At 60.7% G+C, this 228,341-nt stretch carries 219 protein-coding genes, 1 tRNA gene and 16 pseudogenes (1 of these 236 only partly in view); 140 read left to right on the forward strand and 96 right to left on the reverse strand.

The annotated features are described in order from the left end of the window. Positions 1-103 precede the first annotated feature (103 nt). Positions 104-553 carry a cupin domain-containing protein gene (locus tag BLR13_RS26385; protein ID WP_074817858.1) on the reverse strand — a complete coding sequence of 150 codons (450 nt, stop codon included), beginning with the start codon at positions 551-553 and terminating at the stop codon, positions 104-106. 293 nt (positions 554-846) lie between these two features. Here BLR13_RS26385 and BLR13_RS26390 point away from each other — a divergent pair, with 293 nt between their 5' ends. From BLR13_RS26390 to BLR13_RS26465, 16 genes and pseudogenes are all read left to right on the forward strand, one after another. Further along, a complete protein-coding gene (locus BLR13_RS26390) occupies positions 847-1,875 on the forward strand; it encodes an ABC transporter substrate-binding protein (protein ID WP_074831092.1) in 1,029 nt (342 codons plus the stop codon). A gap of 35 nt (positions 1,876-1,910) precedes the next feature. Beyond that, positions 1,911-2,618 (forward strand): hypothetical protein, encoded by a 708-nt coding sequence (locus tag BLR13_RS26395; protein ID WP_074817856.1) that lies wholly within the window; start codon positions 1,911-1,913, stop codon positions 2,616-2,618. A 139-nt stretch (positions 2,619-2,757) separates the two neighbouring features. Further along, positions 2,758-4,068: an ABC transporter substrate-binding protein gene (locus tag BLR13_RS26400; RefSeq protein ID WP_074817855.1), complete on the forward strand. Its 1,311-nt coding sequence runs from the start codon at positions 2,758-2,760 to the stop codon at positions 4,066-4,068. Positions 4,069-4,132: 64 nt separating this feature from the next. Further along, complete coding sequence (locus BLR13_RS26405) at positions 4,133-4,900, forward strand: ABC transporter ATP-binding protein (protein WP_074817853.1); 768 nt, start codon at positions 4,133-4,135, stop codon at positions 4,898-4,900. A 2-nt stretch (positions 4,901-4,902) separates the two neighbouring features. Continuing rightward, positions 4,903-5,607 carry an ABC transporter ATP-binding protein gene (locus tag BLR13_RS26410; protein WP_079585879.1) on the forward strand — a complete coding sequence of 235 codons (705 nt, stop codon included), beginning with the start codon at positions 4,903-4,905 and terminating at the stop codon, positions 5,605-5,607. 99 nt (positions 5,608-5,706) lie between these two features. Then, a complete protein-coding gene (locus tag BLR13_RS26415) occupies positions 5,707-6,588 on the forward strand; it encodes a branched-chain amino acid ABC transporter permease (RefSeq protein ID WP_074817849.1) in 882 nt (293 codons plus the stop codon). Continuing rightward, positions 6,585-7,626 (forward strand): annotated as a pseudogene (locus BLR13_RS26420) (branched-chain amino acid ABC transporter permease). The gene BLR13_RS26415 and the pseudogene BLR13_RS26420 overlap by 4 nt, the downstream one beginning before the upstream one ends. Continuing rightward, positions 7,559-8,503 carry a polyphosphate kinase 2 family protein gene (locus tag BLR13_RS26425; RefSeq protein WP_074817846.1) on the forward strand — a complete coding sequence of 315 codons (945 nt, stop codon included), beginning with the start codon at positions 7,559-7,561 and terminating at the stop codon, positions 8,501-8,503. Before BLR13_RS26420 ends, BLR13_RS26425 begins: the two are co-directional and overlap by 68 nt. Before the next feature lie 256 nt (positions 8,504-8,759). Further along, positions 8,760-9,941: an OpgC domain-containing protein gene (locus BLR13_RS26430; protein WP_074831090.1), complete on the forward strand. Its 1,182-nt coding sequence runs from the start codon at positions 8,760-8,762 to the stop codon at positions 9,939-9,941. Between the two features lie 402 nt (positions 9,942-10,343). Further along, complete coding sequence (locus BLR13_RS26435) at positions 10,344-11,903, forward strand: 2-isopropylmalate synthase (protein ID WP_074817844.1); 1,560 nt, start codon at positions 10,344-10,346, stop codon at positions 11,901-11,903. Between the two features lie 165 nt (positions 11,904-12,068). Then, on the forward strand, positions 12,069-13,094 hold the full coding sequence (locus BLR13_RS26440; protein WP_074817842.1) for an acyltransferase family protein: 1,026 nt from the start codon (positions 12,069-12,071) through the stop codon (positions 13,092-13,094). A 104-nt stretch (positions 13,095-13,198) separates the two neighbouring features. Continuing rightward, positions 13,199-14,407 (forward strand): NADH:flavin oxidoreductase/NADH oxidase, encoded by a 1,209-nt coding sequence (locus BLR13_RS26445; RefSeq protein ID WP_244524941.1) that lies wholly within the window; start codon positions 13,199-13,201, stop codon positions 14,405-14,407. Between the two features lie 84 nt (positions 14,408-14,491). Continuing rightward, on the forward strand, positions 14,492-14,914 hold the full coding sequence (locus tag BLR13_RS26450) for a hypothetical protein (RefSeq protein WP_074817840.1): 423 nt from the start codon (positions 14,492-14,494) through the stop codon (positions 14,912-14,914). A 123-nt stretch (positions 14,915-15,037) separates the two neighbouring features. After that, positions 15,038-16,102: an AraC family transcriptional regulator gene (locus BLR13_RS26455; RefSeq protein ID WP_143039666.1), complete on the forward strand. Its 1,065-nt coding sequence runs from the start codon at positions 15,038-15,040 to the stop codon at positions 16,100-16,102. 119 nt (positions 16,103-16,221) lie between these two features. Next, positions 16,222-17,145, forward strand: a complete 924-nt coding sequence (locus tag BLR13_RS26460) for a sterol desaturase family protein (RefSeq protein WP_074817836.1) — start codon at positions 16,222-16,224, stop codon at positions 17,143-17,145. Between the two features lie 62 nt (positions 17,146-17,207). Continuing rightward, a complete protein-coding gene (locus BLR13_RS26465) occupies positions 17,208-18,377 on the forward strand; it encodes a 2-methylaconitate cis-trans isomerase PrpF family protein (RefSeq protein WP_074817834.1) in 1,170 nt (389 codons plus the stop codon). A gap of 8 nt (positions 18,378-18,385) precedes the next feature. Here the strand turns inward: BLR13_RS26465 and BLR13_RS26470 are convergent, their stop codons facing one another. Beyond that, positions 18,386-19,312 (reverse strand): LysR family transcriptional regulator, encoded by a 927-nt coding sequence (locus BLR13_RS26470; RefSeq protein ID WP_074817832.1) that lies wholly within the window; start codon positions 19,310-19,312, stop codon positions 18,386-18,388. Positions 19,313-19,420: 108 nt separating this feature from the next. Between BLR13_RS26470 and BLR13_RS26475 the strand changes: the two genes are divergently transcribed. The 4 genes from BLR13_RS26475 to BLR13_RS26490 are packed head-to-tail and all read left to right on the forward strand — an operon-like array spanning position 19,421 to position 24,499. After that, positions 19,421-21,040: an FAD-dependent monooxygenase gene (locus BLR13_RS26475; protein ID WP_074817830.1), complete on the forward strand. Its 1,620-nt coding sequence runs from the start codon at positions 19,421-19,423 to the stop codon at positions 21,038-21,040. Between the two features lie 12 nt (positions 21,041-21,052). After that, the gene (locus tag BLR13_RS26480) at positions 21,053-21,829 is read left to right on the forward strand and encodes an alpha/beta fold hydrolase (protein WP_074817828.1); all 777 of its coding nucleotides are present in this window, start codon (positions 21,053-21,055) and stop codon (positions 21,827-21,829) included. A gap of 33 nt (positions 21,830-21,862) precedes the next feature. Then, a complete protein-coding gene (locus BLR13_RS26485) occupies positions 21,863-23,275 on the forward strand; it encodes an MFS transporter (protein ID WP_074817826.1) in 1,413 nt (470 codons plus the stop codon). Positions 23,276-23,296: 21 nt separating this feature from the next. Next, positions 23,297-24,499, forward strand: coding sequence for a M24 family metallopeptidase (locus BLR13_RS26490; protein ID WP_074817823.1), 1,203 nt, complete (start codon positions 23,297-23,299; stop codon positions 24,497-24,499). An 89-nt stretch (positions 24,500-24,588) separates the two neighbouring features. Here BLR13_RS26490 and BLR13_RS26495 read toward each other — a convergent pair whose 3' ends face one another. Continuing rightward, positions 24,589-26,292 carry a glycosyltransferase family 39 protein gene (locus BLR13_RS26495; RefSeq protein WP_074817820.1) on the reverse strand — a complete coding sequence of 568 codons (1,704 nt, stop codon included), beginning with the start codon at positions 26,290-26,292 and terminating at the stop codon, positions 24,589-24,591. Between the two features lie 449 nt (positions 26,293-26,741). Then, positions 26,742-26,933 carry a hypothetical protein gene (locus BLR13_RS26505; protein ID WP_074817816.1) on the reverse strand — a complete coding sequence of 64 codons (192 nt, stop codon included), beginning with the start codon at positions 26,931-26,933 and terminating at the stop codon, positions 26,742-26,744. A 484-nt stretch (positions 26,934-27,417) separates the two neighbouring features. Here BLR13_RS26505 and BLR13_RS26510 point away from each other — a divergent pair, with 484 nt between their 5' ends. Further along, a complete protein-coding gene (locus BLR13_RS26510; RefSeq protein WP_074817814.1) occupies positions 27,418-27,666 on the forward strand; it encodes a hypothetical protein in 249 nt (82 codons plus the stop codon). Positions 27,667-27,745: 79 nt separating this feature from the next. On the opposite strand, the gene BLR13_RS26515 is transcribed toward BLR13_RS26510, so the two are convergent. After that, complete coding sequence (locus BLR13_RS26515) at positions 27,746-27,958, reverse strand: hypothetical protein (protein ID WP_074817812.1); 213 nt, start codon at positions 27,956-27,958, stop codon at positions 27,746-27,748. Between the two features lie 312 nt (positions 27,959-28,270). Between BLR13_RS26515 and BLR13_RS26520 the strand changes: the two genes are divergently transcribed. Together BLR13_RS26520 and BLR13_RS26525 are read left to right on the forward strand one after the other, a co-directional pair. Next, a complete protein-coding gene (locus tag BLR13_RS26520; RefSeq protein ID WP_433994231.1) occupies positions 28,271-29,509 on the forward strand; it encodes an MFS transporter in 1,239 nt (412 codons plus the stop codon). Between the two features lie 111 nt (positions 29,510-29,620). Then, entirely contained in the window at positions 29,621-29,983 is a 363-nt protein-coding gene (locus BLR13_RS26525) for a hypothetical protein (RefSeq protein WP_074817808.1), read from the forward strand. A 58-nt stretch (positions 29,984-30,041) separates the two neighbouring features. Here BLR13_RS26525 and BLR13_RS26530 read toward each other — a convergent pair whose 3' ends face one another. From BLR13_RS26530 to BLR13_RS26540, 3 genes are all read right to left on the reverse strand, one after another. Further along, positions 30,042-30,896, reverse strand: a complete 855-nt coding sequence (locus tag BLR13_RS26530; protein WP_074817806.1) for a sugar phosphate isomerase/epimerase family protein — start codon at positions 30,894-30,896, stop codon at positions 30,042-30,044. A 27-nt stretch (positions 30,897-30,923) separates the two neighbouring features. Next, a complete protein-coding gene (locus BLR13_RS26535; RefSeq protein WP_074817804.1) occupies positions 30,924-32,276 on the reverse strand; it encodes an MFS transporter in 1,353 nt (450 codons plus the stop codon). A gap of 120 nt (positions 32,277-32,396) precedes the next feature. Continuing rightward, entirely contained in the window at positions 32,397-33,266 is an 870-nt protein-coding gene (locus BLR13_RS26540; protein ID WP_074817801.1) for a phytanoyl-CoA dioxygenase family protein, read from the reverse strand. A gap of 98 nt (positions 33,267-33,364) precedes the next feature. Between BLR13_RS26540 and BLR13_RS26545 the strand changes: the two genes are divergently transcribed. From BLR13_RS26545 to BLR13_RS26600, 12 genes are all read left to right on the forward strand, one after another. Then, positions 33,365-34,375 (forward strand): LacI family DNA-binding transcriptional regulator, encoded by a 1,011-nt coding sequence (locus BLR13_RS26545; RefSeq protein WP_079585858.1) that lies wholly within the window; start codon positions 33,365-33,367, stop codon positions 34,373-34,375. Positions 34,376-35,438: 1,063 nt separating this feature from the next. Then, entirely contained in the window at positions 35,439-36,440 is a 1,002-nt protein-coding gene (locus BLR13_RS26550; RefSeq protein ID WP_074817799.1) for a TRAP transporter substrate-binding protein, read from the forward strand. Between the two features lie 188 nt (positions 36,441-36,628). After that, entirely contained in the window at positions 36,629-37,198 is a 570-nt protein-coding gene (locus BLR13_RS26555) for a TRAP transporter small permease (protein ID WP_074817797.1), read from the forward strand. Continuing rightward, positions 37,198-38,481 carry a TRAP transporter large permease gene (locus BLR13_RS26560; RefSeq protein ID WP_074817795.1) on the forward strand — a complete coding sequence of 428 codons (1,284 nt, stop codon included), beginning with the start codon at positions 37,198-37,200 and terminating at the stop codon, positions 38,479-38,481. Before BLR13_RS26555 ends, BLR13_RS26560 begins: the two co-directional genes overlap by 1 nt. 160 nt (positions 38,482-38,641) lie before the next feature. Next, a complete protein-coding gene (locus BLR13_RS26565; RefSeq protein ID WP_074817793.1) occupies positions 38,642-39,262 on the forward strand; it encodes a Spy/CpxP family protein refolding chaperone in 621 nt (206 codons plus the stop codon). 175 nt (positions 39,263-39,437) lie between these two features. Beyond that, positions 39,438-39,513, forward strand: a tRNA-Lys gene (locus BLR13_RS26570). A 239-nt stretch (positions 39,514-39,752) separates the two neighbouring features. Next, positions 39,753-41,012, forward strand: a complete 1,260-nt coding sequence (locus BLR13_RS26575; RefSeq protein ID WP_074817791.1) for an aromatic ring-hydroxylating oxygenase subunit alpha — start codon at positions 39,753-39,755, stop codon at positions 41,010-41,012. Then, positions 41,012-41,506: an aromatic-ring-hydroxylating dioxygenase subunit beta gene (locus BLR13_RS26580; protein WP_074817789.1), complete on the forward strand. Its 495-nt coding sequence runs from the start codon at positions 41,012-41,014 to the stop codon at positions 41,504-41,506. The genes BLR13_RS26575 and BLR13_RS26580 overlap by 1 nt, the downstream gene beginning before the upstream one ends. A gap of 73 nt (positions 41,507-41,579) precedes the next feature. Continuing rightward, entirely contained in the window at positions 41,580-42,374 is a 795-nt protein-coding gene (locus BLR13_RS26585) for an enoyl-CoA hydratase/isomerase family protein (RefSeq protein WP_074817787.1), read from the forward strand. Between the two features lie 2 nt (positions 42,375-42,376). Beyond that, positions 42,377-43,135, forward strand: a complete 759-nt coding sequence (locus BLR13_RS26590; protein ID WP_074817786.1) for an SDR family NAD(P)-dependent oxidoreductase — start codon at positions 42,377-42,379, stop codon at positions 43,133-43,135. 1 nt (position 43,136) lies between these two features. Beyond that, complete coding sequence (locus BLR13_RS26595) at positions 43,137-44,075, forward strand: alpha/beta hydrolase (protein ID WP_074817785.1); 939 nt, start codon at positions 43,137-43,139, stop codon at positions 44,073-44,075. Then, a complete protein-coding gene (locus BLR13_RS26600) occupies positions 44,072-45,265 on the forward strand; it encodes an acyl-CoA dehydrogenase family protein (RefSeq protein ID WP_083387582.1) in 1,194 nt (397 codons plus the stop codon). Before BLR13_RS26595 ends, BLR13_RS26600 begins: the two co-directional genes overlap by 4 nt. 192 nt (positions 45,266-45,457) lie before the next feature. Here BLR13_RS26600 and BLR13_RS26605 read toward each other — a convergent pair whose 3' ends face one another. Genes BLR13_RS26605 through BLR13_RS26635 form a run of 7 tightly spaced genes read right to left on the reverse strand, consistent with a single transcriptional unit; the run spans position 45,458 to position 53,459 of the window. After that, complete coding sequence (locus BLR13_RS26605; protein ID WP_074817783.1) at positions 45,458-46,618, reverse strand: ABC transporter substrate-binding protein; 1,161 nt, start codon at positions 46,616-46,618, stop codon at positions 45,458-45,460. A gap of 31 nt (positions 46,619-46,649) precedes the next feature. Next, entirely contained in the window at positions 46,650-47,696 is a 1,047-nt protein-coding gene (locus BLR13_RS26610) for a branched-chain amino acid ABC transporter permease (protein ID WP_074817781.1), read from the reverse strand. A gap of 1 nt (position 47,697) precedes the next feature. Next, positions 47,698-48,570 (reverse strand): branched-chain amino acid ABC transporter permease, encoded by an 873-nt coding sequence (locus BLR13_RS26615; RefSeq protein ID WP_074817779.1) that lies wholly within the window; start codon positions 48,568-48,570, stop codon positions 47,698-47,700. Next, a complete protein-coding gene (locus tag BLR13_RS26620; RefSeq protein ID WP_083387581.1) occupies positions 48,570-50,504 on the reverse strand; it encodes an AMP-dependent synthetase/ligase in 1,935 nt (644 codons plus the stop codon). The genes BLR13_RS26615 and BLR13_RS26620 overlap by 1 nt, the downstream gene beginning before the upstream one ends. Next, positions 50,504-51,295, reverse strand: coding sequence for an ABC transporter ATP-binding protein (locus BLR13_RS26625; RefSeq protein ID WP_074831081.1), 792 nt, complete (start codon positions 51,293-51,295; stop codon positions 50,504-50,506). Before BLR13_RS26625 ends, BLR13_RS26620 begins: the two co-directional genes overlap by 1 nt. Further along, a complete protein-coding gene (locus tag BLR13_RS26630; RefSeq protein ID WP_244524942.1) occupies positions 51,292-52,146 on the reverse strand; it encodes an ABC transporter ATP-binding protein in 855 nt (284 codons plus the stop codon). The genes BLR13_RS26625 and BLR13_RS26630 overlap by 4 nt, the downstream gene beginning before the upstream one ends. Beyond that, complete coding sequence (locus BLR13_RS26635; RefSeq protein WP_074817775.1) at positions 52,146-53,459, reverse strand: phytoene desaturase family protein; 1,314 nt, start codon at positions 53,457-53,459, stop codon at positions 52,146-52,148. Before BLR13_RS26635 ends, BLR13_RS26630 begins: the two co-directional genes overlap by 1 nt. Positions 53,460-53,697: 238 nt before the next feature. Between BLR13_RS26635 and BLR13_RS26640 the strand changes: the two genes are divergently transcribed. Then, complete coding sequence (locus BLR13_RS26640; protein ID WP_074817773.1) at positions 53,698-54,333, forward strand: TetR/AcrR family transcriptional regulator; 636 nt, start codon at positions 53,698-53,700, stop codon at positions 54,331-54,333. A gap of 287 nt (positions 54,334-54,620) precedes the next feature. Beyond that, on the forward strand, positions 54,621-54,962 hold the full coding sequence (locus tag BLR13_RS26645; RefSeq protein WP_091976760.1) for a hypothetical protein: 342 nt from the start codon (positions 54,621-54,623) through the stop codon (positions 54,960-54,962). Between the two features lie 26 nt (positions 54,963-54,988). Here the strand turns inward: BLR13_RS26645 and BLR13_RS26650 are convergent, their stop codons facing one another. The 4 genes from BLR13_RS26650 to BLR13_RS26665 all read right to left on the reverse strand — a co-directional run bounded on the left by BLR13_RS26650 (position 54,989) and on the right by BLR13_RS26665 (position 57,355). Then, on the reverse strand, positions 54,989-55,204 hold the full coding sequence (locus tag BLR13_RS26650) for a hypothetical protein (RefSeq protein WP_244524943.1): 216 nt from the start codon (positions 55,202-55,204) through the stop codon (positions 54,989-54,991). Between the two features lie 131 nt (positions 55,205-55,335). Next, the gene (locus BLR13_RS26655) at positions 55,336-55,950 is read right to left on the reverse strand and encodes a hypothetical protein (protein ID WP_083387580.1); all 615 of its coding nucleotides are present in this window, start codon (positions 55,948-55,950) and stop codon (positions 55,336-55,338) included. A gap of 5 nt (positions 55,951-55,955) precedes the next feature. Further along, positions 55,956-56,588: a hypothetical protein gene (locus BLR13_RS26660; protein WP_074817766.1), complete on the reverse strand. Its 633-nt coding sequence runs from the start codon at positions 56,586-56,588 to the stop codon at positions 55,956-55,958. Continuing rightward, positions 56,585-57,355, reverse strand: coding sequence for a MotA/TolQ/ExbB proton channel family protein (locus BLR13_RS26665; protein WP_074817763.1), 771 nt, complete (start codon positions 57,353-57,355; stop codon positions 56,585-56,587). Before BLR13_RS26665 ends, BLR13_RS26660 begins: the two co-directional genes overlap by 4 nt. A 284-nt stretch (positions 57,356-57,639) precedes the next feature. Here BLR13_RS26665 and pqqA point away from each other — a divergent pair, with 284 nt between their 5' ends. From pqqA to BLR13_RS26680, 3 genes are all read left to right on the forward strand, one after another. Further along, the gene (pqqA, locus tag BLR13_RS26670) at positions 57,640-57,720 is read left to right on the forward strand and encodes a pyrroloquinoline quinone precursor peptide PqqA (protein WP_074817761.1); all 81 of its coding nucleotides are present in this window, start codon (positions 57,640-57,642) and stop codon (positions 57,718-57,720) included. Positions 57,721-58,072: 352 nt separating this feature from the next. Then, the gene (locus BLR13_RS26675) at positions 58,073-58,942 is read left to right on the forward strand and encodes a hypothetical protein (RefSeq protein ID WP_074817759.1); all 870 of its coding nucleotides are present in this window, start codon (positions 58,073-58,075) and stop codon (positions 58,940-58,942) included. Between the two features lie 133 nt (positions 58,943-59,075). Continuing rightward, the gene (locus tag BLR13_RS26680; RefSeq protein ID WP_074817757.1) at positions 59,076-59,312 is read left to right on the forward strand and encodes a hypothetical protein; all 237 of its coding nucleotides are present in this window, start codon (positions 59,076-59,078) and stop codon (positions 59,310-59,312) included. A 38-nt stretch (positions 59,313-59,350) separates the two neighbouring features. Here BLR13_RS26680 and BLR13_RS26685 read toward each other — a convergent pair whose 3' ends face one another. Further along, on the reverse strand, positions 59,351-59,698 hold the full coding sequence (locus BLR13_RS26685) for a hypothetical protein (protein ID WP_433994286.1): 348 nt from the start codon (positions 59,696-59,698) through the stop codon (positions 59,351-59,353). 116 nt (positions 59,699-59,814) lie between these two features. Between BLR13_RS26685 and BLR13_RS26690 the strand changes: the two genes are divergently transcribed. Continuing rightward, positions 59,815-60,171 carry a hypothetical protein gene (locus BLR13_RS26690; RefSeq protein WP_074831080.1) on the forward strand — a complete coding sequence of 119 codons (357 nt, stop codon included), beginning with the start codon at positions 59,815-59,817 and terminating at the stop codon, positions 60,169-60,171. Between the two features lie 44 nt (positions 60,172-60,215). Here the strand turns inward: BLR13_RS26690 and BLR13_RS26695 are convergent, their stop codons facing one another. After that, positions 60,216-61,040: a quinoprotein dehydrogenase-associated SoxYZ-like carrier gene (locus BLR13_RS26695; RefSeq protein WP_074831078.1), complete on the reverse strand. Its 825-nt coding sequence runs from the start codon at positions 61,038-61,040 to the stop codon at positions 60,216-60,218. 56 nt (positions 61,041-61,096) lie between these two features. Then, positions 61,097-62,023, reverse strand: coding sequence for a quinoprotein relay system zinc metallohydrolase 2 (locus BLR13_RS26700; protein ID WP_074817755.1), 927 nt, complete (start codon positions 62,021-62,023; stop codon positions 61,097-61,099). Positions 62,024-62,255: 232 nt separating this feature from the next. Here BLR13_RS26700 and BLR13_RS26705 point away from each other — a divergent pair, with 232 nt between their 5' ends. Together BLR13_RS26705 and BLR13_RS26710 are read left to right on the forward strand one after the other, a co-directional pair. Continuing rightward, a complete protein-coding gene (locus BLR13_RS26705; protein ID WP_074831077.1) occupies positions 62,256-63,140 on the forward strand; it encodes a substrate-binding domain-containing protein in 885 nt (294 codons plus the stop codon). Beyond that, positions 63,140-63,706, forward strand: coding sequence for a PQQ-dependent catabolism-associated CXXCW motif protein (locus BLR13_RS26710; RefSeq protein WP_074817754.1), 567 nt, complete (start codon positions 63,140-63,142; stop codon positions 63,704-63,706). The genes BLR13_RS26705 and BLR13_RS26710 overlap by 1 nt, the downstream gene beginning before the upstream one ends. 19 nt (positions 63,707-63,725) lie before the next feature. Here the strand turns inward: BLR13_RS26710 and BLR13_RS26715 are convergent, their stop codons facing one another. The 7 genes from BLR13_RS26715 to BLR13_RS26745 all read right to left on the reverse strand — a co-directional run bounded on the left by BLR13_RS26715 (position 63,726) and on the right by BLR13_RS26745 (position 69,942). After that, complete coding sequence (locus tag BLR13_RS26715) at positions 63,726-64,352, reverse strand: hypothetical protein (protein WP_074817752.1); 627 nt, start codon at positions 64,350-64,352, stop codon at positions 63,726-63,728. After that, the gene (locus BLR13_RS26720; protein ID WP_074817750.1) at positions 64,349-65,197 is read right to left on the reverse strand and encodes an ABC transporter permease; all 849 of its coding nucleotides are present in this window, start codon (positions 65,195-65,197) and stop codon (positions 64,349-64,351) included. Before BLR13_RS26720 ends, BLR13_RS26715 begins: the two co-directional genes overlap by 4 nt. Then, positions 65,194-66,015, reverse strand: a complete 822-nt coding sequence (locus BLR13_RS26725) for an ABC transporter ATP-binding protein (protein WP_079585842.1) — start codon at positions 66,013-66,015, stop codon at positions 65,194-65,196. Before BLR13_RS26725 ends, BLR13_RS26720 begins: the two co-directional genes overlap by 4 nt. Further along, on the reverse strand, positions 66,012-67,031 hold the full coding sequence (locus tag BLR13_RS26730) for a YVTN family beta-propeller repeat protein (RefSeq protein WP_091976764.1): 1,020 nt from the start codon (positions 67,029-67,031) through the stop codon (positions 66,012-66,014). The genes BLR13_RS26725 and BLR13_RS26730 overlap by 4 nt, the downstream gene beginning before the upstream one ends. After that, positions 67,016-68,197 carry an ABC transporter substrate-binding protein gene (locus tag BLR13_RS26735; protein ID WP_074817748.1) on the reverse strand — a complete coding sequence of 394 codons (1,182 nt, stop codon included), beginning with the start codon at positions 68,195-68,197 and terminating at the stop codon, positions 67,016-67,018. Before BLR13_RS26735 ends, BLR13_RS26730 begins: the two co-directional genes overlap by 16 nt. A 200-nt stretch (positions 68,198-68,397) precedes the next feature. Continuing rightward, on the reverse strand, positions 68,398-69,243 hold the full coding sequence (gene fghA, locus BLR13_RS26740; protein ID WP_074817746.1) for an S-formylglutathione hydrolase: 846 nt from the start codon (positions 69,241-69,243) through the stop codon (positions 68,398-68,400). Positions 69,244-69,321: 78 nt separating this feature from the next. Then, positions 69,322-69,942: a response regulator transcription factor gene (locus BLR13_RS26745; protein WP_074817745.1), complete on the reverse strand. Its 621-nt coding sequence runs from the start codon at positions 69,940-69,942 to the stop codon at positions 69,322-69,324. Positions 69,943-70,152: 210 nt separating this feature from the next. Between BLR13_RS26745 and BLR13_RS26750 the strand changes: the two genes are divergently transcribed. Next, positions 70,153-71,523, forward strand: coding sequence for a histidine kinase (locus BLR13_RS26750; RefSeq protein WP_074817742.1), 1,371 nt, complete (start codon positions 70,153-70,155; stop codon positions 71,521-71,523). A 182-nt stretch (positions 71,524-71,705) separates the two neighbouring features. After that, positions 71,706-74,159: a TonB-dependent receptor gene (locus BLR13_RS26755; protein ID WP_074817740.1), complete on the forward strand. Its 2,454-nt coding sequence runs from the start codon at positions 71,706-71,708 to the stop codon at positions 74,157-74,159. 27 nt (positions 74,160-74,186) lie between these two features. Here the strand turns inward: BLR13_RS26755 and BLR13_RS26760 are convergent, their stop codons facing one another. Continuing rightward, positions 74,187-75,155 (reverse strand): helix-turn-helix domain-containing protein, encoded by a 969-nt coding sequence (locus BLR13_RS26760; protein ID WP_074817737.1) that lies wholly within the window; start codon positions 75,153-75,155, stop codon positions 74,187-74,189. Between the two features lie 448 nt (positions 75,156-75,603). Here BLR13_RS26760 and xoxF5 point away from each other — a divergent pair, with 448 nt between their 5' ends. The 4 genes from xoxF5 (at position 75,604) to gfa (ending at position 79,776) form a co-directional block, all read left to right on the forward strand. Continuing rightward, the gene (xoxF5, locus tag BLR13_RS26765) at positions 75,604-77,409 is read left to right on the forward strand and encodes a lanthanide-dependent methanol dehydrogenase XoxF5 (protein WP_074817734.1); all 1,806 of its coding nucleotides are present in this window, start codon (positions 75,604-75,606) and stop codon (positions 77,407-77,409) included. 109 nt (positions 77,410-77,518) lie between these two features. Further along, on the forward strand, positions 77,519-78,004 hold the full coding sequence (locus BLR13_RS26770) for a c-type cytochrome, methanol metabolism-related (RefSeq protein WP_244525275.1): 486 nt from the start codon (positions 77,519-77,521) through the stop codon (positions 78,002-78,004). A 66-nt stretch (positions 78,005-78,070) separates the two neighbouring features. Further along, the gene (locus BLR13_RS26775) at positions 78,071-79,180 is read left to right on the forward strand and encodes an S-(hydroxymethyl)glutathione dehydrogenase/class III alcohol dehydrogenase (RefSeq protein WP_074817733.1); all 1,110 of its coding nucleotides are present in this window, start codon (positions 78,071-78,073) and stop codon (positions 79,178-79,180) included. Between the two features lie 32 nt (positions 79,181-79,212). Further along, complete coding sequence (gene gfa / locus BLR13_RS26780; protein ID WP_074817731.1) at positions 79,213-79,776, forward strand: S-(hydroxymethyl)glutathione synthase; 564 nt, start codon at positions 79,213-79,215, stop codon at positions 79,774-79,776. 103 nt (positions 79,777-79,879) lie between these two features. On the opposite strand, the gene BLR13_RS26785 is transcribed toward gfa, so the two are convergent. Further along, positions 79,880-80,434, reverse strand: a complete 555-nt coding sequence (locus BLR13_RS26785) for a winged helix-turn-helix transcriptional regulator (RefSeq protein ID WP_074817728.1) — start codon at positions 80,432-80,434, stop codon at positions 79,880-79,882. A 79-nt stretch (positions 80,435-80,513) separates the two neighbouring features. Between BLR13_RS26785 and BLR13_RS26790 the strand changes: the two genes are divergently transcribed. The 7 genes from BLR13_RS26790 to BLR13_RS26820 all read left to right on the forward strand — a co-directional run bounded on the left by BLR13_RS26790 (position 80,514) and on the right by BLR13_RS26820 (position 86,614). Beyond that, positions 80,514-80,969 (forward strand): tautomerase family protein, encoded by a 456-nt coding sequence (locus tag BLR13_RS26790; protein WP_074831070.1) that lies wholly within the window; start codon positions 80,514-80,516, stop codon positions 80,967-80,969. A gap of 101 nt (positions 80,970-81,070) precedes the next feature. Continuing rightward, positions 81,071-81,889, forward strand: a complete 819-nt coding sequence (locus tag BLR13_RS26795; RefSeq protein ID WP_074831069.1) for a dienelactone hydrolase family protein — start codon at positions 81,071-81,073, stop codon at positions 81,887-81,889. Between the two features lie 92 nt (positions 81,890-81,981). Beyond that, on the forward strand, positions 81,982-82,326 hold the full coding sequence (locus BLR13_RS26800; RefSeq protein WP_143039665.1) for a hypothetical protein: 345 nt from the start codon (positions 81,982-81,984) through the stop codon (positions 82,324-82,326). A 111-nt stretch (positions 82,327-82,437) separates the two neighbouring features. Next, positions 82,438-83,592, forward strand: coding sequence for an epoxide hydrolase family protein (locus tag BLR13_RS26805; protein WP_074831067.1), 1,155 nt, complete (start codon positions 82,438-82,440; stop codon positions 83,590-83,592). A gap of 445 nt (positions 83,593-84,037) precedes the next feature. Further along, positions 84,038-84,988 (forward strand): ABC transporter substrate-binding protein, encoded by a 951-nt coding sequence (locus BLR13_RS26810; protein WP_074831065.1) that lies wholly within the window; start codon positions 84,038-84,040, stop codon positions 84,986-84,988. An 11-nt stretch (positions 84,989-84,999) separates the two neighbouring features. Further along, positions 85,000-85,842 (forward strand): ABC transporter permease, encoded by an 843-nt coding sequence (locus tag BLR13_RS26815; RefSeq protein WP_074831064.1) that lies wholly within the window; start codon positions 85,000-85,002, stop codon positions 85,840-85,842. Beyond that, positions 85,835-86,614: an ABC transporter ATP-binding protein gene (locus tag BLR13_RS26820; RefSeq protein ID WP_074817724.1), complete on the forward strand. Its 780-nt coding sequence runs from the start codon at positions 85,835-85,837 to the stop codon at positions 86,612-86,614. Before BLR13_RS26815 ends, BLR13_RS26820 begins: the two co-directional genes overlap by 8 nt. Before the next feature lie 64 nt (positions 86,615-86,678). Here the strand turns inward: BLR13_RS26820 and BLR13_RS26825 are convergent, their stop codons facing one another. Then, a complete protein-coding gene (locus BLR13_RS26825; RefSeq protein WP_074817722.1) occupies positions 86,679-86,984 on the reverse strand; it encodes a hypothetical protein in 306 nt (101 codons plus the stop codon). Between the two features lie 454 nt (positions 86,985-87,438). Here BLR13_RS26825 and BLR13_RS26830 point away from each other — a divergent pair, with 454 nt between their 5' ends. From BLR13_RS26830 to BLR13_RS26840, 3 genes are read left to right on the forward strand one after another with little or no spacing between them, the layout of a single operon-like run. Beyond that, the gene (locus BLR13_RS26830; RefSeq protein WP_171944936.1) at positions 87,439-88,116 is read left to right on the forward strand and encodes a gluconate 2-dehydrogenase subunit 3 family protein; all 678 of its coding nucleotides are present in this window, start codon (positions 87,439-87,441) and stop codon (positions 88,114-88,116) included. Next, positions 88,116-89,879, forward strand: a complete 1,764-nt coding sequence (locus BLR13_RS26835; RefSeq protein WP_074817720.1) for a GMC family oxidoreductase — start codon at positions 88,116-88,118, stop codon at positions 89,877-89,879. Before BLR13_RS26830 ends, BLR13_RS26835 begins: the two co-directional genes overlap by 1 nt. Before the next feature lie 8 nt (positions 89,880-89,887). Continuing rightward, positions 89,888-91,108 (forward strand): cytochrome c, encoded by a 1,221-nt coding sequence (locus tag BLR13_RS26840; RefSeq protein WP_079585829.1) that lies wholly within the window; start codon positions 89,888-89,890, stop codon positions 91,106-91,108. 18 nt (positions 91,109-91,126) lie between these two features. On the opposite strand, the gene BLR13_RS26845 is transcribed toward BLR13_RS26840, so the two are convergent. Beyond that, positions 91,127-92,065 carry a GAF domain-containing protein gene (locus BLR13_RS26845; protein WP_074817714.1) on the reverse strand — a complete coding sequence of 313 codons (939 nt, stop codon included), beginning with the start codon at positions 92,063-92,065 and terminating at the stop codon, positions 91,127-91,129. A 133-nt stretch (positions 92,066-92,198) separates the two neighbouring features. Further along, a complete protein-coding gene (locus BLR13_RS26850; protein ID WP_074817712.1) occupies positions 92,199-92,993 on the reverse strand; it encodes a class II aldolase/adducin family protein in 795 nt (264 codons plus the stop codon). Between the two features lie 199 nt (positions 92,994-93,192). Here BLR13_RS26850 and BLR13_RS26855 point away from each other — a divergent pair, with 199 nt between their 5' ends. Beyond that, the gene (locus BLR13_RS26855) at positions 93,193-94,680 is read left to right on the forward strand and encodes a M81 family metallopeptidase (protein WP_074817710.1); all 1,488 of its coding nucleotides are present in this window, start codon (positions 93,193-93,195) and stop codon (positions 94,678-94,680) included. A gap of 6 nt (positions 94,681-94,686) precedes the next feature. On the opposite strand, the gene BLR13_RS26860 is transcribed toward BLR13_RS26855, so the two are convergent. After that, positions 94,687-95,550, reverse strand: a complete 864-nt coding sequence (locus BLR13_RS26860; RefSeq protein WP_074831061.1) for an NmrA family NAD(P)-binding protein — start codon at positions 95,548-95,550, stop codon at positions 94,687-94,689. Positions 95,551-95,657: 107 nt separating this feature from the next. Here BLR13_RS26860 and BLR13_RS26865 point away from each other — a divergent pair, with 107 nt between their 5' ends. The 6 genes and pseudogenes from BLR13_RS26865 to BLR13_RS26890 form a co-directional block, all read left to right on the forward strand. After that, positions 95,658-96,557, forward strand: coding sequence for a LysR family transcriptional regulator (locus tag BLR13_RS26865; RefSeq protein ID WP_074817708.1), 900 nt, complete (start codon positions 95,658-95,660; stop codon positions 96,555-96,557). 5 nt (positions 96,558-96,562) lie between these two features. Continuing rightward, entirely contained in the window at positions 96,563-97,573 is a 1,011-nt protein-coding gene (locus BLR13_RS26870; RefSeq protein ID WP_074831059.1) for a glutathione S-transferase N-terminal domain-containing protein, read from the forward strand. Between the two features lie 277 nt (positions 97,574-97,850). After that, positions 97,851-98,780 (forward strand): class I mannose-6-phosphate isomerase, encoded by a 930-nt coding sequence (locus BLR13_RS26875; protein ID WP_074817706.1) that lies wholly within the window; start codon positions 97,851-97,853, stop codon positions 98,778-98,780. Continuing rightward, positions 98,777-101,059, forward strand: a complete 2,283-nt coding sequence (locus BLR13_RS26880) for a glycosyltransferase family 4 protein (protein ID WP_074817704.1) — start codon at positions 98,777-98,779, stop codon at positions 101,057-101,059. The genes BLR13_RS26875 and BLR13_RS26880 overlap by 4 nt, the downstream gene beginning before the upstream one ends. Positions 101,060-101,090: 31 nt before the next feature. Next, the gene (locus BLR13_RS26885; protein WP_074817702.1) at positions 101,091-102,386 is read left to right on the forward strand and encodes a glycoside hydrolase family 130 protein; all 1,296 of its coding nucleotides are present in this window, start codon (positions 101,091-101,093) and stop codon (positions 102,384-102,386) included. A 599-nt stretch (positions 102,387-102,985) separates the two neighbouring features. Further along, a pseudogene (locus BLR13_RS26890) lies at positions 102,986-103,705 on the forward strand (IS30 family transposase); the annotation flags it as partial. A 295-nt stretch (positions 103,706-104,000) separates the two neighbouring features. Here BLR13_RS26890 and groL read toward each other — a convergent pair. Together groL and BLR13_RS26900 are read right to left on the reverse strand one after the other, a co-directional pair. Then, a complete protein-coding gene (groL, locus tag BLR13_RS26895) occupies positions 104,001-105,647 on the reverse strand; it encodes a chaperonin GroEL (protein WP_074817700.1) in 1,647 nt (548 codons plus the stop codon). A 138-nt stretch (positions 105,648-105,785) separates the two neighbouring features. Continuing rightward, a complete protein-coding gene (locus BLR13_RS26900) occupies positions 105,786-106,103 on the reverse strand; it encodes a co-chaperone GroES (RefSeq protein WP_074817698.1) in 318 nt (105 codons plus the stop codon). A 275-nt stretch (positions 106,104-106,378) separates the two neighbouring features. Here BLR13_RS26900 and BLR13_RS26905 point away from each other — a divergent pair, with 275 nt between their 5' ends. Both BLR13_RS26905 and BLR13_RS26910 read left to right on the forward strand, forming a co-directional pair. Further along, positions 106,379-106,663: an usg protein gene (locus BLR13_RS26905; protein WP_074831058.1), complete on the forward strand. Its 285-nt coding sequence runs from the start codon at positions 106,379-106,381 to the stop codon at positions 106,661-106,663. A gap of 930 nt (positions 106,664-107,593) precedes the next feature. Next, positions 107,594-107,755, forward strand: coding sequence for a hypothetical protein (locus tag BLR13_RS26910; protein ID WP_154070775.1), 162 nt, complete (start codon positions 107,594-107,596; stop codon positions 107,753-107,755). 358 nt (positions 107,756-108,113) lie between these two features. Here BLR13_RS26910 and BLR13_RS26915 read toward each other — a convergent pair whose 3' ends face one another. The 4 genes from BLR13_RS26915 to rpoH (BLR13_RS26930) form a co-directional block, all read right to left on the reverse strand. Further along, complete coding sequence (locus BLR13_RS26915; protein ID WP_074817694.1) at positions 108,114-108,365, reverse strand: DUF1488 family protein; 252 nt, start codon at positions 108,363-108,365, stop codon at positions 108,114-108,116. Between the two features lie 80 nt (positions 108,366-108,445). Beyond that, the gene (locus tag BLR13_RS26920; RefSeq protein WP_074817692.1) at positions 108,446-108,682 is read right to left on the reverse strand and encodes a hypothetical protein; all 237 of its coding nucleotides are present in this window, start codon (positions 108,680-108,682) and stop codon (positions 108,446-108,448) included. A 212-nt stretch (positions 108,683-108,894) separates the two neighbouring features. Further along, entirely contained in the window at positions 108,895-109,131 is a 237-nt protein-coding gene (locus tag BLR13_RS26925; protein ID WP_074817690.1) for a zinc-finger domain-containing protein, read from the reverse strand. Between the two features lie 180 nt (positions 109,132-109,311). After that, positions 109,312-110,211, reverse strand: coding sequence for an RNA polymerase sigma factor RpoH (rpoH, locus tag BLR13_RS26930; protein ID WP_074817688.1), 900 nt, complete (start codon positions 110,209-110,211; stop codon positions 109,312-109,314). 98 nt (positions 110,212-110,309) lie between these two features. On the opposite strand from rpoH (BLR13_RS26930), the gene BLR13_RS26935 reads away from it, so the two are divergent. The 3 genes and pseudogenes from BLR13_RS26935 (at position 110,310) to BLR13_RS26945 (ending at position 112,028) form a co-directional block, all read left to right on the forward strand. Continuing rightward, positions 110,310-110,912, forward strand: a complete 603-nt coding sequence (locus tag BLR13_RS26935; RefSeq protein WP_079585820.1) for a MarR family winged helix-turn-helix transcriptional regulator — start codon at positions 110,310-110,312, stop codon at positions 110,910-110,912. 38 nt (positions 110,913-110,950) lie between these two features. Further along, complete coding sequence (fdxA, locus tag BLR13_RS26940) at positions 110,951-111,286, forward strand: ferredoxin FdxA (RefSeq protein WP_074817685.1); 336 nt, start codon at positions 110,951-110,953, stop codon at positions 111,284-111,286. Between the two features lie 90 nt (positions 111,287-111,376). Next, positions 111,377-112,028 (forward strand): annotated as a pseudogene (locus tag BLR13_RS26945) (TenA family protein). Between the two features lie 418 nt (positions 112,029-112,446). Here BLR13_RS26945 and BLR13_RS26950 read toward each other — a convergent pair. From BLR13_RS26950 to BLR13_RS26960, 3 genes and pseudogenes are all read right to left on the reverse strand, one after another. Next, positions 112,447-112,815: a VOC family protein gene (locus BLR13_RS26950; RefSeq protein WP_074817682.1), complete on the reverse strand. Its 369-nt coding sequence runs from the start codon at positions 112,813-112,815 to the stop codon at positions 112,447-112,449. 96 nt (positions 112,816-112,911) lie between these two features. Next, positions 112,912-113,379, reverse strand: coding sequence for a sterol desaturase family protein (locus BLR13_RS26955; RefSeq protein ID WP_074817680.1), 468 nt, complete (start codon positions 113,377-113,379; stop codon positions 112,912-112,914). Positions 113,380-113,590: 211 nt separating this feature from the next. Further along, positions 113,591-114,296, reverse strand: a pseudogene (locus BLR13_RS26960) (TCP-1/cpn60 chaperonin family protein); the annotation flags it as partial. Between the two features lie 289 nt (positions 114,297-114,585). Between BLR13_RS26960 and BLR13_RS26965 the strand changes: the two are divergent. The 4 genes from BLR13_RS26965 to BLR13_RS26975 all read left to right on the forward strand — a co-directional run bounded on the left by BLR13_RS26965 (position 114,586) and on the right by BLR13_RS26975 (position 116,394). Next, positions 114,586-115,209 (forward strand): NYN domain-containing protein, encoded by a 624-nt coding sequence (locus BLR13_RS26965; protein WP_074817678.1) that lies wholly within the window; start codon positions 114,586-114,588, stop codon positions 115,207-115,209. Between the two features lie 243 nt (positions 115,210-115,452). Continuing rightward, positions 115,453-115,605 (forward strand): hypothetical protein, encoded by a 153-nt coding sequence (locus BLR13_RS40395; protein ID WP_157793720.1) that lies wholly within the window; start codon positions 115,453-115,455, stop codon positions 115,603-115,605. Positions 115,606-115,846: 241 nt separating this feature from the next. Beyond that, positions 115,847-116,125 (forward strand): hypothetical protein, encoded by a 279-nt coding sequence (locus BLR13_RS26970; protein WP_143039664.1) that lies wholly within the window; start codon positions 115,847-115,849, stop codon positions 116,123-116,125. Beyond that, positions 116,110-116,394 (forward strand): hypothetical protein, encoded by a 285-nt coding sequence (locus tag BLR13_RS26975; RefSeq protein ID WP_074817674.1) that lies wholly within the window; start codon positions 116,110-116,112, stop codon positions 116,392-116,394. Before BLR13_RS26970 ends, BLR13_RS26975 begins: the two co-directional genes overlap by 16 nt. A gap of 99 nt (positions 116,395-116,493) precedes the next feature. On the opposite strand, the gene BLR13_RS40400 is transcribed toward BLR13_RS26975, so the two are convergent. Continuing rightward, positions 116,494-116,760, reverse strand: a complete 267-nt coding sequence (locus tag BLR13_RS40400) for a hypothetical protein (protein WP_143039663.1) — start codon at positions 116,758-116,760, stop codon at positions 116,494-116,496. Positions 116,761-117,830: 1,070 nt separating this feature from the next. Here BLR13_RS40400 and BLR13_RS41860 point away from each other — a divergent pair. The 4 genes and pseudogenes from BLR13_RS41860 (at position 117,831) to BLR13_RS26995 (ending at position 122,818) form a co-directional block, all read left to right on the forward strand. Beyond that, a complete protein-coding gene (locus BLR13_RS41860) occupies positions 117,831-118,847 on the forward strand; it encodes an integrase core domain-containing protein (protein ID WP_074817671.1) in 1,017 nt (338 codons plus the stop codon). A gap of 321 nt (positions 118,848-119,168) precedes the next feature. After that, positions 119,169-120,419 (forward strand): MFS transporter, encoded by a 1,251-nt coding sequence (locus BLR13_RS26985; RefSeq protein WP_074817669.1) that lies wholly within the window; start codon positions 119,169-119,171, stop codon positions 120,417-120,419. Positions 120,420-120,799: 380 nt separating this feature from the next. Then, positions 120,800-121,640: pseudogene (locus BLR13_RS26990) on the forward strand (IS3 family transposase); the annotation flags it as partial. 182 nt (positions 121,641-121,822) lie between these two features. Continuing rightward, positions 121,823-122,818, forward strand: a complete 996-nt coding sequence (locus BLR13_RS26995; RefSeq protein ID WP_083387577.1) for a BA14K family protein — start codon at positions 121,823-121,825, stop codon at positions 122,816-122,818. Positions 122,819-124,177: 1,359 nt separating this feature from the next. Here the strand turns inward: BLR13_RS26995 and ftsZ are convergent. The 4 genes and pseudogenes from ftsZ to BLR13_RS27020 form a co-directional block, all read right to left on the reverse strand. Further along, positions 124,178-125,131: pseudogene (gene ftsZ / locus BLR13_RS27005) on the reverse strand (cell division protein FtsZ); the annotation flags it as partial. A gap of 51 nt (positions 125,132-125,182) precedes the next feature. After that, positions 125,183-125,686 (reverse strand): hypothetical protein, encoded by a 504-nt coding sequence (locus BLR13_RS27010; protein ID WP_074817656.1) that lies wholly within the window; start codon positions 125,684-125,686, stop codon positions 125,183-125,185. Between the two features lie 517 nt (positions 125,687-126,203). After that, the gene (locus BLR13_RS27015) at positions 126,204-128,006 is read right to left on the reverse strand and encodes an NAD(P)/FAD-dependent oxidoreductase (protein ID WP_074817654.1); all 1,803 of its coding nucleotides are present in this window, start codon (positions 128,004-128,006) and stop codon (positions 126,204-126,206) included. Positions 128,007-128,435: 429 nt separating this feature from the next. After that, complete coding sequence (locus tag BLR13_RS27020; RefSeq protein ID WP_074817652.1) at positions 128,436-129,614, reverse strand: LysM peptidoglycan-binding domain-containing protein; 1,179 nt, start codon at positions 129,612-129,614, stop codon at positions 128,436-128,438. A gap of 723 nt (positions 129,615-130,337) precedes the next feature. On the opposite strand from BLR13_RS27020, the gene BLR13_RS27025 reads away from it, so the two are divergent. Next, a complete protein-coding gene (locus BLR13_RS27025) occupies positions 130,338-130,871 on the forward strand; it encodes a PRC-barrel domain-containing protein (protein ID WP_074817650.1) in 534 nt (177 codons plus the stop codon). Positions 130,872-130,989: 118 nt separating this feature from the next. On the opposite strand, the gene BLR13_RS27030 is transcribed toward BLR13_RS27025, so the two are convergent. Then, positions 130,990-131,325, reverse strand: a complete 336-nt coding sequence (locus BLR13_RS27030; protein WP_074817647.1) for a septal ring lytic transglycosylase RlpA family protein — start codon at positions 131,323-131,325, stop codon at positions 130,990-130,992. A gap of 326 nt (positions 131,326-131,651) precedes the next feature. Here BLR13_RS27030 and BLR13_RS27035 point away from each other — a divergent pair, with 326 nt between their 5' ends. The 5 genes from BLR13_RS27035 to BLR13_RS27055 all read left to right on the forward strand — a co-directional run bounded on the left by BLR13_RS27035 (position 131,652) and on the right by BLR13_RS27055 (position 138,213). Next, entirely contained in the window at positions 131,652-133,658 is a 2,007-nt protein-coding gene (locus BLR13_RS27035; RefSeq protein ID WP_244524945.1) for a PHA/PHB synthase family protein, read from the forward strand. 111 nt (positions 133,659-133,769) lie between these two features. After that, positions 133,770-134,249: a MaoC family dehydratase gene (locus BLR13_RS27040; RefSeq protein WP_074817645.1), complete on the forward strand. Its 480-nt coding sequence runs from the start codon at positions 133,770-133,772 to the stop codon at positions 134,247-134,249. Positions 134,250-134,345: 96 nt separating this feature from the next. Continuing rightward, on the forward strand, positions 134,346-136,004 hold the full coding sequence (locus tag BLR13_RS27045; protein ID WP_074817644.1) for an acyl-CoA synthetase: 1,659 nt from the start codon (positions 134,346-134,348) through the stop codon (positions 136,002-136,004). Beyond that, positions 136,001-137,785 carry an acyl-CoA dehydrogenase gene (locus tag BLR13_RS27050; RefSeq protein WP_074817642.1) on the forward strand — a complete coding sequence of 595 codons (1,785 nt, stop codon included), beginning with the start codon at positions 136,001-136,003 and terminating at the stop codon, positions 137,783-137,785. The genes BLR13_RS27045 and BLR13_RS27050 overlap by 4 nt, the downstream gene beginning before the upstream one ends. A gap of 179 nt (positions 137,786-137,964) precedes the next feature. Next, complete coding sequence (locus BLR13_RS27055) at positions 137,965-138,213, forward strand: PTS sugar transporter subunit IIA (protein WP_079585816.1); 249 nt, start codon at positions 137,965-137,967, stop codon at positions 138,211-138,213. A gap of 488 nt (positions 138,214-138,701) precedes the next feature. Here BLR13_RS27055 and BLR13_RS27060 read toward each other — a convergent pair whose 3' ends face one another. Together BLR13_RS27060 and BLR13_RS27065 are read right to left on the reverse strand one after the other, a co-directional pair. Further along, positions 138,702-139,919: an IS91 family transposase gene (locus BLR13_RS27060; RefSeq protein WP_074814607.1), complete on the reverse strand. Its 1,218-nt coding sequence runs from the start codon at positions 139,917-139,919 to the stop codon at positions 138,702-138,704. Positions 139,920-139,929: 10 nt separating this feature from the next. Continuing rightward, positions 139,930-140,808, reverse strand: a complete 879-nt coding sequence (locus tag BLR13_RS27065; protein WP_074816409.1) for a tyrosine-type recombinase/integrase — start codon at positions 140,806-140,808, stop codon at positions 139,930-139,932. A 662-nt stretch (positions 140,809-141,470) separates the two neighbouring features. Between BLR13_RS27065 and BLR13_RS40405 the strand changes: the two genes are divergently transcribed. Beyond that, a complete protein-coding gene (locus BLR13_RS40405; protein ID WP_143039662.1) occupies positions 141,471-142,088 on the forward strand; it encodes a hypothetical protein in 618 nt (205 codons plus the stop codon). Between the two features lie 214 nt (positions 142,089-142,302). Here the strand turns inward: BLR13_RS40405 and BLR13_RS27070 are convergent, their stop codons facing one another. From BLR13_RS27070 to BLR13_RS27105, 6 genes and pseudogenes are all read right to left on the reverse strand, one after another. Next, positions 142,303-143,022 (reverse strand): LysM peptidoglycan-binding domain-containing protein, encoded by a 720-nt coding sequence (locus BLR13_RS27070; protein WP_074817638.1) that lies wholly within the window; start codon positions 143,020-143,022, stop codon positions 142,303-142,305. Between the two features lie 473 nt (positions 143,023-143,495). Beyond that, on the reverse strand, positions 143,496-144,779 hold the full coding sequence (locus BLR13_RS27075; RefSeq protein WP_074817636.1) for a cystathionine gamma-synthase family protein: 1,284 nt from the start codon (positions 144,777-144,779) through the stop codon (positions 143,496-143,498). Between the two features lie 293 nt (positions 144,780-145,072). Beyond that, positions 145,073-145,696, reverse strand: a complete 624-nt coding sequence (locus BLR13_RS27080; protein ID WP_074817634.1) for a tyrosine-type recombinase/integrase — start codon at positions 145,694-145,696, stop codon at positions 145,073-145,075. Positions 145,697-147,434: 1,738 nt separating this feature from the next. Further along, positions 147,435-147,725, reverse strand: coding sequence for a hypothetical protein (locus BLR13_RS27095; RefSeq protein WP_074817630.1), 291 nt, complete (start codon positions 147,723-147,725; stop codon positions 147,435-147,437). 660 nt (positions 147,726-148,385) lie between these two features. Then, positions 148,386-150,119 (reverse strand): MFS transporter, encoded by a 1,734-nt coding sequence (locus tag BLR13_RS27100; protein WP_244524946.1) that lies wholly within the window; start codon positions 150,117-150,119, stop codon positions 148,386-148,388. A 99-nt stretch (positions 150,120-150,218) separates the two neighbouring features. Then, a pseudogene (locus tag BLR13_RS27105) lies at positions 150,219-150,641 on the reverse strand (LLM class flavin-dependent oxidoreductase); the annotation flags it as partial. Here BLR13_RS27105 and BLR13_RS42625 point away from each other — a divergent pair. The 22 genes and pseudogenes from BLR13_RS42625 to BLR13_RS27210 all read left to right on the forward strand — a co-directional run bounded on the left by BLR13_RS42625 (position 150,552) and on the right by BLR13_RS27210 (position 173,663). Beyond that, positions 150,552-150,773, forward strand: a complete 222-nt coding sequence (locus BLR13_RS42625) for a hypothetical protein (RefSeq protein ID WP_157793721.1) — start codon at positions 150,552-150,554, stop codon at positions 150,771-150,773. The pseudogene BLR13_RS27105 and the gene BLR13_RS42625 sit on opposite strands and share 90 nt — an antisense overlap. Before the next feature lie 113 nt (positions 150,774-150,886). Then, positions 150,887-151,087, forward strand: a complete 201-nt coding sequence (locus BLR13_RS27110) for a hypothetical protein (RefSeq protein ID WP_074817628.1) — start codon at positions 150,887-150,889, stop codon at positions 151,085-151,087. A gap of 588 nt (positions 151,088-151,675) precedes the next feature. Next, positions 151,676-152,080, forward strand: a complete 405-nt coding sequence (locus BLR13_RS42630) for a GlcG/HbpS family heme-binding protein (protein WP_074817626.1) — start codon at positions 151,676-151,678, stop codon at positions 152,078-152,080. Positions 152,081-153,121: 1,041 nt separating this feature from the next. Beyond that, a pseudogene (locus tag BLR13_RS42635) lies at positions 153,122-153,532 on the forward strand (PQQ-binding-like beta-propeller repeat protein); the annotation flags it as partial. A 671-nt stretch (positions 153,533-154,203) separates the two neighbouring features. Beyond that, a pseudogene (locus BLR13_RS42640) lies at positions 154,204-154,308 on the forward strand (hypothetical protein); the annotation flags it as partial. An 18-nt stretch (positions 154,309-154,326) separates the two neighbouring features. Further along, positions 154,327-154,500: a hypothetical protein gene (locus tag BLR13_RS42435; RefSeq protein WP_171944901.1), complete on the forward strand. Its 174-nt coding sequence runs from the start codon at positions 154,327-154,329 to the stop codon at positions 154,498-154,500. A gap of 364 nt (positions 154,501-154,864) precedes the next feature. Then, positions 154,865-155,347 carry a gluconate 2-dehydrogenase subunit 3 family protein gene (locus BLR13_RS27125; protein WP_157793723.1) on the forward strand — a complete coding sequence of 161 codons (483 nt, stop codon included), beginning with the start codon at positions 154,865-154,867 and terminating at the stop codon, positions 155,345-155,347. A gap of 473 nt (positions 155,348-155,820) precedes the next feature. Beyond that, positions 155,821-156,600 (forward strand): 4,5-DOPA dioxygenase extradiol, encoded by a 780-nt coding sequence (ygiD, locus tag BLR13_RS27130; RefSeq protein WP_074817620.1) that lies wholly within the window; start codon positions 155,821-155,823, stop codon positions 156,598-156,600. An 85-nt stretch (positions 156,601-156,685) separates the two neighbouring features. Continuing rightward, on the forward strand, positions 156,686-157,252 hold the full coding sequence (locus BLR13_RS27135) for an NADPH-dependent FMN reductase (protein ID WP_074817619.1): 567 nt from the start codon (positions 156,686-156,688) through the stop codon (positions 157,250-157,252). 32 nt (positions 157,253-157,284) lie between these two features. After that, positions 157,285-158,439: an OpgC domain-containing protein gene (locus BLR13_RS27140; RefSeq protein ID WP_074817618.1), complete on the forward strand. Its 1,155-nt coding sequence runs from the start codon at positions 157,285-157,287 to the stop codon at positions 158,437-158,439. A 253-nt stretch (positions 158,440-158,692) separates the two neighbouring features. Next, entirely contained in the window at positions 158,693-160,291 is a 1,599-nt protein-coding gene (locus BLR13_RS27145; protein ID WP_074817617.1) for a hypothetical protein, read from the forward strand. Continuing rightward, positions 160,281-160,478: a hypothetical protein gene (locus BLR13_RS27150; RefSeq protein ID WP_143039660.1), complete on the forward strand. Its 198-nt coding sequence runs from the start codon at positions 160,281-160,283 to the stop codon at positions 160,476-160,478. Before BLR13_RS27145 ends, BLR13_RS27150 begins: the two co-directional genes overlap by 11 nt. An 11-nt stretch (positions 160,479-160,489) precedes the next feature. After that, on the forward strand, positions 160,490-161,758 hold the full coding sequence (locus BLR13_RS27155; RefSeq protein WP_074831053.1) for a M20 family metallopeptidase: 1,269 nt from the start codon (positions 160,490-160,492) through the stop codon (positions 161,756-161,758). 17 nt (positions 161,759-161,775) lie between these two features. Continuing rightward, a complete protein-coding gene (locus tag BLR13_RS27160) occupies positions 161,776-162,441 on the forward strand; it encodes a trimeric intracellular cation channel family protein (RefSeq protein WP_074817614.1) in 666 nt (221 codons plus the stop codon). 146 nt (positions 162,442-162,587) lie between these two features. Next, complete coding sequence (locus tag BLR13_RS27165; protein ID WP_283808268.1) at positions 162,588-163,742, forward strand: metal-dependent hydrolase family protein; 1,155 nt, start codon at positions 162,588-162,590, stop codon at positions 163,740-163,742. Positions 163,743-163,839: 97 nt separating this feature from the next. After that, complete coding sequence (locus BLR13_RS27170; protein ID WP_074831052.1) at positions 163,840-165,300, forward strand: MFS transporter; 1,461 nt, start codon at positions 163,840-163,842, stop codon at positions 165,298-165,300. An 832-nt stretch (positions 165,301-166,132) separates the two neighbouring features. After that, positions 166,133-166,951, forward strand: coding sequence for a gluconate 2-dehydrogenase subunit 3 family protein (locus BLR13_RS27180; RefSeq protein ID WP_244524947.1), 819 nt, complete (start codon positions 166,133-166,135; stop codon positions 166,949-166,951). Positions 166,952-166,992: 41 nt separating this feature from the next. Further along, a complete protein-coding gene (locus BLR13_RS27185; protein ID WP_074817608.1) occupies positions 166,993-168,759 on the forward strand; it encodes a GMC family oxidoreductase in 1,767 nt (588 codons plus the stop codon). Between the two features lie 24 nt (positions 168,760-168,783). After that, entirely contained in the window at positions 168,784-170,022 is a 1,239-nt protein-coding gene (locus BLR13_RS27190; protein ID WP_074817605.1) for a c-type cytochrome, read from the forward strand. A gap of 307 nt (positions 170,023-170,329) precedes the next feature. Beyond that, complete coding sequence (locus BLR13_RS27195; RefSeq protein ID WP_074817603.1) at positions 170,330-170,788, forward strand: OsmC family protein; 459 nt, start codon at positions 170,330-170,332, stop codon at positions 170,786-170,788. A 457-nt stretch (positions 170,789-171,245) separates the two neighbouring features. Continuing rightward, a complete protein-coding gene (ltrA, locus tag BLR13_RS27205; RefSeq protein ID WP_171944935.1) occupies positions 171,246-172,778 on the forward strand; it encodes a group II intron reverse transcriptase/maturase in 1,533 nt (510 codons plus the stop codon). Positions 172,779-172,994: 216 nt separating this feature from the next. Then, positions 172,995-173,663, forward strand: a complete 669-nt coding sequence (locus BLR13_RS27210; RefSeq protein ID WP_074817601.1) for a transglutaminase-like cysteine peptidase — start codon at positions 172,995-172,997, stop codon at positions 173,661-173,663. A 646-nt stretch (positions 173,664-174,309) separates the two neighbouring features. Here the strand turns inward: BLR13_RS27210 and BLR13_RS40420 are convergent. The 5 genes from BLR13_RS40420 to BLR13_RS27230 all read right to left on the reverse strand — a co-directional run bounded on the left by BLR13_RS40420 (position 174,310) and on the right by BLR13_RS27230 (position 178,373). Then, complete coding sequence (locus tag BLR13_RS40420; protein WP_143039659.1) at positions 174,310-174,552, reverse strand: hypothetical protein; 243 nt, start codon at positions 174,550-174,552, stop codon at positions 174,310-174,312. 108 nt (positions 174,553-174,660) lie between these two features. Then, complete coding sequence (locus tag BLR13_RS40425; RefSeq protein WP_143039658.1) at positions 174,661-174,900, reverse strand: hypothetical protein; 240 nt, start codon at positions 174,898-174,900, stop codon at positions 174,661-174,663. Continuing rightward, positions 174,901-175,098: a hypothetical protein gene (locus tag BLR13_RS27220; RefSeq protein ID WP_074817598.1), complete on the reverse strand. Its 198-nt coding sequence runs from the start codon at positions 175,096-175,098 to the stop codon at positions 174,901-174,903. A gap of 645 nt (positions 175,099-175,743) precedes the next feature. After that, positions 175,744-176,808: an IS110 family transposase gene (locus BLR13_RS27225; protein WP_074831047.1), complete on the reverse strand. Its 1,065-nt coding sequence runs from the start codon at positions 176,806-176,808 to the stop codon at positions 175,744-175,746. Positions 176,809-177,254: 446 nt separating this feature from the next. Then, positions 177,255-178,373, reverse strand: coding sequence for an IS110 family transposase (locus BLR13_RS27230; protein WP_074831046.1), 1,119 nt, complete (start codon positions 178,371-178,373; stop codon positions 177,255-177,257). A 199-nt stretch (positions 178,374-178,572) separates the two neighbouring features. Between BLR13_RS27230 and BLR13_RS27235 the strand changes: the two genes are divergently transcribed. Further along, entirely contained in the window at positions 178,573-179,421 is an 849-nt protein-coding gene (locus BLR13_RS27235; protein ID WP_074817596.1) for a PepSY domain-containing protein, read from the forward strand. 342 nt (positions 179,422-179,763) lie between these two features. Continuing rightward, positions 179,764-180,009 (forward strand): hypothetical protein, encoded by a 246-nt coding sequence (locus BLR13_RS27240; RefSeq protein WP_091976775.1) that lies wholly within the window; start codon positions 179,764-179,766, stop codon positions 180,007-180,009. A gap of 368 nt (positions 180,010-180,377) precedes the next feature. On the opposite strand, the pseudogene BLR13_RS27245 reads toward BLR13_RS27240, so the two are convergent. Then, positions 180,378-181,432, reverse strand: a pseudogene (locus BLR13_RS27245) (IS110 family transposase). A gap of 601 nt (positions 181,433-182,033) precedes the next feature. On the opposite strand from BLR13_RS27245, the gene ltrA (BLR13_RS27250) reads away from it, so the two are divergent. The 5 genes from ltrA (BLR13_RS27250) (at position 182,034) to BLR13_RS27270 (ending at position 187,914) form a co-directional block, all read left to right on the forward strand. Then, positions 182,034-183,365 carry a group II intron reverse transcriptase/maturase gene (gene ltrA, locus BLR13_RS27250; protein ID WP_143039567.1) on the forward strand — a complete coding sequence of 444 codons (1,332 nt, stop codon included), beginning with the start codon at positions 182,034-182,036 and terminating at the stop codon, positions 183,363-183,365. 482 nt (positions 183,366-183,847) lie between these two features. Further along, a complete protein-coding gene (locus tag BLR13_RS27255) occupies positions 183,848-184,153 on the forward strand; it encodes a LysR family transcriptional regulator (protein ID WP_074817592.1) in 306 nt (101 codons plus the stop codon). A 249-nt stretch (positions 184,154-184,402) separates the two neighbouring features. Continuing rightward, complete coding sequence (locus tag BLR13_RS27260) at positions 184,403-185,626, forward strand: vanadium-dependent haloperoxidase (RefSeq protein WP_074817590.1); 1,224 nt, start codon at positions 184,403-184,405, stop codon at positions 185,624-185,626. Positions 185,627-185,630: 4 nt separating this feature from the next. Then, positions 185,631-186,656 carry a hypothetical protein gene (locus BLR13_RS27265; protein ID WP_074817588.1) on the forward strand — a complete coding sequence of 342 codons (1,026 nt, stop codon included), beginning with the start codon at positions 185,631-185,633 and terminating at the stop codon, positions 186,654-186,656. A gap of 319 nt (positions 186,657-186,975) precedes the next feature. Beyond that, positions 186,976-187,914, forward strand: a complete 939-nt coding sequence (locus BLR13_RS27270; protein ID WP_074817586.1) for a metallophosphoesterase — start codon at positions 186,976-186,978, stop codon at positions 187,912-187,914. A 9-nt stretch (positions 187,915-187,923) separates the two neighbouring features. Here BLR13_RS27270 and BLR13_RS27275 read toward each other — a convergent pair whose 3' ends face one another. After that, positions 187,924-188,412 (reverse strand): CDP-archaeol synthase, encoded by a 489-nt coding sequence (locus tag BLR13_RS27275; RefSeq protein ID WP_074817585.1) that lies wholly within the window; start codon positions 188,410-188,412, stop codon positions 187,924-187,926. A gap of 68 nt (positions 188,413-188,480) precedes the next feature. Further along, a complete protein-coding gene (locus BLR13_RS40430; protein ID WP_154070772.1) occupies positions 188,481-188,633 on the reverse strand; it encodes a hypothetical protein in 153 nt (50 codons plus the stop codon). Positions 188,634-188,752: 119 nt separating this feature from the next. On the opposite strand from BLR13_RS40430, the gene BLR13_RS27280 reads away from it, so the two are divergent. After that, entirely contained in the window at positions 188,753-189,691 is a 939-nt protein-coding gene (locus tag BLR13_RS27280) for a metallophosphoesterase (protein WP_074817583.1), read from the forward strand. A gap of 536 nt (positions 189,692-190,227) precedes the next feature. On the opposite strand, the pseudogene BLR13_RS27290 reads toward BLR13_RS27280, so the two are convergent. From BLR13_RS27290 to BLR13_RS27305, 4 genes and pseudogenes are all read right to left on the reverse strand, one after another. After that, positions 190,228-190,599, reverse strand: a pseudogene (locus BLR13_RS27290) (Hsp20/alpha crystallin family protein); the annotation flags it as partial. 97 nt (positions 190,600-190,696) lie between these two features. Continuing rightward, on the reverse strand, positions 190,697-191,158 hold the full coding sequence (gene hspB, locus BLR13_RS27295) for a small heat shock protein HspB (protein WP_074817579.1): 462 nt from the start codon (positions 191,156-191,158) through the stop codon (positions 190,697-190,699). Between the two features lie 1,106 nt (positions 191,159-192,264). Further along, entirely contained in the window at positions 192,265-193,191 is a 927-nt protein-coding gene (gene rpoH, locus BLR13_RS27300) for an RNA polymerase sigma factor RpoH (protein WP_074831044.1), read from the reverse strand. 150 nt (positions 193,192-193,341) lie between these two features. Then, positions 193,342-193,788, reverse strand: a complete 447-nt coding sequence (locus BLR13_RS27305) for an Hsp20 family protein (RefSeq protein ID WP_074817575.1) — start codon at positions 193,786-193,788, stop codon at positions 193,342-193,344. A gap of 372 nt (positions 193,789-194,160) precedes the next feature. On the opposite strand from BLR13_RS27305, the gene BLR13_RS27310 reads away from it, so the two are divergent. The 4 genes from BLR13_RS27310 (at position 194,161) to BLR13_RS27325 (ending at position 195,734) form a co-directional block, all read left to right on the forward strand. Continuing rightward, on the forward strand, positions 194,161-194,490 hold the full coding sequence (locus BLR13_RS27310; protein ID WP_074817574.1) for a hypothetical protein: 330 nt from the start codon (positions 194,161-194,163) through the stop codon (positions 194,488-194,490). A 419-nt stretch (positions 194,491-194,909) separates the two neighbouring features. Further along, complete coding sequence (locus tag BLR13_RS27315; protein ID WP_079585803.1) at positions 194,910-195,101, forward strand: hypothetical protein; 192 nt, start codon at positions 194,910-194,912, stop codon at positions 195,099-195,101. A 127-nt stretch (positions 195,102-195,228) separates the two neighbouring features. After that, complete coding sequence (locus BLR13_RS27320) at positions 195,229-195,423, forward strand: hypothetical protein (RefSeq protein WP_074817571.1); 195 nt, start codon at positions 195,229-195,231, stop codon at positions 195,421-195,423. A gap of 110 nt (positions 195,424-195,533) precedes the next feature. Beyond that, a complete protein-coding gene (locus tag BLR13_RS27325; protein WP_074817569.1) occupies positions 195,534-195,734 on the forward strand; it encodes a CsbD family protein in 201 nt (66 codons plus the stop codon). 390 nt (positions 195,735-196,124) lie between these two features. Here BLR13_RS27325 and BLR13_RS27330 read toward each other — a convergent pair. From BLR13_RS27330 to BLR13_RS27340, 3 genes and pseudogenes are all read right to left on the reverse strand, one after another. Continuing rightward, positions 196,125-197,303 (reverse strand): annotated as a pseudogene (locus BLR13_RS27330) (IS3 family transposase). A gap of 405 nt (positions 197,304-197,708) precedes the next feature. Beyond that, positions 197,709-198,080, reverse strand: coding sequence for a hypothetical protein (locus tag BLR13_RS27335; protein WP_074831043.1), 372 nt, complete (start codon positions 198,078-198,080; stop codon positions 197,709-197,711). Between the two features lie 69 nt (positions 198,081-198,149). Then, positions 198,150-198,371, reverse strand: coding sequence for a hypothetical protein (locus tag BLR13_RS27340; RefSeq protein ID WP_074817563.1), 222 nt, complete (start codon positions 198,369-198,371; stop codon positions 198,150-198,152). 454 nt (positions 198,372-198,825) lie between these two features. Between BLR13_RS27340 and BLR13_RS27345 the strand changes: the two genes are divergently transcribed. The 6 genes from BLR13_RS27345 (at position 198,826) to BLR13_RS27375 (ending at position 203,297) form a co-directional block, all read left to right on the forward strand. Further along, on the forward strand, positions 198,826-199,119 hold the full coding sequence (locus tag BLR13_RS27345; protein ID WP_074817561.1) for a hypothetical protein: 294 nt from the start codon (positions 198,826-198,828) through the stop codon (positions 199,117-199,119). Positions 199,120-199,121: 2 nt separating this feature from the next. Further along, on the forward strand, positions 199,122-199,391 hold the full coding sequence (locus BLR13_RS27350; protein ID WP_074817558.1) for a hypothetical protein: 270 nt from the start codon (positions 199,122-199,124) through the stop codon (positions 199,389-199,391). A gap of 1,090 nt (positions 199,392-200,481) precedes the next feature. Further along, positions 200,482-200,844, forward strand: a complete 363-nt coding sequence (locus BLR13_RS27360) for a hypothetical protein (protein ID WP_074817556.1) — start codon at positions 200,482-200,484, stop codon at positions 200,842-200,844. A 154-nt stretch (positions 200,845-200,998) separates the two neighbouring features. Next, entirely contained in the window at positions 200,999-201,439 is a 441-nt protein-coding gene (locus BLR13_RS27365) for a hypothetical protein (RefSeq protein ID WP_244525279.1), read from the forward strand. Positions 201,440-201,554: 115 nt separating this feature from the next. Further along, positions 201,555-202,238 carry an extensin-like domain-containing protein gene (locus BLR13_RS27370; RefSeq protein ID WP_083387575.1) on the forward strand — a complete coding sequence of 228 codons (684 nt, stop codon included), beginning with the start codon at positions 201,555-201,557 and terminating at the stop codon, positions 202,236-202,238. Positions 202,239-202,301: 63 nt separating this feature from the next. Beyond that, positions 202,302-203,297 carry a L,D-transpeptidase family protein gene (locus tag BLR13_RS27375; RefSeq protein ID WP_074831041.1) on the forward strand — a complete coding sequence of 332 codons (996 nt, stop codon included), beginning with the start codon at positions 202,302-202,304 and terminating at the stop codon, positions 203,295-203,297. Between the two features lie 383 nt (positions 203,298-203,680). Here the strand turns inward: BLR13_RS27375 and BLR13_RS42440 are convergent, their stop codons facing one another. Continuing rightward, positions 203,681-204,028, reverse strand: a complete 348-nt coding sequence (locus tag BLR13_RS42440; protein ID WP_349517516.1) for a glycosyltransferase — start codon at positions 204,026-204,028, stop codon at positions 203,681-203,683. A 1,458-nt stretch (positions 204,029-205,486) separates the two neighbouring features. Here BLR13_RS42440 and BLR13_RS27385 point away from each other — a divergent pair. Beyond that, the gene (locus BLR13_RS27385) at positions 205,487-206,662 is read left to right on the forward strand and encodes an IS110 family transposase (RefSeq protein ID WP_074817538.1); all 1,176 of its coding nucleotides are present in this window, start codon (positions 205,487-205,489) and stop codon (positions 206,660-206,662) included. Between the two features lie 415 nt (positions 206,663-207,077). On the opposite strand, the gene BLR13_RS27390 is transcribed toward BLR13_RS27385, so the two are convergent. Together BLR13_RS27390 and BLR13_RS27395 are read right to left on the reverse strand one after the other, a co-directional pair. Next, entirely contained in the window at positions 207,078-207,320 is a 243-nt protein-coding gene (locus BLR13_RS27390) for a hypothetical protein (RefSeq protein WP_074817535.1), read from the reverse strand. A 165-nt stretch (positions 207,321-207,485) separates the two neighbouring features. Then, complete coding sequence (locus BLR13_RS27395) at positions 207,486-207,752, reverse strand: hypothetical protein (RefSeq protein WP_074817533.1); 267 nt, start codon at positions 207,750-207,752, stop codon at positions 207,486-207,488. 798 nt (positions 207,753-208,550) lie between these two features. On the opposite strand from BLR13_RS27395, the gene BLR13_RS27405 reads away from it, so the two are divergent. Continuing rightward, the gene (locus tag BLR13_RS27405) at positions 208,551-208,949 is read left to right on the forward strand and encodes a hypothetical protein (RefSeq protein WP_074817526.1); all 399 of its coding nucleotides are present in this window, start codon (positions 208,551-208,553) and stop codon (positions 208,947-208,949) included. Positions 208,950-209,071: 122 nt separating this feature from the next. On the opposite strand, the gene BLR13_RS27410 is transcribed toward BLR13_RS27405, so the two are convergent. The 10 genes and pseudogenes from BLR13_RS27410 to BLR13_RS27440 all read right to left on the reverse strand — a co-directional run bounded on the left by BLR13_RS27410 (position 209,072) and on the right by BLR13_RS27440 (position 214,352). Beyond that, positions 209,072-209,329, reverse strand: a complete 258-nt coding sequence (locus BLR13_RS27410) for a hypothetical protein (RefSeq protein WP_074817524.1) — start codon at positions 209,327-209,329, stop codon at positions 209,072-209,074. 453 nt (positions 209,330-209,782) lie between these two features. Continuing rightward, positions 209,783-210,106 (reverse strand): hypothetical protein, encoded by a 324-nt coding sequence (locus BLR13_RS27415; RefSeq protein WP_143039657.1) that lies wholly within the window; start codon positions 210,104-210,106, stop codon positions 209,783-209,785. A gap of 122 nt (positions 210,107-210,228) precedes the next feature. Next, positions 210,229-210,450, reverse strand: a complete 222-nt coding sequence (locus tag BLR13_RS27420) for a hypothetical protein (RefSeq protein ID WP_074817515.1) — start codon at positions 210,448-210,450, stop codon at positions 210,229-210,231. Continuing rightward, entirely contained in the window at positions 210,451-210,660 is a 210-nt protein-coding gene (locus BLR13_RS40435) for a hypothetical protein (protein WP_143039656.1), read from the reverse strand. It abuts the gene before it with no gap. 443 nt (positions 210,661-211,103) lie between these two features. Continuing rightward, positions 211,104-211,310, reverse strand: a complete 207-nt coding sequence (locus BLR13_RS27425) for a hypothetical protein (protein ID WP_074817512.1) — start codon at positions 211,308-211,310, stop codon at positions 211,104-211,106. 468 nt (positions 211,311-211,778) lie between these two features. Further along, positions 211,779-211,949, reverse strand: a complete 171-nt coding sequence (locus tag BLR13_RS40440; protein ID WP_157793724.1) for a hypothetical protein — start codon at positions 211,947-211,949, stop codon at positions 211,779-211,781. Between the two features lie 44 nt (positions 211,950-211,993). Further along, positions 211,994-212,260 (reverse strand): hypothetical protein, encoded by a 267-nt coding sequence (locus BLR13_RS27430; protein WP_074817509.1) that lies wholly within the window; start codon positions 212,258-212,260, stop codon positions 211,994-211,996. Positions 212,261-212,639: 379 nt separating this feature from the next. Further along, positions 212,640-212,966 carry a Myb-like DNA-binding domain-containing protein gene (locus BLR13_RS42645; protein ID WP_074817506.1) on the reverse strand — a complete coding sequence of 109 codons (327 nt, stop codon included), beginning with the start codon at positions 212,964-212,966 and terminating at the stop codon, positions 212,640-212,642. A gap of 113 nt (positions 212,967-213,079) precedes the next feature. Next, positions 213,080-213,999, reverse strand: a pseudogene (gene ligD / locus BLR13_RS27435) (non-homologous end-joining DNA ligase). Further along, positions 213,999-214,352, reverse strand: a complete 354-nt coding sequence (locus BLR13_RS27440; RefSeq protein WP_074817503.1) for a hypothetical protein — start codon at positions 214,350-214,352, stop codon at positions 213,999-214,001. Before BLR13_RS27440 ends, ligD begins: the two are co-directional and overlap by 1 nt. 119 nt (positions 214,353-214,471) lie before the next feature. Between BLR13_RS27440 and BLR13_RS27445 the strand changes: the two genes are divergently transcribed. Continuing rightward, a complete protein-coding gene (locus BLR13_RS27445; RefSeq protein WP_074817500.1) occupies positions 214,472-214,666 on the forward strand; it encodes a hypothetical protein in 195 nt (64 codons plus the stop codon). Between the two features lie 779 nt (positions 214,667-215,445). On the opposite strand, the gene BLR13_RS27450 is transcribed toward BLR13_RS27445, so the two are convergent. The 4 genes and pseudogenes from BLR13_RS27450 to BLR13_RS27465 all read right to left on the reverse strand — a co-directional run. Continuing rightward, on the reverse strand, positions 215,446-216,108 hold the full coding sequence (locus BLR13_RS27450) for an SOS response-associated peptidase (protein ID WP_074817494.1): 663 nt from the start codon (positions 216,106-216,108) through the stop codon (positions 215,446-215,448). A gap of 26 nt (positions 216,109-216,134) precedes the next feature. Continuing rightward, positions 216,135-216,530 (reverse strand): annotated as a pseudogene (locus BLR13_RS27455) (transposase); the annotation flags it as partial. Positions 216,531-216,579: 49 nt separating this feature from the next. Continuing rightward, positions 216,580-216,924 carry a hypothetical protein gene (locus BLR13_RS27460; protein WP_349532521.1) on the reverse strand — a complete coding sequence of 115 codons (345 nt, stop codon included), beginning with the start codon at positions 216,922-216,924 and terminating at the stop codon, positions 216,580-216,582. Beyond that, a pseudogene (locus BLR13_RS27465) lies at positions 216,873-217,010 on the reverse strand (transposase domain-containing protein); the annotation flags it as partial. The gene BLR13_RS27460 and the pseudogene BLR13_RS27465, both read right to left, overlap by 52 nt. A 496-nt stretch (positions 217,011-217,506) precedes the next feature. Between BLR13_RS27465 and BLR13_RS27470 the strand changes: the two are divergent. Next, a complete protein-coding gene (locus BLR13_RS27470; protein ID WP_157793725.1) occupies positions 217,507-218,505 on the forward strand; it encodes an ABC transporter substrate-binding protein in 999 nt (332 codons plus the stop codon). Positions 218,506-218,873: 368 nt separating this feature from the next. Here BLR13_RS27470 and BLR13_RS27475 read toward each other — a convergent pair whose 3' ends face one another. The 4 genes from BLR13_RS27475 to BLR13_RS41140 all read right to left on the reverse strand — a co-directional run bounded on the left by BLR13_RS27475 (position 218,874) and on the right by BLR13_RS41140 (position 220,507). Next, positions 218,874-219,053 (reverse strand): hypothetical protein, encoded by a 180-nt coding sequence (locus BLR13_RS27475; RefSeq protein WP_074817487.1) that lies wholly within the window; start codon positions 219,051-219,053, stop codon positions 218,874-218,876. Positions 219,054-219,179: 126 nt separating this feature from the next. Then, on the reverse strand, positions 219,180-219,356 hold the full coding sequence (locus tag BLR13_RS27480) for a hypothetical protein (RefSeq protein ID WP_154070767.1): 177 nt from the start codon (positions 219,354-219,356) through the stop codon (positions 219,180-219,182). Positions 219,357-219,553: 197 nt separating this feature from the next. Continuing rightward, entirely contained in the window at positions 219,554-220,204 is a 651-nt protein-coding gene (locus BLR13_RS42650; protein WP_433994232.1) for a response regulator, read from the reverse strand. A gap of 54 nt (positions 220,205-220,258) precedes the next feature. Beyond that, complete coding sequence (locus BLR13_RS41140; RefSeq protein ID WP_171944934.1) at positions 220,259-220,507, reverse strand: hypothetical protein; 249 nt, start codon at positions 220,505-220,507, stop codon at positions 220,259-220,261. A 37-nt stretch (positions 220,508-220,544) separates the two neighbouring features. Between BLR13_RS41140 and BLR13_RS27490 the strand changes: the two genes are divergently transcribed. Next, positions 220,545-221,099, forward strand: a complete 555-nt coding sequence (locus BLR13_RS27490; RefSeq protein WP_171944933.1) for a Crp/Fnr family transcriptional regulator — start codon at positions 220,545-220,547, stop codon at positions 221,097-221,099. Between the two features lie 222 nt (positions 221,100-221,321). After that, the gene (locus tag BLR13_RS27495; RefSeq protein WP_074817480.1) at positions 221,322-221,939 is read left to right on the forward strand and encodes a hypothetical protein; all 618 of its coding nucleotides are present in this window, start codon (positions 221,322-221,324) and stop codon (positions 221,937-221,939) included. A gap of 51 nt (positions 221,940-221,990) precedes the next feature. On the opposite strand, the gene BLR13_RS27500 is transcribed toward BLR13_RS27495, so the two are convergent. Beyond that, the gene (locus BLR13_RS27500) at positions 221,991-222,197 is read right to left on the reverse strand and encodes a hypothetical protein (RefSeq protein WP_074817476.1); all 207 of its coding nucleotides are present in this window, start codon (positions 222,195-222,197) and stop codon (positions 221,991-221,993) included. 159 nt (positions 222,198-222,356) lie between these two features. On the opposite strand from BLR13_RS27500, the gene BLR13_RS27505 reads away from it, so the two are divergent. The 8 genes from BLR13_RS27505 (at position 222,357) to BLR13_RS27535 (ending at position 227,782) form a co-directional block, all read left to right on the forward strand. After that, positions 222,357-223,238, forward strand: coding sequence for a YihY/virulence factor BrkB family protein (locus tag BLR13_RS27505; RefSeq protein ID WP_074817473.1), 882 nt, complete (start codon positions 222,357-222,359; stop codon positions 223,236-223,238). Positions 223,239-223,431: 193 nt separating this feature from the next. Beyond that, complete coding sequence (locus tag BLR13_RS27510; RefSeq protein WP_074817470.1) at positions 223,432-223,644, forward strand: hypothetical protein; 213 nt, start codon at positions 223,432-223,434, stop codon at positions 223,642-223,644. A gap of 293 nt (positions 223,645-223,937) precedes the next feature. Further along, positions 223,938-225,104, forward strand: a complete 1,167-nt coding sequence (locus BLR13_RS27515) for a hypothetical protein (RefSeq protein ID WP_074817467.1) — start codon at positions 223,938-223,940, stop codon at positions 225,102-225,104. A 1-nt stretch (position 225,105) separates the two neighbouring features. After that, a complete protein-coding gene (locus tag BLR13_RS27520; protein WP_079585769.1) occupies positions 225,106-225,735 on the forward strand; it encodes a hypothetical protein in 630 nt (209 codons plus the stop codon). After that, complete coding sequence (locus BLR13_RS42285; RefSeq protein WP_283808255.1) at positions 225,719-225,967, forward strand: phage holin family protein; 249 nt, start codon at positions 225,719-225,721, stop codon at positions 225,965-225,967. The genes BLR13_RS27520 and BLR13_RS42285 overlap by 17 nt, the downstream gene beginning before the upstream one ends. Before the next feature lie 41 nt (positions 225,968-226,008). Further along, positions 226,009-226,110, forward strand: coding sequence for a hypothetical protein (locus BLR13_RS42290; protein WP_283808269.1), 102 nt, complete (start codon positions 226,009-226,011; stop codon positions 226,108-226,110). Continuing rightward, complete coding sequence (locus BLR13_RS27530; RefSeq protein WP_083387574.1) at positions 226,107-226,799, forward strand: hypothetical protein; 693 nt, start codon at positions 226,107-226,109, stop codon at positions 226,797-226,799. Before BLR13_RS42290 ends, BLR13_RS27530 begins: the two co-directional genes overlap by 4 nt. Before the next feature lie 116 nt (positions 226,800-226,915). Further along, on the forward strand, positions 226,916-227,782 hold the full coding sequence (locus tag BLR13_RS27535) for a hypothetical protein (RefSeq protein ID WP_074831038.1): 867 nt from the start codon (positions 226,916-226,918) through the stop codon (positions 227,780-227,782). A 38-nt stretch (positions 227,783-227,820) separates the two neighbouring features. Here BLR13_RS27535 and BLR13_RS41390 read toward each other — a convergent pair. After that, a pseudogene (locus BLR13_RS41390) lies at positions 227,821-228,341 on the reverse strand (DUF763 domain-containing protein) (its annotated part continues 68 nt past the right edge of the window); the annotation flags it as partial.

Below are 228,341 nucleotides of genomic sequence, written 5' to 3' on the forward strand. Positions count from 1 at the left end.
GTCATTGCGAGGAGCGCAGCGACGAAGCAATCCATTCTTTCTTTGTGCCGTAAGATGGATTGCTTCGCTTGCGCTCGCAATGACGGAAGAGAGAACCGCGCCGTCAGTTCAGCAGCTTCGTATCATCCGGCGCCTGCGGCGGGGTCTTGATGGCGATCGCCTTGATGGTACGGCCGTCGGGCTTGGTGCCGCCATGCGGCGTGCCCTTCGGGATGATGACGAGATCGCCCTGCTTCACCTGCACTTCCTTGTCGCCAAGCCAGATCGTGCCCTTGCCTTCGAGGATGTATTGAATCTCGTTGGCGTTGGCATGCAGATGCTTGGGCGGGCTGCCGTCCTGGATCGAGATGGTCGCGCCGTCGACCGAGACGAACGTCTTGTTGCGCATGCCGCCGGCGTTGGCCGGCGACAGCGCGTCGCCTTCGAGATCGCCGGTATGGATGACCTGGGCCGCGATGACGTCGGCGGCGTAAGCCGGTCGCAGCAGATGTGTGACGCCGCAACCGGCGGCAAAGGCTGCGGCGATCGACAGCGAGATGGCAATGCGATTCATTGGGGTTCCTCCCTGAAACGTTTTTTGTGTGGTGATGCTAGTTCGCCGATCCGGAATTGGCTAGCGCATCACAACCCAGGCGCGTTCGGCATAGCCGAAAAGATTAGACGCGGGCGGTGGAATAAAGCGTGGTGGCCAGCATCCATCGGTGTCATTCCGGGATGGTCCGGAGGACCAGACCCGGAATCTCGAGATTCCGGGTTCGATGCTGCGCATCGCCCCGGAATGACGGCGGAACGCTTCTCAAGGTGGGTGCGCTGCACTATGTTGCCGGCAACCGAATGGAGGAAACCATGAAGAAAATGTTTGGCCGGCTGGCCGGAACGCTGCTGGCGCTGGCGCTGACGTCGGGTTTTGCCGCAGCGCAGAGCAAGATCACGGTCGCGGTCGGGGGCGGCGCCTGCCTGTGCTACCTGCCGACGGTGCTGGCCAAGCAACTCGGCGAATTCGACAAGGCCGGCCTCAATGTCGAACTGGTCGACCTCAAGGGCGGCTCGGACGCGCTGAAAGCCGTGCTCGGCGGCAGCGCCGACGTGGTTTCCGGCTATTTCGACCATTGCGTCAATCTGGCCGCCAAGAAGCAGGAACTCGTGTCCTTCGTGGTCTATGACCGCTATCCCGGGTTGGTGCTGGTGGTGTCGCCGTCGCACACGGCGGAAATCAAATCGATCAAGGACCTCGCCGGCAAGAAGGTCGGCGTCAGCGCGCCGGGTTCCTCGACCGATTTCTTCCTGAAATTCCTGCTGAAGAAAAACGGCCTCGACCCGACCAGCGCGGCGGTCATCGGCGTCGGTCTCGGCGCCACCGCGGTGGCGGCGATGGAGCAGGGCCAGATCGATGCGGCCGTGATGCTCGATCCGTCGGTTACCGTGCTGCAGGGCAGTCACAAGGATCTCACCATTCTTGCCGATACCCGCACGCAGAAGGATACGCTGGCGCTGTTCGGCGGCGAATATCCGGGCGGTGCGCTGTATTCGACGGCGGCCTGGGTCGGCTCGCACGAAAAGGACGTGCAGGCCTTGACCACGGCCATCGTCAACACGCTGACCTGGATTCATTCGCATTCGCCGGAAGAGATCATGGCGAAAATGCCGGAGGAAATGGTCGGCAAGAACAAGGAGCTCTATCTCGCCGCATTGAAGAACACGATCCCGATGTTCTCGGAGACCGGCAAGATGGATCCCAAGGGCGCCGACGCGGTGCTCGCGGTGTTCAGCGAGGGCTCGCCTGAAGTCGCCAAGGCCAATATCGACGTCAGCAAGACCTGGACCAACAAGTTTGTCGATCAGGTCAAGAAGACCACCGGCATGAACGCCAAGTGATGTACGAGCGATCGTGAAGTGAGGCGGTGAGTGGCATGAGCACGCTGGTCATTCACCACGTCACCACGCTCGATCTGGCCGTGGAAGCATGGCCGTGGCCGTTCGCGCTGGAGCGCCGCGCCGAGATCGACGCGCACTTTGCGGCGCTGCTGCGCGATAATCCCGCGCTGTGGAATGGCCGCGTCCTGCTCGGACGCAATCCGGTGTTTTCGGGCGAGCGGCTCAGCGCCAGCTATTTCGAAACCGATTTTGCGAGCTTCCTGGCCTGGCGCGACTGGGGCTTTCCCGACAAAAGCGTGTTCAACGGCTTCGGTATGGGCGCGCTGCTCAGCAGCGATGGCGCGTTCGTGCTCGGCGAAATGGGCCAGCACACCGCCAATGCCGGCCGGATCTATTTCGCGTCCGGGACTCCCGATCTCGACGACATCAGGGACGGCACGCTCGATATGTCAGGCAGCGTCGAACGCGAGATCGAGGAGGAGACCGGTCTCGCGCCGGCCGATTATCGCCGTGACGCGCACTGGCACTGCATCTTCACCGGAGCGGCGCTGGCGATGATCCGGATTCTACGGGTCGATATGCCGGGCGAAGCGTTGCGTGCCCGGATTGTGGGCAATCTTGCTTTGCAGCAATCGCCGGAATTATCCGGCATTCATCTCGTGCATAGCGCTGATGATCTCACCGACACGATGCCACGCTTTGTGACCGCATTCATCGAATCACAACTGTCGCCCCAACCCTGACGTGCAGGCGGCGCGCCGCGTCAGGTATCCCCGCGTCGCGGTGGCGCTGCAATGCGCTTGACATTGGTCCACGCTATCAATGTGATGGGCGCCGTTAAAACAAAAAAGAAGCAGTGCACAATCGTCCAGGGAGGATTTCATGCCGGTGCGCAATTTCGCACGCCTGCTCGTAGGGGTGTCGGCCGCTGTCGCGGTGCTGGGGATGGCGGTATCCGCCGAGGCTCAGGAAAAGAAAATCAAGATCGGCGTCATCTTCGACCTCACCGGCCCGCTCGCCGGCGGCGGTTCGGAACTGCAATATACCGGCGTCAAGATCATGCTCGACCATTACGCCAAGACCGGCGTCGAGGGTTACAAGATCGAGACGGTTTACGCCGACGCCCAGAGCAAGCCCGATATCGCTATCAACGAGGCGGTGCGCCTGCTGGAGCAGGAAAAGGTCGACATGCTGATGGGCTTCTTCTCGTCGGCGCAGTGCGTGCCGGTGTCGGCCCGCGTCGACCAGATGAAGAAATTCATGTGGATCACCACCTGCATTTCCTCCGGCGTGTTCGATAACAAGGGCTACAAATACGTCTTCCGTCCGCAGGCGGCCGGTGACCAGTACGGCATGATGACGACGGACTTCATCGCGCAGTATTCGAAATCGAAATTCGGCAAGGAGCCAAAGGATCTGCGCGTTGCCATCATTCACGAGGACGGCGCCTATGGCGTCGACGTCTCCAAGGGCAACGAGGCCGGCGTCAAGAAGGCCGGCTTCAACCTGGTGCTGAAGGAGGGTTATTCGGCGACCGCGCCCGATCTCTCGGCGCTGGTCACCAAGCTGAAGCGCGCCAAGCCTGACGTGATTTTCCACACCGGCTACAACCCCGACATCACGCTGCTGTTCCGGCAGGCGCGCGAACAGGGATTGAAGTTCGGTGCCATCGTCGGCCACGGCGCGGGCTATGGCGTGTACGAAAAGCTGAAGGAAGGTCTCGGCACCGACGCCAACTACCTCTTCAACACCGACCCGATCTCGATCTGGCTCGCCAACCAGAAGACCATGGATCCGAAGCTGCCGGCCGTGATCAAGATGGTCGGCGAGGAGTTCGACAAGCTGAAGCCAGGCGTCGCGATCCGTTCCGCGCATGTCGGTATCGGCGCTTCGAACGCCTTTGTCTTCCTCGACGACGTGCTGCCGCGCGCGATCAAGAAGTATGGCGGCGTCGATCCGGAAGCCTTGCGCAAGGCCGCGCTCGATACCGATATTCCTGAAGGCGGCACCATGCTCGGCTTTGGCGTCAAGTTCTTTGGCGAGGGTACCCAGATGGCCGGCCAGAACGAACGCTCGTTCCCGGTGGTGTTGCAGTACATTGACGACAAATCCTATGTCGTGTGGCCGAAGAGCCAGATGCAGCGCGAGACCGTGCTGCCTTTGCCGAAGGGGACCACGTTCAGCGACCAGTAGGTCAAGGCACGTCTTACAAGTTACAAGACAAGGCTGAGGCAAGCGGGTTAGCGGAGGTTCTGGGGTGCTAACGGTAGACGGATTGGTGAAGCGCTTCGGCGGCTTCACCGCTGTTAACAGCGTGTCGTTTCGGGTCGAGCAGGGCGAGATTCTCGGCCTGATCGGCCCCAACGGCTCCGGCAAGAGCACGATCTTCAACATGCTGTCGGGCACACTGATCCCGACGGCAGGTTCGATCATGTTCAACGGCGTCGAACTCGCAGGCCAGGCGCCGCACCGCATCATCAACGGTGGCGTCGGCCGCACCTTCCAGATTCCGCGGCCGTTTCACCGGCTCACGATATTCGAGAACGTGGCGCTGGCCGGCTACTACGGCCAGGGCCGGCACAGCCGGGCCAGGGCCGAGGAAGCGGCGGAGAAAGCGCTTGGCATGGTCGGCCTGCCGACCGATCGCCATGCCAGCGTCGACGGGCTCGGCGCGGCCGGCCTGAAAAAGCTCGAACTGGCGAAGGCGCTGGCGACCGGCCCGAAACTTCTGCTCGCCGACGAAAGCCTCGGCGGGCTGGATGAGACCGAGATGGATCAGGCCGCCGACATGCTGCGCAAGATCCGCGACGAACTCGGCATCACCATCATCTGGGTCGAGCACATCATGGGCGTTTTGATGCGGGTGGTCGATCGCGTGATGGTGCTCGATCACGGCGAGAAGATTTCGGAGGGGTTGCCGAGCGAAGTGGCCGGCGATCCCAGGGTGATCGAGGTCTATCTCGGCACCGATGCCGACGAGAGCCAGCTCGCGGCCGGCGAAGCGCGCCGCCGGGCAGGGGTCTGATCATGCTCGACCTTAAATCAATCGATGCAGGCTACGGCAGCTTTCAGGCGCTGTTCGACGTGTCGCTCGAGGTCAAGGCGGGCGAAGCGGTCGGCGTGATCGGCCCCAACGGCGCCGGCAAGACCACGTTGATGCGGGTGATCTCCGGTCTGATCCGGCCTACCAAAGGCGCGATTGCGATGGAGGGTACCGATGTGCTGGCGACGCCGGCGCATCGCATCGTCGACCTCGGCATCGCCCATGTGCCGGAAAACCGCCGGCTGTTTCCGCGGCTCTCGGTCGACGACAATCTGAAAATGGGCGCCTACATGCCCGGCGCGCGCGCGCGATATGCCGAGCGGCTGGAATTCGTATTCGACCTGTTTCCGCGCATGAAGGAACGGCGCGGCCAGCTGGCCGGCACCATGTCGGGCGGCGAGCAGCAGATGTGCGCGATCGGCCGCGCGCTGATGTCGGATCCGAAATTGCTGCTGCTCGACGAGCCGTCGGCGGGGCTCGCGCCCGTCGTGGTGCAGCAGGTGTTCGAACTGGTCAAACGTATCAGGGCCGGCGGGCTGACGGTGCTGATCGTCGAGCAGAACGTGCAGCAGGTGCTGAAAGTGGTCGATCGCGCCTATCTGCTCGAGGCAGGCTCCATTCGCGCATCGGGCACGTCGGCCGAGATGCTGTCGACCGACAGCATCAAGCAGGCATATCTCGGGGTCTAGGGCGCATGATCAGGAAAAGTGGGTACCGGTTTTCCCTCGCGACAAACGCCAAAGGCGTTTGCGCGGAGATCATGCCCAAATACAGAGGCGATTGATCTGATGCAGGCGTTTCTGGACATCTTTGACATCTACCTGCTGGAGGCCGTGGTCAACGGCATCCTGCTCGGCGGGGTGCTGGCGGTATTGGCGCTCGGGCTCAATCTGATCTTCGGCGTCATCGACGTGACCTGGATCTGCTACGCCGAACTCGTCATGATCGGCATGTACGGGATGTATTATCTCGTGCAGGTGTTCCACTTTCCCTACTGGGCGGCGGCGCCGCTGACCATCATGCTGGTGGCGGCGCTGGGCGCAGCGCTGCACTACATCGTCATCGCACCGCTCTTGACCGCGCCGCCGATCAACCAGTTGCTCGCCACCGGTGGCGTGCTGTTCATCCTGCAGAGCTTTGCCACCGTCGCCTTCGGCATCGACTTCCGCAATCTCGGCATCCGCCTGCCGGTGCTGGCGTTCGGCGAGATGCATTTCAGCTACGCGCGATTGTTGTCGTTTGGTGCCGCTCTGGTTGGCATGATCGCGGTCTACCTGTTCATGAAGCGCACCTATACCGGCACGGCCATTCGCGCCATCGCGCAGGACCGCCAGATCATGTCGCTGATGGGGGTCGATACCAAGCGTATCTACCTCATCACCTCGGCGATCGGCGGCGGGCTCGCGGGCTTGGCCGCCTGCCTGCTGGTGCTGCAATACGACGTGCATCCCTTTGTCGGGCTGTCGTTCGGGCCGATCACCTTCCTGATCTGCGTGCTCGGGGGGCTCGGCAATTTCATCGGCGGCTTCATCGCGGCGTTCGTGTTTGCCGAGATCATCTCGCTGGGCGGGCTGTTTTCGGACCTCGAATGGGGCTACGTACTCGCCTTCGCCTTCTTCATCGTCATGATGTTCATCCGGCCCGCGGGCCTGTTTGCGAGGCGCTCGTGACTCTTCGCAACGCGGCCTGGATTGCCGGACTGGCGGCGCTGATCGCGCTGCCCTTTGTCTACCGCGATCCCTATCACCTGCACATCCTGGTGCTGATCCTGATCTGGTCGTTCGCCTACACGTCGTGGTCGATCATGGGCCGCTTCGGCCTGGTGTCGCTTGGCCATGGCGGCTTCATGGGCGTCGGCGCCTATGTGACGGCGCTGCTGTGGAACCATCTCGGCGTGTCGCCGTGGATCGGCATTCCCGTCGGCATGGCGGCAGCGGGCGTGCTCGCGCTGATCGTCGCCTATCCCTGCTTCCGCTTTCGCATCACCGGGCATTATTTCGTGCTGGTGACGTTGGCGCTGTCGGGCATCGTGCTGCAGGTCATCACCGCGACGCGCGACTACACCGGCGGTTCGCTCGGGCTGACGCCGAACCGCACCAAGGGCAGCCAGTTGCTGGCGCTGCAGTTCGACGACAAGGTGACGTGGTACCTGATCGCGCTGTTCGTCTGGGTGGTCGGACTGCTGATCTGGAACTGGGTCGACCGCAGCATGAGCCGCTACGCCATGGAGGCGATCTCGGAGGATGAGGACGCGGCGGCTGCGGCCGGCGTCAACGTCACCGCCGAAAAGCTCAAGATCACGCTGATCTCGGCGCTGATGACGGCACTCGCCGGCGCGCTTTATTGCCAGTACCAGATGTTCATCACCCCCGACACCGTCAGCGGCATTTCGGTGTCGCTGCAGATGGTGTTCGCCGTCATCGTCGGCGGGCTCTATGTTTCGTTCGGGCCGACCATCGGCGCCGTCATCACCATCATGCTCGCGGAAATCCTGCGCATCGGCTTTGGAACCAAGGCGGTCGGCTGGGACAACCTCGTCTATGGCGTATTGCTGGTGACCTTCATCATATTCCTTCCCAAGGGTATTCTTGGTAGCGTCCTCGACCGATGGAAGACGCAACCTGAAAAGCCCAAGACTTCATGAACAAGAAATCCTCGAAATCGCTCGCCGACGAATTGAAGCCCTATGTCGCGCCGTTCAGCTTTGACGGCTTGGGCGAGTTCCACCTGAAATCGCACAAGACGCGCGAGAAGGGCGGCCTCGACAAGGACGAAGGCGAAGCGATCATCGAGGCCAATCGCAAGCGGCTGAACGATTTTCAGGAAAAGCTCTACGCCCAGGACCGCTGGTCGATGCTGCTGATCTTTCAGGGCATGGACGCAGCCGGCAAGGACTCCGCGATCAAGAGCATCTTCGACGGCGTCAATCCGCAGGGCTGCGAGGTCACGTCGTTCAAGCAGCCCTCGGCGCACGAACTCGACCACGATTTTCTCTGGCGCAGCATGATCGCGCTGCCCGAGCGCGGCCGGATCGGGATCTTCAACCGCTCCTATTACGAGGAATGCCTGGTAGTGCGGGTGCGCCCGGAAGTCCTGGCGAAGGAAAAGCTGCCGCCCCGGCTGGTGACCAAAAACATCTGGCGCGAGCGGTTCGAGGATATCTCGGCGATGGAGCGCTTTCTGGCGCGCAACGGCACCGTGATCCTGAAGTTCTTCCTCAACGTTTCCCGGGAAGAGCAGCGCGCGCGCTTTCTCGCCCGGCTGGAAGAGCCCGCCAAGAACTGGAAGTTCTCGAAAGCCGATATAGCCGAACGCGCGCTGTGGCCGAAGTACCAGGCTGCCTATCAGGAAGTGATCCGGCACACCTCGACCAAGCTGGCGCCGTGGCATGTGGTGCCGGCCGACCACAAATGGTTTGCCCGCGTCGTGATCGGCTCGACCATTGTCGCGGCGCTCGACAGGCTCGATCTGCAATTCCCCAGGGTAGACAAGGCCGAGCGCAGCGAATTCAAGCAGGTGCGCGAGGCGTTGCTGGCCGAGGGCAAAGGTGAGGCGAGCAAGGCGCCGGCGAAGCAGGCGAAGTAAGCCGCTTCTCTGCCGCCCAACCCCTTGGCTGTCATTCCCCGCGAAGGCGGGGAATCCAGTACGCCGCGGCCTCTCGATCCCGACGTCGGTCTCTGGAATACTGGGTCACCCGCTTTCGCGGGTGATGACAACCTTTTCCGGCCGCACACCTTCGGCGACGGCGTATATTCGCCAACAAGCCGCGAGATTCGTGTTGCGCAAGTTGAAGGTTTGCCACCGGCCTTTTGAATGAACGGGATGGCTCGCCATGGACCAGATCATTTCCGCCGACCAGAAAGACCTATCCGTCCTGCGGCCGCCCGAACGCGACCTGCGGCTCGATCTGTTTCGCGGCGTCGGGCAGTGGATGGTCTTTCTCGATCACATCCCGCACGACCTCGTCAGCTGGCTGACGCTTCGCAACTACGGCTTCAGCGACGCGGCCGAGTTCTTCGTGTTCATTTCCGGCTATCTCGCCGGCTTCATCTACGGGCCTGCGGTGCGCGGCGGCTATTTTCTCGCCGCAACCAAGCGGCTGATGAAGCGGGTATGGCAATTATACATCGCCCATATTTTCCTGTTCCTGCTCTTTACGGCGCAGGTCGCGCGCACCGCCAAGCGCTTCGACAATCCGATGTACGAGAATGAATTCAACGTCTTCAACTTTCTGCAGCACCCCGACGTGATGATCGGGCAGGCGCTGTCGCTGAAGTACAAGCCGGTCAATTTCGACGTGCTGCCGCTCTATATGGCGCTGCTGTTCGCGTCGCCGCTGATCCTGTGGTGCCTGATACGGCGTCCGGCGCTCGCTCTGCTCGGCTCGGTCGTGCTGTATATCGCGGCGCGCTGGTTCGACTGGAACCTGCCGTCCTATCCAGCGGGGTCGAGCTGGTATTTCAATCCGTTCGCCTGGCAGATGCTGTTCGTGTTTGCCGCCTGGTGCGGTCTCGGCGGCAGCGCGCAACTGCAATTTCTGATCGGCTCCCGCGCCGCGCTGGCGGTGGCCGTGGCCTGGCTCGCGTTTGCGTTCCTGATCGTGATGACCTGGCACAGTGCGTTTCTTGAATCGCTGATCCCGAAGTGGATGATCAAGGTGATCTATCCGATCGACAAATCCGATCTCGACATGCTGCGCTTTACGCATTTTCTGGCGCTGGCGCTGGTGGTCGTCCGGTTCGTTCCGAAGCACTGGCCGCCGCTGACGTCGAAATGGCTGGTGCCGCTGATGGCCTGCGGGCGGCATTCGCTGCCCATCTTCTGTCTCGGCATATTCCTGTCGTTTTCGGCGCACTGGGTCCTGACCCAGTATTCCAAAGGCTTTGCCGAGCAGCTTTTCGTCAGCGCGGTCGGCGTAACGGTCATGGTGGCGGCGGCCTTTCTGTTGGACTGGTACAAGAAAGTGCCGGTGCTGTTCGAGGCGCCCAAAACCGAACCTACGACCGAGCCCGCGCAGGCGTGATGGGGTACCGCGGGTTCGGTACCCGGATGCGGGGAGGGCTATTAGGTCACCCCTGCTGACCATCTTTTGGCATTGCGGACGGTCATATTTCTCGTCTAGAACGGCCGGGAAGCGAGGTCCCGGCAACGAACCGTCAACGGTTTTGGCCGAGGATTCCGACTTCTCAAGGGTCTGGCAATGCTGATTCGCAGCGAAATGTCTGGAGTTCGGGGTGGAGCGGCCAAGGCTGCCCCCGCGATTCCGGCTGCGTCCTTGCCCACCCTCCTTCTTGGCGGGCTTCTGCTTCTTATCGGCCCCTGAGGGCCGTCTGGGCGGTTGCGCCTGGGCACTCAGGGGTTGCGCGAGATCACCAGACCCTTCAGCGCTCAAAAAACAGCGCACGACCCATAAGGAATTCTTCCAATGACTACCGCACCGAAGTCCGAGAAGGACCGCGTCATCGTATTCGACACCACCCTGCGTGACGGCGAGCAATGCCCCGGCGCCACCATGACGTTCGAGGAAAAGATCGAGATCGCCGAGATGCTCGACGACATGGGCGTCGACGTCATCGAGGCCGGCTTCCCGATCACCTCGGAAGGCGACTTCCAGGCGGTCAGCGAGATCGCCCGCCGCTCCAAGAATTCGGTCATCGCCGGCCTGTCGCGGGCCAACCCGAAGGACATCGACCGCTGCGCCGAAGCGGTAAAATTCGCCAGGCGCGGCCGTGTCCACACCGTGATCGCGACCTCGCCGCTGCACATGCGCGTCAAGCTCAACATGACGCCGGAGCAGGTGCTGGATCTGTCGGTCGCCAACGTTACCCGCGCCCGCAACCAGATCGACGACGTCGAATGGTCGGCCGAAGACGCCACCCGCAGCGAGATGGACTTCCTCTGCCGCATCGTCGAGGCCGTGATCAAGGCCGGCGCCACCACGGTCAATATTCCCGACACTGTCGGCTACACCACGCCGGAGGAATACACCCGCTTCATGCGCACGCTGATCGAGCGGGTGCCGAACTCCGACAAGGCGGTGTTCTCGGTGCATTGCCATAACGACCTCGGCATGGCGGTGGCGAATTCGCTGGCCGGCATCGCCGGCGGCGCACGCCAGATCGAATGCACCGTCAACGGCATCGGCGAGCGCGCCGGCAACGCCGCGCTGGAAGAAGTCGTGATGGCGATGAATGTCCGCAACGACGTGTTTCCGTGGTGGAACCGGATCGACACCACCATGCTGACGCGGGCATCGAAGCTGGTATCGGCCGCGACCTCGTTCCCGGTGCAGTACAACAAGGCGATCGTCGGCCGTAACGCCTTCGCGCATGAGAGCGGCATCCATCAGGACGGCGTGCTGAAGGACGCCTCGACTTACGAGATCATGCGTCCCGAGATGATCGGCCTGAAGAAGTCGTCGCTGGTGCTCGGCAAGCATTCCGGCCGCCATGCCTTCGTGCACAAGCTGGAAGAGATGGGCTACAAGCTCGGCGCCAACCAGCTGGAAGACGCCTTTGTGCGAATGAAGGCGCTGGCCGACCGCAAGAAGGACATCTACGACGAGGACATCGAGGCGCTGGTCGACCAGGAGATCGCGGCAGCCCACGATCGCATCAAGCTGACCTCGCTGACCGTGATCGCGGGCACCCATGGCCCGCAGCGCGCCACCATGAAGCTCGACATCGACGGCAAGATCAAAATCGAGGAAGCCGAAGGCAACGGTCCGGTCGATGCGGTCTTCAACTGCATCAAGGCGCTGGTGCCGCACGAGGCCAAGCTGGAACTCTATCAGGTCCACGCCGTCACCGAAGGCACCGATGCCCAGGCCGAAGTGTCGGTGCGGCTCGCCCATGAAGGCCGCTCGATGACGTCGAAGGCCTCCGATCCGGATACGCTGGTGGCCTCGGCGAAAGCCTATCTCGGCGCGCTCAACAAGATCGTCATGAAGCACCAGCGCGACGAACCGGCGCAGGTGGCCAGTTAATAACCGCGGTCATTCCGGGGCGCATCGAAGATGCGAACCCGGAATCTCGATGTTATCGAAAAATAAACGCGGCGCCCAAAGCGCCGCGTTTTTGCGTTGGGCTCAATTGCCGCCCGCCACGCGATTATGTTTGAGCCGCTGTTCGCCGCGCGTTAATGAGATTGGATGCTCGTCCATATCCAGATTCTCCGGTTTATCGCGGCAGTCTCGGTCATCGCCTTTCATGCCCTGGGCGCCGCCCCTGACGGCTTCAAGGTGGCCGAGAGCCCGATCTCCTTTGTGCTGTCCTATGGGGGGCGCGGCGTCGATCTGTTCTTCGTCATTTCAGGCTTCATCATTTTTTATGCGACCCATGGCAGAGGCCTGACGCCGGCGGAATTCCTGCGCCGCCGCGTCGAGCGGATCGTGCCGCTGTATTTCTTCGTGATCTTCGCCGTCACGGTGCTGGCGGTGACGTTGCCGGCCACGTTCGGCGCGACGGATTGGTACACGCCCCGCCATATCCTCAAGTCGCTGGCGTTCGTCGCCTTCACCGACGGCGAGATGCCGGTCGTCTATGTCGGCTGGTCGCTCGAATACGAGATGTATTTCTATCTCGCGGTCGCGCTGCTGATGGCGGCAACGCGCGATGCCTGGCGCAACGTCGTGGTGATTTTTTCCGCGCTCGCCATCGCCGGGCGCATCCCGGGCATTGACGCTGCGCTCGGAAATTACGCCTTCTTCGTCGATCCGATGATCCTCGAATTCGTGCTCGGCGTCATCGTGGGCCACGTGTTCGTGAATGGCCGGGCCGGTTGGCCGATGCTGGTCGCTGCGGCCTGTGCGACCGTGGCGGTGCTGGTGACGGACCCCACCCACCGCGTCATCGTATCCGGCGTTCCGTCAGCCTTGCTGGTGGTGGCGGCAGCCTTTGTCAGCCGCAAGCGCACTGATGCGTCGTGGCCGGAGCGTGCGTTGGCGCGGCTGGGGGATGCGTCCTATTCGATTTATCTGGCTCAGGTGGAGACGGTGTCGCTGGCAGGAGCGACCGTGGCCGGCCTGATCCCGTCGATTCCTCCGCTGCTGCTCTTGGTCGTCACCAGCGTCATCGTCGTCGCATTCGGCCTGCTGCTCAATATCGCCGTGGAGCGGCCGTTGCTCAGGTTCAGCCGGCGCCTTGGCGCTCTGCGCCCGGTGCAGGCCTCCGGCTGAAACGGCGCATTGACGCGATTGCGCCTGGCATTTTTAATTGGCGGCATCGGCTTGCCGATCGGGCGGCACAGCGAATAACAACAATCCGCAAGGGGGATGTGCGAATGATGGACGGTTCGACCAACGGCGGCCAGATGCCATCGCCGATGCTGTTCCAGCCGCTGGCGGTCCGTGGCCTCACGCTGAAAAATCGCCTCGTGGTGCCGCCGATGGTCCATTATCGCTGCGACCCCGGCCATACCTGCGGCACCTTCCACCTCGTGCATCTCGGCCGCTACGCGCTGGGCGGTTTTGGCCTCGTCTTTGTCGAAGCGACCGGTGTCGAGGAGATCGGGCTGATCAACGAGCACGACCTCGGCATCTGGAACGAGGCGCAGGTCGAGAGTTTCAAGCCGCTGATCGCCTTCATGAAGCGTCAGGGGACCGCGATCGGCATCCAGCTTGCCCATGGCGGCCGCAAGTCATCCTCGCAAACCGCCATGCAGGGCATGGGACCGCTCACGGAAGAAAATCTGAAGGCCGGCGACAAGATTTGGCAGCCGGTGGGGCCCACCGCCGAGCCGGTCGCCAAGGGCTGGCTGACGCCGCGGCAACTGACGACGGAAGAGTGCAAGGCGATGGTCGGCACCTGGGCCAAAGCCGCGCGGAATGCGGTAGCTGCCGGCTTCGACACCATCGAGATCCACACCGCGCACGGCTATCTGCTGGCCTCGTTCCTGTCGCCGGTGTCCAACACCCGCAACGACGAATACGGTGGCGATCGCGCGGGGCGCATGGGCCTGCCGCTGGAGATCGCCGAAGCGGTGCGCCGCGAAATGCCGGCCTCCATGCCGCTGTTCGTCCGTGTCTCGTCCGTCGACGGCACGCAGAAAGGCTGGAACATGGATGACACCGTGGTCTTTGCGCGCGAACTGAAAGCGCGCGGCGTCGACGTGATCGATTGCTCGTCCGGCGGCATCGCCGGTGCAGCTACCGCAGCCCAGGTGCCGCGCAGCCTCGGCTTCCAGGTTCCGTTTGCGGAGCGCGTCCGCAAGGAAGCCGACATCACGACCATGGCGGTGGGCATCATTCTCGAAGCGCAGCAGGCCGAGGCGATCCTGCAGAACAAGCAAGCCGATCTCGTCGCGATCGGCCGCCAGTCGCAGTTCAATCCCAACATCGCCCACCATTGGGCCCACGATCTCGGCATCAACGCGCGCTTCGAGGACTGGTCGCCCGAATTTGGCTGGTGGCTCGAAAAGCGCATCAGGACGCTGGAAGGCTTTGCCACGCCGACCGGCGTGGTGACCCACCGCGGACGCATTAACCAATAGTTAAGGTTATATTTGCTGGTCCGGGAGGCCGGGCCTAGCCTTGGCCGGGATATCGCTTCGCAACCCGGGAAACAGGTGCGTGCCATGGCATATGGAAGGTACGGAGCGCTTGCAGCGTCGCTTGCCGTCATCGCGCTGATGTTTGCCGGTGACGAGACATTCGCGAGGTCAGGCGGCGTGCACGGTGGAGGTTTTGTCTCGGCGCGCGCGATCCCTCATTCGCCATTTGGCCGGCTGCATCACCGGAGAAATGTCGGGGCGTACTGGCCGGCGGGCTACTACGACGGGCCATCAAATGGCGAAGCCATTGCCGACGTTCCGCCGCCGCTCTCGAGCGACATCCATTACACCTACACCAATGACGTTCCCTGGGATTGGGCGCATCGGTATCCGCCGGATGTCGTGCCGTCCGCCCGGGCCTATGTGACGCAGTGCCCCGCGGAGACCGTGACGGTCCCCGGCGCCGGCGGCAAGGACCACACCGTCAATATCGTGCGGTGCTACTAGCGGAATTAGCAGGACGGATCGCATCTCCGCTGCGGTTTGTTGACACCTGCGACAGAGTGAGATTCTCTGCCCCGACACGGACAACCAACCGGCCATCATTTCAATGTCGACCCTTGAGCCGCATTGCGAGGAGGGACGGTTGCCATTCTCCTCCTCATCGTGTTTCTCGTCGCCCGCGACCTGCGAACCAGCCGGTTAAGCCGCTACTCCGCGCTGCTCTTCCTCGGCACCGCCGCGTTCGTGATCGATTCGGCGCCCGGCTTCTGGACGCTCGACATGCGTCTGAAAATTCCGATCCATGTTCTTTGCATCGCAACGCCGGCGGTGTTCTGGATCATGGCGGCGGCGCTGTTCGATGATGACTTCAAGGCACGCTGGTATCACGCACTCGCCTGGCTCTGGCTCGCCGGCCTCGCCTGGCGGGAAATGTATGGCTGGCCGTCTGCCGTCGTGGCCGTTCAGGAGGCTTCGTCGCTGCTGTTCGTCGCGTTCGGCGTCTGGCATGCGCTGGCCGGCCGGGCTGGGGATCTGGTGGAATGGCGGCGTCAGCTCCGCGTCGAGTTCGCGGTGATCACGGCGCTCTATATCGCCTCCATTATCGTATCGCAGCGGATCTGGCCCGGCACGCTGGGCAAACCTCCCTACAGTCTCTTCAACGCGATCGGCCTGATGGCGTTCATCTTTGTGTACGCCTGGCTACGACTGTCCCTGTTGATCAGCCAACAGTTCGCGCCGGCGTCGCCACAGGACGGCTCGGCGCCGCTCATCGGCGCAGGACCGCGGCAGGCGCCATCAGCCACCGGGCAGGACGCCGTCGTGCTCGAGGCGCTTCGCAAGCTGATGGTGGAGGGCAAGGCCTACCGCGACGACGGTCTGAGCATCACCTTGCTGTCACAAACGCTCGGCGTTCAGGAATACCGGTTGCGCCGCCTGATCAACGGACAACTCGGTCACCGGAATTTCAGCGCCTTCGTCAACGGCTACCGGCTGACGGAGGCGGAAACAGCATTGGCCGACCCCGGCCAGGCCGAAGTGCCGATCCTGACCATTGCGCTCGACGCCGGCTTCGGCTCGATCGGGCCGTTCAATCGCGCGTTCAAGGCCCATACCGGGCTGACGCCGACCGAATATCGGCGCACCCGTGTCGATGCCCCGTTGCCGATTCCGGAATCGGCCAGCCGGTCGTAGGATTCGGCCAGAAGCGGCTGGAAACCGGCGAGCCGACAAACCTTTCCGATGTCACGTTGATCCCCAAGGCAGCGCGAGTCCCTGAAGGGCTGGCGCCTTTGCTGGACAGGAGATCGGCCGTGAAGCAACTCGTCCAAATCCTTCAATTCGCTCTTCCCGCCGTGATCGCGATCGCGACGCTCGAAGCGCTGTTCCTCGCCGTCGTGATGCGGCGGGATTACAACTGGCGGGCCTATTTCGCCTCGCTCGCCGATGCGCTGGGCCGGGAATACATCGTGTACGTTTTCCTGTCGGCGAGCCTTGCGACGCCGCTGATCCGTCTGGCCTGGGAGCACCGCCTGTTCACCGTGCCGCTCGATACCGCGACGGCGGTAGTGGTGCTCGTGATCGGCCAGGACTTTTGTTATTACTGGCTCCACCGCGCCAGTCACCGTATCAGGTGGTTCTGGGCGAGCCACGCGGTGCATCATTCATCCAACGAACTCAATCTCGGCGCGTCCTATCGTTTCGGCTGGACCGGGCGGCTGACCGGCGCCGGGGTCTTCTTTGTGCCGATGATCTGGCTCGGTTTCGCACCGGGTCCGGTCTTCATCGCCGCCGGTTTTGGCCTGCTCTATCAGTTCTGGATCCATACCGAATGGATTCCGAAACTCGGCTGGCTCGAATATGTGCTGAACACGCCCTCGCATCATCGCGTGCATCACGCCGCCAATCCGGAATATCTCGACCGCAACTACGGCGGTATCTTCATCGTGTTCGACCGCCTGTTCGGAACCTTCGTCAGCGAGCGCGACGACGTACCCTGCCGCTACGGCCTGGTAACGCCGTTGCTCTCGAACAACCCGCTGGTGATTGGATTTCACGAATGGGCGGCGATGGCCCGCGATCTCTGGCAGGCCCGCAGCTGGCGCGCGCGGCTAATGCATGTCGTCGGTCCGCCCGGCTGGCGCGCGGAGGCGAAGGAACAGGCGGCCGACGCGCACGTGAGCCCGGCAATGCGGGAAGGCGCCACGGTGGCTCTTCCCGACGCGCGCGGTGTATAGCCAAATTGTTGACAGTTGACGACCCGGTTGCGATACAAATCGGCAACCGGGAGATCAGTTCAATGGTCCGTCAGATCAGATGCGTGCTGATGCGCGGAGGCACCAGCAAGGCCGTTTTCCTGAGGGAGAGCGATCTTCCGGTCGACGAAGTCGAACGTAACAGCACCATCCTTTCCATCTTCGGGTCGCCGGATCGCCGGCAGATCGACGGATTGGGCGGCGCCGATCCCCTGACCAGCAAGCTCGCGATCATCGGCCCGGTCCGGACGACGGAACCGCGCGCGGCCGGCACGCATCTCACCTACACCTTCGGCCAGGTCGAGATTGCGCATCCCGAAATCGACTGGTTGAGCTTGTGCGGCAATATCAGTGCGGCGGTGGGCGCCTTCGCGGTTTACGAGGGGTATGTGACGCCGAGCGAGCCCATGACGCAGGTGCGGGTGTTCAACACCAATCTGTCGCGGGTGCTGACGATCGAGGTGCCGGTGCTGGACGGGCGCCCGATTGAACAAGGCGACTATTCGGTCCCCGGTGTGCCCGGAACGGGCGCGAAGATACTCATCGATTTTTCCGACACCGCCGGCGCCGCCACCGGCGCGTTGCTTCCCACCGGACGGCCGGTCGATCGTCTTAATGTTCCCGACGACGGCGAGATCGACGTCTCGCTGGTCGATATCGGCAACGCGCACGTGTTCGTACGCGCTGGCGATCTGGGCTTGCGCGGCACCGAAGGCGCCGCGCAGCTTGATGCCGACCACGAGCTGCGTGCACGCCTCGAGCGTATCCGGGGTGCCGCAGCCGAGCGCATGGGCATGATCGCAAACGCGGCGCAGTCGCGCGAAGAGTCGCCCGCCACCCCCATTCTCGGCATCGTCAGTCCGCCGGCGTCCTATCGCGACGAGAACGGTGGCACCGTTGTGAACGAGAACGAGGTCGATCTGGTTTCCCGCCTGATGTTCATGCAGCAGACCCACAAGACCTATGCCGGGACCAGCACCGTGTGTACCGGCGTCGCCAGCCGGCTGGCGGGAACCCTCGTGCACGAGGTGACACGGCTGCAAATGCGCGGGGCGGACACGGTGCGCATCGGACATCCCGCAGGCGTGATCGAGACCGAAACCCGGGTCGAGAAGAACGGGGCCGGTGAATACGTCGTGCGACGCGCGACACTGGGGCGTACCGCGCGCCGCATCATGGAGGGCTATGTCTTCGTACCTGATACGTCGCACTGAGCACTGGACTAGCGCGTCTCACGCATCGACAAATCGGTGACCGTTCTGCGTTGTGACACCGTCAGGATCTTGCCTTCGCGAACGAGATCCTTGCAGGCCTCCTTCAAGACCACGACCGCTTCCCGCGTTGCCCGGCTCACAGGACGCCCGCGCGGCAACGCTAACACGCGGTCGGCGCCCATCCAGGGCAGCAGGGCTGCCGACAGCGCACCTGCGGCTACCTCCTCATGAATGCCGGAAAACGGCAGCAGCCCGTATCCAAGTCCGGACGCCACGATCCGCTTCAACGGGATGCTGCTGTCGACGCGCAATGAAAACGGCACCGTCGGCGGAAACGGGTTGCGGCTGAGTGGCAGGATGGCAGAGGGCAGGTTGTCGAACTCCTTTCGGGTCAACTTGCCGCGCTTGAGCAGGGGATCGCGGGGCGGACCGATCAGAAACACCTGCTCGACCACCAGAACCTCGTAGTCGAGATGATCGTTGGGCTGCGGCGCGGTAACGATCGCGAGGTCGAGTTCGCCACGCAGCAGACGGTCGCTCATCCCTTCGGTCAGACCCTCGCTCAATTCGAGTCGCACCCGCGGAAACCGTTTCACGAATAATTGGGCGAACGGCGCATAGAGGATTTCGGCAAGGCTCGATGGCGCACCGAGCCGGACCGTGCCGCTGGGCTCGCGATTTTCCGTCCTGACCTCGGCCTTGATATCGTCGATGGTGCCCAGCAGCCAGCGGCCACGCGCCAGCAGCACCTTGCCTGACTCCGTGACCGACACGCCGCGCGCGCCGCGTTCAAACAGCTTGCCGCCGAGTTCATGCTCCAGTTCCTTGACGTGACGGCTGAGCGCCGACTGCGCGACGTTGAGCGTGCTCGCTGCGGCTGCGAAGCCGCCGCGTTCGGCGACCGCAATGAAGTAGCGAAGCTGTCGCAGGTCCATGTTCTGGCCTCCATCTCAAACCGAGATAGCAACCATATTAAACATATTCTTGTGAGATACAAAAATTAGATCACTCTCTGGCCAACAACAAAACAGGGAGAGACGCGCATGGGGATCGCTGCGGACGCAACGCGCCAGACGTCAGTGTTCATTGCCGGCGGCGGTCCGGTCGGCCTCGCCATGTCGCTGCTGCTCGACCGTTTCGGCATCGACTGCGTCGTGGTCGAGAAGAGCCCGACCACAACCGATCATCCGAAGTCGCGCGGCTGCTGGGTTCGCACCATGGAGATCTTCCGGCAGTGGGGGATCGAGACCGCGATCCGCGACCGCGGCCTGCAGGAAAATTCTGACATGTTCGTGTTCCTCGATAGCATCGCGGGACATGAGTACGGCCGCACCCGCCCCGAGCCGAATGCCGGGCACACCCCGGCCTGGAAGAGCCTCGTCGCCCAGGATGCGGTCGAGGAGGAGATCCTCCGCGTCGTCGAGCGATCGAAGCACGCCACCGTGCTGTTCAGCACCGAGTGTGTGTCGTTCGAGGAAACCAACAGCGGCGTCCGAGTCAAAACGCGATGTGAAAAGACCGGTGAAATCACCGAGTGGAGCGCGACCTACCTGATTGCCGCCGATGGCGCCGGCAGCCGGACCCGCCGCAGCGCCGGCATCGAAATGGTCGGACCATCCACGCTGGCGGTCATGTCGAACGAATATTGGCGGGCCGATCTGTCCAGTCTGCCGATCGCGCGCGAGGCCGCGGGCTTCATGGTCATCCCCGATCGGCCCGGCCTGCCGCGCGCGGGAATCCTCAACACCAATGGCCGGGATCGCTGGTTGACGGTGACGCAGATCGGATTGACCAAGGACGACCGCGAGCGGCCTTGGACGGATCAGGAGTTCATCGAAATCACGCGCGGGCACGTCGGAATTCCGGACCTCGATGTGACGCTGCTCAACCGCTCGATCTGGCGCGTCAGCATGCAGGTCGCGGAGACGTTTCGGAAGGGCAGGGTGTTCCTGGTTGGCGACTGCGCCCACCGCTTTCCGCCGACCGGCGGCTTCGGCCTGAATTCCGGGGTGCAGGATGCGCACAATCTCGCCTGGAAGCTGGCCTTCGTTCTCAAGGGCTGGGCCGATGAGCGCCTGCTCGACAGCTATTCGAGCGAACGGCGTCCGGTCGCGCAGTCCAACGCCAATTTCAGCTTCGGCAACCGGCTGCGGATCGGCCTCACCGACGACGCGGTGCGATCGCGCAATCCGGACCGGATCAAGTTCTGGATCAACGATATGGACAACCACCTGCACAGCATCGGCCAGAATCTCGGCCACAACTATGAAGAAGGCGCGGTCATTCCCGACGGTACCGTCGCGAAGGCGCTGAACTCCCGCTACTACACCCCGTCGGATCGCCCCGGCGCGCGCTTCCCGCACATGTGGCTCGATTCGTCGCGCAAGCATTCGACGCTGGACTGGTTCGACAAGGAATTTTCCGTCGTCACCGGTCCGCTCGGCAACGAGTGGCTGGAAGCGGGGCGGCAGGTTTCGGAGAAAACCGGCGTGTCGCTCTCGCTGAAGCAGTTGCCGGCGGCCGATCCCGCGGAAGGGTTTCAACTCGGCATGCGCGGTGCGGTGCTGGTGCGCCCTGACGGCCATGTGGCGTGGCGGATGCCGTGGCTGCCGTCGGATCCGGCCAAGGAACTCGCCGGCGCGCTGTCGACGCTGCTGCACTAGCGGGGAGCTCCGATGCAATTCTTCGAAGCCAATGGTGTTACGACCGCCTATCACACCTCCGGCCACGGCGCGCCGCTCGTGCTGTTGCACGGCGGCGAGGCCGATCACGCGATGTTCGACGGCCTTGCGCGCGCGCTGAATGGGGCCTTCACGGTCATCGCCTATGATCAGCGCGACTCCGGCGCGACGCGGAATCCGCCTGCATCCTATTCGCTGGCTGATCTCGCTGACGATGCCGCCGCTTTGATTCGCGGCCTCGGCCATGACCGGGCCCATGTGATGGGGACGTCGCTCGGCGGCCAGATCGCGCAGGCGCTGGCAGCGCGGCATCCCGATAGCATCGACCGGCTGATCCTGAGCAGCACCTGGAAGATCAACAAGAGCCTGCTGGAGGTGAATCCGGACGCGTTCCGCACCCTGGCTTCCTACCGCGCCGACACTGCCGGCAACGCGCCGAAGATCGCCGAGTTCTTCTTTCCGCCGGAGTGTCTGCGTGCGCGGCCGGAACTGATCGATATCTTCCGCGGCAACAGCCGCGACGACGGCCAAAAGGCGCGGCGCGGCGCGATCCTGGCGCAACCGGTCGCGGCTGATCTCGCAACATTCGAGCGTCCGACGCTTCTGCTGGCCGGCAGCGAAGATCGCCTGATTCCGAACGTCGAGACATTTGCGATCGCGCGCGATCTCAAGCGCGCCGAGACGCGCGTGATCGAGCAGGTCGGTCATGTGTCGTCGATCCAGGCGCCGGAACGTGTGGCGGAGGCGGAGATCGCATTTCTGAATTCGTAAAAATACGAACTGACAACACAAAAGGGGGAAACCATGGCTGACCAGGCGAGCGCAGTGGCTTTCGACGAAGCGCCGGTAACGACGCGCTATTGGCTATCGATCATCCTTTTCGCCGTAACCGGCGTGGTCGATTTCTTCGATTTCTTCGTGGTCGGCTTTCTGGTGTCGGTGCTGGCGCCGAAATGGCATCTGACCTTCGGGCAGACCTCGATCATGCTGATGAGCGCCGGCATCGGGGCCATGCTGGGCGCACTGGCCTCGGGCTTCCTCGCCGATCGCTTCGGGCGGAAGCCGTTAGCGGTTATTGGTGTGCTGATCTGCGGGTTCAGTTCCGGCGCGATCGCGCTGATACCGGAAGACGGCTGGATCTTCTTCGCAGGCCTGCGCTTCTTCGTCGGCTTTGGCCTCGCGGCGGGTGCGGCGGCTGCGGTACCGGCGATCGTCGAATTCGCGCCGACGCGTCACCGGACGCTGATCACGAGTCTCGTGGTCGTTCCCGTCGCCTTTGGCGTGCTGTCGGCCTCGATTACGGCGAGCTATCTGCTGCCGCTGGTCGGCTGGCGCGGCCTTGCCGCGGTCGGCTTCCTGCCCATCATCCTTGCGGTTCTGACCGCCGTCATCATGCCGGAGTCGCCGCGCTGGCTGATCAGCAAGGGCCGCGTCAGGGAGGCGCAGACCAGTATCCGCAAGCTTTACCGGGTCGGCGATCAATCCTTTGCGTTGCCGACGCTTCCGGCGGCGAGCCCCGCGCGGTTCGCCGATCTGTTTGCCGAACAGCGGCGGTTCTGGCTGACGGTGCTGATCTGGTTCGGCGCCAGCACGGCCAACTACGGCGTCTTCCTGTGGGGACCGACGATCGTAGCACTGTTGCTCGGTGTCGCACCCCAGGATGCGGCGAAGATGTTCATCTATGTCAGCCTTGCCGGCGTACTCGGCCGCACCGGCTTTGCCTTTCTGGCGCATCGGGTCGGCCGCAAGCCGTGTGGTCAGTTGATGGGATATGGCACCGCCATTTCGCTGGCGCTCGCGGCCTACTTCCACAATGATTTTGTCGGCTCGGTGCCGCTGTTCCTGGTTTTCCTGGTCGTCGGCGCGCTGTTCTTCGACGGCGGGTTCTCCAATCTCGGCCCGTATCCGGCGGAGATTTTCCCGGTTCAGCTCAGCGGGCGCGCCGTCGGATTGGCCCAATTCGCCAATGGCGTTGGAAAGATCGTCGGTCCGCTGTGCCTGGCGCTGATCGCAGGCGCGGACAATCTGGTGCATCCGCAGGCGACCGCATCGGCGGTGATGCCGGCGTTTGTCTTTCTTGCGGGCGCAGGCCTTCTGGTCGGTCTCGCCTTTACGTTCCTCGGTGTTGAGCCACACGGGCGCCCGGTCGCGCTGTTCGGCGGCAACCGGGCTGCGAATGCGACACCGGAACAGATGACGGCAAAAACCGCGGCGTGACCTGAGATGAGAGGCGATGACATGAACATGATGCCTGGCACCACCGTAATGAAGGCGCCGTTCGACACGGATAAGCTCGACCGGCTGATGGATGAGGCGGGTCTCGATGTCCTGATCGCGACCTCGCGTCACAACGTGCAATATCTGCTCGGCGGGTATCGCTTCTTCTTCTTCGACGTGATGGAAGCGATCGGCACCAGCCGCTATTTGCCGGCGTTCATCTATCAAAAAGGCCATCCCGAAAATGCCGCCTATATCGGCAACCGCATGGAAGGATTCGAGCGCGAACTCGGCAGTATCTGGACCCCGGTCGTCAAGACGGCGTCATGGGGAACGATCGACGCGATCGGGCTTGCCGTCGAGCATGTGCGAAAGCTCGGCGGCAACGCCAGGAGAGTGGGTATCGAGGCCGGCTTCATGCCGTCGGACGCCAAGGACGTACTGGCCAGCCTCAACAGTTTCGAGCTGCGCGAAGCCCATTTCGTGCTCGAACGCCTGCGTGCCGTGAAATCGCCGGGCGAAATCGAACTGATCCGGCAAGCGTCCGAGCGCGTCGTGGATGCGATGGCTGCGACCTTCAGGGCTTGTGCACCCGGCATGACCAAACATGACATTGTGGAGCACCTGAAGCGCGAAGAGCACGAACGCGATCTGGTGTTCGAATATTGCCTGATCGCCGCGGGCACCAGCCACAATCGCGCGCCGTCCAGCCAGCGGCTGGAGCAGGGTGATGTGATCTCGCTCGACTCCGGCGGCAACTACAAGGGATACATCGGCGATCTCAGCCGAATGGGCGTGCTCGGCGAGCCGGACAATGAGCTCTGCGAATTGCTGGAGCAAGTCGAAACCATCCAGCAGGCCGCCCGGCGCGTCATCAAGCCGGGCGCGCTCGGTGGCGACATCATTGCGGCGGGAGAAACCGCCGCGAAGTCTTCCACCCATCGCAAGGCGCTCGACTTCACCGCGCACGGCATCGGCCTTGTGAGCCACGAAGCACCGCGCCTCACCGCGACCGGGCCGGTGCCTTATGCGCCCTACGATGCCGACCGCGCGCTGGAAAGCGGAATGGTGATTTCGGTCGAAACCGCGCTGCTGCATCCCGCGCGCGGCTACATCAAGCTCGAGGATACGTTGATCGTGTGTGAGAAAGGTTGGGAAGCACCGGGCGACGGCTGCCGAAAATGGAATTCATCCCATTCGACGCCGGCAACATCGGATCTGTAACGTCATTTGAGCGAGACGGGTTTCTTTGCCGAATGACCGTTTTTGGCGCCAGGCGCGGTCGATTCCGTTCGGCGTCAAAACCAGACAGGTTACTTGTCCGGGCTTGGGGATTGCATCCGCTTTTGCGCGCTGAGATCTTCGTTGCTCTGGCCAGTTGGCGGCGTGACCGTATCTTCAGCGGCAGGGGGCACGATCAAGGCGATCACGCGCCGGCTCGCTCCGGGCATTCCCAACAGCGTCGACTGAACGACGAACTGCGAGGTGACGAATTGAGCCGCCCGGGCGGAGGTTTTCTGCATCCATTCGATGCAGTGCGCGTCTCCCTCAAAGCACAAGCCCGCCCAGCCCCGCTTGAGGGTGGTCTGACGTGGCAAGCCCCAGCTGTATTGGTAGGCAAACGGCCTTGCGTAACGCGGATGATCGGGACTGTAGAAGGCCGTCGCAAACGCCAGCGCATCATCGCCGCTCACCGCCGGCAGCGGCATGTCGGTGTGTTGATGCCATTGCCTGGTCAGCTCCAGGGCGGCCGACCGGTAAAAATTGCGACCTTCTTCGTACGCGTGGTTGTTCCGGTAGACCGCATGTATCGGAGCGGCGACGACGACGGCGATCAACGCGATGCCGGCCGTCATGACCGCGACATTGACCGTGTAAAACCGTTCGATCGGGTAGCTCGTCCCGCAAACAATCAGAACACCCAGCAGGAACAGGCCCTGATGCGCCCAAAGCGAGGGCATGTCGGTACCAAGAACGACGGCCGTGACCATCGGGAAAACAATGGTTCCAACGGCGATCAGGGATAGCAACCGGAGGCCGTCGTTCATATTCCTGAAGTCCTGTGGAAATCGTTTCAGGCGATATCCGGCAATCATTACCCAGGTTGCCGCTGGTATGGCCAAGGTGGCAGCGATGCCCAGAAAGAAGAAAAGCGCTTCATCGAGTGCCGGCCCGAAGCGGAAGCCCGCATGAGCGAGCGCATAGCCGAACGGTGCTGCGCCTGTCGTCGCCAGCCAGTGCAAATGCGGCCCGAGTACGATGAGTCCCGCCGCCACAGAGACCAGCGGCGCGCTCGAACCGAAATAGGCCCGGCGTTGCGGATGGCAGATCGCAGCGAATACGAAGCTTCCGATCAGGAAGATCGAGTAATATTTTCCGAGCATTGCGATCGCGGCCGTTGCGCCTGCCGCGGCCGCCCAAACGAAATGGCGGCTCTCGAAAGATCGCAGGAAGCAATATGTCGCAAGCGGCCAGATCGCCAGCAGCACCGCGTTGGCGTTGAAGCGCTGGGCATGAAACTGGTAGGTCGGCAACAGCATCAGAAGCAGCAACACGATGATCCGCTTGTCGCCCTTCACAAAGCGGCGGGTGATCAAGTCGACGCACCACAATGCGACGGCCGAGTTGACCATCGACATCAATTGCAGGGACCAGTCGGTCAGCGGGAATACGGATGTCCATACGCGGGTCACCCAGCCCATCAGCGGAGGATGCTTCGGATTGCCCCACTCAAAGGTTCGTCCCAGCGTCCAGGTCTCCAGCACATCCGGGTGAAGATCTCCGCTCAGATAGGCAATGCAAAGAAACGTCAGCCATAGGCCGGCAAACACGGCCAGCAGCAGCGGCACCGCCCAGCCTCGCTCAACCCCGTCGAGCCATTTCAGAAGGGGACGACGCCAGCGGGCGGGTGCCTCGTCGGACCGTGCCGCCATGGCCGAAAATGCAAAATCGAACGGCACCTCAATAAGCTCGCTTTTAACCCACAAATCATCGGACGGATTTGATTGGCCGGCCATCACCCTGAAACATCAAGGAATTCAGGTATGACGAAGACCAGCCGGTTGTACACCGATTAGCCGATCAGACCGCGTATCTTTTCTGGAACATGTTTAAGCTGGCCGGGCGTTGTCCGGAAGTTCCGGTTCCGGAAGTACGAGGCCTGTGCCGGCAAGGGAAGAATTACGGAGCCGATCAACTGACGCAGCCTTAACGCAATGGTTTTGAAGTCTCCATCACGCTGCGGGTCGCATGGCTTCGACTGCGTTCCAGCCGGGTAACGAAGCGCTCGCCGGTCCAAAGCTCGATGGCGCTACTGCTGGAGAGGGGTACAGCTCTGCCGATGGCTTCGTCGTCGTCAGCGCAACTGAGAGACTCCTAGCCATCGAAGTCGCCGTCGAATCCAACGGCGTAGGCCCGGTAGTGTGCGATGTGCTGGCGTCCCTCCGACGGGCGCGATGACCGTCGGCTAGTCACGGGCTGCGCGCGAAGGACGAGGACCGGTCCAGGCCGGAAGCGCGTCCCATTCGGCCCATCGCATGCGGCGCTCTTCGTCGCCGACCTTGATAAAAACAAATGGCGCATCATCCTGCCCGGTCTTCGATCCAACGAAGGTGGCGGGAAGTCCGTTCGAATTTCTGATGGTTGCTGTATTTGCCATCTCGTCTCCCGTCCGCCATGCGCGGATGTCGTTGCCGCAGGTTAATCGATACGGACTACCGCTGAAGTACCACCGCAGCGGCGATCAGCAATCCAAGGAAGATCGGCAGCAGCACCGGCGGCACCAGCCACTCACGAATGTCGAATTTTGCGATATTGGGCATCGAACCGCCTGCTTGGTTGAGGCGGGAGCGCAACGCTCTCAGTCACCGATAACAGCCGGGGGCGGGCGGTGATACCGAGCATATAGCAACTCCACCGCCCAATAGCGAGGCGGGAGCGTCGGCCAAATCGGCTTTATTGGCTGTATCTTCAGGCCGGGGTTCTCTATGGTCGGGGTTCCCTGACGTCCGTCGCCGCCAGAATCAAATTAGCCCGGTTGAGAGTAACTCGATGCATGTGCGCGCCGAACGCGACAAGAGGCAGAGCCGGGTTGAGGCAGGCCCGGGTCCGAATAGATCCGATCGACCCGGCGGGCGGCTGCGATGACCAGTCTGTCGTTGCTGCTGTTCCAGAACGGGTTACCCGACCTTCCCGTGCTGCTGGTCGAACCTCATCGAAACCGCAGCGGAGTCTGGCGCATCAAGTTCAGCTATGACGCTGACGAGCCGCTCTCGATGGACACCGGGCAGGCGTCGTCATTGGCGGCCGATCTCCATCAGATGGGCGAAGACCAGTTCGCGGTTGAGATCGACGACGCGGTCAGAAGCGCGACGCGTTACAGCTCGATGTGACGGGGGCGTTGCCTGGCCATCAGTATGGGCGACGACGATCGGGCTGGCTGAAAGCCCGCCAACCCGACCGTTCGCACCGTCAGTTGGCTGTGTCCGGCATGCAAGGCGGTACGGAATAAGGCGCCGAGGCGAACGCGCCGACGTTCGGCGCGCGCACACAATTGGCGGCGGTATTGGTCGCCATCGCAGGCTGGGTGTGCCGCGACGCGGCATTGCCGCGGGCGGCCGAGGCCTCGGTGGTGTAGGTGGCTGCCGCAACCAGGGCTGCGGCGACGAAGGTCAATTTGGTCATGGTTCTCTCCGCGCAGTGATCGAAGCCAAACAAGCTCGGCTCCTGAGACCAAGTGCGGTGAACGCCCGCAATTATTTCATCACGCGCGATCACTGAAACGCGAGCGCTTCGTCGATCGGGATCTGGCCGTGCCGCGCGCCAAGGCGCCATCCGCAGCAATGGTCTTCCGGCATGCCGCGCTTTGGGTTGACACCAGTATCGCCTGCGTTACTTTGGCCTTAACCGGGAAGCTTTCCCAAAAAGAACGAAGAAAAGGGCAGGGCACGCCGTGAAACGCGTCATAGCGTCTTGACAGGACCCGCGCGGACTTCCGTGCTCGCGCCATTCCATATCCGCAACTACCGCTTTCAATGGCCTTCCGATCTGCTCACCTCCTGGGCGTTTGAGATCGAGACGCTTGTGCTCGGCTGGTACATCATGGTCGAGACCGGCTCGGTGCTGCTGCTGACCGTGCTCGCATCGTTGCAATATGTCGGGACGCTGATCGCGCCGATATTCGGAATGATCGGGGACCGGATGGGGCATCGGGACCTTCTGGCCGTGATGCGCCTTGCCTATACGGCGCTCTCCGCGATCACCATGACGCTCGCACTGACCGGATATCTGTCTCCGCTCAATGTCATGATCATCGTTGCAATCATGGGCCTGATCCGGCCCTCGGACCTCGGCGTGCGCGGTGCGCTGCTGGCCGACATCATGCCGGCAGGACAACTGGTCGGGGCGATCAGCGTTGCGCGCACGACGCAGGACAGCGCGCGCATTGCCGGTGCTTTGACCGGTGCCGGACTGTTTGCGGCTCTCGGCATTGGGTTTTCCTATGTCGTCATCGTCTGTCTCTATATCGCGGCCACCATCCTGATGTTGTGCCTGACCCGGCCGCCTCAATCGGTTGGTTCGATCGATCATCTGTCGAGTGGCCTGCTCGGGTCCTCGCTGCTGCGGGACCTGAAAGAGGGCATCGTTTATTCCTGGAGCGGTCCCGGCATGCGTGCAGCGCTCTGCGTCGCGTTCCTCGCCAATCTGACCGCGTTCCCGCTGACCAACGGACTGCTTCCTTACGTCGCCCGTGAAATCTTCCACACCGACCAGACCGGTCTCGGCTATCTGTCGGCGAGTTTTGCGGTGGGCTCGCTGATCGGTTCGATCACGGTCAGTCTGGCGGGCGGCTTGCGCATCGCCAGGCTTTTGATCGGCGCCACGCTTGCCTGGTACGCGATGCTGCTGGTGTTCGTGGAGCTCAGAACCATGCCGGTCGCGATGGCCTGTCTGGTACTCGCCGGCATCGCCCAGAGCATGTCGATGATTGCGGCCGCTGTGATCCTGATGCGTACCGCGAGCGCGCATCTTCGCGGCCGGGTGATGGGGGTGCGGATGATGGTGATCTACGGCCTGCCGATCGGCCTGCTCGCGGCCGGCAGCCTGATCGACCTGATCGGCTATTCGGCGACCGGCACCCTCTATGCGGTCTCGGGGTTCATCGCGATGACGGCGATCGCGCTGCATTGGCGCGCCGATCTCTGGCCGGAGCACGCGCCGGCGAATGCGCGGTGAAGGCGTGATAGATTCTGGCGCCCAGCGGTCGAGGCGAACGCGAAGCGTTGCGCTGGACTGTGCACTTATATTTGAATCGCGTCCCGATACTCGGCCGTCTATACAGGGCTCATGTCGCGCCTCGTGTTTCTATTGATTGCTATCGTCCTCTCGCTGCTGCCGGCTCTCGCGCCCGCTGCGCCGGCCCATAAACGACCAGCCTCACGCTGGCACGGTTACGGCTTCCTGCCGGGCTATCAGCAGCCCCTGAATAACACCCTTCCGCTTTATGCCCAGAAAGCTGGCGTAGCGCGCTACGCGCGCCAGAACCGGCGACCCTGGTATATCGATCGGACCCCGGAATATTACGGCTACGATGGCGACTGGCACTATTTCGGCCGACCCGGCTTTTACGGCGGCCGCTACAATGGCGGCAGCTTCGGCCCGTGCTGGACACAGACGCCGATCGGGCCGGTCTGGAACTGCGGCCGATAAAGCCATGGCTTGGTTCCGGCATCCGGCCGGCCCGCTGCAGGCATCGTTCGGATTTGTGTCATCGCGGACGCGCATCCTCTTCCGCGATTCGCTGCCATAGCGCCCTGATCATGTCCTTCATTCGCAGTGCATCTTGCCAGCGATCCGACAATTCCGCGCCGTCCGGTCCGGTGATCGCATAGGGCGGCGCGCCGAGTTCGCACAGGAAGGTCAGCACGGCATCGGAGCCCGCGCGTTTGCGCCAGGAGCGGATGGCATATTCCCACCAGCTCATGAACAGATCGACCCAACCCTGATGCTGCGGAAAGCCGAGCGAGATTTGCACCTGCTCGCGGCTGGCGATCCGCCCGTGGATTCCCCAGGAGTTGTCGAGAATGCGGTGGATCATCGCATGATTGATCTCGTCGACGGGCCAGGCGAACTCGCGACCGACCAGATAGTGCGAGACGTCAGCGGTGAGCCGCAGGTCGGGAAAGCAATCCAGCAGTTGCAGCGTGAAAAACAGATCGGTGGTCATGCGGTCGCGGTGGGTTTCCACATGCACGGCGACGCCGGCCTGCTCGCCGAGGCGGCGCCAGCCCTCCAGCAGCGGAATGCAGGCTTCAATCCGCTGCGGCCGCACGTTGGGTTGCAAGTTGACGTGGTCGGCGCCAAGCCTCGCCACCAGCTCCAGCACCGGTTTCAGGTCGTCGACGTTGGTCGGGTAGCACTGCGCCTGCCAAATCATGCCGTGGTCGCGCAGGAAGGAAGTGACCTCCGCGGCGAAATCAGGATCGATGAACCGGACGCCGGCGCCGTCGAAGCCGGCGTCGCGGATCATCGCAAGCTGGGTCTGCAGCGGCCACTCCGCCGCATCCGTCCGCCGCCGCTCCATCGCCCAGAGCGACTGCAGGATGCGCAACTGCTGCGCCATGACTGCGACCTGTTTCCCGGACCCGATCTAGGCCCGCGCCGGCATCGCCGCCGCCCGCATGGCGACGCCATCCGTGGTGTTGTCGACCGTGATGCTCTCCTCATAGGTCTCGGGACCGCACCAGATCGCGAACGCCGTGCACGCCGCGAGGAAGGCCGCGTAGCAGGCGACCGGCCACCAGCTTCCCGACCACGCCACCAGCGCCGCGGCCAGGAACGGCGCCGGACCGCCGGCGAGCAGCGAGCCGAGTTCGCGCGCAAACGCGAAGCCGGCAAAACGCCGCTGCGGAGGAAACAGCTCGGCGAAGTAGGCGGCCTGCGGGCCGAACATCGCCGCTGTCACCACGGCGCGCGCGCCGATGAAGGCGACCGCGATCCAGATCCACTCCTTGGTGCCGACCAGGAGGAAGAACGGGAACGCCCATACGATGCCGGCGAGTGCGCCGAACATGTAGACCGGCCGTCGTCCGATGCGGTCGGAGAGCGCGGCAAACCCCATGATGGTGAACAGCTCGATGACGAAGGCGAGCATCAGCGCGCTCAGCGCCTCGGACTTCGGCACCCCAAGGGTTGTAATGACATAACTGAGGCCGAACACCGGGAACAGATAGCCGAGACCGTTTTCGGCCAGCCGCGCCCCCAGCACCACGAAGAAGTTTCGCGGATGCCGCTTCAGCGCTTCCATCGCCGGGTTGCGCTCGATCTTGCCGCGCGCGAGCACGGCTTCGGTGAACACCGGCGTCTCCGTAATCTTCAGGCGAACGTAGATGCCGACCATGATCAGCAGGAAGCTGGCCAGGAACGGAATACGCCATCCCCACGACATCAGGTCTTCGCGCGGCAAGAGGGTCACCAGCGCGAAGGCGCCGGCGGCGAGCAGATTGCCGACGGAGACGCCAAGCGGTGCAAAGCTGCCCCAGAAGCCACGATGCTTCGGTGGCGCGTTCTCGACCAGGAAGATGACCGCGCCGCCATATTCGGCGCCGGCTCCCAATCCCTGGACGACGCGCATGGCGACCAGCAGCGCCGGCGCCCAATAGCCGATCTGGGCATAGGTCGGCAGCAAGCCGATCAGCGTGGTGCCGACGCCGATCATCAACAGCGTCGCCACCAAAACGGGTTTACGCCCGAAGCGGTCGCCCATGATACCGAACAGGACGCCGCCGAGCGGCCGCACCACGAAGCCGACGCCAAAGGTCAGGAACGCCAGCAGGGTGCCGACCACGGGATCGCTCTTGGGAAAGAACAGCTCGCCGAACACCAATGCCGCGGCGGTGCCGTACAGGAAGAAATCGTACCATTCGAGCGCGGACCCGATACTGGCCGCCAGGATCACGCGCAAACGCGAGCGATTGTCAGTCTTGGCTGTAATCTCCGTCATCGTTTCCCCCGTTTTGATTTTTTGTCATTTTGTTGGATCGTCGCGAGTCTTGTCGGATAAGTCGTGTCGGATACGTCGTCTCGTCGGCGCCCGTGCATGGCACGGGCGCATTCGCAAGCTTCAGGCGGCGCGGGTGAAGTAGGATTTCTTCGCCGCGGACTGGGTTTCGTAAATCGATCCCTGCCGCTTGGCCGGCGGCAGCGGCAGCCGCACCGGAACGTTGGTCATCCGCGGTGCAATGACGGGATCGCCGGACAGCAGGCGGCCGTTGAACTCGTCAAAATCCTTCACGCCCATCAGCGGCCAGGCGTCGCTGGCGGCGACTTCGTAGAGCAGGAGATTGCGCGGGCGATCCGAGGTGTTCATGGCCGATCCGTGCAAGGCGCGGACATGGTGGAACGACATGCTGCCGGCTTTGCCCATGCACGGCACCGCGCGTTCGATTTCGTCCTTGATGGTGTCGGGGTCGATCAGGCCGGCGAAGCAGCCGTCGTCGCCGTGATGGTTCCAGACCTCGCGGTTGTGCGTGCCCGGCGTCACCAGCATCGGCCCGTTGGCGAGATCGCAATCGTCGAGCAACACGCCGATCGCGAGCACGTCGTCATTGGTGTGCGGATAGAACGCCCAGTCCTGATGCCATTCGACCGGCGAGCCATACTGCGCCGACTTCATGTTGAGTTTTGATCCGTGCAGCCGCAGGCCCGGGCCGAGCAGCTTTTTCAGGATCTCGAGCACGGGTTCGCTGCGCACGATCTCGTCGAACAGCTGGTGCACCTTGTGCGGCGTCTTGATGCGGCGGACGCGCGGGCTTTCCGCGGTGTGGCCCGGCTCCAGGTCATAGACGTCGGTGTGTTCGAGGGTTTTGGCCGATCCGGCGACCAACTCCGCGATCACCGAGCGAATCTGGGAGAGCGTGTCGGCCCCCAGGACCTCAGGCACCACGATCACGCCATCGCGTTGATAAGTCTGCACATCCTTCTCTGAGATCATCTGGGCTTATGCTCCATGTTTACGTTGTCATTTGAGATGTTAACGTTGTCATTTGCCATATTCAAGTCGAATCGTGCATTCCTGACCTGCACTCGCTAATGTCCGCCCAGATGAACATCACAAGCCCCGAAGAGCCCCATTCCGCGCCGACCCTGTCGGCTGTGGCCAAACTGGCCGGCGTATCGTCGATTACCGTGAGCCGCGTGGTGCGCTTGCCGGATCTGGTGGCGCCGGAAACCAGGGGCCGGGTCGAAGCCGCGATGCGTGAACTCGGCTATGTGCCGAACCAGCTCGCGGTCGGACTGGCGAGGGCGCGCACCCGTTCGATCGGCGTGCTGGTGCCAACGATCGCCAACTCGATCTTCGCCGATACGGTGCAGGGCCTGTCCGACGAATTGGAGCCACTCGGCTATGCCGTGATCCTGGCGCAGTCGCGCTACGACGCTGCGCGCGAAGATCACATGCTCTCGGCGTTGCTGTCGCGGCGCCCCGAGGCGATCATCATGGTCGGCTCGCCGGCCACCGAAGACGGAGCGCGGTTGCTGCGGCGCGCGGGAATTCCGGTCGCGGAGACGTGGGATCTTCCGGCGGCGCCGATCGACGCTGTCGCCGGCTTCAACAATTACGAAGCCGGCGTTGCGGTGGCGCGCCATCTGGTCGCGCAAGGCCGCAGCAGCCTGGCGTTCATCGGCGGCGACGATCCGCGTGCTACCCGTCGCTGGAATGGGTTCAACGACACCGCACAAGCGCTTGGCGCCAAGGCGCCGCGCCGGCTGGTGCTGGACCGCAACGCCTCCGGCAGTGTCGTCGCGCTCGCGGAGTTACCCGGTATCGACGCGGTGTTTGCAGCGAACGATGCGCATGCGATCGGCTTCATGTCCGGTCTGCGAACGGCCGGCTTGTTGCGCAATGGCCCGGCCGCGGAGCAGCCGGTTGCGATCATCGGCCTCGGTGATCTCGAAATGGGCCGTTTGATCGCGCCAAGTCTCTCCACCATCCGCGTCAATGGCGATGCGATCGGACGCACCGCTGCAAAATTGATCCTGGCGCGGGAAGGGCCGCGTCATATCGATCTCGGATTTGAACTCGTCCTTCGGGATAGTGGCTAGGTGTTTCCGTTATTGCGAGGCAACGCGGCGACGCAATCCATGTTTCAGCATGCCGCGCCATGGATGCTTCCGCCTTCGCTCGTTGAGCTACGATGGCCGAGTCGCGTCGCCCGCAATGACGAAAGGTGCGACAAATTGGCGCGACGGGCAAATCACCAAAAGTATGTCCAGCGCTTCCGCTAAAAATATTTCCGTTGCAGCGTCGGGCAAATCAGACGTCTAACTCCGCCCGTCTCGCGGCAACCAAGAGGGGCGATCGCGATCGTCACGACCGTGCGGTGAGATGCGGTGGACGCAGGGGCGCGACTGACGAGCGCGGCTTTTGCGTACGGCGAAATCGTTTGGGTTCGACGCCCCGGTGCTGGCGTCAAGTTGGCGGAAGCGAAAGCTGACGTTGATGATGGTGGCAATAAAGCCGGTCACCAGGACGAAATCGTATAAGCCGTAAAGCCATTGCGTGGGGGAGGCCGGTGTGTTCACCGCTGAACCTGTATGCTCGTGGGCGCACTTTCCTTGTGCATCATGCCTGCGAGACCGCGGGTGCAGCGCGCACCCGGTCTTCCCCGCGCCCTCTGATTTCGAGGGCAAGGTTTTTTGCAAAACTTCGGGCGATCAGCGCCGCGAGAACGCGGGCGCATGTCAGTCGTCATTGCGAGCGCCAGCGAAGCAATCCGTCGCGCCGCGCAAAGAAAGAATGGATTGCTTCGCTTCGCTCGCGATGACGTGGGGAAGGCGGGCCACGGCAGTTCACTCCCCCGGGGATGCAAGGTAAGCATCCACCGTTCTGCTACTGCGAACCCTGCATGAGCCAACCTCTACTGGACGCCGCCGCGAAACCCGGCGCACAGCGTCCGGCGCGCAGGGCGAAAGCGGTTTGCCGATCGAACAGACCGGCCGCGTATAGACAGAATGTCGCATTTTGCAGTGCAACAAAACCGAATGAAGGGCCCCTGCTAAAGGGGCAATGGCAATCCGGCTCGCTTCTCTGTATTGGTGCGGCTGGCATACAAGGTTCGGGACCGGGACCATTCTCGTGTCCTGCAAAAATAGCGCGGGAGGAAACATGCGTGGATTGATTTTGGCTGCGGCATCGGTCGCGGCATTGGCTCTGGCCGGTCCGGCCGCGGCCCAGGCGCCGATTGTCATCAAGTTCAGCCATGTGGTGGCTTCCGACACGCCGAAGGGCAAGGCGGCCGACAAGTTCAAGGAACTGGCCGAAAAATACACCAGCGGCAAGGTCAAGGTCGAAGTCTACCCGAACTCGACGCTCTACAAGGACAAGGAAGAGCTGGAAGCGCTGCAGCTCGGCGCGGTGCAGATGCTGGCGCCGTCGAACTCGAAATTCGGCCCGATCGGGGTCAAGGAATTCGAGGTGTTCGATCTGCCCTATATCCTTCCCGACCTGACCACGCTGCGCAAAGTCACCGACGGTCCGCTCGGCGCCAGGTTGCTCAAGCTGCTCGATTCCAAGGGCATGACCGGCCTCGCTTACTGGGACAACGGCTTCAAGCAGATGAGCGCCAACAGGAAGCTCGTCACCCCCGCCGACTACAAGGGCGTCAAGTTCCGCATCCAGTCGTCGAAGGTGCTCGAGGCCCAGTTCCGCGCGCTCGGTTCGATCCCGCAGGTGATGGCGTTCGGCGAAGTCTATCAGGCGCTGCAGACCGGCGTGGTCGATGGCCAGGAGAACACCTGGTCCAACATCTACACCCAGAAAATGCATGAGGTGCAGAAGTTCGCCACCGTCACCAACCACGGCTACATCGGTTACGTCGTGGTCGTGAACAAGAAGTTCTGGGACGGCCTGCCGGCCGACATCCGCAGCGAGCTCGACAAGGCCATGAAGGAAGCGACCGCTTTCGGCAACGGCCAGTCGGCAAAGGAAAACGAGGACGCGCTCGAGCTGATCAAGAAGAGCGGCAAGACCGAGATCGTCACGCTGACGCCGGAACAGGACGCCGCGATGCGCAAGGCGATGGAGCCGGTCTACAAGGATGTCGCGACCCGCGTCGGCCAGCCGCTGATCGACGAGTTCATGAAAGAGACCGGCCAGGCGGGCCACTAGAACGGGAGAGTTACGCTCCCTCTCCCGCTTGCGGGGGAGGGCTGGGGTGGGGGTGTCGCCGCGAGTCACACTGTCAGTGTGGAGAGATTTCCCCCACCGGCGCGTTGCGTCGACTTCCCCCGCAAGCGGGAGAGGCGAAGTTGCTTCGCGGCCGCACCTGAATTCTATCGAATGCACTTGGGGGTTAGATGCTTCGTATCCTTGATCGGCTCGAGGAAATCCTGATCAGCACGCTGATGGGCGCCGCGACCTTGCTGATCTTCGTTGCCGTCGTGCACCGGTTTGGCACCGGCATTCCGTTTCTCTATCCGTATCTGATCCAGATTCACATCGCCTGGACCCAGGAGCTGTGCATCTACATGTTCATCTGGATGGCCAAGTTCGGCGCCGCCTACGGCGTGCGAACCGGCATCCATGTCGGTGTCGATGTGCTGATCAACCGGCTCAACGATCGCTGGCGCAAGGTCACCATCCTGTTCGGCCTGATGGGCGGCGCGCTGTTCACGGCGATCGTCGGCACCATGGGCGCCAAATTCGTCATCGAATTGATGTCGACCGACCAGACCTCGCCCGACCTGGAGATACCGAGCTGGATCGTCTACGCCTGCATTCCGCTCGGCTCGTATCTGATGTGCTTCCGCTTTCTCCAGGTGGTGTGGACCTACTGGCGGACCGACGAACTGCCGCATCATGACGCCACCCATGTCGATGGCGTCGAAACCAGCAAGACCGCGCCGATCGCGCTCGGAGAAGCGTGATGAGCGCCGCCATTATTTTCGGACTGCTGTTCGCGCTGATGCTGACCGGCATGCCGATCTCGATTTCGCTCGGCCTCACCGTGCTGACATTCCTGTTCACGATGACACAGGTGCCGATCGAAAGCGTCGGCCTGAAACTGTTTTCGGGCCTCGACAATTTCGGCATCATGGCGATCCCGTTCTTCATCCTGGCCGGCACCTTCCTGACCCGTGGCGGCGTGGCGCGGCGGATGATCGCGTTCACGACTTCGCTGGTCGGACATTTCCCGGGCGGTCTCGGTCTCGCCGGCGTCGCGGCCTGTGCGATGTTCGCCGCGATCTCCGGATCGAGCGTGGCCACGGTGGTGGCGATCGGCTCGATCATGATGCCGGCAATGGTCGAGCATGGCTATCCGCGCCGGTTCGGCGTCGGCGTGATCGCGACCTCAGGCGCGCTCGGCATCCTGGTCCCACCCTCGATCATTCTCGTGCTGTACGGGGTCTCCACCAATACCTCGATCGGCGCGCTGTTCATGGCCGGCATCGTGCCCGGCATCATTCTCGCGCTGATGCTCGCCGCGGTGACCTTCGTTGTCGCGCTGCGCAACGGCTATCCGAAGATGCCGAAGGCCAGCCTCGGCCAGCAATGGACCGCGTTCCGTGAAAGCCTCTGGGGCCTGCTGCTGATCGGTATCGTGCTCGGCGGCATCTATGGCGGCATCTTCACGCCGACGGAAGCGGCTGCAGTTGCCGCGGTCTATGCCTTCTTCATCACGGTGTTCGTCTACAAGGAACTGAAGCTCACGGAAGTGCCGAGGGTGCTGCTGCAGGCCGCGAGCATGAGCTCGATGCTGCTCTACATCATTACCAACGCGGTGCTGTTCTCATTCCTGATGACGTCGGAGCAGATCCCGCAGGAGATGGCGGCGTGGATCATCGACAAGAATTTCTCGATCTGGATGTTCCTGCTGGTCGTCAACATCATCCTGCTGCTGGCCGGCAACGTGATGGATCCGTCGTCGATCCTCCTGATCATGGCGCCGATCCTGTTTCCGCTGGCGACCAAGCTCGGCATCCATCCGGTTCATTTGGGCGTGCTGATGATCGTCAACACCGAGGTCGGATTGTGTCATCCGCCGGTCGGCCTAAACCTCTACATCGCCAGCAGTATCGCCAAGATGGGGATCAGCGAGATCACGATCGCGGTGCTGCCGTGGCTGTGCGCGATGCTGGTCTTCCTCGGGCTGATCACCTATGTGCCCGAAATATCGCTGTGGTTGCCGCGGCTGCTCGGAATGATCTAGATTTTGCCGCAGTTGGCCATCCCTTGCGAAGGATCGGCATTGCGGTGGATCAAAACGGCGTCACATTACATCTTGGTAAGAGCGAGCTCTCTTTCCAAGAGTTAAGTTGAACCCCGGCCGATGTGGGCCCATCTTCAGGCAACCTTTACAGGAGGTTCGCATGAGAAAGTTCACCATCGCCGCGGTTGCCGTACTCGCGATCGCCGGTTCGACTGCCGTCTACGCCCAGCACCGTCATTGGTCCTACGGACACATGCGGATGAATCCGGAGGACAGGGCGGCGTTCGCCGATGCGCGGATCGCAGCCGTTCATGCCGGGCTGAAGCTTTCGGCCGATCAGGAAAAGCTGTGGCCGCCGGTGGAAGCCGCGGTGAAGGAATTTGCAAAACTGCGGATCGATCGCGCCAATGCGCGGATGAATTCGGAGAAGGACGACTCCAGCCAGCAGAAGCCGGACGACCCGGTCGCGCGCTTGCGCGAACGCGCCGACAACATGGCAACCTCGGCTGTGGCCATGAAGAAAATCGCCGATGCCGCCGACCCGCTCTACAAGACGCTGGATGACGGCCAGAAGCGCCGCCTTGCCGTGCTGACCCACATGGAACACCGGTTCGGCGGCGGCGAAGGCTGGCGCCATCACGACGGCATGGGGCCGGGCGGCATGGGCCCGGACCGCGGCTTTGACCGTGACCGCGACGATGGCGGCCGGGGTCGCGGACTTGATCGGAATCGCTACGACCGCGACGGCGGCCCGGATCGGGGCGGCCCCGAGCGGCTCTAGGCAGCAGCTTTCGGCGTGTCGACCCCGGTAACGGCGGAAGCCGCTGAAATTCAGCGGCTTTTTGCCGTTCCGGGGGCTCGCCAAAGGCCGGGAAAACTCATCCCGGCTTGCTGGACATCGCGGAGTCGCTTTGCTAAACGACGCCCTCTTGCAGGGCTTCTCCGGACCAAGATCCGGGCGCATAGCTCAGTTGGTAGAGCAGATGACTCTTAATCATCGGGTCCCAGGTTCGAGCCCTGGTGCGCCCACCAAGCCTTTCAAGAACTTAGCGGTCTGAAAAACGCGCGAACCAGCCGCGGTTTGCTTCAGTATCGCCGCTTCTCTCCATCAGCTTCATCCACATCAGCCAGTCCACCGGCTTCGTCCGCGCGAAAAGACCCTTGAAGCCTGAAAACGCCGGTGCTATTATTAGAACGGTCAGTCGGATTATTTTTAGACAAACCTCAGGTCTCCGCGAAGAGAGCCCGGGCCAGCCATGGGAGATGCAGCGATGAACGTCGTGCCGCGCGCGTCACAGTGGGGCGAATTGATCCGGCCGGACCGGGTGCACGGCTCGCTCTACAGCGACCCCGCGATCTTCGAAGCCGAACTGCAGAACATCTGGTACCGGACCTGGGTCTATGTCGGGCACGAGAGCGAGGTGCCCAACGCCAACGACTACGTCGTCAAGTCGATCGGCCCGCAATCGGTGATCATGACCCGGGACGAGCAGGGCAAGGTCAACCTCCTGCTCAATCGCTGCTCGCATCGCGGCAACCAGGTCTGTTCCTACGACAAGGGCAACGCGCGTTCCTTCACATGCCCGTTTCACTCCTGGACCTTCGCCAACGACGGCAGGCTGGTCGGCTACGCGTTTCCCGACGGCTATGAAGGCCAGGACAAGTCGAAGCTTTCGCTCGGCCGCGTGACGCGGGTTCAGTCCTATCGCGGTTTCGTGTTCGGCTCGTTCGCCGCCGAAGGCCCGACGCTGGAAGAGCATCTCGGCGGCGCGGCCGAGACCATCGACCGGCTGGTTCGGTTCTCGCCGGAGGGCGAAGTCGAGGTAACGGCCGGCTTCCTCAAGCATCGCGTCAAGGCCAACTGGAAATTCATCCTGGAGAACGAATGCGACGGCTATCATCCGGCCTTCGTGCATTCCTCGATCTTCGGCGTGGCCGACAGCGCGATCGGCAAGCTCTATGGCGGCGCGTCGACCGCGGTGACGCGCGACTACGGCAACGGCCATACCGAGATCGACCTGCGGCCCGAATTCCGCAAGCGCGACGCGCCGATGAGCTGGTTCGGCACCACCGAAGCGCGGTTGCCAGATTATACCGCGCGGATGAAGGCCGCCTATGGCGACCAGACCGCGCGCGAGATCATGATCGACGGCTCGCCGCATGTGATGATCTTTCCGAACCTGTTCATTGCCGAAATTCAGATGTTTGTGATCCAGCCGCTCGCGGTTGATGACAGCGTGCAGCATGTCACGGCGCTGCAGTTCAAGGGCGCGCCCGACATGAACCGGCGGCTGCGCCAGCAGACCATGGGTTCGGTCGGCCCGGCCGGCCTGCTGCTCGCGGACGATTCGGAAATGTACGAGCGCTGCCATCGCGGTGTGCTGGCGCGCAATCCGGAATGGATATTCCTCGGCCGCGGCGAACGGCGCGAGCGTCAGGACGACCTCGGATTCAAGGTCGGCCATGTCACCGACGAAGTCCCGTCGCGCGGCATCTGGAGCCATTATCGCCGGCTGATGGAGGCGGTGTGATGCTGTCGCGCGAAAGCAGCGCTACCCTAATGAGCGCCGTGACGGCCTTCATCTACAAGGAAGCACGGTTCCAGGACGAGCACCAATACGAGGCCTGGGAGGCGCTTTGGACCGATGACGGCATCTATTGGGTGCCGGCCAATGGCGACGATATCGATCCCGAACAGCAGATGTCGATCATCTACGACAACCGCTCGCGGATTACGCTTCGCATCAAGCAGTTGCTGACCGGCAAGCGCCACACCCAGACGCCGCAATCGCGGCTGCGGCGCCTGGTATCCAACATCGAATTGATGGACCAACAGCCGGGCGGCGATATTTCGGTCGCGAGCAACTGCCTTGTGTTCGAATCCAGCCTGCGCGACGACACCGTCTGGGCCGCGCGCAACGAATACCGGCTGCGCTATGTCGATGGTGAACTGCGGATGGCGTACAAGAAGGTGATCCTGGTCAACAACGAGAAAGCGCTGTTTACGCTCTCGTTCCTCATCTAGAGCGTTTTCAAGTGAAGTGGGTACCGGTTCACGTAAAGAAAACGCGTCAAAACAAAGTGGGCGGAAACAAGCCATGATCGACAAGGGACCTGTGCTGCTCGATATCGCCGACGGCATCGCGCGGCTGCGCCTCAACCGCCCGGATGCGGCCAACGGCATGAGCGCCGAACTCTTGAGCGCGCTATGCGACGCCATCATGGTCTGCCACGGCCAACCGGACCTGCGCGTGCTGCTGCTGAGCGGCGAAGGCACGAACTTCTGCGCCGGCGGCGATGTCAGGGCGTTTGCATCGAAGGGCGAAAAACTGCCCGACTATATCCGGCAGGCCACCGCCTACCTGCAGAACGCGGTGACCGGGCTGTTGCGGCTCGAGGCCCCCGTCGTCACCTCGGTTCAGGGGTTTGCCGCCGGTGGCGGCGGTTTTGGTCTGGTCTGCGCCTCCGATATCGTCATCGCCGGCGAGTCCGCCAAATTTCTGGCGGGCGCGACGCGGGTCGCGATGGCGCCCGACGCCGGTGTGTCTGTCACACTGTCGCGGCTGGTCGGCTTGCGCCGCGCGATGTCGATCCTGTTGACCAATCCGGTGATCTCGGCGCCCGAGGCGCTGGCGATGGGTATCGTCACCAAGGTGGTTCCAGATGCCGACCTTGCGGAAGCATCACTCGCGATGGCGCGGGAACTGGCGGATGGCGCGCCGAAGGCCTTGGCCGCGACCAAGCGGCTGGTCTGGGCCGGGACGGCGCTCAGCATCGAGCAGTGCCTGTCGGAAGAGGCGCGCACCGTATCCGAACTGTCCGGGATGGCCGACGCGCGCGAAGGTCTGGCCGCCGTCATCGAGCGCCGCAAACCGAAGTTTACGGGACGCTGACGATGCCAGCCGCTGGCACCCGGCCTTTCGGGCGGCTCGATGGCCGTAGCGCCTTCGTTTCCGGTGGCGCGAAAGGCATTGGTGCGGCGATCGCGCGAAGTTTTACCGAGGCCGGCGCCCGCGTCGTGATCGCGGATCTCGATATCGAAACCGCGACCGTTCTTGCAGCGCAGATCGGTGCGACCGCGGTACGTCTCGATGTCAGCGACGCCGGCATGGTGCAGGCGATCATGTCGCAGCACGGGCCGTTCGATATCGTCGTCAACAATGCCGGCGTTGACCAGCATGCGTTCTTCACCGAGACCACGCCGGAAGATTGGGCGAGGTTGCTCGCGGTCAACCTGGTCTCGGTCTTTGCCTGTACCCACGCCGTGTTGCCGTCGATGCAGGCCGCCGGCTTCGGACGCATCATCAACATCACTTCGGAGGCGGCGCGGCTGGGCTCCAAGGGCGGCGCGGTCTATTCGGCGGCCAAGGGCGGCGTGATCGCCTTCACCAAGAGCATCGCGCGCGAAAACGCACGCTTCGGGATCACAGCCAATTCGATCGCGCCGGGACCGATCCGGACGCCGATGCTGGAAGCGGCCGTCGCCAAGGGCGGCGACAAGATCCTGCACGCGATGACCGATGCCACCCTGTTGCAGCGGCTCGGCGAGCCCGAGGAAATCGCCGCCGCCGTGCGCTTCCTGGCGTCCGATCAGGCGGCCTATATCACCGGCGAAACCATCGGCGTATCCGGCGGCATGGGATTGGGCGGTTGAGATGGCACGTGCGGCTGAAGATATCGCGCCAGCTCCGATCGATCGAGCGATCGCGCGAATTCGCGCAGTCTACCGCAGCTGGAACCGCGACACGACGATAGCCAGGATGCGCAGCGACTGGGATGCGGCCTTCGGCGGCACAACCGCTCCCGTGACATGCGAAGGCGTCTCGGCCGGTGGCGTCGACGGCGAATGGATATCGCCGGCCAATGCGCCAAAGGACAAGGCCGTTCTCTATTTCCACGGCGGCGGCTTTCGCGTCGGCTCGGTCGCCTCGCACCGCGACCTGATCGCGCAGATCGCGGTTGCGAGCGGCTGCCGCGTGCTCGCCATCAATTATCGGCTGGCGCCGGAGCATCGTTTTCCAGCCGCACTTGACGATGCGCAGGCTGCCTATGACTGGATGCTCGGCCAGGGGTTCGAGCCCGGCAACATCGCCTTTGCCGGGGATTCCGCCGGCGGCAATCTTGCGCTCGCTGCGATGGTAAGCCTCCGCGAGCGTTGGCTACCGCTGCCTGCGGCGGGTGTGCTGATGTCGCCATGGACCGATCTGGCGGCGACCGGCGCGAGCTACGTGAGCCGAGCCGAAGCGGACCCGATCCATCAGCGCCCGATGATCCTGGCGCTGGCCCAGGCCTATCTGGGCGGGCAGGGCGATCCCTGCGATCCCCTGGTATCGCCGCTCTACGCTGATCTCACCGACTTGCCGCCATTATTGATCCAGGCCGGCGACCGCGAAACCGTATTGGACGATTCCGTCATGTTTGCCGACAAGGCGCGCGTCGCCGGTGTCGAGGTTGATCTGCAGGTCTGGGATGGCATGATCCACGTCTTCCAGATGTTCGGTGCGGAGCTTCCTGAGGCGCACCGGGCTATTGCAGAGATCGCCATGTTTCTCGACCGACACCTCCATATCAAGGCCGAAAGGGCATCATCATGAACGTCAGGGCCGCCGATCCCCGCACTCATTCCGATAGTGAATTCCATTTTTCGGAGCAGCCGCAGTTATCCGAGGAGCTGCGGATGCTGCGCGAGCAGGTGCGCCGGTTTGTCGAGAAGGAAGTGGTACCCTATGGCGAGCAGTGGGAGCGCGACGGCAAGATCCCGCGCGAGATCTACCGCCGCATGGGCGCGCTTGGATTCCTCGGCATGCGTCACGCGGCCGAATATGGCGGCACCGATATGGGGCCGCTGGCGTCGATGGTGTGGGCGGAGGAACTCGGACGTTCGACCTTCGGCGGTTTCACCTCGTCGGTGCTGGTTCACACCGACATGTCGGCCGTTCACATCACCTTGCGCGGGACGCCGGAGCAAAAGCAGAAATATCTTCCCGCGATCATCCGAGGCGAGACCATCTGCTCGATCGCCGTCACCGAGCCCGATGCCGGCTCCGACGTTGCCGGGCTGAAGACGCGGGCCCGTCGCGACGGTGATGACTGGGTGATCAACGGCGCGAAGATGTTCATCACCAACGCTGTCTATGGCGACATCCTGATCGTCGCCGCGCGCACCGATCCCGCCGCCAAGGGCAGCCGCGGCATTTCGCTGTTCATCGTCGAGCGGACGACGCCGGGCATCTCCGTGACCAAGCTCGACAAGCACGGCTGGCTTTGCTCCGACACCGCCGAGATCGCGTTCCAGGATGTCCGCATTCCCGCCGCAAACCTGCTGGGCGAGGAGAACCGCGGTTTCTATGGCATCATGGAGACCTTCGAGAACGAGCGGATCTGCATCGGCGGCATCTGCGCCGGCGAATCCGCCAAGGCGATCGAACTGACCACCAACTACGTGAAGAGCCGCCAGGCGTTCGGGGGCCCGCTATGGAACCAGCAGGCGGTGCGGCTCAAGCTCGCCTCGCTCGCCACCAAGGCCGCGGCTGCCCGGGCGCTCGCCTATCATGCCGCCGAACTCGTCGAGGCCGGCAAGCCGTGCCCGCGCGAAGTCTCGATGGTGAAGGCGCTGTCGCCGGAAGTGCTGCACGAGGTCGTGCACGGCTGCCTGCAACTGCATGGCGGCACCGGCTTCATGCGGGGAACGCCGATCGAGCGGATGGTGCGCGATGCGCGGGTCCTGACCATCGGCGGCGGCGCCACCGAGGTCATGCTGGAAGAGGTCGCCAAGCGAATGTGAGGGATGCCGTTCCTTCACCCCTCCCGCTTGCGGGGGGAGGTCGGATCGCATCGGAAGATGCGATCCGGGTGGGGGAACTCTCTCCACACGAACGGTCTGACTCGCGGCGGCACCCCCACCCCAACCCTCCCCCGCAAGCGGGAGAGGGAGCCCACTGCCGTCGTGGCGGTGTGAGCGGGTCCGACCCGACCCTCAGTTCACCGGCTTAAAACTCAGCGTCGAGAACTCGGACTGCATGATCTGCAGCTTCTGGTTCGAGAACCGGACGCCGGGGCCGAAGCTGATCGGCGCCATGACACCGGTTTCGACGTTCTTGGTCTTTTCCAGCTCCGCGATGGTGCAGGCCCAGCTCGGCTCCTTGCCGCAGCGTCCGATCGCTTCAATCAAGACCTTGGCGGCGGCATAACCGGTCATGCTGTAGCGGTTGATGCCTTTCATTTCGGCTTCCGGAAGCAGGCCCTTGGCCTTCTCCAGAAACGCCTTGCCGGCGCGACCAGCGAACGGCTCGACGTAATCGACGGCGTAGATGCCGTCGCCGGCAGGTCCCATCAGCTTCAGCACCGGCTCGACCCGTCCGGGCCAGAAGATGCCGACGACGGGCTTGATGTTGAGCTTCTCCAGCTCCTTCATCATCGCGATGTTCTCGCCGATAATGCCGCCGGCCAGAAATACCTCGGCGCCGGAATCCTTCAGCTGCAGCATGTCGGACGAGAAGTCCTGCTGGCCCTTTTTGTAGTTGCCGCTGTAGACCACGTTGAGCTTCTTGGCCTTGACCACGGTGTCGAAGCCGTCGCGCACGGTGATGCCGTAATCGTCGTCCTGCGTGATCAGGCCCCATTTCTTGCCGGGGTTCTTGTCGGCGAGATAGTTGACGAGGTGGATGATGCCTTCCTCGTAGGATTGCCCGACCACGAACACGTTCTTGCGCGGCGGTTCCCAGAGGAATTTGACCGGCGCCACGTCGATGACGGTGGGGATCCCGGCCTTTTCCAGCACCGGCATCACGGCGATGGATTGACCCGAGCCGGAGATGCCGAGCATGGCAAACACCTTGTCGACGTCGATCACCTTCTTGGCGCCCTGGATGGTGCGGGCGGTGACGTAGCCGTCGTCTTCGAGCACATATTTGATCTTGCGGCCGTTGATGCCGCCGGCGGCGTTGGCTTCCGCGATCGCGATCTTGTGGCCGATCGATGCGGCCACGCCGAGCAGCGCCGGTGGGCCGGTCAAGGGTTCGACGTCGCCGATCAGGATTTCGGTGTCGGTGATCCCGGGATCGGCGGCCAGCGCGGGGCCGGTCGTGAGATACGCGCCCGCGAGCAACAGCGACGCGGTCGCCAGATATTTGATCATTGTTTCCTCCTCCTGATGGATTGCTTTTTTGTCAGTACCGAAGCGGCCAGTTCACCCACATTCGCCTGAGATCGTGCCAGGCACCGACCAGCCCGCGCGGCTGGAAGCGCAGGAACAGGATGATGACGAGGCCGTAGAGCATGCTCTTGAGTTCCTGCGCGCCGGTGGTGAACACAGCGTCCATCTGCGCGCTGAACAGGCTGAACACCAGCCGCGTCGCTTCCGGCAGCAGTACGATCAGGATGGTGCCGAGCACGGCGCCGAGCGCCGAGCCGAGCCCGCCGACGATCAGGATCGCCAGCGCCTCGATCGAGAGCAGGAACGGAAAGCCTTCGACGCTGACGAACGACAGATAGATGCCGTACAGCGCGCCCGCGAGGCCGGTGATGAAGGCGGAGGTGACAAAGGCGAACAGCTTGTAGGCGTGCAGGTTGATGCCCATCACGCGGGCGGCGGTGTCGTTGTCGCGGATCGCGACGAACGCTCGCCCGACGCGGCTGCGGCGGATGTTGAGGGTGGCGAACAGCGTGAGCACGGCAAAGCCGAGGCAGAGATAGGTAAAGGCGGCATCGCCGTCGAAGCTGAGGCCAAACATTTCCGGCCGCTGCACCGAAATGCCGCGGGCGCCGTTGGTCAGCCACCGCGCTTCCAGGATCACGGTGTTGATGATGAAGGAAAATGCCAGCGTGGTGATGGCGAGATAAAGTCCCTTCAGTCGCAGCGACGGCGCGCCGACGATGAGGCTGGCGAGCGCCGGCACGATACCGGCGCCGAGGAAGCCGATCAGCGGATGCATGTGGTATTTCGAAACCAGCACCGCATAGGCGTAGGCGCCCGTGACGAGGAAACCGACATGGCCGAGCGAGATCAGCCCGGTATAGCCGGTCAGGATGTTCAGTCCCAGCGCGCCGACCCCGGTGATCAGGATGATCATCAGGAACGACAGCGCATAGGAGTTCAGCACAAACGGTGCTGCGATCAGCGCCGCGACCAGCGCGGCCGACCACAGCCATACCGGCGGCGAATCCACCAGCGTGACGAGTTCGCCGTAGGTCTGCTTGAAATCTCCGGTACGCATCTCAGACCCTCTCGATGTCGCGTTCGCCGAAGATGCCGAACGGACGTATCATCAGCACCACGATGATCATGGCAAAGCCCGCGACTTCCTTCATGCCGGAGCCGACATAGCCGCCGGCGAGATTCTCGGTGATCCCGATCAGGAGCCCGCCGAGGCCGGATCCGAGCACGGCGTCGAGGCCACCCAGGATCGTGGCCGGAAACGCCTTGAGCCCGAGCTGGAACATTGCCGGCGAGAGATCATAGGACAGCGCAAAGAACACGCCGCCGATACCGGCGATGACGGAGGAGGCGGCCCAGGCCATCGCATGCACCCTTGTTGCGCTGATGCCCATCAAGAGCGCGGTGCGGTCGTCGGCGGCAACGGCGCGCATCGCGACGCCGATCTTGCTGTAACGGAAGAATGCCCAGATCGCGGCGAGAAGTATGAGAAGCGTGACGATGACGGCGATTTGCCCGGTGCGGACGCCGACCCCGCCGATCCGCACGATGGTGCGGCCGACGCCGATGTCGAGGCCGTGCGGGTAGGCATCCCAGATGAAGTTGATCGACGATCGCAAGATCACCGCCAGACCAATGGTCACCATGACGGTGGCAAAGACCGGCTCGCCCAGCATCGGCCGCATCACCAGCCGCTCGATCACGAGGCCGAGCACGACGGCCGCGAGGATGGCGCCGAGCGCCACCACGACCACGTTGCCGCTGACCGTGGTCGAAATGGTCCAGGCGATATAGGCCGTGATCATGGTCATTTCGCCCTGTGCGAAATTGACGAGGCCCGTGGACTTGTAGATCACCGCAAAGCCCATCGCGATCAGGCCATAGATGGCGCCGACCGCAAGGCCGGAGACCAGAAGCTGGATCAGATACTGCATCAGCCCTCCGCCTGGTAGATGATGGCGAGTTCGCGCGCGAACTTCTTCTCGATCAAGGCGCGGCGGACCTTTTGCGTGGCGGTCAGCTCGCCGTCGTCGTGGTCGAGTTCCTTTTCCAGGATGGCGAAGCGGCGGATGTTCTCGACACGCGCGAAGCGCTTGTTGGTCTCGTTGACGACGCGCTCGACCAGCTCGTGCACCTCGGCAAGCTGCGACAGCGACTTGTAGTTGGTGTAGGGCAGGGCCTTGTCGCGGGCCCAGCGCCCGACATTGTCGAAGTCGACCTGGATGATCGCGCCGAGATATTTCTTGGCCTCGCCGACCACGATTGCTTCCTTGATGAATTCGGAGTCCTTGAGCGCGTTCTCGATCTCGGAGGGGGCGATGTTCTTGCCGCCCGCGGTGATGATGATCGCCTTCTTGCGGTCGACCACCGTGATCTCGCCGTTATCCAGGACCTCGACGATGTCGCCGGTGCGCAGCCAGCCGCCCGGTTCCACCGTGGCGGTCGAAGCCTTTTCGTCGAGGAAATAGCCTTTGAAGACGCCTGGATTGCGCAGCAGGATCTCGCCGTCGCTGTCGAGCTTCCATTCGGTGAGCGGCAGCGGCAAGCCGCAGCCGCCGAGCCGGTGATGGCTCCCGGTCTGGATGAAGGCGACCCCGCCGCTTTCGGTCAGTCCGTAGCCCTGCGAAACCGGGCGGCCGACGATGTCGAAGAAGCGCAGCGTCTCCGGCGAGATCGAGGCGCCGGCGCAGAGGCGGTGACGGCTGCGGGCAAAGCCGAGATGGCGCTGAATGTTGCGGAACAACGCGAGATACAGCAGCGCATAGCCGAGGCCGTCGAGCGACGTCGCGGTCCCGGCCTGCCGCCGGTCCGACAGCTTGCGGCCCCAGGCGAGGCAGGCTTTGACGAAGCGCTGGCGCAGCGCGCCGCTTTCGCCGAGCCGGAACAGGAAACCCTGCTGCAGTTTCTCGTAGATGCGGGGAACGCCGACGAAAAACGTAGGCGCAATCTCGCGGATGTTGAGCGCGACGGTGTCGATCGATTCCGCAAAGCTGACGGTGCCGCCGAGCACCAGATGCGTGACCTCGCCATAGCAGCGTTCAGCGACATGGCACAGCGGCAGGTAGCTCACGGCCTCGAACGGCTTGTCGGCGATCCCGACGGCTTCGGCGTAGATATAGGCGGCATAGACCAGGTTCCGATGCGTCAGCATCGCGCCCTTTGGCGGACCCGTCGTGCCTGACGTGTAGACCAGGATGGAGACGTCGTCGGGCGACGCCTGCGAAATCAGACGGTCGAGGGTTGCGTTGGCCTCAGGGTTTTCGAGGGCATAGGCCGTGCCGAGCTGGCACAGCTTCTCGAACGACATCAACTGCTGTTGCCGGTACTGCCGCAGGCCCTTGGTGTCGACGCACACAATGGCCTCGAGCGCCGGCAGGCCGTCATTGTTGGCGAGCGCGTCCAGCACCTTGTCGGTCTGTTCCTGATCGCCGGTGATGACGACGCGAGCGCCGGAGTGGCGGACGATGTATTGCAGTTCGACCCAGGGATTGGTCGGATAGATGCCGACCGCGACCGCGCCGATCATCTGGACGCCGAGATCGGCATAAAACCATTCCGGCGTGTTCTCGCCGGCGATGGCGACGCGGTCACCCGGCTTGAGGCCGAGCGAAAGCAGGCCGAGAGCGACCGCGCGTGCGGTCTGGTAGTAATGGTCCCAGGAATAGGGATTCCAGATGCCGTATTCCTTTTCGCGCAACGCCAGTCTGTCGCCGTGCATCAGAGCGCGCTGACGCAGCAGTTGCGGAATGGTGATGGCGGCGTTCTTCAGCGCGATCTGCAAAGAACTCATGTCGGCGCTGGACGGCGTCCGCGCCGAGCTCGATTGCATCGGCGGATGTTCGGTGCGTGGGCTTTCGAGGACCGACATCACGCGCCCACCTTTGCCGCTTCGGCGCGGTGGCCGCCGAGATAGGCTTCCGCCACGGCCGGATCGCGCCTAACCTCGGCGGGCGTGCCTTCGGCGATCTTGCGGCCGAAATTCAGCACATGCACGCGGTCGGAGATATCCATCACGATCCGCATTTCGTGTTCGATCATCAGGACGGTGATGCCGAGCTCCTCGCGGATATCCAGCACAAAGCGGGCGATGTCCTCGGTCTCCTCCTGGTTCATGCCTGAGACCATTTCATCGAGCAGCAGCAGTTTCGGCTCGCAGGCCAGCGCCCGCGCCAGCTCGACTCGCTTTTGCTGGCCGTAGGACAGGGTGCCGACGATGGCGTCGCGGATATGCTCGATCTCGAGGAATTCGATGATTTCCTCGACCCGCTGCCTGGCTTCGATTTCCTCGCGTCGGGTGCGGCCGAAGAAGATCACGGCATCGAGCACGTTGGAGCGCAGATGGGTATGCCGGCCGGTCAGGATGTTCTCGACCACGGTGCCGTGCTTGAACAGCGCGAGGTTCTGGAAGGTCCGGCCGATGCCTTTGGCAGCGAAGCGCGAGGGCGAGACGGCGGCCATGTCGGTGCCGTCAAACACGATACGGCCGCCGCTCGGCCGCAGCACGCCGGAAATCATGTTGAACAAAGTGGTCTTGCCGGCGCCGTTTGGCCCGATCACGCTGCAAATTTCGCCTGTAGTCACCGCAAGACTGACATCGGCCACCGCCTGCAGGCCGCCGAACCGCTTGCTGAGATTTTCGATCCTGAGCAGGGAGGTCACGACAGCCACCGTTTGCGCCGCTTGTAGTGCTTGACGTCGCGCAGGCTCTTGCGCCCGGCGTTGGAGACGCCGAGGTAGAATTCCTGTACGTCCTCATTGGCGGCGAGTTTCTTTGCCGAGCCGTCGAGGACGACGCGGCCAGTCTCCAGGATGTAGCCGTAGTCGGCGATATCGAGCGCGCGCTGGGCGTTCTGCTCGACCAGCAACACCGTCATCTTCATCTCGTCGCGCAGCTTGGCGATCACTTCATAGATGCGATCGATGATCAACGGCGCGAGGCCGAGCGACGGTTCGTCGAGCGCGAGCAACACCGGATCGGTCATCAAGGCGCGGCCGATCGCCAGCATCTGCTGCTCGCCGCCGGACATGTAGCCCGCGATCTGGTCGCGGCGTTCGAACAGGCGTGGGAACAGCGAAAACACCTTTTCGCGGCGGTCGCGCGCCTCGGCGGCGGTCCTGGTGTAGCCGCCCATCTGCAGGTTTTCGTCGATCGTCAGCGCCGGAAACACCCGGCGGCCCTCCGGCACCTGGACGATGCCGCGCCGCACCAGCTCGTCGGGCGCGAGGTGATGCACGTCCTCGCCGCGGAAGCGGATCGTGCCGTTCTCGATCACGCCTTCCTCGGTGTAGAGAATGCCCGACATCGCCTTCAACAGCGTCGACTTGCCGGCACCGTTGGAGCCGAGCAAAGCGACGATGCCGCCTTCGGGAACCGCAATGCTGACGTCGCGGATCGCCTCGATGGCGTTGTCATAGACGATGCGGATATTGCGGAATTCGAGCAGGCATGACGGATCGGGCGCTCCCTTTGCGCCGCCGATCGTTGCCTGCGTCGGGATGGCTGCCGGCATCACGCGTGGCTCGACCGCGGCAGGGGCTGCCGCTGCGCCAGGATCGCGTCGGTGACGAGCTTTGCGGTTTCCGCGCAGGCCTGGGTGCCGCCATTGCCATATTGCTTCACGGCGTCGCCGACGCACCATAGCCCGTCGATGCCGGTCTCGCGCGGCAGGTCGTATCCGGCGCAACTGCGCTGGGCCGGCCAGTCGTCGCGCATGACGCGGATCGACAGGATTTTAGCCTGGGCAAAGTTCGGGAATTGCTCGCGCAGATCCATCAGCGCCAGTTCGACCTCGGCATCTGAATCGAAATCGCCGAGCGCCGGGACCGGCACGGCATAGGCGACATAGAGATGCCAGCCCGGCGGCGCGAGCTCAGGGCAGGTGGCCGAAAGGTTCGCCATGTTGCAGAGCCGCCGCGTCTTGCCGAAGGTGACGATGCCGGGATGGGAGATCAGCGGCTCGCGGCTGGCGATATTGATGACGATGTTCGCGGCCGGACGCAGACCGGTCCGCACTTGCGCCACATAAGCCGGCGGGAAAGCGGCTGCGCCGCCGAGTGCCACGGTGGCCTTGGGGCCGGCATTGCTGATGACGAGCGCGGTCTCGATCCGTATCCTCTGGCCATCGCGCAGGACGGTCACGCCATCGACGCGGCCGTCGGTGGAGTGGATCTCGACTGCCGGCGTCGACAGCCAGATATCGCCGTTGCGCTTGATGGCGGTTGCCAGCGCGTTCCAGACGCCGATCGTGCCTTGCGGGCAAAAGCCGAAGCGCTTGAAGGCGCCCTTGCTGGTAAAATAGGTCAGGAAGGCGCGCGCCGGCAGTTCGTCGGCGTTGCAGGCGAAGATCGCCGCGCACAGGTTGCGGAAGATCGCGTGCACCGACGCATTGCTGGTGTAGGTCTTGAGCCAGTCCTCGGTCGATTGCCGCCCATCGGGGAGGTTGCCGGAGCGGGCGTCGGCAAATTTCTCCAGGATGCGCGAGGCCTGTTTGGTCAGTTGGCCGAGCAGCAGCGACCAGCCGCCGCGGCCGACATCGATCAGCTTGCCGTCGATGAAGAAGGAGCTGGCCGGCTCCGGCGTGCGGATATCGAGGGGCGCGCCGACGGTATTGAAGGTCTCCTCGAACACCCCGCCCAGTTCGATCGCGATGGCGCCGATATTGACGGTGAAACCGTCGATCTGCTCGGTCGAGGCACGGCCGCCGATCCGGTCCTTGTCATCGACGACGAGGGTATGGAGCCCGGCATGGGCCAGCCGCGCGGCGGCGCAGAGCCCGCCGGCGCCGGCCCCGATTACGACAGCATCTGCCCGAACGACCGTCATTCCACCTCCCAAAGCGTGCTGCCCGGTTGATCCGGGCTGTCCTTGATTTAGATCATTGTATTATAATCCGACTGGCCGTTCAAATAATTTTTTGCGATAAGGGGTCGCAGGGCGGATTTGGACCCGGCGCGCCCGCGTTTTTCGAAACGAAGCTGCCCGGCCTGAATAAAGGCTGCTGAATCAGCTAAGCATGCCCTTCGGATACGAGCTAAAGCTGAAATGAAGCGGACGACAGGCCATGGCGCGAACACGCTCTGAGAATTACGACGGCATCCACCTGGGTATCCTGACCAATGCCGCCAGGCTGTTTTCGGCCCAGGGCTATATGCGCGCCTCGATCGCCGACCTTGCGGACGCCTGCAAGCTGTCGCGCGGCGCGCTCTATCACTACTTCGACTCCAAGGAAGCCATTCTGTTTGCAATCCTGGATGCACATATCAGGGAAATGATCGAGCACGTCGAAACCGCCGTGGCCGCCGGTGGCCCGACGCTGACGCAGTTTCAGAACGTCATTCGCGCGATTGTCGAGGTCAATGCCAAATCGCCGCATGAACAGCGTGTGCTGATTCACGACCTGTCGTTCCTCAACGCGGACGAGCAGCAGACCATCAAGGATCTGGAACGGCAGCTGGTCGATATCGTCACCGATCTTATGCTGCGGCTCGACGCCGAGGGCCGGATCGTCAAGCGCACCAAGAAGATCTACACGATGATCCTGTTCGGTATCATCAACTTCACCTACACTTGGTACGATCCCAAGGGCGCGATCGGTCCGCAGGAATTCGCCGATATGGCGGTCGAATTGTTTCTGAACGGATTTGCGCCGGGTGGTGCCGCAAAATCCGTGGCGGCGAACCGGCGCGAGAAGGTTTAGCCGCTATCACGGGCGGGTAGGGCCCGGCTCCGACGCGCCAAGGTCCGAGCCGCTGCCGCAAACAGCAGCGCTCTCGCCAAAGTAGACGCCGCCCGATGCGTTCGCCGGATGCGGTCGAAACCGTATTTCTACGGTAAGCCATTCTCCAACCTCGATTTTTCAAGCCTGCGACATCCGCGGCACGAAGCTTGCTTTGTTGAACCTGCCGGAACAACTTTGGGAGCAACGGGATGAGATGGATCGTCCTTTGCCTGGGTATTTTCGGTTACCTGGGCGCAGGTGCGAGTATGAGTGCGCGCGATTTGGGACAGTGGGATGCCGTCGATCCCGCGGTCAAGCAATGGTATCAGGCCCTGATGCAGCCCGACGTTCCCAACGCGTCATGCTGCGGCGAAGCCGATGCGTATTGGGCCGATGAAGTTCATGTCAGGGACGGCAAGACCTACGCGATCGTGACGGACGATCGGCCGGACGAGCCGCGTGGCCGGCCCCATGTCGAGATCGGAACGGAAATTGAGATCCCCAACAACAAACTCAAGTGGGATAGATCGAATCCGACCGGGCACGGCATCGTATTCCTGAGCCGCGCCCGGTACGTGTTCTGCTACGTTCAGCCCGGCGGCGTCTGACGTCGCGTCGCGGCCGTCGTTGTCGATCATCCCGTCGGAATATGCGCGCAGCTGCTTGGCCGCGGGCGGGTGCCGCGCTTGTCGATCGGGACATTGCAATTGTCGATCCGTTGCTCGTCCATCCATTTCCTGCCGAGCCGCTCCTTGCCGGTCAGCGATGGCGACGTGCTGATCGGCGCGCCCCGGTCCGGACGCGTGTCTTGCGCAGATATTGCCGACGTCAAACCGACGACGAGTAACATCCCAAGTAATCCTCCGTACCAAGTTCGCATGACGGCCTCGCAAACCAGCGTTTAGGACACGGTTTCAACAGTGGTGTTCGACTAAACGACATCAGAATTTGCGCGGCCACCCGAAACCTGAAATTTGCCCGTCAGGGCGGCGCGTCCTTGGGCGGAAGCACCGGCGGAGGCAGCGCTGAAAATTCGATGTTGCCGGATTCACCCGTCAGGAACGACAGATCGAGCAGGCCGCCGCCGGTCGGGTCGCCGCCGGGCGCCGCGGCGGGGCGAAGCTTGGTGACGTCGGATGGACCTTCAGGCGCGGCCTGTCCGGTGCCGGTGCCGTAATCGGCCGCGCGGCCGCCTTGCGGATGGCCCTTCAGGATCTCATCGCGCGCGGCTTCCACCTTGGCGGCAAGCGCCGGCGAATAGGGCAACCGGTAGGCGCGGGGCTGACCGCTCGGAATATTGGCGGCGTCGAGCTCCTCGACCCAGACATGCACGGCGCCGGGATCGCGATCGAGCGGATTCGGATCGACCACCCGCGCCCAAAGCAGTTGAAACTGCGGCGGCAAGGGTGCGGCCGCCGACCATCCAGGCAGGCCTTCGACGCGGAAGAACGCCACGCCATAAAAAATGCTGGTGACGACAACGGCGGCAACCTTGAGCGGCCACGGCGCGCGAACGCGCAAGACGATCACGAGCAGCAACGCCGCCAGCACGACATAGGCGACCGACAGACCGACGATTTGCGACTGCAGTCCCATCCTCATCAGCCTGCGTTGCGGCGTGGATTACGCAGCGTCTGCAGCAGCGATTTTTCGCGGCTGTTAACGTCGGTAACCGTGCCGCTGCCGTCGATCGCGAAGCGAACGGCGGTGCGCTCGGTCCCGGCGCTCTGCAGCATGATGGTGTCGTAATAGACGACCTGAACGGTTGGATTGAGTTTCTCGACCTTCACCGAGACTGGCACGGGTTCACGGCCCATCGCGATGAAGTGGTAGACGTTGACGGTGTATTCGCCGGCGACGATGCCGCGGATGCTCACCGTTTCCTGGCGGATCGGCGACAGCACCTTGCGACCGTTGACCACGATGAAATCGTTGGCGCCGCCGCGGTCGTCGCGGTCGAGCAGCATGAAACCGGCCTCGCGCCGGCGGTACCAGACCATGTTGCCGATCGGATCCTGCACGAACATGTCGAAATCGTCCGGATGCTGGTCGGGCCAGCTCATCGTCACCAGGAATTCGGCCTTGCTGTCGATCTTGCCGTCTTTGGCCTCGGGCGCGATCGCCAGCAGCGCGATGAAAAACAGGAAGGCCAGCACCTGAAGCGCCTTGAACAGCATGACCGCGAACGGGTCGAACGGCTCCTCCTGCGGCATCAGTTCGAATTCGTCGATCATTCCGCTGCCTCTGGCCGATCTTCTAGCACCGAGACGACGCGGACTTCGGTCAGGCCGACGGCATAGGCGAACAGCTTCGCGGTTGCATCATCGAGCATGTAGTACTGGATCCTGACCAGGATCGAGCCGACGAGGCCCGCGAGCGTGGCGTACATGGCGACCGCCATGCCGTCGCTCATCAGGTTCATCGATGACCTGATGGTGCTGCGATCGCCGGGATCGAGGCCTGCGATCGGCGCCAGCATCATGATGAATCCGATGATGGTGCCGAGCAGGCCGAGCTTCATCAGCGTATCGCTGGCGAAGGCGCCGAACTGGTTGGAGCCGCGCAGCCGTCCCGCAAGTCCGCGCAGCAGCAGGGTCTGATCAATGCGCCGTGGTCCCTGCAGCCGGGCCTTGACCGCCAGATCATGGATATGTTCGGCGACGAGACAGCGCGGGAGTTTGCCGGCGCCTTCGACGATAACGGCGTCGCCGTCGAGATGAAGCGGGCCTGATCCCGCTTCGATCAAGGCTCCGCCGCGCCGTGCCGCATCGCCCTCGCGCGAGATCGCGATCGTGCGCCACAGGCAGTGCAACGACGCCGCCACATAGAGCAAGCCGATGATCGAAGAGATATAGGTGCGATCGCTCGCGACCATCTGCCGGATCAATCCGAAGCGCCACAGCAGAATGAACGCAAAAATGCAGAGCCCGGTAAACACCAACCATCGCAGCAGCGGACCACGGTCACCGAAGGAATCAATATCCGCGTTCGTCGTTGGCATTCGTGCACCTCGACATCGGATTGTGGCCTGAGCGTTCCACATACCGTTGAGGCAGGCAAACCGAATCCGTTGCAACGTCCATTCAAAATGTTGTTGAGTGCGAGCACTTCCGCGCGCCCCGCGTACCTTTGTCCCGCGCGATTTTGTCCAAGAGAGAACTAACTTTGTCCAAGAGAGAAATTTCGGATGCTTGGCCGTCACTCGGCGTACTTGCGCGGCATCTGGGGTAGCCCTACGTTCGGCACCGGTGCGGACCTCGCGCCAAACTACTTGGGAGACTCTCTATGACTTGGAAAACTCCGAAGGTTGTCGAAGTGCCGGTGGGCATGGAAATCAACATGTACGCCTGCGCAGCGCGCAAGTAGACAGCATCAAGACGATCTGCCCGGCTCCGACAGCACATTCGCGGTTTCGAGCCGGGCAGGCGTGCGCTGCCCTCACGCCGCTTCCCCCACGCAATGGCGTTGAGGCCGTCGGACTTGCATCGAAGGCTTGCTTCGAAGAAGCACTGTTCCACCGCCGTCTGCAACGATCCCAGAACCCGCCACGGAATGTCTCTCGCCGGATCGCCTCCGATTCGACGGATGCGATGGCCCACGACCTTTCCCGGATTGTGCTAGGGTGCCGTCCGGTCAGCGCTGCTGTCGCTTCCGTCGGCTCCAAGGCTCTGGTTTGAAAAGACTCTGGTTTGACTGGTTTGAAATGGCTCTGGTTTGAATGTCTAGTTGCGCAAGAACAGTCCGGGCGATCGTCGTGTGTTTTGCGGCGCTGGTTCCGGCTGCCGTTCAGGCCGAAGAGGGCATCGATACCGAGCATATCTTCGGCTTCATGATCGGCACGGATGTCGGCAGTGTCGGGGAGCGGGAGTTTCAAACCGAGACGACCGGACGGTTCGGCAAAAGCAGCGGAACGTACCGGGCGGGCGCACAGCAAGTCGAACTGGAGTTCGTGCCGGTCAAAAATTTCCGTATCGAGCTGGGAAGCACGTTTTCGGCGCACGATATCAACGGCGTTCCAGGGTTTGACGATCGCCGCCAATTGGGATGGCAGGGGGTCTCGGTGGATTTCCGCTACCGGTTTCTCGACCGGCAAACAGCTCCGTTCGGCCTGACGGTCGCGGTCGAACCGCATGCCGATCGCATCGATGAATCCACGGCCGCGGCGGTCCGCAAATATGGCACGGACCTCACATTGGCTTTCGATCGGGAGATTGTTCCCAACGTCGCGGTCGCGGCGCTCAACCTGATCTATCAGCCGGAATGGACACGCTTCGTCGGGACGGGAGCCGCGGAACAGGAGTCCACGATCGGCGCCGCATTCGCCGTGATGGCGCAGTTGCGCCCGGGGTTTCTGCTCGGTGGCGAGGCGCGGTACTTACGAAAATACGAGGGAATAGGCCTGGAAGAATTTTCCGGCCAGGCGCTGTTCGTCGGCCCGACGGCGTATTTCCAGTTGTCGGAACGTTCCCGGCTGACCGCAAGCTGGAGTGTTCAGGCATGGGGGCGTCCGGCCGGGTCGGGAGCCGCCCTCGACCTCGTCAATTTCGAGCGGCACCAGGCCCGGCTGGTGTTTGGCGTCAACTTCTAAGGCCTTGTCGGCTCTGCTGGATTCAGCACCGGGCTTGATCCCCGCATTTTCACGGTGGTGTGAAACCTCGCTTCCTCGGCTACGTATTTGGGCGTGCTAAGTTTTTGACGAATCAATCGGAGGGATATCAGGCATGAATCCGATCGACCTGATTGTGACGGTATGTGCGGTACTGTCGCCAACCACCTGCGAGGACACCCATCTGGTGTTTTCCTACAGTGGCTCACTGACGCAATGCGTCATGGCCGCGCCGCCCTACATCGCGCAATGGGTCGGTGACCACCCGAAATGGACCGCAGTCAAATGGCGCTGCGAATATCCGCACACCAATGACAAAGCGGATGCCGGCAAGCCAACTCGCGCAAGCTGAAGCGGGATCGCTTTAGCAGGTTCATTTTGTTGTACGGGCTATTTGTTGCAGTCCTTCAGATCCTTGTCCGCAATCGAGAACACCGCGTCGGCCCTGATTTCAATATCGCGCACCACGCATTGCCGTGAGTCCCGGTAACTCACCTTAGCGTCGTAGCGGCCGGGCTCAACGCCGGTGATGCGCAGACGTTCGTCGTGGTCGACTTCCTTGTCTTTGTCGTTCAGGGTCTGGTTGGGTCCCCAATCGGTCTTTCCGGCGGGCGATAGCTGAAAACCTGAAATGGTCGCCGTGGTCAGGTTCCACAACCGGATGCCTTTTCCCTTGCTTTGCGCGGCGAGCTGGCTCGGCAAAGAGACCGTCAAGGCAATCAACGAGACGGCGACGATGGTCCGCACGCGCAACATGGTAGCCTCCCCGGGAATTTGAACCGCTTTCGCGATCGTCTTCTTTTCAGAGCGACGATCATAGCATAGCTTCGAGCTTTGGCAGTCGGAGAATGGCCATGACGTTTGCCGGATCGATCGGACGTAGTGTCGGCGCACTGGCTGTGCTGATGTCGGCGGTCGTCATGACGCGCGCCGACGACAACGATTATCCCACGTCGGCCCGCTCCGAATATGTGTTCGGCTGCCTGAAGGCGAATGGCGAAACGCGACAGGCGATCGAGCAATGTTCCTGTTCGATCGATGTCGTCGCATCGCTCGTGCCCTATGACCGCTACGTCACCGCGGAGACCGTGCTGAGCATGTCGCAGGTCAGGGGTAATCTTGGCGGCCAGTTCCGTACCTCCGAGCAGGCGGCAAGCGCGCTCAATGATCTCAGGCGCGCCCAGGCCGAAGCCGAGGTCAGGTGTTTCTGAGGCGCGGCATCACTGCAATCCATCCAGCGCCGCGTCGTCCGACGTCAAATGCCTGACGCGTCGACATTCCATTCGTGCTGGAATACGTGGCCTTCGGTATCCTTGGCCTCGGCGCGAAAGCGCTTGGCGCCATTCGAGACATAGGTGAAGCGGATGTTGGGATCTTCCGAGATTGAAATCCCGCCTTCCACCCTCAGTACCGGGCTGCCGTCCTGCCAGAGACGCAGTTCGTTAACGAAAAACGCGGGGATATAAAGCTGCGTGACCTGGTCCATCTGCAGGCCGGAATTGTTGGGATGGCCGATCATGATCTGGGCCTCGCGGGCGCCGCTGGTCGGACCTTCGCCGGATTTTGCGAATTGCCGGTAGCGCATCTGGCCCAGCCGGTTGTTGGCTTCTTCAGCATTCTTGGCGGCAGGCGCCGAGCAGCCGCCGGAAGCCTTGACGTAGGTCTTCGTCACATAGAGCTTGCCGTCACTGAGCTCGGCCACCGCATGAACGTCGCTGTAATTGTTGACGCGCACGCGTGTCGATATTTCCGACACCCTTGCGTCCGGACCGAGCTCAAACTTCGCTGCCATCGGTGCGGGGTTCTGGTCGATGACCAGCGTAATGCTCACGATGCGACGGTCGTCGCCGGGCGACAGCTTCGTTTTCAAGGTGACGGGAACGATCGCGGCATCCTCGGCGCGGTACGGCATTTCGATCGCAATCACGTCGTTGCCATCGTTCATCGGGCGATTGTTGAAGATATCCTGGACCAGGCCGGGCCACGGATCATAGGTTTCCGACGTTGCCGCGGGCGTCTGCTGCGCGCCGAACACAAGCAGGCCAGCGATGCAGAGCAGGCGGAAATGAGTTCCGGACATGGTCGTACCCTTCGCGAAGCTGGAAGCAACGACACCAATATACCGCATCGCGCTGGCTATTCCCATTCAATTTCGGAGAATGCTGCGGTTGCGTTGCGGGCATTGTAGTCGTCGAACAATTCCCATCGCGATCGCTCGGAAGCGGCAGCGATACTGGCGGCAGCCGTGATCGGCTTGCCGCCGGCGACCAGCGCGCGAACGTCCGACGCCAGCGTCTGGAGATAACGGCGCTCGTCGGCAAGCGCGTCCGGCCATGCGCTTACAGCTCCGTGACCGGGAATCACGCGCTGCGCGGGCTGGGTGGCAAGTTGGTCGATGACGGCAAGATAGCCACGAATGCTGCCGTCCATCACGGGGACGTGGGTAAGGAATACCAGGTCGCCCGCGAACAGCGTTGCGGTCTGCTCGTCAAACAAAGTGAGGTCGCTGTCGCTGTGCGCCGTCGGCCACGACCGCAGCAGCAGGGTGCGCGAACCGAGATCGAGCTTGAGCGTGCCGTCGACCAGAAGCGTCGGGGGTACGATCCGCACCGGAGCGATCAACGCGTCGCCCATGATGCGGCGAAAGGCGTCGATGTAGAACGATCCGCGCGTGGCCAGTGCCCGTGGCAAATTCTTGTGGCCGACAAATACGGTTCCATCAGCCACGAAGGCCGCATTGCCGAAAACGTGATCGGGATGGCCGTGGGTATTGACGACGTATCGGATCGGCCTGTCGGTGCGCGCGCGGATCGCTGCGAGCAATTGCAGTCCCTCGCGAACACTGCCGCCGGTATCGATCACCGCGACTGCGTCATTGCCGATGACAAATCCGATATTGGCGATGGCGCCGTCGTTCTCGCGCGTCATCAGCGCGGTCTGGCCGTCATGCACGAATACGCCGGGAGCGATCTCGTTCACCGGCAACGCTGGTTGCTGTGCTTGCGTCAACGTCGATGACCAAAGCATCACCAACGAAGCAAGGATCAACACGCAGCGAGCCATGGTCTTGCCTCCGTGCCACCACGAAGCGTTATCAACGATCTGTGTTCCGTCGCCATGATTGGTTTGCGTCGCAACAGACGCAAACTTTCACAAGGATTATTCCTGTTGCACGCTCCGGTTGGGAAGCATAGCATTTTGATTGTCTGCGGCTCACCTGAACTTCGGTTCGTTGCGATCGCCGACGCCGATGGATGGTTGGCAACATGGTGGGCGCGACGTGCAACAGCTCTCGATGACGGATGCCGGACGACGTCGCTGGCTGCTGGCTTCACTGGTTGTTGTCGCCGCCATCTTGCTCGGCCGCGTTGCAGCGGTTGCACAGATCAATGAAACCGGCGATCTATCGATCGAGCTTGTCGATCCCAAAGTCCTGCGCGTCTGTGCCGATCCGCGCAACCTGCCGTTCTCGAACGAGAAGGGCGAGGGTTTCGAGAACAAGCTCGCCGAATTATTTGCGGAGAAGCTGCAGAAGAAGCTCGACTACATGTACTTTCCGCAGGCGACCGGCTTCGTCCGGATGACGCTTGGTGCCCATCGCTGCGACGTCATCATGGGCTTTCCGCAGGGCGACGAACTGGTTCAGGGCACCAATCCGTATTACCGCACGGCCTATGCGCTGGTCGCCAAGCCGGGCAGCGGCCTCGACGAAGTCAACACGCTGGATGACGCGCGTCTCAAGGGCAAGCATATCGGCATCGTCGCCGGCACGCCGCCCGCCACCAACATGGCGGCCAACGGTTTGATGATGAATGCAAAACCCTATCCGCTGATGATCGATACCCGCTTCGATTCGTCGGCGGAAGCGATGATCGGCGATCTGATGTCGGGTACGATCGATGCCGGGATTTTGTGGGGTCCAATGGCGGGCTTTTATGCCAAGCGATCCAACCCACAGCTCCACGTCACGCCGCTCGTCAAGGAAACGACGGGACCTCGATTGACGTTTCGCATCGGCATGGGGGTGCGGGGCGCCGACCAGAACTGGAAGCGGCTGCTCAATCGCCTGATCCAGGAAAATCAGCCGGCCATCAACAAGATACTGCTCGACTACGGCGTTCCCCTGCTCGACGAGAACGACCGGCCGCTCGGTTCGGAGACCGCTACTAAACTGCCATGATGAGGGTATTCGCGGGCCTGGTCCTGGCGATGGTCGGATCGACGATCCCGGCCCGTGCGCAGGAACGCGCTCCCGAACCGGAACAATACCGCACCGAGAATTACCGCGCGCCGGTGCCTGCGACGCTTTCCGGCGGACGTGTCTTGACCACCGCCGAAGCCGAGACGATCTGGCGCGCAAAGACCGGCGTCTTCATCGACGTGTTGCCGCGTGCGCCGAAGCCGCAAAATCTTCCCGCGGACACGGTCTGGCGCGACAAGCCACGGTTCAGCATTCCCGGCAGCGTATGGTTGCCTGACACTGGTTACGGGAAGCTATCGGCCGCGACCGAGGACTATCTGAAGCAGGGATTGAAACGCGCGTCCGGCCGCAACGACGGCATGCTGCTCGTGATCTATTGCCAGGCCGATTGCTGGATGTCCTGGAATGCGGCGAAACGAGTCCTGTCGTACGGCTATCGCGATGTGGCGTGGTACCCGGAAGGCACCGACGGCTGGGAATTCGCCGGCCTGCCGCTGGTGGAGTCTCAGCCGGAGCCGCGCGCCGCGGAAGAGACGCCGCGTTAGTCTCCGCGGCTTGGCCGCGCTATTCCATTTCCTGCTGAATCGTGCGGCCAAGCGCAAACAGCCGCTGGTCGATCGCCGTCGGCACTTCGCAGACGAATTTGACCACGCGCCGCCGGTCCTCGAAAATGCGGGTTTCCCAGACCAGCTGGTTACCGAATTCCTCGACCTTGGTCTGATCGGGCTTCGGCGCATCCTGCAGCGCCTGCAGCGCCAGCGTATCGGCGCGAATTTTCTCCGCGGCCTCGCGCTGCTTGCGCATCACCCGCTCGAGCCCGTTCATGACCGATGAGCGCTGCGCATTGAGGGTATCGAACAGGCCGGCGAACAGCAGCTTGCCTTGGGTCGCCTTGTCGGCCGCAGCAGCGGTCAAATATTCCGCGATCGCCTTTTGCGCGTCGTCGAGAGGCAACCGTCGCGCCGCCAGTTTCGTCACCAGCGCGCTCACTTTGGCATCGTTCTTCCATTTGTCCTGGACGTCGTCGAGCGGCGGGCCCGCCCAGACCGCCGCGAGCGATATCTCCGGCACCTTGGCCTGGGCACACGGCCAATCCGGGTAACGCGGATCGGCGGCCAGACAGAAGTCAGCCGACGTCACCATGGCAAGCAACGCGGCGATTGCGACACTGATCGGGATTCGCCATCTCATGTCTCGCCTCCGGCAGGTCCGCGGCGGATCAGGCCGCGCGATGGATCGTAGGCGTAGATCGCCCCCAACATGAAGGCGGCGCTGCAGCCGCCCACGACCGCCAGCGAAATCCAGTTGATCTGCCCGTACAACGCAAAGCGTATCAGCTCGACCGCATGGGTGAACGGGTTGAACAGGCAGACGTAGTAGAGCAGGGGGCTGCCTTCCTGAACCCGCCACAGCGGATAGAGCGCGGAGGAAGCGAAGAACATCGGAAAGATCACGAAGTTCATCACGCCGGCAAAATTCTCCAACTGCTTGATGCCGGATGAGATCAGCATGCCAAGCGCGCCCAGCATCAGGCCCGAGAGGACCAGCGCTGGCAGCACCGTGAGATAGCCCGTCGGCGGCGGGGCGATGTCCCAGAACCATGCGATCAGCAGGAAGGCGTAGACCTGGAGCAGCGAGACCGCGGTGCCGGCAAGCAGCTTGCAGAACAGGAGATACCCGCGTGGCAACGGGCTCACCAGCAGAGTGCGCATGTTGCCCATCTCGCGGTCGTAGACCATCGAGAGCGAGGATTGCATGCCGTTGAACAACTGGATCATCGCCATCAGTCCGGGCGCGATATAGACCTCGTAGAGGATGTAGGTCTCGTACGGCGGGATGATGGAAATGCCGAGCACCTGGCGGAAGCCGGCTGCAAAGATGAAAAGCCACACCAAAGGCCGCACCAGCGCCGACACGAAGCGTTCGCGCTGGTGCAGGAAGCGCAGCGCTTCGCGCCACACGATGCCGTTCAGGCAGATGAGATATTCCGCAAACGAGAAACCGCGTTCGGCGGGGCGGACGGTCGTGGAGCTCATGGCGCGGGGCTCCCGGCTAAAGCTGCGGTTCCGGTCAGGCGCATGAAAGCGGCGTTGACGTTGTCGGCGCCGGCTTCGGCGATGACGCGCGCGACCGGACCTTGCGCGAGAATTCGTCCCTGATGCAGGACCACGAGATCGTCGCTGGCGGTGATCTCGTCGAACAGATGCGTGGCCCACAGCACGCCGATGCCTTGCTCGGTGACGAGCTGCCGGACGTGGCTGAGGATATCGGCGCGCGCCTTGACGTCGAGCCCGACGGTGGCTTCGTCGAGCAGCAGCAGGCGGGGCCGGTGCAGCAAGGCGCGGGCGATTTCCAGCCGCCGCATCTGGCCGCCGGAGAGATCCCGCACCTTGCTGCCGGCGCGATCGGCAAGTCCGATCTGCGTCAGCACCTCGCCGCTGCGCGAGCGCGCGTCGCGCCGGCCGATGCCATGCAGGGCCGCGTGATACAGCAGGTTTTGCGTCACCGAGAGATCGAGATCGAGCGTGCGCGGCTGGAACACGACGCCAAGCAGCCGCAGCGCTTCGCCCGGTGCAAGCCCGATGTCATGGCCGAAAATACCGATATGGCCGGCCTGAATTCCAAACAGCCGCGTCACCAAAGCGAACAGCGTGCTCTTGCCGGCGCCGTTGAGGCCAAGCAGCGCCGTGAAGCTCGCCGGCGCGACGGCAAAGTTGATATCGATGAGGGCGCGCCGCGGGCCATAGCTATGGCTGACGCCGCTGATCGACAGCGCCCGTATCCCCGCTGTGCAAGCGGGGGCAGGGGGGTCCTGCGCATTCTGTCCGGCAGTGGGTGCGGCTGAGGTCGTCATGGTTGCGCCATCGTGATGCCCCAGGGTAGCTCGCCGACCTGGATGGTCTTGATGACCTTTTGCGCGGCGACGTCGATCACCGAGACGTCGTTCGATACGCCATTGGTCACCAGCAGATACTTTTCCTCCGGCGTGAAGGCCATGTGCCAGACCCGCTGGCCGACCAGGAGATATTTTTTGATCGCATGACTCGCGCCGTCGACGACGGCGATACGGTTGGCCGGGCCGAGCGCGATGAAAGCGGTCTTACCGTCCTTGGTCATGCCGATGCCCACGGGCTGGATCGCCTCGCGCCGCAGGCCCGGAATCTCAAAAGTGATTTTACCGGTCACCGCGTGCTTGACGGGGTCGATCACCGACACGGTGCCGCCGATCTCCGACGATACCCACAGTTCGGAACCGTCGCGCTTGAATTCGGCAAAGCGCGGCCGCGAGTCGACCAGCACATTGGCGACGACCTGGCGCGTCGCGGTGTCGATGAAATGCGCCATGTTGGTCGTCTCTGACGTGTTGATCAGGGTCTTGCCATCAGGGCTGATCGCCATGCCCTCGGGCTCGACGCCGACCTGGATGTCGCCGAGGCGCACGCGCTTCTCGAGATCGATGATCGTCACCGTGTTGTCGTTCTCATTGGCGACATAGAGGGTCTTGCCGGCGGCGTCCTGGGTGAACAGTTCGGGATCGGGGCCGGAGGGCAGGGAATCCACCACCTGCTGGGTCCTGGTGTCGATGACTTCGATCTTGTCGTCGTCACCGACCGCGACCAGCACGAACTTGCCGTCCCGCGTGAACTCGATGCCGCGCGGCCGCTGTCCGACCTTGATGGTTTTGGTGACGGTCCAGCTATCGGTGTCGATGACCGAGACGGTATTGCTCTTCTCGTTCGACACGTAGGCCATGAAGGCGTGAGCGGGTGAGGCGGCTGCGAGCGACATCGCCATCACCGGGAGCAGACAACCGCGCCACATGCCAAACCTCTCCGTCTTCAGTGCAGCTTGCTTCAGTGCAGCTTGCATTTGGTCTCCGGGCGATCGACGCCGAGCGTATCGAGTTCCGAGGTCTGATGCAGAAAACCTTCCTGCGGCGAAACCGAGACGACCATGCGACCGTCGACCAGCAGGATCGGCTGGCGAAGCTGCAAATTCCAGTCGCGCAGCGTCAGCCGCTGTCCCTTGAAGGCCGCGACCGAAAAGTCCGGTCCCTTCAGAAAGTGGAATACCGTTTTGGAGTCGCCGGAACTGGTGCGCGATGTCGCCTCACCGAGCATGCGCACTGCCGTCCAGGCCTGCATGTCCAGCGCGGTCATATGCCGTGAATTCAATTTCATGAACCGGTTCTGCATCTGCACCGCGCCCCATTGATCCTGCGCGGCGTCCCAACTGGCCGGCACCAGGCCCGCCGAGCCCGCGACCGGTCGCGGGTCCCAGGTGCGGTAAGGCAGATAGGAAGCGAACACCTCGCTTTCATCGGCTGCGACGAGAACGTCGTAGGCCGGCGCAGCTTGCGTGAACACCGGCATTTGACGCTGGATCAGGGTGACGCCGCTGTCGGTGCGGCGGGCGCCGCCGGTGTCCTCGAAGGTCCGCTCCTGAACGATCTTGGCGCCGAAGCGCGAGGCGGCGCGTCGCAGCGCGTCGGCATAGAGCTTGTCCTGGTCATGCGACCCCGCCACCAGCAGCCAGCGCTTCCACTGCTTCCACACCAGATACTGGGCGAGTGCGTCCGCGAGCATCGAGCGCGTCGGCGCGACATGGACGATGTTGGCGCGGCAGTCGGTTTCACGCAGACGGTCGTCGATCGATCCGGCGTTAAACAGCACTGTCCCGCGTTCGCGCACGGCGTCGGCGGCCTTCAGCAATTCATCCGCCGGCAGATCGGCAATGATGAAGCCGTTGCGGTCGGCGAGTGCTGTTACTGCTTTGACCGCGTCGTCGCCGTCCTTGAGTCGAACCTCTTCCAGCGTAAAATGCTGATTGAGGAATTTTCCGGTGGTGTTGTTGTCCTCGATGGCGAGCCGCGCTCCCGCCACGCCGTCGTTATCGGCCGGCTGTTCGACCAGCGACAGTTTTGCCTTGACGCCGGCGTGACCGAGATAGCCGATGCCGATCTCAATGGGGTCAGCCGCGAACACAGGGGTAGCCGCGACGCAGAAGCCGATCGCAGCGACCAACCATCGGATCATGGTTCCTCCCGATACGCCTCATCGGTTGACGGTGGGGCGCTTGAGTTGAAACATGACCGAATTCTCGCAGCTTGCAACCCCACCTTGGCCAGCTTGCTGTCGTCAGTGTGAGAGATCACGCTTTCGAGAGCGCCGTTCATCCCCACGGAATGGAGGCGCGATCGGTGCGCACGCTGCGACCTCAACGGCTTCAACCGAACTCAAGCCTTCAGGCGCGTGGCGTGCCAGCGCAGGTGATCGCCCATGAAGGTGGAGATGAAGTAGTAGCTGTGATCGTAACCGGCCTGACGGCGCAAGGTGAGGGGGAGGCCGGCTTTGTCGCAGGCGGCCTGCAGCAATTCGGGGCGAAGCTGTTCGGTGAGAAACGGATCGGCGTCGCCGTAATCCACCAGCAAGTCCCTGAATCTGGCGCCGTCCTCGATCAGCGCCACCGCGTCGTGCCGGCGCCATGCCTGCTTGTCGTCGCCGAGATAGCCGCCGAGTGCCTTGATCCCCCAGGGTACGCGCGAGGGTGCCACGATCGGTGCAAAGGCGCTGGCGGCGCGGTAGCGGTCGGGATGGCGCAGCGCCGCGGTGAGCGCGCCGTGACCGCCCATGGAATGGCCAAGGATGGATTGCCGTTTGGGATCGACCGGGAATTGTGCGGCAACCAGTTCCGGCAATTCCGCCGTGACGTAACTCCACATGCGGTAATGGCGGTCAAACGGCGCTTGCGTCGCATCGACATAGAAGCCGGCGCCTAACCCGAAATCGTAGGCGTTGGCGGGATCGCCGGGCACGCCTTCGCCGCGCGGACTGGTGTCGGGCGCGACGAAGATCAAACCCAATTCCGCGCAAGCGCTGCGGAATTCGCCTTTTTCGGTGACGTTGGCGTGGGTGCAGGTCAGTCCCGACAGATACCAGACCACCGGAAGCTTCGCGCCGTCGGGGTGTGGCGGTACGTAAACCGAAAAAGCCATCTCGGTTCCGGTCTCGCGACTGGCGTGCTTGTAGACGCCTTGCGTGCCGCCATACGATCGATTGAGGGAGACGGTCTGCATGGTCACGCCATTGAGTTCAAGATTTTGGAGTTCAAGATTTTGGAGTTCAAGGTCTTGGAGTTCGCGGCTTTGACATCATGCGCTTCAGGCGACGCCGCTCTCGATCGCGAACCGGACCAGTTCGACCGAGGTCCGTACACCGAGCTTCTGACGCATGATCGAGGAGGTGTTGGCGACCGTCTTGTAGGAGGAGTGAACGAGCCAGGCGACCTCGGAGAGACTTTTACCGGCGCTGAGCAGGCGCAGGATCTCCATTTCGCGTGTGGTCAGTTTCGAAAGCGGGCTCCGGGCAAAGGCCGGGCCGGCGAACGCAATGCTGCGTGCCATCGCAGGCGGCAGATATTCTCCGCCCTTTCCGACTTCATGGATGGCCTCGACGAGGTCGTGGGGATCGCCGGTCTTCGAGACATAGCCCTTGGCGCCGATCTCGATCGCGCGGGCGGCGAATACCGGATCGTCGTTCATGCTGAACATGATGATGCGTGCGGAGGCATCGCGGACGAGAATGCGCCGCGCCAGTTCGAATCCCGACACCGTCGGCAGGTTGATGTCGATCACGCAGATGTCGGGACGCTCGGTGTTGAAGGCCTGCTCGCCGCTCTCGGCGTCGCAGGCTTCCAGTAACACGATCGCGGGTTCGTCGGCGAGAACGGCGCGGCAGCCGGATGCTACGATCGGATGGTCATCTACGATCAGAATGCGCATGGCAGTCTCCGATGCGTCCCGCAACGTGTCGCGTTGCTGCACCGCATCAGTTACAAGAACGTCGGTGTCAGGCTCGCCGTCAACCGATTATGCAACCCGAGCGATGTTGCTGTACGCTTCCATTAGATGGCCGCCTCATCGTCTGTCAACGTTCCTCTTGGTGAGGAACCGGATGCAACGCGGTCTCGGATAAACATTTGGACAAACGTCATGTGGCAGAAATTATCCCTGCGTGCCCGGATCAATTTGCTTCTGGCATTCGTCCTTGCGCTCGGTCTGGCCATCAACATTGCGCGGCTGGTGGTCGAAGCAACGCCCCGTGTCCAGGCCGAAGATCAAAGTGTCATCCGGCTGGCGCGCGAGTTTGTCGAAACGATCGTCACCGGCCTGAACGAAGCGCCGGATCCCGAGGCGCGGCTGAACCAGATCGTGCGCGACCTGAGCCGGCTGCGTCATGTCAGTATTGCGCGGCAGGACGATGCGGCCGGGATATTGAGGCCATCCACCCGTTCCGATGGCGATGAGGACGCGCGTTCGGCGCCGGCGTGGTTCATAGCCCTGGTTCACCCGGACAAAACCTCGGTGAGCGTGCCGATCACGATCCACGGCAGGCCGCAAGCGCTTGTAATCACGTCGCATCCCGATGACGAGATGGCCGAAATCTGGGATGGCATCGTGACCCAGCTCGAGGTCGGTTCCGCTATCGCGGTGGCGCTGCTTCTGATCACGATGACGGTCGTCGGCCGCGCGTTGGCGCCGCTCAAGGCGCTTTCGCAGGCCATGACGGACCTGGAGTCAGGGCGTTACGGTACGCGCGTGACGCCGGGAGGCGCACCTGAACTGGCGGCGATCTGTACCAGGTTGAACCACCTGGCGGCGACGTTGGGCGATGCCGTCGAGGAAAAGCGGCGTCTCGCCGAGCGTACGGTCTCGCTCCAGGATGTCGAACGCAAGGAGATCGCGCGCGAGCTGCATGACGAGTTTGGCCCTTATCTTTTTGCGCTGCGCGCACATGCCGGTGCGCTGATGCGGCTTTCGGACGTCGGCGTGCCGGACGCGAACGCGTTGCGAAAGCACGGCGCCGCGATCCTGGAGCAGGTCAATGCGCTGCAGCAGTTCAACCGCCGGATTCTGGAGCGGCTTCGCCCCGTGGGGCTGGCGGAGCTGGGACTTCGCGAGGCGCTCGGCGCCCTGCTGCGTCTTTGGGGCGAATCGCATCCCGACATGGAAATCGAAACGACGATCTCGCCCGCGCTCGGCGAGACCGGAGAAACCGCCGAGCTGACGATCTACCGCGTCATTCAGGAAGCGTTGACCAACGTCTTCCGCCATGCCGGCGCGACCTCCGTCAATGTCAGCGTCGAGCCAGCCGAGCAGCCGACGGGATTGCATCCGGACCGCAGCTTCGCGCGGGTGCGCGTCCGCGACAATGGCAGCGGCATGAAACCGGATCACAAGCTCGGCTTCGGCCTGACCGGGATGCGCGAACGGATATTGGCGCTGGGGGGAACGCTCACGATCGTGTCCGACGAGGGCGGCGTGACGGTGGAAGCGCTGGTTCCCAACGGCGCGCGCGCCTGAATCCGTCCTGCAAATCCGGCTTGCGCAGCATCGCTTCGGGAATTTTTCCCGCGACATGTCGGGAAAGATAGCGCACCCGAGACCGGACCTTTTGCAGGTAGCGCAATCCCGGCATCGCATTAGGATCATCCACAACCCGACCGGCGGTTCATAACGGCCGGCGGGGAGTGGGGATGACGCGGATGGGCACTCGCGCCCTTGTGATTGCTTCGATGTCGATGTGCCTGGTTCCCGGCACCGAACAGGCTTTTGCCCAAAGTGCGCCCGGCGAGGCCCAGACGTTGCCACCGATCGTGGTATCGGCGCCGGCAGTGAGCGCCAAACGGGGCCCCAGCCGGCAAGCTGCGCGCACGGCTCGGAAGCCCTCCCGCGTCGTCTATGTGTACTCGACTACGCCCGCCGCCGGCTCGGGCTCCAGCATTGACGTCGACAAGATTCCCGCCAGCGTCAATTTCGTCGACGCGGCCCGGATTGCGCGCACCGGATCGATGAATATCACCGACGCGCTGTTGCAGCAGGTGCCGGGCGTCAGCATCAACGAGGTGGCCGGCAATCCGTTTCAGCCGAACGTGGAATTTCGCGGCTTTGTTGCTTCACCGGTGGCGGGGACGCCGCAGGGCCTCGCGGTCTACCAGAACGGGGTGCGCATCAACGAGGCGTTCGGCGACACCGTCAACTGGGACCTGATTCCGACCGCCGCGATCAGATCGGTCAGCGTCGTGACCAACAATCCCGCCTTCGGGCTCAATGCCCTTGGCGGGGCGGTCAACGTGCAGATGAAGGACGGCTTCAACTATCACGGCGCCGAGGTCGACACGATGGGTGGCTCGTTCGGCCGGATCCAGAGCTCGGCCCAATGGGGCAAGCAGGTCGACGGCAATTTCGCCGTCTACGGCGCCCTCGAAGGCCTGCACGACAACGGTTTTCGGAATTTTTCGGCCTCCGACGTGCGCCGCTTCTACGGCGATGTCGGCTACAAGAACGAAAACAGCGAGTTTCACGTCAATATGGGCGTCGCCGATAACAAGTTCGGCGCGGCCACCACTGTGCCGATCGAACTGCTGCAGCAATATTGGGGCGCCACCTACACCACGCCGCAGACCACCAATAACCGCGTCGGCTATGTCAATCTGACCGGAAAGGTCGAGGCCACGCCGACCTGGACGATCGAGGGCTCGGCCCATGTGCGGGTCTTCGACCAGAAGGCGACCGACGGCAATCCGACCGGAACCCGGCCGTGTGCAGCCGATGCGACCCTGCTTTGCTTCGGCAATGATACGGCGCCGGCGAATGGCCTGAACGGGGCCCAGCTCGCCAATCCCTTCGATCCCGCCGCCGTACTCGGCGAAATCGACCGAACAACCACCCGATCGACGACCGGCGGGTTTTCGCTGCAGGCCACCAACAACGATCAACTGTTCGGGCATAACAACCATCTGGTGGTCGGAACCAGCTTTGATTACAGCGTGACCCGCTTCGGGGCGAGCGCCGAGCTCGGCACCATCGGCACAAACTACGTGGTCAGCGGCAGCGGAGTCTTTCTCGGGCAGTCCGGCGATCCGGTGTCGATCGGCCCGGTCGCGCTGCGCACCACCAACCAGTACACGGGGCTTTACGCGCTCGACACCTTCGACGTTACGAAAGCCTTTTCGGTCACGGCGGGCGGGCGGTTCAACAACGCCCAGATCGCGCTGGAGGACCAAATCGGCACCGCCTTGAACGGCAGGGAGACATTCAACCGGTTCAATCCGATCATTGGCGGCACCTACAAGCTCACGTCGGATGTAACGGCCTATGCCGGATATTCCGAGGCCAACCGCGCGCCAACGCCGCTGGAACTGGGCTGCGCCGATCCGGCCCGTCCCTGCATCATCGCGGCGTTTCTGGTGTCCGATCCGCCGTTGAAGCAGGTGGTATCCCGTACGGTAGAGGCGGGCTTCCGCGGATCGCATGAGCTCAATATCGGAACGTTGGGATGGAAGCTCGGCGCCTTCCGCGCCACCAACAGCGACGACATCCTGGCGATTCCGAGCCCGGCCCTGCAGGGATTTGGCTACTTCCAGAACGTCGGTTCGACCCGCCGGCAGGGCATCGAGGCCCAGGTCAATTTGCAATCGAAGGCATTGCAGCTCTACGCCAGCTATGCGCTCGTGGATGCGCGGTTCCTCGACACGCTGAAGGTCGGTTCCAACAGCCCGTTTGCCGACGTCGACGGCAACGTTCAGATTTCGCCCGGCAACCAAATTCCCGCGATCCCGCGCAACCGGATCAAGGCCGGCTTCGATTATGCGATCACGGATGCTCTCAAGGTCGGCGGCGATGCGCTGTTCGTCAGCGATCAGTATTTCGTCGGCGACGAGTCCAACCAGGCGCAGAGGCTGCCGTCCTACACGGTTTTCAATGCCCATGCCTCGTATCAGATCGACAAGAGATTCCAGATTTACGGGCGCGTCGACAATATTTTCGACAACCGCTATGCGACCTACGGCACCTTCTTCAATACCGGGGCGGTTCCCAATTTCACCGCTGGACCGGCCACCAATTTCGCCAATGGCGGCGTATCGTTTACCGACGCGCGTTCGGTCAGCCCGGCACGGCCGCGTGCGTTCTATGTCGGGTTAAAGGCGACCTTCTAGAGCCGGTGCAAGGCGGAAATTCAAGTCTCAGACAACATCCAGGGAAGGGCCGCCGTGCTGCGCCTTGTGGATCGCGGACGGAACGAACCCGAAATGCTTCCGGAACACGCGGCTGAAATGCGACGAACTCGAGAAGCCCCACGAAAAGGCAACATCGGTGATGGTTTTGCCGGCCTGGGTTTCGAGTTCCTGGCGGCAGTGCAGCAGCCTGGCCCGCCAGATGTGGTCGCTGACCGTCATGCCCTTGTCGCTGAACAGCATGTGCAGATAGCGCTTGGTGCAGCCGAGCGCAGCGGAGATCTGGTCGATGGACAGATCCGGATCGCGCAAATGCTCGCGGATGAAGGCCTGGGCCCGGATGTACATCGCCTCGGGGCCTACACGATCGAACATCGTGTCGGCCTCGCGCAGCGGCAGCAGCAGCAGGTCGATCAGCGAATCGGCGACGCCGGTGGCGTTGTGGGGGGACAGGCTGTTCGCTTCATCGAAAGCGGCGAGCACGAAGTCGTGCGCGATGCGGCCGGTGCCGTTACGCGCCGAGAGCTTGCATGGCGACATTTTCGTCGAGTGGAAGCCGCGTTCGCGAAGCAGTTCCTTCGGCACGATGACGACCTCGTGCCGCGTCAGCGACGGGCTGACAATGGTGTGCGGACAGGAGACGTCGTAGGCAAAGCAGTCGCCCGGCATGATGTCGATACGGCGGCCGGCCTGTTCGAAATGGGAAATCCCGTAGGTCTGGAACAGGATCTTGACGAAGGGATGCTCGCTCAATTTCGTGCGCGAAACCGTGTGGGCAATTCGATGCTGGCTCGCCTCGATCTGACAGAGCTTCAACTGCGAAACCGTGGTGTAGTTGATCCGGGCCTCGAACGACGAGGCTGCCATCGGGTCGATGTCGAATTGCCCGCACAGATCAGTCAGTGCATCTGACCAAATCTGAACCTGCTTCTTCGGCGACAATCCGGCAGTGCTGAGTGAGCGGATTGTATCGGACATGATCCAGCCACCGTTTAGAGATCAGGACGCGACCTCACCCGAAGTTCCGGTCGCGCAAAAGCACTATCGGTCCAATTTAAGGCGGTCGTTGGGAAGCGCGCGCAGATTCTTCCCGATATCCCGTTGACAATCCTCCGACTTAGTTGTGACCGCGTCAAGGGGAACCTCAACCCAGGGTCGCGCGTTAGTAGTCGTCAGAAATCTGTTGTGACGCGTGTGACGCGCGCCGGCCGAATGATGCTCCGCAACATAAAACCATCGATGACAGGCGTTGACCGGGCCGTGGAGCATGGTTCGAAAAAGTTTGCCGTGTTTCGCTTTTGAGCAAGCACCGGTTCGCTCTTGGGCAAGTTTCCCGTTTCCGAACGGGATAGGGATAGGGACCAAGAATGTAAAAAATGGGCCGTCTTCACGGAAACCCAAAACTCGTATCTGGGAGGATTCCACTATGCGCAAGGTGCTATTCGCGACCTGGGTTGGCGCCATGGCGGCGTTTGCCGCAGGCCCCGCCGCTGCCAATGACGAACTCAACAAGATGGCGCAAAACCCGAAGGACTGGGTAATGCCCGCGGGTGACTACGCCAATACGCGTTATTCGAAGCTCAACCAGATTACCGCGGCCAATGTCGGCAAGCTGCAGGTCGCCTGGACATTCTCGACCGGCGTGTTGCGCGGCCATGAAGGCGGACCGCTGATCATCGGCAACATGATGTACGTCCACACCCCGTTCCCGAACAAGGTCTATGCGCTTGACCTGTCCAAGGACAACCAGATCGTCTGGAAGTACGAGCCGAAGCAGGATCCGAACGTCATTCCGGTGATGTGCTGCGATACGGTCAACCGCGGCGTAGCCTATGGCGACGGCAAGATCTTCCTGCATCAGGCCGACACCACGCTGGTCGCGCTCGATGCCAAGACCGGGCAGGTTGCCTGGACGGTGAAGAACGGCGATCCGAGCAAGGGCTCGACCGGAACTTCCGCGCCGCTCGTGGTCAAGGACAAGGTGCTGGTCGGCATCTCCGGCGGCGAATTCGGCGTGCAATGCCACGTCACCGCCTACGACATGAAGACCGGCAAGCCGGCCTGGCGCGCGTTCTCCGAAGGACCGGACGACCAGATCATGTTCGACCCGGACAAGACGATGGCGCTCGGCAAGCCGGTCGGCAAGGATTCGAGCCTGGTCACCTGGCAGGGCGACCAGTGGAAAATCGGCGGCGGCTGCACATGGGGCTGGATGTCCTATGATCCCGCGCTCAACATGGTCTATTACGGTTCGGGCAATCCCTCGACCTGGAATCCGAAGCAGCGTCCCGGCGACAACAAGTGGTCGATGACCATCTTCGCGCGCGACGCCGACACCGGCATGGCCAAGTGGGTCTACCAGATGACGCCCCATGACGAATGGGACTACGACGGCGTCAACGAAATGATCCTCAGCGACCAGACGATGAATGGTGCGCCCCGCAAGCTGCTGACGCATTTCGACCGCAACGGTCTTGGCTATACGCTCGATCGCGTCACCGGTGAACTGCTGGTCGCCGACAAGTTCGACCCGAAGGTCAACTGGACCTCTGGCGTTGACATGAACAAGAGCTCGCCGACCTATGGACGGCCGAAGGTGATCGATCAGTATTCGACCGACAAGCAGGGCGAAGACCACAACAATAAGGGTATCTGCCCGGCCGCGCTCGGTTCCAAGGACGAGCAGCCCGGCGCCTACTCACCGGATACGCAGCTGTTCTACGTGCCGACCAACCACGTCTGCATGGACTACGAGCCGTTCAAGGTAAGCTACACCGCGGGCCAGCCCTACGTCGGCGCCACGCTCTCGATGTATCCGCCTCCCGGCGAGACCAACATGGGCAACTTCATTGCCTGGGACGGCAAGACCGGCAAGATCGTCTGGTCGATCAACGAGCAGTTCTCGGTCTGGTCAGGCGCGCTCGCCACCGCCGGTGGCGTGGTGTTCTACGGAACGCTCGAAGGCTACCTCAAGGCCGTCGACGCCAAGACGGGCAAGGAACTCTACAAGTTCAAGACCCCGTCCGGCATCATCGGCAACGTCACCACCTATGAGAACGGCGGCAGGCAGTACATCGCCGTGCTGTCCGGCGTCGGCGGCTGGGCGGGTATCGGCCTTGCCGCCGGTCTGACGGATCCGACAGCCGGCCTCGGCGCCGTCGGTGGCTATGCTGCGCTGAGCAACTACACCGCGCTCGGCGGAGCCCTGACGGTGTTCGCGCTGCCGCAGTGAGCTGATGTCAACCTCGTTTGGGCGCATGGCCTGGTCCATGCGCCGGTTCGACTGCCACCGAATGTCGAGGAACAAGCTCTTGCGTAACATCTGGTTTGTGGCTGCCGCGATCGTCTTTGTGACATCCGGGGGAATTGCCTGCGCCGAAGATGCGGCCGATCCCACGTCCGTAAAATCCGAGGACGGCAAGTATCTCGACAAGGACGGCAGCCCGACCTTCAAGGTCGCGGCCGACGGAGCGGTCGACTGGTACACCTACTCCGGATACCGGCGTTATCATTCCGAATGCCATGTCTGCCATGGCCCGGACGGAATGGGCTCGACCTACGCGCCGGCGCTGAAGGATTCGCTGAAGACGATGAGCTATCCCGACTTCCTCGGCGTCGTCGCCAGCGGCCGCAAGAACGTCACCACGTCGCAGGAGAATGTCATGCCGGCCTTCGGCGATAACCCGAACGTCGCCTGCTACATGGACGATCTCTACGTTTATCTCCGCGCCCGCGCCAACGATGCGGTCGGGCGCGTGCGGCCGGCAAAGCACGAAGACAAGACCGACGCCTACGCCAAGGCTGAAACCAGTTGCATGGGAAAGTGACTGAATGCATGGACCCGCGGATCGAAGCATGCCTGACGGCCGTGCGAAGCGAAACAGGAGTATGAAATGAAGACGCGTGCCGCTGTCGCTTTTGCGGCCAAGAAGCCGCTTGAAATCGTCGAACTCGACCTGGAGGGGCCGAAGGCCGGTGAGGTCCTTGTCGAGATCAAGGCGACCGGAATCTGTCACACCGACGCCTATACGCTCGACGGCTTCGACAGCGAGGGAATCTTTCCGTCGATTCTCGGGCATGAGGGCGCCGGCGTGGTTCGCGAGGTCGGTCCGGGCGTGACCTCGGTCAAGCCGGGCGATCATGTGATCCCGCTCTACACGCCGGAATGCCGCCAGTGCAAAAGCTGCCTGAGCCAGAAGACCAACCTGTGCACCGCAATCCGCGCCACCCAGGGCAAGGGCGTGATGCCCGACGGCACCTCGCGCTTCAGCTATCAGGGCAAGCCGGTCTTCCACTACATGGGCTGCTCGACCTTTTCCAACTTCACCGTGCTGCCGGAAATCGCGGTCGCAAGGATCCGCGAGGACGCGCCCTTCGACAAGAGTTGCTATATCGGATGCGGCGTGACGACCGGCGTCGGCGCCGTGGTCAACACCGCGAAGGTAACGCCGGGCTCAAACGTGGTGGTGTTCGGGCTTGGCGGGATCGGGCTCAACGTCATCCAGGGCGCCAAGATGGTGGGCGCTGACAAGATCATCGGCGTCGACATCAACGATTCCAAGGAAGACTGGGGCCGCCGCTTCGGCATGACCCACTTCGTCAACCCGACCAAGGTCGGCGGCGACATCGTCCAGCATCTGGTCGGACTGACCGACGGTGGCGCCGATTACACCTTCGACTGCACGGGCAATACCAATGTGATGCGCCAGGCGCTCGAAGCCTGTCACCGCGGCTGGGGCGTCTCCGTGATCATTGGGGTCGCGGAATCCGGCAAGGAAATCGCCACCCGGCCGTTCCAGCTGGTAACCGGCCGCGTCTGGAAAGGCACCGCGTTCGGCGGCGCACGAGGCCGCACCGACGTTCCCAAAATCGTCGACTGGTACATGAACGGAAAGATCGAGATCGATCCGATGATCACCCATGTCCTCAAGCTCGAGGAGATCAACAAGGGATTCGACCTGATGCACGAAGGCAAATCGATTCGTTCGGTCGTCGTATTCTGAATTGCAAACGGCAAACACAGGAGGAAAGGTCCATGACTGTTCATATCCACCCATCGATTGATGGCGGCGTCAAAAAGGGTTCAGGCAATTTTGCCGGCGGCACCCTTGTGTGCAAATGCAAGGACAAGCCGGTCAAGGTTGTCATCAAGGGCGATGTCGCCCACAACCACGCCTGCGGCTGCACCAAATGCTGGAAGCCGGAGGGGGCGACCTTCTCCGTGGTCGCGGTGGTGCCGCGCGACAATGTCAAGGTGACCGAGAACGGCGACAAGCTGCAGATCGTCGATGCATCGGCGACGATCCAGCGCTACGCCTGCAAGGTGTGCGGCACGCATATGTACGGCCGCATCGAGAACAAGGGACACCCGTTCTATGGTCTCGACTTTATCCATCCCGAACTGTTCCAGGAAGGCGGCTGGGCGGCGCCGGGGTTTGCGGCCTTCGTGTCGTCCGTACTGGAGTCTGGCGTCAAGCCGGAAGAAATGAGCGGAATCAGGTCTCGGCTCAAGGAGCTTGGGCTTGAGCCCTACGATTGCCTGAACCCGCCATTGATGGATGCGATCGCCAGCCACGTGGCAAAATCCAAGGCGGCCTGAGTTTACCTCCCTCGACCCCCGTGCTGACTTAAATCCGCCGGCAGCCCATGGCTGCCGGCGGATTTTTTGCGTGTCGAAGGCGGCCTGTCGAGGCGCGTCAGGTTCAGGCGTCCGTCGCGCGGTCAGCTTTCTTCTTGGCCGTTCTCTTGGCTGTTCTCTTGGCCGTTTTCTTGGCCGTTTTCGCCTGTTGTCGTGGGCCGAGCGTGACCACCTGTTCGACGTCGCCCTTGCGGGCCGGCTTGCCGCCTTCGTCGATCAAGGCAACCCTGAACCTTTGACCTGACGTCTTCGATCGCAACGTCAGCGGCGACGTACCCTTGCCGATCCAGTGGTCGCTCCATTCGGTCATGGCCATGAACGGCAGGCCGAGCGCGCGTCCCATTTCGGTCAGCGGATATTCGATCCGCGCCCGCTGCCCGTCGTCACGGTATTCGCGGCGCTCCACGATTCCGAGTTCGACCAGGGCGGCGAGGCGATGGCTCAGCACGCTGCGGGGGATCTCCAGTTCGACCTGGAAATCATCGAACCTGCGGACGCCGTACAGCGCCGATCGCAGGATCACCAGGGTCCAGCGGTCGCCTATCAGGCCGAATGCCTTCCACAGATTGCACTGATCCGGCGGGACGGGCGAGCGGCGGACGAGGGGGGCGTCGGTCATGCGGTCACTTTATCTGAGTTGCAAAAATGGATCTAGGTCTTTATGCTGAGTCCACTAAATGGACTCATATGAGGTTTTCATGCCCTACATTACTGTCAAGGCTCCGGCCGGTGTTCTCGGGGACGAAGCAAAGTCCGTGCTCGCCAACGGCATTTGCGCGGCTGCCGCGGAATGCGAACAGGTACCGGATGATCCGAAGATGCGCGCGCTGTGCGTGGTCACGATCGAGGAGAATGTCACCAGTCATCTGACGTTCGGCGGCAGCGACCTGTCGCAGATGGTGGTGTCGTTCGATGCCACGGTGAACATACCCAAGGGGGTCCTCGACGATCACAGCCGCGCCCGCTTTGTCGAACTGCTGCACAAGGCGGCCGTTGACACGCTTCCGGACGAGAAGCGCAGGATCGCCACTTCCTTTGTCATCAACGAGATCGAGGACGGCATGTGGGGCGTGCGCGGTAATTTGTGGAAGCTGCCGGATTTCGCTGCCGCTTCCGGCTACCGGCACTTGCAGCATCTTGTCGTAAATCGCTGACGTGAACAAGCGGTGGCCTTCGGCACGGGTTGGCGCCCTGCATGCCGAAAAGCGCCGGTCCCGTCGCGCTCGTCTGGTTCATCACAGAGGAAACACTTCGCATGCCCAATCGGTCCATGAAGCAGGACGACGCGCTCGAGGATTTTGCCGCCCGAGAGATCACGCTGAACAACATCACCAAGCGGGTCTATGTCGCCGGCAACGGTCCCGCCGTCATCGTCATGACGGAAATGCCGGGGATCAGCCCTCATGTCGCCCGCTTCAGCCGCTGGGTGCGCGACGCCGGATTCACCGTATACATGCCGTCGCTGTTCGGCCGTGACGGCGCCGTCCCCGGAGCCGAGGAGGGGGCGGCGATCTTCCAGCGCGCCTGTGTCAGCGCCGAGTTCCGGGCCTTCGCCGCCAACGAAAGCAGCCCCGTGACGCAATGGCTTCGGGCGCTGGCGAAACTGGCGCATCAGGAATGCGGCGGCCCGGGCGTCGGTGCCATCGGCATGTGCTTTACCGGAAATTTCGCGCTGTCGATGATGCTGGAGCCATCGATGCTGGCGCCGGTGCTGTCGCAGCCGTCGCTGCCGCTCAACGATCCGGCGGGCACCGGCATGGCACCTGCGGAACTCGCCGCCGTCAAGGCGCGCCTCGATCGCGACGACCTCACTGTGCTGGCCTATCGGTTCAGGGGAGACCGGTTTTGCCAGGCGCAGCGCTTCGCGGCTTTCTCCGAAGCGCTTGGCGATCGCTTCGTGCCCCGGGTGCTGGAAGACAGCGCGGCCAACACCGACCTTTCGCCGTTCTTCGCACAGCATGTGACGACTCCGCACAGCGTGGTGACGGCCCATCTGATCGATGAAGCCGGACAGCCGACCATCGCCGCGCGCGACGAGATATTGGCGTTCTTTGCCAGTCGTCTTGCTTCGTGAGCTGACGCGAAATCGCATCGATCCGCGATCGGCGTGACCGATGGTAGCGGCGGCCTACGCTGTCATTTTCGCGTCGCGAAAGACAGTCTTCGGTGCAGCCGAAGGCTGCTTCGTTGATCCCGGATTGTGCAGGTGGGGCGGATGCGCGAAAAGCGAACAAGTCGATTTTTGCAAGGCATCGCGTTGTGGCTGATCTCAAAACGCCTCCGCTTTGGCTCATTCGGGTCAACACGATTCTGCTCTGGTTCAATCCAGGCCTGAGCCTCATCGCCGTAGCTTTGGCATTGCTGGTGATCGCGGCCGCTGGTGAGCGCTCGGCTGGCAACAGCACAAATGCCGCGCCGCAGGTCGCCCGCCTCATCGATGCGCCATCGTCGGATCTCTGCCGTCCTTCGACCCCTCCGCCGGAGCTGCGGGATTTGCGCCTCTACGACTGATGGCACGGCAAAATTGATCGCCGATGGCTTGCGAGACCCTGTGTCTCCCATGGTATCAAGCTCACGCGCCCTGAGGATTTCACGCGTGCGAAGGCATCGAAAGAAATGGCCATGAATGCAGAGATAAAGCCCTATCGCATTTCGGTCGGAGACGAGGTGCTCGACGATCTGAAGTCGCGGCTGCGCAACACGCGCTGGCCGGAGGCCGAACTGGTCGACGACTGGAGCCAGGGTGCACCCCTGAAGTGGATCAAGGACGTCTGCCGCACCTGGGCCGAGGATTACGACTGGCGCGCGCGCGAGGCAAAACTCAATCGATTTGCGCAGTTCACCACCGAAATCGACGGGCTTGGTATTCATTTCCTGCACGTCCGCTCAAAGCATCCCGACGCGATGCCACTGATCATCACCCATGGCTGGCCCGGTTCGGTGGTCGAATTTCACAAGGTTATCGAGCCATTGACCGATCCGACCGCGCATGGCGGCGATGCGGCCGATGCGTTTCACGTCGTGTGCCCGTCGCTGCCGGGCTTCGGCTTTTCGGAGAAGCCGGCGGCATCAGGCTGGGGCGTCGATCGGATCGCATCCGCGTGGGCCGTGCTGATGGATCGGCTTGGATATGCGCGTTACGGCGCGCAAGGCGGCGACTGGGGATCGGCGGTGACCACGGCGCTCGGCGCGCAGGACGGCGATCATTGTGCCGGCATTCACATCACGCTGGCGATGGGGGCGCGGCCCAATGTGGAGGGCCAGCCGACGCCAGAGGAAGCCCGGGCGTTGCAGGGACTCAACTATTATGCCGACTGGGATTCCGGCTATTCCAAGCAGCAATCGACCCGGCCGCAGACCCTCGGATACGCGCTGACCGACTCGCCGAGCGGGCAGGCCGCCTGGATCCTGGAAAAATTCTGGGCCTGGACCGATTGCGACGGACACCCCGAAAACATTCTCGGCCGTGACGAGCTGCTCGACAATGTCATGTTGTACTGGGTGACCGCGACCGCCGCCTCGTCGGCGCGTCTGTATTGGGAAAGTTTTGGCCCGAAGCGCCGTACCGCCCACAAGGTCACGGTGCCGACCGGCGTCGCCGTCTTCCCAAAGGAAATCGTGACGCCGGTCCGCAAGTGGATGGAGCCGAGCTTCACCAATATCCGGCACTGGCGCGAAATGCCGAAGGGCGGCCACTTCGCGGCGTTCGAACAGCCCGGGCTGTTCGTGCCTGAGGTCCGGGACTTCTTCCGGACGCTGCGCAATCCCTCCGCATAAAGTCGGCTATCGGAGCATCCGGCTCGCGGCTAGACTCCGGCCATCAAGGCTCGCCCGGAGGGGGAAAAAGAAGCCACACCAGCCAGGGAGTGGTTTCAATGCTCGCCTTGATCGAAGGACATCCGAACGTCGATGTCATCATCTTCTATATTCTGGCCTCCGCGTTGCTCGCGGTAATCCTCTATCGGCACCACCAAAAGGTGGGTTAGTCGCAGGCAGGCCCGGTCGCCGCGTCGGCTGATCGGGCGCTCGCTTTTACATCGTTTACCCTTCAATTTCGGTCCATCGGGGCTGAAAGCGGCTGTTTGCGCCCCTTTTCAGGTCCGCGGACTGGATTTCAGCCCTGAAAACGTGACGGCGTCGCGGGCAAAATCGCCTCCAAAACCGGCTCAGCGGCATGTTTGTTGCATTTCAAACAGGCAACAAAGGAGCTGCGTTAATGACCATTATTCGCCGTCGTGAATTCATTGCCGGTCTTGGTGCCGGGCTATTGGCCGCCCCCGCTATCGTGCGGGCGGAGGGAGAGCCGATCGTCATCCGCGCCGGCGCGCTGAAGTTGATTCATTCGATCGCACCTTACTTCTACGATCAGTTCGTGCCGGCCGGTTACAAGGTCGAGGTACTGCCGTTCGAAACCCCGACTGAATGCAAGAACGCGGTTGTCACCAAGTCGGTCGATTTCGGCGCGTTCGGCATTGCCGCCGCGCTGCTCGGCGCCGCCGCCGGCGAGCCCGTCGTGGTGATCGCCTCGACCTGCAACCGCGGCATGGCCATCATCGCCAAGAAGGATGCAGGCATCGCCACCATCAAGGATCTGAAGGGCAAGCGCGTCGCGGTGTTTCCGGGCACGACCCAGGAAGTCTTCTTCCTCGAGCGGTTGCGCATGGAAGGCATGACCATCAAGGACGTCGAACCGGTTCGCGTCTCCTTCAGTGAAATGCACATCGCGCTGTCGCGTGGCGACATCGACGCCTATGTCGGCGCCGAGCCCGGTCCTGGGGTGTCGCTGTCCAGCGGCGTCGGCACACTGGTGGAATATCCCTATTCGACCGCGATGGGGTCGCTCAACATGGTGTTCGGTACCCACCGCGACGTGATCACCGAGAAGCCGGATCTGGTTCGCGTCATGCTCGGTATCCACCAGCGTGCGACTGATTTCGCCGCGACCAACAAGGACGCGCTGGTCGCGATGGCGTCTAGCAAGCTCGGTCAGAAAAAGGAAGCGATCGAGGCTTCGGTGCCCAATGTCGAACTGACCTGGCGGCTCGACGCCAAGCAGATCGAACAATCCAGGATCTATGCCGATCACATGCTGGCACTGAAGCAGATCAAGCGGCTGCCGGATTTCGCGACCTTCATCGACGCCAGCTTCGTCGATGCGATGAAGCCGACCTGACCGTGACCACGCTGGCGTCCGATACCGAGGAGGGAGCCGCCCCGGCGCGCGAGGTGCCGCGGGCGGCGATCTGGTGGCCGCGGCTGCGGCCGGTGCTGCTGGCGGTGACGTTTCCGCTGGCGATGCTGGCGTTCTGGCATTTTGCTACCGTCGGGCGGCCGGGCAGCCTGATCCCACCGCCTTACGAAGTCTGGCAGGAACTGCAGGATCTCGCTTTCGGCGGCATCAATGACGACGCCTACAGCAAGACCCTGCACATTCATCTCCTGGCTTCGGTCAGCCGCGTCTATGGCGGGTTTGCGCTGGCGCTGGTCGTAGCCCTGCCATTGGGCATGCTGATCGGCCGCATACCAATCGTCCGGCAGATACTCGATCCGACCATCCAGATCCTCAGGCCGGTGCCGGTCACAGCATGGCTGCCGCTGGCGATGATCATCTTCGGGCTCGGGCCGCGCTCGGCGTTCTTCCTGGTGTTTCTCGGTGCGTTCTATCCGATCCTGGTGAATACCATCTTTGGTGTGCGCTCGGTCGAGCCGCGGTTGTTCGAGGCAGCCTCCATGCTCGGCTGTACCGGGCCGGCGCAATTCTTTCGCGTCGTGCTGCCGGCGGCGTTGCCGTCGATCTTCACCGGCATGCGGCTCGGCTTGGGGTTCGCCTGGGTCGTCATCGTGGTTGGCGAGATGACCGGGGTGCAGACCGGGTTAGGGGCCATCATCATGGAAGCGCGCCAGCTCTCGCGCACCGAAATCGTGATTTCCGGCATGATCGTGATCGGCGCGTTCGGCTTCCTGTCCGATCAGCTCGTGATGCTGATCGGACGCCGGCTTCTGGCCTGGAGTCCATCACATGGCTGAAGCTACCGTTCCGATTCTCGAAATGAAGAATGTCGGCAAGATCTATTCGCAAAATGGCCGCGCTATCGAGGCGCTGCGCGGCGCCAATCTGAAGGTGAAGAAGGGCGAATTCATCTGCCTGATCGGCGCTTCCGGTTGCGGCAAGTCGACCTTGCTGCGGATGGCCGCAGGCTTCGAGGCCGCGACCCATGGCGACAACCTGATGTGGGGCATGCCGATCACGGGGCCGGGGCCGAGCCGCGGCATGGTGTTTCAGGATTACGGATTGTTTCCCTGGCTCAGCGTCCGCGACAATATCGGCTTCGGCCCGAAGTCGCGCGGGCGTACCAAGGCTGAAATCCGCGAAACCTCCGATCATTTCATCGAGCTCGTCGGCCTGCAGAATTTCGCCGATGTCTATCCGCACCAGCTTTCCGGCGGCATGAAGCAGCGCGTCGCCATCGCCCGCGTACTCGCCAACGACGCCGAGGTGGTGTTGATGGACGAGCCGTTCGGCGCACTGGACGCGATGACGCGCGAACGGTTGCAGGACGAATTGGTGGAGATCTGGTCGCGCACCGGGCTGACGGTATTGTTCGTCACCCATGCTATCGAGGAAGCGATCTTTCTGGCCGACCGCGTCGTGGTGATGTCGCCCGGTCCGGGCCGAATCGACAACGAGTACATCATCGACCTGCCGCGGCCGCGCGATACCACCAGCAACGATTTCAACGCGTGGCGTCGCCTGCTTTCGTCGCAACTGCACAGCCATCACGGACGCAAGGCCGGCTGATAAGGGCGGCAAGAAGAAAGCCCTGGCTGATGCGATCAGCCGGGGCTTCTTCGTCAGACAGGTCTCAGGAACAGACGTTCACAAGCCGGACGCTCGGTCCGCGAAAGGTGTCGACGATGCGCTTCTGATAGCAACCGTCGCTTCCGCCGATATAGAACGACGAGCCACCGAAGAAATGGCTGTGGCGATAGCCACCATGCCAGTATCCGCCGTTGTTGCCCCAGTTGCCCTTCGGGTAGATCCCGCCATACGGGCCACCCATTTTGCCGCCACCATGCCCGCCCATTCCGTGCGCGGAGGCGATCGAAGGCGTGAGCGCTGCGCTCAGCGAAGCAACGGCAACAAGTGCGATAGTCATTTTACGAAACATCGTTTTTCTTCTTCCATGTGTTGTGGTGCTGTGCACCGTCCAAGTGTTGTTGTGACGTGACGTGCATGGAGATGGTTCACTGCATTTTTCTGAATGGATGTTCAGGCAATCGTTTAAAACTACGCGGATTTATCGAGCGCGCGTTGACGGCGCATGAACACGAGGAAAATCGGATTCCGTTGCCAGATTCGGTCCATGCCGTCTCGTGCCAACCACAGCGATTTCGCGATGCGAGGCCTGCATAAATTGCTCCTGACAAGGCCAGGACAAAAGTGCAGACTGCGATTCAAAGTGAACATCGGGCACTGCAATAGTCCGAGATTGGGGAGGCGCTGGGATGCGGACTGACCGTGATTTGCCGGGAACCAGACGCACATCCGCGCAGCCAGCGAACTCAAAACATTCAGGTCACGTCACGCGCCGGAGCCTGCTTGCCAGCGCGGCCCTTCTGGTCATGACCTCAGGCGTCAGCGCGCGGGTGGTGACAAAAGTGCTGCCCTGGCAACCCAACGAAGCCTATCCGGTCCCGCCGGTGATTCCGGGCGGCTATCTTTTCTTTACCCCGGCGGAGGCCGCCGCGGTCGACGCCATCGTCGATCGCCTGATCCCGACCGACGATCTCGGACCGGGCGCCAAGGATTCAGGCGTCACCACCTTCATCGACCGGCAACTCACCGGTCCCTTCGGCGGGCACGACTGGCTCTATATGCAGGGGCCGTTTTCCTCGACGCCGTTGCCGACGCAAGGCTTGCAGTCGCCGCTGGTGCCGCGCCAACAATACCGGCTCGGGCTTGCGGCGCTGGAGGCCTATTGCAAGGCGAATTTCAACGGCCGCAGCTTCATCCAGCTCAATGGCGACGAAAAGGACAAATTGCTCGGCGGCATGGAGAAGGGCGACGTCAAGTTCGACAACTTCTCGAGCCGGATGCTGTTCAACGCCGTCTATGCCAACACCATGGAAGGCTTCTTCGCCGATCCGATCTATGGCGGCAACCGCGACATGGCGGGCTGGAAACTGATCGGCTTTCCCGGCACTCGCTACGATTTCCGCGACGTGATGGCGAAACCAAACCAGGCCTACACGCTGCCGCCGGTGGCGATGCAGGGCCGTCCGGCGTGGGGAGAAAACTGATGGCCCGCCGTCTTCCCCGCAAGGATGTCGTCATCGTCGGTCTCGGCTGGACCGGATCGATCCTCGCTCTAGAGCTCGCCCGCACCGGCCTGGATGTCGTCGCGATCGAGCGCGGCCCGTGGCGCGACACCGCGTCCGATTTCAACATCGGCACCGCACCCGATGAGCTGCGCTATGGCGTCCGCCATGACGTCTTCCTGCGCCCGAAGCAGGAAACGCTGACGATGCGAAACAATCCTTCGCAGACGGCGCTGCCGATCCGCAAATGGGGCAGCTTTCTGCCCGGCAACGGCGTCGGCGGCGCCGGCGTGCACTGGAACGGCCAGACCTGGCGTTTCCTCCCCGACGATTTCCGCATCCGCGCCCACATGATCGAGCGCTACGGCGAGGGCATCATGCCCGAGGGCAATCACATCCAGGATTGGCCCGTCAGCTACGAAGATCTCGAGCCTTATTACGACAAGTTCGAATATGTCGCCGGCATCTCCGGCAAGGCCGGCAACATCAAGGGCGCGAAGCAATCCGGTGGCAATTTCTTCGAAGGCGCGCGCGAGCGTGACTATCCGACGCCGCCGATGACGCAAGGCTACGCCCAGACGCTGTTCACCAAGGCGGCCGGCGACCTCGGCCTGCACCCGTTCCCGCGTCCGTCCGCCAACATTTCGCTGGCCTATACCAACCCGTATGGCTGCAGCATGGCGCCGTGTACTTATTGCGGTTTCTGCGAACGCTTCGGCTGCGCCAACTATTCGAAGGCCAGCCCGCAGACCTGTGTGCTGCCCGCGCTGGTGCGCGAGCCGACCTTTGAGGCGCGCACTGACAGCGAGGTGACAAGAGTCAATCTTGCGAAGGATGGCAAGACCGCGACCGGCGTCACCTATGTCGATCTCAACGGCGAGGAATGGGAGCAGCCGGCGGACCTCGTGCTGGTCTGCGCCTACAGTCTCTTCAACGTCCGCCTGCTGCTGCTGTCGGGCATCGGCAAGCCCTACGATCCCGCCACCGGCGAGGGCACGGTCGGGCGCAACTATGCCTACCAGACCGGCTCCGGCTCCACGGCATTCTTCGAGGATGCCAAGTTCAACCCGTTCGCGGCGGCAGGTTCACTGGGGGTGGCGCTCGACGACTATAACAGCGACAATTTCGACCACGGGCCGCACGGTTTTGTCGGCGGCGCCTCGATCACCTGCGCCTACACCAACGGACGGCCGATCCAGTACCATCCGGTGCCGCGCGGCACGCCGACCTGGGGCAGCCAGTGGAAGAAGGCGGTCAAGGAAACCTACCAGCGCGTCACCAATGTCGGCGCGCAGGGCAGCGTGATGAGCTATCGCAACAACTATCTCGATCTCGATCCGACCTACAAGGATCCGCTGGGACGTCCGCTGATGCGGATGACGTTCGACTATCAGGACAACGAGAAGAAGATGGCGAACTGGATGGCGGATCGCTGCGACGAGATCGCGAAAGCGATGGGCGCCAAGACCACGCAGGTCAACCGTCTCAATGTCCCCTGGAACGTGGTGCCGTATCAAACCACGCACAACACCGGCGGCGCGATCATGGGCGCCGATCCCAAGACCAGCGTGCTCAACCGCTATTTGCAGTCGTGGGATGTCTCGAACGTGTTCGTGATGGGCGCGTCAGCGTTCCCGCAAAATGCAGGCTACAACCCGACCGGCACGGTGGGCGCGCTGACCTACTGGTCGCTCGACGCCATCAAGAAGTACCTGAAGTCGCCCGGACCGCTGGTGCAGACATGAGGCCAGCGATGAGAAGTGTTATCGCGTTTGTCGCTTTGATCGCGGCCGGTCCGGCGCTGGCGGAACAGGATAATTACATCGACTTCGCGCGTGGCAAGGCGTTGGCCACGGCCGGCGATTGCATCGCCTGTCACACCGCGCCCGGCGGCCGGCCGTTTGCCGGCGGCCTGGCGCTGCAGACGCCGTTCGGCGCGATCATGACGCCGAACCTGACGCCTGACGAGGCGACCGGTATAGGCCGCTGGTCAAAGGACAATTTTGCGCGCGCGATGCACGAGGGGCGGCGGCCGGACGGGACCTATCTCTATCCGGCGTTTCCATACCCGTATTACACCAAGGTGACGCGGCAGGACACCGACGCGATCTACGATTATTTGCGGACGCTGACGCCGGTGTCGAACGTCGTCAATCGCAGGACGTTGCCGTTTCCGTTCAGCATCCGAACCTCGATGTTGGGATGGAACGCGCTGTTCTTCACGCCTGGCTATTTCGCTGCGGACCCTGGTCGCTCCGAGGAATTCAACCGCGGTGCCTATCTGGTTGAAGGTCTCGGCCACTGCGGCGCGTGCCACACGCCGCTCAACGTCTTCGGCGCCAACAAGGCCGATCAGTACCTGAAGGGCAACCCGATCGATAACTGGATCGCGCCCAACATCACCAACGATTCCCAGGCCGGTCTCGGCAACTGGTCCGTCGATGACATCGTGCAGTACCTGAAGAACGGCCAGACCCGCTCCAGCCTTGCCAGTGGACCGATGAAGGACGTGATCGAGAACTCGACGTCGAAGATGCCGGACGCCGATCTCAAGGCGATCGCAGTTTACCTGAAGGAACGCGGCGCTTCGGGCCCGCCGGCGCCCGTGCCGCTGTCGACCAGCGATCCGCAGATGGTGGTCGGGCAGGCGATCTTCACCGATACCTGTGCGGCCTGCCACGCGACCAACGGGACCGGCGTCGAACGGCTGTTTCCGCGTCTGGCCGGCAACGCCATCGTCAAACAAGATGATCCTTCGTCGCTGGTGCACATCATCCTGACCGGGGCGCGGGCGACTGGCACCGAAGCGCGGCCGACATCGCCCGCGATGCCGTCGCTCGGCTATCGGCTCAATGACAACCAGATCGCGGCCGTCGTCACTTACATTCGCAATAGCTGGGGCAACGCCGCGCCGCGGGTCGATGCAGATGTGGTCAGGACGCTGCGCGGGCGGCTGTCGTCGGCGGGGAACTGATACGCAAGGTGCTTTCGGCTAAAGGTACCAGGCGAGCACGGCCTTGAGCAGGGCGTTGTCAATGACCGGCAGCACCACGACCTGGTTCATGCCCGCCGCGCGCGCGAGCTGCGATGCGATGCATTCGTCGAGCTTCAGATGCTCGTTGATCGCGGGCATGCCGGTTGCCCAGGCGCCGCCGATGCTGCCTTCGCCCTTGCGAATGGTCTTTGACGCATAGAGCGTCGCCAGGTCGGTATTCTCAGAGCAATCGCCGGACTGAAACGTCAGCACCGATCGCGATGTATCCGGCACCCAGATTTCAAACCGCCTGGCGATCGGTGTCGCCTGCGCCGACAGCAACGTCATCACCCAGGTCTGGTCGCCGGTCGTGTAGGGAATGCCGACGCCGCAGTTGATGCCGATTTCGGAGGCTTCCTCCCAGCGCAGGAATCCCTTGGCATTGTGCAGGTCCTTGATGATCAAGGGCATCCCGGCCTTCCAGGTGCGGCCGGGCAGGCCGAAGCCGCGCGGAAATTTGGTGTGGCGGGAATTGAACTCGAACATGTCGGCGGTGCCGTAATAGCCGTCGACCAGCCCCATCTCGTGCGATTTGTCCGGGTCGTTGTGCCATAGCTCGATGGCGCCGACGTGCTTCTCGTCGGCGCCGCAGAACAGCACCATGACGGCCATCAGAAATTCGCCGGCAAACACCGGCAGCGCCACGCCGCAGGTTAATCCTGCCTCGACCGCCTCGTCGGATCGCTTGAAATAGGTGTTGGCGAATTTCGTCAGGATGACCGGATGGCCGCTGGCCCATGCCTTGCCGGGCAACCCCTCGTCATAGGCGAACAGCGCGTTTTCGCTGAGCGCCTTGAATTCCGAATACGCCTCGCCACACAGGCCGCCGCCGAATTCCAGCCGCGTACGGGTTCGGTCGGGTACCCACAGCTCAACCACGCGAATGAATGTCTTCATCGGGACGAACCTGATCGCTACGCCGGCACTTTAGCATCGGCGATTTGACGATGGTACGTGCGATCAAATTACAGGCAGGCTTCGCCCAAACTTCGTGCGGAGCCCAGTCAAGTCATGCGTGTCGCCCCGAACCTCAGTTGCGATACGATGGATCGGTGCGGTCGAGCTTGCGCAGCAGCGCCGGCCAGGCGAGATCGCCGTTGCGGGCGGGCCGGTTCGGATGCGGCCGCATTTTGTCATAGGTCTCCTGCAGCACTTCCTTCGGCGGATAGGTCAGCTTGGTGTTGCAGGACAACGCCATGATCTGCACCTGGCAGGCGCGCTCGAGACGGAACAACACGTTGAAGGCCGCCGGCACGGTACGGCCGACGACGAGCAGTCCGTGATTGCGCAGGATCATCGCCTCGTGATCGCCGAGGTCCCTGACCAGCCGCGCGCGCTCGTCGACATCGTCGGCGATGCCTTCGAAGTCGTGATAGGCGATGTGGAGAAACCGCATCGAGGTCTGCGCCAGCGGCAGCAGCCCGCATTCCATCGCCGAGACCGCCATGCCGGCCGGCGTGTGGGTATGCGCCACGCAATCCATGTCGTGCTTGGCCATGTGGATGGCGCTGTGAATCACGAAGCCGGCGACGTTGACGTCGTAGTCGGATTCATTGAACAGCGTGTTGCCTTCGACATCGACCTTGATCAGGCAGGAGGCGTCGATTTCCTCGTAGAGCATGCCGTAGGGATTGATCAGAAACTGATCGGTCGTCCCCGGCACTCGGCAGGAGATGTGGTTGGCGACCATCTCGGTCATGCCGTACATCGCGGTGAGGCGGTAGCAGGCCGCCAGATCGACCCGCGCCTGCCACTCCTCGGCGCTGACCTGTTCGCGAACCGATTTGACGACCTTGATGGCAGGCGAACTGGCGGGAGGATTCATGGCGCTTCTCCGGTGACAAATCGGGCCGGCGAAGGCCCGCTCATTTGCGGCCAGAATACAGGCAAAATTCGCTGCGCCGCAAGGCGAGCCAAGCAGGCGTTATTGCAGGTCTGGCGGGTGAAATCCGAATGCGCCGGTTGGCGCAAATCCGCTTCGGTGCCAGTATGAGGCAAAGCGCGAAGACCGGGGCCGAACCGCAATGCACCATCCTGCGATCCGTATCGCCGTCCTGCATTTTTCCCACGAAACCGTCACTTTCCTGAACAACGACACCACGCTGGATGACTTCATCTATCCGGGGTCGCCAGCCAAAGGCGAGGCGCTGTTGGGGGCGTATCCGAAATCCTATATGGGTGGCTTCGTGAAGATGGCGCGGGAGTTCGATGGTGTCGAACTGACCGGCATTGAATCGCCGCTGTGGCCCAAAACCGGGATCGGGTCGGGCTGGGTCACCGAACAGGCGTTCGAGACCTTTGTCGGCCGGATGATCGCGGGGATCAGGGCCGAGGCGGCGTTCGACGGCGTCTATCTCTGCGTCCACGGCGCGATGGCGGTGCGGGGCGTGCCGCGGCCGGAAGCCGAGCTGGCGCGGCGGGTGCGTGAAGCGGTCGGGCCGAAGGTGTTCATCGCTGCGACCTTCGATCTGCACGGCAACGAGGACGAAGCGTTCCTGCAGCACGCCGACATGGCGTTCGCCGTAAAGTACTTCCCGCATTACGACGAGTATCTGCAGGGCGAACGCGCGGCGCGAATTTTGGTGCGGGCGATCCGCGGCGACTACAAGCCCACGCATGTTACGTTGCGCGTTCCCGTGATCTCGCCGACGGTGTTGCAATGGACCGGCGCTTCGCCGTGGATGGACCTGGTGCAGCGCGCGCTGACCTGGGAGGCGCGCGAGCCGGACACCTATGTGAACATCTTCTTCGGCTTTCCGTTTGCCGACGTGCCCGATGTCGGCATGACGGTGCAGGTATTGACCAACGGCAATCCCGAACTGGCCGAGCGCGTCGGCCGCGATATCTCCAGCGCCATCTGGCGGGTGCGCGAGGCGCTGCTGAAATCCACGAAAATCCACAGCATTGCGGCAGGTGTCGCGCTGGCAAAGCAGGCGGTCGCTAGCGGCGCCACGCCGGTGGTGCTGGCCGATCACTCCGACCGCTCCGGCTCGGCGACCTGGCTGCTCCGCGAGATCATCGCGCAAGACGTCGCCAACACCTTGATCGCCACCATTGCCGACGCAGGGGTCACGGCGAAACTCAAAGCCGGAGGCGCGAAGGAGGGCGACAGCTTTGATATGGAGGTCGGCGGGCTGGCGGATGAATCCGCAGGCCAACCGGTGCGCATCCGAGGCACTATCCTGAAAGCCGTCGAAGGCTACGGCCAGTTCTGGGTCTGCATTGGGTTCGGCCGCAACAACGTGCTGATCCTCTCGACCTATCTGGTGCAGGTCATGGAGCCGTTTTCGCTGAAAGCGCTGGGGCTGGACATCGCTTCATTCGAGGTCATGGCGATCAAATCGCGCGTTCATTTCAGACGCGGCTTTGACGACAACGGATTTGCCAAGACGATCCTGCTGGTCGAACCGGAACAGCCGTTTCTCGGCACCACGCGCCTTGAAGGCCTGCCGTATGAAAACGTCGATCTCACGCAGTTTTATCCTTACGGAAGTCCGGCGTTTCCAGTCTGAGCGTTTTTAGCCTGCGTGTCTGACCAGTTCCGCCGCCACCATTTCGAACGGCGTCTCACCAAGCACGTGTTCCGTGCCGTCTCGCTCGAACGCGATCCAGCCCTCGTTGAATCCGTCGAGCATTTGAATCCGCGGCGTCGGGTTCTTCATGCCTTGGGCGGCGAACAGGTCGTGCCAGGTTTCACGCGCGACGACCTCGGTGTGGACTTCGCGACCGAGAATTGTGGTGAAGGCCGCCGCCATCTCGATCGGCGTCACCCGGTGACGGCTTTCAAGTTCTACGATACGGCGGCCGGTCCAGCTCTCCTGCAACAGTTTTGCGGCCAGCCTTCCGATGTCGGTGGTGGCGATCATCGGAACGGCTTTCTCGATCGGCTGCAGAAAGCTCGGCATCGTGCCCTCGCGGGCCGACGCGACATCCCACCGCGAATTCTCCATGAACCAGGCCGCGCGCAGGAACGCGATCGGGAAAGACAGCGTCGACAGGCCCTGTTCGACAAGACCCAACTGGTTCAGCAGATTTGGTTGGGTGGCCTGCGCGCCGATCGTCGACAGGCAGACGATCTTTGGCGGCCGTGCCGTTTCAAGCGCGGTTCGTAAAGTGGCGATGACCGCACGCACTTCGGGAAAACCCGGCGATGGATCGAACATCGGCGGGATCAGGATGAAGACGCCATCGACACCGCTAAAGGCGCGCACCAGCGCTTCGCTATCGGCAAAATCCGCTTGTGCAATTTCGCAGCCTTTATCCGCCCAGTCCCTGGCGCGTTCGGGATTGCGGACCACGGCACGGACCCGTTGACCCATTTCGAGCAGGCTGTTGGCTGTGGCGCTTCCGACCTGTCCGGTTATTCCTGTGACGGCATACATCGCGCTCTCCATCGGCATCGGGATGAGGGCGATATAGCGGCTTGCTATATTTGACTGAAGCGCGCTTCTGTCACATGATTGATGACCAATAATCACGAGTAGATCCGATGGCATTCGACGGGCGACTGCTGGCTGGCGTCAGCGTGCTGGCCGCGGCGGTCGAGGGCGGCAGCTTCGTCCGCGCAGCGGACGCGTTGGGACTGTCGGCTTCCGGCGTCAGCCGCGCGATCGCCCGGCTGGAGGCGCGGCTGGGCGTTCGCCTGTTCGACCGCACCACGCGATCCCTCAAACTGACGGATGCCGGCGCGCGGTTCTATCGCGAGGTCGGGCCGTTGCTCGAAGGCATTGACGATGCGGCGGGCACAGCTTCCGGATCAGCGGCCGTGGTGCGTGGCCGGCTCAGGATCAATGTCGATCCGTTCTTTGCGCGGCTGATGCTGGCGCCGCGGCTGGCGGAACTATCCCGGCGTTACCCGGAACTCGAGCTCGAACTACTGACACGTGACGGGATCGGCGATCTCGTCGCCGAAGTTATCGACCTCGCGCTTCGGTTCGGGACGCCGCCCGGCGTGTCCCCGGTGGCTCGGCTATTGTTGAAGACCCGAATCCTGACGGTCGCTTCGCCCGCCTATCTCAAGCGCCATGGCACGCCGAAAGCGCCGGCCGACCTCGCCAGCCACGCCTGCATCCAGTTCCGCGATCCCCTGACCGGGCGGCCGTTTCCCTGGGAATTTCACCGCAAGCGGAAAATCATAAACGTCGACATCAGCGGCCCCTTCGTCATGACCGATGTCGGCACCATGCTGGAGGCCTGTGTCTCCGGCGCGGGCATCGCGCAGGTGATGGAATTCGGCGCGATGGATTATCTTTACCGGGGCCGGCTGGTGGAACTGTTTCCGGACTGGCCGGATGAGACCTTTCCGCTCTATGTATTTCACCCGTCGCGCCATCACGTGCCGGCCAAGGTGCGGGCCTTCATCGATTTCTGCAGCGAGATGATCAAGTGAATGCCATGACCGAAGGACGCTACCGCCTGATCGGTTCGACCGCGTCGCCCTATGCGCTAAAACTGCGCGCGCTGTTGCGCTACCGCAGAATTCCGTTCGACTGGGTCATCATGACCAAGGCGCTGCGCAAGGCGACCGAACATCTGCGCCCGAATCTTATTCCGGTACTGCAATATCCCGACGGCACGTTTCGCGGCGAGACCACGATGCTGGCCTACGATCTGGAGCGCCGGCACCGCGACCGCTCCGTTATTCCGGAGGACAAGGCGGTGGCGTTCGTGTGCGATCTCTTGGAAGACCTCGCCGACGAATGGGCGGTCAAGCCGCTGTTTCTGTATCGCTGGTGGGATCCGGAGGACCAGGCTTATGTCTCGCGCTGGGCCGGCGAGGAATGGTCGGTGTCGGAAGCTGCGACCGGCAGCGCCGAGGAGATCGAGCAGTTTCGCCAACGGCAGATTTCACGCATGGTCATTCTCGGCGCCACGGCGGAAAACAAGCCGCTGCTTGAGGAGAGCTATCTGCGCTCGCTTGCGGCTTTCGAGCCGCATATCGGAATGACCCACTACCTGTTCGGCAGCCGGCCGTCGCTCGCCGACTTCGCCTGGTTCGGCCAGCTCAGCGAGATGGCGACCGACCCGACACCGATGCGGATCATGCGCGCGAACGCGCCCTTCACCGATCACTGGGTGCGGCGGCTGGATGATGCCTCCGGCGTCGATGGCGATTGGTATCCGCGTGAGCAGGCGCTGGGCGGTATGGCCGAGGCGCTTTTGAAAATTGCCGGCGAACTCTATGTGCCGTTCCTAGTCGCCAATGCGAAGGCCTTTGCCGACGGCCTCGACCGGCTGGAGATCAAGGTTTGGGGGCTGCCTTACGCGCTGGCGCCGTTCAAATATCAGGTGAAATGCCTGCAGCAGCTTCGCGACAGGTTTGCAGGTCTTGATATGGAGAGCAGGGCGGCGCTGCGGCCGGTGCTGGAGCGGACCGGATGCTGGGAGCATTTGAGCGCACACTGACAGAGGCCCGTGGAATGTGACGGATCCGGGCAGCGTTGTGGTGTCATGATTCAACAGATGCCCTTTATCTCCGAATGTCGAGGGAAATCTCGGATTTCGCTCGGAGGTTGCTTTCGGGTTGCTTTCGGGGGCTGCAGTTCCCATATGATGAAGTAGTGCGCCGGGCGCTTCAAGACGGAACCGCCCCGAGCGCTGCGCATTAGCCACATAATATCCAGCAGACGACATCGAACAACGGCACGTCGCCCCGACGCGCCGTCACGGGTCAGGACATTCCATGCCTACCGAACATGCCACCGTGCGCGTCGTTCACAAACCCTGGGGGAGCCGCGATCTGCAACCCTGGAGCAGTGTCGACGGGTCCGGTGAGGCCGTCGGCGAGCTATGGTTCGAGCGCGCCGACGTGGATGCTCCGACGCCGGCGTTGCTGCTCAAGCTGCTGTTCACCAGCGAACCCTTGTCGATCCAGGTTCACCCCGATGACACGTTCGCGCGCGCGATGGGGATGCCGAACGGCAAGAGCGAGGCGTGGTATATCCTTTCAGCCACACCGGACGCGCAGATCGGCGTTGGATTGAAGCACCAGGTAACCCCCCAGCAATTGCGGGCATCGATCAAGGACGGCTCGATCACGGATCTCGTTCACTGGCGGCCTGTTGTTGGCGGTGACGTCATCTACATTCCGGCCGGCACCATCCACGCCGTCGGCGCCGGCATCGTGTTGGCTGAAATACAACAGCGTAGCGACGCGACATTCCGCCTGTTCGACTACGGCCGGCAGCGCGAATTGCACGAAGACAACGGCGTCGCGGTAGCCCACCCATGGCCGCTTCGAACCCCCTGCCATCCGACCCAGCTCACGGCCGAGCGAACGGTTTTGGTCGCCAGCCGGCATTTCGTGCTCGAGCGGGTTGAGTTGCCGGCAGGTTCAAGCTGGGCACTGCTCGCCGAACCGGAGACCTGGATGCTCGTTCTCGACGGACACGCCGCCATTGGATTGGCTGCGGCCTCGGTCGGGGAGGCCATCTTCGTTGCCGGCGGTCGCAGCAGCATCGAGGTAGGAAGCGGTGGGTTGAAGGCGCTGATCGCATATCCGGCAAGCCGCCCCGTCGCTTCGCTGTTGCAGAGGCTCGGTGAGGGCAACCACGCCAATCCGGTGGCTTCCGCGATGCCCGAATTTGCAGGACCCGCCGAGATGCAAGCATGACGCCGCTTCGCCGCATCGCCTTCATCGGCAATTCGTTGCCCCGTCGTTGCGGCATCGCCACCTTCACGACCGATCTGGAGCGAGCGGTTTCGAATTCACGGCCCAACGTCGAGACGTGCATCGTTGCCATGAACGACCACGGGCAAACCTATGACTACCCCAAGTCGGTCGTCTTTCAGATCAAGGACGACACGATCGACGACTATGTGCGTGCCGCGGCCTTCCTCAATGCCGGCGAGTTTGACGTCGTCTGTCTACAGCACGAGTTTGGAATTTTTGGCGGCGAAGCCGGCGCCCACATTCTCGAACTGCTTTCGCGGCTCCACATGCCTGTTATCACAACGCTGCACACGGTGCTGGCCAAGCCGGGCGCTGCGCAGCGCGCCGTGATGGAGCGTCTCGTCGAGGCGTCCACCAAAATCGTGGTAATGGCCAACAAGGGACGCGAGATGTTGCGCAGCGTCTATGGCGTGCCGGACGACAAGATCGAGGTGATCCCCCATGGCATCCCCGACTTTCCGTTTGTGGAGCCCGACGCAGCCAAGGCCAAACTGGGCTTCAGCAACCGTGCGGTCATCCTGACATTCGGCCTGCTCTCTCCCAGCAAGGGCATCGAGGTCATGATCGACGCCATGCCCTCGATCCTGGAACGCAGGGCGGATGCGGTCTACGTCGTGCTCGGCGCAACGCATCCCAATCTGGTTCGCGACCAGGGCGAGGCCTATCGCGAGAGCCTGATGAAGCGCGTGCGCGACCTTGGCGGCGAAGACCACGTCGTATTCCTCGACCAGTTCGTCGACCAGGCGACGTTGCTGGAATTCATTTCGATGTGCGACGTCTATGTCACGCCCTATCTCAACGAGGCGCAGATGACGTCGGGCACGCTGGCCTACAGTTTCGGACTGGGCAAGCCGGTGGTGTCGACGCCCTACTGGCACGCGCTGGAGCTGCTGGATGACGGCTGTGGCGTCATCGTTCCGTTCGGCAACGCGGCGGCGATCGGCAAGGAAATAGCACGCCTGCTCACCGATGCCCCCCGCCGGCAGGCGATGCGCGAGCGCGCCTACGCCATCAGCCGGTCGATGACATGGGAGCGCACCGCCGAGCGTTACCTCGCCGCATTCGAGCATGCGCGCCAGGGTGACTGGCTTAAGGTGATCGCGCGTACGGGACCGGTCGCGATCGCGCACAGCCCGGCGGCGTCGGACATGCAATTGGGCCACTTTCTTTCGATGTGCGACGATACCGGCTTGTTTCAGCATGCCGTGCATTCAGTACCCGATCGTACGCACGGCTATTGTGTGGACGACAATGCCCGCGCGCTGCTGCTCGCCTGTGCCCTCAACAATCCCGGCGAGAAACGTCTGCCCGAGGTGTTGACGGCCCGGTTTGCCGCGTTCGTGCAGCATGCGTGGAACCCCGACACAAGGCGGTTCCGCAACTTCATGGGTTTCAATCGAAGCTGGCTTGAAGACCGCGGCTCCGAGGACAGCCATGGGCGGACGTTATGGGCGCTCGGTGAGTGTGCACGCAGGGATGCGAGCCCGTCGCGGCGGCGATGGGCCGCCGCGTTGTTTGCCGAAGCACTGCCGACCGTAAAGGCCTTTCATTCGCCGCGCGCATTTGCCTTCACGCTGCTGGGTCTGGACGGTTATTGCGCCGCTGTGCCCGATGATCGCAGCGCCCGGGAAATCCGGCATTTTCTTGCCGACCGGTTGATGTCCGCGCTTGCGTCGGTCGAGACGCCGGACTGGACGTGGTTCGAGGAAGGGCTCGCCTATGACAATGCGCGCCTGCCGCAGGCCTTGATGCTGACAGGCATAACCACGCAAACGCCTGACTACGTTGATGCCGGGCTGAGGTCGCTGCGCTGGCTGATGACACGACAAACAACGCTGACAGGTCAGTTTCGCCCCGTCGGCACCGCAGGCTTCGGTGAATTGCGCCTGCCACCGCGCGCGTTCGACCAGCAGCCGGTGGAAGCCACCGCGACGATCGCCGCCTGCCTCGCAGCGTGGCGGGCGGACGGAGACGCCGAATGGAAGGCGACCGCAACCAACGTTTTCGCCTGGTTTCTCGGCCGCAACGATTTATCGATCGCCCTCGTCGATCCCGAAACCGGCAGTTGCCGCGACGGGCTGCATCCCGACCGCGCCAATGAAAATCGCGGCGGTGAATCGGTCGTTTCCTATCTGCTTGGCCTTGCCGATATTCGTCAGTTGGCGCGCGTCAATGCTAGCGTGACACCGCCCGCGGCGCTTCGCGCCATCGGCGCCTGATTTCACCCCACTCCAGCGAACCGAGGGCACCGTGTTGCAAGCTACTTTTCTGCATCGGGAGGCGCTCTATTTGCGCCCCGACCCCGCGCGCGTGATCGTGCGGCCCTTCAAGCCGACGACCGAACCGCGCGATCTCAACCCGACCGACAAGACCCGCGCCAACCATATCGTCGAACGCGTTCTCGCGCTCGATCCGCAGGTCACAGCCGACCTGCTGGCAGACGTGCTGGAGAACTTTGAAGGCCGCCATCGCAACCTGCTGCAGGAATTCGAGTTCCGCGCCGACGAGATGGAACAGGCACTGGCGGCTCACGGCGTCTTTTCCAGCGTTCAGCGCCAGTTGATCGGAGCCTACTTCCTGAACGAATATTCGTTCGAGGCGTCGGCGCTGTTCAATCCCAGCATCGTTCCGCATCCTGATCAATCTGGGGCGCCGAAGGGCGGTCTGCGCTTCATTCTCAGTCTTCGGGCGGTTGGCGAAGGGCACGTGTCGTCGCTGACGTTTCGCACCGGCACCATCGCGGCCGACGGCAGCCTTGCCGTCGATCCGACGGCCCGGCTCGCCTCAAGCCCCCGGATTGTACGTCAGATATCCGGCCCCGCTGGCGAAGAGGTGGAGGTCACCTTCAAAGAGGAACAGGACATCAGCGAACGCGTGATATTTCCGGTTACGGAATCGCAATCTCAGGGCATTGAAGACGCCCGCTTCGTCGAATTCAGCGACGGCGGCCGGAAGACCTATTACGCGACCTTTACCGCCTATACCGGCAGGGCGATCCGATCGGAACTGATCGAGACCAGCGACTTCCTGTCATTTCGAATGTCGCCGCTGCGGGGCACAGCCGCGCACAACAAGGGTATGGCGCTGTTCCCGCGCAAGATCGACGGCAAGTACGCCATGATCGCACGCCAGGACAACGAGAACCTCTATCTGATCTATTCTGACGACCTGTATCAGTGGGATGGCGGTAAGGCGATCCTGCAGCCGCAATTCCCCTGGGAGTTCGTGCAGATCGGAAATTGCGGCTCACCGATCGAACTCGACGAAGGCTGGTTGCTGCTTACGCATGGCGTTGGTCCGGTCCGGAAATATTCGATCGGTGCAGCCCTGCTCGACAAGAACGACCCCTCCAAGGTGCTGGCGCGTTCGGTCGAACCGCTGCTGCATCCCGAGCCGTCCGAGCGCGAAGGCTACGTTCCCAACGTGGTCTATACCTGCGGGGCGATGCGGCATAACGATCAGATTATCTTGCCCTACGCCATCTCTGACAGCTATTCCAACTTTGCGACCATCAAGATTGCAGCTCTGATGCGGGCAATGTCGTGATGCAGCGCGAGACAAGTTTGCAGGTTTCGATGCGGAGAAGGACCAGCGTGTTCTGAGGGGGGCGTACAGCAGACAAAATCCAACAGTGAATATGTTCTTGAAAATATCAGCATAGGTCACGTACCCAATAAAATACAAAAACCGTTGCTCTGTTTGGTGCGGCCCAGCAATTGGCCCGCGCAATTGTCGTCTGAGAATAGGCGCTCCGAATTCCTCAGATTGTCCGTTTGGTGGGGAGATAACGCCGTAGGGCATCCCGCGGCCTCTTTTTATCCGAGGGTCTGGTGGGTTGGGCAAGTCGCCGGGGGCAACAGCAACCAAGTCGTCACCAAATTCAAGAATATAGGCGGGGGTACGCCCATGATTTGCGAACGAAAATGCGAACCTGCCTTCGGGATCGGTGAGATTATTCAGCCCCGCATCCTGCCTCGCTCAACGAAATGATAGGGGGCCATTGATGACCGCTGGGTCCCAATCCGGTTTTTCCGCGTTCAATTGCATCAAGAATAGCCAGCGTCAAGGCCGGAGGTTGTCCGGGTTTGGTCATCGCACGATTGATAGCGCCGACGACATCCGCGTCGCGGAGTGCCTTGTCTAGGTCGCCCGAGCAGATAGCCGGTTGGCTGAAGAGAACCCATCCTGAAGACGAGTGTAATCAGGTGTCACACGAGACGATCTACCGCAGCTTATTTGTACAAACACGTGGCGTGCTCAAGAAAGAGCTGCTTAGTCATCTTCGATCGAGGCGTTCGATGCGCCGCTCCAGGCCGGTTGATCCGAATGGCGATAGACGTGGGCATATGAAGGATATCGTCTCAATTCGTCAGCGACCGGCGGCGGTTGAAGATCGGGCGGTGCCTGGCCATTGGGAGGGCGATCTGCTGTCCGGGCCGAACAACAGCTACATCGCGACCTTGGTCGAGCGTCATACGCGTTACGTGATGTTGGCCAAGGTGGCAGGCAAGGACACCCAGACGGTAGTTTCCGCGCTCATCAAGCAGGCGAAGAAGCTTCCAAAGGAACTGTATAAATCCCTGACCTGGGACCGGGGAAAAGAGCTTACGGATCATCGGCGCTTTACATTGGCGACCAAAATCGACGTCTATTTTTGCGACCCGCAAAGCCCGTGGCAGCGCGGGTCGAACGAGAACACCAATGGCCTGTTGAGACAGTATTTTCCGAAGGGCACCGACTTGTCGGTACATTCGCAAGCCCATCTGAACAAAGTGGCTCGTCAGCTCAACGAACGACCACGTGAGACCTTGCAATTTGAAACCCCAGCAGAGAGATTTAACGCCTGTGTTGCGTCGACCGGTTGAGCCGGCAACGGTAAAGTGGACTTACCTCGGACATCAGCCAATGCCCGCGTTTTAACCCCAAGTGGACATCGTGCGGTCGCCGTCAGCGCAGGTAGTCCGGCATTGGCGGTGGACCCAAGAGATTTGGACGAAGTCTTGCGGTCCCCGGTCTTTGGTCGCTGCGGCGTGTCGTGATCCCTTGAGAGCGGGTACCTCCAAGCAGCTATCGCCGTCGAGATGGACGTGTAGCTAATGCGGAAAGGCCCGGCATCGCTGCCGGGCCTTTCTTTTTCTTTTGAGCGCTGAACGGTTGGACTTAGAAATCCATACCGCCCATACCGCCCATACCGCCACCCGCAGGCATGCCGCCGCCTGCGTTCTTCTTCGGCACTTCGGCCACCATGGCCTCGGTCGTGATCAGCAGCGCTGCCACTGAGGCCGCGTTCTGGATCGCTACGCGGACCACCTTGGTCGGGTCGATGATGCCCTTGGCGACCAGGTTGCCGTATTCGCCGGTCTGCGAGTCGAAGCCATACGAATACTGGTCCTTCTCGAGGATCTTGCCGACGATGACGGAACCGTCTTCGCCGGCATTGATGGCGATCTGGCGGGCCGGCGCGGACAACGCCTTACGGACGATCTCGACGCCGGTTTTCTGGTCGTCGTTCTTCGTGCGAAGCCCCTTGAGGTGCTGGGAGGCGCGCAGCAGGGCGACGCCGCCGCCCGGCACGATGCCTTCTTCAACCGCCGCACGGGTCGCATGCATCGCGTCATCCACGCGGTCCTTGCGCTCCTTGACCTCGACCTCGGTCGCGCCGCCGACGCGGATCACCGCGACGCCGCCAGCGAGCTTGGCCAGACGCTCCTGCAGCTTCTCACGGTCGTAGTCCGAGGTGGTTTCCTCAATCTGCGCCTTGATCTGCTGAACGCGGGCTTCGATGTCGGCCTTCTTGCCGGCGCCGTTGACGATGGTGGTGTTCTCCTTGTCGATCATCACCTTCTTGGCGCGACCGAGCATGGCGAGCGTGACGTTCTCGAGCTTGATGCCGAGATCTTCCGAGATCGCCTGACCACCGGTCAGCACTGCGATGTCCTGCAGCATGGCCTTGCGGCGATCGCCGAAGCCCGGCGCCTTGACGGCAGCGACCTTCAGGCCGCCACGCAGGCGGTTGACGACGAGAGTGGCGAGGGCTTCGCCTTCGACGTCTTCAGCCACGATCACGAGCGGCTTGCCGGTCTGCACAATAGCTTCCAGGAGCGGAAGCAGTTCGTTCAGGCTGGAAAGCTTCTTCTCGTAGATGAGAATATAAACGTCGTCCATTTCAACGCGCATCTTGTCGGCGTTGGTGACGAAGTAGGGCGAGATGTAGCCGCGGTCGAACTGCATGCCTTCGACGACCTCGAGTTCGGTCTCCAGCGACTTGGCTTCTTCAACCGTGATGACGCCCTCGTTGCCGACCTTCTTCATGGCGTCGGCGAGGAATTTGCCGATTTCCAAGTCGCCGTTGGAGGAGATGGTGCCGACCTGGGCGATTTCCTCGTTCGAGGTGACCTTCTTGGAGTTCTTGACGAGGTCGGCGACCACGGCTTCCACAGCCAGGTCGATACCGCGCTTCAGATCCATCGGGTTCATGCCGGCGGCAACCGACTTGGCGCCTTCACGGACGATCGCAGCCGCGAGCACGGTCGCGGTGGTGGTGCCGTCGCCGGCCGCGTCGGCCGCCTTGGAAGCGACTTCGCGCACCATCTGTGCGCCCATGTTCTCGAACTTGTCCTCGAGCTCGATCTCCTTGGCGACGGTGACGCCGTCCTTGGTGATGCGGGGAGCGCCGAACGACTTGTCGAGCACGACGTTGCGGCCCTTGGGGCCGAGCGTCACCTTGACGGCGTTGTTGAGGATTTCGACGCCGCGCAGCATGCGATCGCGGGCATCGACGCCGAATTTGACTTCTTTGGCTGACATAATGATCTCCGTTTAGCCTCATCACCATCGGCGCGTGATCGAGCGGGCGCCTTGAAGGATGAGATTTGAGCTTGCTGCCTCATCCCTAGAGACGCCGGCTGCGCCGGCTCCTCGGGATAAGGAAAACCTGGCTAGCGCTTACGCGGCCTTCTTCTTGGCGGCAGGCAGGTCGGTGAGGACACCCATAATGTCGCTTTCCTTCATGATCAGCAGTTCCTGACCATCCAGTTTGACCTCGGTGCCCGACCATTTGCCGAACAGCACGCGGTCGCCAACTTTGAGATCAATCGGAATCAGCTTGCCGGCTTCGTCACGGCCGCCTGGGCCGACCGCCGTGATTTCGCCCTGCGAGGGCTTTTCCTTGGCACTGTCTGGAATGATGATGCCGCCTGCGGTTTTGTCTTCGGCATCGATGCGTTTGACCACGACGCGGTCGTGGAGCGGACGGAACTTCATGCGATCCTCCCTGGCTTTTCTGATTATTTCTGGATTGGCAGTCGCAATGAGCGAGTGCTAGCCGCTCTTCACATAAGCCTGTGGCACTGGGGCGCAAGGGCTTCGGTCCACCATGTTTGACTGCAACTTGAGTTTCTCGAGAAGGAACACTTGCAGTGATTGCTAGCAGGCGAAGTGACATGCTGCTAGCACGTTGATTACTTTGACCTATTGAACGTTTTCATTTTTGGCGCGAGAACCATCCATTGCTTTTTCAGGTTGGGCTGGAGGTTGGCATGGTCGAGAAAGATGAGGTTTCCAAGGATTTCAGGAAGCAGGTCTCAGGCTACGGTCTGACAACAGCGGAAATCGTGTATCGCCGTCCGGATCGTCACTGGCTGCTGCAAACTTACGTCTGGCAAGACTACGATCTGTTTCCGAATTTTCCGGCGCTAAAGGATTTTCTCGCGTTTTGGGAAACAAAGCTCGAAAGCCCGCTGTTTGCGGTCACCGTCGCGCACTCGAAACTCATTAAGCCAGCTGAACTGCACGCCATCGACGGCGTGTTCCGGTTGCACTGATTCAATTGGAGCAATTGCGGCGAGAGCGCACCTGAGTACATTCTGAGGCTCGGCGACTTGACTGCGCGGCCCGCGCGGCGCGTAAGACGAGTCCAAGTTCGGGCCATCGCCCAAAACCTGCGCTCCATCGCTCGATGAATCGGCAAGCGTTCGTGTCGCGCGCAGTTGGTGGCGGCGTTGCGACCAATTTGGACAGCGTTTCTAACACGCTTACTGCGTCAGATAGTTGCCCAAGAGCGGTTTCAGCCTTAATCCGGATGAGGGCGGGACGATCCCACAAAAGACCCGGCTAGGCGCGAGAGGTGAACGCGGCGATGCTGGGTTGGCTGAGAAAAAACGAAGTTCCCGCCTTTGACCGCAACGGATATCGGTCAACTAAAGTCTCTAGCAAAGCAAAGAGCCGGCGCTAGGAAAATGGCAAAGGCATTGAAACGCACTCCGGGTGCACAACGGTAAAAGCGCATATGCATATGTTGGATGTGTCGCTCAGCACGAGGGGGTAACTGAAGGCAAAGGTCGCGATAATTAGCAAGTAGTCTGCGGCATTTGAATTGAACGGCTTTCTTTTTGATTTGCCGGAATGAACCACCGTATGCTCGGTTGTCATATGTTTCCCACCAATAAGGAGACGGGATGACAAACAGAATGATCCGAACAAGTATGGTCAGCATAATCGACAGGGCGATTAGTCCGCTAAGTCCGGCCAGAGCCCGGGTCAGACGCCTGGCCAACAGACGCAAAATCCAAACCAGAGCGGCCAGCAGAGCGGCGGCCAACAAAGAGATCCGCAGCGCTAATGGAAACGAACTGCTCGCTTCGACGAGCAGTTTTGTTTAGCAGAGTTCTTCCGGCTCCCAATTCGCCGTCTTCGACACTTCCCATTCTCAGGCGCGCGATGCTCTTCGGTCCATGCCCTCAGAGGAGGTAGCTATGGAACATCAATTTTTCATTCGTCAGCAAAACCTTAAGCTCTATCGCAGTCTCGTGGCTGCATCGGAAGCGGCGGCAGCGAAAGCCGATGCGCGGCAGGAGAAGCTTTTCAAGTTACTGGCAGAGGAAGTAGCGAACGAACCGCCGCTCAGAAAGAACTAAGGCGTTTAATGTCGGCGTGAGGGCTTAACCTGTCAACAGATTGTATTCGCGACGAAGCTTGTGTTTGGCGTAAGTCGCAGCGGGGCCTGTGGCTTGGGGATCAACGCCTTCGCTGCTTACGACTTGGACAGACCAATTGTCTTTCGGCCACCTCATCTGTGACGGGATAAATACCGACGGTGGATATGTCCTCGCATCCCGGGTAAGTGTGGATTTCTGAGAGGCGGTTTACTTAAGTTCTTCTGTCGATATCAGCGTCTTGTTCATAGGGGTTCGCCGTTTTCACGTTATCGCCGCTCAACAGCTAGTAGCCACGTCGTCGCTTGCGCAAGCGAGGACGTCGAGCAGCCAGCCTGCATCAAGGGTTCAGATCCTCAGTGGTCACTACAACACCGCGGTCAGAGTGCCCCTCCAGCTGCAACTTCGCGAGAGCGAGATGTTCGATCTCGGCTCGGTGCCTTACAAAGATAGCGACGAGCTGTGCATATCCTGCGTCCTTTCTGCTCATACGCTCTCGGTTCAGAAGGGCAGTCTCCGTTACCCGGCACTTTTCGATTTTGCCGCCGTACTCCACAACGAAATGAACGTAATCGCCGCCAGCAACGACCATGAGAATGGTCCTCAGACGGGGGTTAGCCTAACATATGGTGGTTTATCCGGCCCCCTACAAGCGAGGGCTGCGTGAGCGCATCAATCTGCCAGCGCCCATCTTCCATAGACCGACGCGATGAGCGTTTGGGCAATGGCCAAGCCCGCTCGCGTCGGCATCGGATCAAGCGCGCCGTAGGTCCAATTCGGCCCCGTTCCTTTAGGGTACAAGCGAATTATCTCGACGCGCTTAATGCCTCGCGTGTGCGGATCCATCGCCAGAAGCCGAAGGCACTCGGCCTCAAGTTCGGCTGCGGATTTACGCGGCATCTCTTCCATCAAGGTTCTCTGGCTTCGGGATATTGACCTCTTGGAGGCGGCGCTGTTACCGCGCAAGTCAAGCCGGGACCCGCTCATTCGATCCACCACGTTAGCGCGGGCGGATCGTTCGTGGCCATCGTGAATCACCCCCGGGACGGCGGGACGATAGCGCCTGGCGCTGGTTGCCTGCGGCCGGCACGACGAAGGAAGCAGCGTTGCTGCTTTTCAACTCAGTCCCTGTCACCGTAAGCACAATCTGCCGGATCAGCTTCGTGTGCGCCCAAGCTCGGATCGAAGCGGAATAGTGTAGAGCAATAGGGGCAGACGATCTCACTGGCGTCGCCCATCTTGAGGTAGATGTGTGGGTGATCTTGCGGCGGTTTATCCCCGATGCACTTGAACTCGCGGCAGCCAATGCGCACGATCGGCACCCCGACTTCATTATGAAACGTCGGAGAAAGTTCCATCTGCAGCACGCAGCTTAGGCGCTCGCTCGATGACGCAAGGTGCCGTGCATGGATCGTCGAGCGAGGGCTCGATCAGCACCCGGTGAGCGGCGCCCCTCTCGCGTCGTTCGGTTGCCGTAAAACGTACCCATAGCGGCACGTCCACCGTCAGTTTCTCCCGCCACGGGAGAAGGTTGGAAGCTAACGCACCTCCAGAGGCGCCGGGATCGCCACCGCCGCGACGCGGTGCTTCACGGCGTTCTGCACCTTCGCGAAGGCGCTCACCTCGATTTGGCGCACGCGCTCGCGCGAGACGCCGAATTCCTCAGCCAGCTCCACGAGCGTGATCTGTTCCTCGGCGAGCCGACGCGTCTCGAAGATGCGCCGCTCGCGCGTGTTGAGCACGGTGAGCGCATCGGACAGCGTCTTGCGGCGGTTATCGAACTCCTCGCTCGCGGCGAGCGTCGTCTCCTGGTCCGGGGATTCGTCCACCAGCCGGTCTTGCCACTCGCCGGAATTGCCGTCCTCGCGCATCGCGGCGTTGAGCGAGGCGTCGCCGCCGAGCCGCCGGTTCATGTAAATCACGTCCGTTTCGGTGACGCCGATCCGCCGGGCGATGATCTTCACCTGGTCCAGCCGCATATCGCCATCGTTGAATACGGAGATTTTGCTCTGGGCCTTGCGCAGGTTGAAGAACACCTTCTTCTGGTTGGCCGAGGTACCCATCTTCACCAGCGACCACGAGCGCAGGATATATTGCTGGATCGCCGCCTTGATCCACCACACGGCGTAGGTGGCGAACCGGAAGCCCTTCTCTGGCTCGAAGCGCTCGACCGCCTGCATCAGGCCGACACTGCCCTCGGAGATCGCCTCGGAGATCGGCAGGCCGTAGCCGCGATAGTCCCTGGCGATCTTGGCCACGAGCCGCAGATGGCTGGTGACCAGCTTGTGCGCCGCGTCGCGATCGCCGTGCTCGCGCCAGCGCTTGGCTAGCATGTATTCTTCCTGGTGCTCCAACATCGGGAACCGCCGGATTTCCTCAAGATAATGGGTGAGGCCGGGTTCGGCCGTAAGGATCGGCAGGGCCGCGTTGCGGGCCATGATCCAAGCCCTCAAACTAGTTTCGAAACAAAATTAACTGCATCCGATCGGTTGTCAAGTTAATTTCGAAACACTATTATATTTTCGAAGAGGTAATCATGTCAGCGCGCGAAACGGCAGAGCTCCTGCTGCAGGTGGGACGGCTCGTACAAGCTGAGGGCTATGACGGCGAACTCAGTCCGGCCCAATGGATGGCGCTCCGCTTCTTCGCCCGTGCCAACCCGTTCTCACGGACGCCGTCGGCTTTCGCGGAATTTCAAGCGACAACCCGCGGCACCGCAACACAAGCCATTAAGGCGCTTGAAGCGGGTGGGTACTTGGTTCGACGGCCAGTCAAGACGGATGGGCGAAGCGTAAGTCTGCGACTGACGAGCAAGGGCAAAAAAGCGCTTGCACGCGATCCGTTCGAGGTTCTGGTGCGCGCCGTGGATTCGCTCGACGCGACAGAGCGAACTGCGATGCGTCGCGCCCTGCACCAGGTGTTGTCCACTCTAGCTACGAGTGGGGCGCATCGGCGCCTCGGTGTTTGCCCGGACTGCACGCACTTCGGCAGAGAGATGTGCGGCAACCTGCCGAGCACGGGCCCCTCGACCGCTGAATGCCTGCTCCTCGGTGTTCCGATTCAGCCAGAGGACGTAGGTCTTCTTTGCGTCCATTTTCAACCAATGAACGAGCACCGCGAGGACGGACGGACACCGTGAATGAGTTCACCACTGCGATCTGCTGAAAGGACGCTTAATTGACCTTCGTCGTCAACGAGAGCTGTATTCGCTGCAAAATCATGGACTGCGTCGACGTGTGCCCCGTGGACTGCTTCTATGAGGGCGAGAACATGCTCGTCATCCACCCGGACGAATGCATCGATTGTGGGGTCTGCGTGCCGGAATGCCCGGTCGACGCGATCAAGCCTGACACCGAGCCGGGGCTTGAGAAATGGCTGTCGCTGAATGCGGAATACGCGAAAATCTGGCCAAATATTATGGTCAAAAAAGCGCCTCCGCCCGATTCTAAGGAGTGGGAGGGGAAGCCGGACAAGCTCCAATACTTCTCACCAAATCCCGGCGCGGGTGATTGAGGCGGACAAGGTCAACGTCCACCCGGTTTGCGACGTACTATTGGTAGCGAGCCAAAGCCACGAATTGAGAAGCAAACCCGGCGAAAGATCATGAGTTTCTTCGAGCGTCTAAAGACAGAAGCATCCGCTGAGTGGCGGGCCTACACCGAGCATCCCTTCACGAACGGGTTGGCAGACGGTTCGCTCGCCGAAGCGTCGTCACTACCTCGTTCAGGACTACCTGTTCCTCACCGAGTTTGCTCGCGCCTACGCGCTCTCCGTAGTCGCCCAAGCTCGCTGACATGCGTGAAGCGGCGGCCGGCTCTCGGCCATCCTCGACATCGAGATGAACCTGCATGTGAAGCTCTGCGCCGGCTGGGGCCTGTCGCCCAGCGATCTTGAACAAACCCCTCCGGCGGTCGAGATGCTGGCCTATACACGCTACGTGCTCGACGCGGGAATGCGCGGCGATCTGCTGGCACTCAAGGTGGCGCTTGCCCCCTGCGTGATCGGCTACGCGGAGATCGCGACACGGCTCGCCTCGCGACCCGATGCGCACGCTGCAACGAACCCATATCGCGTTTGGATCGCCGAGTATGCCGGTGCACCATACCAGGAGGTCGCGGCGAAAGTGCGCGCGCACCTGGAGGGTCTCGCCGATCTCTACCTCACGCCGGCCCGCGAGGCAGAGCTGATCGTGATCTTTAAGGAAGCCACCCGGCTCGAGGCTGACTTCTGGGAAATGGGCTGGCGTGCGGGCTAGCGTGTTGAATAGTCACGGACTGCGTACCGTGTCGGAAAAGCTTGCGAAACGTGGTTGCCAGCATATTGCGCGAGGTGGGCGGACGACCGGTCATGCTACGAATCTGCGCTGAGCACTGTCGTGCGTCCCGTCGGCGGGTGCCGTACCGTCGAGGCGTTCGATCGGAAGTCCCGCCGGCACGCCCGGCGGGTCCTTTATTCAGATTCTAGTTGCTCTTTAGGTTGCGGCGACCACTGTTCGTGTAATTGCCGGTGAAGCAGGGCTGGTTTGCGCGGTCCCGGAGGCGGGAAGCGCCATCGCGCCGAGCAGCAGTAGTCCGGTTGTCCTGAACTGCATGATTGCCTCCCAGGTTCAGCGGATAATCGCAGCACTATAGGCTCTCCCAACGCCTCTTGGAATGGCAGGTCGCTTCGAGCTGCTATTGGGACAAAACCGGGAGCAAAGGCCGAGCGAAACTGAGTTCGTGGCCGTCGGGGTCATTGAGGTGGAAGAAGCGCTCACCCCATTCGGCATCGTGGGGCACGGTAGCTGGCTGGTATCCCGCTGCGAGCGCACGGTCGTAAAGTGCATCAACATCGGTAACGTAGAAGATTACCCGCCCCCACCAGGACCAGCGCCCCTCGGCAGGCTGGGCGATGAGGTTGAGATAGCTCGTCCCTGCTCGAAAGCTGGTGAATGACCACTCTTCGCCGCCATGCAGGACCTCAAACCCCAGCGCGCGGTAGAATCGGACAGCTCGTGGCATTTCGTGGGTGCCCAGTGTGACCGCGCTGATCCCCTCGATCATGGACAGAACCCTCCTGTTTAATTTCCCTTCGCCGTTTGGCATCATGCTCGCTATGCCTGGCACGCGTGCAGTTCGCGCCGCTATAGCGCCAAATAGTTATCGCTGCACCGTCCCGAATACATGATCCCAAAACGTTGTGCTGACACCGTAGTTTCGAGTCGCGAACCTGTGGTGGCTTCGGTGATGCTTAAGTAGGGGTAAAGGCAAATTGCCTGGGCGGTGGTGAGCGCAGTGATGCACAAACAAATACCAAGCATAGGCAATCAACGCGCCCGCCAGGAATGCGCCACCGGCAATCGAATAGACGAACGCGAAACAACCCCAAATTTGCCAGAAAACTGTAAGGACCGGCTCGTCGGGATTGGCATGATGCAGGGCGTGCTGCGTTGGTGTTAGATTGTGTAGCACGAAGCGATGAACGACATATTCGCTGAGGGTCCATGCAACGGCTCCACCTGCGAAAAGCGCACCGGCGTACCTCGTTTCAAGCGGCGAGATCGCAAGCAGCATGATTGCGAGCACGGAGGCAACTAACATCTCGCCGAAATAGGTGATGGCGGTCATGCTCTAGCTTAGGCGCCGACCATTAGATGCGCAAACGCGACATCGAAAAAGGGGCGATAAGCCCCATCAACGGGCTACGAGCTGGCTTGCGAAATCGACGAGGTGGTCGAGCGCACATTGCGCTACGATGTAGATCCTTGTTGCGACCAAAGCAAAAGGCCCGGCATTGCTGCGGATCCTTCTTATTTAAACGAGCTCTGAACGGTTGGGCTTAGAAATCCATGCCGCCCATGCCGCCGCCACCCGCAGGCATGCCGCCGCCTGCGTTCTTCTTCGGCACTTCGGCCACCATGGCTTCGGTGGTGATCAAGAGAGCCGCAACCGAGGCCGCGTTCTGGATCGCTACGCGAACTACCTTGGTCGGGTCGATGATGCCCTTAGAGATCAGGTTGTTCCCTGGTCTGCGATTCGAAGCCGTAGGCATATTGATCCTTCTCGAGGATATTGCAGACGATCTCGACGCCGGTCTTCTGGTCGTCGTTCTTGGTGCGAAGCCCCTTGAGATGCTCGGAGGCACGCAGCAAAGCGCCGCCGCCGCCCGGCACGATGCCTTCTTCCACGGCCGCACGGGTCGCGTGCATCGCGTCATCAACGCGATCCTTGCGCTCCTCGACCTCGACCTTGGTCGCGCCGCCGACGCGGATCACCGCGACGCCGCCCGCGGGCTTGGCCAGACGCTCCTGCAGCTTCTCACGGTCGTAGTCCGAGGTGGTTTCCTCGATCTGCGCCTTGATCTGATTGACTCGGACCTCGATGTCGGCCTTCTTGCCGGCGCCGTTGACGATCGTGATGTTCTCCTTGTCGATCATCACCTTCTTGGCGCGACCGAGCATGGCGAGGGTGACGTTCTCAAGCTTGATGCCGAGATCTTCCGAGATCGCCTGACCGCCGGTCAGAACAGCGAGGTCCTGCAGCATGTCCACGCCGTATCGATCGATCCAGCTCAGCACGTCAGGGAGCCCTGAAGAATCTATTTGAAACTTAAAATATTTAGATCTAGACTGTTAGAGTACTCCGGAAGATCCGGCCTGAACGCTTTAGTTGTACCTTTTTGCCTTCGCGCGTTCGCATTTGCGACACTCTAATCTCGACTTGCGGCTTGATCGTCGAGCATCACTTTGAGAGGCTGCGTCAATCACGACTTTTTGCCTCTCCCTGAATTGGCGGGCCTTGCCTGCGTCTCTGTTGTAAGAGGCCAGTACCTAAATGCCATCTTCCTCAAACAAGATTGCATTGTTCATTGATGGCGCCAATTTCTACGCGACGTCCAAGACGCTCGGTTTCGACATCGATTACAAGCGCCTGCTCAAGGAATTCCAAAGTCGCGGAACGCTGTTGCGCGCGTTCTACTACACCGCAATCATCGAAGATCAGGAATACTCGTCGATCCGCCCGTTGATCGACTGGCTCGATTATAATGGCTACACGGTCGTCACCAAGGCGACCAAGGAATTCATCGACGCCTTTGGTCGACGCAAGGTGAAGGGCAACATGGACATCGAGCTTGCCGTCGATGCCATGGAACTCGCAGGTCACATTGACCAGATGGTGCTGTTTTCCGGCGACGGCAACTTCCGCTCGCTGGTGGAGGCGGTTCAGCGCCGCGGCGTCCACGTCACCGTGGTTTCGACCATTTCCAGCCAGCCACCGATGATTGCCGACGAGCTGCGGCGCCAGGCGGATGTCTTCACCGACCTTGTGGAATTGCAGTCCAAGATCGGCCGCGATCCGTCCGAGCGCCCGGCTCCGCGCGAACCGCGTCATCACGCCCCGCAATTCCTGCACCGTGCGACCACCATAGCGCCGACGGACGACGACTTCGACGATTGATAGAGTTGGCCCATCTACCATGAAAAGGGCCGCCGACAGTATGGCCAGCGGCCCGACTGGGCTCAAAATAGTTTCGGAAACAAAACAGAACTCTCAGCCCTGGGGTGAACCGCAGTCTAGCCATCATTCGTCGGACCACCTGGCCCAATTATATTTTAGGTCCGAAGAGCATGACGGGCGAAGGCCATCGCGACCATCATTGATTGTATCTCGAAAGACAAAGGCGCCACCGCCGACGAGATCGTGGCGGCGCTGGTGAAGGCATTCCCGGGTCGCGAAGTGGACGGCATGAGAAAGACCGTGCTGATCCAAGGCGTCTATCAAACTCCCTTCGATGGCGCAGCTTGCGGCAGCACGGTCGGCTATTTCATCTATAGGGCAGCGACGCTGGCTTGATCAGCTCATCGAGATATCGGGGATCGTTGGCCCGACAAACTGGCAACGCACCAGAGCCTTATTTAAGGCCGTGCGTCCACTGGCAAGCAGGTACGGCTCCGTTCGACACCGCTCGACGCAGCACACCTCCACGCAAACGCAACGCAACGGCGGGCCGTCGAGGGCAACCTTGGCGGCTTTTGCGTATGGCCAGATATGCGCACAAAACCGGCGCGCCGTTGGGTCGTTGGTGAGTTCGAATATGGCAGACTTACTGACTGGAAAACGTATGAGCCGCGCGCATATTTGGCGGATGGATCAAATTCTGCCGCCAGAGCTAAATGATTTGGAATTTGAGGCCATACGACAGCTCGCGGCGCATCCGGCTACCCATCACATTCCGCCTCACATTCAATCCCGGCTCAAGGATATCGGTTATGCGAAGGAAGTCTTAGGCGGCATCGTTCTGACTAAGGACGGCTTACAGCGGATTTCGGAAGGCAGACTGGTAGCACCGGTTCATACATGGAGAATGCGCTAAAGGCACTGGCACTGGCTTTCGGAATGGTCGCTGCCAGCGCAGCGCACGCCGAGGAAGTCTTGTTGTCATGCTGGGGAACCATCGAAGTGATCCAGCAGGGCAAGCAAGTCAATCCGGTGGGTAAAAAATATTCGATTTCTGTCGCGGTAGATATTGCCAAGAAAACTATAACGATCGATGGCGTTACTTGGCCAATCCGTGGAGACACTTCACTGGAAACGATTGTGGCCATAGTCCCGGACAAAGGTGCGCCACGCTCAACCGAATGACTGGCGCAGCAAATGTTCACTTCATCGAACAAACCGCACCTAAGAAATTCTACGGCGAGTGCAAACCAGCGCAGAAACTGTTCTGAGGCGTAAAGTTGCCTACTTCGTCTTCGCTGCATCTGAGGCCAACGAATGCGCCATTCCTTGAATTTCATCTGATCGGTAGTCATCAGTGTCGCCTGTTGGACCAGCGTGGCGAACGCCATCTGGCTCCGGTGACAGGGGACCGAACCGTTTTATGTCATTGGGATCGGCAATGTGATAAAAGGTATAGTAGCTCTGCGTCGGCTTGAACAAAACTGTTGCGCCGCCTCCACCCTCTAGAACATCGACCGTAAAATCATCTTCGGATGGCCGCTTCCTCATCTGCCGCTCCTTGGGACAAAGCGCGTCACGCCTTAGTCGTACCAATCCTTCCGATCACGCGGGCAGCGTCCTGGCCTCCTCAATGGGCGCCCTCGGCGGGGAAACTTGTGCCGGCAGAAATCAAAACCCCGCCCTCGGATGGGGTCGAAGGACGGGGCCAACCAATCAGAATCAAGTCAGCGCCACGGGCAGAGACGCCTTGTAAGAAACATATCACCGCTCCGGCGGCGGACAATCCACGGATTCGTGACCGGATCCGTAACCTGTGAGGCCGTTTTGTTTCTGAAGAGCCGCACGTTCGCATCGCACCAATTGTGCGAGATCAAATTCACTCCCTATCCGATGAATTAGGTTCAACTCTGCATTCTACCGAGTGGTGGTCCCAATTTGCATCGTTCCGGTTTTATGCGTGGGAGCACGGCCCCCGTTTGACCCCACTGAACTCAGCGGGGCTGTGCTTCTGCCTTTTGGGCTGCCCAAATTACTAACCTGCGAATTGTTCCGCCCGAGTTTGAAAATATTGACGGCACCTGATTGATCCATCGCAATGAGGTTTGATCGTTTCCGGCGAACATAACGATTCAAAAACATTGGGAGGATGTCATGTCAGATGCGCAGGAAACCTTCGCAATGACCGCTGTGCTTTTCGGCCTATCGTTCGCCGGGATTTTCCTATTTTGGTTCGCCGAGAAGTTTAGGCCTAAGCGAGGGTCGACAACTCGGCGTTAGTTCTCGCTTAGCCGAGTGACGCGCACAGACTGACTGAAAAAATTTTGGCGGCCGCGGGGCCATTGTCGAAGTTGGTGCTAGCATTTTCACCGAGCGGCAAGCTTGTTCCGGTTTTAGGCTGGGAACCCGAATGGACCGTTTTGTCCGGGTTACCGTTTTTTTCAGTTCGCCACAGTCTCCGCGTCGTGGCCTCGCACGGTTCCGCCGATCCTACCATCGGCGGTGCCGTGCTTTTCCCGTTCGCCGCCAAGCTGGCTGCCACTTCGGCTAGCATCGCCTGTCCCTTTCGGAAACCTTATCTGGCTGGCGGTTGACCGAGAATCGGGCGATGCTGTTGTTCAATGAGGGATCTTTTCAGGCTCATTGGTTGGGCGGTTGTCGATCTATTGCGGTCGCGGGCAGCGCTCGAGGCAGAGATTTGGACATTGCGGCAGCAAATAAACGTTCTGCGGCGGACTGCTCCTAAGAGACTCTCGTTCAGCGTCTTCGATCGCTTGGTATTCGTTGGTCTCTATCGGTTGTTTCCAAAGATTTGCGATGCGCTGGCAATCGTGAAGCCGGACACCATTGTTGGTTGGCATCGCGCGGGTTTCCGGTTGTACTGGCGCTGGAAGTCGAGACGGCGTGGTGGCCGGCCGAAGGTGCCACTCGAAATACGCCGGCTGATCCGCGAGATGAGCATCGCAAATCCACTCTGGGGCGCGCCGCGCATCCACGGCGAGCTTCTCAAGCTCGGCATCGATATCGGTCAGACCAGCGTGGCCAAGTATATGGTCAGGCGTAGAGGGCCGCCGTCCCAAGGCTGGAACACCTTCATCCGCAATCATGCCGACGGCATCGCGGCGATGGATCTGTTCGTCGTGCCGACGATCTCGTTTCGTTTGCTCTACGGCCTGCTGATCATGGGGCATGGCCGGCGGAAGATTCTATGGTTTGGCGTTACACCGCATGCGACCGCGGAATGGATCGCAAATCAGCTCACGGAAGCTTGTGGTTGGGAACAAGTTCCCCGCTATCTAATCCGCGATCGGGATGGGGCCTATGGCGAGGTCTTCATCCGACGGCTTCGATCAATGGGTATTCGCGATCGACCGACGTCGCCGCGCTCCCCATGGCAAAACGGATTTGTTGAACGACTTATCGGCTCGATCCGACGGGAGTGCCTTGACCACGTTGTTGTGTTCGGCGAGCGGCATCTTCGTCATGTGCTGCTGTCGTACATGAATTACTATAACGAGATGCGTACGCATCTATCCATGGGGAAGGATGCGCCAGTACCGCGCGCCGTAGAGAGGGTAGGGCACATCAATTGTCGTCCTGTACTGGGCGGGTTGCATCATCAATATCTCCGAATTTGATTTACGACAGGCACAGCTACTCGGACTTCGGCCCCGCGCTACTGAAGCGTCCCCGCAGATCGATGAGGCATGTTCACGCAAGCCGGAGCGGACCCGTTCACTTTCATCAGCCATTCCTGGCTCCTAAAACAGAATTTAATGGTGTCGGCGGATTGCGAACCCACATCAGACCTGTGCCGATATGCGGCACTTTTCAAAAGCTGTAAACTTCGGCTCCAGCTTTCCCCCGGTCTATAGCCGATTCTTTTGGGTCACTCGGCATTTCAAGGTAGGCCACTCAACGAAAAGGCTCGGCCCGCCTTCTGTTGACGAGATATCCCCATGACGCCCGTTGCGCTCCAACCAGCTAGGTCCTCACGAGGCAAGTCCTCGCCTGTGTCGATGCGCCAAGTGCACCTGGCGGAGGTCGCGTTGGCCGTCGGTGGCTTTGCCATCGGTACGGGCGAGTTCGGCATCATGGGGCTGCTGCCCGATGTCGCCAGCGATATCGGCGTGTCGATCCCTGTAGCGGGACACGTCATCAGCGCATATGCGCTCGGTGTGGTGATCGGCGCGCCGGTGATTGCCGTTCTGGCCGCAAGGCTGTCGCGGCGAACCTTGCTTCTTGCCTTGATGACGGTTTTTGCAGCCGGCAATGTCGCGAGCGCGCTCGCTCCCGACTATGGCTGGCTCGTCGTGCTGCGGTTTCTGACCGGGCTGCCGCACGGAGCCTATTTTGGAGTAGCATCGCTCGTCGCCGCGAATATGGCGCAACCGAACCAGCGCGCCCGCGCCGTGGGCCGTGTGATGCTGGGCCTCGCGGTCGCAACGCTGCTGGGTGTGCCTCTCGCCACTTCATTCGGGCAGACGGTGGGATGGCGGGCGGCCTTCGCCGTCGTCGGCGCCATTGCGGCTCTGACAATTCTGCTGATCTGGCGCTTCGTTCCGGCGGATCGGGCCGATGCGGCCGCGAGCCCGTTCCGCGAGCTCGGCGCTCTCCGTCGCCTGCAGGTCTGGCTGACCTTGGGCATCGGCGCGGTCGGCTCGGGCGGCATGTTCGCCGTGTTCAGCTACATCACGCCGACGCTAGTCAATGTCGCCGGCATTCGGGAAAGCCTCGTGCCGTTCGTGCTTTGCGTGTTCGGCACTGGGATGATTATCGGCAACGTCGCTGGCTCACGGCTGGCTGATCGCGCCCTGCTGCCCACGATCGGTGGCCTTCTCGTCTGGAACGCAACCGTGCTCGGTCTCCTGGTCTTCACGGCTGGCCATGCCTGGCTTGCTGTGACCAACGTGCTGCTGATCGGGACGGGATTCGCCGTCGTTCCGGGGTTGCAGACCCGGCTGATGGACGTCGCCGCAGACGCGCAGACGCTTGCAGCCTCCCTCAACCATTCCGCCTTCAATATCGCAAACGCGCTCGGTGCGTGGACCGGCGGCCTCACCATCGCTGCCGGGTATGGATGGACGTCGACCGGATGGGTCGGCACATCGTTTGCGCTCGGCGGCCTCGGAGTGTTCGCGATGTCGCTCCTGACCGACGGCACGTTGCGAAGACGCTCACGCGCCTCTGCTGCAGAGCCTGCTCAATGACGACAAACCTTGCCGCACGCCAGCGCCCTGATGGCGAAGCCGCTTCGGCTGCCTATACTGCGGGACCGTCGCAGAAGACGGTGCCAGTTCAGTGACGGAAATCCTGGATCCTTCCGCCGGCGATCCGTCGCCGGACCAGGCATCGTCTTATCGTCAGGCCACGCTGTCCCTGGCGGCCCTGACAACGAGCATCTTTCTCACGGTTATGACAATCGGGCTGGTCGCCCGATTGGAAATCGGATCATGAAGCACTGCTAGAGGCCCAAGGTCCAACTGCGCGACTGGCTCCTGAGATTGCTTCAAGAATTTCGATGGCCCTCTGAGCTGCACCCGGTTCCGAAGACACCGAGTTAGGTGTTTTATGGAGCAGGAGGTGTGTCATGGAGAGACGTCAGTTTACGCGAGAGTTCAAGCTTGAGGCGGTTCGCCTGATCAGGGATCGTGGCGTGTCGTATGCGAAGGCCGCGGAAGACCTTGGTATTCATCCGACGCAGTTGCGCAGTTGGGTGAAGCAGCTTGCGGACGATCCGCAACAAGCATTCCCCGGCCACGGTCAGATGAAGCCGGAGCAGTTGGAGATCGCGCAGCTCAAGCGCGAGGTTGCCAAGCTCAAGGCCGAATGAGATATCCTAAAAAAGCCGCGGCCTACTTCGCGAAGGAATCGACGTGAAGTTTGGTTTTGTTGCGAAGCACCGGGGGGTCTGGCCGGCGGATTGGTTGTGCGAGGCGCTCGGTGTCTCGCGGGGTGGGTTTTATGCCTGGCTGACACGACCGCGCAGTCGGCGCAGCCGGAGCGAAGAAGATCTTGGCGCGAAGGTTCGTGCCAGTTTCCTGGCGAGCGACCGGACCTATGGCGCCAGGCGGGTGTGGCACGACCTGCTCGCCGAAGGGGTATCGTGCGGGCTGCATCGGATCGAACGATTGATGCGGCTGCAGGCCCTCAAAGCACGCCCGCGACGGCGGCGTCTGCCGCCGGATCTGGGTGAGCGGCAGGCCGCCGCCGTCGCTTCCAATGTGCTCGACCGCAGCTTCGAAGCAGCCGCTCCCAACCGCAAATGGATTGCCGACTTCACCTATGTCTGGACCGCGGAGGGCTGGCTCTATGTGGCGGCTGTCGTCGATCTGTTCTCGCGGCGCGTGGTCGGCTGGTCGATGAGTGCAGCGATGACGGCGCAGCTCGTCACCGACGCTCTGGTGATGGCGATCTGGCGACGGGGCAAAAACTCGCGCGCATATGCGCGGTGGCTACTTGGAAGCAACTCATTGTTCAACGCGAATGCACCAGCGTTTGATGGGCCTCTGACTCTTAAAATCTAATTTAATGGTAGCGGCGGATTTCTAACCTACATGAGCCTCGCGCCTAACGCCTATGTTTCTGCTTTAGGTTCTTGTGGAGAAGCACAATGTCGAAACTTCGTATGGTCGGGGCTACGGCTCTGTCACTCGCGTTAGCTGTTGCAGGCCCGGCCTTCGCGGCGGGGATCGGCGGCGGCGGCGGGGGGATGCATGTAGGCGGCATCGGCGGTGGCGGTGGGATGCACATCGGCGGCGTCGGCGGTGGCGGCGCGATGCACATCGGCGGCATCGGCGGTGGCGGCGCGATCCACATCGGCGGCATCGGCGGTGGCGGCGCGATGCACATCGGCGGCGTCGGCGGTGGCGGCGCGATGCACATCGGTGGCATCGGCGGTGGCGGCGCGATGCACATCGGCGGCATCGGCGGTGGCGGTGGGATGCACGTCGGCGGCGGCGGGTTCCGCGGTGCTCAAGCAAGCATCGGCGATGGCCGAGTTGGCTCAGTGAGCGGCGGAAATTTCACTGGGCACAGCGACGGACAGTTTGCGCACGGCGGGTATCGCGGCGATCGCGACCGGCGCCACGGTTATGACCGAGGAGTCGGCTTTGCTGGCGGATTAGCGGCCGGTAGCGCGCTGGGTTATGGCTACGGTGGCTACTACGACCCCTATACTTATTTTGGATACTACGATCCCAATTATTATAACGACGGCTACGCTTACAACGACCCCGGCTACGACGGGTACTCCGGCTCCGTGGTATCGAGCGGCGCTGATCCTTCCTATTGCGCCCAGCATTACCAGTCCTACGACCCGGTGTCCGGGACGTATCTCGGCGACGATGGTCTGCGACATCCTTGCGGAAAAAACCAAGAAAGAGCCGCGACGGCGGCGATTGCGCAGCCGGCTGGTTCGGGAAATCCAGCCGCAGCTCCGTCGATGAACTCGGACCAGCAATTGCTGCCGGAGGCACTGGTGGGGCACCGCCAGCCGCGTGCTGATCAAGTGACCTCGGAAAAAAACTTGATGAATCCGAACGATCCAGTCAACCAGGAGAACGCGGCGCTCGACCGCATGATCAACGGCATCTGCCGCGGTTGCTAAGTACTCGCCCCTCACCTGATCGCCCGGCCGACCACCTCTTCGGAGCCGCCCTTCGAATACGTGTTGGCGTTACCGTTCTGGCATCGCGGCGCAGCTCGGCATCGATCGGCCGGGCCCAGCACAGAGGGTTGGCGTAAATCGCAGGGCCTGGACCCCGCCTGAAGTAGCGCGCGACGGCCGCAGGGCGTCGCGTCACCACGTAGTGACATTGGGAGAACAGAATTCTGACAACACTGAAAAGGGTGCAACGCTGCCGCACAGCCGCCGAGATTTCCTCGGCTTGGTCATTGAGGGCTCGGCAGTCGCGGCAACAGCTACCTTAACGAGCATTTCGGCCGCCGCGCAGACAAAAGGGCAAACCAGCATGCAAACAACTACGTCGAACACTACAAGGCCCCGGTCCGCTTCGGCCTGGGCGGAGTGCCGCTTGGCAATGAGTTCGCGGTCATCACGGAAAAGGACGCCTAAAGCAGACATTGCGTTGCGAGCATCGAGATCTGATTTTGACCCGAAGCGCCTATGACCATAAGCGAGTGCGTCCGCTCAAGCCCATAGTTGGGGGGTGGTCAAATCTCTGGGGTATTATCGCCGCGGACCGGTGGGTCTAGTTCACGCATAAAATCTAGGAATTAAATACAAAAAGCCACACCGGCCATGAGGCGGGTAAGGTATGAGGTTTGATGTTCGTAGGGGTGGGGGGTAGTCAATTCCTCAGAGCCTCTTTGCTTGCGGACCGGCCCCACTTTCACTCAGGGATTTTTTTCTGCGACCCAAGGTTTTCAGCGTGAGAAATCCGCTCGTGTCCTGGCCGCCGACCGTACGCGGCGAAAACGATTGCTGCATCCGATACTTGCCGACCACCGAAAAAGGCCGGGGCAGCTCTAGCAAGAAACCGGATGATTTATTTTCTGCTCGATTGTTAGAGGGTGCGGCCAAACCGGAGAGCTGAGTTGCGTCCGCGCGCAGCTTTGACGATGGACTTTTTGAAGTCGCGTCGCAGCGGTCTACTTCCGGCACTTGGAAACGAGTTACTATAGTTTTTACGACGGCTCAGTTGGCCTTGCGGCGCAGGAAGGCCGGGATCTCGAGAACGGTTTCCTCGATCGAATTGCGCACACGAGAGGAACGGCCGTGCGGAGCGAGGCCCTGCGGAGCTGCATGGCGCGCATATTCCGAAACCGGCTTTTCCGGTCGCCCTTCGGGGTGGGGGGCCATCGGGCGGAGCGGCGGACACTCTAATTGCGGCAGCGGTGCACTACGCTCGATCCGGTCGGCGTCGCGACGGCTGTCGTTGCGCAGCCTGCCGGCGAGTTCCGTGAGTGAGCTTTCCGCTGGTTGCGTCTGGCGCGCCGGGTCAAGATTATCGATGCCGGTCGCTACCACCGAGACGCGGACGATACCTTCCAGGCTTTCATCGAAAGACGCGCCGACGATGATGTTGGCGTCTGGGTCGGCCTCTTCGCGAATGCGGGTAGCAGCTTCGTCGACCTCGAATAACATCAGGTCCTTGCCGCCGGTGATGGAGATTATGAGGCCACTGGCGCGCTTGATCGAGGGGTCCTCGATCAATGGATTGGAAATCGCGGCCACAGCGGCGGTGAGCACGCGCTTCTCGCCGGAAGCCTCGCCCCTGCCCATCATGGCCTTGCCCTTCTCGCGCATTACGGCGAGAACGTCGGCAAAATCGAGATTGATCAGACCTTCCTTGACTATAAGGTCGCTGATGCAGGCCACACCCGAATAAAGCACCTGATCGGCCAGGGCGAAGGCATTGGCGAATGTGGTCTTCTCGTTGGCCACCCGGAACAGGTTCTGGTTTGGGATGATCAGCAGGGTGTCCACCACCTTCAGCAGTTCCGCGATGCCGGCTTCGGCAAAGCGCATGCGGCGCTGGCCCTCGAAGTGGAATGGCTTGGTGACTACACCGATGGTGAGAATGCCCAGCTCACGAGCGGTCTTGGCGATAATGGGCGCTGCCCCGGTGCCGGTACCGCCGCCCATGCCGGCAGTAACGAACACCATGTGTGCGCCGGTCAAATGATCGCGGATCGCATTGATTGCCTCTTCGGCTGCGGCGCGCCCCACTTCGGGCTGCGAGCCGGCACCAAGGCCTCCGGTCACCTGGGTGCCCATCTGGATGATGCGCTTGGCCTTCGACATGGCGAGCGCTTGTGCGTCGGTATTGGCGACGATGAAGTCGACCCCTTGCAGCCCGGCCGCGATCATGTTGTTGACGGCATTGCCGCCGGCGCCGCCGACCCCAAACACGATAATGCGCGCCTTCATCTCGCGAATATCGGTGATGTTGGTCATTTTTGCCTCACGATTGCTCCGGCAAGCTGGGGAATGAGAGGACACGGATTGCTACCCACACGCCTTGCGGTCTGCTTCCACTATGATCGCGGCTAGATGTCCCAGCCGGCTTGCAGTTCGTCCGTGGCTGTCGATCGAGCGGCCAGCTCGGCCACCGGCCCGCAGAGCCGCCACCTCACCTTCAAGCCGTGCTGTCGCCTCCTTGGCTGCCATAGTCTCGGCAGTCGCCTGCAGCATCTCAACCGTCAGGCGATCGGCGCGCTCGCGCTCGCGCTCGAAATCTGCTCTGTGATCGGCTGCCCTTGCTTCGAGCCGCGCGATCTCCGCCTTCAATGCCTCGATCTTTGCCGCTAATAGGGCGATGTTGCATTCCTGGCGACCACCTGGTGGCCGGGGCGTGTACCGTATTCCAACGAGATCAACGCTCACCAGGGCTTTACCATCATCCGAATGTGAGCGCGGCAACCGGAGGCGCTTGGCAAGCGAACGAGCGGCCTCTCGCGAGATTTTCAGGCGGGCACCTAGAGCGACATATGTCAGCGACTCAACGGACATCGCTGTTCTCCTACAACAACCGGGGGTAATCGGCTGATGATGACCGGGCGATGACCGCAGGCTGGGCCGCGTTGGTTAATAGACTGTTAACGGGCGAGTGGCGATCTGTTACTTGAGCCCCCGGCGGCCGGGATGCGTCAGACCATCTGACTTCACCTCGGAGGCGCCGGCACCGTGGGGGCTTGGCGTGCCAATCTGTGTAGTCCGCGCTACGCCAACCGGTCGGCAAAGAAATGACTGTTCCGGGGCCATAAGCTGACTTGCCGGAAACGTCCATTTCTGAAGCAAAGCGGATATTCAAATTTCGGAAGGAGGTGGGGGGTGGTCAAATCTCTAAAATGGTTTCGCCTGCGGACCGGTGGGTCTGCTTCCTAAGCAAAAAGTTGGAATTAAATACAAAAGCCACCCTCCTTGGTTGAGAGTTACTAAGACCCAACCGACTCGAGCGAAAAGGCTTTTGCAACAATATCTGCCATCTCCGGACTCACGTTAGCGGAGGATGTTTCGAATAGGCCGATCAGCTAAGATGATGGACCTTCTGAAGACCGTAAACCGGTGTGGGAATGCCTTCCATTCGCGCTTTCAACTGGAGCGACAGAAACTGCGAGTAGTGGCGTGACTGGTGCAAGTTACCGCCATGGAACCAAAGCCCCTCCTGCTGCGTCGGCTTCCACATGTTTCGCTGCTCGCCTTCCCATGGGCCGGGGTCTTTGGTCGTATTCGAGCCTAGTCCCCAGACCTTGCCTACCTTGTCGGCGACCTCCCTGGAGATCAAATCCGCGGCAAAACCGTTCATCGAACCGTAGCCTGTGGCGTAAACGACGAGATCAGCTGGCAGCTCGGTGCCGTCGCTCAAGATAACGGAATGTTCGGTGAGTTTTTTGACATCGACCCCGCTCTTTAGCTTGACGCTGCCATTGGCAATCAGTTCCGAAGCACCGACGTCGATGTAGTATCCGGACCCGCGCCGCAGGTACTTCATGAACAGACCAGAGTCGTCGTCACCATAATCGAGCAGGAAGCCTGCCTTCTCGAGGCGATTGTAGAAATCGGCATCGCGTTCCCTGATCGCGTTGTAAACGGGGATCTGGAACTCGTGCAGAATCTTGTAGGGTAGTGAAGCAAAAATCAGGTCGGCTTTGGCCGTCGTCACTCCAGACTGGACCGCCTGCTCGGAGTAAAGCGCGGCCAACCCGAGCTCCATCAGCGAGTCCGACCTCACAATATGGGTCGTCGAGCGTTGAACCATAGTGACGTCTGCTCCGGCTTCCCACAGCGCCGCACAAATATCGTGTGCGGAATTGTTCGAGCCGATCACAACGGCTTTGCTGCTTTTGTATTTGTCGGACCCCGGATGCTGCGACGAATGGTGTTGATCGCCCTTAAAAATATCCATGCTTTCGAATTTCGGCATGCTGGGCTTGGCTGACATTCCCGTCGCAAGTACCAGCTGTTTTGGCTTGAGGACGATTTCCTTGCCGTCGCGCTGCACGACAACGGTCCATTCGCGGCTCTTCTCGTCGTAAGATGCCTTGCTGCATTCGCTTGAGCCCCAGTAATTGAGCTCCATCACCTTTGTATACATTTCGAGCCAGTCCCCGATCTTGTCCTTCGGTGAGAAGACCGGCCAGTTACGCGGAAACGGCAGATAGGGCAGATGATCATACCAAACTGGATCATGCAGGCAGAGCGACTTGTAACGCTTGCGCCAGCTGTCGCCTGGCCTCTCGTTCTTTTCGAGGATGATTGTCGGCACATTGAGCTGGCGCAGCCGGGCTCCCAGTGCGATGCCGCCCTGACCACCACCAACGATAACGCAATAGGGCTGCCGCGAGTAGCCGAGTTCGGCAGCTTCCGCCTCGCGTTCTTCCTTCCACGTTTTTCGATTGCGCTCGGCGCCATGTTTTGCCCCCATCGGACGGTCGAAGCCAACTGGCTCTTCGTGCCCCTTGAGTTCGCTCATGGTCGTCAGCAACGTCCATATCTGGCCGTCCTTCAGGCGCATGTGGCCAAAGCCGCGGGCGACCTCGGTTTCGAACTGTATCCAGCTCTCTATTATTCCGCCTGCTTCAGAGGCGTCCTCTCCGTCCGCAATTTTCCAGTTCGACGGCTTCGTATCGGCGAGCCGCGCCTTGAGCATGTCGCGGACCTGTTCCTTGCCCTCCATCGTCTTAATGTTCCAGGTGAACGTCACGAGGTCGCGCCAGTAGCAGTCCGTCTGAAACAGATCGACGGCGCGTTCCACCTCGCCAGCGGACAGCGCCTTGTCGAGCGCGGCGAGCAAATCAGACACTTTTCCGTCCGGGGCTTTGTCGAGCATGATGTCCTCCCTTGTGCCGATGGCAGAGCTGCGCTCTTTTCTCGTTCCGGCGAACTGAAGCCGAGGCGCCGACGAAAGCGATGAACTCGCACGGTGTCATTCGGTCTTTCAGGACAGATCTAAATTCTAGCACTTTGCGGCGAAGAGGCGAGGGAGAAACAGCCAATCGGGTTAAAATTCGGCCAAGCATCGGATTCCAACACCTGATCTTCAGGGAACGTCCGGTTTTCGGCAAAGCGGGCGTTCGACGAAAACGTCGATCTGCTAAGTGCCGACCTTAGGCATCGCGCCTGGCGCGAGGATCGAGCCGAGTGTTAGCGGTCATGCAGCAGCGTTGCTTTTGTCAATGAGCTCAGAGGGGCCGTTGATCGAGAGCGCGCAAAAACGGTCGGGCAACTCTTCCTCGCGCAGCGCTGCTGCGGCCGCGCTTCACCGCGTCGGAAGGACAAAGATTTGGCCGGGATGAATCAGGTTGGGATTGCGGATCTGCTCGCGGTTCGCCTTGTAGATGACGGCGTATCGAGTGCCCGCGCCGTAGGTGAGGCGGCTAATGCGCCATAGGCTGTCGCCACGGGAGACGGTGGTCGTCGCGATCTTCGGCACCACCACGGCGGAGGCCGAGCCGTCTGGCAGAACAGTCGCCCCGGCGGCAGCCAGCTGCGGCTGCTGTGCAGCGGCAATATCCGGCAGCTTGGACGCTGTGGCCTGCGTCGGCACGGACCCGGTGACCACCGTGTCGGGAACGTTGAATGGCACCTCGGCGCGTGCGCGCACCGCGCCGGAATTCGACTCCACCTCGTCCAGCCTGACGCGATAGCTGCCGGGCGCGACCCCTTCGTTGATCGTGACCGCAAAACGTCCATCGGTGCCGGCCGTTACCGGCGCTAAAAAGCTGTCGTTGAGATAAAGCCTGACTGCGGCGCCGGGGCGCGCGCGGCCGCTCACATGCAACTTGCCGCCCGGCTCGATCTCGACCGTCTCCACAACTACTACCCCGGCCGCCGGGTTCGGCGCGGCCGGCTGCGATAGCACGACGGTGGGTTTGTCCGGGGTCATCAGTGCCACGACCGGCCGGTCGGTTGGTTTCGGCTCAAGCGCCACCGCCACGCTCTGTTTGGACGTGGCCTGCTTGCCGTCCGGCTGCTTGGCGCGCAATGTTAGATCGTAAGTGCCAGAGGGAAGCCGGGGCGGGACCATAACGAATTGTCCGGATTGATCTGCGACCGCGCGATCATGCAACTCGCCATTGCGTAGCAGTTCTACCGTTGCGCCCGGCACCGCCCGGCCCGCGATAACCGCTTCGCCCGTCGCCTCGATGCGGGCAACGTCGAAGGCTGGCACGCCGTCGCTGCCTTCCGCCGGTGGGGACGATGCGGCCAGCATGGCCGCCGCGGCGTTTGCTTCCGCTTGCGCCGCTGCAAGCGTTGCCGCACCCTGATCCAGCGCGCCCGATGCCGGCTTTGAGATCGCCGGCGCGGCGGTTGCGGCCTTGGCCTCAACCGGCGGCTCGCGCCGGACGTGTTGGATGGCAAAGACCAGCGCTAAGCCAAAGGCCGCAACAAATGCCATGAACGGCACGACCATTCGGCTCGTCGATGTGGCAGTCATGGTCTTCGTCCGTCGAGCGGAACTTAGTTCGTCAGCATCATACAGCGTTTTCAGCAAAGTGAGTACCGGTTATTCGGCGAATGTCTCTTGATGGCGCAAAGCGGTCCATCGTGAGCGGAAGGATATCAGCCCTTGAACAAAATGGAGACGGAATAGTCTCGACTGCTACTAGTGGTGTGTACGCAGCCATCGCAAGTTGCGCGAAGCTGACGGACCGCGCAAATGGCGAACAATAAAAATGCTTCATTCGACTGCAGATTTTGCTTTCTTTTCCATTTCCCTTTCGGCCATTGCGACAAAACGTGCGAGCTCACTATCGCGGTTGGGAGCTTATTAGCATCTCCCTTGAAGGTTTTCGGACGCCGGCCCCCCGTGCTTGTGGCCTCGATCCTTCAGCGGCCGGCGTCCGAAACCCTTCACACAATCTGACATCCAAACCGAGAAAATCGGACATCCCTTGTTCGCTTTGTTCGCTTTGGAAATCGACGAGTGGCGAGCAACATCGGGCAAACCGGCTGATCATCTGCGGCCACGGGTTATAGAGAAGGCCGCAACTCACGCTGCTTTCGCGCCGACGAGGTGATCGAATGAGACGCGCAATGTTTGAGCGCGGGCGTCAGCCGCTTCTCAGAGACCTTGCCGTTAGGGAGGATGATTTACTGTTCCGTCGCTGGAACCAAAGTCACACCGCGTTATTGTTCCCCAAAACAATGGAGGAACGTCATGATTTCCAAATGTCTTGCAATAGCATTCCTGGCTATCGCGTCGATGACCGGCGCGGCGGCGGCGCAAACAGCCACAAACCAAGCGGCTTCGACAACCAGTGCTACCACGCACAAGGAGGGTGAATGGCGCGCGTCCAAGCTCGCCGGCGTCGATGTGTACAATGAAGCAAACGAGAAGATCGGCGACATCCACGACGTGATTTTGGATAGGTCAGGCAAGGTGGCCAATGTCATTCTGGGTGTGGGCGGCGTTCTCGGCCTGGGCGAGCGCTACGTGGCGGTCGCCTTCGATAAGCTGAAGTGGGTTGACCAGCCGGTGACCTCGACAACTGCGTCAACAACGTCCGCACCGGCGAGTGCGCCTGCAACTACTTCCGCTCCAGACAGCGCCACGCGAACCACCACCGGTGCCGCAACTACCACCACGACGACAACCACCACAACCAGCGCCAGTACGCGTTGGTATCCCGATCACGCGGTGTATAACGCCACCAAGGACGAATTGAAGGCCATGCCGGAGTTTAAGTACTAATTCTCGACATACGGGGTTCCAGGGCAACTGTTGTCCGGATTCCGGAGTCCGCTTCGATTGCTATACCGCGTTGTACTAAACGATGACAGTCGTGCCGGCGATGCCAGGCCAAGTCTCTCTATTGACACACGACGCTCACCATTGCCGTGCCGCTGTCGATCATATCGAGTCCACGCGCCGCCGCGCGGCTCACGTCGATAATTCGACCACGACCATACGGCCCGCGATCCGTGATCCGCACGACTACAGTTTTGCCATTGCGAACATTGGTCACTAGCACCTTCGTGCCAAACGGTAATATCCGATGAGCAGCAGTAAGCCCGTTCGGGCTGGTTACTTCTCCGCTTGCGGTCCGCCCGCCGCCATAGAATGCTGCAAGACCGCTTTCAGCGTGAACTGGACAGATCGATATCGATGACAAAGCCGCAGCCAATGAAAATGTAACGAGCATCATCAGATCTGAACGTCCAGCGATCTACTAAGTTACCCGAACCGCGTGCAGCATCATTCAGCTAAAGCTGCAACTATCCTTGCGGCCGTTAGGATTGCGATTTCAGGTCAATCCTAGTTCGGATTTGCGTTTCACGCGCCGATCTCAAGTCTTCAGTCGAGCGGCTTGTCGTCGTCGGTTGATCCGGAAATGGCTGGCGGCCCGCCAGAGATCCGGACATACAGTTTTAAATAATGCCTCAAGGTTGAGCTGTTTTGCTCAGACTCCATGCGGACAACGGCGCAACTGTGTGTGTCGACATAAGCGGCCGGGGCCGTAAATCTTGATGCATGGATTCCGGCGACCAGCGTGTGCTCGGAAGTCAACCCGCCGAATTCGGCTTCGGCTTTTTGGCGAACTTCCGCTGGGAGGATGCAATGAGCCTGCCCGTCAGCATCACTGGCGCTTCGACCGCCAATCCACAGCGACGAGAGCGAAGGAAATCGCGGGCCCCCCGGCGACTGCCTGCGACCGAAGCGCAGCAGCACGACATAGTCCACGACATCGTACTGGAAACAGCGGTCACTGTCGCGCCTGATCCAGCACCGGGGCAGGTGCCTGTCGACGGACTGCCCACCGCCGCCGTGATCGACCAGATGTGGCAGACCAATCCGCTCCAGAAGCTCCTGCCCGTGGATTGGGAAGCGATCACGCAGGCTCTCTCGACGCTGGGTGCCCGGTCGATGGCAGATCCGGTGAGCGCGACAACGGTGGCCGCGAAACTGAATATGAGGCTGTGGCAGGAAGCGGCGGATACGTGGATCGGCACCGCATCGCGCTGGTGGGGACTGGCGACGCCAACCGAAGATAAACTTCGGGGCCCCGCAGCCGACCGCCGCTTCGAGGCGCCGGAATGGGAGCAGCACCCGTTTTTCCGGGTCCTTAAGCAGTGCTATCTCGCGATCGCCGCCCAGCTTCGCGAGGAAGCCGACCGGGAGGTTCCCGATCCGACCGAACGGCATCGCCTCATGTTCCACGTCCAACAGTTGATCGATGCGACGAGTCCTACCTTGTTTTTGCCGACGAACCCGGCGGCTCTTCGCAAGGCGTTGGAGACGGGTGGCGGCAGCGTGGCTGACGGCCTGCGTAATCTGGTTGCCGATCTGCGCGAGGGTCGGATGACTATGACCGACACCGAAGCTTTCGCGCCAGGAAAGAACCTCGCCATCACGCAAGGGAAGGTCGTCTACCGAAACCGCCTCATCGAGCTGATCCAGTACGCGCCGCTCACCACGCAGACCTACGCGGTACCGCTGCTGTTCATTCCGCCCTGGATCAACAAGTTCTACATTCTCGACCTGCAGCCCAAGAACAGTCTCGTCCGCTTCCTCGTCGAGCATGGCTTCTCGGTATTCATGATTAGCTGGAAAAACCCTGACGCATCAATGCAGGGAATCGCGTTCGAGGACTACATGACCGATGGGCCACTGACCGCGAGCGATGCGGTGCGCGAGATCATGGGGGCGGCATCTGTCAACCCGGTCGGGTACTGCATTGGCGGAACGTTGCTCGCCATGACGCTGGCCTATTTGGCGGCGCGGGAAGACGACCGCTTCGGTCCGGCCACCTTCATGGTTTCGCTGCAGGATTTCTCCGAGGTCGGGGATACAGCTGTTTTCATGGACGAGCCCCAGATCGAGTTCATGGAGCGACGCATGCTTGAGCGCGGCTATCTCGACAGCAGCGACATGGCGAAGATGTTCAATCTTCTGCGCTCCAATGACTTGATCTGGAACACGTTCATCAACCGCTATCTCATGGGGAACAAGCCGTCCGCCTTCGATCTGCTCTATTGGAACGACGATGGCACCCGTATGGTCCCCTCGGCGCACGGCTTCTATCTCCATAACACCTATCTCGAGAACAACCTGGTCAAACCGGGGAAGATCTCACTTCTCGATCAACCGATCGATCTGCGTCGTATTCGCAAGGACATCTACGCAATCGGCGCCGAGAGGGACCACATCGTTCCATGGATCTCGGCTTGGCGGATAGCGCAGCTGACAAGTGCGAAGACGCGCTTCGTGCTTGCAGCGAGTGGGCACATCGCCGGCATGATCAACCCGCCGGCCGCAGGCAAAGGCGGCTACTGGACCGACGAGACCGGCGATGCGGCGGCGGCCGGGACGGCGGCGGCTTGGCTGGCTGGCGCGAAAAAGCACGAGGGCAGCTGGTGGGGCGATTGGACCAAATGGCTTGAGGCCCGTTCCGGAAAGAGAATGCCGGCGGCGGCTGTCGGCAGTGCTGCCTACCCGCCGATCCAGGACGCACCGGGAAGCTATGTTCTGGAAAAATAGCATGGGGGATCTGTCCCTATCGGACATCAAATCTGGAGGCATTTGTGTGCAGATCTTGACAGCAGCCAAAAGTGAATTGCGGGTTTCCGTACAATCCAGGAGCGCGGTCCGATGAATGAGCTCGGAGGTTACGCATTTGCAGATCTGCGGGTCGGGATGTGCGCCACGTTCGCCAAGACCGTCACGGAAGCCGACATCGTCCTGTTCGCCGCAGTGTCCGGCGACAACAACGCCATCCACATCAACGAGGAGTTCGCGGCAGGCACCATTTTCAAGGGCCGCATTGCCCATGGATTGCTGTCGGCAAGCGTAATCTCCGCGGCGATCGCCAACAAGCTGCCCGGTCCGGGCAGCATCTACGTGTCGCAAAGCCTGCGATTCAGGGCGCCTGTCCGGGCCAACGATACTGTCCGTGCGACCGTCACGGTCAAAGAGATGATCCCAGTGAGATCTCGCGTCTTGCTCGCCACGGTTTGCACGGTTGGCGGACTGGTGGTGATCGAGGGCGAGGCCCTGGTCGCACTCCCTGCTCCCTCCCCCCCCGAATATCTCAGTCCGGTCGCGTTCGAAAAAGAGGCTGCCCTTGCTTAGGAGGTCGTCCACGGAAACGGCAGCAGGCCAATTCAATGTGTCACGCGACACTCGTGGAACCGGTACAGCGCCGACAACAATCTCGAGGAGAGGGCAATGACGACGTTATTGGAAATCAACACTCAGAGAGGCGGCCCGTACAGTGCTGGCCTGGGTAAGACCGAGGCGAACTACGCCTCGCTCTCGCCGCTGAGCTTCTTACCCAAGGCCGCCGAGACCTATCCCAACGGGATCGCCGTTATCCACGGCGAACAACGCAGGACCTGGGCAGAGACCTACGCACGCTGCCGCCGTCTCGCATCGGCTTTGCACAAGCGTGGGATAGGTTCCGACGATACCGTCGCGGTGATGGCGCCCAACGTTCCCGCCATTTACGAGGCCCATTTCGGCGTCCCGATGATCGGCGCGGTGCTGAACACGCTGAACATCCGCCTCGACGCCGAAGCGATCGCGTTCCAGCTCGCGCATGGCGAAGCAAAGGTACTGATCACCGACCGCGAGTTCAGCGGAACCATACAGCGCGCGTTGCAGCTGATGGAACGCCGGCCGCTGGTGATCGACATCGATGACAAGCTGCACGCGGGCGGCACCCTGCTCGGAGAGAAGGACTACGAAGCGTTCCTGGAGGAAGGCGATCCCGATTTCGCCTGGTCCCTGCCGGAAGACGAGTGGCAGGCCATCGCGCTAAACTATACCTCTGGCACCACGGGCAACCCCAAGGGCGTGGTCACGCATCACCGCGGAGCATACCTGAACGCTTTGTCGAACATCGTATCCTGGGCCATGCCGGCACACGCGGTCTATCTTTGGACGCTGCCCATGTTCCACTGCAATGGTTGGTGTTTTCCCTGGACTATGGCGGCCATCGCAGGGACGAATGTCTGTATCCGGCGGGTTGACGCGAAGCTGGTCTTCCAGGCAATCCGCGAAGATGGGGTCACCCACATGTGCGGCGCCCCGATCGTCTACAACATGTTGATCAATGCTGCAGGCGACTTGGGCGGCGGTTTCGGCCGCAAGGTGAGCGGCTTCATAGCTGGCTCCGCTCCCCCCGCTTCCGTCATCGAGGGCATGGAGCGCATCGGCTTCGACATCACCCACGTGTATGGCCTGACCGAAACCTACGGCCCGGCGTCGGTGTGCGCGAAACACGAAGAATGGGGATCCATGCCGCTGACCGAGCGCGCCCGGCTGAACGCGCGCCAAGGCGTTGCCGGTCTTGCGCAGGAGGCGATGGCAGTCCTCGACCCGGACACAATGAAGCGGGTGCCGTCGGACGGGGAGACTGTCGGCGAGATCATGTTCCGCGGCAACATCACGATGAAGGGCTACCTGAAGAACCCCTCCGCCACGGAAGAGGCTTTCGCCGGGGGTTGGTTCCACACCGGGGACCTCGCGGTGATCGAGCCTGATGGGTACGTCCGCATCAAGGATCGCTCGAAGGACGTGATCATTTCCGGTGGCGAGAACATCTCCTCCATCGAAGTCGAGGACATTCTGCACCGCCACCCCGCGGTGGACTCGGCCGCGGTGGTGGCCAAGCCCGACCCAAAATGGGGCGAGGTGCCGTGCGCTTTCATTGAGCTTCGGCCAGACGCAGCAGCAACCGAGGTAGAGATCCGCCAATTCTGCCGCGAGCAGATGGCCGGCTACAAGGTGCCAAAGCGTGTGGTGTTCGGCCCGATTCCGAAGAATGCGACCGGCAAGATCCAGAAGTTCAAGTTGCGCGAAGTCGCAAAGGGGCTGGGGTCATGACCTATGCAGCCCCCCTGGACGACATGCGGTTCGTGCTCAACCGTCTGGCCGGTTTGCCGGAGATCGCCACTTTGCCCGGCTTCGAGGACGCCGATCCGGACCTTGTCGAGGCCATCCTGATCGAGGCAGGCCGTTTTGCCGGCGAAGTGTTGGCGCCGTTGAACTCAACCGGGGACCGCCAGGGCTGCCGCTGGTTCGATGGGAAGGTCGCTACGCCGGACGGCTTCCCCGCGGCCTATCAACAGTTTATCGAAGGCGGCTGGCACTCGATGCCAGCCAGCACCGACATCGGCGGCCAGGGAATGCCAGCGTTGGTGTCGAGCGCGGTAGCCGAGATGTGGAAATCCGCTAATCTGGCCTTCTCGTTATGCCAGATGCTGACCATGGGGGCCGTTGAGGCGCTCGCGAATCATGCGTCTGACACGCTCAAGCAGCGCTTCCTGCCGAAGATGGTCGCTGGCGAGTGGACTGGAACCATGAACCTGACCGAGCCGCAGGCAGGCTCCGACCTCTCCGCAGTGCGCACGCGGGCAGAGCCTGACGGCGACCACTATCGCCTGTCTGGATCGAAGATATTCATCACCTGGGGCGAGCATGACGTCGCGGAGAACGTCATCCATCTCGTCCTCGCCAGATTGCCCGACGCGCCCCAGGGCACGCGCGGGATTTCGCTATTCATCGCGCCGAAATTCCTGGTCAATCCGGATGGCAGCCTCGGCGCGCGCAACGACCTTGTTTGCGCCTCCATCGAACACAAGCTCGGCATCCATGGCTCGCCCACGGCCGTGATGTCATACGGCGACAAGGAAGGGGCGGTCGCCTACTTGGTGGGCGAGCCGAACCGCGGTCTCGAATACATGTTCACGATGATGAACCATGCCCGGCTGAATGTGGGGCTCGAGGGCGTGGCGGTCTCCGAGGCGGCCTACCAGCACGCCGTCGCATATGCCCGCGGTCGGGTGCAGGGCAAGCCGATCGGCGGCGCCGAACGCGACCCGATCATCCACCACCCCGACGTGCGCCGGATGCTGATGGATATGCGTGCGCGCACCGAGGCGATGCGCGCGCTCGCCTACTGCACGGCCGCCTGCATGGACCGCGCCCGGCATCATCCGGACCCCGCGGTGCGGGCGCCCAACCAGGGCCGCGTCGAGCTGCTGACCCCGGTGGTGAAAGGCTGGTGCACCGAAAGTTCAATCTTGATCGCCTCTACCGGAATCCAGGTGCATGGCGGAATGGGCTATGTAGAGGAGACCGGCGCCGCACAGTATCTGCGCGATGCCCGTATCACCACCATTTACGAGGGCACCACCGGCATTCAGGCCAACGACCTGCTCGGCCGCAAGCTGGTTCGTGACAAGGGGCTGAATGCGGGAGCGCTGATCCGCGATATGACAGCGGAGTTGGACGCGTTGGCACTCACCAACGACGCGGACCTGTCAGCGATTGCGTCTGCGTTTAAGGCGGCGCTCGGCGCGTTCGAGGAGGCTACCGCTTGGCTGCTGGCGCGTTACGATAGCGACCCGCGCGAAGCGGTTGCCGGGGCGGTCCCGTATTTAAAGCTTACCGGTATTGTCGTGGGCGGATGGCACATGGCGCACGCCGCACGGATCGCTCGCGATCTGTTGTCGGCCGGCGAGGAGAACACCGCCTTTCTGCACGCCAAGATCGCCACCGCGCGCTTCTACGCCGAGCACGTACTGCCGGAGGCCGCCGCATCACGGGACGAAATCACGACTGGCGCTGGCTCGACGTTGGCGCTGGAGGAGATGTCATTCTAATTTTGCCTGTACGTAGATGAGTTGTGTGCCGGGTTGGCGCTTTCGTATGCAGGGAGGGGAACGCCTCGCCTTCGCGCGGATGATCGTCAGCCGATGGATGTCCCCGTCGGAAATCTCATCCGAACATGGTGATGGTGCAATCCACCGAGAATTGACAGCGGTAGAATGCCTCAGACGGCCTGAATGGCACGTCGCATGGGAGCGTCCTTGCCCAGTTGAAGCAGCCGATTGAATTCGATGCGATAGACGGGCAGGCGGTTGATATCGTGTTCGTGCTTCTGTTGCCCGCGAATGTGGAGAACGAGCAACTTGGTGCGCTTGCCCTTGTCGTCTGGACGCTAAGGCCTTCCGAAACTCTCGGTCGGTTGCGTCGTGCAAGAGATGCTTCCGAGCTTTACTCGGTAATGGTCTGGGCAGACCGAGTGTGATCTGGCTGTTTCTGGCTCGTGTCCAAGAGCGGAGCCCATTTGCAGGCGGTTGAAGTCGAGAAGGTAGCGTGCAGGCTAGACGCTCGCTGAAATTCTTAGCCGCAAAGCACCGCTCGTTGTACGGCCGCTTTTGTGAAGGTTTGCGGATGGCGGCCCATGAAGGTGGCGCGGTGGTCACGGGGGCCGGCGTACGCAAACCTCCAGGGGAGGAAACCGCGGGAGGCGTGGCGAGGTGGTGCGTCAGGCGCTATGGGGATTTAGCTGCTGCCGGTCTTTTTCCGAGGTGGGTTGGGAGCTTTCTCGGCAGGCGATCGCGGGCGCTACGAAGCGGGTCGGCCGGTTGCAAGGAGCAGAATCGGAGTTGCGCGGCGGTGATGGAATGAGACGGCGACTATCGTGAGCAGCGCGACGGCGAGCATGGTCATTGCCGACCGATAGCCGGCGCAGCGGAACTGCAGCACTGGGATGTTGCATCGAACGTGATCTGATCATGATGTGTCGATTCTGATCGTGGCAGGGGCTGCGGCGGGACGGGTGCGCGGTGAGCATCCGCGCTGGAACCTCTCGATGATAATCATGCGACCGCCGCAGCACGGGCACGGCTGCGATAGCGGCTTGGGTTCCTCAGTCTCGGCGCGCCTTGTATCCGCGGCCTCGGGCTGTGCCGTTGATGGGTCGAGCAATCGGCGCGCTCGGACGATGTTACCGGCGCGCGTGCCGCTGGCGAGCAGGCCGTAGTGGCGGATGCGGTGGAAGCCGTGCGGCAGGACGTGGGTCAGGAATCTGCGGATGAACTCGGCGGTACCGAGTGTCATGACCTTCTGGCGATCACGACCTTCGGTGCGATAGTCCTTCCATCGGAAGGTGACGCCGTTGCGGTCGCAGGCAATCAATCTGCTGTTGGCGATGGCGACACGGTGGGTATAGCGCGACAGATAGGCCAAAACGGCCTGTGGCCCGCCGAACGGACGCTTGGCATAGACCACCCATTCGACACGGCGCAATGGGGCGAGATACGCGACGAACGCCTGTGCGTCAGCGAGGGCGGCGTGGCCGCCGAAGAACTTCAGGTGGCCGGCTTTGTGGGCCGCGATCAGCTTCTCCAGGAACAGTCGGCGGAACAGGCGAGAGAGCACGCGCACCGGCAGGAAAAAGCCGGGCCGGCACGCCACCCAGCGCTCGCCGTCGAATGAGATTCCGCCGCCCGGCACGATCATGTGCACGTGCGGATGATGGGTCATGGCGGAGCCCCAGGTATGGAGGACCGAGGTGATGCCGACGCGGGCGCCGAGGTGCTTGGGGTCGGCTGCGATGGTGATCAGGGTCTCGGCGGATGCCTTGAACAGCAAATCATAAATGACAGCCTTGTTCTGGTAGGCGATGTCGGCGACGGCCGCCGGCAGTGTGAACACGACATGATAGTACGGCACCGGCAGCAGGTCGGTCTCGCGCGCGGCCAGCCAGTCCTTTGCTGCCGCGCCCTGGCACTTCGGGCAGTGCCGGTTGCGGCAAGAGTTGTACGAGATCTGGCTGTGCGCGCACTGCTCGCAGCGCGCGACATGGCCGCCGAGGGCCGCCGTGCGGCAGTTCTCGATCGCCGACATCACCTTGAGTTGGCCGAGGCTGACATGGCCGGCATTGGCCCGGCGCCATGCCGGGCCGTGGCCGCGGAAGATATCCGCGACCTCCAGCGATGGACGCGACACGCGCCGCGCTTCAGGCGGGCGGTTCGGCGCCCTCCCTGAGCTTGGTTGTAATGCGATCGAACGGGCTCACGATCTCCCGGATGGTCTTGGTGGCGACACGCGTATAGAGCGCGGTGGTGTCGAGCTTGGCATGTCCCAACAAGACCTGGATCACCCTGATATCGGTGTTCTGCTCCAGAAGATGCGTCGCAAAGCTGTGTCGCAGGGTGTGCGGGGACACCTGCTTGCCGATCTCGGCCATCTGGGCCGCGGTATCGCAGGCGCGCCTGAGCTGGCGCGCTGACATCGGGTTGACCGGGTTCATTCCGGGAAACAGCCACCCCTGTGGACGTGCCGCGTTGTACCAGGCGCGCAACAGCTCGAGCAGATGCGGCGAAAGCATAACGTAGCGGTCTTTGTGGCCCTTGCCCTGTTCGATCCGGATCACCATGCGCTTGCTGTCGATGTCGGATACCTTCAGCGCGACCACCTCGGACACGCGCAATCCGGCTCCATAGGCTACACTCAATGCCGCCTTGTATTTGAGCTCCGGTGCCGCATCGAGAAAGCGGGCGACTTCTTCCGGGCTCAGGACCACCGGCAGCTTGCGGGGCACGTGGATAAACTGGGTGTGGTTCACGATGTCGGCGCGCCCGAGCGTGATCTTGAAAAAGAACCGCAGTGTCGAGACGCTTTGGTTGAGGGTCGGAACGCCGGCACCGCTCGTCGCCAGATGGAGCTGATAGCGGCGTACGTCTTCAAAACTCGCCGTGTCGGGCGAGCGGCCGAGGAAGGCAGCGAAGTGCTTGACCCTCTGCACGTAGTCATGTTGGGTCTTCGGCGCGAACTTGCGGATCGTCATGTCTTCGATCATGCGCTGCCGCAGCGGGCTTATGGCCTTATCGGTCATGAGGGATGCTCCTGTCTTGATGGAGGTTGCGAACCCCTCATCTCAAGACAGGACGCCCCGCCGCGCTATCGTGTTGGCTGTGCTGCCAGCCGCAGGCGCCCTACCGCGCGAGCGGTTTAGTCCATTGGCGCAAAGCGGACGTTCGTAAAAACAGCGACGTCGCTTATTCACGCAATACTCGGACAACGGGAAACACTTTTTGGTCTTTTGGCCGGCTAACGGAGAGGGCGCCACCGAAGCGTTATATCTATTGGTCGCAGCAGTTGCTGCTTATTTTCTATTCCGCTTCAGAACGTGGCGATCATCAGGGAAACACAATGATCCCATACCTTAGCTAAGTGAGCTCAGACGTCGCCTTGGATAGGAAATTTGGAATCCAATCAAATGAGGGTGTGATGGCTGTAAGAGCAAGAGAGAAGTCAGCGAAAAATCTGAAACGGGTCAATACGGTTGAGACGAGCAAACGAAAAACGCCCGTTACGAAAGGGTCCCACGATGCGATAAGAATCGTTCCTCTCGCTGTGCCCGATCAGTTGAGAGAACGACCTCTTGGCCATCCGCCACCTCAACCCCCGGTTCCGCATCTGACTTATCGAAATGGACCTCTTATCCGATCCGCTCAGGTTTTCACAGTATATTGGGGTAACGCTTGGACTGGCGCCTTGAGTGGACTTGCTACTCAGATAAATCAGTTTTTCAGTTTCGTTCTGACAAGTTCACTAATCGACCAGCTTACTGAATACAGCGTACCGAACTTCGCAATCTCTCATGGCAGTTTCATTGGAACGGTTAGCACTTCAACTCCCGCCTTGGGCGCAACCGTGACCGATGCAGATATTCAACAAATGCTACAGCAAGAGATTGCCAGTTCTGCAGTTCCCGCCCCTTCCGCGAATACTCTTTACTTCATCTATCTCCCGCCCGGAGTAACCGTTACAATGGGAGGATCGTCTTCATGCCAAGCTTTTTGTGGCTACCACAATCATATTTCCGGGCAGATCTTTTATGCTGCCATGCCCTATCCTGGTTGCAATGGTTGTTTGGGGAGCCTTTCAACGTTCGATGCAATTACGAGTGTGAGTTCTCACGAACTTTGTGAAGCCATTACCGATCCAATCCCGGGTCAAGGTTGGTACGACGATACTTTTGGCGAAATAGGCGACACTTGCGCTTGGAAGACAAAGCAAATCGGCAACTACGTTGTGCAAAAGGAGTGGTCCAACCGAACCGTTGGTAGTTCCAAATCGCCCTCGACTCCGCCAAAAGGATCGCGCGCCTAGCGACTTTCGACCGAACTGATACAAACGCCTTCGACCATCGATAGCAATGCAGATACTTCTTGTGCGCTAGGCACTTTGGGTCAAGTCCGACCTTTCGGGGAACGACCGCTATTGGCGCAAAGCCGACGTTCGCCGGTGTGCGGAGTGCCAGAACCGGTCTTTGCGTGCCCTGTTAGGGCGGTGGGCCCGCGTTGCGACATCGGATTGCCGCGTTTCAGCGCGCTTTCAAGGGAAGGACAAAGATCTGGCCGGGATATATACGATTTGGATCTCGGATCCGGTCTCGGTTCGCTTTGTAAATGACCGCGTATCGCGTGCTCACGCCGTAGGTGACACGGCTGATGCGCCACAGGCTGTCGCCACGAGATACGACCGTGGTCGCAATCTTGGGCTCGACCACGGGGGACGATGAGCCTCCATCTGACAGACGGGCGGCAGCAGTTGCGCGCGGCAGCTCTGAAACAGCAACGTCCTGCCGCTTCGCAATATGCAGAGGAGGCTGGGAGAGTAGGCGCGCTTGAGGCGACCTAGTGGCGCGATCCAGGGATAATCGATTTGTCGCCGCCGTCTCTGGAACATTGAACGGCACCTCAGCGCGCGATCGGTTCACGCCGGAACTGGACTCAGTCTCGGCTAACGCGACCACGACGCCTTGCTTGGATGTTGCCATCGTGCCGTCGGGCAATCTAGACCTCAACGTCAGCTCGTAATCCCCAAGAGGCAGGCGGGGAGGGACCATAACGAATTGTCCAGATTGATCTGCTGTCGCTCCATCAAGGCGCTCGCCGTTTCGCAACAGTTCCACAATCGCGCCTGGCGCTGCCCTGCCAGCGATGACTGCGTCGCCCGTTCGCTCAATGCGGGCGATGTCGAAGACGGGCACAGACTCGTCGGTGACCGGCGGGGGTGGCGAAACGGCAAGTTCAGCTGCCACGGCGTTTGCGTCAGCTTGCGCTGTTGCGAGCGCCGCCGAGCTCTCATCTCGAGCGCTCGATGCAGGTGACGAAACCGCTGGCGCCGCGGTTGCGACGCCCGTTTCAACCGGCGGGCTCGCGCCGAATGTGCGTGATGCCGAAGACAAGTGCTGCACCACATGCTGCAACAAGCGCGAGAGACGGCACAACTGTTCGGCTCATCGATGTGGCCGTCATATTACGCGATCCTCAGCCAGACCGTCACCGGCTGACCCTGCGCTGATTTTTTCCACTCATCAAGTCCGACTAACCGGATATTCTATCGGTCAGTTTTGCTGACCAATGCACATCGTGGAGAAACGCGGATAGACCGTGTGAGCCCTCGCGACCTGTGCAGAAGCTTGACGTCTGCCTGTGGCGCAAGGCAAACCCGCGTGTCCGCTGTCAAAGGCCGTTGTCGGTTCTTGCGCTGGCTCTCACGCAAGGAGTGCAGCTATGCCTCGTTCAAAGCCTGCGCGATGTCCGCGATCAGATCGGACGGGTGTTCGATGCCGATCGACAGCCGGATCGTGGAGTCGAGAACGCCTATTTTTTGGCGGATGTCAGCCGGAACGCCGGAGTGGGTCATGCTTGCGGGCAGGCTGGCAAGCGACTCCGTGCCGCCCAGGCTCACCGCCAGCTTGAAGATTTGCAGCGCGTTCAAGAATTTGAATGCGGCGGCTTGGCCTCCGAGAATGTCGAACGAGAACGTGGAGCCCGCGCCGGTGCATTGCCTCGCGAACAGACGGCCGGCGGGGGAGGCCTCTTCGTGGTGAGCAAGGTAATGGACCTTCGCGACCTTGGTGTGGTCGCGCAGGTAATCCGCCACGAGCCGCGCGTTTCTGTCAGCTTTTTCCATGCGGATGCTCAGTGTTTCGAGCGACCGGCTGATCATCCAGCAGGAATGGGGGTCCAGTTGGGTGCCGATGGCGCCTCGCAACGCTTTGATGTCTTTCATGAGGGCTCTTGAGCCGAGCGCAGCGCCCGCGATCAGGTCGGAGTGACCGCCGATATATTTGGTTAGCGAGTACAACGAAAGATCCGCGCCGTGTTCGATCGGCCGCTGAAACACAGGTCCCAGCAGCGTATTGTCGCAGGCGACGATCGGCGTGTGCCCCTGAGCCTGGCCGATCATCTCGGCGACGCGGCGGACCATCGCGATATCGACCAGGCCGTTGGTGGGATTTGCGGGGGTTTCGATGAAGATCACCACCACCCGGCCCTTTCGCATGGCATCCTCCGCCGCCAGCCTTACGACAGATTCGTCGATGCCGTCGGCAAAGCCCACGGCGCCGATGGAGAGGCCCGCAAGCGTCTTCGCAAGCAGAGTTTCCGTCCCGCCATAGAGCGGTTGAGAGTGCAGAATGACGTCGCCAGGGCGGGCGAACGCGAGAATCGTGGTCGCAATCGCCGCCATGCCGGACGAGAACAGCGCGCATTTCTCGGTGCGCTCGTAGACAGAGAGCCTGTCCTCGACGATCTCGCTGTTGGGATGATTGAACCGCGAATAAACCAGGCCCGCACCCATCCCCTCGGGAGGCTCGCGCCGACCCGAGACGAAATCGAAGAAGTCTTGTCCGTCTTCGGCGGTCCTGAAGACGAAGGTCGAGGTCAGAAAGACCGGTGGTTTGACGGCTCCTTCCGACAGTTGCGGATCGTAGCCGTAGTTCAGCATGAGCGTTTCGGGATGCAGCATGTGGTTGCCGATGTGGGTCTTCGACGGAAACGGTTTCACCATGGCCTGCCTCGCTGTCTTGATTCGGAACGTTGCCCTGCGTTGGGGTCTTCCGCAATGACGATGCGGTCAGGAACGGTGGATGCGACGGCATCCAACGGCTCCAGTCAACGTCGCCAGTATCAGCGTAGCAACATCCGGAACTGATTTCACCGCGCCCGAGGCTGATTTCGCAGCGCTCATCTGGGCTGCTGGCTTCTGTCCTGGGAGATCACATTGTCACGTGGGAGCGGCAGGAGCGCCTGGTCCGCTCCTGGCGCGTAAGCGATCACCGGCATGACGCCGGTCGTCGACGATCAGAGCTCGATCTGCTCGGCGATATTTAGAGCGTCATCCACCTCGATCCCGAGATATCGGACGGTGCTCTCCAGCTTCGAATGGCCCAGGAGGAGTTGCACAGCGCGCAGGTTGCCAGTCTTACGATAGATCTGGGCAGCCTTCGTGCGCCGCATCGAGTGCGTGCCATAAAAGGTCGACTCTAAGCCGATGCTTTCAACCCAGCGATGCACCAGCCGGGCATATTGGCGGGTGGATATGTGGGGCCTTGCATGAAGTCGACTTGGGAAGAGATATCGGGAGCCAGTGGTTCGGAGCATCGGTAACCAGGCTTCAACGGAGCTCCTCGACTGCTCCGTGATCTCGAACTGGACTGGTCGACCTGTCTTCTTTTGCACGATCGTTGCTCGATGCCGCACCTTTGCTCCTGAACAAATGTCGTTTAATCGAAGTTTGACCAGGTCGCAGGCGCGAAGCTTGCTGTCGATCGCCAAGTTAAAGATGACAAGGTCGCGCCACGATCGTGAGATTTCCAGGCGAACGCGAATGGACCAGACGTGCTTCGGTTCGAGAGGTTTTTTCTGGCCGATGAGCAATCCCTTATTCCAAGGTCGTTGGTCTCTGCCGACAGGACGTACAAGCATGGGGGCTTCTCCGCCACCCCGCCCTCCGCGTCGCTCTATCGCGAGCGTATTATTTATAACGACTGAGCAGTCTGGCTCTCCCCAAACAGAATTCGCGACCGACCACTTCTGGCGCAAAGCGGCCGGTCGTGGGTCGGTGGTTCCAACTATTCGAAGTGACCGGCCGTTCGTTTCTGACGTTTTTCCTCGAAGGAGCGCCGCTGGCAGCATGACCCCAAGGTTGTTGCATCAAACTCTCGAAAAAGTGAGGCGCGCGGTGAGCAGATGGGCATGTGGGATGGACGATTTGTCGAGCCCTGGGCGCTCCAATGCATGAGCGCTGGCGGCGCCCCGACGCCACTTCAACGAAGGGATGGGCGAAGGGCGCTGAGGCTGCGACACAATCCGGGGAATCGACTGACGCCGGTGCGACGGACGACCGGCACCAACGCGCGGACACAAAAAACCGGACCCATGTGCATCAGCCGGAGGCTTCTTGAGCCGTATGCACATGGGGCCGGTCTGATCGTCGCCGCGTTTTCGGCCGGAGAACATCTTGCGATGCGTCCAGCGTCACCACCGATGGTGATCGCGATACTGCGGCGGCTTTGGTTTGCGGAAAGCCGCGCGCTTACTTCTTCATCTTCTTGGTCTTCTTGGCGACTTTCTTGGTCGCCTTGGCAGACTTCTTTGCTTTCTTCGCTTTCTTTGCCATGTCTTCCTCGTGGTTTTGGTTGGCTTGACGAATGTGCGGAGGCTGCGAACCAGCGCGCGCACCATCAAGCTAACACGAAGCTAGCAAAAACTATACCACGTTGGATTAACGAGCATCCTTGAGCGTTGCGGTCTTGCGATTACGAGTAGCGCAGACGTCCCGCGTGACGCGCGGGCTACGCGATATCAGCGGTTCACCGGTGGCGCTGACGCTCCACTATTCGTCGACAGCCACCGGTGGCGGAACTGTTGTGCTTGCGTTTGGCGAGGCTCACACACCAGAGTTGCCAGCGACAGATTCACATCGGCCCTGCCGTCGCAGTTGCTCTGTGCTTGAGCCGCCTCGGCGCCGATCCCGATGCAGCGGATGACAATGCGGAGTTCCGGATGCATGTCCGAAAGCTCTTGTCGCGGTTCGGCACATGCCAATGGCGCGCCCTTGAATACTTCTTCACCTTCGACCGACCCCGCCTTTGGCAGTCACGATCTGTCCGCTTGTTCAAGGGGTAGCTATGTTCTTGGAGCTGCGGCCCGCTGGCTTTGCCGCGTTTCATACGAAATGGAGTCAGTTGGCCGACTGATAAGGTTTTCGCACAAATGGAGTCAGTCGGCACACTGATAAGGAAATTACACAAACCTTATCAGTTGCACGCGCCGAATTCCCGTAATGAGCGATTATGGAATGGCCGATCTTGGCGGCGAGCCCTTCAACGTCAGCCACGCGCCAACAGTCGAAAATCGCGCGGGGCGGCAAGCCTCATAGGCGCACCGCTCTCAGGCACAATGCCTTGCCCACGACACTCACCGAAGATCGCGCCATCGCAACAGCCGGCGAGAGTAGCATCCGAACGCTGGATACGGTACGCTGGCGGTAATACCAGCTGCGTTGTAGATAAATGCGAAGAATGATTACTTGATTGAAAGTAAAGTCTTCGAGCGAGCATTGGAAATGCAGGGATCCAAGTCTGCACGATAGCCGCTGGTAAGGACCGAGCGGACTTCGAAGGACGCTTCGCGATCCGTTCGCGTCGACAAGAGCGAGGAATTAGGTATCGTCTTTTCTTATTTTTGGTGTCGCGGCTTCGTCATGGCCGCTACGGCTGCTGTAGAACATGAGGGCCATGAGGCCGCAGCCAATGACCAGAGAAAAAAACGTACCGAGGCCCAATGCAATCCACCCGTCTTTCGACATGGGAACGTCATTGCTCGAAGTCCATACTGTGACTGCCCAAATAACGGTGATCAACAGGATTGCACACAGGGTTCCCAGCAACAAGAATTGGGAGCCACTGAGTTTGACGCGTCTCGTCGGCTCTGGAGGAGAAATGTTGGTCATGGGTCGCTCCGTCCGAGAGAAATGATTCGCTCGCGTAGCTGCTTTTAGGCGCGGGGCTTTCGAACCGGACGGTAATACCCGTCGGGTACCGGCGCCCAGGATATCGCAGCATTTCTTTATGAGCTTCCGGAAGGTTATGACCGGCCAATCATAAAAACGTGATTGTTGCATAATGCACGGCCAGACGCTTGCTGCATGCTAGACTAGATCCGTTCTACCCGCGACTTGCCCTGCAGCGAGCTGGTCGGACGGGAGCGCTGTCGGTTGCAAGAATCTCAAGGCTGCTACGAAGCAGCGCAAACGACAACAAACAGGCGGAGCATCGGCAATGGCGAAAGCCACGCAAGCTTCGAAGCCGTTAGTGACGAGCAGTCAACCTTGGCTTCATCAGAGCGGGCAGGAAATCCAGGCATTCGGAATAGTTTAGGGCTTTCCTAACGAGGTACGCATGAATTTGTGCGAAAGGCTAAACCAGCTGTTGGCGGATGCAGCGCATTGGCCTCGTTCAATGGACGTTCGCAGTGGCAGAGTTCAGTCGGTCCGCGGCTGAGATCGCATCCAGGACAGCCAGTTTTTGCGCCGATGCACGGAAGATTACGAAGAACTGCATTCGCCTTGCAGTTCACAGGGAGACGCGCGGAGCGCAAGCTGAAAATTGCCTCAAGCTTTGATATCACTTGCGCTTTCAGCGGCAATAAGATGCGTGACTATCGTCTCGGCCTTGAGGAAACGCAGCACGTGTGACTGCAGCACGCGATCTGCATTTGTCACGCGCTTGTGCTGACGGAGGTGCTCCAGCCATGAATCGAGCAAGAAGGTTTCCAAAAACCGGCTCTCGTCGGCGGTGTCCTGGAAGACGCCCCACGCATAGGCGCCATCACGTTTGCGCTCATGCGAGACCGCTTCGAGGGCTATAAGAAACGCATCGCGGCTGGCGGGGTCGATACGGTACTCGACGGTTACCATGACTGGGCCAGCGTCGTTTTCGACTGCGTTCGTTACGATGGGTTCGGGCCAGTGCATGGACGGCGATAGATCAATGCCTGCGCCGGTCTGCAATTTCCATCGCCGCGTCAGCGGTATCGCCAGAAGTGTGCCTGCGGCTGCGATGAAATGCGTAATGGGTAGTCCCGCGAGGCCGGCCAGCTCCCCCCACAGCACACTGCCCACAGTCATCGATCCGAAAAAGGCCATCACATACATCGCAAGTCCACGACCGCGAACCCAGTCCGGCAAGGCAATCTGGGCTGACATATTAAGAGTTGCGACAACAACAATCCATGACATCCCCGCGATCAGGCTTGCGCAAACGGCCATGATGGGTTCGCGGGCAAATCCAAGCAGAACCAGCGTGATTGCGGTGCCAATTTCGCCCAACGTCACCAGCCCGTTGGTGCCGAATTTTGCCTTCAGACGCGACAACATGAATGCACAACCCACTGCGCCACATCCGATTGCGGCCAGCAGGCCGCCGTAAAGTTCGGGACCGCCGGCGATCTGGTTGCGCGCCACTAGTGGAAGAAGCGCCCAGTACGCGCTGGCGAACAGGAAAAAGCCCACGGCACGCAGGAGAGTGGCCCGCAGACGCCGGTTGTTCAGGGAATAACGGATGCCAGTCCGGATGGCACTCTTGAAACGTTCCGCGGGAAGTGTGCGTAGGTGGCGATGAGAAGTCCGCCACCACAGAAATACGGCGATCACACCGACGTTGCTGAATGCATCGAGCCAGAACGGCGCGGCGACACCAAATCCTGCGATAATTACGCCTGCCAGCGCCGGACCTACGGCACGGCTAATATTGACGCCAACGCTATTGGCAGCGACAGCGGCCGACAGATCTTCCTTGGGCACAAGTTGCGGCACGATGGATTGCCAGGCGGGCGCCTCAAGGGCGGAGAGCGTGCTGCTGACGAACACGAACAGCAGCAACGTCCATGCGGTGACGAGATGGGTAGAGACCAGTACCGCGAACACCACGGAGACCAGAGTGACGAGAACCTCGAGAGCGAGAATGAAGCGGCGCTTGTCAATGATGTCGGCGAGCGCGCCCGCCGGCAGTGCGAACAGGAACATCGGAAAGCTCGCCGCCGCCTGTACAAGAGATACCATCAAGGGATCGGAATCGATACTGGTCATCAACCAGCCGGCGGCGGCATTGTACATCCAGCCGCCGATGTTGGCGACGACGGTGGCCGCCCAGAGCAGTCTGAAGACGCGTCCGCGAAACGGGCTCCAAATTGATGCCGGAGCCACGTTTTGCGGGGGCGGTTCCTTTTTCTTCCCCGATTTCACCGCGCTCTCCATAACGATACACGGCTGGACCATAGTAGCATCGAGATGACGATTTGCCACCATTTGCCGCAAATTGATTAGGATGGCCGTCGCGGCCTGCATGAGATCCTTGTCGAGTCAGATTGATCCGCAGGGCTATCATGCACGCAAAATGTAAACAGCGAGTTCGCACCTGTGGCGAGCAGCTGCATAAGTAACGGCTCACGTCGCGTTGAGGAGGGTGCGTACCAGCGGAATGACGATTTTGCCGTAAAGTTCAATGCTGCGCATGAGCTTCTCGTGGGGAAGCGGTCCCGCGCTGTACTTCAGGTCGAAACGCGACAGTCCCAGAGCCTTCGCAGTGGTCGCAATCTTGCGTGCCACCGTCTCCGGTGAGCCCACATAAAGCGAGCCTTCATCGGCCTCCTGATCAAATTCTGCTCGTGTCATCGGAGGCCAACCGCGTTCGGCGCCGATCCGGTCGCGCATTTGCTTGTAATCCGGCCAAAGCTCCTCGCGGGCCCGGCCATCGGTATCCGCGATATGGCCGGGCGAATGAGCACCTATCGGCTGCGCCGGCATTTTAAGCTGTTCGAAGGCTCGGTAATAGAGATCGACATATGGCACGAAACGCTTCGGTTCTCCCTACCGAGTATTATTGGACGGGACGGCGTTGTCGAGGTCCTCGAGCCGGATCTGTCGGATCAAGAGCGTCAGAAGCTCGACGAGAGTGCGAATCATCTCAGGCAAGCCTTGGCGCGCCTGCAAAGAACATGATTCCTCCCCTTCAGTCGCTCGCAAATTTCGTCAGGGAGAGGCAGACAGGGTAGCGCCGATTGGTGACGTGAACCTCGAAAATGCGCCTGTACTAATCAGTCCGGAGAGCCGCTATGTCAGATGCTGAACTTGCGCAGATACAAAGGGATATCGATGACCAGTTGGAAGCTATTCGCGTGCAGTGGCTCAGACTTGCGACAGCGGATTTCGAGGCTGTCGAACGAAAGAAGATCCGAAGCCAAATAACGACTGACGAAACTCGTCTCATGACATTGCTTGAAAGTAAGTGGGCGCTCCAAGCCAAACAAAGGTGATTGAATGCACGTGCAACCGCTAAGCGACTTTTCACCTTCGGCGATCACGTAGAAAGAGCGGCTGCAGTGCGAGAGTGGCGCGAAAGATCATGATCAGAGTAATCACTTTCAAATCAAATGCCACGGCGGCAACCAGGCGAAGGTTGCGTTTGCCCCACCATTAAGCAAAGCACTTGCCGCGCTGACCGGCCACGCGTTCGTCGAATGAATGGCTGAATTTGCACATATTGGAGTTCCCAGGAGTGGAGGCCCATGTCCGTAGAAAGTCCGCGCGGAAATTGTCTAGCAGTAACAAACACGTGGACGGTTGTGCGCATTGATAGGGCAAGGGCCGCGCACCTTGGGCTGGCTTTCTTCGGAAATCACTTCCTCTCCAACTTTTGAATTGAGTGAGTGGGGAACACCACAAATGGACAGTCCGTTCCTTCGTACTTCCGGGGGCATCTCGCAAAGGACAGGAGATTTCCGCATGAAGATAATTGATTCGAGGGCGGCTAACGCGGAGATTAAGGCTCGGCATTGTGGTAAGGCAATCACTCGGATCGATGAGGACTGGTCAGTACTTCCGCAGCGGCCGGGACGAAACCGGTGACAGTCACACTTTCAGAAGCCAATCAGGCGATCTCCGGGGCTCTTTCTCGAGCCAGTGCGCTGTCCGCTCGCATCAGCGTCTCGGTGTGCGATCCGTCAGGCCATCTGATTGCGCATCAGCGCATGGATGGAGCGGCTGTCGAATCCTCACAAGGATCGATCGGGAAATCGATAGCTGCGGCCCAGGAGGGCCGCCCCAGTGAAGATTTGACGGAGTTTCATCCCTTTCCGAGAACTGGCCTAGTGACCGCAATGGGAGCACCCAACATCAGACGGCCAGGCGGCCTTCCGATTTGGCGAGGGGGAGAGCTGCAAGGGGCCATCGGCGTAAGTGGCGCATCTACCAACCAGGCCGACGAGGACTGCGCTCGGGCTGGAATAGTTGTTCTCAATATTGAATGAAAGACAGAGGAGGTCAGAGCTGAGCGGACGTCGTCGTATCCGTTCCACTCTGGCATTCGATGGTACGGCGCCTATCCACAGTGTTACTTCAGCATTGGTCGGCAAGCCTCGCTGCCGATCTGTCACTGCGAGTAGGGCCCAGACCGCTGCAGAAATCGCGACGCCGAAAGCGGCGCTGCATCATCAGCGGTGATGTGAGGAGTTACGCTCGGCGCCGGTATCGAGCGTATGCTGGGACGGCTGGGGTCGGCGATGAAGAAGTACCGGGTGACGGTGGTCTGCCTCGACGAGACGTTCAAGCAGCTCTTCGGCGAAGCCGAGAACCGCTGCCGCCCAGCCCGGGTCAGTCGAGCGCTACGATCACGCTTACGTCCGCCACGGCGTGGTAAGCTTGTTCCTCGCCTGCGAGCGGCTCCAGGGCCATGTCGCGTGACGGCGCACCAGCGTCGCGGCGATTGGGCGCGCTTTGTTCGAATTCGGCCGCCGGCCTTTACGATGTCTTTCCGCCCAACGGAGACGAGACGGTTGGCCGACTGGCTCAAGTTCCTCGACACGCCGAAGCATGGCTCGTGCCTCAACGTCGCCGAAATCGAACTGAGCACCTTGGCACGCCAAGCTCTCCGCGCGCGCCGCATCGCCCGGCAGGACACGCTCGAGCACCGCATCGCGCGCTGGGAGGACGAGCGCAATGCCGCCGGCACCGCCGTCGACTGGCAGTTCACAACCGCCGGCTTGGCCGTGGAACCTTTTCGGCGGGGAAGCGTTTCCGGCGAGGAACCGCTTGGATTCCTCGTTCGATGCCCGCGTCACTCTTACTCGGAGGACCCCCTCAATCGATACGCCACCATCGTCACCTGGGCCGTCCTGACGTGCGCGGGTGCCACGGGTGCCTTCGGTCAGGCTGACAGTCGGAAGCCGGACACCGAATGGCGAGGATACAATGGCGGGTACGACGCCACGCGGTTTTCCCCGCTGACGGAGATCGACACGAAGAACGTCGCGTCCCTCCAGGAGGTGGCCCGGTTCCGGCTTCCGGAGACGATGAGCTTCCAGTCGGAGCCTGTCATGATCGGCGACACAATCTACGTAACGACCCGGGAGAATACCTACGCGATCGACGCGCGGACCGGGACGCAGCGCTGGGTGCGACACCACGAGCTCAAGTATCCTGCGAGCCCCGGCCGGCTCGGCCGCGGTGTCGCCTATGCCGACGGCCGGGTATTCAGAGGACTGGTCGATGGGCATGTGCTCGCGCTCGACGCGAAGACCGGCGACGTGATCTGGGACGTGATCGGCGCCGACACCAACGCGGGCGAGTTCTACACGGCTGCACCCGTTGTGTGGGACGGGCGCGTCTACCTCGGCAACGCTGGAAGCGACTACGGCGGGATCGGCCATATTAGGGCGTTCGATGCGAAGACTGGCAAGCGCCTCTGGAGCTTCGACACGGTTCCCTCAACCGGTGACGCCGCGAAGACGTGGCCAGATGATCCGAATCGGGTCAAGGCGGGCGGGGGCACGTACTCCTCCTACGCGCTCGACCCTGAGGCCGGGCTGCTTTACTCGCCGGTCGGAAACCCGGGGCCGGACTTCGTCCGCGACTACCGCAAGGGCGACAATCTCTATACCAGCAGCGTCGTCTTCCTGGACGCGAGGACCGGAGAATTGAAGGGATACCACCAGCTGGTGAAGAACGACTTCCACGACTGGGACTTGGCTGCGAGCCCAATCCTGTTCACATCCAAAGCCGGGCGGAAGATGGTCGCGGCGGCAGGGAAAAACGGCTATCTCTATGGCCTAAGCCGCGATCTGAAGGAGGTGTTCTACCAGACGCCGGTCACGCGGATCGAGAACGTCGATGCACCGTTGACACCGGAAGGAACGCGCTTCCTGCCTGGCACGCAAGGCGGCACAAACTGGTATGGCCCATCCTACTCGCCGTCCCTCAACGCCCTGTTCGTTTCCACCATCGACTGGGCCACGACGCTCAAGCTCGCCGACCCGAAAGCTTGGAGCACGACCCACCCAAGCCGTTTATCGGAACTTCCAACGGGTTCGGCGACCAGGACCCGAATGACCAGCGGTTCGGCCACGTCACCGCCGTTGATGCCGATAGCGGCCAAGTGCTCTGGAAATATGACGCCGACACTTCGATGGTGGCATCAGTCACGCCAACCGCAGGCGGCGTGCTTCTCACTGGCGACACGAAGGGGAATTTCCTCGCCTTCGACGCGGCCAGCGGACGCGTGCTGCTGAAGATGGATCTGGGCGATCCCATCGGCGGCGGGATCTCGACCTATATGCTGGGCGGCACGCAATACGTGGCGGTCTCGGGCGGTATGAAGAACCCGATTATCCAGACGGACAGCGGGCCAGCCTGGGTCGCGATCTTCGCGCTGCCTGGTCAATTGAAGCCGTAGACGTCCTGCGGGCCGCAGGGTGGCGCGGTCGGTTGGTGCAAACGAAGGGTGAAAAGGGAGATGCGTAACGCACCATCACCAGGGCTCCAATCGTTCGAAGAACGATCATAAATAATTCCAGCGATATTTTCATTGTCGAATTTCGCGAGGGGACGAAAGCGCTTGATGTGGTACGTCAACCAGGAAAAAGCGAATGCCGAACGAGGGTTTCGAAGCCAAATTGTCCCGCAGATCGCTGCTGTATTCGACAGCGGCTTGTTTGCTTGTCAGTGCGACGAGTGGGAGCGCTCGAACGATTTCGGGTGCGATGCCATGGTCGCCCGGCACGGCCACTCCTCCGCTGCCGGTCCGCCCTGGACCCTGGATGTTCTTCACCGCCGAAGAAGCGTCGCTGATCGAAGCGGCGGTCGATCGGCTGATTCCGTCTGACGATCGCGGGCCGGGCGGCAAGGATGCCGGTTGCGCAATTTTCATCGACCGGCAACTGGCTGGACCCTACGGACATGCGGCCGGCTTCTATACCAGGCCGCCATTCATGCAGGGCGTGGCCACGCAAGGTTACCAGCTTCCCGACTCTCCCGCGGCACGTTATCGTGCCGGCCTGAAAGCGCTGGCCGACTACATCAAGGGCGCGTTCGGCGGAAAAGTGTTTCGCGACCTTGCGCCGGCGGATCAGGACAAGGTGCTGGCCGGCTTGGAGGGCGGATCAATCGTGCTCAAAGACGTCAGGAGCGCGGACTTCTTTGCGCTGCTCCTGCAAAATACCCAGGAAGGCTTTTTCGCCGATCCAATCTATGGCGGCAACCGCGACATGGCTCGTTCTGATCTCTTGTCGACGAACGTGTGAATGTCGGCGGACGCTTTGAAAGATATGCCATCAGCCACGTCTGGAGAGTACGATCATCATGCTCAATTAGAATGAATACCGCCATCAACTGACCTCGGGAACCGAGGAGCTCGGCCGTCTCAGTCCCGATACCATCAGGGGATATGTCGGCCTCAGTACGGCTGGCAAAGAAAGAATTTACTGGGAGCCAAGATGCGTGAGTTGATTGGACTCGCCGTCGCGGTAAGAGTCCGCTGCGAATACTCCCCGGCATGCCAAGCCTACGCTCGGCTTTCCAAGAGTGTGGAGTCAAAATCGGCGTTCCGCCGCAGGAACAATTGTGCTGTTGCGGACAGACAACAGGATCCCGGTTCACCCGGCCACCGGCTCAAGGCATGCGGGTTTGCTGACCTCGTTGGCGCTTGGGCGATCGAGCGCCTGGTGCTAGGGTCGTGCCGCCTCCGTCGCGCGAAACTTGCAGGAAGGAGAAGACCATGGTCGACCCGATGCCCGCTATCTTCTTCGGCCACGGCAACCCGATGAACGCCTTGAGTAGCAATGCGTACACTGGCGCCTGGCGGAAGATCGGCGAGCAGACAAGGCGACCCAAGGCCGTCCTTTCGGTGTCCGCGCACTGGTACGTCCCCGAGACCGGCGTCACGGTCACCACGGCGCCCCGAACCATTCACGACTTTGGAGGCTTTCCCCGCGAACTTTACGAAGTGCAGTACCCCGCGCCCGGCGATCCCGAACTCGCCCGCCGCGTCCAACAACTCCTCGCCCCTCTCGAAGTGAAGCTCGATAATTCATGGGGCCTCGATCACGGCACATGGTCCGTGCTGAGGCACGTCTATCCCGCCGCCGATATTCCCGTCGTGCAACTCAGCATCGACGAGACCAAGCCGGCGTCGTTTCATTTCGAGATCGGCAAGAAGCTCGCACCGCTTCGGGACGAAGGCGTGCTGATCGTCGGCAGCGGCAACCTGGTGCACAACCTCCATACCTACGCATGGGGGCGCCATCCGAGCGACCCGTACGACTGGGCGGTTCGTTTCGAAAATGCGGCCAGGGACATGATGCTCGCAGGCGAATACAAGCCGCTCGTCAACTACGACACGCTGGGACGCGACGCGGCATTGTCCATCCCGACCCCCGACCACTATCTGCCGCTGCTGTATGTCCTCGCCGCCCGGCAGAGCAAGGAGCGCGTCAAATTCCCGGTGGAGGGGGTCGACGGCGGTTCGATCTCGATGCTCTCGGTTCAGATCGGATAGCCGCAGCCCGCTCCCGATCGAAGAGCCATCGATTTCTTCGGGGATCGATCGAAGCGAAATTTCAAAAACATCGAAAGTAATCCGCATGGACAAGCCCCGAGACGTCGCCGTGATCGTCGGTAGCCTCAGGAAGGATTCGATCAACCGCAAGGTAGCCAACGCGCTCGGCGAACTGGCGCCCGCCGGGCTGAAGCTCGGCATCGTCGAGATCGGCCAACTGCCAATCTACAACCAAGACGGCGATGACGATCCGCGGGCAGAATGGACGGCGTTCCGCGAGCGGATTCGGGCGGCGGACGCGGTCCTTTTCGTCACCCCCGTGCACAATCGCTCGGTGCCCGCCGCGTTGAAGAACGCCTTGGATGTGGGATCGAGGCCCTATGGCAAGAGCGCCTGGAGCGGCAAGCCGGGCGCCGTCGTCAGCGCCTCGCCGGGCGGCATCGGCGGCTTCGGCGCCAACCATCATCTGCGGCAGTCGCTTGTGTTCCTCAACGTGCCCGCGATGGCGCAGCCGGAAGCCTATATCGGCGTCGCCGACAAGCTGCTCGACGCGAGCGGAAAGCTCGTCAACGACGGAACGCGGAAATTCCTGAGAGGCTTCGTGCAGGCCTATGCCGCATGGGTTTTCGCTAACGTCCCCCACCGGGGCTAGGGTCTGGAAGCCGGGACGGCTGGCGAGGCAACATGACGATCCGGACGATACTGCCGCCTAAGGGCCGCGATTATCGGCTCGACCTTTTGCGCGGTTTCGCCAACTGGGCGATCTACCTCGACCATATACCGAACAATGTGGTCAACTGGCTCACCCAGCGCAACTATGGGTTCAGCGACGCGGCCGATCTGTTCGTCTTCATTTCCGGATACACGGCCTCATTCGTGTATGCGCGAATTATGCTTGAGCGAGGATTCGTCATCGGAGGAACTCGCCTCATCAGGCGTGCATGGCAAATCTACGTGGCCCACATCGTCCTGTTCGTGATGTACATCGCGGAGATCGGGTATCTCGCGCATCGTTATGCCGATCCGAATCTCGCGAATGAGTTCAACGTCGCCGGCTTCATGGCCAACCCGGCAGAGACGCTCTACCAGGGACTGATCCTCGCGTTCAAACCCGTCAACATGGACGTGCTGCCGCTCTATATCCTGCTCATGGTCGCCTTTCCGCCGGTTCTTTGGACGATGTTGCGACTGCCGAACCTGACGCTGGCGGCTTCGTTCCTGCTGTATCTGGCTGCACGCCATTTCGGCTGGAACCTGGCCGCTTTCCCGACAGGATCGTGGTACTTCAATCCGTTCTGCTGGCAGTTTCTTTTCATTTTCGGCGGGTGGTTCGCGCTAGGTGGCTCGATCGAGGCGAGGCCATTGATCCGGTCGCGCGCGTTGCTATGGCTCGGCAGCACCTACCTGCTGTTTGCGTTCGTCATGACGATGGCGGGGCGATTTCCGGAGATCGCTCATGGGATGCCGGCATGGCTCTACGATGCGTTCAATCCCAACGACAAAACCAACCTCGCACTCTACCGCCTCGTCCATTTCGTCGTTCTTGCCTTCTTCCTCAACAGGTTCCTGCCGCGTGACTGGCGGGGCCTCGAATGGCCGATATTCCGGCCGCTCATCAAGTGCGGCCAGCAATCGCTCGAAGTCTTCTGCGTCGGTGTCTTCTTCGCGGTCGGCGCCCACGTCGTGCTCGTCGAAATCTCCGACGCGATCGGGATGCAGATCGTAGTCAGTGTCGTCGGTATCGCCTTACTGACCGCAGTCGCTTATTACCGCTCCTGGTCCAAGAAGGCCGACAAGCCAAAGTCACCTTCCTTGCCCGCACCCGGAATCAGCCGCTGACGACCGCACACCCGGAGGGAGTCTTGATCCGCATCAAGCGTCGGCCTCCGCGCGTGTGGGAACGAAGACGCTCTCGATGGAGTTAGGAGACCGCAGCATCCGCGCAAATGCGATGTGCCGGGCGCGGTCGACGGCGAGCCCATATCAGCGGATATTCGAGGCCGGGCGCAGGCGACCGTGGCGCAGGCACGCTCCGGACAAGATGGCGTCGAGAAAAAGCCACTTAGCGCGCTCCGGACGGGGACGGTCACCCATGGTGCAGGTGTTCGCAGCCTTTGCAATCGTCGTCGCGTCGATCGCGACGCTCTCCGTTCATGCTCATGCCCAGGAGCCGCCGATGAAGATCGCGTCCCCCGCGAATATGACGCGCGTCGGCTCGATCAACGAGCGGTACCAGTCCTATAATATCGAAATGCTGGAAGTCACCGGCGGGATGTTCTGGAAGCCGTATGGTTCGGCTTCGAGCGGCCAAACGAGCGGCGCTCCGGACAGATCGGGTGTCCCGGCCGGCATGGACCCCAATCTCTATGAATACCGGCCGCCGGTCGATCTTTCGAACAGAAAACTTCGCAGGCTCGCGGCGGCTCTGGGACCGGCGTACGTCCGCGTGAGCGGTACGTGGGCGAATACGATGTACTTTGCGGATGCGGAGCCGGCGCCATCGTCGCCGCCATCGGGCTTCAATAGTGTGCTGAGCCGTGAACGGTGGAAGGGTGTCGTCGACTTCGCGGCGGCGACCGATACAAGGATCGTGACGTCGATGGCAATTAGTCCGGGGGTTCGCGATGCCGACGGCGTCTGGACACCCGGACAGGCCAGAGAATTCCTCGATTACACGCGTTCGGTCGGCGGCGACATCGCGGCGGCTGAATTCATGAACGAGCCCACGATGGCGACGATGGGTGGCGCGCCGAAAGGCTACGATGCGGCGGCCTTCGGTCGCGACTTCAAGCTCTTTGCATCGTTCGCCAGGCAAGTGGCTTCAGGCATGCGCATCCTGGGCCCCGGCGCCGTCGGCGAGACGACCGCTTCCGACGCGATGATACGCTACGGGTCTCAGGCAACGGTCGCGACACGTGACATGCTTCAGCAGATGGGTAAGGAAATCGACGCGTTTTCCTACCATCACTATGGGGCGGCCTCGCGACGATGCGCAGGAACGCCCGGAATGCCGCAGACGAGCGCGGATGCAGCGCTCTCCGAAGAGTGGCTCGCCCGCACGGACCAAACGCTCGCCTTCTACCGCAACCTTCGTGACGAGTTCGAGCCCGGAAAGCCAATGTGGGTCACCGAGACCGCCGATGCGGCCTGCGGCGGAAATCCTTGGGCCTCCACCTTCCTCGATACCTTCCGCTATCTAGACCAGTTGGGCCGCCTGGCCAAGCAGGGCGTCCAAGTGGTGATCCACAACACGCTGGCGGCGAGCGATTACGGGCTCCTCGACCAGAAGACGCTGAAGCCCAGACCCAATTACTGGGGCGCGCTGTTGTGGCGAAGGCTGATGGGAACGACCGTTCTGGATTCCGGCGTCGAAATCGCGGAGGGGCAGCATGTCTACGCCCATTGCCTGCACGGCGCGCCCGGAGGCGTGACGCTTCTTGTAATCAATAATTCACGAACCGAGACCGCCGTCGACACGCCGCTCGAAAGCAAGCGCTACACGTTGTCGGCCGAGCCGCTCCAGAACGGCGGTGTCGAACTGAACGGGGCAGCGCTCAAGCTTGACGACAGCGGCGATCTTCCAGCGATCGAGGGCGCGGCGACCGCCGCGGGATCCGTATCGTTTGCGCCAGGCACGATCACGTTTCTGGCGATCGAGCGGTCCGGAAACTCCGCTTGCCGTGGTTCGTAAGCAGGCGTTGGATGGTTGGGCGGGCACCTCGGTTCAGCGCGCGGCGGCCATCCGCGGATGGTATGCCGCCGTCCTGCGGCGCTTCCGCGTCGCCGACGAAAAGGTCAGTTTTTCGGTTTTTCTTCCGCTCTATTTGCTTGCGCCGGCAAAAGAAAAGGAAAAAGCTGCGTTGCCTCGGTCATGCTGATGGAGAAGTCCATGAACACCAGCAGCGCAAACCCTTCCGATCCAGCATTACGCAACCTTGACGCCTTGCTCCCCGATCTGGCCGACCTCTACAAGGATGTGCATTCGCATCCCGAGTTGTCGATGCAAGAGACGCGCACGGCGGGACTGGCGGCGGACCGTCTTCGTGCGGCCGGCTACGAAGTCGCGACAGGTGTCGGAAAGACCGGCGTGGTCGGCCTTCTCCGGAACGGCGACGGGCCGACCGTGATGCTGCGCGCCGACATGGACGCACTGCCCGTCGAGGAAGCGACCGGCCTTCCCTATGCCAGCAAGATCACGGCGAAGGATCGCGACGGAAACGACGTCCCCGTCGGTCATATGTGCGGCCACGATATGCACGTGACCTGGCTCGTCGGCGCCACCAAATTGCTCGCCGACGCCCGGACGACGTGGCGCGGGACAATAATGGCGGTCTTTCAGCCCGGCGAGGAGACGGCGGAAGGCGCGCAGGCCATGATCGACGACGGGTTGTTCAAGCGCTTCCCGAAACCGGATGTGGTTCTTGGGCAGCATGTCATGGTGGGGCCGTCGGGCACGGTTGCCGGACGCGCAGGTGCAATCACCTCGGCGGCGGACAGCTTGCAGATTCGCCTGTTCGGCCGTGGCGCGCATGGGTCGATGCCGCAGGCGAGCATCGATCCGGTGGTGATGGCGGCTGCGACGGTGCTGCGGCTGCAAACCATCGTTTCGCGCGAGGTCGCTGCTGCGGAGGCAGCCGTCGTAACCGTGGGCGTGCTGCAGGCGGGGACGAAAGAAAACGTCATTCCGGACGAGGCCATCATCAAACTGAACGTGCGGACTTTCGACGCCGGCGTGCGGACGCGCGTATTGGATGCGATCGAGCGGATCGTTAATGCCGAGGCGGCAGCCTCCGGTGCCCCTCGCAAACCAGAGATCACGACGCTGGACCGTTATCCACTCAATGTAAACGACCGGGAGGCCAGCAAGCGGTTAGTTGAAGCGTTCCGAGGGCATTTTGGCGCCGAGCGCGTCCGAGAAACGGGGCCTGCCCCTGCCAGCGAGGACTTCGGATCGTTCGGTACCGAATGGCACGTGCCCTCGGTTTTCTGGTTCGTCGGCGGCACCGATCCGGAGACTTACGCAAAGGCAAAAGCGGCGAATAAGCTCAATGAACTTCCGGTAAATCACAGCCCAAAGTTCGCACCCGTTCTTCACCCCACGTTGCGAACCGGCGTGGAAACACTGGTCGTCGCGACCCGCGCCTGGTTGCCGGCCTAACGTCGGAAAGCGGTATCATGGAAAAGCTTCCGCTTGTGCTTGATCTGACGGGCACCTTCGTCTTCGCGCTTAGCGGAGCGTTGGCGGGAGTGAAGCGAGCCCTGGACTTGTTCGGCGTTCTGGTGCTGTCGTTCGCGGCGGCGAATTCGGGAGGCATCGCCCGAGACCTGCTGATCGGCGCCGTTCCTCCCGGCGCGGTCGACGACTGGCGCTATCTCGGCGTGTCGCTCTTCGCCGGCATCATCACTTTCTACTTCTCGTCCTTGATTGTGCGGATGTCGAACTCGGTCCTTCTTTTCGACGCGGCGGGTCTCGCGCTCTTCGCCGTCACGGGCTCATCGAAAGCGCTGGCCCACGGACTGAACCCGGTCATGGCGATAGTGCTCGGCATGGTGACCGGGATCGGCGGCGGCATGGTCCGTGATGTGCTGCTGGCAGAGATTCCGACAGTACTCCGTGCAGAACTATATGCCGTCGCGGCACTGGCAGCCGCAGCCATCGTTGTGGTCGGGCACATGCTGCAGTTACCCGTCGCCCCGGTGACGGCGGTAGCGCTGATTTCATGCTTCTCGCTCCGCGTCATGGCGATCAGGCACGGATGGCGGCTTCCGGTTGCGAAAATCAGGGATCAACACGATTCGGGTATCGCAAAGGAAGATTCGAAGGATGCCGAGAGATCCTAGACACCGGATGCACTAGATGACGGTCGTTTGACGACGGTTGCCGCGGAGTTCAGGACCCAGCGGAGGCAAGATTGACAAAAACAGTCATCGTATGCGGAAAGTTGTTCGACGGCCTGAGCGACGCGATACTCGGCCCGACGGAAGTCTTGATAGAAGACGACGCTGTCGCAGACGTATCGAGCTCGGTCGGCCGTCCGAGTGGCGCGAAAGTCCTCGATCTGAGTGACCGCACCGTTTCTCCCGGATTCATCGACACTCACGTTCATCTCTGCGTCGACGGCTTGAATCTGGCGCGGCAAACGCTGCAGTGCTCACCTGCCAAAGCACTTGCAGGACTTCACTACGCCCAGCAATATATGCGCTACGGCTTCACGACGCTTCGCGACATGGGCACGCTGGATCCGGAATGGCCAACCGTCAACCTGCGCGACGCCATCGACAGCGGCATGGCTCGCGGACCGCGTCTGATCGTTGCTCCCCACATGATCAGCGCGACAGCAGGTCACGGCGACATGCAGGGCATGTTCCCGTGCCGATGCCATATGGGACTGTCCAGGGTTGCGGACTCACCGGCGAAAATTCGCGAGCTGGTCCGTATGGAGCACGCATTCGGCGGCAACTGGATCAAGACCATGAACACCGGCGGATATATGAGCGCTGGCGACGATCCGGCCAGAGTGACCTGGTTCGAAGATGAAATGCAGGCTCTCGGACAAACCGCGCAGCAGCTTGGCCTGCCGCTGGCGGTTCATACCGGAGCCGCAGAGGGATGCAAGCAGGCATTGCGCGCCGGCGCACGCAGCCTCGAGCACTGTTACCTCATCGACGACGAGGGCGTCGCGATGGCGGAGAAAGCGAGAGCGTTTCTCGTTCCCACCATGCAAATGACGCGTGAGGACAAGGCGCTTCTTGTGGCCGGAACGCTTCCCGAGCATGCGGTCTGGAAATTCCGCCGCGACGTCGCCGCGATCGAGGACGCGCAGAAACGCATCGCACGAAGCAAGGCGAAAGTAGCCTACGGAACGGACTGCGGCATGTTCCCGTTCAGCGAAGGCGTTCTCGAGTTTCAGGCGATGGTGGCGGCGGGTCTCGCTCCCGCGCGTGCGCTGAAGGCGGGCACAAGCGTCGCGGCGGAACTGTTGCAGCGAGATGATCTCGGTGCAATTGCGCCGGGCCGGCAGGCCGACATCGTCGCGATGCCGGGAGATCCTTTAGAGGATATTGCCGCTACGACGAAGGTGGACTTCGTCATGAAGGGCGGCCGGATCTACCGGCATGGACCTCTAGATATACTCCAGTGAGGAGCCCTTCCGCGCGGAGGATCCGATGGTTGCTCCCGACGTCGGTTCGCCTCTCGCCGTCCAGGAATTCACTTCGACAAAGACGAAGAATGTCCAAATGACCGATGCGACCTTGAGCCTTACCGCCGCACCAACCTACGAAGGTACGAACCGGTTGATCCTGGGAATTGTCCTGGCGGTCGTTACCTTCTGGCTCTTTGCCCAGACGACCTTGAACGTCGCGCCGACGATGCGTGACGACCTGCACATCACCAACAGCGAGAGCAATATTGCGGTCAGCATCACCGCACTGTTTTCGGGTATATTTATCGTCGTCGCCGGCGGACTGGCCGATCAATTTGGCCGGGTGAAGCTGACCTATATCGGCCTTGCCTTGAGTATCCTGGGTTCGCTTCTGATCGCGCTCTCGCCACCCGGAACCGCGATGTTTCTGATGGCGGGGCGCGTCATTCAAGGCATCTCCGCCGCCTGCATTATGCCGGCGACGTTGGCGTTGATGAAAGCCTATTTCGATGACAAGGAACGCCAGCGGGCATTGAGTTTCTGGTCCATCGGCTCCTGGGGCGGCTCTGGTGTGTGTGCGCTGTTTGGCGGCCTCGTTGCGTCGACGATGGGGTGGCGCTGGATCTTTTGGATGTCGATCGCTGTCGCGATCGCGAGCTTTCTCCTGATCAGGGGTACTCCGGAGAGCAAGGTCGAAACGGTGGAACGGAAGCCTTTCGACTGGTTCGGATTGGTCACATTCATCATCGCCATGGTGGCAGTGAACGTCGTGATCGGACAAGGCTCGGCACTCGGTTGGGTGAGCCCGACGGTACTCCTCCTGACCGCCCTGTTCATCGTCGCAGCCGCCGTTTTCCTCAGGACTGAAACCAGGAGCGGATCCGGCTTCGTCGACCTCGCGCTGTTCAGCAACATAACGTACAGCGGCGCGACATTGTCGAACTTCCTGCTCAACGGCGCAGCTGGGACCTTGCTGGTGACATTGACCTTGGTTCAGCAGGAGGCCGGCTTGTCCTCGCTGCAATCGGGTCTGTTGACCGCCGGTTACCTGATCGCCATCCTGTCCACGATCCGGGTCGGCGAAAAACTCCTGCAGAAGATGGGGCCGCGAAGTCCGATGCTGATCGGTTGCTGGGTCACCGCGGTGGGGATTCTGCTGACGACCTTTACCTTCCTGCTGGCGCGCCAATATCTTGTCGCGGCATTCATTGGATTCACGCTGTTCGGCATCGGACTGGGCCTCTACGCAACGCCGTCCACCGACGCGGCTCTGTCCAACGTTCCGCAGGACAAGGCGGGATCGGCCTCCGGCATCTACAAGATGGCCTCATCGCTCGGCGCCGCCTTCGGGGTCGCCATTTCCGCGGCGATCTTCACTAGCCTGAGCCATTTGCAAGACCTCGGCCCCATTGCGGATATCGCAACGGGAAGGACCGACAACGTTAACGTCCGCTCCGCCGCCAGCATGGCGCTGATGTTCAACGTCGTGATGGTCGTCATCGCCATCGTCGCGATCGCGATGACCGTTCCGAAAAGTCGTCATTCATCGTTATGAAATTCTAGCCATAGCACAGGTTGGTCGAATCAACTGACGGAGTTTGCCGTGAAGGCTTGCATCACGCGGAGATCGGCCCTGGCTGTCTTGGCGGGCGGGTCTCTCTCATCGCGACGGCGCGCGCGCAGCAGGGGTCCGGGACAACCAAAGGGGAGCCGGTCCTCATCAACAACGTCAGGGTCTTCGACGGGATCGAGGATGAGTAACCTCGGCAAACGTCTTGGTCGCCTTTCCAATATGCCAGCAAGGATCAACCGCTTCAAATCAATGCCCCTTAGCATTGCTCTTGGGGGCAATGCGGCACGCAGCCGTCGCAGTGGGCCAGTGCGTACCGGAGCGCACAGTGACTAAGCGCGCCCGAGCGGCTTTGTGAGGTGGAGCAAACCCGATGCGGAAGTCACGCCACTTCCGAGTCTGGCACCTTTGAGACATGCGCGACGAGCGCCGAGAATGTCCGGAGTTGAGGGCGGACCGGAAGTGACGTGCGGAGCGTCAAACCGACGCTATTGACCGGAAGCGGTCACGCTAATGCCTCGATGTAATTTCACTTAAGCCCACTCGTAAATCTCTCTTGCTTGAGCAACACATCTATCGCTTCGATGATTCGAATTTGTGGATTTGCTTTGCAATATACGATCACTTCATGCTCAAGCTCTTTCAGGAACGCCCGGCGCACCGGACGCCCCAAAGTGCCACGCCCAACACCCGCGTTGCCGCGACCTAAATTGCTGAACTTGACGCACGCGACTTGAGAACCGTTCAGACTGTGCTATACTTTTGTCTTGACGCGTCGCCACCTTGGAATTCCGTGTTCACGATCCAGGGGAGCACTATGGTCGCCAAAGAAATCCGACTGAACGCCAACGGTATCGGTAAGATAGCCCCCGGCGCTGATAGTGCCGGGGAGGGAATGCCCGGCTCATCGCGCTCTGATCCCGGCATGCGCCGCCGCGAATTACTCATAACCACCGCCATGACTTTGGTGTTCTCGGCGACCTCCGTCCGGGCGCTAGTCGTCAAGGGCAGTTTGCCGTGGGCAACAAATGCCGGCACTCCACCAACAGCGGTGCACCCTGGACCATGGGTGTATTTCACTCCGGAGGAAGGCGCTGCGATCGAAGCGCTCGTCGACCGGCTGATCCCCCCGGACCCGCAGACGCCGGGGGGCAAGGATGTCGGCTGTGCGGTCTTCATTGACCGACAACTTGCGGGATCCTATGGCCGCGCTGAGGGGCTCTACATGGACGGGCCCTTTGCCGACGGAACGCCGCAGCAGGGCGATCAGTCTCCATTGACCCCCGCAGCGCGGTACCGCCAGGCGTTGGCCGCATTGGACAAATATTGTCGCGCCACCTACTCGGCAAAATCTTTCGTCCAGCTTTCCGATGACGAGAAGGACAAGGTCATCTTCGCGCTGGAGAAAGGTCAGGTGCAGCTGGAAGGAACGAGCGGTCGGACGTTCTTCGAGTATCTGCTGCAGAACACGCGGGAGGGGTTCTTCTCAGACCCCGTTTACGGCGGCAACCGCGACATGGTCGGCTGGAAGATGATCGGATTTCCCGGCGCGCGCTATGATTACCGTGACTGGGTGGAGCGGCACAACGAGCGGTATCCGCTGCCACCCGTCGGCATTGCGGGCCGACCCGAATAGGCGCCAAAGGCGCAATAAGTCTCGTCCGGAGTATCGGGAATATGACGCGCAAATTGCCAGCAACTGATGTGGTGATTGTCGGGCTGGGCTGGACGGGCTCCATCCTGGCGCATGAGCTGACTGGTGCCGGATTGAACGTGGTGGCGATCGAACGCGGCCCGTGGCGCGACACGGCGACCGATTTCCCGCCGGCCTATGCGCAAGATGAGCTGCGCTACCGCATCCGCCACGATCTGTTCCTGCGGCCGGAGCAGCTGACGATGACTTTCCGTAACAACGCTAATCAGACGGCGCTGCCGATCCGTAGCTGGGGATCCTTCATGCCGCCCAATGGCGTTGGCGGCGGCGGCGTGCATTGGAATGCCGAGACGTGGCGCTTCCTGCCCAGCGACTTCGAGCTGAGAACGCATCTGGTGCGGCGCTATGGCGAAAAATTCCTGCCCGAGGACATGACGATCCAGGACTGGGGGATTACCTATGACGACCTCGAGCCCCATTACGACAAATTCGAGTATCTGTGCGGCACGTCCGGCAAAGCCGGAAACATAAAGGGGCGGATAGAGGCGGGCGGCAATCCTTTCGAGGGAGCCCGCTCCCGCGAATATCCGACGCCGCCGCAGAAGCAGCCATACGGCCCGACGCTGTTCGCACAGGCCGCTCAGGAGATGGGCTACAAGCCCTTCCCGCAACCTTCCGGGAATCTCTCACAGGCATATACGAACCCGCTCGGCGTCACGATAGGCCCTTGTACCTATTGCGGCTTCTGCGAATGGTTCGGCTGCGGCAACTACTCGAAGGCTAGTCCGCAGACCACGATCCTGCCGGCACTCATCCGCCGCCCTAACTTCGAGGCGCGCACGCAGTGCGAGGTGTCGAAGATCAACCTGGATAAATCAGGAAAACGCGCCACCGGCGTCACCTATGTCGACACCAGTGGCAACGAATGGGAGCAGCCCGCCGACCTCGTGCTGCTCTGCGCCTTCCAGTTGTTCAACGTGCACCTGCTGCTGCACTCGGGAATCGGCAAGCCCTACGATCCGCGCGCGGGCGAGGGCGTGATCGGGAGAAACTATTCCTACCAAGTCACATCCAGCGTAGACGCGTTCTTCGACGACAAGATCTTCAATCCCTTCATCGCGTCGGGCTCGATCGGAATGTGCATCGACGAGTTCAACGGCGACAATTTCGATCACGGACCGCATGGCTTCGTCGGGGGCGGCTATATGGGCGCGGTGCAGACCAATGGCCGACCGATCCAGACTGCGAGGACACCACAGGCAACGCCGAGATGGGGCGCCGAGTGGAAGAAGGCGGTGGCGAAGAGCTACTTGAGCAGCTATGAGGCCGTCACGCATGGCGGCTGCTATAGTTATCGCGACGTGTATCTCGACCTCGATCCGACCTACACGGATCGCTTCGGCCGCAAGTTGATGCGCCTGACGTTCGATTTCCACGAGAACGAGCTTAAGATGTCGACATACCTGACGGACCGGCTGGCTGAGGTCGTGCAGAAGATGGGACCGCGGCAGTTTGAGAAGCACCCGCGTCGCGGTCATTACGACGTCACCGTGTACCAGACAACGCACACCTGCGGGGGCGCCATTATGGGTGTCGAGCCCAAGACCAGCGCGCTCAATCGCTATTTGCAGAGCTGGGACGTGCCCAACTTGTTCGTCATGGGTGCCACGGCCTTCCCGCAGAACCCCGGATATAATCCCACGGATACTGTGGGCGCGCTCGCCTATTGGGCGGCAGACGCGATCGTAAACCACTACCTGAAGAGTCCCGGCCCGCTCGTGCAGATTTGACAGCCAGCACCCCGAGGTATTGGCATGGGAAAGCGCAATCTTCTGATGACTCTTACGCTCGCGACCTGCGCGATCGGCCTGGCTGCCGCGCGCGCGGCGGAAGACAACCAGGCGTTCGAGAAGATCGAGCGCGGCCGGTACCTCGCCGTGCTCGGCGATTGCGTCGGCTGCCACACTGCGCCGGCTGGTAAGCCATTTGCCGGCGGCACTGCGCTGGAGACGCCATTCGGAGCGTTGGTCGGTCCAAATATTACGCCGGATATTGCGACCGGGATCGGTGCCTGGTCCGAATCGGATCTCTGGCGGGCGATGCATGAGGGCATCGCGAGAACGGGGGCTCGCCTCTACCCAGCGATGCCCTATCCCGCCTACACCAAAGTTACTCGCGAAGACGTATCGGCGATCTGGGCCTATCTGCGCACATTGGAGCCGGTGCACAACGAGGTTCAGTCGAATCAGCTGGTGTTTCCGTTCAATGTCCGCCGGCCGGCAACATCCACCTGGGATTTGATTAATTTCAAGCCCGGCGTGTTTCAATCCGATCCGGCAAAGTCGGATGTGTGGAACCGTGGGGCCTATCTGGTCGAAGGCCTCGGCCATTGCGGAACCTGTCATACACCGAAGAACATCACGGGCGGCGATCGGGGTGGGGAAGCCCTGCAGGGGGCGTTGTTGCAGGATTGGTATGCGCCGGATCTGACCGCGGATCCCCGTATGGGCATCGGTAATTGGTCTACGGAAGACATCGTCCGCTATCTTAAGACCGGTGCCAACTCTTTCGACATTGCGTCCGGGCCGATGGCCGAGGCCGTTGAGAACTCCACCTCTCATATGACAGATGCCGATCTTCTCGCGATCGCCACCTATCTGAAGGATCGTGCTCCTCGAAGTGCGAAAACGCCCATTGCGCTGGCGCACGATGACACACGCATCGTCGCGGGCAAGGCAATCTATGAAAACCGTTGCGCGGCATGCCACATTTCTAGCGGCGCCGGCGTTCCAACCCTGTTCCCGCGCCTGGCACAAGCGCCCCTGGTCCAGTCCACTGATCCGACATCCTTGATTCGCGTCGTTCTGATCGGCAGTCGTGCTGCCGCCACTTCAGCTGCCCCAACCGCACCCGCCATGCCGTCCTTCGGTTGGAATCTCAGTGACACAGAGATTGCGGACGTCCTGACCTATGTTCGCAATACCTGGGGAAATGCCGCGTCAGCAGTCCAGTCTACGGATGTCACTACGCTGCGTGGCCGTGTGTCTCGATAAGATCGACAACACTGCGTCCCAACTTTGGCGGAACCGATCGACGGCACTCGCTGTGCTGTCGCAAATCAAATCCGGACGTACTGATGATGCAGTCCCCGCGTCACGGCCATGTCTGAGTTTGGGCACCTTTGAGACATGCCGGGGCGGTCTGACGATGTACGTTGATCGGGGTAGAGCGGAAGTCTCGTTTCGGGGCCGTCAGGACCGTTGTTGACCCACTTCAGACTAAAGCCGCGTCGCGATATAGTTCGAGAGAAACCGCCGAACGCCAAGCCCCCGTTCGGCGACAGCGGTCTAGGAGGTTTGCGTGGAGACAAAGAGACCCTACAAATCTTTTCGTTACAAGGCCAACACAGCCTGGAGTTCCGCGCGACGGGGCACGCTTTCTGCGTCGGGGAAACCAAACATCGTCGTTGGCAGTCCGCCTGAGTTTAAAGGCGAGCCCGATATCTGGACGCCTGAAGAGCTACTCGTCGGCTCAGTCAATACATGCATGATGCTGACCTTCCTGGCGCTCGCCCAAGCGAAAGGTCTGACTCCGGTGCAATATGAAAGTGAAGCCGATGGCCTGCTCGAAAATGTCGAAGGCAAGTACCGCATCACGGAAGTCATGGTTCGCCCGCGCGTGAGCCTCAAAGACAAAGCCGAACTGGAACGTGCCCGCGAAATCATGGAAACCGTTGAAGCACAGTGCTTCATCTCGAATTCCATAAAATCGAAGGTCTCGCTCACTGCGGAGTTTGGTGTTGCTTCGTCGCCAAAGTGAAGGCGAATTGCGTTGGCTGCACGAGTCCGGTTCTGGCACGAACCGGACCAGATGGCGCGGCCTGGCTATGTCCGTTCATAGGGGGTAACTCGGAGTGCGCCGGGAGACCGGCAAGGAGTAGATGGTGGAAGTCCATCACGATGAAGGAGTAGCGAACCGCATCGACCCCGAGTCATGCGCAGATGCCCGCGAGGGCCTCGGCGAAGCGTTGACAGGGGAGCGCATAGGCCAGCCATTGAGCCGCGAAAGTACCCTCATTCTGGGTGCCGACGTCGTTCCGGTGACGGAAGGCAACACGGATGGGCGCGATAACGCGAGCGCCCAGACGGCCCGGCGTGGTCTTAGACACTGGCATGTGCGCACGCTCTTTGCTTGGGAACCGGGAGATCTCATGGTCGGCCAGCACCAGTATGCGTGCTGCACTGGCCCGCGTCGGGAAGGCGAGGAGCCGTAGCCGATGATGTACGATCATGAGAAGTCTGACCCCGCCATAGTAGCTGTGAAGCCAACGAACAAAGCCGGGCAACCGGCTGTGGAGTTGGGGGAGCCAAGGGCGGGGGCCGAGGGGAATGTGCGTCAGCAAAGCACGGGCCGGGCACAGTACCGGGGAACCGTGTCACAGGCGCTGGAGCGCATACGGCAAGCCGCAAGGCAAAGGAAGAAGGAGAAGTTCACCGCGCTCTTCCATCACGTCAGTATTGACCATCTCGCAGAGGCATTCTCTGAACTCAAGGGGAATGCTGCAGCTGGAGTGGATGGGCTGACATGTCGGGATTACGAGCAGCACCTTGAGCGCAATCTTGAGGACCTGCATGCTCGCGTCCATCGGGGAGCGTATCGGGCACTACCGTCGCGGCGGGTTTACATACCCAAACCGGATGGTCGGCAACGCCCGATCGCGGTCGCCGCCCTTGAGGACAAGATCGTCCAGAGGGCCACGGCTGCGGTGCTGAGCGCGATCTACGAGGAGGATTTCCTCGGGTTCTCGTATGGGTTCCGACCCGAACGCAGCACGCACGATGCGATGGATGCGCTCATGGTCGGGATCACCAGCACAAAGGTGAACTGGATACTGGACGCTGACATCCGCTCGTTCTTCGACACGGTGAGCCAGGAGTGGCTCATCAGGTTTGTAGAACATCGCGTCGGCGACCGACGTATCATCCGCCTGATCCAGAAATGGCTCAAGGCAGGCGTCCTGGAAGACGGAATCGTGACGGTCAGTGACAAGGGGACCGGGCAGGGATCGGTGATCTCACCGCTTCTGGCCAATCTCTACTTACACTACGTTTTCGATCTCTGGGCCGAGCGCTGGCGACGGCGTGAGGCAGCGGGCAATATGATCATCGTGCGCTACGCCGACGACCTCATTGTTGGCTTCGAGCACGAGACCGACGCCCGTCGCTTCCTCGACGAGATGCGTAAGCGGTTACAGGAGTTTGCACTGTCGCTTCATTCGGAGAAGACCCGGCTGATCGAGTTTGGACGCTTCGCGGTGGAAAACCGCAAGCGGCGCGGGCTCGGCAAACCGGAGACCTTCACCTTCCTGGGCTTCACCTTTATCTGCAGCAAGACTCGTCGGGGTAAATTCCAAATCAAACGAAAGTCCCGGCGCGATCGCATGCAGGCAAAGTTGCAAGCCATCAAACAGGAAATGCGACGGAGCATGCATCAGCCGATTCCCCAGCAGGGAAGATGGTTGCAGCAGGTCGTCACCGGTTACTTCAACTACCACGCGGTGCCGACAAACAGTTCGTCACTGTCCGCGTTCCTATTCCACGTTACCAATCTCTGGCGGCGAACGCTGCAGTGGCGGAGCCAAAAAGATGGGATGACCTGGGAGCGGATCAAGCGGTTGGCCGACCACTGGCTCCCGAAACCGCGAATCCTTCATCCGTGGCCAGAGAGTCGCTTCGCCGTCAGACACCCAAGGTGGGAGCCGTATGCCCGAATTGGGCCCGTACGGATCTGTGCGGGGGGCGCGAGGTAACTCGCGTCCCTACCGCGAAAGTGACGTTTCGGGGCCACCAGGTCCGTTGATGACCCCGGAACGGACTTAGAATCGCTCGGGCCGCTTAACCCCAAATCGCAAACCAGATGCTGCTGCTCGTAGGGAGTAATGCTGATGCTCGGATTTCGAGACCGCCTGATCTGACTATCTTATTGATCGAACGGACGGCTTGAAGTCTGGAGCCGCTGGTGTCTGATGATGGGAAACCTGTCCCGCATTGGTGTACTGACCATATGGTTGATTGGCGCGTCCCCACTCGCCGCTGAGCCATTTGGCGTCGCCACGGTTCCAGCAGCACCAGACAGCCGGATCTCTGCGATATGGCGCGACCTGCAGGCGGCCATGCGCGCGGATGAGCAGATCATCGTTGTATGCCGTGCCAATCCGGCCTGCGGCTCTCCCGCGGCCCTTCGGTTCATCGCGATAGTCGATGAGGCGCGTCGGTATCAAGGGCGCGCGCTGCTCGGCCACATCAACCGCGCCGTTAACCTTGCGATCCCGACGACGCGCGGCGATGTGTCATGGCAGTCGCCCCTGAAAGCTTTGGCGTCGTCCGGCGACTGCAAGAGCTATGCGGTGACGAAATATGCGGCCCTCGGTGCCGCTGGCATTGCGCCGGAGGACCGACGATTAGTGATCGTTTGGGACAACGCGCGCCCGCAGGAAACCCATCTAGTCGTAGTGGTGCGCGTTGCACAGCGATGGCTAGTCCTTGATAGCCGAACCCTGACTTTGGCCGACAGCGACGACCAACAAGCCTACCAACCGTTACATTCGTTCGACCATTCCGGAGTGCGGGATTTTCCGCCGTTGGCCCCGGCGGCGCGCCGCGCGCAGCTCCAAGAACCAAAACCGCAACAATAGTCCGGAGTACGGCTGCTGGAGATGGTCCAATCTGTGAGCAGGGATCGAATGAAGCTTCTGTTTGCTGCGCTGCATGAGTCTCTTGTTAGCACTTTTGAGACATGCCGACCGGACGTTACGATGTCCGCTCGTGAGGGAAGATCGGAAGTAGGCCGTGCTGGCGCTGACTTCCGAAAATGACCCTGGCTGTGTAAAAACGTGAGATCTTACAAACCGTGGAGAATCTGATTCTTAGATGTCGCTGTGCCGCAGCTCAGTATGCTCCTCACACGCTATGAAGGGGCATTTGAAGAAAAGCTTTTCTCCGCGATTTGCTCGCTGCTGCGTTTTTACACAGCCAAGACCCACACCTGACATGAGCATCAATTTAAGATGCACCCGAAACGCCCCGGTCGCTGCCGCTTGTGGGTCTTCTCAGAGCCCCATTTACCAATTGCAGCCAATCACCGCGTCCGAAGGTTTTCGGGCCCCGCTCGACGGCAATGCCGCTCGATGTTAAGATTGGGTATCTCGGTACTAAGTGACCATCTCCCACGAGGTCGAGGATTTTGTGCTTAGCTTGGTTGCGCAATTGCATGCGGAATACTGCGTGGCGCAGCAACGACGTAAGTGCCCTTGAGAACGACTAACCCAACAGATCGGGTATTCATGATAGTTTGGAGAAGCGCACATGATCGGTTTGTTGTTTGAAAGCAAGTTGATAGCAAAACCCCTGTCTTGTTTCGTCTTTCTCTTGGCAATGTGGTGTGGCTTCTCCGCGCATGCCCAGCAATCGTCCCTTCCCTATGGAGGGGGAGCGGGCACAATCGAAAAATTCGAACGTTTCCATAACGACCGCGATCAGACTGCCAAAACGGGGCAGCCGTTCAAGATAGAAGGCAATTGCCAATCTGCTTGCACTCTATTTCTGAAACTGAGAAACGTTTGTATTGATCCGAACGCCCAGCTCCGTTTTCACGTTGGCGGAAGTCCGTATACCACGCAGGTGATGCTCAATTCATACAACGGAAAGCTTCGGAGTTTTTTGATCAAGAATCATTACATGGACACAGAGCAATTTCATGCCATTTCCGGGCGTGAAATGATTGAAACGTTTGGCTACAAGCGATGCCCGGGGACGTGAAATTTTTAAATTCTCGGTGCTGTTCGACACTTTTGTGTCGTGCGCAACCACGCCGTTGGCCGCCTCAACGTGCTTGACGGCGCGATCATCGCCCAGTGCAACCGCCATCGCCATTCAGGAGTTCCTTGCCTTCCTCGTCACATCGAGGCCAACGTGCCAGCCTAGCCCGACGTCCATCTCGGAGGATTTCATGAAAATACCAATTGCGCTCGTTATACCGGCCTTTCTCAGCTTGACCGTCGCGTCGTCTTTTGCGCCCGCATTTGCTGCCCCACCCAAATGGTCCTGCTCGTCGGCTTCAGCAGCTTGCATAAAACTTTACAGCGACTCCCCCGAATTGGCTGCTAAGTGCCAGCCGGCCCGAGCGAGCTGTATGAGCACAGGCACATTTGTTGGGCCGAAGGGCAAAGCGTTCCCGGGCATGGTGAAGAGGTAACTGTTACGGGCTGAGAGGACGGCTGCTTCACTACCCCTGACAAATCGTCTCGCGAAGGACTAGACTTCCGATTCTGACCCGGATGTATGGTCCGGCCGTGCGTTGCAAGGGGTTCGTCGATCTGGTGGTAAGCGGTCTTGCATCAATGTATCCGGTCTCTAGTTGGAGCCGTTTTGCTCCGGACCATCATGGATATCAGCGCGCGTGCGACCTCATTAACGGACAGGCCTCGACGGGCCATCCGGGTCACCAGTGTTCGCATGCGCCGGGAAGACCGATCCTCCATCTCTACTTATCCTCTCGCAGACCTCGGCTGGAAACTGCTGATAGGTTACGTCATCGCTTGCTCCTCATATCGCGCAGTTCCTTTGTTCGAGCCAAAGGCCGTTCCTTCGTCCCGGCCCGCAGAACGTCGATCGCGTCGCGCGCAGGGGCGGTCAAGGCCGGCCGTTGCACTTGGCGTGCGGCGGGCCCCGGCGTTGCCAGGCCGCGCCTTGACAGCACCGAGCACGGCGCGAGGATCAAGCGGGTCGGACGCCTGCATCGTCGGTCCTCGTCAGCTCGAAGGCGCGTCCTTTAGCCAGCACCGCCCAGGCGATGCGGGCAAGCTTATTGGCGAGCGCGATCGCCAGCACGTTGTGGTGCAACCGCCTCTTGGCGGCTTCGATCCAGGATTTGAGCCCGTAACGTTCCCAGTTCTTTATTCTGACCAGCACAACCCATGCCGCCTGCACAAACAGAACGCGCAAGTAGCGATTGCCGCGCCTCGAGATTTTGCCGAGGATCGTGCGATCTCCGGTCGAGATCTGCTTGGGCACCAGTCCGAGCCAGGCGCCGAAGTCGCGGCCTTTGGAGAATACGTCTCCAGTGCCGATCGCGGCCACCATGGCGCTCGAAATGATCGGTCCGATGCCAGGCACCGTCATCAGGCGCGAACATGCCTGATCTTGACGGGCCAGTGCTTCGATCTCGCCGGATAGGCCATCGATGCGCTGATCCAGCCGGCGCCAGTCGCCCGCCAACTCCTCGATGATACGCAACATGCGGGGCGACAGGGCATCGGTGCGCGTCGCTAGGATGGTGGGCAGTTCCGTGCGCAGGAAGCCGATACCCTGGCGCACGGCGATCCCGCGTTCCAGCATGAAGGCGCGAATCTGGTTGATGATGCCGGTGCGTTGCGACACCAGCCGCTCGCGCACCCGATGCAGCGCCTGCAGATCCAGTTGCTCCGCGGTCTTGGTCGCCACGAACTTCATCGTCGGGCGCTGCACGGCTTCGGCAATCGCTTCGGCATCATTGAAGTCGTTCTTCTGTCCCTTGCTATAGGGGCGGACATATTTGGCCGGCATCAACCTGGCATCGTGACCAAGCGATGCGAGTTTGCGGCTCAGGTGATGTGCGCCGACGCAGGCTTCCATGCCGATCAGGCAAGGCGGTATATTGGCGAGCCGCGCTTCCACTTGGCCACGCGACCATTTTTGCCGCAGCACGATGGCGCCGCGCGCATCGTGACCCACGACGTGGAACGAGTTCTTGCCAATATCGATGCCGATCACGGCGATCGCGGTATTGGGTGTCTGAGACATGGCGTGCTCCTTGTCTTTGGCGCCCCTTGCCAGCTTCCCTTGCTGGCGGGGCAGGAGCACGGCCCGACCATCCCATTCTGATGTCCCCAGTCAAGCACACAGCGCACGGTTTCCCATCTCCACGAGGACTCATCGTGAAGTTCTTGCGCCGATGAATCGTGCAGAGGAGAAGGCGGGATCCAAAGACGTCGGTGAACAGGCTCTGATGCGCGGGTTGGATACCGCATTTCCGTTTTTTCGTCTGGGGCTGTCCCTGGTCTAACGTCGGGCGTCGATCGGATGATCGGCCACATAATGGGTTTCAGGAATTCCCCTGCCGTGGTCCCACCTTCACCTCTGCACAATTGATGATGTCTGCGACTCCCCTGATCCTGATTGCAACAAAGGGGGCTGTGGGCCGGTCGAGCGCACCTCACGACTCGAGCGGTCCACAGCCCCCAACGACGTTACGCCTGCCGAGGTGGCATGAGCTCTCGATTGATTGCCCAAATGAAGGCGGATAGCTCTCGGGCAATCGCCGTGACGATTACGGTTCGCCGCTTGCCCTTCCGCTCGAGTGAGCGGAAGCGTCCGCACAATCTGGTTTGCGCTTTCCACGCAATCTCTCGCGCGCGTCTCGGTGCGGCCTCCACCTTTGGCTGCTTGTCTCGGCTTACGCGCGGCGGATATCGATAGCTCCAGGCCGCTTCGACAAGAATACGTCGCGCCCGCCCATTACCGGCCTTGGTGATGCCGCCGCGCTTGACCTTATCGCCAGTCGAGCTTTCCGTGGGCACCAGACCCAGATAGCCCATCAGCTCGCGCGGATTTTGAAAGCGGGAGAGATCACCGATCTCGGCCAGCACCCCCACAGCCGCAATGAGATCAATCCCCCGCATCGCCTGCAGCGCCGCGACAACCTCGGCAAGCGACCACTCGGGTACTACCTCGCGGATGGCATCTTCCAAACGCTCCATCCGCTCACTTTCCTGGCGTATCCCCTCAAGTAACTCTTCGAATGCGATGCGCTGCTCGCGATGCTCGAGCTTCTGTGACATCAGCCATCTCATGTGGGCTGGTCCCCACGTTGTCTTGCCCGGATAGATGCGTCCCAGCCGCAGCATCAATGACGAGATCTGTTGACGCTTGCCCTGGAGGTCCTTCTTCACTGCCTGACGGGCGCGCGAGAGATCGCGCATAGCCTCATGGCGCTCGTCCGGCACCCACACCGCGGTGAGCTCGCCCGCGCGCAACAGCTTGGCGAGGCTTACCGCATCGCGCCGGTTCGTCTTCACTCGATCGCCGGCCTTCTTCGGAACGAGCGAGGGGGCCACCACCAGGCAGTCATGGCCGAGGCTCTTGAGCAGTCTGTAGAGGCCATATCCTGTCGGCCCTGCTTCGTAGCAAAACGTCAGATGACAGCATTTCGCCGCAAGCTTTGCCACCAGCTTTCGGATCGCTGCCTCTGTGGCAGAAAACTCCCCGAGATATCGTACCTCGCCGCCACGGCCGCCATCGGCAATGGCTATTGCATTGCGCGATTTTGACGTATCGATTCCGACAAAGACCTCAGTATGATGACCCACGACTCGCCCTCCTTGTTTGAGGCTCTGCCCGGTCCATCCAGGCAACCCTCGTCGCAACATCGAGGGTGAGTCGCCTCATTTTGTGGAGGGGACATACAGTCTAACGGACCTCATCGACCCGGGCGGCTGGGGACCCTCATCTTGTCCTAAGTATCGCGCCGTAAGCATGATTGGGGGGCGCGTTTCAGGAGGATGATTCATGCAAAAAGATTTCCGTTACCAGGCGCTCGGCGCGCTTTGCTTTCTACTGCTCGCACTTACCCTGAGCGGCCAAGGATTAGCCCAACAAGCGGCGAGCCGAAGCCTGTCCCAAGTCAACATTTCGCCCTTCCGAATCGTTGCCGAAGATGCGCTGGCGATTGTCAATTCGGGCAATCTCAAGCGCGCCAAGGCGCGGATCAAGGATCTCGAAACGGATTGGGACCGCGCCGAGGCAAAGCTTCGTCCGCGCAGTCCTGAGCAATGGCGAGCCATCGACAAAGCGATCGACGCAGCCCTGCTGCAACTGCGTGCTGACAGCCCGCGGGCTCCGGCCGCCAAGGAAGCTTTACAAAATCTGCTCGTCGAGCTTGGTCGGCCCGATCAAAGCGCAGCCGCTGCGCCGGGAAAAACCGAAGCTAGCGACTTGGCCAAGCTTCCGATTACAGACATCATTGCGGTGGTTGAGAAATTGCAGGCCGGCACCAGAGTGCTTGACGTGAGCTTTGAGCCCAAAGACGGCCAGCCGGCCTATTTGGTGCGGACCTATGCGAATGGAAAAATCTGGGACGGTCTTCTCGACGGTGTGACCGGCGCGGCCATTGGCGGCGGCACGGTCATAGATGAGCTGGCACTTGACGATGAGGACAAGGCGGAAGTGGCAGCATCGAAGCACGCGAAAATCACGCTGCGACAGGCCATCGAAACAGCCGAGAAGGCCGGCGAAGGCCGTGCACTTAATGCTGGATTAGAACAAGTGCGCGGGCGGGTGGTATGGGAGATTTTGATTCAGAACACCAAAGTGTCTCGGCAGGTTCACATCGATCCGATCACTGGAGAGATTTTGTGAGGGCGGCCGATTTCTTACAGGCCGGTCGTGTGATTCCAAGGATCGCAATGTTTCGCTAGGTCTGCTTTTGGGCACTTTTCGGACATGAGGGACCGCTTCGGCGATGTCCGTTCTCGGGCGGTGGAGCAGGCATGCGCGTCACGCAACCGCGCGGTTCGGGACATCAACGTTCTTCAAACCAAATTTAGGCTTGCTCCGTAGATCGCGTATCTGAGGTTGGTGGGGTGCCATTTACCGTCGCAAACTGATCGCAAAATGCTAGGCTTTAGCCATTGCACAAGGCAAGTTTCAGGGGGCAGCTCGAGTTTATCACGCTTGTAGGCGATCTTGCGGGAGGCTCAATTGGTTTCAGTCGATCATTTTAAATACGAGTTAATTGCGCAGTTGCGAAGCGCCGCGGCACAGGGCGCGACAACGGTCGTGGTCAACTCGACCGAGCTCTGCCGATCCATTCGCAATGCCAACCACTCGACGCAGGCTTGTTGTGAGGCAATGGAGGCGGAAATAAAACCCGGCGACGTTGTGATCGAGCAGAAGAGCGGCACTGGGATGACGGTCCGCTATCTGTTGCCTCGTAAAGACGGCTGAGAAACCGGATCGCATCGGCGCCCGTTAGTCGCTCGATCATCGAAGCTGCTTGCCACCAGTGAGGTGATAGAGCGGGAGCGGCCCGGCTGTGCGTTGCAAGCTGGATTTGATGATCTGGAGATGATTGGTCTTGCGCTTCTGCATCCGGCCCTTGAACGGAGCGTTTGTGCTTCAGGCCATCATGGATATCCGCGCGCGCCCGATCTCATTCTCGGAAAGGCCCTGAAAGGCCGCTAGTGCCACCAGATCACGGATGCGACGGCGAGACCGTTTCTCCATTTCCTCAATCCAACTCGCAGACCTCGGCAAGTATCGTTCTGCTTGGCTTGGTGGTGCTAGGGATCAGCCCTTAGGTTAAACCCGAGCGCTTACGCTGTTCTCGGCTCGACGCGTGCTTCGTAGCTGCGACCTTGCGCCAAAACGGTCCAGGTAATCCGCGCCAGCTTGTTGGCCAGTGCAGTTGCCAGAACATTGTGATGCAGGCGTTTTGCGGCAGCCGTGAGCCATACTCCGAAGCTGTGCTTTTGCCAGTTTTCCGGTCTGAGCAGAATAACGCGAGCACCCTGCATGAACAGCATGCGAAGATAGCGGTTTCCACGCTTGGTGATGCGGCCTAGGATGGTACGATCACCCGTGGACATCTGCTTCGGCACCAGGCCGAGCCACGCCGCAAAGTCGCGTCCTTTTACAAAGGCAGTGCCGTTGCCGATCGCAGCCACCATTGCGCCTGCAATGATCGGGCCGATGCCCGGGACCGTCATCAACTGCCGGCAGCTCGCGTCGCCGCGCGCCAGGGCCTCGATCTCATCCGTCACATTTTCGATTCGCTCATCGAGATGAGACCAGTCGCCGGCGAGGTCCTCAACAATCCTGACCATGCGGGGCGACAATACGTCGGTACGCGTAGCCAAAATGTCTGGAAGTTGATGTCGCAGGAAGCGAAGTCCTTGCCGCACAGGCATGCCGCGCTCGAGAAGAAAACTGCGGATTTGGTTGATCACAGCTGTACGATCGCTGATGAGGCGAGACCGAACGCGGTGGAGCGCCTGGAGATCTAATTGATTGTCGGTTTTTACTGGAACACAGCGTGTCGAGGGACGCTGCACGGCTTCGGCGACTGCGTAGGCATCCCGGAAGTCGTTCTTGTGGCCTTGCCGGAACGGTTTGGCATAAGCGGGCGGTACCTGCTTTAAGTCATGGCCGAGCGCACTTAGCTCGCGAGCCACATAGTGCGTCGACATGCCAGCTTCGATTCCGATCAGGCCCCGCGGCACATTGGCGAGCCGGGCTGCGATCCGGCCGCGGGCAATCTTCTCCGCAAAACGATTGCCCCCTGGTCGTCGAGGCCGATCAAATGCATGATGTTCTTGCCTGTATCGATGCCAATGGTGTGAGCGACTGTAGCGGCTGTCTTATGGGACATGGCGATGTGCTCCTCGTGCTTCTAAGCCCCCCGCGGACTCTGAGAGCCGTTAGGGGCGGGAGCACGGCCGGTCCATCCCATTCTCGGACTGTGATGTCCCGCTTGAGTGTGCGCCGTGGAAAGGCGGCGCTTTCCAGTGGGTGTAAGTCCCACCCGGCAACCGCTCCAGCCGGAAGCAACCGGAGCAGTCATGGAGGTAACAAAGTGGCTGAAGCCTTCGGTATGCGTGTCACGAATTGGTGACAGCGCGAGTGTGCAGGCCGTAACGCGAGTAAACGCCGAGCAAACCTCGAAAAGGACGATGCGCAGGCCGACCCGACCACTCTTTCGGGGAAGGCTGATACGGTTGGGTGCAAGAGCGAATTAATACTCCCAGCCGCTGCGCCGGGGTAGTGGCGACGGCATGTACACAAGGAAAGCGTACGCAACACGGGAAGCCCCATGGCGTGGCCAGCGATGACCAACCGAACGCCCGCGAGGGACAGGTCGGGCGCCTTGGGGTGGCGGAGAGGTTCGCAGTACCGCTGAAGCCGGGTAACGCCGGTGGAGGGAAGGGACCTCAGTTCAAGACAGACGCAACAAGTAGTGAGGGATTTGGAGATTGGGTAACCTATCAACTCCGAAAACTGTTCAGAAACTGCAGAAGGCGTTGCACGCGAAAGCGAAGGCAGAAGCCGGCTATCGGTTCTATGCCCTGTACGACAAGATCAGCCGCGAGGACATTCTGGCCCATGCCTATGCCCAGTGCCGCTCCAACAAGGGCGCACCGGGTGTGGACGGTCAAGACTTTGCGGATATCGATGCGTATGGCGTAGGGCGATGGCTTGGCGAACTGGCGCTTGCGCTCCGGGAGGAAAGCTACCGACCGGATCCTATCAGAAGAGTGTTCATCCCGAAGGCCAACGGCAAGCTCAGGCCGCTGGGCATCTCGACCGTGCGGGATCGGGTCTGCATGACGGCAGCGATGCTGGTGCTGGAACCGATCTTCGAAGCCGACCTTCCACCCGAACAGTACGCGTACCGTCCTGGGCGAAATGCCCAGCAGGCGGTAATTGAGGTGGACCGGCTGCTGTTCCGAGGCCATCCGGAAGTCGTTGACGCCGACCTCGCGGACTACTTCGGGAGCATCCCCCATGCCGAACTACTAAAGTCGGTAGCGCGCCGGATTGTTGATCGGCGCGTGCTGCATCTGATCAAGATGTGGCTGGAATGCCCCGTAGAAGAAACCGATGATCGAGGAAGGAAGACACGCACGACCGAAGCCCGGGACAACCGGCGAGGCATCCCGCAAGGGTCACCCATCTCCCCACTACTGGCGAATATTTACATGCGCCGGTTTGTGCTGGGATGGAATATGCTCGGGTTGGAGCAAAGCCTCGGCTCTCGTATCGTGACCTACGCCGACGATCTCGTGATCCTGTGTCGGAGAGGCAAAGCCGAAGAAGCCTTGCAGCAACTGCGCAAGATCATGAGCAAGCTGAAGCTCACGGTCAACGAGGAGAAGACACGAATCTGCAGGGTTCCGGAAGGTGAGTTCGACTTCTTGGGCTACACGTTCGGACGGATGTTCTCAGAGAGAACCGGCCAGGCGCGCCTGGGATACCGGCCATCGAAGAAGAGCATCAAGCGCATGGTTGAGAAAATCCACGCACTGACAGACCGAACGGGGACATGGCAAGAAACCACAAAGCTGGTGGGCAAGGTGAACCGCACGCTGCGCGGATGGTCGAACTACTTCCAAGTAGGCACTGTCAGCAAGGCGTATCGGGCACTCGATAGCTACACCGCGATGCGGTTGCGCCGGTGGTTGCGCATCAAGCACAAGGTCAGGCGACGCAAGGGCGGGACCTATCCACTCCCGCATCTCTACGGGCACTTCGGGCTCGTACGGCTGAGCATGCTTGGGCACGACGTGCCGTGGGTGAAGGCGTGACGTTTTGTCCGAGAGCCGGATGCGGGAAATCCGCCTGTCCGGTTCGATGAGCGGAGTGTGAAAACGGGGCCATGGTCGAACCAGTAAGGCACCGCCAAACGAAAGGGGCGGAAACAGATATGTTCGAACCTAAAACTACCGCGTCACACTTCGACTCTACCCGGTTTCTGCGATAAAGCAGAAGTCAGACTTCGGGGCCGCTAGGGCAGCTTTTGACCCATGTGCGACATCAGTGAATCCCCTATCAGTCCGATGTTCCTTTGAGCCACAGTTGCGATTGATGCTGCGACCTCGGGCTAAATGGACACATTGGTCAACGATGTTGACTATTGAATATTCAAAAATATATTGAATGAGCGACCTTGCAAGACAATCGACAAAGCGCAAAATTTATAACCCGTATTGAGATTACAATTTTTTGACTGGTCTCCGACCTCGACTTACGCAGTGTCTTTTTGACGCCATCGTTTTCGGTGTTGGTCATGGAAATGCAACACGTCCGCAACTTCTTAGCGATTTGTGACGAACCGAGCTTTACGCACGCCGCACAAAAGTGCGGGATCAAACAACCATCGCTCGGTGAAGCCATCAAGCGCATGGAGCAGGCTATCGGGGGCGATCGTTTTGTACGATCCTCACCTGTCCGACTGACCGGCCTTGGGCTCCAGTTACGTCCAATCTGCGTCCAAATCAGCGAACTGCCTGAAAAAGCATGCGCTATGTCAATTTCGTTCGAAGACGCAGGGCGTTTTACTGACCCAACGCCAACACGTGAAGACTATCAATAGCATCGCAAGTCAGTCCAATCGTGGAAGCTCGCAATGAAGCCTAAAGCAAAAACCAACCTACCATTAGAAGTAATTGGCTTTTCCAACTTGGCTTAGTTATCAGCCTGACCGTCGCACTCGTATCATCGCGGTCTGCGAACTTGGAATTGGTGATGGCTTTCTTAGATTAAAACGCACATTGCGGGGGTACGATTCATACCACATTGGCAGTCGTTTGAAAAATCCAACTTTTCGGAGAAGGAGGCAGCGATGAACGTGCTGAAAGCTGCAATCGTCGGCCTGGCCCTGATGTCAGGCAATACACTGGTCCGCGCCGACGTCATCACCGACTGGAACAGAACCGCAATGGACGTGATGAAGGCGGTCAACGTGGGCGGTAACCCGTGGACGCGCAGCATGGCCCTGGTGAACGTGTCTATGTCTGACGCGGTCAACTCGGTACAGAACCGATATTCGCGTTACATGGCAACGGAGCTTCCAATTGACCCGAACGCCTCGGCCGAGGCCGCGGCCGCGGCGGCTGCACGCGAAATTCTCATGCGCCAATATCCCGGCCAGAAGGCGCAGATCGATGCAGCCTTCGCGGAGACGATGCAAACCATTCCGGACAACCCCGCACGGGTTGCGGGTATTGCTTTGGGCGAAAAAGCTGCGGCCGCCGTTTTCGCCGAACGTCAGAGCGACGCGACAAACGTGCCCGACACATACCGCCCGCTCACCACGCCTGGCGTATGGGTGCCGACCACGCCGCCGCTCTTCCCACAATATGCGACGGCCAAGCCGTGGGGCATGGACAGCGCGAGTCAGTTCCGCCCGGGTCCACCCCCGGCCCTCAACGGTGCTCTTTACGCGCGCGATTACAACGAAACCAAGGAAATGGGCGGAGTGAAAAGCACGAAGCGGACCGACGCGCAGTCCGACGCCGTGCGCTTCTGGACACAGGCCAACCTTGGGCCCGCATGGTTCCAGGCGGCCAGGCAGGCTTCCGCTCGTCGCGGCCTCTCTGTGGCAGAAAACGCGCGAGTGTTCGGACTGATGTCCATGGCTCTCGCCAACTGCTTCATCGTCGATTGGGACGCCAAATTCCAATACAATTTCTGGCGGCCGATCACCGCGATCCGCAACGGCGACCAGGACGGCAACGATGCGACCGAACGCGACGCAGGCTGGCAGCCTCTGAACGCCACGCCGATGCATCCGGAATACCCGTCGCAGGCGGGGATCAACGCGGGTGCGGCGCGAGGCGTTCTGGAAGCTGCTTTCGGCAGCGGGCCGGAAGACTTCATCGTGTACGATACTTCCGACGCGCGCCTGTCACGCCAATTCACCAGCTTTGCGCAGATGGACCAGGAGCACAAAGAGGTGCGCATCTGGGGCGGCATTCATTTCCGCAATTCGCTAGAGGTCGGAGAGGCGATGGGTCGCAAGATCGCCGACCATCTCGTGGCAAATTACATGAAGCCGGCGCGGTAGGCCCATGTTCGGTGCCATCTCAAGGCGCTTGGTAACTGGCGGGGCGCTGCTGCTCGCCGCCTTCCTTGCCGCGGACGCCGCGGAGATCGACGACGATCTGCCCGACCTTGCTGACCAGATCGCGCAGATGGCCTCCGAGGTCGCGCTCGAGTTGCAGCAAATCTGTCCGCCTGCTTCACCCTCGGACCAAGCAGCCTTCGACCGATGCCGGCGCAGCCTGTTCGGCGACTCCGCGCTGCGGCGCAGCCTCGCGCCGAGGCTCCTGTGGGGCCGCCGGAATCAGGACGCCGGGGCAGAGCTCAAGAATACCAATCTCACGCAGTTTGCGCCCGATGTGATTGCCGGCCTCTACCTCTCGCTGTTCATGTACAGCGGCGAGTACAGCACCGAGTACGTCGAACGCGAGCGATTGTACCTGATCCGTCTGCGGGCAGGGTTCCGCAACCTGTTGCCGCCCGGGCAGTTTCCGTATCCGTTCTGGCACGACGAGGCGAAGTGGGGTGTTTATCAGGCCGCCAATTCGGTTCTGCTCTGGGTCAATCCAAAGACCGCGAAGATCGTCATCGGGCAATTCACCGAGCGGGGCAGCGACAGCCCTGTTGTCTCCACGCAACCGATATGGCCCAAGTTCGATGGCAACTGGATGTGGATGGACAAGGAGGGACGCATCCAGCCGCGCGTGACACTCTTCGACGGCTTGTTCCGTCAAGACAATCCTTATCTGCCAAAGCTCGACTTCACATACAGGACGCTGGCGCTGCGGATGCGCGACGCGCAATGCGATAAATGTCACGCGCCGAACAACCCCCTGCCGATGCGCCGGCTAGTGCTGATGCACACTCCGGCCCACGCGGCGGGCGAGATCGCCCGGCTAATGACGGCGGTGCGTGAGGACAGGATGCCGCGCGACGATAACGGCATCGAACAGCCGCTCGAGCCCGCGCTCAAACGTGCACTGCTCGAAAGTGGCGGAGCCTTCGAAGAGTTAGTGAAGGCTGCAAAAGATTGGGAAGCGTCACACCGGGATTGAATGCCGAGGCATTGCGATGTCTCTTGTTGGCACGAAACGGAGCTCCAGGGATGTCCGTAGTTCGGTCGCTATCGGGGGGTTGAGCCGGCAACGGTAAACCGGACATAGTCCGAGGGGGCCGGATTCGGTAGCGATTGACCCGAAATGCGACATCGAGCTCATAGCGAATTTCTACTACGCCCAACAGGTTGATGAGAAAAGTCGCAAAATCTTCCAGGACTTCGTGCTTCCTAGCCCGGCCGAAAGGAATACTCCGGAGAGTCTGGCTGGGCCTGGTGCTTCCATGGAAGGTCGAGCCGATTTCGGAGGAAGTTGTTCCATGGACGAAGATATCTTGCGCAAAATGGAGGAGCGTCTCGGACCGCTCCATGCGAGACAGCGATTGGGGATTGAGACGGACCACGAGGCACAAATCTTCGGCCAAGGCCTCCTCTCCTTTCATATAAAGAACTGGTATCCGGTCCATTCTGTCATTCGAAATGCACTAAAGCTGACCGGTCTCTACTGGCGCGGACGCCGAAATACAGGAAGCATTCTTGTCAAGCGCAATGATGTTATGTTCAAGGAGTTGCCACCGCTTTTCGACGGCTTCACCATACTCCACCTTAGCGACATGCATGTGGACATGAATGAAGCTGCCATGCAGCGCCTGATCGAACTCGTCGGCGAAATGCGCTACGATCTATGTGTTCTAACCGGCGACTATCGGGGAAAGAATTTTGGACCGTTCGAGGCAACCTTGAACGGCGTCGCACGAGTGCGAGTTCATCTAAAGGGGCCCGTTTATGGGGTTCTGGGCGACCACGATACCATCCAAATGGTTCCGGGGCTGGAAGCCATGGGAATACGTATGCTGCTCAACGAGAGTGAGGTGATTGTGCGCGGCGATCAGCAAATCTATCTTGCCGGAATCGATGACGCTCACTGCTTCAAGGCCGACGATATCGAAAAGGCTGCGTTGCAGATACCGTATGGCGAGTTCTCCATCCTATTGTCACACACACCGGAGATCTATCGTCAGGCGGCTCATGCCGATTTTAATTTGTTGCTGAGCGGGCATACGCACGGTGGACAGATCTGTCTGCCAGGATCTATTCCGATCATACTTGATGCAGTATTGCCTCGACGGATGGGGGCGGGAGCTTGGCAGTATCACGACATGGCTGGCTACACCTCTGTGGGTGCTGGATCGAGCGTCGTTCCTGTTCGTCTCAACTGTCCACCAGAAATCACCTTGCACGGCCTTCGTTCGGGCTAACGGCGAGGCCTAATATGGTTCGTCGCGCAGGTGGGTCCGGAATAGAAAACGAGACAGAACTAGCGCGCCAATAAAAAAGATCCCGACGCCAAGCGCTATGTCTGCGATTGTCAATGAAAGTGCGTCGCGGCATGCCAGCATCGGAAATAGGGATTCGGGAACCTGATCGAGCCCGAGTGCCTGGCTGCTCGGCGGATAGTTTAGGCGGCGCTTCACGAAACTGGAGAACAAATCGCCCGCCATAGCCGCGCCCGCTACGATTGCACCGATTGTCAGATCCAGACCGATAAGCGGGGCGCTTGCTGTCGTGATGAGGACTGAAATCAAAATACCGCGGATGGTTTTCGATGGCCCAAACAACGGCCGCCCATCAAAAAGTATGGTGCCAGCATCCAGCGGAAAGGGAAAACGTGGGCCAAAAATCTTCTTCGCAACGATCGGTGTGCCGTTCGCCAACGTCGTTAAAACCAATAATTGCAGAAGATGCAGAAGTTGCATTTCTTCAGCTTAGCTTATAGTTACCTCCGACGTTAGTTCGATCTTCTATTGACTACTATGAGCGCCTTTCAGTGGAACGTCTTGCGCCGGTCATCCAAGGCGCCACGGTCGAGCTGATCCATCAACCTGAAGACGGCGAAGGCGGTCGGATGATCGCCGCCGCTGTCGCGGCTCGGCTGCGCCGACGTGATCGAATAGCGATGCAGTTTGTTGCAGTGCACGAATCAAATGACCCAACGCGACATTCAGTCGAAGCGTGGGAATTAGCCACTGACGGGTTGACCTTGGCCTGATGAGAATGCGCTATATCTACCCGAAGGCCGTTCAAGAGGGCTAGCTGGTGGACGAAAACATTCTGCGCAAACTCGAGATCCGTCTCGGGCCGCTCCATGCCCGGCAGCGATTGGGGATTGAGCGAGATCACGAAGCTCAGGTATTTGGCCAGGGCCTCACATTCTTTCACCTTGAAAACTCATCTTGGGCCGAGTGGATCATTCGAAATGCTCTGAAGGCAACCGGGCTCTACTGGCGTGCACGACAGAATGCAGAACGCATTCTCGTCAAACGAAACGATATGAGGTTCAAGACATTACCGCCCCTCTTTGAGGACTTCACCATTCTCCACATTAGCGACCTTCATGTGGATATGAATGAAGTTGCCATGAACAGACTCATCGAGCTGGTTGGCAGCATGCAGTACGATGTGTGTGTCCTAACTGGCGATTATCGGGGTCGGACGTTTGGGCCGTTCCAGCCCGCGCTGGATGGTGTCGCGCGATTGAGAACTCATCTGAAACTGCCTATCTATGCCGTGCTCGGTAACCACGATACGATTCAGATGGTTCCCGGGCTCGAAGCCATGGGCATTCGCGTGCTGCTCAATGAATGCGAAACAATTGTTCGCAAGGACCAACGGATCTATCTGGCGGGAATCGACGATGCACATTTCTTCAGAGTGGACAACATCGAAAAAGCCGCTCTCTCGATACCCTGCGGTGAGTTTTCGATCTTGTTGTCTCACACACCGGAGGTCTATCGTCAGGCTGCCCATGCCAACTTTGATCTGATGCTGAGCGGACACACCCATGGCGGTCAGATTTGCCTCCCCGGATCCATCCCCATCAAGCTCGAGGCGGTGCTGCCAAGACGGATGGGGGCTGGGCCTTGGCAGTACAGCGATATGACCGGCTATACTTCCGTTGGTGCGGGCTCGAGCGTCGTTCCCGTGCGCCTCAATTGCCCGCCGGAAATTACCTTGCACCATTTACACTGCGGCTGACGCTAACCTAATACGGTTCATCACGTACACGAGCCTGAAACAAAAGTCGGGAGAGAAGTAGCTCGCCGACGAAAAATACCCCAACATCCGAGGCAGCTCTCGGCAACCGAGACTTCCTTCTAAACCGGCCCTATGGCACCGGTGACGGGGAGAATGGCAACGTGCTGCCTGACATTTCGTTTAGAAATCGTTTCCTGCTTTCCCACGCTGAACCCGCTTTCGAAACGAAGCGATCGAACAAGTCATAGGCCGATGTCAGGTTTTGATCCTGTGAACGGCTCCTCCACGGGCACGAGAGTGCGATGAACCTGGGCGCTGTCATTCAACTCGCAATTTGTGCAGTGCATGAGTCTCTTCCTGGCACTTTTGTATGGACCGGCCGTGCGTTGCAAGCTGGATTTGATGATCTGGAGATGATTGGTCTTGCGCTTCTGTATCCGGCCCCTGAACGGAGCGTTTGTGCTCCAGGCCATCATGGATATCCGCGCACACCCGATCTCATTCTCGGAAAAGGCCCTGAAAGGCCGCTAGTGCTTGCGCCGTTCGAAGCGGCCGTAGTACCGCTCGCTGAAACGACGTGCCTTGTCCTCCGATTCCGATTTTTTCTCGCCGGAGATCGAAAGAACGCCATTTGCGATTTCCAGGCTGACGTCCTTCTCGTCGAGGCCGGGCAGTTCAGCGGTGATGCGCACCTCCTTGTCCGTCTCATCGATGTCGATCTGGGGCCAGCCAAGCCCGCTCAGTCTCCGGGACGATCCGAACGGCGCAAGATCGAACCCGCGGAATACATCGTCGAACATGCGGTTCATCTCGCGATGCAACGTAAAAAATGGATTCACGTCGGCACCGCGGGAAATGGCGACCTCGCGGCCGCCGTTATTCCAGGGAATGAGATCCTTGATACCCATGATATGTTCTCCTCAATTCAACCGACTTCCGCCGCGGACAGACCGCCGCGGAAGTCAGTTCGATGATGTCAATGTGCGGCGACGTGCGGCGACGCGGTCAGGCCGCTTTGCCGTCGATCTGCCGGACGTTCGACCCGGATGAACCCGCGATGGAAATCCGCCGCGGCTTCATGGCCTCGGGGACCTCGCGGACGAGTTCGATCTGCAGCAAGCCGTTGTCGAACGCCGCTCCCTTGACCTGGACATAGTCCGCAAGGTTGAACTGCCGCTTGAAGGGCCGCGATGAAATTCCCTGGTAGAGGAGTTCGCGCTGTTGTTTCTCGGCTTTCCGGCCTTCCACCGTCAGCACGCTTTGTTCTGCGGTTATCGCGATTTCGTCCGGTGAGAAACCAGCGACCGCCAGCGAGATCAGGTAGCGGTCTTCGCCCAGGCGCTCGACGTTGCACGGCGGATAGTTTTCCTCCGTACCGGCCTGTTGTGCGGCGTCAACGAGATCGAATAAGCGGTCAAAGCCGATGGTCGACCGCCAAAGGGGAGCAAAATCGTAGGTAGTCCTCATAGCCAAATCCTCCATTGAGCAAGATGGGTACGAGCAGGCGTCGGACACCTCCGGCGCCCGTCTCCGCCAGGCCCCCGAAGGGCGCCCGGACCGCTTGTCGCGGCAGGCTAAAAATTAGAAAAAGCCGATCTGATTTCAAGTGGGCCATCACGTTCATTTTCTAAGATACTGGGGAACGGGAATCCGCCGATCTAGTTTTGCTCGTGGTCGCCTGAATTCTCGCGAAAGGCGATCAACCTCCGGCCAGGCACGCGAAGCCAAACTACCGCGTGTCTGGCTTTTCCACGCTCTCATTTTAGGCAATATTTCACGCATATTGGTGAGGCCGGCCGGTACTGCGAATGTTGACAAGCTTCCGTGTCAAGACAAGCAAAGGTGCGGCGCCACCGCCGATACCAGCGGTGGTGCCGCCTCTGCGTTCGCTTGCGACTTCTTGTTATCTGGTTGCCGTCCTGCTTAGATTTGATTCGGCATTCCAGAAACCATTGTGGGCAGACGCCGAGTGTTTCGGAACCGCCAAAGCGTTGAAGTTGGGTAGCCACAAGGTGTCAATTCCGGGTCCCTTCGACTCCGATCCAAAGTTCATCCACGGCATCGTATCGAGATAGGGAATGGGCGGGAGCGGTAGCTTTTCCGGAAACTTTGACGCAGCTTGTCGCGCGCGGTCATTGTTCAACGCACTCTCGCTCGCTTGACCGACTTGCGGAGCCACGAGGGCGCCCGCCAGCAAAAGTGCCAACAGTCTTTCCATCATGTTATCCTCCGTAAAAGGTTGCCGTCGGGCTCGTCCCTGTGGTCGCGGACATTCCCCAACGCTGGTCGCCGAACGCTCAATCAAAAGAAAGGTTCCCCTCCGAGAATTGCAGTCTTGATCGAGGCTCCTCCGGTCGTGCTGCGTCGGCAACTTCACCTTTGCCAAGAAAAGTCGGCGGTGGCGATGCCGGCTGCATCCGCTGTCAACGACGGCAAAGCCACACGACCTGTCTCGAACATCGCGGCCTGCAAGGCGACAAGAACTACTCCAGTCGCTGCGACTGTGTTTGCGATCACGAGAAGAACGACCGACGGAGTAAGCATGGCGATCAGTTCGGTGATCTTTTTCGGGCCTAGGGTCGCGCCTCCCGCTGCTTCATTTCCTTCGCCCGGGAGGAGGGCGGGCCGTCGGCCTCCCGCCGATTCGTCAGCATCGCAGCCTTCACCTTTTGAAACGCTCGCTGCTCGATCTGGCGGACCCGTTCGCGGGACACTCCATGTTCCGCGGCAAGTTCTTCAAGGGTCGCCGACTCCTCGTTCAGCCAGCGCGCGGTGAAGATATTACGCTCGCGAGGGTTGAGTGTAGCGAGGGCGTTAGCGAGGGCCTGACGGCGATGTTTGGCCTCCTGCTCCTCGGCCAAAGTGATTTCACTGGTCGGCGCGGGATCGACAAGCCAGTCCAACGTTTGTCCGGTTTCATCCTCGTCGTGGACAGGCAGATTTAGAGAAACATCTCCACGCAGGCGCCGGTCCATGGTGACAACGTCTCGCTCAGCCACCTCGAGACGCTCCGCAATCAGCCTGACCTGCTCCGGACGGAGGTCGCCGTCCTGCAGCGCCGAGATCGCGCTTTTGGCCCGCCGCAGTTTGAAGAAAAGCTTCTTCTGGCCGGCGCTGGCGGCGATCTTGACCAGCGACCAGGACCGCAGGATGTACTCCTGGATGGTGGCCCTGATCCACCACATCGCATAGGTGGCAAGGCGGACGCCCCGGTCCGGATCAAACCGCTTCACGGCCTGCATCAGGCCGATATTGCCTTCGGAGACGATTTCCGCGATCGGAAGGCCGTAGCCGCGATAGCGCATCGCTATCTTGGCAACGAGTCTCAGATGGCTGGTGACCAACTGGTATGCGGCGTCGCGATCCCGATGCTCGCGCCAACGTCTTGCGCAGGCGAGTTCTTGCTCGGGCTTGAGCAAGGGAAACTTGCGTATCTCGACGAGATATTTCGACAGCCCGGCATCGACAGACGGAGCAGGTAGAGCGGCAATGTTAAACATCTTGTATACCCCCATTTGAGCTAAGGAATTGGACCGTTTCAATTGACCTCATTTGACCGGCTCTTCTCGCTTGACCGAAGGGCGCGCCCGTGGGCACGCCAGCACAGCTGCAGCGGCCAGGGGCTGCGGCGTCGGTCGAACAACCAGCCTTCAGGCCGCTTCGCGCTCGATCTGCTGGACGTCGGATGCAGTCAGAGTGTCGATCGGGAGCCGGCGAGGCTTCGTGGCGGTCGGAATCTCTCGAACCAACTCGACCTGCAGCAGGCCGTTGTCAAACCGTGCTCCCTCGACCCGGACGTCGGCGGCCAGTGCGAACTGCCGCTTGAACGGCCGCGACGAGATCCCTTGATAGAGGAATTTCCGCTGTCCATTATCGGACTTGCGACCTTCGACGGTGAGCTTGTTCTGCTCGGCTGTTATCGCGATATCGTCAGGGGAGAAACCGGCCAGCGCCAGCGAAATCCGATACCGGTCGCCGGACAGGCGTTCTACGTTGCAGGGTGGTTCGCCGTGCCGGGCCCCGTCGGCCAGGTCTAAAAAGCGGTCGAATCCAATAGTTGACCGCCGCCACAAGGGGCTGATGTTGTAAGTCCTCATAGCCAAATCCTCCAAGGAGCAAGATGGGTACGAGCAGGCGTCGGACACCTCCGGCGCCCGTCTCCGCCGGGCCCCGAGGGCGCCCGGTCCGCTTATCGCGGCAAGCAAAAAACTAGCAAATCGCCTTTTGGTTTCAAGTAGGAAACCGGGAATTTTGACCGAGGACTAACCCATGGTTACCGAGCCCCGGCGCTACGACTAAGGTATTGCTTGGTTGGTCGCCGCGCAGCCACCTGGTGGTTATTACGGTGGGCTGGCTTGCTGGATTCGCCAACCTTCGCCCGAAGGCTGTTCAGCCATGGTCTTGAAAATCTCTGCCGTTTTTCTAAGTGGATTCTTGTCCTCGAAACGAAAGGAGTTGGGAGGAAGGACATGACGGATCTGAACCGACATTTCGACGAGAATGTCTATGACCTGAACGCCATTTTGCATCCCGGTTCGGTCTTCGACCATCCTCGGGATGTCCTGGCTGACGCGACGCTTTCGAGAGCCGAGAAACGGGCGATCCTTGCATCCTGGGCGTCCGATGCTGCCGCGGTGACTTCGTGCCCGAGCCTGCGGGCGATACCCGGGACAAAGAACGTCGTGTCGATCGACGATATCCTGGAAGCGCTTTCCAGTCTGGATCACTCGCCGCGAACGCCACCCGGCGGCAAGCCGGCAAGGCTGAAGTCGACCGACCGGGTTGCGATGGCAGCTTGATCGACAGTCAGGAGGAAAGGAGGTGAGCAATGCTATCTAAACGCCCCGAGATTGGAAGGCTGTTCGGGATGACGGGTTACCTTCTAAGCATGATCTTCATCCTGAGCCTCCTTATCGGGGGTGCACCCGCGCATCTGCAGTAGACTTTATGACGGCCGTCCGTTGGTAGGACGGCGGACACGGTGCCAGCCCCATGGGCGATCGCGACGTCGCGCGCGGCTCGGCGGCAGACGCATAAAATGCAAAGCATTGCCTGTCGCGCAGCCTTCAGTGGTGTCAAAGACCCCGGAACAAAACGTTGCTGGCGACGTTTTGGTGCCGCGCAGCCGTCGCCCGCCGTTCACAACGGCGCCTGTCGCGGATAGCCAAAGGTCTTCGGACCCGCTGTTATTCACCACTAGCGCACGCGCGGATAGCCAATGGCGATGGCTGCTTCGTCTATGATTCAAATTGCGATGGATGACCCCTACTACGACCTGATTTTAGCAATGTTGGCATTGGCGGTCACTGCCGTCATGCTGGTGGCGGGCGAACTTTACCTCGTGACAAGGCCCGAGCCGCCGGAGACTCTCACGCCGCCAGCCTCGATAGTAACATCATCCATCCGGTAACTTGGTTGACTGCGTGCAACGGCGGAAACGTTACGGCCGACTTTTCGCAGAAATCTAACGCCCCGTGCCGGCGGGGCGTTCTGAGAGCTACGATAGATGAGACAATCCTGACCCGACGAGGCGAGCAATGACCGACTCGGCTAAGAAAGACTTGGTGAACGCGCTAGCGGCGCTGGTCAAGGAGCGCAGGCTGTGCGCCCAGCTTCTTTCCAAACCCTATGAGCGTGGCACTTATGAAGCCACAATGGCGCGGTTTGTGGAATTCCAAACGGCGATAGAAGCCGTAGAGCGCGCCCTTGTATCGGAAGCTGACTATCCTTGACGCGAGCGCTACACGATCGGCAGAAACTGACGCGATATATAAAACAGCTGGAACACCGTTACCCCGGGGCGCGTTAGGTTATGCCGGATTTAACAACAGGAGAGTCAACCATGGACTGGAACCGAGTTGAGGGAAATTGGAAAGAGGTGAAGGGTAAGGTCAAAGAGAAGTGGGGCAAACTCACTGACGATGACCTCACTGCGATCAACGGACAACGCGAGCAGCTAGAAGGAAGGCTGCAACAGCGCTATGGATATGCGAAAGATCAGGCTCGCAAAGATGTCGACACCTGGTTTTCAACATTGAAGTAACGGCGGTTCCGAAGTACGCGACCCCTTACTTCGTCCAGATGCGCCATGCCTTCAAACGGAACTGGGCTTCGAGAGCGGGGAAGGACTTTGCCAGCAGTTTCCGCTCGGCGGAGTCGACCTTTCTCGCAACATGCGAGAAGGATCGTGGTACCGGGGGATGGAACGTTAGGCGAAGACCCAAAGCTCCTCTCATTAGAGGTCTTGGAGTGTCATGCATGTCACAAGAGGCGGGGACCTCGGCGTGCAACGTTGGTGGCATGGGACACATCCGCAACGCCTCCCGCAGCGGAAAGTGTCAGCGGACGTCATGGTGACACGTGGTGGAGCTACCATCTGGCATGGCGCCCCTGAAACGCAGGAGGTGATCTTCCCCCGAAAAAATGGACAGGGTTAAGCTGTTTTTAGCTCCATCTCGATCGGGCTGAGATAGCCGATGGCGGAGTGACGACGCGTTCGATTGTAGAAGCCTTCGACATAGGCAAAGATATCACGTGTGGCTTCTTCCCGTGTTGCATAATGCCGGTGATGGACGAGCTCGGTCTTGAGGGTGTGGAAGAAGCTTTCCATCGGGGCATTGTCATAGCAGTTGGCCTTGCGGCTCATTGAGGCCCGCAAGCCGGCAGACTGCATCATTTTGCGATACTCCGCCGACGCATATTGAACGCCCCGATCGGAATGGTGGATCAGGCCGGCACCAGGCCGCTGTGCCACAATGGCCATCCGCAGAGCCGCCAATGGCAGGTCGGCGCGCAAATGATCCGCCATCGCCCAGCCGACGATCTTGCGGCTGTACAGGTCCATGACGGTGGCCAGATAGAGCCAGCCCTGATCAGTCTCGACGTAGGTGATATCGGCGAGCCAGATCCCGGTTCGGCGCGGCGGCGGTGAAGTTCCGCTCGAGCAGATTCGGGGCGATCGGGAAGTCGTGACGGCTGTCGGTGGTGCGCATCCGCCGCGGCCGCGCCATGATGGCCCTGATCCCGTAACGGCGCATCAGTCGCTCGATGCGACCGCGGCTCGCCCCGCGGCCCTGGGCCCTCAGCTCGGCATGGATGCGCGGGCTGCCATAGCGTCCGCAGGCCTCGCGGTGGACCCGTTCGATGTCGTCGACGAGCGCACGATTGGCGGCGGATCGCCGGCTCTCCGGGCGGGCGCGCCAGGCATAGTAGCCGGCTGGCGAGACACCGAGCACGTCGCACATCAGTGACACCGGGTAGTCAGCGCGGCGATCTTCGATGAAACGGAATCTCATGTCCGCGTCCCAGCAAAGATCGCGATCGACTTTTTTAAAATGTCGCGCTCCATGCGCAGCCGTTCGTTCTCTCGCTGCAAGCGAGCGATCTCCGCCGCGTGGTCCGCCGACGGCACCGTCGCCTGCGTTGTGGGGCGCCGCGCCGTTGCCGTCGGCTCCCGCCCAGCCCCACGTTGCTCCACCCAGCGCCGCAATACGGAATCGCGCAGGCCAAGTTCCTTGGCCACCGATCCGATCGAGCGACCGCTCGAAGTCACCAGATCGACTGCTTGTCGCTTGTAATCGTCAGTAAACGACCGACGTTGACGTGCTTCCATCCGACACCTCCTGGCTCCTCGAGCCTACTACAGGTGTCCATCAATTCGGAGGAGGTTCAAGGCCTTAGAGAGTTATGTCGTAAGGCTTTGGCGTAGATGGATTTTCCAAACTTGCGATTGCCTGAAACGCCTCGTTTCGGCGTGTCCGAGCGAAGGTGAGCGCTCTGCTGCCATACCTTCAGCTTCGCTTAGAGGCGCGGTCGCATCGGGGATCTTTCTCCGACTTGAGAGAACCTCGATAGCGGCCGGAAGCGACGACACGCTGACCCTTGTCGAGGCCTGTTGGTGATTCACCGCGGTCTTAGAAACTTCCTGATGATCCCTGATCTCGATGAAACAGGCTACGTTGTACCTCCTCCCGGCCGCCATGGTCAGCGCCTGGGATTCTCGCGCGCCGCCGAACGTCTAATTTTCCCGGGCAGAAGAATACACGCCAAACCTTCGGGCAACTTCTAGCGCTGCGCCTTCGTTAGTCTCCAAAGCGACCTTTTGAGCCAGCATAACGTCGCCAGCAACCAGATCGCCCGAGGGGACAAAACACCAGCCCGCTGCCGGCTTGCCGGTGCCGTCGATCTCGTAGACGTTCGTTGCCGTGCCTTGGCGGATGCGGTACCGCTTCCCGGTATGACAGCCAATGACATCAAAGCATGTTGATGCATCAAACTGCGCCCTTTGCTCAGGAGACAGCCACTCGCGGAGCAGTGTTATACCCCGGGCATCTTTGGCTGCCTGGATAGCCTTGCGCCGCTCGCGCCAACCACCAACTTTCCGCACCATCTCAGCAACCCAACGCCAAGGGTGGTGCGCCGCAAAAGTGAGCCATTGCGCAATCATGGCCGCCAACGTTCAGCCGCCAACAAGTCGCGGAAAGAAAAGGGTTTCCTCAGCCATCGGATCGAACGATCGAGTAATGGCCACTTTACCCGAGCCTTCACGGATGGCCGCGGTGAAACCTGCAGCGGTTAGGGATTTGAAGCGCTCTTCGGCTCTAGAAAGCGCTTCGAGGTCATCGGCATCGAATCGATGCCGGGTGTCGCCGGTGTGGTCCATGACGATCTGGATTGGCATGCTCAACCTCCATGATTCCAGTCCCTAAACATCATAAGCGTTACGGAACCGAAACGTTGCGCGGCGAACGGTGTTTGATTTCGTGTTTTTGACGAAGCATAAAGTGATGCGATTTAGCGACCGTCCAGTGTTCAGTTTTAAGGCGGGGTCGCGGAGCGATCGGATGTTGCCGTCATCTGACAATCGCTCTGAGGCAGAGCAAGTCGGGCCTCCTCGATCGCGCGCCGCCAAACGTCTTTGGGACTGAAACGACGTTTTGCGGGTGTTCTCACTCCGCGCTAGCGGCCACAGGAAAGAACAGGAAGCGCCGCCGCTGCCTGTCATAAGTTCATGCGAGAGCGCGGATGTACCTTCCGCTGTCACTTAAGGCTCGGGAGTGGTCCAGACCCTGTATGTCGGAACAATTCGTTCCGGCTCGGCTTGACTCTTCGCTGTGTAGCTTGGAGTTGCTTCGATGCGTAGGTCCAATTGGGCCCCGTGGATCGTGCCGAATGGTGACGACCAGACGGTCTATCTGATCGCCGTCGATTTCGGTAATATCGGCCGCGTTTGGCGCGAGAGCGACTATGAGACTACCGATTTCGAAACAGTCATCCAGGACGTGCCGACCGGCCATTACAGTAACCTAATCCGCATAGACGTCGCGCACGAGCCGTGCCGGTGCTGCGACCTCCTGCAGGTTCTTACCAATCACTTCGAAGAGCGCTACCGCGACTTGCAATTGCCGCTGCCAATAACCCTGGTCTGATCATGGCTGCTTTGGAAAAACCCCCGGCGATCGAGAACAAACTAGTCCGGCGCGATCAATTCAATATCACTCCGCAAGGCATCATTCACAAGCCTACTGACGCAGCCTTCACGCCAAATCCGGGCGACGCCTTTTCGGGAATTGAACGGTTGGGTCAACTGGGCAGCAAAGGTCCCAACGGGAGCGGCTTTGGCGCCGAAGACGTACTCAAGATGATGCGCCAGCTTTGGGCTGAATACGTCGCGAGCAACCCGCAATTGTTTAACCTATGAGACTCGTGCCGTTCCGAGCATCGCCACCATAAGAAAAAAACAGAGTGGGCAGAGGACACGGTCCGCAATTGGGGTCCGACGAGTTGAGGCCGCTTGATTATCTCCAGTGTCCGCCATTTCGCCATTTCGAAACGACAGCCACTGTTTCGGCGATGGTCGCAGCCGGGTATTTCTGAGCGAGCATCTTCAGCTTTGAGATGTTGTCACCAGACCAGCGGCGAATGGATCCTGTCAGACTGATCCCTCCTGAAAATCTATTTGACGGCGTGATCGAAGAGAAATTTTTAGCTGGTGAGCCTTAAAAACGACCCCGCCGACAGTTCTGTCGACCAACTCCGCAATCTTGGGCGCCGGGTGCAGCCGCGCCATGCGTTTCAGGTCTTCGATCTCCTGATCGGTCCAACGTCGGCCCACATTCCCTCCTTTCGAATGATTTTGAGTCCAAAGTCGGGAAAAAGCGGAAAGTTCCAAAAAAGATGGCGGTTTGGAACTTTGTATTTGGCTGGGCGTATACCGTTCCGTGACAGCTAGAGGGGAGTTCGGAATGACCAGGAAAAGAAGATTTGGTCAGGCATTAGATGCAAGCCCTGTGAAGGCGTTGGTTGTCCCTCAGGGTTCGCAGCCGCTGCAGAAACAGATAGAGGCCCTGAGGAATGATTGTCAGCTGCGTAACGCAGATGACTCTTACCATCAGCTGTTTTTATCTGAAATTGAGCGCGTCCCGACAGGAAATGCCCGAGACTGACTTCAATGCGTCTATCTCTGGAAAAGAGGTGGTCGTGACTCACAGAAGTCAGGGCCACGTCTACAGATTTCCAGTATTGGCTAACGGCACTGTGTCTCTTCACGGTTCGCGCATCGAGCCCAATCCGAATGCAAGCCGTGAAGCAGGTCGTTTTGTTTTTGACGCTCACTTAGCAGCACGCATCGCGTTGGAACAAGTCAACCACACGTAGTGGATGCCGAGTTGATGCCACCTGAACCATTGTTCATCAACATTAATTCAGTCTTTCAAAGTCGACCCTGAGCAACAATTCGGCTCGAGCAACGTCATGCTTTGGACGACGATCATCGAATAGGAGGTCAAAAGATGTTGCGTAAAACCATGATTGCATTGGTTGCGGTCGCTTCCCTTGCGATTCTCGCGCCAACTGGTGCCTCCGCTCGAGGCGGCTTTGGTGGCGGATTTCACGGGGGTGGATTTCACGGAGGATTCGGCGGAGGCGGCTGGCGCGGTGGCGGCTGGCGTGGTCCTGCGTTCGGCGCGCTCGGTCTAGGCGTGGAATTAGGGCTCGCTGGGGCTTATGCTGGCTATGGCTACCCTTATGGGTACGGCTATGGCTATCCCGCAAGCTACGCCTACTACGGCGATGAGGGTTGTTATCTTGTTCGACGGCGGATTTGGACCAGCTACGGCTGGCGCTTGCAGCTCGTCCGCGTTTGCAACTACTAACCCAGTCTAGGTTCAAGGCGGCTCCTGAGTCGCCTTGAAAACTCCGATCCGCGAATCGACGAATTCAGAAGTGTCCCGAAGGCTTGCCGAAGCACTCATTTCTCGCATTATCACAAGAGGAACAATGGCCGTTTGCAGGTTGTGTTTTTCATTTATGTTAGCTGCCTCATCAACCGTGGTGGTGGCACAGCCAGTGGACTGGCAGCGTTACAAGGTGCCGGAAAGCGGCGCGGTTGTGGACATTCCAACCTCGATCTTCTCGAAAGACGCTGGCAAACCTGAAAGTGGATATGGCCGACGCTTTCGAACATCGGACAATAGCGCAATCCTGACTGTTCAAACGGTAACCAATGATGAGGGCGATTCGCCTGCAGTCTTTTTGGCGAAGAAAAATCCGCCACAGAATGTCGTCTATAGGAAGGTCACTCACCGTTTCTTTGCGATTTCCAGCTTCCACGATGACAAGATCTGGTACAATCGCTGCAATTTTGTAGCTCGTCTCGCGACCTGCGTATTGATCTCCTATCCCGCATCAGAAAAGCGGCAATGGGACGGAATTGTAACCCGGATCAGCAATACGCTTGCGAGTGGATAAACAACGGGTGACGAGTTCAGCAATAGGAAGGAATCAGAATTACTCAATACCCAATTGTTTAGGCGCGTTTCCTTCTTTTGCAAAGCATTGGCCCGCGCTTCTCGCTGGAATTGCTATGGCTGTCCTAGTCATTCAGTCTTGTTCTGCGTTCGCCTCGAACAAAATACCGCTGCCAGAACCGCGTCCGATGGAGGCGCCCGCGAGCACGCCCCATGCGCCCGACAAGAAGACGCCCGAGACTTCTAATCTTTCGGCCTGCCAGATCTCACTTACCGAACACATTGCGATCGCTCCAGTTGTGCCGCCGATCCAAGAACCGGCGGGATGCGGCGGTGAGGATCTGGTCCGCCTCGAGTTCATCATTCTTCAAAACGGCGCACGGGTGCCCTTGAGGCCCGCTGCTATCGTGCGCTGTCCGCTTGCGAAAGCGGTCGCTGAATGGATTAGGGATGATGTGGCTGCACTGGTGGCGAACGACGTGCTCCGCGAGATCGACATCGCTGGATCCTATGAGTGCCGAGACAGGAACCGAGTTTCCGGCGAGAGATTGTCCGAACACGCGCGGGCGAATGCGATCGATGTAGTCGGAGTTAGTTTGCGCAGAGCGGGATCCATCTCGTTCACGGACAAGCTAGGTGCGCGGGATCTGAGGGAAAAAGCACGCATCTCGGCCTGCAGCCGATTCCCCACGGTCCTTGGGCCGGGATCAGACGGCTACCACGAAGACCACATCCATCTTGATCTGTTGGAGCGCAAGAGTGGTTACAGGATTTGCCAGTGGAACGTATTGGGTCCCTAACCACTAACATTGGGGAACTCGGCCGGCTCAAATCGCTTATCCAGTATCGGAGAATGCTCGATGATGGGTCGATGGCTCGGGACTATGCTGTGGCTTTGGCTGATGTCTCCAGCCCTGGCAGCCAGCCTTGATGCGGCTTCGATCAACAATGCTGAATACCGATCCAAGGCCTCGGCCGAAGATAAGATCGATGCTGCGATCGTAAAAGCCCAGGTTCTTCTCGACCGGGCCCAATTCTCCCCCGGTGAAATCGACGGCAAGCTCGGTGAGAACGCAGAAAAAGCGCTTAGAGCCTTTGCGGAAGCCAAAGGCCTTGCCTTCGACAAACCTTTTACGGAGGAAGTCTGGAAAAAGCTTGTAGAGGCAATCCCTGACCCGGCCATCATCGACTACAAGATCTCTGAAAGCGACGTAAAGGGCCCGTTCCTGGAAAAGCTTCCCGCAAAAATGGAAGACATGAAAGCCCTTAATGCGCTCAGCTATACTAGTCCCAGAGAGGCCATCGCCGAAAAGTTTCATATGAGCGAAGGGCTCCTGCAGGCACTTAATCCCGGCAAAAAATTCGACCGCGCTGCAGAAACCATCGCCGTCGCTAACGTCGGCAAAAAAGACAACAAATTAGGAATTGGACGCATCGAAATCGACAAAACCCGTCAAACCCTCAAAGTCTTTGCGACTTCCGGTGAATTGATTGCGTTTTTTCCGGCCACGGTCGGGAGCAAAGAGAAGCCAACTCCAAGCGGCATTCTTAAGGTCGTGTCTGCCGATGCCAACCCAAACTACCGCTACAATCCCGACTACCAATTCAAGGGCGTAAGATCCAAGGAGGCCTTCACGATCAAACCCGGTCCCAACAATCCGGTGGGATCATACTGGATTGGTCTCTCGGCAGAAGGCTACGGTATTCACGGCACTCCAAATCCGTCCAAGGTCAGCAAGTCTGAATCTCACGGTTGTGTCCGTCTTACAAATTGGGATGTTGGTTTATTGGGCCGGAATGTAAAAAAAGGCACGCCTGTAGAGTTTGTGGAAGAGCCAAAGGCTGGGGGAAAGAGTTGATCAAGTATTCAACCCCTTTTGTTGAGCAGCTTATCCAATGACCTTTGCCGTTTCTTCGCTTTATGGGGAGAGGGTCTCTCTTAAAGGCATACGGCCGCCTTCTATCGACAGGCCTTTCGAAAAAGAACGGCCCCAGCGGCGGGGCAGCGACTGGAGCCGTCTTTTCATCGTATGCGCTATGGGGGGTAACGCATCCGGCAGTTCAGAAGAAAGTAATTCGATAAGCAAACGTTCCAAGTCGCCGGCGGCAGTTGTGCCTCTGCCATGCTCTGCGGTCGTTGAACGTCGACACGAGCTGTGACGTACTCATGTCCCAAATGGCGGCGTTACGTAGCTGGACCCGTCTATTCGTGCTAATCGATCCTTTTTCCGTGATCGTATCGTCAACGTTCTGTAGTGACTGAGATAGTCTTCCGCCATCCGTCTAGAGGAAAACCGCTCTTCAAACTGAGTTCGTACGCGAGGACGATTGAGTTCACCGAGGCGTCCCAAAGCTTGGATGGCTTCCTGTTCGTCGGAAACAACGAAACCGTTATCCCGTCGTCGACGACTTCCGGTAAAGATCCCGATCTGAAAGCAATAACGGGTGTGCCACAAGCCATCGCCTCAATCATCACTAAACCAAAAGGTTCGGGCCAGTCGATCGGAAAAAGCAGAGCAGCGGCGTTAGCAAGAAATCCCTGCTTGGCGCGATCGTTTACCTCCCCGATGAGCCGAACCTGCTTTCCCATCAATTAGGGGCTCTTTATTTCTTTGAAGTAGGTCCTTTCGCCCCGTGGCACCTTGGCGGCAATATGCAGCGGCATGCCGACGGCCCTCGCGATGCGTATCGCGGACTCTGGTCCCTTCTCAGCCGTCAATCTGCCAAGGAAGGCCAGATAGCGGCCTGATTCGTAGACAGGTTGAAACAGTTCATGCGGCAGTCCGATAGCAGGTGCAGCCAATCGATGTGGGAGTGGATTAAGTCGAAATCTTTTGCCTTGTCGGCCACTTCCTCCAACAGAGCGGCGGCATCGGCGGCAGGTTGCCGACGTAGCGGTTAACCGAGCCAAGGACGACGGTATCCTCAAGATTGGTCGCACGCTTGGCATCGGCACCAGCGTCGTCTAGAGGGTCGTCCCAGAGACCACATGACCGTCCTTAAAAGCCGCAGGCTAAATTCGCCCATCTGGGGCGGACTTAGCTACGCCTAGCATCAACTGAGGACGCCATCTTGAGCCATTCCTCACCGAGCCGGTGCCACGCCTCCTTATCGATAGGACTGACCGCCTTGGCGGCCTCCTCTCGGCATTCCTCGGCCTGCTTGCGAAACCTGGCTGCATAATCGTCGGACATGGCAACCGGATAACGCACCAAGGCGTTGCCGAATTAAGAAAGAATCCTTTGAACCATTGGCCGAAGAAAAATCTTGGAATAGTCGGGTGCGCCCACCGCCGCGGCGCTAACTGATCCGGAACGGCCTCAGCCTTGCCCCCTTACGCTGGGGCCGTTTCTCTTGACAGGCGGACTCGCCCATGCGCCGGTGCCGATCGGCTGGCACCACAATGGCCCCGCAGGAAAAACCAAAAAAGGCCGCAGGCATTTTCGCGCTGCGACCTACCGGGCTCAAAATAATTTGGTTTTACAAAATGGTTGATCCGCCGTTCAGCCCCGGTCGTCAAAGACTGAGCCAAATTTTTATGAGCGGGGAGTCAAAACCGTGGTTCCAGCCCGAGGAACACGGCAGGTGTTGCAAAACTGCAGCGCACGAACACCACGAAGAACGGAAGAGGCCGCCATCTGAGGCGGGCTTACTGCTAAGTCGGGGGTTGCAAGCCGGGCGATGAAAGCCACTCGTTCATGTGGATGCGGTCTCTCGCTCTGATCTTTTTGAGGAGCCCGTCCATCTGTGGACCGGGCTTGAGCTTGGCGACTTGCGCTTCCAGCTTGGATTTCTCGGCTGCGATGTTTTCTTCAAATGTGTGAGGGGCGGATCGGCGACGCTGCATGACACCACCTCGGGCTTACCGGTCCTGACCGTAGGGTTAAGAGCACTGCCGATCCTAATATGCCGCGGCCCGGCGGTCGGTTCCGAAGTGAACATTCAAATTGGGCCACTGCAAAAATCAAATTAGATCCCATGGGGAGTGGATAGCGACCGGCACTCTGGCAGAGTGAGGTCGTGCAAAACACCCACTCTGGAGGCGACCATGCAAATTGCTGACCGATCCGAAGCGCCAACCGCTATCCGGACCGATCTTGGCGCTATTTTCGTGTCATTGGAACTGAGTCGATCGACCTGGCTAATTACGTCCCTGTCGCCGGGCAGCGGCGAGAAAATGTCAAAGCATTTGGTGCGCGGCGGCGATATCGCCGCGCTACTGGAGCGCTTTACTCAACTTCAGGAGAAAACTCAGGCGCGGATCGGAAAACGCTTTGAGATAATTGTCATCCAAGAAGCTGGGCTCGACGGCTTCTGGATTCACCGGGTACTCCAGAGCAAAGGGATTGATAGCCATATCGTTGATAGCCATATCGTCGATCCGGCCTCGATCGCGACATCGCGCCGACGCCGGCGGGCGAAGACCGACAGAATTGACGGCGAGGCGCTGGTTCGGGCACTACTGGCGTACAAGCGCGGCGAACCTCGGGTGTGCGCGATGGTCAAGGTGCCCACACCTGAGGAGGAAGACCGCCGCCGCCTCTACCGCGAGCGCAAGGTGCTGATCGCCGAACAGATTGAACACGTAAATCGCCTCAAAGGTCTACTGTTCTCGCAGGGAATATCCGGCTATGAGCCGCTGCGCCGAGATCGGTGGAGGCAGCTGGAAGAGCTCCAGACCGGGGATGGTCGCCTATTGCCGAAGCATCTGAAGGCGCAGATCTGCCGTGAACTCAATCGGCTGGAACTTCTGCTCGAGCAGATCAAGGCAGTTGAGGTCGAACGGGACGCGCTGCTTGCCGCAGAAGAAACCTCTGCGCCAGCACCGGCTGCGCTATTACTCAACATCAGGGGCATCGGGCCTGAGTTCGCCGCCGTCCTGTGGTCGGAAGGGTTGTTCCGACACTTCGACAACCGACGGCAGGTCGCCGCATACGCCGGCTTGGCGCCGACACCTTGGCAGAGTGGAGCAGTTGATCGAGAGCAAGGCGTGTCCAAATCCGGCAATCCACGTCTGCGAACAACACTGATCCAGCTCGCCTGGCTATGGGTACGCCATCAGCCGCGGTCAGCGCTCACCCTGTGGTTTGAGGCGCGAGTCAAACGCAATGGTGGCCGACTTAAGAAAACAACGATCGTAGCACTGGCGCGAAAGCTACTCGTCGCGCTCTGGAAATATGTGACCGCTGGTGTGCTTATTGAAGGCGCCGCGATGAAGGTCTGAGAAACATTGACTAAATTCCGTTATCTACCGGGACCTGATCAGTCCTGGCGGATCCAGGTGGACGAACCGATAGTGGCCATGGCCTGAAGCACCGAAAATTAGAATGGTGTCGTCTTCCTGAGCCCTTGCCCGCCGCAAGCGGGATATTGGTGCAGCCGTTGCGAACGGCGACCGAATGTGAGGTTGATCGTGCTCGTAAACGAGCCGCGTCATGCAGTCGAGCTCAGACCTTGGATACCGAAATAGTCTCAGGAGCCTTACTCATGTGCACTTGAATCCCTCCCTTGACTCAATTCTTCCCATGTGAGGCCACTGAGGGTCGAAGCAGGCCTGTACCAAATGTAGCGACGGGGATTGAAGCTCAAAATGACCGCTGCCCTTGCAATCCGGGCATTCATCCCGGGCGGGAAGGTGGTCAATTTCTATCTGAACGCAAAAAAAGTGGCAGGTCGTCGGCTTCTTCATTGGCCGGAAAGCCCGTATCAGGTTCGGGAATTTTGTATGTCTTACGTTCCAGGCGCGCCCATTGCGTCGCCTGGCGATAGTCACTGCAGCGGAGAATCATTTCCTGGTCCCGAACGACAACCAAGACGTCGCAGATCGGAGAATCCGGATAACTCCGGATCGTAACTGCCGGCGGAGCGTATTTGCCGGTCATCGCAACATCTTCCTTTGCCCGAAAGCATTTCCCGGCTGGATGACACGGGACTGTAACAGCCGGGCGGCTTCACGGAGCGCGGTCCCTGAGTTATCGACTCAAGCCCTCCGCACCAGCGACGACTTCATTGAACGCGCCGCCGACCTGCACACCGTCGTGATAGAGCTACGTACCCTGCCGCAGGCCAAGCAGCGACGCGATACTCCGCAGCCGTTCGCGTTTGTCCTCAATGGTCAAGCCATCGAACTCACCGGGCTTGCCTGTCTCTTTCCGCTTAACGAACATGCCAAGCTCAAGGCCCAGGAGATGCAGCGCTTTGTTTGCGCCTGCGCTGTCCGGCTTCTCCTGTGATCTGGCAGCGATCACGACGGAGACGAACTGTTCCGTCAAGGACGGCACGGCGCGCAAGGCGCCGGCGGTGAAAAGCGCCACGCTGTGCTGGCGGCCCCCGCGTCGCGGCCGGCATCGCCGCCAGCGCGTCCGGTTCGGCGCCCTTGTCCAACGACGTCCCGGCGACGCGGTCAAGGCCCGCCCCTAACGCGTCGGCCCGGGTCGCATCACGCTCGATGGAGCGTTTTGATTTACCCGTCTTGGACGCGGCATCGCGTGCGAAGCTGGATACGGCCGCCAAGTTGGCGCTAGTCCCTTTCGCATTTCGTGCGGCCGCATTGCCACGGGCAGCGCCGCGCTTTGTCTCAGGGTAAACCGCCTCATAAGCCGCCTTGCGCTTCGCAACCAGCTTCGCACGCTGCGACGGCGTCAAGTCGCGGCGGATCAGGTTTTCGTCGATTTCTTCAGGTGCGAAAATAAATCCGGCTGCCGTCCGGCCCATCATACCGGGCGCGCCCTTCGGAACAGAGGACACGCAAGCAGCTGGCGACCGTCGGGCGCGCTCCAATTCCGATCGCGACATGGATTTCCCGAAGCGTTCTGCCCTCGGTTTCGGACAGCGCGGCCAGCACTGATGCCAAGCGTTCGCGGCTGGGCTTATCGGCCATTGCCGGCCGTTGGTGCGATTGTTTCCGGCATCGTCATCCTTATCGTAGCGGCGCCGATGGCGTCGACGCTGCGGATGAATTGATGAGCTAGGCGGCGTTCAGCGTTGGTCGGCATGGGCAGATGGAAAGCCTATTTTGGGTTCTGGGGTCAAGTCCGCGTCGCGCTACCACTAGATGCTAGACCGCGTCGCCCGATACTCTATCGTCGTCCTTTTCGCCTCCGAGGTCGCAGGTGAGTTTTCAGATCACAGTTTTAAAAGTGTTGGCGGGCCACCCCGGCGGAGAGTTATCCGTCGACGACTTAAAACGCGCGGTGGCGATCCTCATTTGCAGCGGCCCGGATTGGACCGATCGCACAAAGCGGCTGCTGGCGCGCGCGCCCGGATTAGACATCTTCAGCCTGTCGTTGGTCACACGCGACGCGCACGGATGGCAGATTACCGAGGCGGGGCGGGCGTTGCTGGCCTCGATCGAAAACCCGCCCACCGCGTCGGATGAGCCGGAAGCGCCGAAAACCGCGCCCGCGGAATGCCCTGTTTATTCGACTTCTGCACCTCTCCCGATGCAAATCGTCGGCCGTAGGCAGCGCACGTCGCGCCGACGCCGGCGCGCGGGGCGCCCAGCGGCTTAGGCGGGGGCTGAACCCCAAGGGCGAAGCGCCGCCTCGCCGACGAATGCGATGCGGCGCAGGAGCGGGGCGAGGTTGCAAGCGCTAGGGAGGGCCGTAGGCGTTCTCCTACAGAACGCCTACCATCAGCCGCCGACGTGGGCCTGTCTCGCACGGATATCCACGAAGCCCGAAAAATCCGCGACGCCGAATGGCGCGAGTGAACTTTTCTCAAAACCCTGCAAGCTTAACAGTTGGCGGTCGGTCATCTCGCGTATTTCGCCGACCGTCATCACGCCCGCTTCGATTGGCGTATTGCGTATTCTCGCTGGAAATCGAACGTGGCTGATCGGAGTGTCATGGGGCAATTCAAGCGCGGGGTATAACTCGGTCACCAAGCCCATAACGTTTCTTCGCCTTTCTTCGACCGCGGATCAGAGCGCCCCTTCAGGAGGCCTTTTTACGGCTTAATCATTTTGGATGATGAGAGAAAAATGCCGTCGTGTTCGTTCCCGGGGGCACAATGGAAAAGGCCCGGCGCAAGGCCGGGCAGTTCAGAAAGCGAACCATCATCCTAGATTGGCAATGCCGCCATTGTATTTTCAGCCCGTCGGTTCAAAAGATAACACTGGAACCAAAAAAATCTGGAACAAGTGGCAACGACCGGCGTTAATCGGCCGTCGAAATAGACATCGCACGCCCCCAGACGGCCTCAGCTCTCTCCCCCGGGCTGGGGCCGTTCCTTTTGGCAGGTCTGTCCTGTCCAAGACGCGGCACTCAACTGGGGCGCGACGGCTTCTTCGGCTGATCAACGCGATCGTGCCTGAATTCCGATGACCCTTTCTGCACGGGCCTTTTTACGGCTTAATCTCTTCGACGATGAGCCGGTTGGAAAATTTGACGATTTGAAGGGTGACGTCGTTCGCCTTTGCAATCTCGCGCGCGACCGGAATTATACTCTCTAACCGTGCTGCATCGGCCGCAATCAGCGGCGCATAATCGCCGGTCGTAAGCTTGGCTCGCGCAACGATTTCTCGACCGCCATTGTCGACGTAGGTCACGACCCAGAGTTGTTCGAGCCGCTGAACGCCGTCGGACGACCCCATTTTAAGATCCACTTGGTGAACCAGAGACGTCGTGAGCACCGCGGCTGTAGCTAGCGCAATATGTGAGAAAGTCATCCGGTTAGCCCTCGCCAATTTCCGATCGCAAATCGCAGAGCGAGGGTAGTCGTCCACACCAAAAATCCGGCAACGCCCCCGATCAGGTCGTTACGTCGAAGCGGTAGCGGTCCACCCATCGGTCAGCCTTTGGTTGGAATGAGAGCGCGCAAGGCCGCTTGACCGGCTTCCGTTATAAAATAACTTCCACCGTTCCGCTCAATCCAGCCCTTGGTAAGCATCGCCGCGATAGTTTGTTTGCCCGCCGGATACAGTTTGTCGCTCGACAGACCCATGCCGACGCTCATTTTTTGTAACGCCGCGCGTTCGATCGCGTGCGGGATGTGACTAGGCCGCGCCGGCATTTATTTGCTTTTTGCCTTCAGCCCGAGTTCGACGAGCCGGCGGATGGCTTCGGAGCGGCCCGGCTCGTCGTCTTGGCTCGCGGCCCAAGCATCGACGGTGGCGATAAATTCGTCAGACAAGCGCATCGTGCGGGTAGGGTCGCGGCCCGTCGCTGGGCGCCCCGCACCACGTCTTGCACCACCGGCCGTTTTTGGCGTTGCCTTTTTCATAATTTGGTCTTACCGTTTTCAAGCTTGAAAAACAAGCGGCCCGCCGCGGTGGTCGAAACACCGCGACAGGCCTAACCCCGAGCAAGGAGCGACCCATGCTAGAGGCTGACAGCGTGCATAGCACGCCACCTGAAAACACGTCTGCACTTCCCCCGCGAAATCCACCGGTGGGCGCCGCCCCCGGCGGCCTTTACCTCCCGACCGATGTCACGCCCGAAACGCTGTTTCAGGCGATCGGCCGCCTTCGCAAGTAGGCCCAGGACGAAATAGACCGCCTGCTGGCGTTCCTTGATGCGACCGATGATCCCGACCTCGAAGAGGATGGAAGTTCCGAACCCTCGCTTGCCTCGGTCGGGTCGACGTGCGCGCCGGCCGATCAGACCCGCTGGGGAGAGGGCGATCGTGCCGATCTCGAAGAATGCCAGGGCGATGACGAACCATCCTTAGGCTGGACAGACGCCGGCCAGTTCGGCAACGCCCCGGGCGACGACCTTGAGGCCGAACACGACGGCTGGGAGCCGGACGTCTGTGGCGAACCCAGCCTCGGCTCCCGGGACCAGGAGGTCAATCAGGTGGGCGCTTGGAACCAACCCGCGGCATGGGTGATCGACGGAGAGGTCGACATTCTCGATGATGACGGCATCGCCCATTCCGCGATCTGGCGGCGATGACCGGTCTGACGATATGATCTTGACGCAGCAACGGCGGCGGCTTCGGCCGCCGCCTGCCATATGATCGGTAGGACAATGGACGCGGACAAAGCCAGCCAATGATCGAACCGACAGAGCCAAGCACCTTCGCGATCGTGCGGTACACCTCGCCCGCATCGAAGGCCGCCCGGTCTGCATGTTCGAAACGAAGCGCGGGGTGCGGCGGATCGTCCAATACGAGCGCGGTCGCCTTGGCATAGAATACTGTTTACCCGCGCGATCTAAGCGGGCCGGCGGCTGTGAAATCTGCCCGGCCCACTGATTACACGATCCTGATCCGGTTCAACGGCTTGAAAGTCCTGAGCATCGCGTGGGACCAGACCCGGACGGCTGTGCTGATTTACAAGCCCGGCAGCTGGGAACGATACTTGGACGGGCTTTGCCCGGGGACGTCGACATTGGCATCCGTCACCGTCCGGACGACTTGATCGCCAGCGCTTCCAACATCGCGGCTTTCCGGACGTGCAGATAGTCGTGATACCGTAGCTTCGTATCGGCCGCCCGGGCTGCCTTGAAGTCCCGGTTCAGGTCCTTCAGATCGCCCGCTCGCTGCATCTCCGCGATCTGGGTCTCTACCACTTCGACCGCCGCAAATGCCCGCTGAACGACCTTCGAGAACGGGGTCAGTCCGCGACGCCGGCTTCAGCTGCGGCCGCATGGACGGCCGCCAGCGCTGCGGCGTAGCCCGATCCGGGCGCGGTCCTCGCCGCGGCCAGCGCGGCGACCTTCGCCTGATTGCCGGCCGCGCAGCAATAGACAGTCCGGTCGGCCGGCCCGAACATGCCTGCGCCGTCGTCGGCCCCGATCGCACCGGTCGCGTCGACATGGACCGCGGCGATCCCGGCGGCCCGGATGAAATGGTCGGCGAGGCGTTCTTGTCTCGTTGGCATGTGGCAAGCAAAAGCCGATTTGGCGTGCCGCCGTCAACTTCAGTCGTGGCGTTTGGGCTTTGGCCCGGTTCCAAACGGATGCCCGGCCGCCCGTCGAACCCGCTGGCGGCCCGACGGCGGGCTGAGGAAGGCGACGCCGGGCCTAACCGCGGGGCAAGTACGCGCCCTACAGAAGCGGCTGTATCGTAACGTGCGGGTCCGGCCCTTGTGCCAAGGCCGGGCTAACCCGCGTAGGTTGGCAGGGAGGGCTGGGCATGATTGTCCGGGCAAGTGCGTGGAAGCCGAGCCGCGATCTTCTTCGAACCGGGGGTGGTCTGATCGGGCAATCGAGGCACAGCTGTGTATTGCGAACGGTAGACGCGTTCCTTGAGAAGGACACTTAATTCTCTGCCATTCGTTTCAACATGATCGCCCTGTGTCGGACACCACCGACCGGGCGATTTATTTCATCGGCAATCTGTGACCATGACGCTCCGGCTTCGACGAGACTCAGAAGGCTCTCATCTTCTTCCGGCGTCCACGGCGGGCTCTGGTGACGGGTACTAAGCTGGCCAAGGCTTTTTAAAATCGAAAGCCTAGACCTGATAGCGGTGACAGATCGACCCAGAGTTTGGGCAATGACTGCGTCGGATATTCCTTGTTCGCCCAGCTGCAATAGCTGTCTATCATCAGTCACGGTCCATCGTTTGGCAGTTCCGCGGAACATTGTGGATCACCCGAAGAACCTGTAAATTAAATCCAGAGTGGCACCACCAAGTCCGAACGCGATTACCATGCAAACGATAACTTCGTCGCGGTCGAATTCGGGCAGTGGTTCGTTCATAGGTCCTCTCGCAGCCCTTTGAAGAACGGATGCCGCAACTTACCCTCGGCTGACTTGGCGCGGTATTCGATTTCCGCCAGCAAATCTGGTTCGACCCAAATCCCTTTGTGCGCGATCTTCTTTGCGTAGGGCTGGGTTTTACGGATTAGCGGCGTCAGCCGGCGCCGCAGCTCGGCGGCAGAGGTCTTGTCGAAGCCATGGTCGACCTTGCCGGCGTAGACCAAGTCCTTGCCCTTGCGCCGGCCAAGATAGATGCCGTCCCATTTGGTGCCGTCGACCGCGAAGCCGGCGATCGTTAGCGTCTCGCGCTGGGCGCAGGTCTTCTTGACCCAGTCATTGCCCCGCCCGGACGTGTAGCGGCTGTCGGCGACCTTGGAGACGACGCCTTCTAGGCCGACCTTGCAGGCGTGCGCGTAAATCTCCGGCCGTCGGTCTCGAAGCTCTCGCTGAACTGAATATTGGTCTTGGCGATCAGCTTCTTCAGATGTGCCTTGCGCTCGCTCAACGACAATTGTCGCAGGTCGTAGCCGTTGAGATACAGCAGGTCGAAGGCCACCATTACGATCCGGGCCGACTTGCCCTTCAATTCGTTCTGCAACACCGAAAAATCGGTGCTGCCGTCCGCGGCGGGCACAACGATTTCGCCGTCCATGATCGCGGAAGCCGCGCTGATGTGGAATGCGTCATCAGCAACCTTCTTGAAGCGCTTGGTCCAGTCGTGGCCGTTGCGGGTAAAAATCTTGACGTCCGAATTGGCGATGTGAAGCTGGACGCGATAGCCGTCGAACTTGATCTCGTGGACCCAGCGGTCGCCGCTCGGCACCTTCTCGATCGATGTTGCAAGAGCTGGCTCAATGAAACCGGGGAAGGGTGCCTTGACGCCGATCGCCGCCGACTTGTTGCGCTGGAATGCCATCAGACCAAACGAAGCGTGAGTTGGTGCCGGTCATGACCTTCGTTACGTTCGACGAAATCCTGAATACTGGACGGCACGTCGCGCAATTGCAGGTCGCAGCGCCGGCGCAGCTCCTGGGCGATGTCTTCGGAGACGTCCTTCGCCCAGTGCTCGGCGATGTTGAAGGCGATCACCCTGACTGGGTCCTTGTACTGGCCGGTCAGCAGGTCAGTGATGACGGTTTCGAGGTCGGTTGCTTCCGCATCGGCCTCGCCCCAGACGGCGCCGAGGCGGCCTAAGTCGTCCTTCACCAGGTAGACCGTCTGATCGTCGCCATTGGGCACGATTGACGGCGTCCAGCCCGAACTACGCATGACACAACTCCACACCACAGAACCGGGAATTCAAGCTTATGTCAGGTTCTTTTGTTCCGGAACCATTTTCCGAGATGTGGCTTTTGATGTGCGGAAGGATCGTTAGAGGGACTGAGGTTATGGACGAAAGGGTCAAGCTCAAGCGCAATCGTATCAAACCAGCCGGCTCGCTCGAAGAGCGCCTGCAGAGATTTGCTGATCAAGCCAAGACGGCCGCCAGTTTGGCGCCTCCCGGCCCCGAAAGGGATGCCCTGATCGCGAAGGTGAAGAAAGCCGAGTTGGCCGCGGCTGCAGCGCAAAGGCTAGGCGAATAGTTCAGTACCGGCTTGCGCGCCGCCACAAAAACGGCCCCAGCGCCTTCGGGGGGACCAAAGCGCTGAGGCCAGTTTAAGTATGCACGTGTCTAGCTGACACCTGCGCCAACGCCGGCCATTGCCCGCTTGTTCCTTTTGACCTTGGCGCGCTCCGGCGAGCTGCTATTCCGGCGCCGTCTTGCTTCGGATCATGGCTTCCTCAACCTGATCGGCGAGGGTTGACAGGTGGTTCGCCAGCCGGTCGAACATTTCGCGCTTGGCCGGATCGGTGTCGGCGGACATAACCAGAATTCGGGGTCGCCGGTGGGATGTCGATGCAAAACCGGCGACCCCTAAGCCGACCACTTCCAATTGCCCCTCAGTTAAGGCGATGACCGGCCTGCCATCATAATTGCGATCGATCGGTCGGAGTTCCTCAGAGGCCGCCTCAGTTGGCGGCCTCTCGGCCTGTACCGGCGAACAGCTCGGCTCCGGCCGGCGTTAACGCCTCGCCATTTCAATTACGCACTAATGAAAAGCCACCTTTCGCGCTTCCAATTCAACGATGGCTTGCGCGATCCGGTTGGTTGTTAGCGGATCAAAGCCCTGCTTGTTGATCTCACGATATTTCGCAATTGTCTTATCGAGTTCGATGCATTCTTCGCACATGGCTTCACCGCTGGCTTAGGGCGGGAGCACGCTGCTCTCTGTCATCAATAGATGCCGAGGGAAGGATCGATGATACAGGCTAACGGGTGTCCTCCGGTCCGGTTCCGGGGCCACAACTGAGGCGGCCGTTTTCATGTGGCCGCGTTATCTTCCTTGACGGCGCTCCGGGCAACGATTTTCAGCGCGTCATCCGGCAGCGGCCGTTGCAACGCCTTCGCTTCGTTCCAAGGCGCCCGCATCCAAACGTCGCGTTCTTCGTCCGTAATGAGGATCACCGGCATAGCCTTTGGATGGATCGGTTCGACGACGGCGTTCGGCGCCGTCGTCAGGAAGCCATAGACAAGGTGAGGGCCGGGGACCGGCTTGGACTTGGTGCCGCGGTCGCCCTTGAACTCGGTCCAGATGCCGGCGAAGGCCGTCAGCGGTCGATCGTCGCTCAAGGCAAACCAGACTACGTCCTTTTTCTTGGTTACCGGATTTGGTTCTGGCGCGTATTCCGCGAAACTGTTGAACGGGACCAAGCACCGGTTTTCCGGCTTCAGCCAACCCCGCCAGTGCGGTGAGGACATGTTGCGGATGTTGGTAACCGGCGGTCCGCCAAACTTCGGCGGCGGCGGCATGCCCCAGCGCATCATTGTCAGTTCGCGGTCATCGCCGGCGTTGCGCACCACGGGCGCTGGGTAGTCGGGAAATACGCCGGGCATCGGCGGTAGATTGCCGACGTAGCGGTTTAGAACGCGAAACAGTCGGCGGATCGCCTCCTGGTTGGTGGTGATTGAATAAAGGTTGCACATCGGACCGAAGCGCCTAGTACCCGGAATCAGAGCTGAGTGATACGTCGGCCTTTGAATCTGCGTTGCCGGACCTTTTTCTTGGTCCAGACGAACGGCTCAGCTCTGTCGTTGTATGCTTTGATGTAGGCATCGATGTGCTCCTGGAGCTGTTGTAGGCTTGTGAAGGAGGCGCCGCTGAGCGACTGCCCTTGCAAGATCGAGAACCATACCTCGACCTGATTGAGCCAGGACGCGCTGGTCGGCGTGAAGTGAAAATGCACATTGGGGTGGGCCTTGAGCCAGTGCTCGTTCTTCTTATGGGTGTTGAGATTGTCGAGGATGACGTGAAGCTGGCGGTCTGGAAAAGCGGCGGCCACGCTGTTCATGAAATCGAGAAACTCGACGCGACGCCGCCGTTTTGAATGTGTGGCGATGATCTTTCCGTAACCATGCGCTGTAGGCCGCAAGCGCGCTGATCTATCCGGTTAGCAGTTAGATCTTGTCGGACTCTTCGGTCTTCGGCTTCATCATCGCAGCGAGCGCTTGGCGGCGTTTTTCGATGATGCTGGGGGTATCTTTGTGGATTGCGATCAGGTCTTTGAGGTTCTCGATCCCGTCATCGGTGAACGCCATCACCCCGTCTTCACCGACGCCGACGACCCATAGCTGGCCATCCTCGGGGTCCATTTCTTCGGCGACCTCGAACAGCCATTCCTCGTCTTCTCCAAGCATCTCGGCGACATGGCCGAGAGTGAACACGTGGCTGACTTTGTTGACGTGCCCCATCAAGCCGCCTGCATCGCAAGGCCTTGCTGTTGAACAGTCTTCCAATTCCAAGGCAACAGCTCATCGAGCCTGTGAGTGGGGTGTGCGGCAATGCGAGCGAGCACATCGGCGAGCCAGGCCTGAGGGTCGGCGTCGTTCGCCGCTGACGCGCGGGGGCTCTCACGCGCTTGTTAGCGGCTCGGACAATTCGAACGTCCGCGTTCTACCCCTCGGGGAGCAATGGCCGGTGGGTTACGTCAAGGACGTTCTCAAAGACGGCTGATACTGAGTAGGCGTGTGCTCCACACGAACGGTTAGCACTGCCTCTCGCTCGGCGATGAGGGCGCCCCTTCACCGGCGGGGTTTTTCTTGGCTCCGATTCGGAATGTGGGGCCGCCGGTGTGGAGAACAATCGCCGGCGACCCCGGCCCGCCGCGCCCATAAGACCGATCTCAAAAGACGAACGCGTGGCGCTCCTCCACCAGGTCGCGGTTTCTGGATTTTTATGGCTCATGGGTGAAACGGACCGTCAAAAGTTGGCGGTCGCCTCGCCTTGGGAGCGATTACGTTAGTCCTGCTCTTAGTTAGCGGTGAAATTCAGGGTAAACGTGTCGGACCTAATATCGAACAGAAGTCGAAATGATAGAGTTTGCGATGGCAAAACCCCCCGGCGAAACACGCGCGCGCGCGTCGCGGCGTTCGCCCGGCCACCATGTCCGGCTGCTGGGCGGCCGCGCGACGGCGCCGGCGCTTGATGCTCCAGCGGAGCTGCCGCCGCCTGCGGTTTGCGCGAGTGCGAGAGGGCAGCTCCCCAGTAAAAGGCTTAACGCCACGGGGCTCGCCGAGGCAGGTTGGCGAGAGGGACAGATCATTTTTGACGTTCGCTGGGGCGGTGCAGACGCGGATCGAATCGGCGCCTATGCGACAGAGCTGGTGAAGTTGAATCCGGACGTAATCCTCGCGACTAACACGCCTACAGCGCGCTCGCTCAAGCTCGCCACCGATGCAGTCCCGATAGTGTTCGCCGGTCTAAGTGATCCGGTTGGCGATGGCGCCAGCCTGTCGAAGCCGGGGCGCAACATCACTGGCTTTACCAGTTTCAATGCGCCGATCGCCGGAAAGTGGCTCGAACTCGTAAAAGAGCTTTCACCCGCCACAAACCGAATCGGCGTCATCTACAACCCGAAGACAGCGCCGTATTCCATCTTCCTGCCGGTCATGCAGGAGATTGCCCCCAAGTTGGGGATAGCGATCGAGCCCATGCCGGTGGGCGATCAAGCGGAGATCGAGAGCGCGGTCGCCGCGCTCGCGCGCGAACCTCACGCAGGGCTTGTCGCTCTCCCTGACGTCTTCATGACTAACAACAGTAAGCTGATATTCGCATTGGCGCTGCAGGCGCGGCTGCCGACCGTAGGGCCGCTTCGCTTCTTTGCCGAGAACGGCGCACTCGTTTCCTATGGTTCCGACTTCATCGGGCTGTTTCACCAATCCGCTTCTTATGTCGATCGTATCCTTCGCGGCGAAAAGCCGGGCGAACTGCGGGTGCAGGAGCCGACCAGATACGAGTTGATCCTCAACCTGAAGACGGCGAAAGCAATGACGTTGGCTGTCCCGCAAACCGTTCTCGCCCGCGCCGACGATGTGATCGAGTGAGGAGGGCGACTTCAGCTCCTGGCACAAAGCGTCAGCTTGCGCGGTGCAAGGCCATGTCCGGAGTTGGGGGTAAAGCCGACCTGCCTGTTGAACGCCCGGACTTCTCACTTTGACCCTGGCGGTGTAAAAACGTGAGATCTTACAAACCGTGGAGAATCTGATTCTCAGATGTCGCCGTGCCGCAGCTCAGTATGCTCCTCACACGCTCTGAATGGGCATTTGAAGAAATGCTTTTCTCCGCGATTTGCTCGCTGCTGCGTTTTTACACAGCCAAGACCCAGAGCGGACATTGAGACACCGAACTTCCAATCGTCCGCGAAACGATAACAGGCGCTATGATGCCTGCCATCACGCTATCAACAAACGGGTTACGGCGGCTGTTCCGGCTTGAGAGCACCTGTCTCAATGAGCCGTTGCCGCACGATCGCCAAAAGGCGGTAGGATTCAGCCACATCAGCGTAGCGTTCTTTTAATGTCGGTTCGCTGGTCGATCTTGCCAGTTCATCGAACTCGGCAGCCTTCTCCAAATATTCGGCGACGCTGCGCATGTCCTTGTCCCCAGCGCCAAGCAACGCACAATGACAAATTGGGCGGGATCAAGTATGGCTCAACGGTGAGCAAACAGCGGAATTGAGGGGTAATCCGCTAGGTCGCACCTAGGGCCGACAAACGGGTTACGGCTGTTCGGGCTTGAGAGCACCTGTTTCAATCAGCCGTTGCAGCTCGCTGGCCAGGAGGCGGTAGCATTCAGCCACGTGAGCGTAGCGTGCTCTGAGGGCCGGTTCGAAGGTCAGTCTCGCCAGGTCATCGAACTGGGCTGCCGTCTCCAAATACTCGGCGACGCTGTGCATGTCTTTTCCCTTGCACCAAACAATGCACATCCTAAACGAAAAGCCCGGCGCAAGCGCCGGGCAGATCGCAGTATGGCTAACGGGTGCGAACAAATTGAATAAAATTGCAATAGTCCGCGCGCGAGCCGTCTGGTCGGTTTGAAACGCAGGCGGAATTATGGACGATGCTAACCTTCTCGCTTAACCACCTTGCTATGTTAGGAGCTAGCCAATGCCCGTTTTGTTGTCTGGAGAATTTGATTTTTGGGAGATAGCGACCGCTGCCAGCGCTGTCCGGTTGCTGATTTCCAACTTCTCATAGATGTGATGGAGATGCACCTTGATGGTACCGTCGCTAATATTGAGTCGACGGCTATTTCCTTGTTCGACAAGCCTTCGGACACCAAGCACATGATCTGGTGCTCTCGGTTTGTTAACGCTGCAGTGACCGCGCTTTGCTCCCGAGATACCTGATCAGAGCAAGGCAGCGGGAACAGCCTCTGCCCATCGGCGACCTGCTGCAGCGACTTCACCAGAAATTCCAGTGCCGCATTCTTCTGAATGACGCCGTAGGCACCGGCAGCGGCTAACTCGACCAACTCGCTGTCTTCAACAGACGCGGTGAAAAAGACCACCCGCGTGGAAAAACCCTCGGAGCTAACGATGCTGAGAAGTTCCAACCCGGTCAGGCCAGGCATTGAGATGTCGAGAACGGCGATATCCGGCCTTAAATTCCCAATTGCTTCGATGCAGCTCATGCCGTCACTGCAACACGCAACAATTTTAAAGTTTCGTTGCGCTCCCAGCGCCTTCCTCAAACCCTGCACGACCACTGGACAGCTGTCTGCAATCAACACATTGATGCGCATAAGCAGCCCCCTACTAACGCTAACCGACGTTCGTTTCGGGCCGCCTTCGCAGGTTTAGCGACGGCGCAAGCTGCCGAATGAGCGTTCTTTTTCTGCGCCCGACCCGCCGTGATCTCCCGGCCAGTTCAGCCCGCTTGCGAATTGTATACCCGCAGCGACGGCGCGTCTGTGATATGAATCAAAATAATCCAAATTTTTAAGTCTTGCTGAACCATTGTTCCATCCCATGGCGGCACGAAAGCTCTCACCGAAAACCAGAAGTAATACGACAGGTGTGCCCTCAAAGCGCAGCTTCTCCGGCATATTGCCGAACCTGCCGATCCAGTTTTCCGAGAGCCTGTTGGCAAACGCGAAGCCGCAATCGCTCGCCGAAAGAGAAGTGCTATTTGAGGCTGGCGACGTCGCCGATGGTTGCTATCGGCTTGAACAGGGCCTGCTCAAGGTCAGCATCGCTTCGCCTCAAGGTGACGAGCGGATACTGACGATCCTTGGCCCGGGCTCGATCGTCGGAGAACTCGCGATCATCGACGGGCTGCCGAGATCGGCCACCGTGGTCGCGATCCGGGACTGCAAGTTGAGCTACATGGGCCGGGAAGCGTTCGTCAGTTGCCTACGAGAATATCCCGAAATCTACAGCGATCTCGTCTCCACCCTGGTGTCACGCTTGCGCGAGGCCGATAATGCGATGGCAGCAGCAAGCTTCCTGTCCGTCAAGGCCCGGGTCGCGCGCGCGCTGCTCGAACTAGCGGAGCATCTCGGTCGCGAGACGGAATCCGGACGAATTGTCATTCTCCACAAGATCAGGCAGAGCGATATCGCGGCAATGGCGGGCGTTGCGCGCGAAAACGTAAGTCGAACCCTGACCGAACTGAAGGGGCGCGGATTGATCGGTTAATCATCCAGCTACTATTTCATCAACGACAAGCGAAAGCTTCTGCGCGAGACCGAAGATATAGCGTGAGCTGATGCATCGCAGGAGGCCGCAAAGGATGGGATCGCCGCACTTCGTGTCGGCTTGCTAGAGGCGGGCTTCAAGTGAAGGCGCGAATTATTCCTTGGCCATACGCTTCGCCAGAGTACCTGCGACCTTGCTGCCGCTCGTCGACGAGGTGATCGAGTGAAGCTTGAGCAGGCACGGGGGTTCCTGAAGGAAGGTCCGATCAGGGCCTATCACGAGGAAATCCTCTTAGGCGCGCTGAGACTGGCCGAGGCAGATGCCGCGCTCGGTCGCCTTGACGATGTTCGGCTTGAGAATATCCACGAGACCGTTTCCGAAATCCTAGAGGATGTCGCCTCGCACGAAATCAATGAAGAAGGGGGAGCAGGGGACGGTCAAGTTGCGAAGGGAAAGGTCGTCAACATTGACGCGCGCGAACTTGGGAAGCCCGTCTTTTGCGTACCGGGCTTGGGACGGCTCGACGATTGCGTGGCGCTGATCGTCGCGGACGCGCTTAAGCGCGAAGGATACAATGCGCGCGTCTCCGGGGCCGATACCGAAGTTGATGCGGGGAATGCAGAGACAGTATGCGTGTGTTTTCTCGAGGAGGTGTCGGAAGCAAGGGCTGCTTTCACGGTCCGAAAACTTTCCCGGAAGGTGGCTACGGCCGACGTGATCATTTGCGCGCTGGGGAGCAAGGCGGATCAGCTGGGTAAGAATGTTGGGCCGAGATCGCTTGAGGCCCTCATTGCCGCGGTTGCCAAACGTGCGATGGGAAAAACCCGTCAAGAACAATAGGTTCGAAGTATTCGAACCGTTCCGTGGCAGGCAGCGCCCAGCATCGGACCCTTAGCCCGAGTTTGCAGCGCCGGTCGTCGTCTCAGTGGCCGGAGCGGTAACGCGAACCTCGTGACCTTGGCGCAGGGCCAGCGATGCCGCAGCTACAGCGGCCTCAAAAGCCGATTCCTTGGTCTGATAGACGTTCCTGGCGAATCCGTCATGTCGCACCCGCCATTCGCCGGCCCTGCCGAAAATTTCATAGACTGCTAATCCCATGGAAACCTCCGTTCGAAAAGACAATGTCGGGGTCCAAATCCTGTTCCGCAGGATCGGTGGTAGCCATTGCCTAACGCTCATTGTCGCCGCTTCCGAACGCGATGGAACCGTTCTTTTTCGGCCAAGTTACAGAGCTGCCGCACTTGATCGAGCAACTGAATGTCAGACGCTTGGAAGATTCTCAGGTCCGCAGTCCAGGGTTACATCGCCAATAGCGCCCTGAGCCGCGGCGCGGCAATGTCTTTTTACGCCGTCACTTCGCTGACCCCGGTCCTTTTGATCGTGGTAGCCGTCGCGGGCATTGCCTTTGGACAAGACTCGGTCCGCGATGGCCTCATCCAGGAAATTGTTGGGATTCTTGGACAACAAAGTGGGGAATTGGTCAAATCGATGCTCGCCAAGTCCAGCGATCCGCAAACCGGAACCTTGGCGACGATCTTTGGCATTGTAATGCTGCTGGTCACGGCTTCAGGGGTGTTCGGGGAAATGCAGGCCGCTTTGAATGCCACCTGGAAGACCAAAGCTCCCGACGAACCATTTTTTTCGATGATCCGGGGCCGGGCAACGAGTCTCGGCCTGGTAGGTGCACTCGGGTTTTTGTTGATGGTTTCGCTTGCCGCAAGCACGGGCCTCTCGGCTCTGGCGGAGTATCTCGGCAGCAAGAACGGCCTGGCGCCGTTGATCCTGTCGACCATTAATACTCTGGTGTCGATCGCCCTCTTCACGGCCTTGTTCGCCGCCATTTACAAGGTCCTGCCAGACACCCCGATTGCATGGCGGGATGTCCGCACTGGCGCATTTCTGACAGCGCTGATGTTCACGGCGGGCAAAAGCATGATCGGTTGGTATTTGGGGACGACCGCGACCAGTTCGGGCAACGGAGCCGCGGGCGCTTTGATCGTAATCCTGCTCTGGACCTACTACTCTGCGCAGATATTCCTGTTTGGGTCGGAAGTAACTAAAGCCATCGCTGACACTCGATTGGAAACGGAATCTGCCAGACGTCCACAGATTCCTCAGCGCGTTCAATCCGCACGCTGACGCTCAGATAGGCTTTTGAGTATTCGATTTCGTCGAATTCATAAGGAACTCATGACGTCGCGTTGAAGTTGAATCGTGGACCGGATCGAAGGTCGACGCAGCTCTTCGATAGTCAGGCTCCGGCGCAATCGGGGGCCTTTTAAACGATGCCAAGTTTTAACGATCTCGGCTTTTATCCAAGAGGCGCGATTTAATGCCACTCAAGAGCAATACGAAATGGACCGAGGAGGACGACCGGCGGCTTCTGCAGTTGCGATCGGCGGGGAAGTCGACGCGTTCGATCGGCCTCGCGCTCCGGCGCTCGTCTTCCGCCATAGAAGGTCGTTTGGGAGTGCTCAAAGCCAGGGCGCGGGACAAAAAGCGAGAGCAGTTGACTCCCGTCAACCGCGGCGCGGTCATCGATTAGGGTTGCGACGGCCTTAAATTGGCACGTCCCATCGATCTGGGGAAGCTGCATCGCGGCGGGGGCGTGTTCGACAAACGGCGGCACAGCACAGGGCAGCGGATTGCCGCAAGCGCCCGATGTGCATGACCGGATACATATCGCTCGGAGGCTGTCCTCCACCGCCGCGCTCGAAGCGAGGAGGATGGGCGCGACGTCGCTGCCCTGATTATTAAACGTGCGGACTTCAAGACTCGTCGGGAACAATAGGCAAAGTCGCGGAGTTCAAAATTTAGAACAACGAAGGAACTAAGGTCATGCAGCAACCCTCCGAACGGTCGCTCCGCGAGCTACAGCGCGAAACTGAACAGACGCGCGCGGGTTTGACGCAAACGGTGGAGCAGCTCAAAACCAGCGTTTCCGACACCGCGAGTGAGATCAGAAACCGCATCAGTCCGGAAAGTATCAAGGCGGAGGTCTCGGACTACGTTCGCTCGCGAGGGGAGAAGATGCTGGAAGACATTACCTCGGCCGCGCGTCGAAACCCAATGCAGGCCGTCGCCGTCGGTGCAAGTCTTGCTTATCCTCTGTTGCGATTTGCAAGGGTAATTCCGGTGCCCATCCTGATGGTAGGTGCGGGGCTGTTTTTTGCCGGTTCGAAGACCGGTCAATCGCTCACGCAAAAGGCGTCGGATGTGGCTTCCGACCTGTCGGACGAAGTTAGCCGACGAGGTCATGATCTCTCGGCGCAAGCAGGTGCAATGGTCAACTCGGCAAAAGGAACCGTTTATAGCGGTGCGGCGCGTGTTGGCGAAGCAGTATCGACTGGCTCAGATCAGGCTCGCCGAACGGCGTCCTCAGCTACAGACATGAGTTTGAGTGACCGGCTAAAGGACTCCGGTGTTTCGCTAGGGGATAAGATCAGCACGCGTGTATCGGACATGAAGGACGGTGCGTCCGAACTGGCGACTACCGCGATCGATTCGACGCGCGACTTCGCCGCGGGAGCGGCTACGGCCACGCAAAAAATGGCCTCGTCCGCGACCGATGCGGGCTTGGAAATGGCCAAGGGCGTACGGGACAAGACCTCCGATTTATCCAATCGGGCCGGCAAGACGGTTTTGGACACGATCCAGGAGAATCCGCTTCTCGTAGCAGGCGTTGGCCTGCTTATCGGCGGTCTTATTGCGAGTGCACTTCCCAAGAGCGATCTGGAAGAAGATTTAGTGGGCGATGCAGCCGCTGCGGCTCAACGGCGGGCGAGTGAAGCAGCGTCTAAAGGCTTCGACGCGGCGAAGGGCGTAGCCGGGGATATTCTCGAGAGCGTGGCGCGGCAGGCCGGCGCGGAGGGACTCACGCCCGATAAACTGGATGAGACGGCCCGGGATCTCGGGCAACGGGTGAGACGTGTCGCTGAAAGCGCGGTGACGACAGCGTTCGATCCGGAAAAGGCACCCCAATCACACACCGGCGGAGGAAATTAATATGGCTGATCCAATCGGAACCGCGCATCAGGGCGTAGCCTCTCTTGGGCAAGGACAAGATTCGGCACGAGCGAAATTTGACGAGGCGGCGGCATCGACGAAAAGTCTGGGTGAACAGGCCATGTCAGCTGGCCGAGACATCACGGACAAGGCAAAGGATTTAGCTGAGACCTCAACAGATAAAATCAAAGGGCAAGCCTCTGATTTCGTGGATGCCGCCAAGGATGTTGCATCTCAGGCAACCGATATGCTCAAGGACGCCGTGAATGATCGAAAGGCGTCGGGCGCTGAATATGTCGGCAGTCTCGCTGACACCATGCGGCGCGCCGCGCGGGAGTTCGATACCGATCTTCCACTCGCGGGCATCTATATTCGAAAGGCCGCATCGCAGGTTGAGGGCATCTCCGACCAGATTCGCAGCGGCAATCTCAATGATTTAGTTCGAAATGCGCAGTCGTTTGCGCGGCGCCAGCCAACTGCCTTCCTGGGGTTGGCGGTATTGGCCGGCTTCGGAGCCGTCCGCTTTCTCAAGAGTTCATCCGAAACGGGCTCACCTGCTGAAGGACGCGAAATGGCTGGCCATTCCGCGATGACAGACAACCGAGGGTACCGTAATGACTTCTCGAACTGATCGGTCCATCCCGGAACTGTTCAGCGACGCGTTCGGGCAGCTTGCTAAGCTGATTGGAAACGAACTCGCGGTTGCGCGTGCCGAACTGTCTGAGAAGGCCGGGCAGGTCGGGAGAGCGGCGGCAATGATGGGTGCGGGCGCGGTAATCATGATTTCCGCACTCGTTATGCTGTTGTTCGCCGCTGCGGCAGCGCTGATGCACGCCGGCTTTTCAGACCTGTTGCGTATTTGATCTCCGGCGGCGGCGCGGCAATCGTATCGATTGTTCTTGTCGTGGTCGGCATCAACCGGTTGTCCGGTGATGCGCTAAAGCCGACAGCGACGATCGATGAGATCCAACGTGACAAAGCAGCCGCAAGGGAGATGGTTCGATGACCGATATGGCTGAAAAAGGTTCGGACTTCCTCAAGGACCTGGGCGATGCCGCGCGCCGCAACCCGATGTCGGCGGCACTCATCGGGATGGGAATCGTTTGGCTTTTCGCCGGCGGGAAAGCTGGAGTGGCGCCGGGCGATCTGCTCGAGCGGGCCGGCATGGATCGCGTGCCGGAGGCAGCGAAGGCCACTTTCAACACGGCGAGGGACAGTGTGGCGTCGACCACCAATTCTGCGGCCGATACGTTCCGTGCAGCCGGCAGCGCCGGTATCGAAACGGCAACCCGAATGGGTTCGGAATATGCAAAGTTATTACCTGATTCAGCCAACGTCTTGGACAGTGTACGAGGCAATCTGACCGACCTCCTCAAAGCGCAACCGCTGGCGTTGGGTGCAATCGGATTGGCAATTGGCGCCGGCATTGCCGCGGCCTTGCCCAATACGGAACTCGAAAACTCCTATTTGGGCCAGACCAGTGACACCGTGAGAAGCAAAGCGGCCGCGATCGCAGGCGAGCAGATGGATACAGTCGCCACGGTTGCGTCGGATGTGGTTGACGCGGCGAAAGAAGGAGCGCGCAAGGAAGGCCTTACCTTGGATGACGCAAAGGCGGCCATGGATGGACTTTCGGGCAAGTTCGGTCGCGTTGTCGACGCAGCCGGAAAGAGCTTGTCCGAAAACTTGCGGTGAACCGCAAGTTCGATTGGTTTAATCAAACGTGGAGAGAAAAATGAACGGTCTGATCTATTTGGTAGGCTTGGTTGTCGTCATCCTGGCTGTATTGTCGTTCTTTGGACTTCGGTGAGATGATGATTGAGATGGAATCCACAGCCCCTCCCGTCGGGGTGCCCGCGCGGTATGTGACTTGGACACCTGCGATCCTGGGTGCCTTGGTGGCAACCGCACTGTCGTCGATCCTGGTCGCATTCGGCGCAACCGTGGGGCTGGGGATTTCGTCGACGGCGCCAACTTGGCGCGACGCTTCCGCCGCTTTGTGGCTTTTATCAGGCCTCTATCTGATCATCCAGGCGGCTTTGAGCTTCGGCGTGGGCGGATATATCGCAGGTCGCACGAGTGTCGGTCTCGCAGCATCGGATCCAGCCGAAGTCGAACACCGCGACGGGCTGCATGGCCTAGCTGCCTGGGCGATTGCTGTGGTCCTGGGCGTAGCCCTTGCCGCGCTGCTTGGAAGTGCAACCCTGTCACGACCCAACGTCAACGCGGTTTCTTCACGAACCAGTGCGGCCGAACCCCTGCTAAGCTATGAACTCGACCGATTGTTCAGACCGGCGCGTCGCGCTACTGCAAATGTAGACCTTTCCCAGGACCGCGCGGAAGCCGGAAGAATGCTTCTTACGTCTTCAAGCCACTCCGGTATGAGCAGTGAAGATCGCGTCTATCTCACTCAGCTCGTTTCGGCCACCACTGGTCTGGCTGCAACGGAAGCCGAGCGACGGGTGGATACAGTAGTCGCGAGCTCACAGGCCGCGATCGCAAAATCGCGCCGGAGTTCCGTTATTCTCGCTTTCTCCGTGGCATCCGCGCTATTGCTGGGTGCTGTGATAGCGTGGGCCGCTGCCGGGATCGGGGGCCGTCATCGCGATGGCGCTCCGCTGCCATCTTGGATGCGCTCTCATGAGCATGGAGTCGAGTACCGACGCGGCATGTCGTGAAGGTCTAGGGACTACCGGCCTTCTTAACCCAATGTCCTTCAGACGGATCTTCCATCAAAAGTGGGAGAGGCGGTGCGTTCTGTTGCGATAAAGTCCTCCAGCAGTGGACCCTTGGCGAAGCCCTCGAGCCGGCGCGCCTGGACATCTAGACGTTTCAGGGCCTGGATTTCCTCATCTTGCCCCAGCTTTGCCTTCTGCACAGCGGAGTTCATGACCGTGATCGTCTCGTCGTAGACCTTGAGGGAAACGAGGTAGGGATGACGATCCTTCCCACCATGGGCCAAAGAGAACCGCGCGGGATCATGGAAGCGATAAGGCGATCCATGCACGACCTCGGCGACCATGGCGAGCGATCGGACTATCCGCGCGCCGACGCCAGGCGTCAGCAGGCGTTCCGTAAAATCAACGGGACCGCGGTTGGCTCGCGCGCGTGAGCTTGGCGCCGTCGAAACCGATCCGTTCACCAAGCAACTTCAATTCGTCCGGCGCTTTTCGCGAATGCTGACCCCGACCTCCGCAGACATGGATGCCGAGTTCGCCGGAAAGCGGACCCAGCCCG

Origin of the sequence: Bradyrhizobium ottawaense, assembly GCF_900099825.1 — a bacterium.
GTDB lineage: Bacteria > Pseudomonadota > Alphaproteobacteria > Rhizobiales > Xanthobacteraceae > Bradyrhizobium > Bradyrhizobium ottawaense_A.

Bases quoted from the DNA above. Each gene is read 5' to 3' on its own strand.
- BLR13_RS26745 (WP_074817745.1), bottom strand. From the start codon at position 69,942: ATGCGCATTCTGATCGTAGATGACCATCCGATCGTAGCATCCGGCTGC.
- BLR13_RS26585 (WP_074817787.1), top strand. From the start codon at position 41,580: ATGATCGACAAGGGACCTGTGCTGCTCGATATCGCCGACGGCATCGCG.
- BLR13_RS26545 (WP_079585858.1), top strand. From the start codon at position 33,365: ATGTCCGCCCAGATGAACATCACAAGCCCCGAAGAGCCCCATTCCGCG.
- BLR13_RS26445 (WP_244524941.1), top strand. From the start codon at position 13,199: ATGATGGACGGTTCGACCAACGGCGGCCAGATGCCATCGCCGATGCTG.
- BLR13_RS26435 (WP_074817844.1), top strand. From the start codon at position 10,344: ATGACTACCGCACCGAAGTCCGAGAAGGACCGCGTCATCGTATTCGAC.
- BLR13_RS26795 (WP_074831069.1), top strand. From the start codon at position 81,071: ATGCCCAATCGGTCCATGAAGCAGGACGACGCGCTCGAGGATTTTGCC.
- BLR13_RS26530 (WP_074817806.1), bottom strand. From the start codon at position 30,896: ATGGCGCAGCAGTTGCGCATCCTGCAGTCGCTCTGGGCGATGGAGCGG.
- BLR13_RS27310 (WP_074817574.1), top strand. From the start codon at position 194,161: ATGACGGATCTGAACCGACATTTCGACGAGAATGTCTATGACCTGAAC.
- BLR13_RS26640 (WP_074817773.1), top strand. From the start codon at position 53,698: ATGGCGCGAACACGCTCTGAGAATTACGACGGCATCCACCTGGGTATC.
- BLR13_RS26605 (WP_074817783.1), bottom strand. From the start codon at position 46,618: ATGATCAAATATCTGGCGACCGCGTCGCTGTTGCTCGCGGGCGCGTAT.
- BLR13_RS26505 (WP_074817816.1), bottom strand. From the start codon at position 26,933: ATGGCAAATACAGCAACCATCAGAAATTCGAACGGACTTCCCGCCACC.
- BLR13_RS27385 (WP_074817538.1), top strand. From the start codon at position 205,487: ATGCAAATTGCTGACCGATCCGAAGCGCCAACCGCTATCCGGACCGAT.
- BLR13_RS27420 (WP_074817515.1), bottom strand. From the start codon at position 210,450: ATGCCGGCGCGGCCTAGTCACATCCCGCACGCGATCGAACGCGCGGCG.
- BLR13_RS26700 (WP_074817755.1), bottom strand. From the start codon at position 62,023: ATGGCTCGCTGCGTGTTGATCCTTGCTTCGTTGGTGATGCTTTGGTCA.
- BLR13_RS26730 (WP_091976764.1), bottom strand. From the start codon at position 67,031: ATGCAAGCTGCACTGAAGCAAGCTGCACTGAAGACGGAGAGGTTTGGC.
- BLR13_RS26995 (WP_083387577.1), top strand. From the start codon at position 121,823: ATGTCGAAACTTCGTATGGTCGGGGCTACGGCTCTGTCACTCGCGTTA.
- BLR13_RS27520 (WP_079585769.1), top strand. From the start codon at position 225,106: ATGGCTGATCCAATCGGAACCGCGCATCAGGGCGTAGCCTCTCTTGGG.
- BLR13_RS26750 (WP_074817742.1), top strand. From the start codon at position 70,153: ATGTGGCAGAAATTATCCCTGCGTGCCCGGATCAATTTGCTTCTGGCA.
- BLR13_RS27445 (WP_074817500.1), top strand. From the start codon at position 214,472: ATGGACGAAAGGGTCAAGCTCAAGCGCAATCGTATCAAACCAGCCGGC.
- BLR13_RS26600 (WP_083387582.1), top strand. From the start codon at position 44,072: ATGAACGTCAGGGCCGCCGATCCCCGCACTCATTCCGATAGTGAATTC.
- BLR13_RS27475 (WP_074817487.1), bottom strand. From the start codon at position 219,053: ATGCGCAGCGTCGCCGAATATTTGGAGAAGGCTGCCGAGTTCGATGAA.
- rpoH (WP_074831044.1), bottom strand. From the start codon at position 193,191: ATGTTTAACATTGCCGCTCTACCTGCTCCGTCTGTCGATGCCGGGCTG.
- BLR13_RS27035 (WP_244524945.1), top strand. From the start codon at position 131,652: ATGGATTCCGGCGACCAGCGTGTGCTCGGAAGTCAACCCGCCGAATTC.
- BLR13_RS26725 (WP_079585842.1), bottom strand. From the start codon at position 66,015: ATGACGACCTCAGCCGCACCCACTGCCGGACAGAATGCGCAGGACCCC.
- BLR13_RS26675 (WP_074817759.1), top strand. From the start codon at position 58,073: ATGTCTAGTTGCGCAAGAACAGTCCGGGCGATCGTCGTGTGTTTTGCG.
- BLR13_RS26845 (WP_074817714.1), bottom strand. From the start codon at position 92,065: ATGAAGACATTCATTCGCGTGGTTGAGCTGTGGGTACCCGACCGAACC.
- BLR13_RS26645 (WP_091976760.1), top strand. From the start codon at position 54,621: ATGAGTGCGCGCGATTTGGGACAGTGGGATGCCGTCGATCCCGCGGTC.
- BLR13_RS26565 (WP_074817793.1), top strand. From the start codon at position 38,642: ATGAGAAAGTTCACCATCGCCGCGGTTGCCGTACTCGCGATCGCCGGT.
- BLR13_RS26385 (WP_074817858.1), bottom strand. From the start codon at position 553: ATGAATCGCATTGCCATCTCGCTGTCGATCGCCGCAGCCTTTGCCGCC.
- BLR13_RS27530 (WP_083387574.1), top strand. From the start codon at position 226,107: ATGACCGATATGGCTGAAAAAGGTTCGGACTTCCTCAAGGACCTGGGC.
- BLR13_RS26660 (WP_074817766.1), bottom strand. From the start codon at position 56,588: ATGATCGACGAATTCGAACTGATGCCGCAGGAGGAGCCGTTCGACCCG.
- BLR13_RS26550 (WP_074817799.1), top strand. From the start codon at position 35,439: ATGCGTGGATTGATTTTGGCTGCGGCATCGGTCGCGGCATTGGCTCTG.
- BLR13_RS27480 (WP_154070767.1), bottom strand. From the start codon at position 219,356: ATGCACAGCGTCGCCGAGTATTTGGAGACGGCAGCCCAGTTCGATGAC.
- BLR13_RS27350 (WP_074817558.1), top strand. From the start codon at position 199,122: ATGGCTGCTTTGGAAAAACCCCCGGCGATCGAGAACAAACTAGTCCGG.
- BLR13_RS27220 (WP_074817598.1), bottom strand. From the start codon at position 175,098: ATGCAAGCTGCTGAAGCCGACGAGCAGGACCATTTGGGTGGGGCAGCA.
- BLR13_RS26920 (WP_074817692.1), bottom strand. From the start codon at position 108,682: ATGGAAGAGATGCCGCGTAAATCCGCAGCCGAACTTGAGGCCGAGTGC.
- BLR13_RS27110 (WP_074817628.1), top strand. From the start codon at position 150,887: ATGTCAGATGCTGAACTTGCGCAGATACAAAGGGATATCGATGACCAG.
- BLR13_RS27125 (WP_157793723.1), top strand. From the start codon at position 154,865: ATGTTCTTCACCGCCGAAGAAGCGTCGCTGATCGAAGCGGCGGTCGAT.
- BLR13_RS27255 (WP_074817592.1), top strand. From the start codon at position 183,848: ATGGAAATGCAACACGTCCGCAACTTCTTAGCGATTTGTGACGAACCG.
- BLR13_RS26805 (WP_074831067.1), top strand. From the start codon at position 82,438: ATGAATGCAGAGATAAAGCCCTATCGCATTTCGGTCGGAGACGAGGTG.
- BLR13_RS27010 (WP_074817656.1), bottom strand. From the start codon at position 125,686: ATGTCCGTTGAGTCGCTGACATATGTCGCTCTAGGTGCCCGCCTGAAA.
- BLR13_RS26540 (WP_074817801.1), bottom strand. From the start codon at position 33,266: ATGATCTCAGAGAAGGATGTGCAGACTTATCAACGCGATGGCGTGATC.
- BLR13_RS27260 (WP_074817590.1), top strand. From the start codon at position 184,403: ATGAACGTGCTGAAAGCTGCAATCGTCGGCCTGGCCCTGATGTCAGGC.
- BLR13_RS26495 (WP_074817820.1), bottom strand. From the start codon at position 26,292: ATGGCCGGCCAATCAAATCCGTCCGATGATTTGTGGGTTAAAAGCGAG.
- BLR13_RS27135 (WP_074817619.1), top strand. From the start codon at position 156,686: ATGGACAAGCCCCGAGACGTCGCCGTGATCGTCGGTAGCCTCAGGAAG.
- BLR13_RS27180 (WP_244524947.1), top strand. From the start codon at position 166,133: ATGGTCGCCAAAGAAATCCGACTGAACGCCAACGGTATCGGTAAGATA.
- BLR13_RS26910 (WP_154070775.1), top strand. From the start codon at position 107,594: ATGGAACATCAATTTTTCATTCGTCAGCAAAACCTTAAGCTCTATCGC.
- BLR13_RS42650 (WP_433994232.1), bottom strand. From the start codon at position 220,204: ATGCGCATCAATGTGTTGATTGCAGACAGCTGTCCAGTGGTCGTGCAG.
- BLR13_RS26415 (WP_074817849.1), top strand. From the start codon at position 5,707: ATGCAGGCGTTTCTGGACATCTTTGACATCTACCTGCTGGAGGCCGTG.
- BLR13_RS26620 (WP_083387581.1), bottom strand. From the start codon at position 50,504: ATGTCGGTCCTCGAAAGCCCACGCACCGAACATCCGCCGATGCAATCG.
- BLR13_RS26515 (WP_074817812.1), bottom strand. From the start codon at position 27,958: ATGACCAAATTGACCTTCGTCGCCGCAGCCCTGGTTGCGGCAGCCACC.
- BLR13_RS26595 (WP_074817785.1), top strand. From the start codon at position 43,137: ATGGCACGTGCGGCTGAAGATATCGCGCCAGCTCCGATCGATCGAGCG.
- BLR13_RS26830 (WP_171944936.1), top strand. From the start codon at position 87,439: ATGACCTCAGGCGTCAGCGCGCGGGTGGTGACAAAAGTGCTGCCCTGG.
- BLR13_RS26820 (WP_074817724.1), top strand. From the start codon at position 85,835: ATGGCTGAAGCTACCGTTCCGATTCTCGAAATGAAGAATGTCGGCAAG.
- BLR13_RS27040 (WP_074817645.1), top strand. From the start codon at position 133,770: ATGAATGAGCTCGGAGGTTACGCATTTGCAGATCTGCGGGTCGGGATG.
- BLR13_RS26880 (WP_074817704.1), top strand. From the start codon at position 98,777: ATGACGCCGCTTCGCCGCATCGCCTTCATCGGCAATTCGTTGCCCCGT.
- BLR13_RS26465 (WP_074817834.1), top strand. From the start codon at position 17,208: ATGGTCCGTCAGATCAGATGCGTGCTGATGCGCGGAGGCACCAGCAAG.
- BLR13_RS26395 (WP_074817856.1), top strand. From the start codon at position 1,911: ATGAGCACGCTGGTCATTCACCACGTCACCACGCTCGATCTGGCCGTG.
- BLR13_RS26860 (WP_074831061.1), bottom strand. From the start codon at position 95,550: ATGTATGCCGTCACAGGAATAACCGGACAGGTCGGAAGCGCCACAGCC.
- BLR13_RS26840 (WP_079585829.1), top strand. From the start codon at position 89,888: ATGAGAAGTGTTATCGCGTTTGTCGCTTTGATCGCGGCCGGTCCGGCG.
- BLR13_RS27050 (WP_074817642.1), top strand. From the start codon at position 136,001: ATGACCTATGCAGCCCCCCTGGACGACATGCGGTTCGTGCTCAACCGT.
- BLR13_RS26555 (WP_074817797.1), top strand. From the start codon at position 36,629: ATGCTTCGTATCCTTGATCGGCTCGAGGAAATCCTGATCAGCACGCTG.
- BLR13_RS26580 (WP_074817789.1), top strand. From the start codon at position 41,012: ATGCTGTCGCGCGAAAGCAGCGCTACCCTAATGAGCGCCGTGACGGCC.
- BLR13_RS26925 (WP_074817690.1), bottom strand. From the start codon at position 109,131: ATGGAACTTTCTCCGACGTTTCATAATGAAGTCGGGGTGCCGATCGTG.
- BLR13_RS26850 (WP_074817712.1), bottom strand. From the start codon at position 92,993: ATGAATCCTCCCGCCAGTTCGCCTGCCATCAAGGTCGTCAAATCGGTT.
- BLR13_RS26775 (WP_074817733.1), top strand. From the start codon at position 78,071: ATGAAGACGCGTGCCGCTGTCGCTTTTGCGGCCAAGAAGCCGCTTGAA.
- BLR13_RS27235 (WP_074817596.1), top strand. From the start codon at position 178,573: ATGCAAAAAGATTTCCGTTACCAGGCGCTCGGCGCGCTTTGCTTTCTA.
- rpoH (WP_074817688.1), bottom strand. From the start codon at position 110,211: ATGGCCCGCAACGCGGCCCTGCCGATCCTTACGGCCGAACCCGGCCTC.
- BLR13_RS26525 (WP_074817808.1), top strand. From the start codon at position 29,621: ATGTCGCGCCTCGTGTTTCTATTGATTGCTATCGTCCTCTCGCTGCTG.
- BLR13_RS27145 (WP_074817617.1), top strand. From the start codon at position 158,693: ATGGTGCAGGTGTTCGCAGCCTTTGCAATCGTCGTCGCGTCGATCGCG.
- gfa (WP_074817731.1), top strand. From the start codon at position 79,213: ATGACTGTTCATATCCACCCATCGATTGATGGCGGCGTCAAAAAGGGT.
- BLR13_RS26635 (WP_074817775.1), bottom strand. From the start codon at position 53,459: ATGACGGTCGTTCGGGCAGATGCTGTCGTAATCGGGGCCGGCGCCGGC.
- BLR13_RS26790 (WP_074831070.1), top strand. From the start codon at position 80,514: ATGCCCTACATTACTGTCAAGGCTCCGGCCGGTGTTCTCGGGGACGAA.
- BLR13_RS26985 (WP_074817669.1), top strand. From the start codon at position 119,169: ATGACGCCCGTTGCGCTCCAACCAGCTAGGTCCTCACGAGGCAAGTCC.
- BLR13_RS27270 (WP_074817586.1), top strand. From the start codon at position 186,976: ATGGACGAAGATATCTTGCGCAAAATGGAGGAGCGTCTCGGACCGCTC.
- BLR13_RS27500 (WP_074817476.1), bottom strand. From the start codon at position 222,197: ATGGGATTAGCAGTCTATGAAATTTTCGGCAGGGCCGGCGAATGGCGG.
- BLR13_RS26915 (WP_074817694.1), bottom strand. From the start codon at position 108,365: ATGGTCGTTGCTGGCGGCGATTACGTTCATTTCGTTGTGGAGTACGGC.
- BLR13_RS27160 (WP_074817614.1), top strand. From the start codon at position 161,776: ATGGAAAAGCTTCCGCTTGTGCTTGATCTGACGGGCACCTTCGTCTTC.
- BLR13_RS27430 (WP_074817509.1), bottom strand. From the start codon at position 212,260: ATGCCAACGAGACAAGAACGCCTCGCCGACCATTTCATCCGGGCCGCC.
- BLR13_RS42645 (WP_074817506.1), bottom strand. From the start codon at position 212,966: ATGTTCCGCGGAACTGCCAAACGATGGACCGTGACTGATGATAGACAG.
- hspB (WP_074817579.1), bottom strand. From the start codon at position 191,158: ATGAGGACTACCTACGATTTTGCTCCCCTTTGGCGGTCGACCATCGGC.
- BLR13_RS26950 (WP_074817682.1), bottom strand. From the start codon at position 112,815: ATGATCGAGGGGATCAGCGCGGTCACACTGGGCACCCACGAAATGCCA.
- BLR13_RS42625 (WP_157793721.1), top strand. From the start codon at position 150,552: ATGAGCACCTATCGGCTGCGCCGGCATTTTAAGCTGTTCGAAGGCTCG.
- BLR13_RS27045 (WP_074817644.1), top strand. From the start codon at position 134,346: ATGACGACGTTATTGGAAATCAACACTCAGAGAGGCGGCCCGTACAGT.
- BLR13_RS26610 (WP_074817781.1), bottom strand. From the start codon at position 47,696: ATGCGTACCGGAGATTTCAAGCAGACCTACGGCGAACTCGTCACGCTG.
- BLR13_RS27315 (WP_079585803.1), top strand. From the start codon at position 194,910: ATGGCGATGGCTGCTTCGTCTATGATTCAAATTGCGATGGATGACCCC.
- BLR13_RS27275 (WP_074817585.1), bottom strand. From the start codon at position 188,412: ATGCAACTTCTGCATCTTCTGCAATTATTGGTTTTAACGACGTTGGCG.
- BLR13_RS26475 (WP_074817830.1), top strand. From the start codon at position 19,421: ATGGGGATCGCTGCGGACGCAACGCGCCAGACGTCAGTGTTCATTGCC.
- BLR13_RS26870 (WP_074831059.1), top strand. From the start codon at position 96,563: ATGACCGAAGGACGCTACCGCCTGATCGGTTCGACCGCGTCGCCCTAT.
- BLR13_RS27190 (WP_074817605.1), top strand. From the start codon at position 168,784: ATGGGAAAGCGCAATCTTCTGATGACTCTTACGCTCGCGACCTGCGCG.
- BLR13_RS27265 (WP_074817588.1), top strand. From the start codon at position 185,631: ATGTTCGGTGCCATCTCAAGGCGCTTGGTAACTGGCGGGGCGCTGCTG.
- BLR13_RS26970 (WP_143039664.1), top strand. From the start codon at position 115,847: ATGGCAGACTTACTGACTGGAAAACGTATGAGCCGCGCGCATATTTGG.
- BLR13_RS26735 (WP_074817748.1), bottom strand. From the start codon at position 68,197: ATGATCCGATGGTTGGTCGCTGCGATCGGCTTCTGCGTCGCGGCTACC.
- BLR13_RS27440 (WP_074817503.1), bottom strand. From the start codon at position 214,352: ATGCGTAGTTCGGGCTGGACGCCGTCAATCGTGCCCAATGGCGACGAT.
- BLR13_RS26875 (WP_074817706.1), top strand. From the start codon at position 97,851: ATGCCTACCGAACATGCCACCGTGCGCGTCGTTCACAAACCCTGGGGG.
- BLR13_RS27185 (WP_074817608.1), top strand. From the start codon at position 166,993: ATGACGCGCAAATTGCCAGCAACTGATGTGGTGATTGTCGGGCTGGGC.
- BLR13_RS27075 (WP_074817636.1), bottom strand. From the start codon at position 144,779: ATGGTGAAACCGTTTCCGTCGAAGACCCACATCGGCAACCACATGCTG.
- BLR13_RS26590 (WP_074817786.1), top strand. From the start codon at position 42,377: ATGCCAGCCGCTGGCACCCGGCCTTTCGGGCGGCTCGATGGCCGTAGC.
- BLR13_RS26665 (WP_074817763.1), bottom strand. From the start codon at position 57,355: ATGCCAACGACGAACGCGGATATTGATTCCTTCGGTGACCGTGGTCCG.
- BLR13_RS27025 (WP_074817650.1), top strand. From the start codon at position 130,338: ATGATTTCCAAATGTCTTGCAATAGCATTCCTGGCTATCGCGTCGATG.
- BLR13_RS27425 (WP_074817512.1), bottom strand. From the start codon at position 211,310: ATGGGCGATGCCGTCATCATCGAGAATGTCGACCTCTCCGTCGATCAC.
- BLR13_RS27360 (WP_074817556.1), top strand. From the start codon at position 200,482: ATGTTGCGTAAAACCATGATTGCATTGGTTGCGGTCGCTTCCCTTGCG.
- BLR13_RS27065 (WP_074816409.1), bottom strand. From the start codon at position 140,808: ATGACCGATAAGGCCATAAGCCCGCTGCGGCAGCGCATGATCGAAGAC.
- BLR13_RS42440 (WP_349517516.1), bottom strand. From the start codon at position 204,028: ATGGGAAAGCAGGTTCGGCTCATCGGGGAGGTAAACGATCGCGCCAAG.
- BLR13_RS26690 (WP_074831080.1), top strand. From the start codon at position 59,815: ATGACGTTTGCCGGATCGATCGGACGTAGTGTCGGCGCACTGGCTGTG.
- BLR13_RS26760 (WP_074817737.1), bottom strand. From the start codon at position 75,155: ATGTCCGATACAATCCGCTCACTCAGCACTGCCGGATTGTCGCCGAAG.
- BLR13_RS27140 (WP_074817618.1), top strand. From the start codon at position 157,285: ATGACGATCCGGACGATACTGCCGCCTAAGGGCCGCGATTATCGGCTC.
- BLR13_RS27365 (WP_244525279.1), top strand. From the start codon at position 200,999: ATGTTAGCTGCCTCATCAACCGTGGTGGTGGCACAGCCAGTGGACTGG.
- BLR13_RS27095 (WP_074817630.1), bottom strand. From the start codon at position 147,725: ATGACCAACATTTCTCCTCCAGAGCCGACGAGACGCGTCAAACTCAGT.
- BLR13_RS26900 (WP_074817698.1), bottom strand. From the start codon at position 106,103: ATGAAGTTCCGTCCGCTCCACGACCGCGTCGTGGTCAAACGCATCGAT.
- BLR13_RS26865 (WP_074817708.1), top strand. From the start codon at position 95,658: ATGGCATTCGACGGGCGACTGCTGGCTGGCGTCAGCGTGCTGGCCGCG.
- BLR13_RS27305 (WP_074817575.1), bottom strand. From the start codon at position 193,788: ATGAGGACTTACAACATCAGCCCCTTGTGGCGGCGGTCAACTATTGGA.
- BLR13_RS27100 (WP_244524946.1), bottom strand. From the start codon at position 150,119: ATGCAGGCCGCGACGGCCATCCTAATCAATTTGCGGCAAATGGTGGCA.
- BLR13_RS26965 (WP_074817678.1), top strand. From the start codon at position 114,586: ATGCCATCTTCCTCAAACAAGATTGCATTGTTCATTGATGGCGCCAAT.
- BLR13_RS27020 (WP_074817652.1), bottom strand. From the start codon at position 129,614: ATGACTGCCACATCGACGAGCCGAATGGTCGTGCCGTTCATGGCATTT.
- BLR13_RS27030 (WP_074817647.1), bottom strand. From the start codon at position 131,325: ATGATGCTCGTTACATTTTCATTGGCTGCGGCTTTGTCATCGATATCG.
- BLR13_RS26400 (WP_074817855.1), top strand. From the start codon at position 2,758: ATGCCGGTGCGCAATTTCGCACGCCTGCTCGTAGGGGTGTCGGCCGCT.
- BLR13_RS27515 (WP_074817467.1), top strand. From the start codon at position 223,938: ATGCAGCAACCCTCCGAACGGTCGCTCCGCGAGCTACAGCGCGAAACT.
- BLR13_RS26755 (WP_074817740.1), top strand. From the start codon at position 71,706: ATGGGCACTCGCGCCCTTGTGATTGCTTCGATGTCGATGTGCCTGGTT.
- BLR13_RS41860 (WP_074817671.1), top strand. From the start codon at position 117,831: ATGAGGGATCTTTTCAGGCTCATTGGTTGGGCGGTTGTCGATCTATTG.
- BLR13_RS26575 (WP_074817791.1), top strand. From the start codon at position 39,753: ATGAACGTCGTGCCGCGCGCGTCACAGTGGGGCGAATTGATCCGGCCG.
- BLR13_RS26825 (WP_074817722.1), bottom strand. From the start codon at position 86,984: ATGTTTCGTAAAATGACTATCGCACTTGTTGCCGTTGCTTCGCTGAGC.
- BLR13_RS41140 (WP_171944934.1), bottom strand. From the start codon at position 220,507: ATGCCGGAGAAGCTGCGCTTTGAGGGCACACCTGTCGTATTACTTCTG.
- BLR13_RS26650 (WP_244524943.1), bottom strand. From the start codon at position 55,204: ATGTTACTCGTCGTCGGTTTGACGTCGGCAATATCTGCGCAAGACACG.
- BLR13_RS27535 (WP_074831038.1), top strand. From the start codon at position 226,916: ATGATGATTGAGATGGAATCCACAGCCCCTCCCGTCGGGGTGCCCGCG.
- BLR13_RS26480 (WP_074817828.1), top strand. From the start codon at position 21,053: ATGCAATTCTTCGAAGCCAATGGTGTTACGACCGCCTATCACACCTCC.
- BLR13_RS26705 (WP_074831077.1), top strand. From the start codon at position 62,256: ATGACGGATGCCGGACGACGTCGCTGGCTGCTGGCTTCACTGGTTGTT.
- BLR13_RS26630 (WP_244524942.1), bottom strand. From the start codon at position 52,146: ATGCCGGCAGCCATCCCGACGCAGGCAACGATCGGCGGCGCAAAGGGA.
- BLR13_RS26905 (WP_074831058.1), top strand. From the start codon at position 106,379: ATGGTCGAGAAAGATGAGGTTTCCAAGGATTTCAGGAAGCAGGTCTCA.
- BLR13_RS26490 (WP_074817823.1), top strand. From the start codon at position 23,297: ATGAACATGATGCCTGGCACCACCGTAATGAAGGCGCCGTTCGACACG.
- BLR13_RS26695 (WP_074831078.1), bottom strand. From the start codon at position 61,040: ATGTCCGGAACTCATTTCCGCCTGCTCTGCATCGCTGGCCTGCTTGTG.
- BLR13_RS26470 (WP_074817832.1), bottom strand. From the start codon at position 19,312: ATGGACCTGCGACAGCTTCGCTACTTCATTGCGGTCGCCGAACGCGGC.
- BLR13_RS26390 (WP_074831092.1), top strand. From the start codon at position 847: ATGAAGAAAATGTTTGGCCGGCTGGCCGGAACGCTGCTGGCGCTGGCG.
- BLR13_RS26535 (WP_074817804.1), bottom strand. From the start codon at position 32,276: ATGACGGAGATTACAGCCAAGACTGACAATCGCTCGCGTTTGCGCGTG.
- BLR13_RS27375 (WP_074831041.1), top strand. From the start codon at position 202,302: ATGGGTCGATGGCTCGGGACTATGCTGTGGCTTTGGCTGATGTCTCCA.
- BLR13_RS27335 (WP_074831043.1), bottom strand. From the start codon at position 198,080: ATGGTGCGGAAAGTTGGTGGTTGGCGCGAGCGGCGCAAGGCTATCCAG.
- BLR13_RS27340 (WP_074817563.1), bottom strand. From the start codon at position 198,371: ATGCCAATCCAGATCGTCATGGACCACACCGGCGACACCCGGCATCGA.
- ygiD (WP_074817620.1), top strand. From the start codon at position 155,821: ATGGTCGACCCGATGCCCGCTATCTTCTTCGGCCACGGCAACCCGATG.
- BLR13_RS26440 (WP_074817842.1), top strand. From the start codon at position 12,069: ATGCTCGTCCATATCCAGATTCTCCGGTTTATCGCGGCAGTCTCGGTC.
- BLR13_RS27225 (WP_074831047.1), bottom strand. From the start codon at position 176,808: ATGTCTCAGACACCCAATACCGCGATCGCCGTGATCGGCATCGATATT.
- BLR13_RS26955 (WP_074817680.1), bottom strand. From the start codon at position 113,379: ATGACCGCCATCACCTATTTCGGCGAGATGTTAGTTGCCTCCGTGCTC.
- BLR13_RS27450 (WP_074817494.1), bottom strand. From the start codon at position 216,108: ATGTGCAACCTTTATTCAATCACCACCAACCAGGAGGCGATCCGCCGA.
- BLR13_RS40400 (WP_143039663.1), bottom strand. From the start codon at position 116,760: ATGAGGAAGCGGCCATCCGAAGATGATTTTACGGTCGATGTTCTAGAG.
- BLR13_RS40435 (WP_143039656.1), bottom strand. From the start codon at position 210,660: ATGAAAAAGGCAACGCCAAAAACGGCCGGTGGTGCAAGACGTGGTGCG.
- BLR13_RS26975 (WP_074817674.1), top strand. From the start codon at position 116,110: ATGGAGAATGCGCTAAAGGCACTGGCACTGGCTTTCGGAATGGTCGCT.
- BLR13_RS26655 (WP_083387580.1), bottom strand. From the start codon at position 55,950: ATGGGACTGCAGTCGCAAATCGTCGGTCTGTCGGTCGCCTATGTCGTG.
- BLR13_RS26835 (WP_074817720.1), top strand. From the start codon at position 88,116: ATGGCCCGCCGTCTTCCCCGCAAGGATGTCGTCATCGTCGGTCTCGGC.
- BLR13_RS26710 (WP_074817754.1), top strand. From the start codon at position 63,140: ATGAGGGTATTCGCGGGCCTGGTCCTGGCGATGGTCGGATCGACGATC.
- BLR13_RS27410 (WP_074817524.1), bottom strand. From the start codon at position 209,329: ATGGGCTTGGTGACCGAGTTATACCCCGCGCTTGAATTGCCCCATGAC.
- BLR13_RS26715 (WP_074817752.1), bottom strand. From the start codon at position 64,352: ATGAGATGGCGAATCCCGATCAGTGTCGCAATCGCCGCGTTGCTTGCC.
- BLR13_RS27155 (WP_074831053.1), top strand. From the start codon at position 160,490: ATGAACACCAGCAGCGCAAACCCTTCCGATCCAGCATTACGCAACCTT.
- BLR13_RS26720 (WP_074817750.1), bottom strand. From the start codon at position 65,197: ATGAGCTCCACGACCGTCCGCCCCGCCGAACGCGGTTTCTCGTTTGCG.
- BLR13_RS40425 (WP_143039658.1), bottom strand. From the start codon at position 174,900: ATGGCGATGGCGGTTGCACTGGGCGATGATCGCGCCGTCAAGCACGTT.
- BLR13_RS27320 (WP_074817571.1), top strand. From the start codon at position 195,229: ATGACCGACTCGGCTAAGAAAGACTTGGTGAACGCGCTAGCGGCGCTG.
- ltrA (WP_171944935.1), top strand. From the start codon at position 171,246: ATGATGTACGATCATGAGAAGTCTGACCCCGCCATAGTAGCTGTGAAG.
- BLR13_RS27470 (WP_157793725.1), top strand. From the start codon at position 217,507: ATGGCAAAACCCCCCGGCGAAACACGCGCGCGCGCGTCGCGGCGTTCG.
- BLR13_RS27505 (WP_074817473.1), top strand. From the start codon at position 222,357: ATGTCAGACGCTTGGAAGATTCTCAGGTCCGCAGTCCAGGGTTACATC.
- BLR13_RS27415 (WP_143039657.1), bottom strand. From the start codon at position 210,106: ATGACTTTCTCACATATTGCGCTAGCTACAGCCGCGGTGCTCACGACG.
- BLR13_RS26425 (WP_074817846.1), top strand. From the start codon at position 7,559: ATGAACAAGAAATCCTCGAAATCGCTCGCCGACGAATTGAAGCCCTAT.
- BLR13_RS26680 (WP_074817757.1), top strand. From the start codon at position 59,076: ATGAATCCGATCGACCTGATTGTGACGGTATGTGCGGTACTGTCGCCA.
- groL (WP_074817700.1), bottom strand. From the start codon at position 105,647: ATGTCAGCCAAAGAAGTCAAATTCGGCGTCGATGCCCGCGATCGCATG.
- BLR13_RS27210 (WP_074817601.1), top strand. From the start codon at position 172,995: ATGATGGGAAACCTGTCCCGCATTGGTGTACTGACCATATGGTTGATT.
- BLR13_RS26615 (WP_074817779.1), bottom strand. From the start codon at position 48,570: ATGCAGTATCTGATCCAGCTTCTGGTCTCCGGCCTTGCGGTCGGCGCC.
- BLR13_RS27390 (WP_074817535.1), bottom strand. From the start codon at position 207,320: ATGACCGGCAAATACGCTCCGCCGGCAGTTACGATCCGGAGTTATCCG.
- xoxF5 (WP_074817734.1), top strand. From the start codon at position 75,604: ATGCGCAAGGTGCTATTCGCGACCTGGGTTGGCGCCATGGCGGCGTTT.
- BLR13_RS26855 (WP_074817710.1), top strand. From the start codon at position 93,193: ATGCACCATCCTGCGATCCGTATCGCCGTCCTGCATTTTTCCCACGAA.
- BLR13_RS26485 (WP_074817826.1), top strand. From the start codon at position 21,863: ATGGCTGACCAGGCGAGCGCAGTGGCTTTCGACGAAGCGCCGGTAACG.
- BLR13_RS26560 (WP_074817795.1), top strand. From the start codon at position 37,198: ATGAGCGCCGCCATTATTTTCGGACTGCTGTTCGCGCTGATGCTGACC.
- BLR13_RS27510 (WP_074817470.1), top strand. From the start codon at position 223,432: ATGCCACTCAAGAGCAATACGAAATGGACCGAGGAGGACGACCGGCGG.
- BLR13_RS26785 (WP_074817728.1), bottom strand. From the start codon at position 80,434: ATGACCGACGCCCCCCTCGTCCGCCGCTCGCCCGTCCCGCCGGATCAG.
- BLR13_RS27170 (WP_074831052.1), top strand. From the start codon at position 163,840: ATGACCGATGCGACCTTGAGCCTTACCGCCGCACCAACCTACGAAGGT.
- BLR13_RS27080 (WP_074817634.1), bottom strand. From the start codon at position 145,696: ATGCTTGTACGTCCTGTCGGCAGAGACCAACGACCTTGGAATAAGGGA.
- BLR13_RS27325 (WP_074817569.1), top strand. From the start codon at position 195,534: ATGGACTGGAACCGAGTTGAGGGAAATTGGAAAGAGGTGAAGGGTAAG.
- BLR13_RS27015 (WP_074817654.1), bottom strand. From the start codon at position 128,006: ATGCTCGACAAAGCCCCGGACGGAAAAGTGTCTGATTTGCTCGCCGCG.
- BLR13_RS42285 (WP_283808255.1), top strand. From the start codon at position 225,719: ATGACTTCTCGAACTGATCGGTCCATCCCGGAACTGTTCAGCGACGCG.
- BLR13_RS26935 (WP_079585820.1), top strand. From the start codon at position 110,310: ATGTCAGCGCGCGAAACGGCAGAGCTCCTGCTGCAGGTGGGACGGCTC.
- BLR13_RS26410 (WP_079585879.1), top strand. From the start codon at position 4,903: ATGCTCGACCTTAAATCAATCGATGCAGGCTACGGCAGCTTTCAGGCG.
- pqqA (WP_074817761.1), top strand. From the start codon at position 57,640: ATGACTTGGAAAACTCCGAAGGTTGTCGAAGTGCCGGTGGGCATGGAA.
- BLR13_RS26510 (WP_074817814.1), top strand. From the start codon at position 27,418: ATGACCAGTCTGTCGTTGCTGCTGTTCCAGAACGGGTTACCCGACCTT.
- BLR13_RS27345 (WP_074817561.1), top strand. From the start codon at position 198,826: ATGCGTAGGTCCAATTGGGCCCCGTGGATCGTGCCGAATGGTGACGAC.
- BLR13_RS26450 (WP_074817840.1), top strand. From the start codon at position 14,492: ATGGCATATGGAAGGTACGGAGCGCTTGCAGCGTCGCTTGCCGTCATC.
- BLR13_RS27370 (WP_083387575.1), top strand. From the start codon at position 201,555: ATGGCTGTCCTAGTCATTCAGTCTTGTTCTGCGTTCGCCTCGAACAAA.